237 protein-coding genes, 1 other RNA gene, 2 riboswitches and 1 other annotated feature (2 of these 241 only partly in view) are annotated in these 230686 nt (G+C 39.4%); of the genes, 32 read left to right on the top strand and 206 right to left on the bottom strand.

From position 1 onward, the window contains the following. The 13 genes from ACIQXQ_RS09475 to ACIQXQ_RS09415 form a co-directional block, all read right to left on the bottom strand. A protein-coding gene (locus ACIQXQ_RS09475) for a lmo1851 family serine protease (RefSeq protein ID WP_483878329.1) crosses the window boundary here: on the bottom strand, positions 1-694 show its 5' portion. The gene continues 764 nt to the left of window position 1, outside the view; only the first 694 of its 1458 coding nucleotides appear in the window; the start codon lies at positions 692-694; the stop codon falls past the left edge of the window. A 269-nt stretch (positions 695-963) separates the two neighbouring features. Beyond that, positions 964-1668: a purine-nucleoside phosphorylase gene (gene deoD / locus ACIQXQ_RS09470; protein WP_402868949.1), complete on the bottom strand. Its 705-nt coding sequence runs from the start codon at positions 1666-1668 to the stop codon at positions 964-966. 221 nt (positions 1669-1889) lie between these two features. Beyond that, a complete protein-coding gene (locus tag ACIQXQ_RS09465; protein WP_402868951.1) occupies positions 1890-2060 on the bottom strand; it encodes a YozD family protein in 171 nt (56 codons plus the stop codon). A gap of 170 nt (positions 2061-2230) precedes the next feature. Continuing rightward, positions 2231-2830, bottom strand: coding sequence for a hypothetical protein (locus tag ACIQXQ_RS09460; protein ID WP_402956861.1), 600 nt, complete (start codon positions 2828-2830; stop codon positions 2231-2233). A 111-nt stretch (positions 2831-2941) separates the two neighbouring features. Beyond that, positions 2942-3070 (bottom strand): hypothetical protein, encoded by a 129-nt coding sequence (locus ACIQXQ_RS09455; RefSeq protein WP_402956859.1) that lies wholly within the window; start codon positions 3068-3070, stop codon positions 2942-2944. 408 nt (positions 3071-3478) lie between these two features. Beyond that, on the bottom strand, positions 3479-3982 hold the full coding sequence (locus ACIQXQ_RS09450; RefSeq protein ID WP_402956857.1) for a hypothetical protein: 504 nt from the start codon (positions 3980-3982) through the stop codon (positions 3479-3481). Between the two features lie 169 nt (positions 3983-4151). Further along, positions 4152-4811, bottom strand: coding sequence for a DUF4276 family protein (locus ACIQXQ_RS09445; protein ID WP_402956855.1), 660 nt, complete (start codon positions 4809-4811; stop codon positions 4152-4154). Further along, positions 4808-5905, bottom strand: coding sequence for an AAA family ATPase (locus ACIQXQ_RS09440; RefSeq protein ID WP_402956852.1), 1098 nt, complete (start codon positions 5903-5905; stop codon positions 4808-4810). The genes ACIQXQ_RS09445 and ACIQXQ_RS09440 overlap by 4 nt, the downstream gene beginning before the upstream one ends. 143 nt (positions 5906-6048) lie before the next feature. Beyond that, positions 6049-6354 carry a hypothetical protein gene (locus ACIQXQ_RS09435; RefSeq protein WP_402956849.1) on the bottom strand — a complete coding sequence of 102 codons (306 nt, stop codon included), beginning with the start codon at positions 6352-6354 and terminating at the stop codon, positions 6049-6051. Between the two features lies 1 nt (position 6355). Continuing rightward, on the bottom strand, positions 6356-6889 hold the full coding sequence (locus ACIQXQ_RS09430) for a P27 family phage terminase small subunit (protein WP_402956847.1): 534 nt from the start codon (positions 6887-6889) through the stop codon (positions 6356-6358). A gap of 295 nt (positions 6890-7184) precedes the next feature. Continuing rightward, a complete protein-coding gene (locus tag ACIQXQ_RS09425) occupies positions 7185-7406 on the bottom strand; it encodes a hypothetical protein (protein WP_402956845.1) in 222 nt (73 codons plus the stop codon). Positions 7407-7680: 274 nt separating this feature from the next. Next, positions 7681-9246 (bottom strand): phage major capsid protein, encoded by a 1566-nt coding sequence (locus tag ACIQXQ_RS09420; RefSeq protein ID WP_402956843.1) that lies wholly within the window; start codon positions 9244-9246, stop codon positions 7681-7683. Positions 9247-9585: 339 nt separating this feature from the next. After that, a complete protein-coding gene (locus ACIQXQ_RS09415; RefSeq protein WP_402956840.1) occupies positions 9586-10848 on the bottom strand; it encodes a DEAD/DEAH box helicase family protein in 1263 nt (420 codons plus the stop codon). A gap of 489 nt (positions 10849-11337) precedes the next feature. Here ACIQXQ_RS09415 and ACIQXQ_RS09410 point away from each other — a divergent pair, with 489 nt between their 5' ends. Beyond that, the gene (locus tag ACIQXQ_RS09410; RefSeq protein WP_402956838.1) at positions 11338-12462 is read left to right on the top strand and encodes a protein kinase family protein; all 1125 of its coding nucleotides are present in this window, start codon (positions 11338-11340) and stop codon (positions 12460-12462) included. Positions 12463-12628: 166 nt separating this feature from the next. Here the strand turns inward: ACIQXQ_RS09410 and ACIQXQ_RS09405 are convergent, their stop codons facing one another. From ACIQXQ_RS09405 to ACIQXQ_RS09375, 7 genes are all read right to left on the bottom strand, one after another. Then, positions 12629-13573, bottom strand: coding sequence for a hypothetical protein (locus ACIQXQ_RS09405; RefSeq protein WP_402956836.1), 945 nt, complete (start codon positions 13571-13573; stop codon positions 12629-12631). Between the two features lie 129 nt (positions 13574-13702). Next, positions 13703-13837: a hypothetical protein gene (locus ACIQXQ_RS09400; protein WP_402956834.1), complete on the bottom strand. Its 135-nt coding sequence runs from the start codon at positions 13835-13837 to the stop codon at positions 13703-13705. Between the two features lie 140 nt (positions 13838-13977). Then, a complete protein-coding gene (locus tag ACIQXQ_RS09395) occupies positions 13978-14397 on the bottom strand; it encodes a MerR family transcriptional regulator (protein WP_402956832.1) in 420 nt (139 codons plus the stop codon). 61 nt (positions 14398-14458) lie between these two features. Next, on the bottom strand, positions 14459-15295 hold the full coding sequence (locus ACIQXQ_RS09390) for a hypothetical protein (protein WP_402956830.1): 837 nt from the start codon (positions 15293-15295) through the stop codon (positions 14459-14461). 178 nt (positions 15296-15473) lie between these two features. Continuing rightward, positions 15474-16958, bottom strand: coding sequence for a recombinase family protein (locus ACIQXQ_RS09385; protein ID WP_402956828.1), 1485 nt, complete (start codon positions 16956-16958; stop codon positions 15474-15476). A 324-nt stretch (positions 16959-17282) separates the two neighbouring features. Further along, a complete protein-coding gene (locus tag ACIQXQ_RS09380) occupies positions 17283-19052 on the bottom strand; it encodes an ATP-binding protein (protein WP_402956826.1) in 1770 nt (589 codons plus the stop codon). A gap of 25 nt (positions 19053-19077) precedes the next feature. Beyond that, positions 19078-19305 (bottom strand): YozE family protein, encoded by a 228-nt coding sequence (locus tag ACIQXQ_RS09375; RefSeq protein ID WP_402868957.1) that lies wholly within the window; start codon positions 19303-19305, stop codon positions 19078-19080. Between the two features lie 340 nt (positions 19306-19645). Here ACIQXQ_RS09375 and ACIQXQ_RS09370 point away from each other — a divergent pair, with 340 nt between their 5' ends. The 3 genes from ACIQXQ_RS09370 (at position 19646) to ACIQXQ_RS09360 (ending at position 23934) form a co-directional block, all read left to right on the top strand. Next, positions 19646-21748: an MMPL family transporter gene (locus ACIQXQ_RS09370; RefSeq protein WP_402956824.1), complete on the top strand. Its 2103-nt coding sequence runs from the start codon at positions 19646-19648 to the stop codon at positions 21746-21748. A gap of 141 nt (positions 21749-21889) precedes the next feature. After that, the gene (locus ACIQXQ_RS09365; protein ID WP_402956822.1) at positions 21890-22564 is read left to right on the top strand and encodes a response regulator transcription factor; all 675 of its coding nucleotides are present in this window, start codon (positions 21890-21892) and stop codon (positions 22562-22564) included. Then, positions 22561-23934: a HAMP domain-containing sensor histidine kinase gene (locus tag ACIQXQ_RS09360; protein WP_402956820.1), complete on the top strand. Its 1374-nt coding sequence runs from the start codon at positions 22561-22563 to the stop codon at positions 23932-23934. The genes ACIQXQ_RS09365 and ACIQXQ_RS09360 overlap by 4 nt, the downstream gene beginning before the upstream one ends. A 449-nt stretch (positions 23935-24383) precedes the next feature. Here ACIQXQ_RS09360 and ACIQXQ_RS09355 read toward each other — a convergent pair whose 3' ends face one another. The 11 genes from ACIQXQ_RS09355 to ACIQXQ_RS09305 form a co-directional block, all read right to left on the bottom strand. Next, positions 24384-24662, bottom strand: coding sequence for a YokU family protein (locus ACIQXQ_RS09355; protein WP_402868964.1), 279 nt, complete (start codon positions 24660-24662; stop codon positions 24384-24386). Position 24663: 1 nt separating this feature from the next. Next, positions 24664-26082 (bottom strand): lysine 2,3-aminomutase, encoded by a 1419-nt coding sequence (gene kamA, locus ACIQXQ_RS09350; protein WP_402956818.1) that lies wholly within the window; start codon positions 26080-26082, stop codon positions 24664-24666. A 121-nt stretch (positions 26083-26203) separates the two neighbouring features. Beyond that, positions 26204-27586 (bottom strand): sigma-54 interaction domain-containing protein, encoded by a 1383-nt coding sequence (locus ACIQXQ_RS09345; protein ID WP_402956816.1) that lies wholly within the window; start codon positions 27584-27586, stop codon positions 26204-26206. Positions 27587-27671: 85 nt separating this feature from the next. Further along, complete coding sequence (gene ablB / locus ACIQXQ_RS09340; RefSeq protein ID WP_402956814.1) at positions 27672-28514, bottom strand: putative beta-lysine N-acetyltransferase; 843 nt, start codon at positions 28512-28514, stop codon at positions 27672-27674. Positions 28515-28569: 55 nt separating this feature from the next. After that, positions 28570-29859 (bottom strand): peptidase, encoded by a 1290-nt coding sequence (locus ACIQXQ_RS09335; protein WP_402956812.1) that lies wholly within the window; start codon positions 29857-29859, stop codon positions 28570-28572. A 17-nt stretch (positions 29860-29876) separates the two neighbouring features. After that, positions 29877-30542 (bottom strand): 3-oxoacid CoA-transferase subunit B, encoded by a 666-nt coding sequence (locus tag ACIQXQ_RS09330; RefSeq protein WP_402956810.1) that lies wholly within the window; start codon positions 30540-30542, stop codon positions 29877-29879. Beyond that, the gene (locus ACIQXQ_RS09325; RefSeq protein ID WP_402956808.1) at positions 30509-31222 is read right to left on the bottom strand and encodes a CoA transferase subunit A; all 714 of its coding nucleotides are present in this window, start codon (positions 31220-31222) and stop codon (positions 30509-30511) included. Before ACIQXQ_RS09325 ends, ACIQXQ_RS09330 begins: the two co-directional genes overlap by 34 nt. 18 nt (positions 31223-31240) lie before the next feature. Further along, positions 31241-32593, bottom strand: a complete 1353-nt coding sequence (locus ACIQXQ_RS09320; protein WP_402956806.1) for an aspartate aminotransferase family protein — start codon at positions 32591-32593, stop codon at positions 31241-31243. 203 nt (positions 32594-32796) lie between these two features. Next, complete coding sequence (locus ACIQXQ_RS09315; RefSeq protein WP_402868977.1) at positions 32797-33126, bottom strand: hypothetical protein; 330 nt, start codon at positions 33124-33126, stop codon at positions 32797-32799. Positions 33127-33355: 229 nt separating this feature from the next. Further along, entirely contained in the window at positions 33356-34330 is a 975-nt protein-coding gene (locus ACIQXQ_RS09310; protein WP_402868979.1) for a S66 family peptidase, read from the bottom strand. A 239-nt stretch (positions 34331-34569) separates the two neighbouring features. Next, positions 34570-34731: a YjcZ family sporulation protein gene (locus ACIQXQ_RS09305; protein WP_402868981.1), complete on the bottom strand. Its 162-nt coding sequence runs from the start codon at positions 34729-34731 to the stop codon at positions 34570-34572. A gap of 290 nt (positions 34732-35021) precedes the next feature. Between ACIQXQ_RS09305 and ACIQXQ_RS09300 the strand changes: the two genes are divergently transcribed. Continuing rightward, positions 35022-36119, top strand: a complete 1098-nt coding sequence (locus ACIQXQ_RS09300; protein ID WP_402956803.1) for an SGNH/GDSL hydrolase family protein — start codon at positions 35022-35024, stop codon at positions 36117-36119. A 45-nt stretch (positions 36120-36164) separates the two neighbouring features. Here ACIQXQ_RS09300 and msrB read toward each other — a convergent pair whose 3' ends face one another. Then, the gene (gene msrB, locus ACIQXQ_RS09295) at positions 36165-36593 is read right to left on the bottom strand and encodes a peptide-methionine (R)-S-oxide reductase MsrB (RefSeq protein ID WP_402868984.1); all 429 of its coding nucleotides are present in this window, start codon (positions 36591-36593) and stop codon (positions 36165-36167) included. Beyond that, positions 36590-37075 (bottom strand): peptide-methionine (S)-S-oxide reductase MsrA, encoded by a 486-nt coding sequence (gene msrA, locus ACIQXQ_RS09290; protein WP_402869865.1) that lies wholly within the window; start codon positions 37073-37075, stop codon positions 36590-36592. The genes msrB and msrA overlap by 4 nt, the downstream gene beginning before the upstream one ends. 261 nt (positions 37076-37336) lie before the next feature. Here msrA and ACIQXQ_RS09285 point away from each other — a divergent pair, with 261 nt between their 5' ends. Continuing rightward, positions 37337-38080: a DUF4397 domain-containing protein gene (locus ACIQXQ_RS09285; protein WP_402868987.1), complete on the top strand. Its 744-nt coding sequence runs from the start codon at positions 37337-37339 to the stop codon at positions 38078-38080. Positions 38081-38140: 60 nt separating this feature from the next. Here ACIQXQ_RS09285 and ACIQXQ_RS09280 read toward each other — a convergent pair whose 3' ends face one another. The 12 genes from ACIQXQ_RS09280 to ACIQXQ_RS09225 form a co-directional block, all read right to left on the bottom strand. Then, on the bottom strand, positions 38141-38725 hold the full coding sequence (locus ACIQXQ_RS09280) for a YpmS family protein (RefSeq protein ID WP_402956801.1): 585 nt from the start codon (positions 38723-38725) through the stop codon (positions 38141-38143). After that, positions 38722-39561, bottom strand: coding sequence for an SGNH/GDSL hydrolase family protein (locus tag ACIQXQ_RS09275; protein ID WP_402868991.1), 840 nt, complete (start codon positions 39559-39561; stop codon positions 38722-38724). Before ACIQXQ_RS09275 ends, ACIQXQ_RS09280 begins: the two co-directional genes overlap by 4 nt. A 253-nt stretch (positions 39562-39814) precedes the next feature. Next, a complete protein-coding gene (locus ACIQXQ_RS09270) occupies positions 39815-40405 on the bottom strand; it encodes an SCO family protein (RefSeq protein WP_402869866.1) in 591 nt (196 codons plus the stop codon). A gap of 156 nt (positions 40406-40561) precedes the next feature. Then, positions 40562-41404: a DegV family protein gene (locus ACIQXQ_RS09265; protein WP_402868993.1), complete on the bottom strand. Its 843-nt coding sequence runs from the start codon at positions 41402-41404 to the stop codon at positions 40562-40564. Between the two features lie 249 nt (positions 41405-41653). Then, the gene (gene tatC / locus ACIQXQ_RS09260) at positions 41654-42406 is read right to left on the bottom strand and encodes a twin-arginine translocase subunit TatC (protein WP_402956799.1); all 753 of its coding nucleotides are present in this window, start codon (positions 42404-42406) and stop codon (positions 41654-41656) included. 85 nt (positions 42407-42491) lie between these two features. Then, positions 42492-42686, bottom strand: coding sequence for a twin-arginine translocase TatA/TatE family subunit (tatA, locus tag ACIQXQ_RS09255; RefSeq protein WP_402868997.1), 195 nt, complete (start codon positions 42684-42686; stop codon positions 42492-42494). Positions 42687-42880: 194 nt separating this feature from the next. Further along, on the bottom strand, positions 42881-44149 hold the full coding sequence (gene ilvA, locus ACIQXQ_RS09250) for a threonine ammonia-lyase IlvA (protein WP_402868999.1): 1269 nt from the start codon (positions 44147-44149) through the stop codon (positions 42881-42883). A 146-nt stretch (positions 44150-44295) separates the two neighbouring features. Then, positions 44296-44781, bottom strand: coding sequence for a dihydrofolate reductase (locus tag ACIQXQ_RS09245; protein ID WP_402869001.1), 486 nt, complete (start codon positions 44779-44781; stop codon positions 44296-44298). Next, the gene (locus tag ACIQXQ_RS09240; RefSeq protein WP_402869003.1) at positions 44778-45572 is read right to left on the bottom strand and encodes a thymidylate synthase; all 795 of its coding nucleotides are present in this window, start codon (positions 45570-45572) and stop codon (positions 44778-44780) included. Before ACIQXQ_RS09240 ends, ACIQXQ_RS09245 begins: the two co-directional genes overlap by 4 nt. Before the next feature lie 95 nt (positions 45573-45667). Then, on the bottom strand, positions 45668-46378 hold the full coding sequence (locus tag ACIQXQ_RS09235; protein WP_402869005.1) for an anthrax toxin lethal factor-related metalloendopeptidase: 711 nt from the start codon (positions 46376-46378) through the stop codon (positions 45668-45670). 490 nt (positions 46379-46868) lie between these two features. Next, entirely contained in the window at positions 46869-47645 is a 777-nt protein-coding gene (locus tag ACIQXQ_RS09230) for a TerC family protein (RefSeq protein ID WP_402869007.1), read from the bottom strand. A 203-nt stretch (positions 47646-47848) separates the two neighbouring features. Further along, the gene (locus ACIQXQ_RS09225; RefSeq protein ID WP_402956796.1) at positions 47849-48463 is read right to left on the bottom strand and encodes a YpjP family protein; all 615 of its coding nucleotides are present in this window, start codon (positions 48461-48463) and stop codon (positions 47849-47851) included. Positions 48464-48894: 431 nt separating this feature from the next. Between ACIQXQ_RS09225 and ggt the strand changes: the two genes are divergently transcribed. Then, a complete protein-coding gene (gene ggt / locus ACIQXQ_RS09220) occupies positions 48895-50589 on the top strand; it encodes a gamma-glutamyltransferase (protein ID WP_402869010.1) in 1695 nt (564 codons plus the stop codon). 2 nt (positions 50590-50591) lie between these two features. On the opposite strand, the gene ACIQXQ_RS09215 is transcribed toward ggt, so the two are convergent. From ACIQXQ_RS09215 to ACIQXQ_RS09175, 9 genes are all read right to left on the bottom strand, one after another. After that, entirely contained in the window at positions 50592-51371 is a 780-nt protein-coding gene (locus ACIQXQ_RS09215) for a class I SAM-dependent methyltransferase (RefSeq protein WP_402956794.1), read from the bottom strand. Positions 51372-51448: 77 nt separating this feature from the next. Continuing rightward, positions 51449-51883, bottom strand: coding sequence for a BrxA/BrxB family bacilliredoxin (locus tag ACIQXQ_RS09210; protein ID WP_402956792.1), 435 nt, complete (start codon positions 51881-51883; stop codon positions 51449-51451). 195 nt (positions 51884-52078) lie between these two features. Next, complete coding sequence (gene ilvD / locus ACIQXQ_RS09205) at positions 52079-53764, bottom strand: dihydroxy-acid dehydratase (protein WP_402956790.1); 1686 nt, start codon at positions 53762-53764, stop codon at positions 52079-52081. Between the two features lie 290 nt (positions 53765-54054). Beyond that, a complete protein-coding gene (locus ACIQXQ_RS09200; protein WP_402869018.1) occupies positions 54055-55179 on the bottom strand; it encodes a conserved virulence factor C family protein in 1125 nt (374 codons plus the stop codon). Between the two features lie 133 nt (positions 55180-55312). Continuing rightward, entirely contained in the window at positions 55313-57190 is a 1878-nt protein-coding gene (locus ACIQXQ_RS09195) for an ABC-F family ATP-binding cassette domain-containing protein (protein WP_402956788.1), read from the bottom strand. Continuing rightward, positions 57187-57831 carry an HD domain-containing protein gene (locus tag ACIQXQ_RS09190; RefSeq protein WP_402956786.1) on the bottom strand — a complete coding sequence of 215 codons (645 nt, stop codon included), beginning with the start codon at positions 57829-57831 and terminating at the stop codon, positions 57187-57189. Before ACIQXQ_RS09190 ends, ACIQXQ_RS09195 begins: the two co-directional genes overlap by 4 nt. 61 nt (positions 57832-57892) lie before the next feature. Further along, positions 57893-58738, bottom strand: a complete 846-nt coding sequence (locus ACIQXQ_RS09185) for a DegV family protein (protein WP_402956784.1) — start codon at positions 58736-58738, stop codon at positions 57893-57895. Positions 58739-58871: 133 nt separating this feature from the next. Then, the gene (locus tag ACIQXQ_RS09180) at positions 58872-59351 is read right to left on the bottom strand and encodes a glutathione peroxidase (RefSeq protein WP_402869026.1); all 480 of its coding nucleotides are present in this window, start codon (positions 59349-59351) and stop codon (positions 58872-58874) included. 78 nt (positions 59352-59429) lie between these two features. After that, on the bottom strand, positions 59430-59972 hold the full coding sequence (locus ACIQXQ_RS09175) for a hypothetical protein (RefSeq protein ID WP_402956782.1): 543 nt from the start codon (positions 59970-59972) through the stop codon (positions 59430-59432). Positions 59973-60154: 182 nt separating this feature from the next. On the opposite strand from ACIQXQ_RS09175, the gene metA reads away from it, so the two are divergent. Next, positions 60155-61063, top strand: coding sequence for a homoserine O-acetyltransferase MetA (gene metA / locus ACIQXQ_RS09170; protein ID WP_402869030.1), 909 nt, complete (start codon positions 60155-60157; stop codon positions 61061-61063). Positions 61064-61309: 246 nt separating this feature from the next. Here metA and ACIQXQ_RS09165 read toward each other — a convergent pair whose 3' ends face one another. The 6 genes from ACIQXQ_RS09165 to ACIQXQ_RS09140 form a co-directional block, all read right to left on the bottom strand. Further along, on the bottom strand, positions 61310-62005 hold the full coding sequence (locus tag ACIQXQ_RS09165) for an AIM24 family protein (RefSeq protein ID WP_402869032.1): 696 nt from the start codon (positions 62003-62005) through the stop codon (positions 61310-61312). Further along, positions 62005-62700 (bottom strand): class I SAM-dependent methyltransferase, encoded by a 696-nt coding sequence (locus ACIQXQ_RS09160; protein ID WP_402869033.1) that lies wholly within the window; start codon positions 62698-62700, stop codon positions 62005-62007. Before ACIQXQ_RS09160 ends, ACIQXQ_RS09165 begins: the two co-directional genes overlap by 1 nt. A 209-nt stretch (positions 62701-62909) precedes the next feature. Further along, positions 62910-63338, bottom strand: coding sequence for a transcriptional regulator MntR (gene mntR / locus ACIQXQ_RS09155; RefSeq protein WP_402869035.1), 429 nt, complete (start codon positions 63336-63338; stop codon positions 62910-62912). A 94-nt stretch (positions 63339-63432) separates the two neighbouring features. Further along, positions 63433-65604: a DNA topoisomerase III gene (locus ACIQXQ_RS09150; protein ID WP_402956780.1), complete on the bottom strand. Its 2172-nt coding sequence runs from the start codon at positions 65602-65604 to the stop codon at positions 63433-63435. A gap of 233 nt (positions 65605-65837) precedes the next feature. Further along, a complete protein-coding gene (locus ACIQXQ_RS09145) occupies positions 65838-66296 on the bottom strand; it encodes an aminodeoxychorismate lyase (protein ID WP_402956778.1) in 459 nt (152 codons plus the stop codon). Beyond that, on the bottom strand, positions 66286-66666 hold the full coding sequence (locus ACIQXQ_RS09140; protein WP_402869039.1) for a hypothetical protein: 381 nt from the start codon (positions 66664-66666) through the stop codon (positions 66286-66288). Before ACIQXQ_RS09140 ends, ACIQXQ_RS09145 begins: the two co-directional genes overlap by 11 nt. 392 nt (positions 66667-67058) lie before the next feature. Here ACIQXQ_RS09140 and ACIQXQ_RS09135 point away from each other — a divergent pair, with 392 nt between their 5' ends. Next, the gene (locus ACIQXQ_RS09135; RefSeq protein WP_402869040.1) at positions 67059-67502 is read left to right on the top strand and encodes a DUF5392 family protein; all 444 of its coding nucleotides are present in this window, start codon (positions 67059-67061) and stop codon (positions 67500-67502) included. Positions 67503-67562: 60 nt separating this feature from the next. Here ACIQXQ_RS09135 and ACIQXQ_RS09130 read toward each other — a convergent pair whose 3' ends face one another. Both ACIQXQ_RS09130 and ACIQXQ_RS09125 read right to left on the bottom strand, forming a co-directional pair. After that, entirely contained in the window at positions 67563-68978 is a 1416-nt protein-coding gene (locus ACIQXQ_RS09130; RefSeq protein WP_402869042.1) for an amino acid permease, read from the bottom strand. Between the two features lie 105 nt (positions 68979-69083). Further along, positions 69084-69716, bottom strand: a complete 633-nt coding sequence (locus ACIQXQ_RS09125) for a LysE family transporter (protein ID WP_402869043.1) — start codon at positions 69714-69716, stop codon at positions 69084-69086. A gap of 210 nt (positions 69717-69926) precedes the next feature. On the opposite strand from ACIQXQ_RS09125, the gene ACIQXQ_RS09120 reads away from it, so the two are divergent. Next, positions 69927-70559, top strand: coding sequence for a LysE family translocator (locus ACIQXQ_RS09120; RefSeq protein WP_402956776.1), 633 nt, complete (start codon positions 69927-69929; stop codon positions 70557-70559). A 211-nt stretch (positions 70560-70770) separates the two neighbouring features. On the opposite strand, the gene ACIQXQ_RS09115 is transcribed toward ACIQXQ_RS09120, so the two are convergent. From ACIQXQ_RS09115 to hmpA, 4 genes are all read right to left on the bottom strand, one after another. Further along, positions 70771-71214 carry a general stress protein gene (locus ACIQXQ_RS09115; protein WP_402956774.1) on the bottom strand — a complete coding sequence of 148 codons (444 nt, stop codon included), beginning with the start codon at positions 71212-71214 and terminating at the stop codon, positions 70771-70773. 81 nt (positions 71215-71295) lie between these two features. Next, complete coding sequence (locus ACIQXQ_RS09110; RefSeq protein ID WP_402869049.1) at positions 71296-72543, bottom strand: glutamate-5-semialdehyde dehydrogenase; 1248 nt, start codon at positions 72541-72543, stop codon at positions 71296-71298. A gap of 28 nt (positions 72544-72571) precedes the next feature. Next, a complete protein-coding gene (proB, locus tag ACIQXQ_RS09105) occupies positions 72572-73660 on the bottom strand; it encodes a glutamate 5-kinase (protein WP_402869051.1) in 1089 nt (362 codons plus the stop codon). Positions 73661-73717: 57 nt separating this feature from the next. Beyond that, positions 73718-73932, bottom strand: a binding site (T-box leader). 64 nt (positions 73933-73996) lie between these two features. Continuing rightward, entirely contained in the window at positions 73997-75205 is a 1209-nt protein-coding gene (gene hmpA, locus ACIQXQ_RS09100) for an NO-inducible flavohemoprotein (RefSeq protein WP_402956772.1), read from the bottom strand. A gap of 170 nt (positions 75206-75375) precedes the next feature. On the opposite strand from hmpA, the gene ACIQXQ_RS09095 reads away from it, so the two are divergent. Further along, positions 75376-75837, top strand: a complete 462-nt coding sequence (locus tag ACIQXQ_RS09095; protein WP_402869867.1) for an RrF2 family transcriptional regulator — start codon at positions 75376-75378, stop codon at positions 75835-75837. Positions 75838-75855: 18 nt separating this feature from the next. Here the strand turns inward: ACIQXQ_RS09095 and ACIQXQ_RS09090 are convergent, their stop codons facing one another. The 3 genes from ACIQXQ_RS09090 to ACIQXQ_RS09080 form a co-directional block, all read right to left on the bottom strand. Further along, a complete protein-coding gene (locus tag ACIQXQ_RS09090; protein ID WP_402869054.1) occupies positions 75856-76851 on the bottom strand; it encodes an HD-GYP domain-containing protein in 996 nt (331 codons plus the stop codon). Between the two features lie 77 nt (positions 76852-76928). Beyond that, positions 76929-77120 carry a zinc-finger domain-containing protein gene (locus tag ACIQXQ_RS09085; protein ID WP_402869055.1) on the bottom strand — a complete coding sequence of 64 codons (192 nt, stop codon included), beginning with the start codon at positions 77118-77120 and terminating at the stop codon, positions 76929-76931. Further along, positions 77098-77796 (bottom strand): ribonuclease H family protein, encoded by a 699-nt coding sequence (locus ACIQXQ_RS09080; protein WP_402869057.1) that lies wholly within the window; start codon positions 77794-77796, stop codon positions 77098-77100. Before ACIQXQ_RS09080 ends, ACIQXQ_RS09085 begins: the two co-directional genes overlap by 23 nt. 256 nt (positions 77797-78052) lie before the next feature. Between ACIQXQ_RS09080 and ACIQXQ_RS09075 the strand changes: the two genes are divergently transcribed. Together ACIQXQ_RS09075 and ACIQXQ_RS09070 are read left to right on the top strand one after the other, a co-directional pair. Then, positions 78053-78460, top strand: coding sequence for a reverse transcriptase-like protein (locus ACIQXQ_RS09075; RefSeq protein ID WP_402869059.1), 408 nt, complete (start codon positions 78053-78055; stop codon positions 78458-78460). Next, positions 78444-79346: a DMT family transporter gene (locus ACIQXQ_RS09070; RefSeq protein WP_402956769.1), complete on the top strand. Its 903-nt coding sequence runs from the start codon at positions 78444-78446 to the stop codon at positions 79344-79346. The genes ACIQXQ_RS09075 and ACIQXQ_RS09070 overlap by 17 nt, the downstream gene beginning before the upstream one ends. A 31-nt stretch (positions 79347-79377) precedes the next feature. Here the strand turns inward: ACIQXQ_RS09070 and ACIQXQ_RS09065 are convergent, their stop codons facing one another. The 7 genes from ACIQXQ_RS09065 to ACIQXQ_RS09035 form a co-directional block, all read right to left on the bottom strand. Continuing rightward, a complete protein-coding gene (locus tag ACIQXQ_RS09065) occupies positions 79378-79671 on the bottom strand; it encodes a DUF6123 family protein (RefSeq protein WP_402869063.1) in 294 nt (97 codons plus the stop codon). 110 nt (positions 79672-79781) lie between these two features. Next, positions 79782-80627 carry a 5'-3' exonuclease gene (locus ACIQXQ_RS09060; protein ID WP_402869869.1) on the bottom strand — a complete coding sequence of 282 codons (846 nt, stop codon included), beginning with the start codon at positions 80625-80627 and terminating at the stop codon, positions 79782-79784. 117 nt (positions 80628-80744) lie between these two features. After that, complete coding sequence (locus ACIQXQ_RS09055; RefSeq protein WP_402869065.1) at positions 80745-81572, bottom strand: sulfurtransferase; 828 nt, start codon at positions 81570-81572, stop codon at positions 80745-80747. Continuing rightward, positions 81560-82342 carry a DNA polymerase beta superfamily protein gene (locus ACIQXQ_RS09050; protein ID WP_402956767.1) on the bottom strand — a complete coding sequence of 261 codons (783 nt, stop codon included), beginning with the start codon at positions 82340-82342 and terminating at the stop codon, positions 81560-81562. The genes ACIQXQ_RS09055 and ACIQXQ_RS09050 overlap by 13 nt, the downstream gene beginning before the upstream one ends. Before the next feature lie 26 nt (positions 82343-82368). Then, positions 82369-86079: a dynamin family protein gene (locus ACIQXQ_RS09045; RefSeq protein WP_402956765.1), complete on the bottom strand. Its 3711-nt coding sequence runs from the start codon at positions 86077-86079 to the stop codon at positions 82369-82371. 493 nt (positions 86080-86572) lie between these two features. Then, positions 86573-87103 carry an isoprenylcysteine carboxyl methyltransferase family protein gene (locus tag ACIQXQ_RS09040; protein ID WP_402869069.1) on the bottom strand — a complete coding sequence of 177 codons (531 nt, stop codon included), beginning with the start codon at positions 87101-87103 and terminating at the stop codon, positions 86573-86575. Beyond that, a complete protein-coding gene (locus ACIQXQ_RS09035) occupies positions 87103-88191 on the bottom strand; it encodes a type III polyketide synthase (RefSeq protein ID WP_402956763.1) in 1089 nt (362 codons plus the stop codon). Before ACIQXQ_RS09035 ends, ACIQXQ_RS09040 begins: the two co-directional genes overlap by 1 nt. A 174-nt stretch (positions 88192-88365) precedes the next feature. Here ACIQXQ_RS09035 and ACIQXQ_RS09030 point away from each other — a divergent pair, with 174 nt between their 5' ends. Continuing rightward, the gene (locus tag ACIQXQ_RS09030; RefSeq protein ID WP_402869073.1) at positions 88366-88818 is read left to right on the top strand and encodes a chemotaxis protein CheX; all 453 of its coding nucleotides are present in this window, start codon (positions 88366-88368) and stop codon (positions 88816-88818) included. A gap of 362 nt (positions 88819-89180) precedes the next feature. On the opposite strand, the gene ACIQXQ_RS09025 is transcribed toward ACIQXQ_RS09030, so the two are convergent. Together ACIQXQ_RS09025 and ACIQXQ_RS09020 are read right to left on the bottom strand one after the other, a co-directional pair. Next, on the bottom strand, positions 89181-90497 hold the full coding sequence (locus tag ACIQXQ_RS09025; protein WP_402956761.1) for a nucleobase:cation symporter-2 family protein: 1317 nt from the start codon (positions 90495-90497) through the stop codon (positions 89181-89183). Then, positions 90490-91089, bottom strand: coding sequence for a xanthine phosphoribosyltransferase (locus tag ACIQXQ_RS09020; protein WP_402869076.1), 600 nt, complete (start codon positions 91087-91089; stop codon positions 90490-90492). Before ACIQXQ_RS09020 ends, ACIQXQ_RS09025 begins: the two co-directional genes overlap by 8 nt. A 160-nt stretch (positions 91090-91249) precedes the next feature. After that, positions 91250-91351: riboswitch (purine riboswitch) on the bottom strand. 532 nt (positions 91352-91883) lie between these two features. On the opposite strand from ACIQXQ_RS09020, the gene ACIQXQ_RS09015 reads away from it, so the two are divergent. Together ACIQXQ_RS09015 and ACIQXQ_RS09010 are read left to right on the top strand one after the other, a co-directional pair. Continuing rightward, entirely contained in the window at positions 91884-92363 is a 480-nt protein-coding gene (locus ACIQXQ_RS09015; protein ID WP_402956759.1) for a cytochrome c oxidase subunit II, read from the top strand. Next, positions 92360-94012 carry a b(o/a)3-type cytochrome-c oxidase subunit 1 gene (locus tag ACIQXQ_RS09010; protein WP_402956757.1) on the top strand — a complete coding sequence of 551 codons (1653 nt, stop codon included), beginning with the start codon at positions 92360-92362 and terminating at the stop codon, positions 94010-94012. The genes ACIQXQ_RS09015 and ACIQXQ_RS09010 overlap by 4 nt, the downstream gene beginning before the upstream one ends. Positions 94013-94057: 45 nt before the next feature. Here the strand turns inward: ACIQXQ_RS09010 and ACIQXQ_RS09005 are convergent, their stop codons facing one another. The 12 genes from ACIQXQ_RS09005 to ACIQXQ_RS08950 all read right to left on the bottom strand — a co-directional run bounded on the left by ACIQXQ_RS09005 (position 94058) and on the right by ACIQXQ_RS08950 (position 108684). Further along, a complete protein-coding gene (locus tag ACIQXQ_RS09005; protein WP_402956755.1) occupies positions 94058-95578 on the bottom strand; it encodes a carboxypeptidase M32 in 1521 nt (506 codons plus the stop codon). A 120-nt stretch (positions 95579-95698) separates the two neighbouring features. Beyond that, positions 95699-97612, bottom strand: coding sequence for an ATP-dependent DNA helicase (locus tag ACIQXQ_RS09000; protein WP_402956753.1), 1914 nt, complete (start codon positions 97610-97612; stop codon positions 95699-95701). 219 nt (positions 97613-97831) lie between these two features. After that, on the bottom strand, positions 97832-98032 hold the full coding sequence (locus ACIQXQ_RS08995; protein WP_034307871.1) for a cold-shock protein: 201 nt from the start codon (positions 98030-98032) through the stop codon (positions 97832-97834). 193 nt (positions 98033-98225) lie between these two features. Then, positions 98226-99374 (bottom strand): THUMP domain-containing class I SAM-dependent RNA methyltransferase, encoded by a 1149-nt coding sequence (locus tag ACIQXQ_RS08990; RefSeq protein WP_402869085.1) that lies wholly within the window; start codon positions 99372-99374, stop codon positions 98226-98228. Beyond that, the gene (locus ACIQXQ_RS08985; protein WP_402956751.1) at positions 99371-101455 is read right to left on the bottom strand and encodes a sensor domain-containing protein; all 2085 of its coding nucleotides are present in this window, start codon (positions 101453-101455) and stop codon (positions 99371-99373) included. Before ACIQXQ_RS08985 ends, ACIQXQ_RS08990 begins: the two co-directional genes overlap by 4 nt. 181 nt (positions 101456-101636) lie before the next feature. Next, positions 101637-102025, bottom strand: an RNA gene (rnpB, locus tag ACIQXQ_RS08980) — RNase P RNA component class B. Positions 102026-102102: 77 nt separating this feature from the next. Then, positions 102103-102414: a cell division regulator GpsB gene (gene gpsB, locus ACIQXQ_RS08975; RefSeq protein ID WP_402869090.1), complete on the bottom strand. Its 312-nt coding sequence runs from the start codon at positions 102412-102414 to the stop codon at positions 102103-102105. A 206-nt stretch (positions 102415-102620) separates the two neighbouring features. Beyond that, on the bottom strand, positions 102621-103172 hold the full coding sequence (locus tag ACIQXQ_RS08970) for an SLOG family protein (protein WP_402956749.1): 552 nt from the start codon (positions 103170-103172) through the stop codon (positions 102621-102623). Positions 103173-103239: 67 nt separating this feature from the next. Beyond that, positions 103240-103707: a CotD family spore coat protein gene (locus tag ACIQXQ_RS08965; protein ID WP_402956747.1), complete on the bottom strand. Its 468-nt coding sequence runs from the start codon at positions 103705-103707 to the stop codon at positions 103240-103242. Positions 103708-104145: 438 nt separating this feature from the next. Continuing rightward, entirely contained in the window at positions 104146-105411 is a 1266-nt protein-coding gene (locus tag ACIQXQ_RS08960; protein WP_402956745.1) for a ribonuclease H-like domain-containing protein, read from the bottom strand. Between the two features lie 103 nt (positions 105412-105514). Further along, complete coding sequence (locus tag ACIQXQ_RS08955; RefSeq protein WP_402869871.1) at positions 105515-107761, bottom strand: DEAD/DEAH box helicase; 2247 nt, start codon at positions 107759-107761, stop codon at positions 105515-105517. A 155-nt stretch (positions 107762-107916) separates the two neighbouring features. Then, positions 107917-108684 (bottom strand): alpha/beta fold hydrolase, encoded by a 768-nt coding sequence (locus ACIQXQ_RS08950; protein WP_402869098.1) that lies wholly within the window; start codon positions 108682-108684, stop codon positions 107917-107919. A 140-nt stretch (positions 108685-108824) separates the two neighbouring features. On the opposite strand from ACIQXQ_RS08950, the gene ACIQXQ_RS08945 reads away from it, so the two are divergent. After that, positions 108825-109289: an Hsp20/alpha crystallin family protein gene (locus ACIQXQ_RS08945; protein WP_402869100.1), complete on the top strand. Its 465-nt coding sequence runs from the start codon at positions 108825-108827 to the stop codon at positions 109287-109289. 72 nt (positions 109290-109361) lie between these two features. Here the strand turns inward: ACIQXQ_RS08945 and ACIQXQ_RS08940 are convergent, their stop codons facing one another. The 4 genes from ACIQXQ_RS08940 to ACIQXQ_RS08925 all read right to left on the bottom strand — a co-directional run bounded on the left by ACIQXQ_RS08940 (position 109362) and on the right by ACIQXQ_RS08925 (position 112127). Continuing rightward, on the bottom strand, positions 109362-110024 hold the full coding sequence (locus ACIQXQ_RS08940; RefSeq protein ID WP_402956743.1) for a YppG family protein: 663 nt from the start codon (positions 110022-110024) through the stop codon (positions 109362-109364). A gap of 76 nt (positions 110025-110100) precedes the next feature. Next, complete coding sequence (locus ACIQXQ_RS08935) at positions 110101-110469, bottom strand: YppE family protein (RefSeq protein WP_402956741.1); 369 nt, start codon at positions 110467-110469, stop codon at positions 110101-110103. Between the two features lie 82 nt (positions 110470-110551). Then, entirely contained in the window at positions 110552-110821 is a 270-nt protein-coding gene (locus tag ACIQXQ_RS08930; protein WP_402869107.1) for a hypothetical protein, read from the bottom strand. A 349-nt stretch (positions 110822-111170) separates the two neighbouring features. Continuing rightward, positions 111171-112127, bottom strand: a complete 957-nt coding sequence (locus tag ACIQXQ_RS08925) for a DUF2515 family protein (RefSeq protein WP_402956739.1) — start codon at positions 112125-112127, stop codon at positions 111171-111173. A gap of 135 nt (positions 112128-112262) precedes the next feature. Here ACIQXQ_RS08925 and recU point away from each other — a divergent pair, with 135 nt between their 5' ends. Both recU and ACIQXQ_RS08915 read left to right on the top strand, forming a co-directional pair. Continuing rightward, entirely contained in the window at positions 112263-112874 is a 612-nt protein-coding gene (gene recU, locus ACIQXQ_RS08920) for a Holliday junction resolvase RecU (protein ID WP_402869109.1), read from the top strand. A 29-nt stretch (positions 112875-112903) separates the two neighbouring features. Then, on the top strand, positions 112904-115606 hold the full coding sequence (locus ACIQXQ_RS08915) for a PBP1A family penicillin-binding protein (RefSeq protein ID WP_402956737.1): 2703 nt from the start codon (positions 112904-112906) through the stop codon (positions 115604-115606). 14 nt (positions 115607-115620) lie between these two features. On the opposite strand, the gene ACIQXQ_RS08910 is transcribed toward ACIQXQ_RS08915, so the two are convergent. The 18 genes from ACIQXQ_RS08910 to ACIQXQ_RS08825 all read right to left on the bottom strand — a co-directional run bounded on the left by ACIQXQ_RS08910 (position 115621) and on the right by ACIQXQ_RS08825 (position 132192). Beyond that, the gene (locus ACIQXQ_RS08910; RefSeq protein ID WP_402956734.1) at positions 115621-116160 is read right to left on the bottom strand and encodes a YpoC family protein; all 540 of its coding nucleotides are present in this window, start codon (positions 116158-116160) and stop codon (positions 115621-115623) included. After that, positions 116157-116813: an endonuclease III gene (gene nth / locus ACIQXQ_RS08905; protein WP_402956730.1), complete on the bottom strand. Its 657-nt coding sequence runs from the start codon at positions 116811-116813 to the stop codon at positions 116157-116159. The genes ACIQXQ_RS08910 and nth overlap by 4 nt, the downstream gene beginning before the upstream one ends. 22 nt (positions 116814-116835) lie before the next feature. Then, complete coding sequence (locus ACIQXQ_RS08900; protein WP_402956728.1) at positions 116836-117531, bottom strand: DnaD domain-containing protein; 696 nt, start codon at positions 117529-117531, stop codon at positions 116836-116838. Positions 117532-117657: 126 nt separating this feature from the next. Next, positions 117658-118950, bottom strand: coding sequence for an asparagine--tRNA ligase (gene asnS, locus ACIQXQ_RS08895; RefSeq protein ID WP_402956726.1), 1293 nt, complete (start codon positions 118948-118950; stop codon positions 117658-117660). A gap of 210 nt (positions 118951-119160) precedes the next feature. Then, positions 119161-120345, bottom strand: a complete 1185-nt coding sequence (locus ACIQXQ_RS08890; RefSeq protein ID WP_402956724.1) for a pyridoxal phosphate-dependent aminotransferase — start codon at positions 120343-120345, stop codon at positions 119161-119163. 19 nt (positions 120346-120364) lie between these two features. Next, the gene (locus ACIQXQ_RS08885; RefSeq protein WP_402869121.1) at positions 120365-120841 is read right to left on the bottom strand and encodes a cell wall elongation regulator TseB-like domain-containing protein; all 477 of its coding nucleotides are present in this window, start codon (positions 120839-120841) and stop codon (positions 120365-120367) included. A 17-nt stretch (positions 120842-120858) separates the two neighbouring features. Continuing rightward, positions 120859-121029 carry a YpmA family protein gene (locus ACIQXQ_RS08880; protein ID WP_214772022.1) on the bottom strand — a complete coding sequence of 57 codons (171 nt, stop codon included), beginning with the start codon at positions 121027-121029 and terminating at the stop codon, positions 120859-120861. A 158-nt stretch (positions 121030-121187) separates the two neighbouring features. Next, positions 121188-123968, bottom strand: a complete 2781-nt coding sequence (dinG, locus tag ACIQXQ_RS08875; protein ID WP_402956722.1) for an ATP-dependent DNA helicase DinG — start codon at positions 123966-123968, stop codon at positions 121188-121190. A 180-nt stretch (positions 123969-124148) separates the two neighbouring features. Then, positions 124149-124532: an aspartate 1-decarboxylase gene (panD, locus tag ACIQXQ_RS08870; protein WP_402869126.1), complete on the bottom strand. Its 384-nt coding sequence runs from the start codon at positions 124530-124532 to the stop codon at positions 124149-124151. Between the two features lie 22 nt (positions 124533-124554). Then, on the bottom strand, positions 124555-125400 hold the full coding sequence (panC, locus tag ACIQXQ_RS08865) for a pantoate--beta-alanine ligase (protein WP_402869128.1): 846 nt from the start codon (positions 125398-125400) through the stop codon (positions 124555-124557). Next, the gene (panB, locus tag ACIQXQ_RS08860; RefSeq protein WP_402956719.1) at positions 125397-126236 is read right to left on the bottom strand and encodes a 3-methyl-2-oxobutanoate hydroxymethyltransferase; all 840 of its coding nucleotides are present in this window, start codon (positions 126234-126236) and stop codon (positions 125397-125399) included. The genes panC and panB overlap by 4 nt, the downstream gene beginning before the upstream one ends. Positions 126237-126585: 349 nt before the next feature. Continuing rightward, positions 126586-127566: a biotin--[acetyl-CoA-carboxylase] ligase gene (locus ACIQXQ_RS08855; RefSeq protein WP_402956716.1), complete on the bottom strand. Its 981-nt coding sequence runs from the start codon at positions 127564-127566 to the stop codon at positions 126586-126588. Beyond that, on the bottom strand, positions 127551-128744 hold the full coding sequence (locus tag ACIQXQ_RS08850) for a CCA tRNA nucleotidyltransferase (protein WP_402956714.1): 1194 nt from the start codon (positions 128742-128744) through the stop codon (positions 127551-127553). The genes ACIQXQ_RS08855 and ACIQXQ_RS08850 overlap by 16 nt, the downstream gene beginning before the upstream one ends. A 16-nt stretch (positions 128745-128760) precedes the next feature. Continuing rightward, positions 128761-129900, bottom strand: a complete 1140-nt coding sequence (gene bshA / locus ACIQXQ_RS08845; protein WP_402956712.1) for an N-acetyl-alpha-D-glucosaminyl L-malate synthase BshA — start codon at positions 129898-129900, stop codon at positions 128761-128763. A gap of 4 nt (positions 129901-129904) precedes the next feature. Next, complete coding sequence (gene bshB1 / locus ACIQXQ_RS08840; RefSeq protein ID WP_402956710.1) at positions 129905-130618, bottom strand: bacillithiol biosynthesis deacetylase BshB1; 714 nt, start codon at positions 130616-130618, stop codon at positions 129905-129907. Continuing rightward, positions 130602-131027, bottom strand: coding sequence for a methylglyoxal synthase (locus ACIQXQ_RS08835; RefSeq protein WP_402869137.1), 426 nt, complete (start codon positions 131025-131027; stop codon positions 130602-130604). The genes bshB1 and ACIQXQ_RS08835 overlap by 17 nt, the downstream gene beginning before the upstream one ends. Positions 131028-131045: 18 nt before the next feature. Beyond that, positions 131046-131846, bottom strand: a complete 801-nt coding sequence (gene dapB, locus ACIQXQ_RS08830; RefSeq protein WP_402869139.1) for a 4-hydroxy-tetrahydrodipicolinate reductase — start codon at positions 131844-131846, stop codon at positions 131046-131048. Next, positions 131839-132192, bottom strand: a complete 354-nt coding sequence (locus ACIQXQ_RS08825; protein ID WP_402956708.1) for a nucleotide pyrophosphohydrolase — start codon at positions 132190-132192, stop codon at positions 131839-131841. Before ACIQXQ_RS08825 ends, dapB begins: the two co-directional genes overlap by 8 nt. 170 nt (positions 132193-132362) lie before the next feature. On the opposite strand from ACIQXQ_RS08825, the gene ACIQXQ_RS08820 reads away from it, so the two are divergent. Then, entirely contained in the window at positions 132363-133235 is an 873-nt protein-coding gene (locus tag ACIQXQ_RS08820; protein WP_402869141.1) for a YitT family protein, read from the top strand. Between the two features lie 93 nt (positions 133236-133328). Here the strand turns inward: ACIQXQ_RS08820 and ACIQXQ_RS08815 are convergent, their stop codons facing one another. From ACIQXQ_RS08815 to ACIQXQ_RS08675, 29 genes are all read right to left on the bottom strand, one after another. Next, entirely contained in the window at positions 133329-134003 is a 675-nt protein-coding gene (locus ACIQXQ_RS08815) for a zinc metallopeptidase (protein ID WP_402956706.1), read from the bottom strand. An 86-nt stretch (positions 134004-134089) separates the two neighbouring features. Further along, complete coding sequence (gene ypjB, locus ACIQXQ_RS08810; RefSeq protein ID WP_402956704.1) at positions 134090-134875, bottom strand: sporulation protein YpjB; 786 nt, start codon at positions 134873-134875, stop codon at positions 134090-134092. A gap of 114 nt (positions 134876-134989) precedes the next feature. After that, a complete protein-coding gene (gene lhaT, locus ACIQXQ_RS08805; protein WP_402869146.1) occupies positions 134990-135586 on the bottom strand; it encodes a lipoprotein heptaprenylglyceryl N-acetyltransferase LhaT in 597 nt (198 codons plus the stop codon). Between the two features lie 155 nt (positions 135587-135741). Next, positions 135742-136509: a menaquinol-cytochrome c reductase cytochrome b/c subunit gene (locus ACIQXQ_RS08800; RefSeq protein WP_402869148.1), complete on the bottom strand. Its 768-nt coding sequence runs from the start codon at positions 136507-136509 to the stop codon at positions 135742-135744. A 54-nt stretch (positions 136510-136563) separates the two neighbouring features. Then, positions 136564-137238, bottom strand: coding sequence for a menaquinol-cytochrome c reductase cytochrome b subunit (gene qcrB / locus ACIQXQ_RS08795; protein WP_034307974.1), 675 nt, complete (start codon positions 137236-137238; stop codon positions 136564-136566). 3 nt (positions 137239-137241) lie between these two features. Then, positions 137242-137748, bottom strand: coding sequence for a QcrA and Rieske domain-containing protein (locus tag ACIQXQ_RS08790; protein ID WP_402869149.1), 507 nt, complete (start codon positions 137746-137748; stop codon positions 137242-137244). Between the two features lie 169 nt (positions 137749-137917). Further along, positions 137918-138370: a YpiF family protein gene (locus tag ACIQXQ_RS08785; RefSeq protein WP_402869151.1), complete on the bottom strand. Its 453-nt coding sequence runs from the start codon at positions 138368-138370 to the stop codon at positions 137918-137920. 169 nt (positions 138371-138539) lie between these two features. After that, a complete protein-coding gene (locus ACIQXQ_RS08780) occupies positions 138540-139091 on the bottom strand; it encodes a ReoY family proteolytic degradation factor (RefSeq protein ID WP_402869153.1) in 552 nt (183 codons plus the stop codon). 29 nt (positions 139092-139120) lie between these two features. After that, positions 139121-140389, bottom strand: coding sequence for a tetratricopeptide repeat protein (locus ACIQXQ_RS08775; protein WP_402956702.1), 1269 nt, complete (start codon positions 140387-140389; stop codon positions 139121-139123). 372 nt (positions 140390-140761) lie between these two features. Continuing rightward, complete coding sequence (gene aroA, locus ACIQXQ_RS08770) at positions 140762-142048, bottom strand: 3-phosphoshikimate 1-carboxyvinyltransferase (RefSeq protein ID WP_402956700.1); 1287 nt, start codon at positions 142046-142048, stop codon at positions 140762-140764. A 27-nt stretch (positions 142049-142075) separates the two neighbouring features. After that, positions 142076-143179, bottom strand: a complete 1104-nt coding sequence (locus tag ACIQXQ_RS08765; RefSeq protein ID WP_402956698.1) for a prephenate dehydrogenase — start codon at positions 143177-143179, stop codon at positions 142076-142078. A 42-nt stretch (positions 143180-143221) separates the two neighbouring features. Beyond that, the gene (gene hisC / locus ACIQXQ_RS08760) at positions 143222-144334 is read right to left on the bottom strand and encodes a histidinol-phosphate transaminase (RefSeq protein ID WP_402869160.1); all 1113 of its coding nucleotides are present in this window, start codon (positions 144332-144334) and stop codon (positions 143222-143224) included. A gap of 49 nt (positions 144335-144383) precedes the next feature. After that, positions 144384-144776, bottom strand: a complete 393-nt coding sequence (gene aroH, locus ACIQXQ_RS08755) for a chorismate mutase (RefSeq protein ID WP_402956696.1) — start codon at positions 144774-144776, stop codon at positions 144384-144386. A 22-nt stretch (positions 144777-144798) separates the two neighbouring features. Further along, positions 144799-145878: a 3-dehydroquinate synthase gene (gene aroB / locus ACIQXQ_RS08750; RefSeq protein WP_402956694.1), complete on the bottom strand. Its 1080-nt coding sequence runs from the start codon at positions 145876-145878 to the stop codon at positions 144799-144801. 2 nt (positions 145879-145880) lie between these two features. Then, on the bottom strand, positions 145881-147053 hold the full coding sequence (aroC, locus tag ACIQXQ_RS08745) for a chorismate synthase (protein ID WP_402869166.1): 1173 nt from the start codon (positions 147051-147053) through the stop codon (positions 145881-145883). A 287-nt stretch (positions 147054-147340) separates the two neighbouring features. Next, a complete protein-coding gene (locus ACIQXQ_RS08740; protein WP_402956692.1) occupies positions 147341-148114 on the bottom strand; it encodes a CheR family methyltransferase in 774 nt (257 codons plus the stop codon). 183 nt (positions 148115-148297) lie between these two features. Continuing rightward, complete coding sequence (gene ndk / locus ACIQXQ_RS08735; protein ID WP_402869169.1) at positions 148298-148744, bottom strand: nucleoside-diphosphate kinase; 447 nt, start codon at positions 148742-148744, stop codon at positions 148298-148300. A gap of 96 nt (positions 148745-148840) precedes the next feature. After that, the gene (gene hepT, locus ACIQXQ_RS08730) at positions 148841-149803 is read right to left on the bottom strand and encodes a heptaprenyl diphosphate synthase component II (RefSeq protein WP_402956690.1); all 963 of its coding nucleotides are present in this window, start codon (positions 149801-149803) and stop codon (positions 148841-148843) included. Between the two features lie 28 nt (positions 149804-149831). Continuing rightward, positions 149832-150548, bottom strand: coding sequence for a demethylmenaquinone methyltransferase (locus ACIQXQ_RS08725; RefSeq protein WP_402869172.1), 717 nt, complete (start codon positions 150546-150548; stop codon positions 149832-149834). A 3-nt stretch (positions 150549-150551) separates the two neighbouring features. Further along, a complete protein-coding gene (locus tag ACIQXQ_RS08720) occupies positions 150552-151376 on the bottom strand; it encodes a heptaprenyl diphosphate synthase component 1 (protein ID WP_402956688.1) in 825 nt (274 codons plus the stop codon). Between the two features lie 240 nt (positions 151377-151616). Continuing rightward, a complete protein-coding gene (gene mtrB, locus ACIQXQ_RS08715; RefSeq protein ID WP_402869175.1) occupies positions 151617-151862 on the bottom strand; it encodes a trp RNA-binding attenuation protein MtrB in 246 nt (81 codons plus the stop codon). A 21-nt stretch (positions 151863-151883) separates the two neighbouring features. Then, positions 151884-152450 carry a GTP cyclohydrolase I FolE gene (folE, locus tag ACIQXQ_RS08710; protein WP_402956686.1) on the bottom strand — a complete coding sequence of 189 codons (567 nt, stop codon included), beginning with the start codon at positions 152448-152450 and terminating at the stop codon, positions 151884-151886. Between the two features lie 285 nt (positions 152451-152735). Continuing rightward, positions 152736-153008: an HU family DNA-binding protein gene (locus ACIQXQ_RS08705; protein WP_318683240.1), complete on the bottom strand. Its 273-nt coding sequence runs from the start codon at positions 153006-153008 to the stop codon at positions 152736-152738. Between the two features lie 501 nt (positions 153009-153509). Next, positions 153510-154988, bottom strand: coding sequence for a stage IV sporulation protein A (gene spoIVA / locus ACIQXQ_RS08700; protein WP_402869179.1), 1479 nt, complete (start codon positions 154986-154988; stop codon positions 153510-153512). Positions 154989-155216: 228 nt separating this feature from the next. Then, complete coding sequence (locus ACIQXQ_RS08695; protein WP_402869181.1) at positions 155217-155939, bottom strand: hypothetical protein; 723 nt, start codon at positions 155937-155939, stop codon at positions 155217-155219. Between the two features lie 16 nt (positions 155940-155955). Then, positions 155956-156153, bottom strand: coding sequence for a DUF2768 domain-containing protein (locus tag ACIQXQ_RS08690; protein WP_402869182.1), 198 nt, complete (start codon positions 156151-156153; stop codon positions 155956-155958). A 556-nt stretch (positions 156154-156709) separates the two neighbouring features. Continuing rightward, positions 156710-157762 (bottom strand): NAD(P)H-dependent glycerol-3-phosphate dehydrogenase, encoded by a 1053-nt coding sequence (locus ACIQXQ_RS08685; RefSeq protein ID WP_402956684.1) that lies wholly within the window; start codon positions 157760-157762, stop codon positions 156710-156712. A 16-nt stretch (positions 157763-157778) separates the two neighbouring features. Next, positions 157779-159089: a ribosome biogenesis GTPase Der gene (gene der, locus ACIQXQ_RS08680; protein ID WP_402869186.1), complete on the bottom strand. Its 1311-nt coding sequence runs from the start codon at positions 159087-159089 to the stop codon at positions 157779-157781. Positions 159090-159589: 500 nt separating this feature from the next. Further along, positions 159590-160210 carry a YphA family membrane protein gene (locus ACIQXQ_RS08675; protein WP_402956682.1) on the bottom strand — a complete coding sequence of 207 codons (621 nt, stop codon included), beginning with the start codon at positions 160208-160210 and terminating at the stop codon, positions 159590-159592. A 115-nt stretch (positions 160211-160325) separates the two neighbouring features. Between ACIQXQ_RS08675 and ACIQXQ_RS08670 the strand changes: the two genes are divergently transcribed. Continuing rightward, a complete protein-coding gene (locus ACIQXQ_RS08670) occupies positions 160326-160457 on the top strand; it encodes a YpzI family protein (RefSeq protein ID WP_402869190.1) in 132 nt (43 codons plus the stop codon). Between the two features lie 60 nt (positions 160458-160517). Here ACIQXQ_RS08670 and fni read toward each other — a convergent pair whose 3' ends face one another. The 20 genes from fni to ACIQXQ_RS08570 form a co-directional block, all read right to left on the bottom strand. Then, positions 160518-161564, bottom strand: a complete 1047-nt coding sequence (fni, locus tag ACIQXQ_RS08665) for a type 2 isopentenyl-diphosphate Delta-isomerase (protein WP_402956680.1) — start codon at positions 161562-161564, stop codon at positions 160518-160520. Positions 161565-161584: 20 nt separating this feature from the next. Next, a complete protein-coding gene (gene rpsA, locus ACIQXQ_RS08660) occupies positions 161585-162721 on the bottom strand; it encodes a 30S ribosomal protein S1 (protein ID WP_402956678.1) in 1137 nt (378 codons plus the stop codon). Between the two features lie 208 nt (positions 162722-162929). Further along, complete coding sequence (locus tag ACIQXQ_RS08655) at positions 162930-163517, bottom strand: lysophospholipid acyltransferase family protein (protein WP_402956676.1); 588 nt, start codon at positions 163515-163517, stop codon at positions 162930-162932. Continuing rightward, positions 163514-164188, bottom strand: a complete 675-nt coding sequence (cmk, locus tag ACIQXQ_RS08650) for a (d)CMP kinase (protein ID WP_402869198.1) — start codon at positions 164186-164188, stop codon at positions 163514-163516. The genes ACIQXQ_RS08655 and cmk overlap by 4 nt, the downstream gene beginning before the upstream one ends. A gap of 193 nt (positions 164189-164381) precedes the next feature. After that, positions 164382-164567: a YpfB family protein gene (locus ACIQXQ_RS08645; RefSeq protein ID WP_402869200.1), complete on the bottom strand. Its 186-nt coding sequence runs from the start codon at positions 164565-164567 to the stop codon at positions 164382-164384. Between the two features lie 68 nt (positions 164568-164635). Continuing rightward, a complete protein-coding gene (locus ACIQXQ_RS08640) occupies positions 164636-165295 on the bottom strand; it encodes a flagellar brake protein (RefSeq protein ID WP_402869203.1) in 660 nt (219 codons plus the stop codon). Between the two features lie 187 nt (positions 165296-165482). Beyond that, a complete protein-coding gene (gene ypeB, locus ACIQXQ_RS08635) occupies positions 165483-166838 on the bottom strand; it encodes a germination protein YpeB (RefSeq protein ID WP_402869205.1) in 1356 nt (451 codons plus the stop codon). Positions 166839-166852: 14 nt separating this feature from the next. Beyond that, positions 166853-167707 (bottom strand): spore cortex-lytic enzyme, encoded by an 855-nt coding sequence (gene sleB / locus ACIQXQ_RS08630; RefSeq protein WP_402869207.1) that lies wholly within the window; start codon positions 167705-167707, stop codon positions 166853-166855. 121 nt (positions 167708-167828) lie between these two features. Then, positions 167829-168515 carry a glutamic-type intramembrane protease PrsW gene (prsW, locus tag ACIQXQ_RS08625; RefSeq protein ID WP_402956674.1) on the bottom strand — a complete coding sequence of 229 codons (687 nt, stop codon included), beginning with the start codon at positions 168513-168515 and terminating at the stop codon, positions 167829-167831. Between the two features lie 86 nt (positions 168516-168601). Beyond that, the gene (locus ACIQXQ_RS08620; protein ID WP_402956673.1) at positions 168602-169567 is read right to left on the bottom strand and encodes an asparaginase; all 966 of its coding nucleotides are present in this window, start codon (positions 169565-169567) and stop codon (positions 168602-168604) included. 18 nt (positions 169568-169585) lie between these two features. After that, complete coding sequence (locus tag ACIQXQ_RS08615) at positions 169586-170554, bottom strand: YpdA family putative bacillithiol disulfide reductase (protein ID WP_402956671.1); 969 nt, start codon at positions 170552-170554, stop codon at positions 169586-169588. A gap of 153 nt (positions 170555-170707) precedes the next feature. Then, positions 170708-171985, bottom strand: coding sequence for a Glu/Leu/Phe/Val family dehydrogenase (locus ACIQXQ_RS08610; protein ID WP_402869216.1), 1278 nt, complete (start codon positions 171983-171985; stop codon positions 170708-170710). Between the two features lie 265 nt (positions 171986-172250). After that, positions 172251-172826, bottom strand: coding sequence for a genetic competence negative regulator (locus ACIQXQ_RS08605; RefSeq protein WP_402956669.1), 576 nt, complete (start codon positions 172824-172826; stop codon positions 172251-172253). An 85-nt stretch (positions 172827-172911) separates the two neighbouring features. Then, positions 172912-173805, bottom strand: a complete 894-nt coding sequence (locus tag ACIQXQ_RS08600) for a MerR family transcriptional regulator (protein WP_402869220.1) — start codon at positions 173803-173805, stop codon at positions 172912-172914. Between the two features lie 97 nt (positions 173806-173902). Beyond that, positions 173903-174709, bottom strand: a complete 807-nt coding sequence (locus ACIQXQ_RS08595) for a metallophosphoesterase (protein ID WP_402956975.1) — start codon at positions 174707-174709, stop codon at positions 173903-173905. A 103-nt stretch (positions 174710-174812) separates the two neighbouring features. Further along, positions 174813-175271: a DUF2663 family protein gene (locus ACIQXQ_RS08590; RefSeq protein WP_402869222.1), complete on the bottom strand. Its 459-nt coding sequence runs from the start codon at positions 175269-175271 to the stop codon at positions 174813-174815. Positions 175272-175419: 148 nt separating this feature from the next. Next, positions 175420-176160 carry a LysM peptidoglycan-binding domain-containing protein gene (locus ACIQXQ_RS08585; protein ID WP_402956667.1) on the bottom strand — a complete coding sequence of 247 codons (741 nt, stop codon included), beginning with the start codon at positions 176158-176160 and terminating at the stop codon, positions 175420-175422. Continuing rightward, positions 176138-176767, bottom strand: coding sequence for a CPBP family intramembrane glutamic endopeptidase (locus ACIQXQ_RS08580; protein ID WP_402869226.1), 630 nt, complete (start codon positions 176765-176767; stop codon positions 176138-176140). Before ACIQXQ_RS08580 ends, ACIQXQ_RS08585 begins: the two co-directional genes overlap by 23 nt. Beyond that, complete coding sequence (locus ACIQXQ_RS08575; RefSeq protein ID WP_402956665.1) at positions 176757-178265, bottom strand: RecQ family ATP-dependent DNA helicase; 1509 nt, start codon at positions 178263-178265, stop codon at positions 176757-176759. The genes ACIQXQ_RS08580 and ACIQXQ_RS08575 overlap by 11 nt, the downstream gene beginning before the upstream one ends. Further along, a complete protein-coding gene (locus ACIQXQ_RS08570) occupies positions 178262-179329 on the bottom strand; it encodes a YpbB family protein (RefSeq protein ID WP_402956663.1) in 1068 nt (355 codons plus the stop codon). The genes ACIQXQ_RS08575 and ACIQXQ_RS08570 overlap by 4 nt, the downstream gene beginning before the upstream one ends. 286 nt (positions 179330-179615) lie before the next feature. Between ACIQXQ_RS08570 and ACIQXQ_RS08565 the strand changes: the two genes are divergently transcribed. Further along, the gene (locus tag ACIQXQ_RS08565; protein ID WP_402869232.1) at positions 179616-179864 is read left to right on the top strand and encodes a ferredoxin; all 249 of its coding nucleotides are present in this window, start codon (positions 179616-179618) and stop codon (positions 179862-179864) included. A 133-nt stretch (positions 179865-179997) separates the two neighbouring features. On the opposite strand, the gene ACIQXQ_RS08560 is transcribed toward ACIQXQ_RS08565, so the two are convergent. Beyond that, entirely contained in the window at positions 179998-180570 is a 573-nt protein-coding gene (locus ACIQXQ_RS08560) for an ECF transporter S component (protein ID WP_402956660.1), read from the bottom strand. A 170-nt stretch (positions 180571-180740) separates the two neighbouring features. Next, positions 180741-180873: riboswitch (FMN riboswitch) on the bottom strand. Between the two features lie 339 nt (positions 180874-181212). Here ACIQXQ_RS08560 and serA point away from each other — a divergent pair. Further along, complete coding sequence (gene serA, locus ACIQXQ_RS08555) at positions 181213-182787, top strand: phosphoglycerate dehydrogenase (protein ID WP_402956658.1); 1575 nt, start codon at positions 181213-181215, stop codon at positions 182785-182787. 90 nt (positions 182788-182877) lie between these two features. On the opposite strand, the gene ACIQXQ_RS08550 is transcribed toward serA, so the two are convergent. The 18 genes from ACIQXQ_RS08550 to ACIQXQ_RS08465 all read right to left on the bottom strand — a co-directional run bounded on the left by ACIQXQ_RS08550 (position 182878) and on the right by ACIQXQ_RS08465 (position 200752). Continuing rightward, on the bottom strand, positions 182878-184092 hold the full coding sequence (locus tag ACIQXQ_RS08550) for a hypothetical protein (RefSeq protein ID WP_402956656.1): 1215 nt from the start codon (positions 184090-184092) through the stop codon (positions 182878-182880). After that, entirely contained in the window at positions 184058-184639 is a 582-nt protein-coding gene (sigX, locus tag ACIQXQ_RS08545; protein WP_402956973.1) for an RNA polymerase sigma factor SigX, read from the bottom strand. Before sigX ends, ACIQXQ_RS08550 begins: the two co-directional genes overlap by 35 nt. A gap of 174 nt (positions 184640-184813) precedes the next feature. Beyond that, the gene (locus ACIQXQ_RS08540) at positions 184814-186607 is read right to left on the bottom strand and encodes an ATP-binding protein (RefSeq protein WP_402956971.1); all 1794 of its coding nucleotides are present in this window, start codon (positions 186605-186607) and stop codon (positions 184814-184816) included. Then, positions 186604-187320 carry a response regulator gene (locus ACIQXQ_RS08535; RefSeq protein WP_402956654.1) on the bottom strand — a complete coding sequence of 239 codons (717 nt, stop codon included), beginning with the start codon at positions 187318-187320 and terminating at the stop codon, positions 186604-186606. Before ACIQXQ_RS08535 ends, ACIQXQ_RS08540 begins: the two co-directional genes overlap by 4 nt. A 283-nt stretch (positions 187321-187603) precedes the next feature. Beyond that, positions 187604-188782 (bottom strand): c-type cytochrome biogenesis protein CcsB, encoded by a 1179-nt coding sequence (ccsB, locus tag ACIQXQ_RS08530; protein ID WP_402869241.1) that lies wholly within the window; start codon positions 188780-188782, stop codon positions 187604-187606. Further along, a complete protein-coding gene (gene resB, locus ACIQXQ_RS08525; RefSeq protein WP_402956652.1) occupies positions 188775-190421 on the bottom strand; it encodes a cytochrome c biogenesis protein ResB in 1647 nt (548 codons plus the stop codon). The genes ccsB and resB overlap by 8 nt, the downstream gene beginning before the upstream one ends. A gap of 18 nt (positions 190422-190439) precedes the next feature. Beyond that, positions 190440-190970, bottom strand: a complete 531-nt coding sequence (gene resA / locus ACIQXQ_RS08520; protein ID WP_402956650.1) for a thiol-disulfide oxidoreductase ResA — start codon at positions 190968-190970, stop codon at positions 190440-190442. Between the two features lie 198 nt (positions 190971-191168). Then, positions 191169-191909: a pseudouridine synthase gene (locus ACIQXQ_RS08515; RefSeq protein ID WP_402869246.1), complete on the bottom strand. Its 741-nt coding sequence runs from the start codon at positions 191907-191909 to the stop codon at positions 191169-191171. 277 nt (positions 191910-192186) lie between these two features. After that, a complete protein-coding gene (locus ACIQXQ_RS08510) occupies positions 192187-192726 on the bottom strand; it encodes a spore maturation protein (protein ID WP_402956648.1) in 540 nt (179 codons plus the stop codon). A gap of 2 nt (positions 192727-192728) precedes the next feature. After that, positions 192729-193322: a nucleoside recognition domain-containing protein gene (locus ACIQXQ_RS08505; protein WP_402869248.1), complete on the bottom strand. Its 594-nt coding sequence runs from the start codon at positions 193320-193322 to the stop codon at positions 192729-192731. After that, on the bottom strand, positions 193315-194475 hold the full coding sequence (locus tag ACIQXQ_RS08500) for a D-alanyl-D-alanine carboxypeptidase family protein (protein WP_402869250.1): 1161 nt from the start codon (positions 194473-194475) through the stop codon (positions 193315-193317). Before ACIQXQ_RS08500 ends, ACIQXQ_RS08505 begins: the two co-directional genes overlap by 8 nt. Before the next feature lie 191 nt (positions 194476-194666). Next, the gene (locus ACIQXQ_RS08495; RefSeq protein WP_402956646.1) at positions 194667-196316 is read right to left on the bottom strand and encodes an FAD-dependent oxidoreductase; all 1650 of its coding nucleotides are present in this window, start codon (positions 196314-196316) and stop codon (positions 194667-194669) included. A gap of 134 nt (positions 196317-196450) precedes the next feature. Continuing rightward, positions 196451-197014, bottom strand: coding sequence for an alkyl hydroperoxide reductase subunit C (gene ahpC / locus ACIQXQ_RS08490; RefSeq protein WP_402869253.1), 564 nt, complete (start codon positions 197012-197014; stop codon positions 196451-196453). 429 nt (positions 197015-197443) lie between these two features. Further along, positions 197444-198322 carry a superoxide dismutase gene (locus tag ACIQXQ_RS08485; RefSeq protein WP_402956644.1) on the bottom strand — a complete coding sequence of 293 codons (879 nt, stop codon included), beginning with the start codon at positions 198320-198322 and terminating at the stop codon, positions 197444-197446. Between the two features lie 111 nt (positions 198323-198433). Further along, positions 198434-198922: a YpuI family protein gene (locus tag ACIQXQ_RS08480; RefSeq protein ID WP_402869256.1), complete on the bottom strand. Its 489-nt coding sequence runs from the start codon at positions 198920-198922 to the stop codon at positions 198434-198436. Positions 198923-198944: 22 nt separating this feature from the next. Continuing rightward, positions 198945-199358 carry a hypothetical protein gene (locus ACIQXQ_RS08475; RefSeq protein WP_402956642.1) on the bottom strand — a complete coding sequence of 138 codons (414 nt, stop codon included), beginning with the start codon at positions 199356-199358 and terminating at the stop codon, positions 198945-198947. 58 nt (positions 199359-199416) lie between these two features. After that, positions 199417-199998 carry an SMC-Scp complex subunit ScpB gene (gene scpB, locus ACIQXQ_RS08470; RefSeq protein ID WP_402869259.1) on the bottom strand — a complete coding sequence of 194 codons (582 nt, stop codon included), beginning with the start codon at positions 199996-199998 and terminating at the stop codon, positions 199417-199419. Then, entirely contained in the window at positions 199985-200752 is a 768-nt protein-coding gene (locus tag ACIQXQ_RS08465; protein WP_402869261.1) for a segregation/condensation protein A, read from the bottom strand. The genes scpB and ACIQXQ_RS08465 overlap by 14 nt, the downstream gene beginning before the upstream one ends. Positions 200753-200969: 217 nt before the next feature. Between ACIQXQ_RS08465 and ACIQXQ_RS08460 the strand changes: the two genes are divergently transcribed. Further along, positions 200970-201062: a YjcZ family sporulation protein gene (locus ACIQXQ_RS08460; protein ID WP_402869262.1), complete on the top strand. Its 93-nt coding sequence runs from the start codon at positions 200970-200972 to the stop codon at positions 201060-201062. A 159-nt stretch (positions 201063-201221) separates the two neighbouring features. Further along, complete coding sequence (locus ACIQXQ_RS08455) at positions 201222-201758, top strand: DUF309 domain-containing protein (protein ID WP_402956640.1); 537 nt, start codon at positions 201222-201224, stop codon at positions 201756-201758. Between the two features lie 32 nt (positions 201759-201790). On the opposite strand, the gene ACIQXQ_RS08450 is transcribed toward ACIQXQ_RS08455, so the two are convergent. After that, positions 201791-202126 carry a GNAT family N-acetyltransferase gene (locus ACIQXQ_RS08450; RefSeq protein WP_402869266.1) on the bottom strand — a complete coding sequence of 112 codons (336 nt, stop codon included), beginning with the start codon at positions 202124-202126 and terminating at the stop codon, positions 201791-201793. 560 nt (positions 202127-202686) lie between these two features. Here ACIQXQ_RS08450 and ACIQXQ_RS08445 point away from each other — a divergent pair. Beyond that, positions 202687-203556, top strand: coding sequence for a DUF1002 domain-containing protein (locus ACIQXQ_RS08445; protein WP_402869268.1), 870 nt, complete (start codon positions 202687-202689; stop codon positions 203554-203556). Between the two features lie 119 nt (positions 203557-203675). Here ACIQXQ_RS08445 and lysA read toward each other — a convergent pair whose 3' ends face one another. The 17 genes from lysA to spoIIM all read right to left on the bottom strand — a co-directional run bounded on the left by lysA (position 203676) and on the right by spoIIM (position 219475). Continuing rightward, complete coding sequence (lysA, locus tag ACIQXQ_RS08440) at positions 203676-205004, bottom strand: diaminopimelate decarboxylase (RefSeq protein ID WP_402956638.1); 1329 nt, start codon at positions 205002-205004, stop codon at positions 203676-203678. Between the two features lie 273 nt (positions 205005-205277). Then, positions 205278-206762, bottom strand: a complete 1485-nt coding sequence (locus ACIQXQ_RS08435; protein WP_402869271.1) for a spore germination protein — start codon at positions 206760-206762, stop codon at positions 205278-205280. Further along, complete coding sequence (spoVAEA, locus tag ACIQXQ_RS08430) at positions 206746-207324, bottom strand: stage V sporulation protein SpoVABEA (RefSeq protein ID WP_402869273.1); 579 nt, start codon at positions 207322-207324, stop codon at positions 206746-206748. The genes ACIQXQ_RS08435 and spoVAEA overlap by 17 nt, the downstream gene beginning before the upstream one ends. Positions 207325-207363: 39 nt before the next feature. Continuing rightward, positions 207364-207786 carry a stage V sporulation protein AB gene (locus ACIQXQ_RS08425; RefSeq protein ID WP_402869275.1) on the bottom strand — a complete coding sequence of 141 codons (423 nt, stop codon included), beginning with the start codon at positions 207784-207786 and terminating at the stop codon, positions 207364-207366. Next, positions 207776-208393: a stage V sporulation protein AA gene (locus tag ACIQXQ_RS08420; protein ID WP_402956636.1), complete on the bottom strand. Its 618-nt coding sequence runs from the start codon at positions 208391-208393 to the stop codon at positions 207776-207778. Before ACIQXQ_RS08420 ends, ACIQXQ_RS08425 begins: the two co-directional genes overlap by 11 nt. A gap of 166 nt (positions 208394-208559) precedes the next feature. Next, positions 208560-209855: an NCS2 family permease gene (locus tag ACIQXQ_RS08415; RefSeq protein WP_402869279.1), complete on the bottom strand. Its 1296-nt coding sequence runs from the start codon at positions 209853-209855 to the stop codon at positions 208560-208562. Positions 209856-210180: 325 nt separating this feature from the next. Further along, the gene (sigF, locus tag ACIQXQ_RS08410; RefSeq protein ID WP_402869281.1) at positions 210181-210948 is read right to left on the bottom strand and encodes an RNA polymerase sporulation sigma factor SigF; all 768 of its coding nucleotides are present in this window, start codon (positions 210946-210948) and stop codon (positions 210181-210183) included. Positions 210949-210961: 13 nt separating this feature from the next. Then, positions 210962-211402 carry an anti-sigma F factor gene (gene spoIIAB, locus ACIQXQ_RS08405; RefSeq protein ID WP_402869282.1) on the bottom strand — a complete coding sequence of 147 codons (441 nt, stop codon included), beginning with the start codon at positions 211400-211402 and terminating at the stop codon, positions 210962-210964. Position 211403: 1 nt separating this feature from the next. Then, positions 211404-211754, bottom strand: coding sequence for an anti-sigma F factor antagonist (spoIIAA, locus tag ACIQXQ_RS08400; RefSeq protein WP_402869284.1), 351 nt, complete (start codon positions 211752-211754; stop codon positions 211404-211406). 130 nt (positions 211755-211884) lie between these two features. Beyond that, entirely contained in the window at positions 211885-213051 is a 1167-nt protein-coding gene (locus ACIQXQ_RS08395) for a D-alanyl-D-alanine carboxypeptidase family protein (RefSeq protein ID WP_402956634.1), read from the bottom strand. A 207-nt stretch (positions 213052-213258) separates the two neighbouring features. Then, positions 213259-214563 carry a pyrimidine-nucleoside phosphorylase gene (locus ACIQXQ_RS08390; protein ID WP_402869288.1) on the bottom strand — a complete coding sequence of 435 codons (1305 nt, stop codon included), beginning with the start codon at positions 214561-214563 and terminating at the stop codon, positions 213259-213261. A gap of 66 nt (positions 214564-214629) precedes the next feature. Then, complete coding sequence (locus ACIQXQ_RS08385; protein ID WP_402956632.1) at positions 214630-215442, bottom strand: purine-nucleoside phosphorylase; 813 nt, start codon at positions 215440-215442, stop codon at positions 214630-214632. A 12-nt stretch (positions 215443-215454) separates the two neighbouring features. Next, positions 215455-216642: a phosphopentomutase gene (deoB, locus tag ACIQXQ_RS08380; protein ID WP_402956630.1), complete on the bottom strand. Its 1188-nt coding sequence runs from the start codon at positions 216640-216642 to the stop codon at positions 215455-215457. Positions 216643-216942: 300 nt separating this feature from the next. Then, the gene (gene xerD / locus ACIQXQ_RS08375) at positions 216943-217836 is read right to left on the bottom strand and encodes a site-specific tyrosine recombinase XerD (protein ID WP_402869293.1); all 894 of its coding nucleotides are present in this window, start codon (positions 217834-217836) and stop codon (positions 216943-216945) included. A gap of 5 nt (positions 217837-217841) precedes the next feature. Next, on the bottom strand, positions 217842-218069 hold the full coding sequence (locus ACIQXQ_RS08370) for a YqzK family protein (RefSeq protein WP_402869295.1): 228 nt from the start codon (positions 218067-218069) through the stop codon (positions 217842-217844). 179 nt (positions 218070-218248) lie between these two features. Beyond that, a complete protein-coding gene (gene fur, locus ACIQXQ_RS08365; RefSeq protein WP_402869878.1) occupies positions 218249-218707 on the bottom strand; it encodes a ferric iron uptake transcriptional regulator in 459 nt (152 codons plus the stop codon). A gap of 123 nt (positions 218708-218830) precedes the next feature. Further along, a complete protein-coding gene (gene spoIIM, locus ACIQXQ_RS08360; RefSeq protein ID WP_402956628.1) occupies positions 218831-219475 on the bottom strand; it encodes a stage II sporulation protein M in 645 nt (214 codons plus the stop codon). A gap of 150 nt (positions 219476-219625) precedes the next feature. On the opposite strand from spoIIM, the gene ACIQXQ_RS08355 reads away from it, so the two are divergent. Then, positions 219626-220189 (top strand): GNAT family N-acetyltransferase, encoded by a 564-nt coding sequence (locus ACIQXQ_RS08355; RefSeq protein ID WP_402956626.1) that lies wholly within the window; start codon positions 219626-219628, stop codon positions 220187-220189. Positions 220190-220368: 179 nt separating this feature from the next. Here the strand turns inward: ACIQXQ_RS08355 and ACIQXQ_RS08350 are convergent, their stop codons facing one another. From ACIQXQ_RS08350 to ACIQXQ_RS08340, 3 genes are all read right to left on the bottom strand, one after another. Next, positions 220369-221889 carry a CoA-acylating methylmalonate-semialdehyde dehydrogenase gene (locus ACIQXQ_RS08350; RefSeq protein WP_402956623.1) on the bottom strand — a complete coding sequence of 507 codons (1521 nt, stop codon included), beginning with the start codon at positions 221887-221889 and terminating at the stop codon, positions 220369-220371. 356 nt (positions 221890-222245) lie between these two features. Further along, the gene (locus ACIQXQ_RS08345) at positions 222246-223415 is read right to left on the bottom strand and encodes an endonuclease Q family protein (RefSeq protein ID WP_402956621.1); all 1170 of its coding nucleotides are present in this window, start codon (positions 223413-223415) and stop codon (positions 222246-222248) included. Continuing rightward, positions 223416-223967: an NUDIX hydrolase gene (locus ACIQXQ_RS08340; protein WP_402869305.1), complete on the bottom strand. Its 552-nt coding sequence runs from the start codon at positions 223965-223967 to the stop codon at positions 223416-223418. It abuts the gene before it with no gap. Positions 223968-224042: 75 nt separating this feature from the next. Between ACIQXQ_RS08340 and mciZ the strand changes: the two genes are divergently transcribed. The 3 genes from mciZ to ACIQXQ_RS08325 all read left to right on the top strand — a co-directional run bounded on the left by mciZ (position 224043) and on the right by ACIQXQ_RS08325 (position 225832). Continuing rightward, positions 224043-224201 carry a Z-ring formation inhibitor MciZ gene (gene mciZ, locus ACIQXQ_RS08335; RefSeq protein WP_402869307.1) on the top strand — a complete coding sequence of 53 codons (159 nt, stop codon included), beginning with the start codon at positions 224043-224045 and terminating at the stop codon, positions 224199-224201. Between the two features lie 57 nt (positions 224202-224258). Continuing rightward, the gene (locus ACIQXQ_RS08330) at positions 224259-225167 is read left to right on the top strand and encodes an aldo/keto reductase (protein ID WP_402956619.1); all 909 of its coding nucleotides are present in this window, start codon (positions 224259-224261) and stop codon (positions 225165-225167) included. A 239-nt stretch (positions 225168-225406) separates the two neighbouring features. Next, positions 225407-225832: an Ohr family peroxiredoxin gene (locus tag ACIQXQ_RS08325; RefSeq protein ID WP_402869311.1), complete on the top strand. Its 426-nt coding sequence runs from the start codon at positions 225407-225409 to the stop codon at positions 225830-225832. A 58-nt stretch (positions 225833-225890) separates the two neighbouring features. On the opposite strand, the gene ACIQXQ_RS08320 is transcribed toward ACIQXQ_RS08325, so the two are convergent. Continuing rightward, positions 225891-226328, bottom strand: coding sequence for a MarR family winged helix-turn-helix transcriptional regulator (locus ACIQXQ_RS08320; RefSeq protein ID WP_402869313.1), 438 nt, complete (start codon positions 226326-226328; stop codon positions 225891-225893). Positions 226329-226579: 251 nt separating this feature from the next. Beyond that, the gene (locus tag ACIQXQ_RS08315; RefSeq protein WP_402869318.1) at positions 226580-226843 is read right to left on the bottom strand and encodes a YqkE family protein; all 264 of its coding nucleotides are present in this window, start codon (positions 226841-226843) and stop codon (positions 226580-226582) included. A 124-nt stretch (positions 226844-226967) separates the two neighbouring features. On the opposite strand from ACIQXQ_RS08315, the gene ACIQXQ_RS08310 reads away from it, so the two are divergent. After that, positions 226968-227876 carry an alpha/beta hydrolase gene (locus ACIQXQ_RS08310; protein WP_402869321.1) on the top strand — a complete coding sequence of 303 codons (909 nt, stop codon included), beginning with the start codon at positions 226968-226970 and terminating at the stop codon, positions 227874-227876. Positions 227877-227922: 46 nt separating this feature from the next. Here ACIQXQ_RS08310 and ACIQXQ_RS08305 read toward each other — a convergent pair whose 3' ends face one another. From ACIQXQ_RS08305 to ACIQXQ_RS08295, 3 genes are all read right to left on the bottom strand, one after another. Further along, complete coding sequence (locus ACIQXQ_RS08305) at positions 227923-228246, bottom strand: iron-sulfur cluster biosynthesis family protein (RefSeq protein ID WP_402956617.1); 324 nt, start codon at positions 228244-228246, stop codon at positions 227923-227925. 102 nt (positions 228247-228348) lie between these two features. Next, positions 228349-228681, bottom strand: a complete 333-nt coding sequence (locus ACIQXQ_RS08300; RefSeq protein WP_402956615.1) for a YolD-like family protein — start codon at positions 228679-228681, stop codon at positions 228349-228351. Between the two features lie 25 nt (positions 228682-228706). Beyond that, on the bottom strand, positions 228707-229966 hold the full coding sequence (locus ACIQXQ_RS08295) for a Y-family DNA polymerase (protein ID WP_402869326.1): 1260 nt from the start codon (positions 229964-229966) through the stop codon (positions 228707-228709). A gap of 396 nt (positions 229967-230362) precedes the next feature. On the opposite strand from ACIQXQ_RS08295, the gene ACIQXQ_RS08290 reads away from it, so the two are divergent. Further along, positions 230363-230686 carry the beginning of an NlpC/P60 family protein gene (locus ACIQXQ_RS08290; protein ID WP_402956613.1) on the top strand. 336 nt of this gene lie beyond the right edge of the window, so the window shows 324 of its 660 coding nt (coding positions 1-324); its start codon is at positions 230363-230365; the stop codon falls past the right edge of the window.

Raw genomic sequence — 230686 nt, 5'->3', positions numbered from 1 at the left:
CCGTATGCTCAGAAAAACTTGTAACCTGCACTTTGGCAATCCCATCATCAAGCATCTCTGAATAAACCGTTTCAATCGGAATGGTATCACGCTTAATGGACAAAGTAATCGGTTCCTTTTCACCCGCCCTTGAAATGGCAAGTTCCACTTTTGTTCCCTTTTTCCCCCTGATTTTCAAGACAGCTTCCGAAGAACTTAAGCCATCAAGGCTTTTGCCATTGACACTTAGTATAATATCATTAGGCCGGACTCCGGCTTTTTCAGCTGGTGATCCTTTAATAGGGGAAACCACCATGATCTGTCCATCCTTCTCTTGGATTTCAGCACCTATTCCTTCAAAGGAAGAAGAGATGCTCTCATGGAAACTGGAGGCTTCTTTCTTATCCATATAAGAGGAATAAGGATCATCCAACGATTCTATCATTCCATTTATAGCTCCATCCACGAGCGTGTTCTCATCGATTTCTTCATAATAATTATCTTTGATCGTATCATATGTAGAATATAACTTTTCAAATTCAGGATGATTACTCGGTGCAAGTGACTCTACTTTTTCATCGCCAAAGGTCAACGCGATTGTAGTTATCCCTGCTGTCAAAAATATGAGTAAGAAAATCCCCATAATAAACGTAAACTTTTTTATTTTCACAATTTTGCCTTCATCTTTGGGCTGTTGTTGATTTTCTTCTTCCACTGAAGCCTCACCACTTTCATTCTTCATGACAATATTAACTAATACATCCTATTTTATCAGCTTTCTAGCAAATCGGAAAACTTTAGTTATCAAATTTTTTGAATGATATGTAAGTGCCTACCATCTTGCTCCAATCCAGCTTTCTTATAGAGACCAATTCTTTATCCACATTCTATTTACGTGCAAAAATACGGACTCCGTGGAATAGAAGAAACTAAATATCTTAGTTTCTTCTATTCCTGGCTACCCGTAAATGATAACGTTTATAGTCAGTCTTGAATCGCTGCCTCTAAAGAAACCTCAATCATCTCATTGAATGTTGTTTGGCGCTCTTCGGAGGTTGTTTCCTCACCTGTTAAAAGATGGTCGGAAATCGTTAAAACGGATAATGCTTTACGACCAAACTTAGCAGCAAGTGTATATAATGCAGCCGATTCCATTTCTATAGCAAGGATTTGGTACTTGGCCCACTTTTCCAATTCACTATTATCATTATAGAATTGATCTGCGGTAAATACGTTTCCGACTTTCAATTGCAACCCTTTGTCCACCCCTGCATCATAAGCTTTTTTCAATAAATCAAAATCAGCAGTAGGAGCAAAATCAACGCCACCGAATGTCATGCGGTTCATTTGTGAATCTGTAGAGGCACTCATAGCCAGGATTACATCTCTGACCTTCACATCTTTTTGAATGGCACCAGCTGTCCCAACCCGGATAAGTTTTTGGACATTATAGCTATTCATCAATTCATTTACATAAATCGAAATCGAAGGGACACCCATTCCTGTACCTTGAACGGAAATACGTTTTCCTTTATAAGTTCCTGTATACCCAAACATATTACGAACTTCATTGTATAATTTAGCATCCTCTAAAAACGTCTCAGCAATATATTTTGCACGTAACGGATCCCCAGGAAGCAAAACCGTTTCCGCAATTTCATTTTCTTTAGCACCAATATGTACGCTCATTCTTAAAATTCCCTCCTTGAAGTGGTTGAAATGACATTCCCAATTACTATAACATACCAACCCCATATTAGGAAAATAGAACTTCTTTATCTACTGCAGGAAGTAGGATATAACACTCTTTAAGTGATCGGTGGAACGCAGCAAAACGGCGGAAACCCGCCGTCTTTTTAGTTGATTTTAAGGAGTAATGGCAAGAAAACTGCCCATTGATTGATGATACATCATTCATCGACTTCCTCATCAATAATGCATTTTTCAAGAAGGTATTCGAATGTGATGTCAGCAAGATCTTCAACTTCAGATTCTTTTGGAAGATAGCCCCGCTTTAATAATTCTTGGTAAAAGAATTCCGCTATCTCTTCAGTATCAATAAAAACCTCAATTTCTCGCAAATCATCGCCCCCTTAATTAAAGATGTATGAATGTATAGGTATAAATATGCCAGTAGGGCATTTTCTCTCAAAACTTACGCATATCCTACACTTTATTCGTTGATTCAATTTCTTAGAGATGAGTCTTCATCGGCTCGTGCTAAAGTGTATACATCCCTTTTCGAGACCTTTTATTTCGTATGCTCTTTTTTGTGACCTGGGTAAATTTCTTCCGCCGCCTTCTCAATTTTAGCAAGAGCTATTTTCATGATATGTTGATATTCATCATCGCCAAATTGATGAAAAAGCTTACAATAATCATTATATAAATCCAACAGTCCATCAATCATTTCCATTTTTTCATTTTTTGTCATAGTCATATCTCGCTCACCTTTACCAGGGTTGTTTTGTTTAGCAATGATAGTAAGCTCGTTATTCTTATTAGAAAGGAGCAGCCCCAATTTTTGAATGATTGCATCTGCACGTTTGGCATCGGCTACTAAAGTCAATTCTTCTTCATGCGCTTCCAGCCATTCCCCATCGGAGATACGTGATAATTCATATATCACATCTTCCCAGGCATTCTCTTTATAGCGCCAAATCTCCGTTCGATAGCCAATTATCTTAAAATAATCATATTCATATCCATCGACCTGGACTAAATCACCGATAATATATTTATATTCGATATCGATTTGTTCCTGTTGATAAAGGATTTCTCCTTCGTATTCAGTTATAGACTGTAATGTCTTTTCAATATATAGGCCTTCGCTGTAATTTACTTCATACACATAAGAACCATCGAGATATTTTATATCTGTTAATATTTTTATTTATCGGCTTAATGAAACACTGATACCAAAGGATTTAAAAGAAAAACTCGTTCTAAATTTTAGAACGAGCTACACTTTTTTATTATCTTTCTCTTTATTATCATTTGTTGAATGAGAAGTTCTGGTGGTCAAGTCCACCAAGCGTTTTGCTATCAATTTATAATTCGGTTCATTTTCAAAAGTAACTCCGTAGTTCATGATGTTTTCACCTCAGAATAAGATATGTAGACACTTCGTCTGAGGTTCTTATATCTTGCCGAATCAATTTGTAAAGCAGTAATCAAAATATTTTACTTTGAAAGATCAAGACATAGTTAATTAACCCATTCTATTCAAATCAGCTACAATTTTATATTTATCTTTTCATCTTTTCATAACTTCTTTCAAATGACTTTCTTCTATATAGATAACTTTTACTTTGATACCACCATTACCTCTCTAACTTAAATAACTTCTCCATCGAGAAAGTGTTCAAAAACATTAGTAACTTTCCTTAGTTCCTCCCATGAAGTGTTAAAATCTGTTTAGTAAACAGAAAAAAGACTGGTTTACACCAGTCTTACTCCACTTTACTTTTTTTAATTAACTAGACTTATTGTCAATTAATTAGCCTCTATTCTTACATAACTTTATAAGCATTTCTTTTTCTTCTTCTGTTATAACCTTAGGATTTAATGTTTTGTCCTTTATTGCCTCTAGCTCTCCGATTCCTGCTAATTTTTTACTTTCAAAGTAATCACTGTCGGCGTTATAAGATGTAATTTTTTCCATTAAATCCTTATTCAAAACTAATGGGATAGTTAAAACCTTCGAATGTAACCTACTTCCGATTATAATAACTTCATCTTCCTTAGCACTACAATTTAAAGAGTCAATTTCTTGATCATTTTCACCTTTGATCAATATTTTTTCAACGTAAAAATAGGCAGTAATATATCTTTTATTGTCTATTCGTGCATTGAAGAAAATGAAAGAGCCTATATCTAAATTGTTTCTAATACTATTTCCATTCTTATTGCTGTTCCCGTATACAATCTGAGTAAAATTGGGATCTACATGTCCTTCTTTTGCCTTTTCAGCACTATAAGTAACAATCATATGTTTGCTCATATTTTTTATTCCCCCTTTCGAACCATTTTTTCGGTAACATAATCCAATTTATCTTAACATTGGCAGAGGTATAAAAATAGACTAAACCTTATCTTTATTTAATAGATTGAGGGAAATATGTAAGCATTGCGCCACCTCATTCTCTACACCAAGTAGAATGGGTCAAAACTTACAAACTTTCAATATAAGTTAGCCACTCATTAAAGTGAGGACATAATTCTCTGATTTTATCAATTCCGATATTTTTTATCGCTATAGGTCCGTGTAATGGTTTCTCGTAGTTTTCAAGTTCTTCTAATATTCTCTTTGAAGGTGCTGTTTCACGAGAATTATTTATTAGCTCAGGATTTGAATGCTCTACAAAAACCTTATTTAATTTATCTAATCTCCTGGGTTTGTCGCTAAAAAAGTCCCTTAAAGAGTATATATCGCAGAATATCATAGTTTCAAATTCATGCAACATAATAAAGGGGTGAAAATTAACATTACTTATATCTTCTTTTAGTTCTTTTTCTAGATGTTCAATTTTTACATAACAATCACCAATAGGTAATTTGCTTTGACCTGGAAAATTGCTTGGTAGACCATAGTAGTCAAGAAAAGTAGTTACTAAATTAAAATGTGAAGATTTTAAAAGAGTTGAAAGGTCCCTTTTCACTTGATCGTAATCACCTATACCACCTCTATACCTACGAACTCCCTTTACTTTTTTAGTACAAACCATAGTCGTACTTAAATAAATACCCTTTTCATTAAGATATGGTTGTAAAACCATGTTTACAAATGCTTCTTCAGTTTGGCCTTCGACTAAAATCATTACTTGTTTCATTTAGGCCTACCTCCAAGCAAATTCTTTTCCCAAAGTTCTCCTATGGAATATTCTTCAAGCCAATCTGATAAGTCCTCACTATTTAGGCGCTGAAATTTCGAAGTATTTTTAATATAATCCACTACTACAATATCTTCTGGCTCAAAATTATCTAGTAATAATAGTGATTGAGTTGAGATAATAACCTGTGTTTTTTTAGAAACACTTTCTAATAGCGAAGCTAACAAGTTAATAGCAAATGGGTGCAAACCTAGCTCAGGTTCATCTAAAATAATAGTGTCTGGTAGATCAGGTTGTAATAAAAGTACTGCTATACAAATAAATCTTAATGTTCCATCAGATAGCTGGCTTGCATCAAAGTATTCATCCGATTCCGTATGTAACCACGCTAAGCGAATTTTGTTTTCATTTAATTCTAAAGGAGATAAATCAAAATCTTTTATAAAAGGGGCTACTAATTGCACCGTTTGTACCACGGAATTATAATTACTCTGATATTTTTCTTTCATTTTATATAAGAAAGCTGCAAGATTAGATGCGTCTTCCCTAAAATACGTATTATCATCAATTGAACATGCTTGTTTCATCTTTGAAGTATCACTAGTATCATGAAAATGATATACTTTCCATCCCTTCAAATTATTGATGACGTGATCTGCTACTACAGTTCTGTTAGGGCTTCTCTTAGATACTTTTCTGAGTAATGTTTCATAGTTACCTGATCCTATAGTGGTCAAATAAGGTGTATCATACCCATCTCCTTGGAAACCCAAAGTCTCAGAAGAAAAATACAACTTTGAATCATCAGATACCTCCCATTCAACTCGGTATGAATTCCGATCAAATTTCAAATTGAAATTAATTTTTTCAGTCGTTTTGGTACCAAAATAGAATAATGTATTCGCTCCTCCAGACTTTGTTACTGCATTTTGAAGATTCTCATTGACTAAATGATTTAAAAGTTTGAAGAAAGAAATAAAATTTGATTTACCAGAACCATTTGCGCCAATAAGCACGTTAAGTGGTTTTAAAGTTATATCTAAATCTAATATAGATTTATACCCATTAAGTTTAATCCTATCTAATCCAGGCATCCAGTTTCCTCCTTAATAATTTCTAATATTAATTATATATTATTGGTCTGAATTTTCTAAGCAATATTGAAACATTTTATTTGTAGGTACTACCGTAGGCAAAAAAAATTCGGCCTAACCAAGATAGTAAGTCTCAATTAGGCTTAGAGATCAACATTCATTGCAATTTTGTATGTGGCATGAGCTACTTCAAATAATTTCTGATTGTTCTTGTTCCTAGCTTGCTTCATAATAATCATTGCATAATCTTTCATAGTGATGTTAAGTTTAGTATCAGCTCTGAACATAATGAAAGTTACCGGTGCCAAGAAAACAGTTGGTTCTTTCAACAATAAGTTCATAGCTTGAACTGGATTGTAGTTCTTTACATTTATTAAATACTCATGTGATTTATTAAATGGTTCTTTTTCAGTCCCTCCATTCAAAATCTTTATCAAGTCACTACTCATATTACTTACCTCCAACTGCTTTAGCAATTATCCTTTGAATATCTTCATCACCTTCAATAGCATCAAAATCCGCTTCGAACATATTAACATCATTAAGAATTGAGTTACTTAGCAATTGCCTTGAAGTTGGGTCTAATTGTAAGTTCTTCAACTGTTGATTTAATGTGTTTAAAGTCGTATTTCTTACTGCAATCAATGGACTAACAACTACTTTCTTCGTTCCTTGATTGTCTTTTCCAATTGTAGTAGTTCCATACTGCTGCAAGTCTCTTTCAACATCACTTAAAAGATCAATGCTGTTGGCAATTGAAACAAGAGCAAATGTATCAATGTCTTTCAAATGAATGTTCAAGGATAACTTTTCAAGATTTTCTATTAGAAGATGATAGACAAGTTCGTTTCTAAGATGAAAGTATAGAGGTCGAGACAAGTCAACTTTTTTAAATTGTTCTTTTATTTCTTGCTTCTTTTGTTCGTTCTGTTTCTGTCTAAATGGATTCGAATCATGCTTTAAATGACTTGGTTTTATGTTCATCAAATCAATCCTTTCTGTATTTTCACTGGAGCCTTCAAAATGTACTGTTGCAAAAAGTGTACCCTTCCACGTTATTCTTAAGCATTTTGGCTTTTTTCATTTGGAAGTAGGCCATACTAACTCGAGATTAGGGATGGCAACTTTTGTTTAAACTCTTTTCATTTTTGCTTTTCTTTGTTCATCCTACTCTTAGACTCTACCAACCTTCCCTTCATCAGCTCAGACTACTCTGACTCTTGTTTTCACCATATTCTATTACTATACTCATTCAACTTTCATTCTATTTTAATTTAATTCAAACCACAGTTCTCATGAACTCGTACGACACTTCTTCTAATCCTAACTCCTTTAGCTTTAAGTTTGTCCTATCCCATACCTCAGTTCGCTTGACCTTCTTACCTCTGTTTGATAACACTTTTGAGTAGTATGATGCAACCACCCTAGTCACTGCTTTGCGATATAGATCAAAACCTACATCTTCTTTAATATCATTTAAACGTTTAATCTTCTCTTCCATCGTTATCTACCCTTTCTAATATTGTTGTGTATGTTGTTGTAATGTAAAAATTAATTCTAAAAAGCTTATATTAGCCATATCCTTCAATTATGCTGACTTAATCTATAAGTCATTAAATGTAGACAGAAAGCTAAATCTCTATTTCAAATCAATAATTCTAGTAAATAGTAAGTACCTCATTTTTATCGGTCATGCAAAAAAAGAAGGAAGTTTCAGAGATAGGGCCTCATCCACTTCCTTCATTATTCTTAACTTAAGTAATACATTTACAAAATTATTCAGAAACAGTTAACTTCGCTAAAGCTTCTGGATTGAATACAGCTCCATCAACGTACATATCATAGATGAACATTTTTGTACCTGCGAGAGCGTTCTTAGTGTCTGTAATCATCTGAAGACCCGATTCACCTTTAACCATGACTGCATATCCTAATCCAACATTCCCGAAGACAATAGGATTTTCAGCAGTAAGTGAATTAGTTACGATAATCTCAGCACCAAACAAAGTATAAGTTAATTTTCCATTTACGTATCCATTCTGCATATAAAAGTGCCCTGCTTCATCTTTCATTTTCGATATCACATTGAATACATCTCTCTGAATGTAGAAGGCTGAATCAGTAAGATAGTCAGGATGAATTGTGTTATAAAGGTCTAATAAATCTTCAATTTTCAAAGAGTCTATAAGTTTCTTTCCAACAGGGACTACAACGTTAACTTCTTTAACATCAGTGTCATGAACAATACCACGGAATTCTTCTTCCGTATTACCAGTAAAAATAGACGCTTCAATTGTCTTTCCAACTCGTCGAGATAACAGATCTGATACATAATCAACAATATTAACACCAGAATCATTGATTAACATATTTGTTAATGATATTGATGCACCAACTCGTTTCTGTTCAAGTTTTACTTCTCCAAATGATAATGCTAATTCTGTAACATCGCGGCCTTCTCCTACAAATCCTGCTTGATCAGTACTATTCTCTCGTGGTATTTTCAATGAACCTGCAAGAGTAGGAAACTTTCGTGACCGTCCAAATACTGGAGCAGTTTCTTCTAGCTTCTTAATAATTTCTTGATGAACATTTTGAGGAATAGCACTAGTACCATTACCAGTATGGTTCAATGCTCGTTCTTCTCCACGTAAATAACTTTCTACCTGTTTATATTCAGCTTTTCTCTGTTCTTTTTCTTCAGATTCTTTTGCTGGTTGTCCATAATAATGTACTGTTTTCATATTGGATTTTCTCTCCTCTTTTTTATAAACTGAATCTTCGATTCTATTTTTTGATAGTTCTACCTTGGATGGTACCTTTACTTCTTCAACAAGATCAATACCACGAGCAGCAATAGTTGATTGAGAATAAGCTGGATCCTTTACAACGCTTACTTCGAATAGTTCCAACTCTTCAATAGTTCTTTCATAAAGATTAGGTTCAATCAATTTCCACTTATCTTTAATAGTTCTGAATCCAAAGGACATGTTTCTATGAATGCCTGAATTAATAAGCTCATAGTAGTCCTTGCCCCAAGACGTTGGAGTAATGATTGCTCTCATAAAAAGACCTTGTTCATCCTCGGTAAGTTCTAATGAACCATTTCGAGTTGAAGCAAGGATTAAGTCTTTCTTATGTTCTGCTAAAAACTCAATATCTCTTGAAGCAGATTGGATGGCTCTTGTGAAAGCACCCTTTGCAATTTTCTCAACGAACTTTTTTGTGACTCCTAAGATGTTACTTAATTGATCTGTCTTATTTACATAACCCGAAACAGTCAATGAACCATCAGAATTAGCTTCTAATTGAGATGTAACGATACGTAGTTCCATTTCCATCTGTCTACCTCCATATATTTGTTGATATTGTTAATTCCAGTTAAGGAATTTCAAGATATTAATTGTTGAGTTTAACAATTTTTGCAGTAGGCAAAAAATAAAAAGACACTCAATTAATTTGAGCGCCTTAGGTTGAGAAATGAAATGAGAATATCTATTCCTCTTTTGTTCTAACGTTGAAAAAATTTAAGAAAGTCTGGAGAAACTTTCTTTATTATAGTAACGAAAAACTACTATAACTCTCTAATATATATATATATTTCAAAGGGAATTTGTACGGATTTTTGTTGAATTTAACAACTTTTTTGTTCGTTTTAATAATTAATTATACGGCCTTTCTCATATTTCATAATTTATCCATTTTTTCAGTAGAGTTCTCATCCTACTTGATGGAATGTAACAATCCATAGGTTTGTTATTTCGTATACAACCACGGAACAAAAATTGAATTAAATCTGAGGTAGCTAATAAATCTTCATCCACTTCTATTCCTCGACTGGAGAAGAACTGCTTCTCATTAGGATTCATGAAACGGTTAAGAACGAAAGCCATTGCTGTTTTATCTGCGTAAGCGTTTGTAGCTCTTGTGTTGAATGGAATGAAATTATCTTTGGAACGGTCGTCTTTCTTATTAATCTTACATTTTTTATTTTTTATTTCTGGAGCTAGAGATTTAAAAGTAGTCCAGAAAAGATCATCAACTTTTGTTAAAGCTTGAGTCGTAAAGAAGGTTAATAGATTTTTTCTAAGTTGATCAATCTGAGATGTATTTGCTTTATGAAACCATGCTTTGGATAAAGCTTTATCAGGCTTATTAGATTTGACTAGATAATTCGTATTCAATTTACTAATTGATTTTCCATTCTGGTAATCTTCATAAATACCAAGAAGACTTCCAATATACTCTCTAGGTTCAAGACTCTTTGAATACTGAGTTAATTTGTATTTTTCTTTGGCTTTGACTACTGAATATTTTTGATATTTGATTTCATGCATATCGTAGTAGTACTTTTGAATTTGCCCATCAAATAAATAAGTAAGGATATAAACTTCTTCGAAAGAACTGAAATTTATCACTGGCATTGTCCAAAATATAATTACTCCATTATGAATGAACAGATTTTTCTTCATAGCTAATACCTTCAAATGATTGAAGACTCCATCATAAAGGATATCGAGCCAAGTGATTTCTCCAGTTGGTTCAATTCTAAGAATGTCCGAATCTCTTAAAGATCGAATATCATCTTTTGTTATGTCTCCAACAGTGTTTAGCACGTTAGCTACTTCGTCCATAATCAACGTATATCCTTCTAACTTAATGTTCATTAACGTTTCTGGATCGAGTCTAGCAAATAATTCATGAGTCATAACAATATTGGCTGCTTCTTCAACAAGAACTTTTATGTGATTTGATTTTTTACCTTTGCCATATTTTATTTCTGGTTCGTAAAATTCTTGAATGGATTCATTTTTGATTCTCTTAACTTCTGATAAAAATGGGGTTACATAGATAAATAGTTTGTCTGGACTTTCATTAATATGTTGGATTGCGTAACTTGTTTTACCTGATCCACAAATTGCGTCTAATACTTTTACTGTCATTTTAATTCCTCCAAGATAGTTATTTCTTGTTGTTAATATATCCGGAGGTTTTAGAACGTAAATTAAACGGAGCACCACTGTCGTAAACTTTTACTCAAACTTTCTTCGAAAGGTTTTCGTATCATTTCCACTTTATATTATTTATTATTACAAAATTGTCCAATAAGTGTTGGTACCAAAGGGTTTCTGGACAACGTATTTCCACTTTTTGAAAATACGTTAAATTACTAGCTTTGGACAACCTTTAGGTTGGACAAAAAGAATCTTACGAAGTAGAGTTCGCATAAAACCATATTTAAATAACGACGTATTCAAATTATTTTAAAAAAATATGAATTTTATTATCTAGTACCAAAGGTTAATTAGATAAATGATATTTAATAGGATGGGAAAAATGCGATTCGCTAAATCGGGGTATTTCCACTTCTCTACAAAATTAGTAATTTATGTTAAAATAATCTAAAATAGGTAGAATGGAGGGGTAGTTAAATGGTCAAACCAGGTACCGTAGTTGAATTTAATACAGAAAAGCAATTTATACATGTAAAGACTCTTGGTCAAGGAGGAACTGGAGATACTCACCTCTTTAAAGATGAAACTACTGATATGTTTTTTGCATTTAAAAAGTACGCACCAAAAGACTCTAACTATATTGACGAGAATTACATACGATTTGTCGATGAGATTAAAATTTTATTTACAATATCCCACCCTAACATTGTAAGAGTTTATAATTACTACTTATATCCTGAACATAAACTAGGGTATCTTCAAATGGAATATATAGACGGAGTTTCAATTGCCGAATTTGAGCCTTTTTTGAAAGAATGGCCAGAAATTTTTACTGAAACAATATCTGCATTTGAATATCTTGAAGCTAATAATATATTGCATAGGGATATTCGTCCAGCAAACATAATGATAGATAAACAAGAGAATGTTAAGGTCATCGATTTTGGATTTGGAAAAAAATTAGTGGGCCAGGATAAGGATGGCAGAAGTGTCCTTTTGAACTGGCCTGTAACTCAGTTGCCTAACGAAACAGATCTTGAAGGAATATACAACCATCAAAGTGAAATTTACTTTGTTGGAAAATTGTTTAGTAGGATTATTGGTGAGGATCTTCCTAATTTTAAATTTAAATATATTATTGATAAGATGATTCAATTAGACCCTCGTGAAAGATACTCAAAGTTTCAGGATATATCAGTCGATATTTCCCAAGGTGTACTCGCAATAAACTTCACAGAAGTGGAAAAGAATTTATATAGGGATTTTGCAGAAGTACTTTCAAAATATATAGTACGCCATTCAAATAGATACGAGCCTGTTAAAGACCCAAATATAATACTAAATCAATTATCTACTCTTATTCTAAATAGTTCTTTGGAAGACTATATACAGGATAATGGACAATTAATAAGTTGCTTTATTAATAACTCTTATACATTTAAATCGATAAAGGATATACCCCTTGCAATAGTCACTAATTTTTATCAATTTTTACAAGGATTAGGTCCAGACAAACAAAAAATAGTATTAGATAATATAGATGTGAGATTATCTAATATAAAAATAGTTATAGACATAGACGATGATGAGTTACCCTTCTAACAAATTTTTATAGAATATGGTTGTGTTCTAACATAAAGGGTTTTACTTTAACTATTTATTATGTCACAGTCCTTTTATTTTATTAATAAGTTATTGATTTTATATAAAAAAAGACCTTGCATTAACATGCTAAGGTCTAAATATTTTATTAGGTTGTTAAAAAGTCTCAAAAGTCTGGCATCCCGTTGGGATCAATAAATGGCTTTGATTCAGATTCTACATTTTGAACCGGTGCCCCTTGCCCAAATCCGTTGTTTTGTTGCGAGATTGAGATATTATTTTTAATCTTCAGTTCTTCAATTTTATTTATTCTTATTTGTTTTGCAATCTCAATTTCTTTTAAAGTATATTTTTTACTATCAACATAAGGTACATCTCCACCAACAATTCTAATATTACTTACGTATTTTTTAGTTGGTTCAAATATATCTTTAATTTCTACATTTTTCCCAAATCCAGTAGCTATCGATTGTTGTTGTTTTTCTACGTCTTCAGCGTAGCTCGCCAATTTAAAAGATAATCTACCGGTTGACCCAGGTTCGTATAAGTTTATAAATGCTTGAGATAAATCTGCATCAATAAAAGTATCCTTCAATTCAATTACTTCATCATTCCATCCAACAGTAAATCCTTTAACAGCAAATTGTCCTTTTGGCAATTGTTCTTCATCTACTTTTTCAGAGAATCCTTCAATAACTGTTTCAATGGATGCAAGAGCATAATCTTGTTCTTCATTGTTAGTTTCAAGTCGTTGGAAATACATACCTCTAACTTCGTTGTATTGAATTAGATTTTCTTGAGCTCCAAAGTACTCGTTTAGTTTTAACGTGCCTTTTACTTTAATACGGTCCGCATTTTTAATTCCATCTTGATTAATCGTTTTATATTCATTTTTAACTTTTTCTATTCCTTTATATAACTTTGAAGATTCCATGACAAATATTTTAATAACATGTTCGTTAACCTTCTCATCCGTTATTGTTTGAACAACTAATTTACCAGAAATAAATGTCTTCCCTGCAGCACTATCTTTAACCTCAAGTTCCTTAGATTTTAGAGTTCCGATAATTTCCACATTGTTTTTTAATTGACGTAGGTTAGATTGATTCATAATAAAATTCCTCCAATAAGTTTGTTTTGTTTTTTCTTACGGAGTCTTTATATCTTCTTATCCAAGAATGTAAAGCAAACCAAAAAAAAAAACTGCGAAATAATCGCAGCCCTCTTCTCGAATATGTTTTTAATACTCTAAATCCAGCTCAGTTTTTGGAATCCCTCTATTGTTGTAATACATATTAAACATTTCATCGAGTAGCATCCAACGTTCTTCATTTTCTAATTTTCCAATCATTTCTAATATCTCTTCTGCTTTCATTTAAATCAGCTCCCTTTTATTTAAAATCGCTCATTACTGGACCCTTAGAAAAGGTTTATAGTTAAATATCCATTACATTATTTAAGAATCAATACGGAGCCATTGCGAGCCTCTGAGAGCTATCTGATTATTACTCTCACTTATGCTTTAATTACTTTTAGATTTTTATTAATCATTTTAACAGTTAGATTTAAATCCTTATTCAACTCTTCAATTTGTTCAATTATTTTAATTGCTTCTCGAAACTCTTCTTTTGTAACGCTAAGAAAGTTCTGTTCATGTAGTGATGGCTCTAACCTGTTAATAATCGTATGCTGTTCTTCCATACTCTCATCAATAATTTGTTTTACCGCCTTCTTCACTGTCATCCCTGGTTCATTCTTTAATGAGATTAATCTAAGGAATAAATTTAAATCAGCTTCGGAAAAAGTTACTCGCCCAATAGTGTTCCTTTGAAAACGATAATTATTTTCTTCCATAAGTAGATAATACTTTTTAACAGTAGATGAGCTAACCCCTAAAATATCAGCTATACTAACAACATCATGAGAATTAACCATAACAGTTATAACCTCCATAATTTGCTATTTGCTATTTGCTATTTGCTAATATTATTATAACTCAGTTTTCCAACCAATTGTAAACAAATGGATACTCTTCATTAGTTTCATTACTACTTTTGTTTTGAGCCAATTCAGACATTATCTGTTGATAATCATAAAAGTCTTGAGATCTTTTATAATCCGAATTAGAAACAATTTTTTCAAGACATCTATATGCAAATCCCTGAATCTTCTCATCAGATACATTTTTATACCGTCCACTTGTAATCGTATCATTCACAAATTGAGTAATTAGAGTATTCCACTGTTTTTTTGACCATCTACCTAAAGAAAATTTAGGATACATTTCATTAGCAGCATTGGTTAATAGACTTTTAAATCTTTCAATATCGGATTCCTTGCAATTACAATTGAAATTAGGATTATTATTTAGAGGTTTAGTTAATGGTTTAGTTAATGGTATATTATGATGCTCTTCATGGTGTTCGTATGCTTGTTCTTCTGGGTGCTCATGATTTTCATTAAGTTTTTCCTCTACAGCAATTTCATTTTTGACATTCTCAACAATATAAATATTTGCAGATTGTTTATTGTTTTTTCGTTTAGCAGCATTAACTGATAATACTCCAATTTTTGAGAGTAAGTTAAAAAAGCGACGTACAGAAGATAAACTAATCTTCATACTGAATCGACGTTCAAACATATTAACGAATGTATTATATGCGATTGAAAAAACGCCATCTGCTTTTACCGCCAAATCAGATATTAAGTAGGTCATTCTTATTTGAAGATCAGTGAGGTCCCAATTATTTTTCACTTCTTCTACAAAAGCTTGTTTATCATATGTATTTTTACTATATTTTTTTAGTTCTTCCATTTTTCCATTTACCAACATATACATCTACTCCTTGAGTACAAGGAAGAACACTGATATAATGACAATGACAGTTCCTTGTGAATTGTTATGAGACCTTACCCTAGAGTGCCAGCTCTATAATGGGTAAGGTTTTTTATTTATATATATTTTATCACTTTAACGCGCTAAAGTAAATATTGTTTTAGTGCTACACAAACTAAATTTCTTGAATCCAGTCTATTTTAATTGTTGGGTTTGGTTTGGATTTTGTAGTATCATGACTACTCTTCATATTACTACTGAACTTTATTTTTCTAATTATTGACTTTAGAAAGGCATTTGTTTCTTCTATACCGAATTCATCAAGATGTTCAATATTGTATATTGTATTTCTAAGTTGCTCTTGTTTCACTTCTGTATTAGATAAACTTTCTTTCTGTTCATCGATTAATTGAATTTGTTGTTCAAGTTGATGAATTTTAAATTCAAATTCATCTTTTAGTTCTTCAAATTCTTTCTTTGTAATTTCTCCATCAGAACGCATGATTGTAAGATTTTTTCTCCTATTATTTATCTTAGTTAAATTTCTTTTCAATGATATTTTTTGTTCTTCCAACTTACTTTCAATAGAAGAAACATCTGTTGATTCTAATTGTTCAAGTTCTTTGATTATTTTCGTTTTTTCATTCTTAACAGCTTCTAATATATCTTCTTCAACTGGGAGATACTTATGGCCCCGATCTTCACATTTATTATTATCTACTTTGTAAGAACATGTTTTAATATAATCTACTCCGGAACCATCTTTTTGAATGTATCTTTTTCTTCCACAGCAATTACAGTATATAAGTCCTTGAAGTTTTCTTGTTATTGAACCTTTTTGTCTAAACTTAAATTCTTTACTTCTTCCTTCTGCAATTTCTTGAACTTCTAACCACAGTTGTTTTGGAATAATAGCTTCATGAGCATTTTCAACAAATACTTCATCGACAACTTTTCCATTAGTTCTTTGTTTCATTGCAACACAACCGTAGTAGACAGGGTTTTTTCTAATCAATGTAATATGAGATGTTGTAATTATTTTTCCCTGTCTAGACCTCCAACATAACATGTCTAGCTCTTTTGAAATACGATTAGTCGAATATCCTTGGATAATTTTTTCAAAAATAAAACGAATTATTTTTGCTTCATTTTCTACAATAACTAATCTCTTATTTTCATCTTTTGCAAATCCAAGTGGAATTCTATTACTACCAACCCATTTGCCTTGTCCAGCTGCTGCCAATCTTCCTCTACCCATACGCTTACGAATTTGAGCCCATTCATATTCTGAGAACATACTTTTAATACTGTATGAAAGATTATCTGATTCGTTTTCAAAATTAATTTCACCGTTTGGAGTTATAATCTTAATATCGTTTATTATAAATTTTTGCTTTAATTGAAGTGCATATATGTTATCCCTCGTAAGTCTATCTAAGTCCATTACAAGAACATAATCATAGTCAGCAATTCTTTCTAACAATTTATTTAATTCATGTCTTTCATTATTTTTACCACTACTTACTTCTTGGTAAATTTCATATTTGAAATTATTACCATTCGCTAATTTTACTAATGCTTCACGATGATTATATAAAATATCCTCTAAGCCCTGTTTTTCTTCATCTCGTGAAAGTCTTAAATATATCGCTGCCAACATAAAAAATAATCAACCCCTTAAACCCTATTATATCAGTGTTTACAGAGCCAGTAAATAACGTTTTTAACATCGGTTATATTCCCGACTGTCCCATACATTATAATTACGACTGTATCGCCTAATTTGAATTTTGGCTGATTTTTCTTGCCCATAAGAGACATCCCCCAATATGGTCCTTATCGTTTGATAGTAAATTATATGCATGAACAAACAAGGTGGTTAATGGAAAAGAGGGGGCATTTGACTCATTTAGATAGGTTATGCGAGAAACTTTTATTATGGTAACCTATCAAAAAAATAGGGCAAGACAGGAAAACCGCCTCTTTAAATGAGACGGTTTGTTGTCGGAATCGTCAAGATCACTTCTGTACCTTGTCCATATTTACTTTCGATTTGAAATTTCCCTTTGAGTTCATCCATTATTTGGATGCAAGTTGCCACTCCCAAACCATTTCCTTTTAACTTTGTCGTATAAAAGGGCATCCCGATATTTTTTAAATTCTCAGGTTTAATCCCTTTTCCATCGTCTCGGATCTTCAATTGTACATAATGAGGTGAAGTATCGACGGTCATTTCAATCTGCCCTTTTGACTCAAACGATTCGCAGGAATTATTCAGGACATTAAGGATAACCTGACGCAACCGGTTTTTATCGGAATAGGTATGTACGGGTTCTGTCAATGTATTAACGAGTGTGACATCTTTATATAGAGTAGAAGCCGAATAGACAACAACCAGTTCATCAAGGAATTCCTTCAGATCCAAATTCTCCATTTCAAGCTGGTGGGGTTTAGCTAAATCAAGGAGTTGTGTAACAAAAACGTTCACTCGATCTACTTCCCCAAGCATGACATCACTGTACTTTTCAATTAACTCTTTTTCATAATCCTGCTTCTTCAACAGTTGGAGAAAACCCCTGATGGTCGTCAATGGGTTCCTGATTTCATGCGCTACCCCTGCGGCCAGTTGTCCGACATATTTTAACTTTTCGGTACGGACGATTTCTCTTTCCCTATCCTTAATCGTATCCATCATCCTTAGAAACGCATGATTCAACTTCTCCATTTCTACAAAACTTCTTTTATCAGAGACCACGAACTCTTTTCCCTGGATAAAATCTTCCGTCACTTCCACTAGATTATGTACTGGTTTCACCAGAGATTTCGTAAGTAAATAGACGCCTAGAATGATGGACATAAATACAATGGTGTATATAGAAAGATAGCGGGATAAAAGATCATTTAACGGCTGATATACTTGTTTTTTGTCAGCTCCCACTACCACAAACCATTTATTTTCCGTTTGAGCTATCGGTTGAACGTATTGAATGGAATATATCTTTTCTCCATTTTCTGCACTATATAAATTATTGGAATTAGCGGATTCCAATAACTTTTCTTTTGTAAGGCCCATATCTTCCAATGTCGTATTAGAACTCTCATGAATGCCATTCGGGTCTTTTTTTGAAATCATAATGCCATCCTGATTGATCATATAAAAATTCACAGGGTACTTTTCACTAATGTCATTGGCCTTTTTCTCCATCATATCCCAAAGGCCTGATATCCGAAAGGCCGGGGACACAACACCGATCATTTTCCCTTTATTATCATTTACCGGTGCACTTAAGGCTATAATAGGTTCAGCAAATGCTTTCGTTTTATATACATCCGATAGGAATTCATGCCCCTTTAGCCCTTCTTGAAACCATATTCTATTAGCTAAGCTTGTTCCGACCATTTTATTTGAGGTATCAGCCATGACCGTACCTTCCAAATCTAAATATACGGCACCAAAGTATTCACCTTTTGCTTCTGTGAATCTTTTCAATTCATCGGTCTTCTCCTCTTTAGAAGAATCAGGATTGATCAATACCGTATTCGTACTCATTAAGTTAACATCACTAATCCGTTCATTTAAATAACTGTACATTTCATTTACCATATTAAGTGAACCTGAATTCAATGTACTCTTCGCTTCTTTAGCTAGCAAGGAGCGTTGTGATTCATAAGAAATGATTCCCAATATCAAAACGGGTAAGCTCGATATAATTAAAGAATAAAACAAAATTCGGGCTTGAAGGCTTCTAAACATCCTTCGGCTCCCCCTATTCCTGTATCTATAGCAGTCCTTCTTCTATTTGGACATATTGATCCCATAATCGATCGAATATAGTCATACTATCTAAATAGTCTCCATTTAACTCCAAGTAACTGCTCACTTCATGATAATCATCCGATTGCTTTGGAAAACTGTGATCTTCGTATGCATGGTTTGCGAATTTTGTAAATTCATCAATTTCCTTCGGCTGTCGATATTTCATTAAAAATAAGTAAAACGGTCTCATGTCGAGCCCCCTTATCAAAATACTATGATTTAAATCTTAATATATCGGAAACTAACGCTTACGTCTACACCTATACAAGTCTTGATTGTTAATTACCCTTTCAACTATAAATTCCATCTAGATACTTTACCACGAATTTTGTGTATATAGAGTAAATCTTCAGGCGCTGATAAATGTTTTATTATCCAGCTGGTTACCCCTCCAATTTTTCATAATTTAACTAAAAGTTCATTTTCAGTTCATTTAGTTACATTACAATGAAATAGAAAGTGATGACGAGCTTAAATGTGATGTCCGCATTTCACATTGCAGCTCCAAACTATAAGGGGGAAATAATTAAATGAATTCTTTTTTACGCCCAATAACTGATTGGGTTTCAACTAAGAAAGGTATGTGGATTACAATTGTCACATGGCTGGTCTTAATGATTGGGTTAAGTGCCGGTCCGGCAGTAAGTGATTACAAAGTGACAAACTTTCAATCCTTACCCGACGATGCACAATCCATTATTGCAAATGAAAAATTAGAAAAATACTTCCCTAATGATCAAGGGACGCCTGGTATTCTTACCTTTCATAACGAAAATGGTAAGGTGAACTTAGAAGAAGTTACAAGCATTATGAATAAAATCATCGGTGCTAAAATTGAGGGTGTCGATGAAATCGTCAATATCTCTCAATTACCGCCAGAAGCAATCGAAGGGTTCAAGTCAGATGACCAGTCTACGATCATCATTCCAATGACTTTAGACCCTGGTCTTGATAGCCGCCAAATTGGCGAAACCGTAGATGCTATGGCTGAGGTTGGAAATGGCGTTACAGAGGGTATGTCTGAAACTTCCTTCCGTATTACTGGTCCTGCAGGAATTGCTGGAGATACGCTTAAGTTGTTCGAACAAGCAGATTTCGTGTTACTATTTACCACAATAGTGATTATTTTAATCCTGCTCATCGTTATTTACCGTTCTCCATTATTGGCTTTTATCCCACTATTAGCAACAGTAATCGTATACCAAGTAGTGAATCAAACACTCGGATTAATGGGTGCTGGTGGACTTGAAATCAACAATTCAACTACATCGATAATGAGTATTTTGCTGTTCGCGGCCGTGATTGACTATTCATTATTCATATTCTCTCGCTTCCGAGAAGAACTGAACCACCATGAGACCAAATATGAGGCAATGAAACATGCGATGCGTGCTACAGGATTGCCAGTATTCTTAGCAGGCGGAACAGTACTCGCCGCAATGCTCGTTTTATTCTTTGCTAACTTCCGTGATTATCAAAACTTTGCGCCAATTTTTGGAACGACAATGTTTGTCATCATGTTAGCATCCATTACACTTGTACCAGCGCTATTTACTTTATTTGGACGTAAAGCATTCTGGCCGAAAGTACCGAAGTTTGGTGAAACGAAAGAAGTAAAACATCGCTTCTGGGGACCCGTTGCAAAATTCGTTGTAAATAAACCAGGCCTTTCTGGCGGGATTATCGCCATTTTAATGGTTGTGTCAGCGTTAAATGTATTTAACCTTGATTTTGAATTTGATACAGTGAAATCTTTCCCAAAAGATTTACCTTCACGTGAAGGCTACGAAATCGTCGAAGCGAAATACGACAAAGGTGAATTGGCTCCAACATCCATTTTATTCGAAGGAAAAGAAACGTTATCAGAAAAACAGATCGAAGCATTACGGACAACGCTCGAATCTGAAAAAGATGTTACATCAGTTCGACTAACAAATGTATCTGACGACGCGAAAGTAGTAAAATATAGTATGACGCTTGACCTTAACCCTTATTCTGTCGAAGCAATTGATATGATGAAGGAGTTAATTGAAAACGGTGACGAAGTCCTAAGTGAAGCTAATTTATCCGGAGAGGTCTATTATGGCGGAACCACACCAAAACTTGTCGACGAACGTGATGTGAACAATCGTGATATTTGGGTGATCGTCCTACTAGAAACATTATTAATTTTAATCCTCCTATTCGTGTTAACGAAGTCAGTAAAAATGTCGGTTTATATGATGGCCACCATTTTACTTTCATTCTTGGCAGCATTAGGATTAGGTCTGTTCCTCATTGATGTTCTGTTCGGTTATGAAGCGGTAAGTACACGTGTACCTGTTTATGCGTTTATCTTCTTAGTCGCTCTCGGGATAGACTATAACATTATTTTAATATCCCGTTTCTTAGAAGAACGCAAAACAAAAAAAGTGAAACAGGCTTTGGAAATCGCTATTCGGAATACAGGTGGGGTCATTTCATCTGCTGGTTTAATTTTGGCAGCCACCTTTGCGGCATTGACTACGATGCCAATAGCCGATTTATTCGTCTTTGGATTCATCGTTGCCATCGGTATTTTAATGGATACATTCTTAGTGCGTGGAATGCTATTGCCCGCATTAATATTATTCTTTGAGAAAGATAAGAAATAAAAGAAAAAACAAATATACAAGCCATACGCAGAGACTTCCACATGTCTCTGCGTTCTTACCTGTTTACATGCATGTAAGTATAGATTTCATGAAAGCGAACCCATATACATATAAAGCAAAAAATGGTTTGAGGTGATTGTATTGAAAATAATGGTTTGTGATGACGACAAACATATATTACAGCTGGTAAGTATTCATTTAATGCGGGAAGGATATGATGTCATAAAAGCTAATGATGCGAAAGAGGCGCTTTACTTATTAGAAGAAGTAGTTCCTGACTTAGCCGTAGTTGATGTGATGATGCCCGGGATGGATGGCATTGAGTTGACAAAAATACTCAACCAAGATTATAAAATTCCTGTTCTACTGTTAACGGCAAAAGATCAATTAGAAGATAAAACGAGAGGGTTTCTAGCAGGTTCCGAAGATTATGTAGTAAAGCCCTTTGAACCTAAAGAGTTACTATTTCGGATTGCCGTCATCCTTAGAAGATTTGATAAGGACAGCCAAAATATCATTCGGATCGGTAATGTGACGATTAATCGTAAAATTTTTGAAGTGTCAACCGAATCAGAAACACTGATCATGCCCTTAAAAGAATTTGAATTGCTATCATTACTTGCAAATCGGCCCAATTATGTCATCGAGCGATTTACCATCATGGAACAAATATGGGGACATGATTATGAAGGTGACGGCCTGACCCTTAATACACATATCAAACGCCTGAGGAACCGATTGAATCGTCTAGGGGCTAATATCGAAATAAACACAATCCGTGGTTTAGGATATAAATTAGAGGTTCAACATTCATGAAAACCTTGTATCAACAGTTCATTATCACTACGTTAAGCCTTATGCTATTCAGTACAATTGTCGGCTTTTTTTTAACAAACACGTATTACCATCTGGTTACTAAGGAACAAAATGATGAAAAGAATGTCGCCATAGCACAAAATATTACACGATATATCGAGAGTACGCCTGATTTGGATTTAGAACATTATTTATCGACACTTGGCGATATAGGATATCAATTTTATGTTGTCGGGGAATCTGGTTATTCTCAGTTCTTTGGAGGGGCATTTAAAACGTCAGAATTACCCCCTTCCGCCAAAGAAACGGTATTTAAAGGAAATATCTTTCATGGTATGGAGAACTATCCAAATCAGTCATTCATGACAGGTTTTTTTACGAATAAAATTATCAATACTGTCGGTGTCCCCTTTATATATAATGGCGAACAGTATGGGGTCTTCCTTCGGCCCAATATTGGCTTATTATTTTCTGAAGTGCATACAATATTGGCTTGTTTGATCATATCCATGGCGATAATCAGCCTGATTGGAATGCTATTTGTTGCGAAACAATTAATACGACCCATTACACAATTAACGGAAGCCACTAAACAAATATCAAAAGAAAATTATGACCTTCTACTGAAGGTTAAACGACGCGATGAAATTGGACAGCTTGCATCAAGTTTCAATCAAATGACGAAGCAATTACAGGAAACATATCGATCAAGAAAAGAATTCATAAGCAATGTTTCTCATGATTTCCAATCGCCGCTATTAAATATCCAAGGATATTCTGAACTATTGAAGTCACCCAGCATTACAGAAGAAGATCGCCTAACATACACATCGATTATCGAGACAGAGACTAAGCGATTATCTCTCTTAACTAAGCAATTACTACTGCTAACCTTTTTAGATCAGCCTACACGTGCATTAAAACGCTCCTCATTTGCATTGGATGAACAACTTAAGACGCTGATTCAAAAATATTTGTGGCTCATTGAAGATTCGGGCATCGAACTATATTATAAAATTGCACCAATCCGTTTCAATGGTGATGAAGGTCTATTGGAAACTGTCTGGGATAATTTACTTACAAATGCTTTAAAGTACAATAAACCGAACGGTTCCATTAAAATTATCGTTGAAGAAACAAACGATGATGTTTTCATTCAATTTCGAGATACCGGTATGGGGATTAAAGAAGAAGAACTTTCTCATTTGTTCGAACGTTTTTACCGAGCGGACGCTTCTAGGACAAAAGAAGGCACTGGTCTGGGACTGGCAATTGTCAAAGAGGTAGTGGATTTCCATCGTGGCAGCATACGTGTTTCAAGTCAATTCGGAAAAGGAACATGTTTTTTCATCACTTTGCCTAAACTATAAATAGGCTAACTACGCACCTAGATCAACATATACCTAAAGCCACCAGGATTAAGATATGGTGGCTTTAACTATAATAATCCATCCTTTTGAACATTCTTACACCCTCCCTTCCGCGGTACTAACCAACTAAAGTCAAAATAAAAACGAATGTGGAAAAGTTTTTCTAAACTTATAAAATAAGGAAAGTGGCTTATTCTAGTCTAAGCCTATTAATTATTACATGGAACTTGCTGCAGAAGAGATCGTCGGACATTAGTGTGAAAGAGTTATAGTGGATAATATTAGGGGCTTTTTCTGCAGAAAACCTCAGCTATTCTTGCACTTATAATCAGTCCGTTTAGCCGATTTTATCTAGGTTCAATTCAAAAAAAACATCTATCCAATCCCGAGGATCAGATAAATGTTTTATCAAAAATCATAGTTTTTATTTTTTATAGAATTCGCTCCTCCTAAGAAAAGTCAAAATAATTCCGTTTCAGCATTCGCTTCATCTTTAATAGTTCCTCATACGTAGTCTGCTTATCTAGCTGTTTCGTATCAATTAAAAACAGCTGGTCTTCAATTTCTTTCACGATTTCATCACGTTGAAAAAGGGCGTTACAATTTTCACAATAGGATGATGGCGTTTCGGTAATCTCAACAGCCCTCGTTCCATCCGGTAATTCCCAATAAACTGTACCTTTTATGGAAGAGAGTTTTCCTGTTTCACACCACGGACATACTTCCATTTTACTCCCCTTCTTCCTTTTCGCTTTGTGGAGCTATATTTTTTATCTGCTGTGCCTGAAATTTTTTTTCTTTTAGCTGGTCACGTTTTTCGCGTTGGTTTTTTAAAGAGGCATGTTCTGGGTTGGTATGGTACTTTTCACGACGGTTCATCCGTTTCAGACCTTCAGGTACTAAATTAAATTGTTTGTCGTTCATAAGACCCGCTATCCCTGAATCTGACTGTTTTGCTTCAACATCGGGATAAATCCCCTTGAAATAATCATCGGCAAGTCCCGGTGTGTACTGCTCCGGTTCCGGATAGGTCGTGATTACACCTTCGAAATTCCGTAGGACTGTCTTCGTCGGGGATTGAGACAGGATGTAATTTGGCTGTAAAGTGATTTTCCCTCCGCCTCCAGGTGCATCAACAACGAATGTAGGTACTGCATAACCGGATGTATGACCCCGTAAGCCTTCGATGATCTCGATTCCTTTAGATATCGGGGCCCGGAAATGACCAATTCCTTCTGACAAATCGCATTGATAAATATAGTAAGGGCGTACACGGATCTTGACAAGGTCATGCATTAGCTTCTTCATGATAGGGACACTATCGTTAATGCCCGCTAAGATTACAGCTTGGTTTCCGACTGGCACACCCGCATCCGCGAGCATCTCACACGCTTTCTTCGACTCTTCCGTAATTTCTATCGACGTATTGAAATGCGTATTTAACCAAACCGGGTGATATTTTTTTAGAATATTACACAGGTTTTCAGTGATACGCTGAGGAAAAACCACTGGAGCCCGTGTACCGATTCTAATTATTTCAACATGGGGAATGTCTCGCAAATTCTTCAAGATATATTCGAGGATGGTATCGTTGATCAATAATCCATCACCACCGGAAATTAGCACATCCCTGACCGCTGGTGTATCCCGAATATAGCCGATTGCTGCATCTAATTGTTTCTTTGGAACGCCCATGCCAATTTGACCTGAAAAACGCCTTCTCGTACAATATCGACAATACATCGAGCACTGGTTCGTCACCAGGAAAAGCACACGGTCGGGATACCGGTGAGTCAATCCCGGTACGGGTGAATCCTCATCTTCATGTAGTGGATCCTCCATATCATACTTAGTTTTATGCATTTCTTCCGATATGGGCACGGATTGCATCCTTATTGGACACCTAGGGTCCTCTTTATTCATAAGTGACGCATAATAGGGGGTAATATTTAAGGGAATCGTTTTGGTGGAGATTCGCACCCCTTCCTCTTCGTCTGGAGTAAGGTCGATTACTTTCTTCAAATCATCCACAGTTCTTATTGTATTTGTCAATTGCCACAACCAATTGTTCCATTGTTCATCAGTTACATCTTTCCATAACTCTATATCTTTCCAATGACGATCTGGTTTATATAAATCAAATAACATAGCCATACCTCCTAAGTCTTGATAGTAGTATTTAATGCAAGAAGGGTGCCAAAATTGCCCAAAAACTAAATATGAACGCTAAAAAATCCGGTTATATACGATATACCGGATTTTTTAGCGTTCAAGTATGTTTCTTAATTTTATATTGGAGGGTCTGCCTCGGGATGTCCAATAGCTTTGAAGCTTGAAAGACATTTCCTTCGGTTTGCAAAAGTGCCTCTGATATAAGTTTTGTTTCCATTTCCTTCATGGCTTCCCGCAGCGGCAATACCTTCTCTTTAGGAACTGTGCTCTTTTTTAAAAATGGGGGCAAGTCACCCGCTGTCAAGACTTCACTTTCGGCATGTATCATCATGAACTCAATCGTATGCTTGAGTTCCCTTACGTTACCTGGCCAATGATAGGCATGTAGGATTCCCTTGGTCTCTTCATCGATTCCTTTTACGGAGCGATTCATCTTCTCGTTAAAGTTTATAATAAAATGCTCCGTAAGCAATAAAATATCCTCTGGACGATCTCTTAGCGGCGGTAGCTCATAGCTCAAAACATGTAAGCGATAAAATAAATCCTCACGGAGCTTTTTCTCCGTGACAGCCGTCTTCGGGTTTACATTCATCGCAGTCATGATCCTGACATCTACCTGAATGCTTTTTGCCGCCCCTATCCTCCTAACGGCCCCATCCTCAAGTACACGAAGCAGCTTCGCCTGTAAATCAATGGGCATCGATTGCAGTTCATCAAGAAATAGAGTCCCTCCATTCGCCAGCTCAAATAATCCCTGGCGTTCGACAGCTCCCGTGTAACTACCTTTCGAAGTCCCAAATAAAAGCGAGTCCAATAAATTTTCAGGGAGTGCCGCACAATTTTGTGCAATGAAGGGCTTTTTTCGCCTATTGGAGTTGTGATGTATACTTTGGATGAAAAGTTCCTTTCCGACACCACTTTCACCATAAACTAAAACCGAAGACGATGACCGGGCAGCCTTTTTCCCTTGTGCAATCAACTTTTCAAATGGTGGATCTTGGGTTAGAATATCAGCAAAAGTGTATAACGTACCATTCGTGGCTACTTTTTTTTCTTTACTTGTCGTCGTTTTAAGAGAGCTTTCCAAGTCTGCTAAGCGTTCCGATAATTGTTTCAGGCTAGAATAATCTTTCGCAATTTCGATTGCCCCCATTATGAAACCGTCTACATATATAGGCAGGGTTGTATTGAAGGTCTCAATGATTCGACCATGCGCATTTACATAAGATTGTCTATGATGGTAGATGGGCTTTTCGGATTGGATGACACGCAGCAAGGTCGAAGATTTATGATTTAAAGACGGAAACGCTTCAAGCAGTGGTTTTCCAAGCACTTCCTCTACCTTCATTCCATCATGGTTGGCCGCCACTTCATTATAAAAGATCGTTTGACCTTTTAGATCGATTACATGAATTCCCTCATCAATGCTTGCCAGAATCGCTTCTAAGACCTGATTTGTATTAAAACATTCACTGATCAATGTCTTCCCCCTCTCTCACATTCCTTCCATCATATATATGAAGTAGTGCCGAAAACTTGTCATATGCATGCCCGAAAATGGGCATTCATGTATAGTTCTTCACCCATAAGTTCATATCCTCCAATTTATCGAAAATGAAGCAGTTATTGGCTAATCTACCCCTGTAATAATAGCCTTGCTGATGCAATGCTGCATTCATTCCGAATGATAGCGCCCTTGCGATAGAATAGATACAATAAATGTCATGTGAGACGAGGTGACTTTCAAGCTTCTCAATCAAGTGCTTCATTAATCCATACTGCCGATGATCGGGCAGTGTTGCACAATCCGTTATTTCCGCATTACGGTAAAAGTCATTTATTTCAGCGGATGCCGCACTGACGATTACTCCATCATGTTCGTATATGTAAAAGACCGTCCCGCTGTTCATGCATTTCCTCACATATTCTGGTTCATTCATTGGGGTTGGGTAAATTTCAAATACTTTTCCGTACAATTCAGCAAGCTTCACGGCATCTATTTCCTCCGCCTTCCTTCCTATATAGGTTGATGGGGGGGCCTCTAGCTCTACTTTTATTGGAAGTTTCTGTACATTTTCTAGAATTTCATCCTCCTTGATCCAATGAGAACTGGCCCTTCGCTGATCTTGGGTATATTTAACAAGGAAGTGGCAATCACTTCCTAAAAAGAACTTATCGATACTTCCCTCATATAAAAAACCTTTGCTCAGCAGCTCCAGTACATTTTCCGTTCGTGCCTTGAATATGATTTTCTCCGCTGATATATTATCAGCTGCTTTCAAAGATTCTTCGACGCAATCTTGAAAATGGCCCAAATAGTCTTCGACCCGTACGCGCTTATTAAAACGATCCATCATTATGTGTAGTGTAGAATGGGACAATTGAATTCTTTTTTCAACAATATCCATTCGGCTCTCTCCTTCCTTCTCTATCTAATAGTGTAACAGAAGGCCTGACCCTATTTTAGGAATCAGACCCGGTACCCCTTATATGTCCCTCCACTCCACACCATTCCAAAATTGTTCGTGCAATGATTTCGGCCGATTCCAACATTTTATCCACTTCTATATATTCATTGGCATCATGGGCCAATTTTGTTTCGCCTGGTCCGAAAACCACTACCGGTATGGAACCGACCGAAGATAAATACCCTCCATCCGTTCCCCAAGGGGAAGCTTCCACAGTCGGCTGTTCTCCCATGACTTTTTCATAGTGGGTGGACAATGCCTGAATCAACGGATGATCCAATTCCAGGATTCCCGGTATCCATCTAGCTCCGAACCATTCCAATTCAATTGGTTTTTCCTTGAACCAATTATCCTTACGATTCAAATCGTCAATCTTGTTTTTCAAGGAGAGTTGTGCCGCTTCCATGGTTTCCTTAGGGGCAACTCCAAATCTACCTTCTAGAATCGCTGTATCAGGCACAGAAGAAGGCCAATTCCCACTTTGGATGCTCCCGATATTAATGGGAATGGGGATGGGGATATTATGATAAAGTGGATGATCCATCTTTTGGTTACGTTCCTTTTCAAGGTTCTTGATTTCCTCGATTACAAGATAAGCTTTATCTATCGCGCTTTGTCCTTCATACCGGGTTCCCCCGTGTGCTGATTTGCCTTTTATTTTCAGTCGAAACCACATCGATCCTTGTTGAAGGGGGAAAAATTTCATGTTCGTTGGTTCTGGAATGATCGCTCCATCAGCTTTATATCCTCTCAATACAGCTGCGAGTGAACCCGCCCCACCGCTTTCCTCTTCGATTACACTCTGAAATATCACGTCGCCCTTCAATCTTATGCCTGTTTCAACGATGGATTCGAGCGCTAATAATAATGAAACATTCCCGCCTTTCATATCCGTCGTCCCCCGCCCATACACTTTCCCATTCTCTATTTTTCCACTGAATGGATCATCCTTCCATGCTGATCTATCACCTTCAGGAACGACATCGATATGACCGTTCAATATAAGCGACCTGCCGCCGCCACTTCCCTTCCTAACCGCGACAAGGTTTGGATTCCCTTTAAAGTCTTTTCGGTCACAATAAAAATGAGGATGATTTCTTAGTGCGCCATCCCCAATCTCCCATAGGTCGATGTCAAGACCGATCTGCCGGCACTTTTCGACGACGATGGCTTGTGCACTCCCTTCCTGCCCGCGTTTGCTGGGTTCCTGCACTAATTTTTGAAGTAATTTAATGCCATCATTTCGATGCTCTTTCAACCATGCACTGATTTGCTCTTCATACATGCCCTCATACTCCTCTCTCATTCTTTTACTATACAAAGCTTGCTAGACACTTTAACATCGGCTTCCGTTCTTTTCTTGACTTCTTCTATTGTAGTGGAAGCGAATAAATCAGTTAATAGGAGACCTTTTGGAGTAACAGAAAAAACGCCCAGTTCCGTGATAACCTTATGTACACATCGTTTCGCCGTTAATGGCAATGTACAGTTCTTCATTATTTTGGAGATACCGTCTTTGTCGGTGTGCTCCATTAGGACAATGACCTTTTTCGCCTTTGCCGCAAGTTCCATTGCCCCACCCATTCCAGGTACTCGCTTACCGGGAACAATCCAATTTGCCAGATCCCCATATTCACTTACTTGAAGAGCGCCTAAGATCGTAACATCAACACGGCCACGGCGAATCATCCCAAAGGCGAGTGTACTATCGCAATAGGATGCTCCTTCCCGGATGGTTATGGGGAGGCCTCCTGCATTACAAAGATGTGCGTCTTCATGGCCCATGGCTGGAGAGCTTCCCATACCAACAATCCCATTTTCTGCTTGAAACATCACTTGATGATCGGCTCGTAGATGATTCGGCACTAAAGATGGAATGCCGATACCTAAATTGACCAGCATGCCATCCCTAATTTCAGCTGCCGCTCTTTTGGCTAATCGATTTCTCGCCTCGGCTCCCAAACCCATTTCCAATCGACTCCTTTTGAAGGAATGATATAATCTACAAAAGCACCAGGTACAATGATTTTCTCTGGATCCATGCTGCCCAGAGGAACGATTTCCTCGACTTCCACAATCGTGATTTGACCTGCCGTTGCCACGAGTGGGTTTGTATTTCGAGCACTTTTGTCGAAAATGAGATTGCCATAGGGATCTGCTTTTGCTGCATAAACGATAGCGATATCGGCAGTCAATGCAGGTTCCACTAGGTAATTTTTCTCCCCGATTTTGACGGTTTGTTTCCCTTTCCTGACGATATCATTATCCAGACCAATATCGGTTAATATTCCGCCAAGGCCCATCCCCCCTGCACGGATTCGTTCAACCAGTGTACCTTGCGGAGAGAACTCCACTTCCAACTCTCCATTATTCATGAATAGTCCGGCATTCGGATTGGAACCGATATGAGAAACAATGATTTTTTTTGCCCGCCTTTGAGTAACCAGCCTACCTATTCCGATATCAGGGAAGCCAGTATCATTTCCGATTAAAGTTAAGTGTTGTATACCCGTCTCCAAGATTAGATTGATGAGGCCCGGAGGAGTGCCAATTCCACCGAACCCGCCAAAAAGAATGGACTGACCGTCTTCAAAGAGATGCAGGACATCCTCAAGACGGCAAACTTTATGGAATGCATTATCATTCAATTCTGTTCACTTCCTTATTTAAGACGGCAGATATCCAGGGAGGATCTTATCTTTAAATTCAAGGAGGGTTGAGTCTAGTCTCCTTAGCAATTCAGCACTCTCTTCCTTTGTAATGATTAAGGGCGGAGAAATGATGATGGCTGCCCCGTTAATCCCATCAAGCCCCGCTGATGCAGGGTATAAAATAATCCCATTGTTCATCCCCGCCTTTATAATTTCAGCAGTCACATCTAAAGTTTTTGGAAAAGATTCCTTCGTTTCTTTATCCTGGACAAATTCCATCCCGATCAATAAACCCCTACCGCGGAGGTCCCCGATAAACGAGTATTTCTTTGCAAGCTTTTTTAAACCGTTGAATAACTCCTTCCCTCTTTTAGCAGAGTGTTCTACGAGATCGTTATCCTCCATATATTCCAAAACGGCAAGCGCTATGGCACACGACAATGGATTGGCACTAAGTGTATGTCCGCCCATGATTGAACGGGAACCATTCATGATGGGTTCCAACACTTTTTCTGTCATGGCAGCGGCAGCGATAGGCGTGTACCCCCCGCTTATCCCTTTCCCAAACGTAATAATATCCGGTTCTACTCCCCAATGTTCAGAGGCTAGCATCTTACCTGTCCGACCGAATCCAGTCATAACCTCATCAGCAATGAATAGAATGTCATGTTCCTCACAAATTTTCTTTAGTTTCTGAAAATAACCATTAGGCGGAACGATTGCCCCACCTGCTGCACCGATAACTGGCTCACATATAAATGCTGCGATGTTATCTGCGCCAATGCGCCGGATGGATGATTCCAACTCCAAAGCACAGGCCATCCCACATGTTCGGTGATCTAATTGATATGGACAACGGTAACAATAAGGAGGAGCAACAGAAGGGTATGATTCAAGTAGAGCGGTAAATCGCTCTCTGCGTATAGGATGACCAGACATTGAAAGAGCGCCGATCGTAATGCCATGGTAGCTCATCCATCTGGATATTATCTTTTGTTTCCTGGGTTTCCCTTTTTCCTGCCAATGCTGGATGGCAATCTTTAGTGCAGTTTCGGTCGCTTCTGAACCACTATTAACAAAAAAACTATAGGGGAGCTTCCCATTGGTTAAATCCGCTATTTTTCGGGCAAGCTTCTCTGCTGCCTCGCTCGTGAACTGGGAACGATACACAAATGACACTTGGCTTGCCTGTTGAACCATGGCATCTACAATTTCTTGCACCCCATGACCAATATTGGAGGTTACAGCACCGGAAGATGCATCCAGATAGTCCTTCCCTTCTTTATCGTATAAATAGACGCCCTTCCCATGACTAATTGTCGGATAGGCGACGCCAAGGAACGGCTTGATCAATGAAGACTGCTCCATGCCCACACTCTCCTTCTACCACCAATTATGGCTTATGCTAAAGTGTATGTCCCCACTAGGGAAATCTTGCTAAGGAATTATTGCAACTCTTTCAAACTATTTTTATAGGAAGGTTTTAGAAGGATGGGGAATCTATTCACCGCGGGGAAAGTAAGGAAATACGACAAAAAAAAAGTGTATCCACGAGAGATACACTTTTTTTCTTATAATGAGCTATTTAGTTTGTCTTGACGAATGGAATCTATGAAGCTTTCATCCTTTAAAATAGCCAGCACACTTTTATAAAAAGCCGCTTTGTCAATGACTGAGGTATGTACGTATTCATACTCTTTTAATGATGGATGACGCAAGACATGTTTCATGCAAGAAAGACAGACTTTTTTAGTACCTAACTTATAGTAATTCAAGTTGCTTGCATCCCCATTAGAAGTGTCTTCGTTACAAACGAAACAGGTATGGCTTACCCGGCCTTTTTTATTATACTCGGATAAAGCGCCTTCTAAACGAATGGATGCGGGAATTGTTAATAACACATAATCACCTTTTCTATTTTAAATCTCTTAGTATTATATCAGAAAAATAAAGAATTTGAACTATTAGCCTCATATTCCCTAATAATGCTTGTAAAATAGGAAAATGAACAGGGATAAAACCCTATTTTACCCAAAAACAGGGACCGATACAGACAATGACCGATAATCTCGGTTCATCCTCTTAAGTTGCCCTATATATAGGTAGTCTGACGATAAGTCCATCTATTTTTCAAGAGAGGATGGTCACTTTCGCGTTACCGTTCCTCACGGTCATCTTAACACTTTCGCCCATCGGTATAGTAGCAAAAGGATGGACATGACCAAAGTTTGCATTCGCTATGACAGGGATACCATTCAGTTCCCTCTTAGTTGCAATGATTTGCTGAAGGGCGTAAGGTGTCATCCCTGAATCCTTTTGAAATCGACCTATGATAACTCCCTTGATACCATCTGCATCAGGCAACTGTAGCAAGGATTGTAAATCCCGATCGAAACTAAAAGGATGGCTTTCTTCATCATCCTCAATAAAAAGAATGCGGTCCCGTAACGATGGCATATACTCCGTCCCCTGCAAAAGATTTATCGTACAAAGGTTGCCACCTAAGATGGTACCAGCTGCTTCGCCCTCCTGTATGACCATATATCCCGAATTCGGATGGAAGGAACGGTCCTCCTGCTCCAGATGCCATGAATCATCGCTCCAGGTTTCACTTTGTTCTAAATCAAAGCCATCATCCATAAGAACCGCTTTCTTAAAGTAGTCCATTGTATAGTCCAGCCCAGTCTTCATCCCAAAAGTAGAGAAATCAGGACCAGAATATGTAGTCAAACCAGTTTTTTGATAAATGGCCAAACCGATGGCCGTAATATCACTATAGCCCATCAAAACTTTAGGATTCTTTTTTATTAAATCGTAGTCGATATATTGTAGCAATTGATTGGCATTATATCCACCTACGCCAGCAAGGATTGCCTTTACAGACGGATTTCTAAACGCATCATGCAAATCTTCAACCCTGTCCTCAATCGAATTCGAGAAAAAGTCATCATGTACCAAAGCTGTTTTACCGTATGTAACTTTAAAACCGAGGTCCACTAATCTTTCCTCTGCCAGTCTGCGTTGCTCACCTTTTACAATCGCAAGACTTCTCGATGGTGCAATAACCCGGATTTCATCCCCGCGTTTTAAACGAGAAGGTTTCATATCTCTTTCCCCCTAAATATATTACATCTTAAATTATTTTAGCAGATATACAGAACAAAAGAAAATCATGGCTCATTATTGATTATAACACAAAAGAAACATATGTTCTTAATCGAATCCCTTTTAAAACTCCACCCTTGAGCCAGTCCCTAGCCAAGGCTTAATCTTGGGTAATTCTGTTATAAAGAATGGCCTCCATAAGAAAAGACCAGCTGATAGCTGGTCTTTTAGTGTTATATTTAGCAGCAGAATGATGCGCCGATGATAACCAACAGAATGAATAAGACAACGATTAATGCGAAGCCTGAACCAAAACCGCCACCGCATCCGCCACCGTATCCTCCGCCGTAACCATAACCGCCGCCGCAGCCGCCACCATATCCTCCACCATATCCGTACATAAAGTTTCACTCCTTCTTGATTTCTGTTTTCTCTTTACACCCTTACCATATGTCGATATGCCCGCCTTGGTCTGTGTATTTGCCCATTTTTTTTTATTTAAGCAAAAACTCCTCCATTCTTCTATATAAATCCCCCTCAATAAAACGTGTAATCAATTGGTTTTAAAAACGGGAAATGAAACCAAACCTTATTGTATTACCTTAAATTTGCGATATAATAAGGTTAAAATATGCTTTTCGGCCTATACTTACCACACCAACCTACAATAATGTTAATCGGAGGAAATGAATTGAAAAAAGTCTCGAAATCCCTCATTCCATTCGCAGGAATTGTCCTCACACTCCTTCTCATTTACATCCTTCAAAAAGTTCCAAAAACATACGGTTCCGATGAGAACTTAAATGTATACCAAAAATACCAGGATGGTCAGCCGATTGACTATCTGATTATTGGCGATAGCATAGGCAGGGGGTCCGGGGCTGAAAATCCGAGTCAAACTTGGTTTAAACAACTGGAAAATAAAATGAGCAAGCACCATTCAGTTCCCTTTAAAGGGGATTACGTTGTTCAAAGCGGCTCCACTGCTTTTGAAGGTCTTTATAAGCTCTCTCAAAAAAAAAGAATGGGCCATAAGGATTTGATTTTCATTGTATTCGGTGAAAATGATCGTAAATACATGAATGTGGACGATTTCAAAATGACGTACGAGGCTCTGATTAGAAAAGCAAAGCACCTATATCCTCATGCTGAATTGTTCACGATTACGGAAAGTTGTTTGGAAAACGAGGAATTTGCGAATGCTATCGGTCTGTTATCTGACTATTATGGGGCCACCAATATTGACATGCGTCCAGTTTTCAATTCTTCAGGGTTCACTGACAAGGAATTGACGAAAGATTTGATTCATCCAAATGGCCTTGGCTATCAATTATATGCAAATACGATTTACCAAAAGTTTATTGAAAATGCACAAAAAGAAAAACCTGTCGCTAGTCTTCCTCCTAAATTTCATCAAGGCTCCGAAATAAATTTAAGAGATAATGACAACTATGATTCAATGGTGGGGTTTAGACCAAGAGGCGGTTATTACACAAGTGATGACACAGGGAGTTATATTGAATACCGATTCGAAGGAAATATACTTGGAGTTAAATTACTCAGAAGCCCAGATGGCGGAGAAGTTGATGTATTCATTGACGGCAAACTGAATACATCCCTTCATACGTGGTGGCCCTTTGCCCGCGAAAGGTATTTATTCATCGCCAATGGCCTTTCTCCCGGTCCTCACACCGTTCGTTTTGTAGTTTCAGGGAGAGAAACCTCCAAGGACCTCCCTACCACACATGTGCGGCTTTCTTCCATCATCACCAATGATTCAAACCACTAAAACAAGTAAGCCCCTATCACAGGATGATAGGGGCTTACTTGTTTATTAAAGAAACAGTTTCTTATATTCACCGTATCCTTCTTTTTCAAGATCTTCGAGTGGGATGAATCTTAACGAAGCAGAATTGATGCAATATCGTAACTTGGTTGGTCCTGGTCCATCATCAAACACATGTCCAAGATGGGAATCGGCCGTTTTTGAACGCACTTCGATCCTTCTCATGCCATAACTTGTATCCAAATTTTCCACAACTTCACCATCATCCAGTGGCTTGGTAAAGCTTGGCCAGCCACAGGCGGAGTCAAATTTATCTTTGGAAGTGAATAGCGGTGTACCGGAAACAATGTCCACATACAGTCCATCTTCATTCAAATTCCAATATTCATTATGAAAAGCAGGCTCTGTCCCGCTATTTTGTGTGACTTCATATTGAATGGGTGTTAATTTTTTCTTCAAATCATCTTTACTGCTCATTTCTTTTCCCCCCAATGATGTTTTTGAAAAGCCTTGCGCCCGGAGCCAACTGAATATCTCTCGTAGTGCTCTGGTTGCTTTTTATAATAATGCTGGTGATACGTTTCTGCCGGATAAAAGGTTTTGGCCGGTAGAATGGGTGTGGCAATGGGCTTAGAAAAAATGCCGCTCTCCTGTAGGTTTGCCCTGGAAGCTTCCGCTATTTCCCGTTGCTTTTCGTCGTGATAGAAAATGGCCGTTTGATAGGAACTGCCACGATCAAAGAACTGGCCTCCAGCGTCTGTTGGATCAATCTGTTGCCAAAATAATTCAACTAAATCTTTATAAGGGTAGATGGAAGGGTCAAAGGTAATCTGGACAGCTTCATAATGTCCCGTCGTTTCCGAGCAAACCTCTTTGTATGTAGGATTCTCCGTTGTCCCCCCTGTATAACCGGAAATGACAGATTCAATACCAGGCTGTTCATCGAAGGGTTTTACCATACACCAAAAACATCCTCCAGCAAATGTTGCTTTGTCTAAATGGTTGGTCAACTGTAATATCCTCCTTTTTTGGAAAAGTTCTATTGAATGCATTTTAAACCTTTTATAAGGTCATGTAAAATCATCTGCTGTCTAAACTTCTTTTGTTGATGAAACTGGACTGATTAAAAAAACCAATCAAATTTGAGTATACGAAAGACACATGCCCAAGCATGCTACCATATGATGTCTTCATAATGATTCAAATGAGAGGTGATAGACATGAACCATAAAGACAAACATTTACAAAAGGCCATGAATTATGATGCATTATCTTGCTACTATAAATATACTAACCCACATTTACATGATTATTATTATCATAAACACTTAAAGAGCATGGAAAAAGCCATGCAACCAATGAGAAGTGAACAAATCAATACGGTAAAACCGGCACAGGTCCGTATTTTACATGCAGCTCCAAAAGCACCTGCGGTCGATGTATATGTAAACGAAATGCGCATCCTTCAGAATTTCGCTTACAAAGACAATAGCAACTATTTATCTTTACCCCCGGGTAAATACCAAATTGATATATATCCTGCCGGACAAACCACGTCCACCTTCCTTAGCCGTAAAGTCGATCTGGAAAGTGAAAAACTGTATACTGTCGTTGCTACAGGATCCAATGAAATGCCAAAACTACTTACTTTCGAAGACAATCCTTATGTCCCCCAAGATGAATCCAAGGTTCGATTTGTCCACTTGTCTTTTGATACGTCACCGGTGGATATCGCTGTAAAGGATGGCGATGTCGTATTTTCAAGACTTCCGTATCGCAAAGCAAGTGAATACCTGAATCTCTACCCCATGCAAGTCGATTTTGAAGTAAGGAAAGCCGATTCGAAAGAAGTAGCCCTCTCCTTACCCAATACAGATATTCAGGCAAATACCCCATTATCCATTTATATAATCGGCACCAGTCAGGGTCAACCTGGCTTAGAAACACTTATCTTAACACCTTAATACAAAAAAAGATGAAAAGCCAGGATGCATTTGACCTGGCTTTTCATCTTTCATTTTCACTTATTGTAAAGAAGAGGGGACAGTTAATAAAAATGAAATATCATCATTCTTTAAATCAAATTCATTAGCCTTGACCCTGACGTCACTTTTTAATTTCATGTCCTGTAAAGACACATATATGTTTTCCTCATTGGGATTTATGGTGACCCAATCCGGCATTTTATACCGTTCATTAATTAAGTTCATCACATATGAAACAGGAAGGTTCATCTGGCCAATCGCAATCGATTTTTGTTTTAAAACCAAATCCCCGTTCTTTTGCGCAATGGGTTCGAATGTTAATTTCATTTCCACTTCACGGTTGAAAAAAGGCATTTTCCCGTATAACTCCACTTCATCTCTTAAATACACTTCATAATGTATCAATCCAGTCAAGCCTTCTTTATCAAGATACTGGTTGATTAATCGGGTCAAATCTTCCCGGTTTGTATGAATCTGAAACTGGATATCTTCTTCCTTAGTTACAACTGGCTTCATATCTGAATCTTTTGCCGGTAAATTAATTAAAACCAGGATTGAAAGGATGACCAGGATGTTAACGGCTAATAAAGTAATAAACAAAGTCTTCCATTTGACTTTTGTCATTCTTGGTCATCATCTCCTTTGGCGCTAGCTTCCATTGTATCCTTTCCGATTGTTAAAACTTCCATGTTATTATAGATTCTTTCTGCAATCAATTCATATCCCCGATCATTGGGATGGAAGTAATCTTCCGTATATAGCAAGTCTTCTTTGGAATTTTGGAAAATATCATCTATTTCGATAAAATATGCAGAATCATATTCGGTGATAATCTTTTTTCCGCTATCATTCCAATCATTCATGATTTCATCTAGTTCATAAAAATCAGCAAACCACTTTGAAAATGGGTTATACACGCCCACTAAATAAATCTGTGCCTGTTGATTTTCAGAGCGCACCTTATCCAATATCTGTCTTAATCTTTTTTCATACCCTATTTTAGCTGAATCGAATTGGTTCAGTTCCAAGTTGGAGAAATTCTGTTTAAATACTCTCATGATATCATTTCCACCAATTGTGACGACAATGGAATCGGCTTGTTCAATATCTTCTTGAACACGGGATTTATCCAACCTTTTTAATAATTGGTCGGTCCGGTTTCCCCGAACTCCGTGATTGATCATCTCAACTGAAGTAATAGATGGCTCTTTCTCAAGATTTTTCTGCAAGTAAGGGAGATATCCCCCATTATCTTTACTATCGCCGACACCTTGAGTTAGGGAATCACCTATTGACACGATTTGAACAGGATCCGGAAAAAAGCTGGCTGGAATGGTTTCCTTTTTGCTTAATTCAACAACATTATGCTGCTGAACGAGTGGCTGTTCTGAAGTAGTCCTCTGAGAGCAACCTGAAATCCAAACTAGGCATATAAAAAGACAGGTGATTTTGTGTCTCATAACCTCACCTTCCCTACCTAAATATTATATCATGGGGAAAATATAAAATTGAATCAATTTGACCTTTACTTGTCGGTTTTATTTGTATTTATCACTGTATAGTATGAAAAAAAGCTGGGAATTAAAGCTTATCCCATGAATTTTAGCATGTACCTGATGAGTAAATTCATTCTTCGTAACAGCTATTTGTTCCATACGTCATTCCGTGATTACTATAGAAACTAAAAAACTATTGAACAGGTCATTCTCCTGTTCAATAGTTCTGTAGTATTTTTATATGCTTAATCATCTCATCAAAAGGAATATCCTGAAGTCCCGTGTAATCCCGGATGACTTTTCCCTCTTGATCCATTAGATAAAACCTTGTCTGGTGAATCACCTGATCTTCATTGTCAGGCTTCAATACAATCGTTTTAAAGTTATCCTTGGCAAATGCCTCGATTTCATCTTGACCATAACCAGTCAAAAAGTGCCAATTTTTGTAATCAACGTTGAACTGGTCGCCAAATGCTGTCAAGACATCAGGCTTGTCCACTTCAGGATCCACGGAAAATGACACGAACTCAACATCTGAAATTCCCTCATCCTTCAGTTTTTGTTGCAACTTCACCATATTGGCAGTCATGGGGAGACAAACATCCTCACAATTTGTGAAGATGAAATCGGCTACCCAGACTTTTCCTTTTAAATCAGTTTTGGAAAAGGGTTCCCCATCCTGGTCCACATAACTAAAATCTTCGATATCCCAATTCTTCGCATCAGGCACCCCAGTTGAACCACATGCTGCCAGCATCAACAATACCCCAATGCCCATAGCTGCCTTCAACAAATGCAGCTTCCTCATCCATACCCCGCCTTTTATGTATAAATATTCTGTCACTTCTTTCATTCTACCAGACCACCAGTAGGAAAACAGCCACTATTTTTATCATAAAATGAACATTTGACTACATTACTTAGCTCTCATCTCCTGCTCTTTAGGAGGTACTAAAAGCGAACATCAATCCCAGTAATACATGATGGCCATGGCACCTTCGCCAGTATGTGTGCTGACCACAGCCGTTGTAGCTTCTAACTTAATATCCTGGACCCCTGAAATTTCAGTAATCGCTTTGCGAACTTTATCGGCCATTTCATAGCCATTTGCATGAACGAAACCAATGCCTTTGACTTGTTTTCCTTGTGTATCTTCTTTGAATTTCTTTGAAATGAATTTTACAACCTGTGATTGGCTCCTTGCTTTTGAAACGGGATTCAGCACGCCTCCGTCCAGAAGTGCAATCGGTTTAATATGTAAAAGAGATCCGATGAATGCTGATACTTTGCCAATCCTTCCGCCTTTCACAAGATTGTCCAGCGTTTCAATGACAATGATTAGACTCGACTGTTTTCTAATGGTCTCAAGCCGTTGCATTATTTCTTCGGTGGTTTTGCCTTCATTCGCCATCTTGGCAGCCTCTATCACTTGGAATGACATGGCTTTTGAGATGAATTCCGAATCATAAACGGTAACTTTAGCATCGGACATCCCTGCTGCACTTTCAGCCGAACGTACTGTACCACTCATGCCACCAGTCATATGGATTGAAATAATCTCACTGCCATCCTTTCCAAGTTCATTATATACTTCTAAAAAAGTCCCTACTGCCGGTTGGGAGCTTTTAGGGAGTTCTTTTGACTGATTCATTCTTCTTAAAAATTCATCCTGTTCAATTTCCACTTTATCCAAAAAGGTCTCTCCATCAATATAGATCGACAAGGGGACCATTGTAATGCCATAATACTCAAATTCTTCTGGGGTCATATCCACTGTTGAATCCGTTACAATCTTCACTTTATTCATCTTTACACATCCCTAAATTAACGTATCTATTGTATTATACCTATTCAAAGTATGCTTTCAAACTAAAGCTTATATTTTTTTCAGAATAATGATTCTCTTGGACACATATACGTTGAAAATCAGAAGAAAACTTTGTAAAAAGGCATATATCTTATTTGGATCTAATCAACTTTATGGCTGAATGATGCCGATTCAATAACTTCAGCCATAAAAAATGACCCGAAGGAATAAATCCTTTGGGCCATTTTTTTATATGCCATCTTCATTATTAAGAGTTTCTTCCAGCAAGCTCTCCCGTTTTACCCTTCGTCGATAGACAATTTTAGAAAGCGAAATGCTAACTTCGTAAAGTAACAGTAAGGGAACCGTGACCAAAAAATCCGACATGAAATCTGGCGGTGTGATGGAAACAGCAATGACCACGAGAACAAAGTAAGCATACTTCCTTAATTTTTGAAGCACGTAAGGGTTGATAAGACCGATGGAGGTCAGGAACATCGTAACGACTGGTAGCTCGAATAAAAAGGCAAAAGGAATCGTCATATTGAAGACAAATGAAAAATACTTATCTGCGGTGAAATTGGTTATGAACATGCCTTCACCCAGCTCAATTAAAAATTGAAGGATGGTCGGAAAAATGACAAAATAACCAAAAGCAAGGCCTCCAATAAACAAGATGAAAAGAGCTGGAATATAGGCAAGGGTGGCCCTCACTTCATTGGGCATTAAAGCTGGCTTAACGAACAACCAAATTTGAAGTGCTATAATCGGAATCGTTGCAGCAATGGCAACGACTCCTGAAAGCATGAAGTAAATCCAGATGATATCACTTGGACCTAAGACCATTAATTCGAAGTCAAGATCCTTAACAAACCAATAGTAGATTTTTTCCACATAAATAAAACTGACAATAAAAAAGACGAAAAAAGCTACAGCCGTAATGATTAGCCGTTTTCTCAATTCATCGAGATGATCGATGATATTTAATTCTTTATCTTCCAAAATAAATCACGCCTTCATTTGAAAATCCGTTTCTTTGCTACAGAACAAAAGACGTAAGAAGGTCCATCTTACGCCCTGCATTTAATCATTCATGATTTTTTGGTTGTTGTATTTTCTTATCCTCTTCATAGTCGCCTTTTGTCAGTTCACTCGTGGATTTCTTGAATTCTCGAAGCGTTTGTCCAAAAGCACGTCCGATTTCGGGAAGCTTCTTCGGACCAAAAATGATTAAGGCCAATACCAAGATGATAATTAGACCAGGTATTCCAATATTCGACATGAATACATCCCCCTCGATGTTATAATTCAACCTATTCTGCTTTTAATTATAATACCATTTTCAGCCAAATGAAAGGAACCTGGCAAATCGTCATACAACGGTAACAATTATCGACAAAACACGACTGCTGGATAAGTTGAATAATATGTAAAAATATATATATTATTCTAACCTAATTTAAAATTTTGTCTAGTTTAAATTAATAAGTGGAATAAATTGCTGTCTTTATTGACTTCTACGCTTGAGAAACCCTTCTTATTCATTCTCTGAATAAGTCCTGTATAATCAAATTTGTTTTTTAACTCAATACCAACAAGGGCCGGGCCACTCTCTTTATTATTTTTCTTCGTATATTCAAATCGACTAATATCATCATTGGGTCCCAACACTTCATCAAGAAATTCCCTTAATGCTCCAGCACGTTGTGGGAAATTCACGATAAAGTAATATAGCAGGCCTTCATATAATAAGGACTTTTCCTTGATTTCCTGCATACGGCCTATATCATTATTACCCCCACTTACAAGGCACACGACCGTTTTCCCCTTTATTTGGTCTTTGTAAAAATCAAGGGCTGATACGGAAATAGCACCCGCTGGTTCAGCAATAATGGCATGCTGATTATATAAATCGAGAATCGTCGTACAGATATGGCCTTCAGGCACTGCAACGATATCCTCAAGATTCTCTTTACATGTTTGGTAAGTCATTTGCCCTACACACTTCACGGCTGCACCATCTACAAACGTATCGATATTCTCAAGTTCAACGACTTTTCCTTCTTGGAAGGAAGTTTTCATGGACGCGGCTCCGAGCGGTTCTACTCCAATACACTTCGTATCAGGGGACACTGATTTGAAGTAACTTGAAACCCCAGCCATTAATCCGCCGCCACCGATTGCTGCGAACACATAATCAATCTTATCTTCACAATCATTCAGGATTTCAACCGCCGTAGTGCCTTGACCGGCAATCACCTTTTCATCATCAAAAGGATGGATGAAAGAACGCCCTTCCTTCTCGCAACATTCCATTGCACTTGCGAATGCGTCATCAAATGTATCACCAATTAAGACAATTTCAATATTATCCCTACCGAATAACCGGACTTGATCGACCTTCTGCCTTGGCGTCGTAGCAGGCATGTAAATTTTCCCATTGATTCCTAACTCACTGCAGGAAAAAGCCACTCCCTGTGCATGGTTCCCGGCACTTGCACACACGACACCATTCTTTGTTTCTTCCTGAGTCAAACTTTTCATTTTATAGTAAGCTCCCCTTAACTTAAAGGAACGAACATGTTGAAGGTCCTCACGTTTCAAATAGACATTGCATTCATACTTACTGGATAAACGCTGATTCTTTTGTAAAGGTGTATGTAAGACAATATCCTTCAATTCTCTATAGGCAATTAGAATATCCTCCAACTGAATCCCCCTATTCACTGATGCTGTCTGGTTCATAGTTATCCCTCATTTCCTTCCTAATCAATTCTATAATTATAGCACTTTATCATAAGTATGTAACTGATTTTTCTAAAAATTCTATCTCTTTGATCTTGTACAAAAAAACCGACTATGGCTTATTCACCATAAATCGGTTACTAATATCATTTTTTTCGTAAAACAATAAAATCATGGGCATATAGATTTTTATCATCTGTTACACCAGGGGTCGTCTCTACGGTTTCCCACTCCGTCTCATTAATGATTGGAAAAAACGTGTCCCCTTCAAAGACTTCATGTATTTCAGTTACATATAACCGATCGGTTACTGGCAGGATTTCTTTGAAGATTTCCGCTCCCCCTATAACGAATACCTCTTGTTCGCTATTATCGGCATACGTCTTAATCTGATCAACATCATGCAAAATGGTGCAGCCTTCCGCTTTAAATTCATGATTCCTGGTCACGATGACGTTTTCCCTTCCAGGCAGAATCCGCCCGATGGATTCAAATGTTTTGCGCCCCATGACGATTGGGTGACCCATCGTTACCTTTTTAAAGTACTGAAGGTCCGCTGGCAAATGCCAAGGCAACTTGTTATCTTTTCCAATCACACGTTTTTCATCCATGGCTACAATTAAGGAAATCATATACTCACCTTCCCTTTAATGTGGGGATGAGCTTCGTAATTTTCAAGTTCGAAATCTTCAAACCGAAACTCAAAGATATCTTTCACTGCAGGATTGATTTTCATCGTAGGCAGTGGTTTAGGGTCTCGTGTCAACTGTAATTTCACTTGATCCATATGGTTCGAATAGATATGGACATCCCCAAAAGAGTGAACGAATTCACCAGGCTCCAGGTCACATACTTGGGCTATCATCATCGTTAAGAGTGCATAAGAAGCGATATTGAACGGCACACCTAAAAATACGTCCGCAGAACGCTGGTAAAGTTGGCAGGAAAGCTTACCGTCCGCCACATAAAATTGAAAGAATGCATGACAGGGAGGTAAGGCCATCTCTTCAAGCTCTCCGACATTCCAGGCACTTACGATCAATCTCCTTGAATTTGGGTTCGTTTTGATTTGCTCGATCACTTCACTGATCTGGTCGATTTGCCTTCCATCCGCTGCACCCCATGAGCGCCATTGATGCCCATAGACGGGACCTAGATTTCCTGCTTCATCAGCCCACTCATTCCAAATGCGCACATTATTTTCCTGAAGGTATTGTACGTTTGTATCGCCTTTTAGAAACCATAAGAGTTCATGGATGATTGCTTTTAAACTGACTTTTTTCGTAGTCAAAACAGGGAATCCCTCACGCAGATTGAACCTCATTTGATATCCGAAGGTACTGATTGTTCCTGTTCCGGTACGATCGCCTTTTTGAGTTCCATTTTCAAGTACATGCTTACATAAATCCAAATATTGCTTCATGGTAAACCACCTTTTCAACATTCATTCTTCTTATTTTAACTTTTTACTGTTACCAGTTCAATGTGTCAATGTGAATTACGATTGAATTAAATCATTCAATCTAGTTGTTTAATAAAATGGTAGGTCTCTGGAGCTTTCCGTCTTAGCAATTGATTTTGTTCCGGATTTACATAAAACATCGCAAACGCTTCCGCAAAGTATTCTTCGGGATATGTAGAAAAATAAGGTTGACCAGGAAACAGTGCATCTACTTCTTTTCCCCATACGCTTAAATAATCCATATCCTCACGAATGCCGCCATACACGATTTTATCGAGGGAATGGGCAATTTCATGGAGTTCGAGATTTATAGAACTATGGCCGTTACCTTTATCGCTCGCGCCGATTTTAACCAAGACCATATGCGAGCCCCCCATACCCGGAACATCATCCCATGTAGTGCTGGGATTAACATACCCTCTTGGTGTCTGCCCCTTTAAATGAGCTGCAGAACGATTGTCTGTCAGGCTCCCACTGAAAAGCTTTATTTTCACACCCCGATCAATAATTTTCACTTGAAGGGAATGCGGGAGTTTATTGATTGTTTCAACTATGTTTAAGGCTTCCTCTTCATCAAATTCATCTACAGGATATATAAACAAGTTCTGTAATGTCTCTTGATCCTGAAAAATGGCTGCCTGCCTTAGTAGGCTATCTTTTTTCAAGTCCCTCCACTTTAAACCATCTTCCTTAGCAAAAGAGATGGAAAGCATAGAAAGGAAACAGCCTGCCAAAATGAATAATCCAATCCACTTTTTATTTGTCACCTTCTACATCCTTTCCATGGTTTAATAGGATATTTCAAAGAAATATGTATACTTCAATCCCAATTTATTATTCTAGTATAACATGAAACTCCTCTATAATTGATTGATGTATTTTTGGTAAAAATAAGTGGAATATTCTTTTCTCACGAGGCACGGATCACCCAGTATTTTCATATAAAATAATATAATCAAAAAAGGTTCAAGGTGATACCATGAAACCAGTTAACAGAAGTCTCATCCTGCCAGAACCACATGAACTAGCCGAGGAAGTACTGGAAATTTACAGTTTAAAAGTGTTCATCATTCTAGACCTATTGCTATTTTCGATTTTCTTTGGCATCTTGCTGCATCCATTCCTCACATCACTATGGCTAAACCTGTTATACCCTTTGCTCTTTTTTACATTTTTCACTCTCCTTTTTCATCTATTTGAGTTTTATTTCCAAAGAAAGAGCTGACACCATTTTGGTATCAGCTCTTTTCCGTAAGATTATTTACTGTGTTCTTTAAGCTTTTTTTCTCTCTGAAAATGAAGCAAGATGGTCGTTCCAAAAATAACAAGAATGGTCAAAAAGAAGATGACATGTGGAACTTCGATTTTCGCCACCGAAAGAAGCATTTTAATCGATATGAACCCTATCAAGACATAGGCAGCCGTTTCCAATTCAGGAATCTTATCAATCAGTTTCAAAAAGACTCCGGCAACGCCCCGCATCATCAGGACACCGATCATTCCGCCCAACAGGAGGACCCAAATCTTTTCACTCACCCCAAAGGCAGCCAAGACACTGTCAACGGAAAAAGCAATATCCATCATCTCAACAGCGACAACCGTTCCCCATAAATTACCGAACATACGGATTAATAAACTATTTTTACTCATTCCCTGTAACTCTTCATCCTGGTTAGCCTGTTTATTTCTCTTATCTCGGAAATACTTGAATGAAAGCCAGGCAAGATAAACAGCTCCGAGGATTTTTACCCAAGAAATCTTGATGAGATAGACACCTATTCCAATGGCTAAGAAACGGAATGCATATGCACCCAATAATCCATAGAAAAGGGCCTTTTTCCTTTGTTTTTCCGGAAGATGCCGAACCATAACGGCCAATACCAAAGCGTTATCAGCCGATAAAAGGCCTTCCATTAAGACAAGTGTCCCAATTAATCCCCAGCTAACAGGGTCTGTTAGTACTTCCCCCCACATATCCCAATCAAAAAACTGGGAATAGGTATGGAAGATTTTATTTAGCAATTCTACTGACATGATTAAAGCACCTCTGCAAAACTATAAAATTCACTGCAAGTGCTCTCTAGAGGCACAGCGCAGTTTTCTTGCTATGTATTATTTCACACAAAATAAATACGTTGCAGAACAACGTACCCAAAAAGAACATTATGAACTTACCTTTATGTATGTTCATTATCATCATACTCTTCCCTTTAGATAAAATCAATGAACGAAGAGATTTAGGATATTCTATCTTGATTCGTCCATTTGGGAGGAGTGTTTTTATCCCAATATATTTTCCCGATGTCATAATGCGTGGCAAAAGAATCGTGGTACGTGTGATAATGAAAATTAAACCAATATCCTTCTAACGGTGGATTTTCCTGCCTAACATGGAATCGGATGACATCATTTCCACTTATCGAGTCATAAATATGAAAAATTTTTTCGGATCTACCTGCACTTGGCCGCTCCGTGATAGTTAGCTGTTGCAGTTTTTCATCAGGAAATTGGTTCGCCATATCGTTTACCGTCTCTTCTATTTTCGGCAAAATGATCATTTTGAACTCATCACCTATTTTAGGGTTTATTTTTTCACCAAATTTCACATAAGCGCTTTCTTCTGCTTTATCAAGTATATCCGATAAAAAGTTATCACGGTCGAAATGATTGAAGCCACTAGATTCCTGTGCAGAAGGAAATGGTGTATGGTCTTCTTGCACTACCGCTTTTTTCGAATCTTTTAGAGAGTCAGCATCAGCTAACCATGCCAAATCTGTAGGTGTGACAAGGCCAAACGTTAAAACGGAAACTAAAATGACAAGACTTTTCCTAAACCATGTTGCCGTTTTCAAACCATTATCCCCCCTCCTGTTGTTCCTTTTTTTTAGTATACTGCGATTTTCCAGGTAATACGAATATATAATACCCCATGTTTCAAAAATCGCCAAAAAGGATAAATACCTATATGCAACATACGTGTTGCATCTTTTATACCATTTTTCACTATAAATATATAAATTAAAGGATTATTAGGTAATTTGTAGAACTTAAATAGATTCAGGTATCTTTTTAAGGAGGGCTTATAAATGGCTTTGACTACAACCGCCATGGTGGCTTTATGTCTTGTTACATTAGCATTTTTCGTATATTTATCATTTGCTGATTAAGACTAAAATACTTATGAAAGAGTCCTTGTCATTCTATTAATGACAAGGTTTTCTTTTCAATGAAGTTCGTCTCTAGCTCAAGAAAGAACTTAAGACGATATACTGGAGGAATTTTGATGGAAAACATCGATGAAAAAACCAAAGAAGAAAACTATAAAAGAGAAACGGCAACAGGAAAAGCTGGTATGGTCGTCACGGCTCATCCAGTTGCGACTAAAATTGGGGAAAAGATCTTACGCGATGGCGGAAATGCCGTTGATGCAGCAGTAGCCATCCAATTTGCATTAAATATCGTGGAACCTATGATGACAGGAATAGGCGGCAGTGGATTCCTTATGGTTTATAATGAAAAAAGTAAAAAAACGAAGATATTCGATGGACATGTCAGGGCACCTAAAGCGGCATATCCTGAATTGTTCCTGGATGAAAATGGGGAGGTTATTCCCTTTAAAGAGCGTTCGACAAAAGGGACGGCAGTTGGCATTCCAGGAATTCTAAAGGCGATGGATGAAGCGCTCAATGAATATGGTAGCAAGCCATTAGCCGAACTCATTGAACCCTCTATAGAATTTGCTGAAAATGGGGTCCCGGTCAACTGGGTACTTTGTGATGCCCTTAAAAACTTTGAATATCGATTGGGTGATGAAGCGCGAAACTTCTTCATGCCCGAAGGAAAACCATACCAGGTGGGAGATATATTAGTTAAGGAAAAGCTGGCAAATACTTATAGGATTTTACAACGCGAAGGGGTATCTGCTTTTTATGAGGGCGAGATTGGTGAAGGAATCATTTCCTGTATCAAGGAACAAGGCGGATTCATGGAAATGGCCGATTTAAGAGATTACAAAGCAACCGTTGATGAACCCATGGTCGGCACCTATAAAGATTATAAAATTGTCTCTTCGATGGCTCCTAGCGCGGGAGGGTTTACCGTCATTCAAATATTAAAGATATTAGAATCATTCCATCTAGAGCAATATGATGTACGTTCCTGGGAGAAATATTATCTGATAGCGGAAGCGATGCGTCTGGCCTTTACAGATAAAAAGGCATTTCTGGCTGATCCCGAATTTGCCGAATTACCGCTTACAGGTCTTATGCATGACGAATATATAGCTGAACGACGGAAGTTCATTAATTTCAAGTCACGGAACAATGCCATTGATTTCGGAAATCCATGGAAGTATGATTCCGTGAAGCAAAGGGAAGTGATTCAACAGCCAAATGATGAAGAACGCAGTGAAACCACCCACTTCACGGTGCGTGACAGATGGGGCAACATCGCGGCTTGCACCTCGACTGTTGAGCACCCTTTCGGTTCTGGCATCATGGTTTCCGACTATGGTTTCATGTTGAATAATGAATTGACCGACTTTGATTCCGTTCCAGGCGGCATGAATGAAGTACAGCCTAATAAACGACCAGTAAGCTGTAAGAGTCCGACCATCATTTTTAAAGACAATCAACCCATTTTAACACTTGGTTCCCCTGGGGGACCTACAATCATTAGCTCAGTTGTCCAAACCATCATTAATGTGCTCGATTTCAAAATGGACTTAAAGGCGGCAATCGAAGAACCAAGAATTTTCACGCCGATGGGCCCACATATTGAATGGGAAGCCGGGATTGATATGAACAGCAAGGGACACCTCGAAGGAATGGGATTTGCCTTCAATGAAGTCCCCCACTCAATCGGTAATGTCCAGGCAATACAAATCAACCCATTGGACGGTTCGAATTATGGCGCTGCTGATTCCAGCCGTGAAGGCTGTGCAATGGGTCTTGATGAAGGGGATTATCAGACCGAATGAATTCATAAAATGGAAATGAAGCCATAATGGAATTTTGAGGTTTTTCGTTCCAACACGTCAAATCCAAATCTCTGGAAGCGGGTACTGCGAAAATGATCTTTCAACACAACTCTTTTTCGTGCGACCCGCTTGGCTTCATTTATTATTTCCATGGTGAAATCATGATTTGCAGCAAAATGGGTCAGGCCTTTAATGCCATTAGATTCTTCAATGGTCTCCTCAAACATCGGATCAAAATAGACGACATCGAAATGATTATCCGGTAAAGTTTTCAATAACTCATTATGGTTAGCCTCCATAACTTCTATCCGCCTCATTACTGATAACATCCACTCTTCTGCATCACTCCAAGTCTTTAAACCATGGTCCACAAGTAATGCCAAGTATTTATTTTCCTCCATCGCTAACACACGCCCTTTACTACCGACTGCAAAACTAGCGACAATGGAGTCAGCACCTAATCCCAATGTACAATCAAGCACGGAGTCCCCTTCTTTAATATCCCCTGCAATAAGAAATGGATCAGCCTCCCCATTCAGTAATCGCTTCAATCGAATCATCGCTAAGTTAGGATGGAAAAAGAAAGGCTCCCTCTCTCCGTACCGGTATATTTCCATTCTATTTCTCCCGAAAACGAGACAATCATCCTTGTCGTTTTCCCTTTGGATATCCTGAATCGAACGTTTTCTCCTCGATACAAAAGGAATCTTTTGATCCATCGCGAACTCTTTTGCCAACTCTATAACATCTTGGTCAGCTCGTCCAGCTGTAGTCACAAACATGTACCTGCTCCTTTAATACTCTGAATTTGAAAAAGAATGCCCTTTTACAGGACATTCTTTTTTTTACTTATTTTATTTTACTTTACATTATCGAATGCTACCAAGAGATTTTCCATGATAGCTTCCATAGGCTGGCCTTCAATATCATGGCGAGGAATGAAATGAACGACCTCTTTCCCTTTTAATAGAGCCATGGATGGAGAAGAAGGTTCAATCCCATTAAAGTACTCACGCATTTTAGCTGTCGCTTCTTTATCTTGCCCTGCAAATACAGTGACTAGATTATTTGGCTTCTTCTCTGCTTGGAGTACAGCTTGAGTCGCTGCTGGACGAGCTAAACCTGCAGCACAGCCACAAACTGAATTGACGACAACAAGTGTAGTCCCTTCGGCTGCCTCCATGAATTCCTCAACCTTTTCAGCTGTTTCCAATTCTTTGAAACCCGCTTGCACCAATTCAGCACGCATTGGCTTCACCATTTGTTTCATGTATTCATCATAAGCCATAGACATAATAATTCCCCCTTGAAATAACTAGATGACTATAAGGATACTATAATTTATGTTCATAATGCAAAGTTGACGCTTAAACCTTCTACGAAAGGCGAACCTTAACCTTGAATCCACACAATTTAGGTTTACCAACATCCAAGCCCTGCATAGAAAATAGGCAGCAGAATTATCTGCTGCCACCCTTTCATTTGTGGATTAAATCTTCATGACGCCGCCAGTGCTGGCATTGGTGACAAGCTTGGAATAACGACCCAGATACCCTCTTGTTACCTTTGGTTCGAATCCTTTCCAATTCGCTTTGCGTTTTTCAAATTCTTCGTCAGAAATTTCCAATTGAATGATACGGTTATTCAAATCCAGCTCAATGATATCTCCATTTTCTACAAAGGCTATTGGTCCTCCTTCGGCTGCTTCAGGAGATATATGACCGATACTGATCCCTCTAGAAGCACCTGAGAAACGCCCATCGGTAATTAAACCTACCTTGGCCCCAAGACCCCTGCCGACGATTTGCGAAGTTGGTGCCAGCATTTCCGGCATACCCGGTCCGCCTTTAGGTCCTTCATATCGAATGACCACGACATCCCCTTCTTTTACTTTACCAGTAATAATTCCTGACAACGCATCTTCTTGGGAATCAAAGCAGATTGCGGGACCTCGGTGATAACCGCCGACAGACTCGTCTACGGCACCCACTTTAATGATCGATCCTAGAGGAGCCAGATTCCCGAATAATACCGCAAGTCCTCCACGTTCGGAATGCGGGTTATCTAGGGGATGGATGACATCCGTATTCAAGATTTCGCAGCCTTCCACATTTTCACGTAGCGTTTTTCCGGATACAGACAGACAATCACCATTGAAAGCTCCTGGCTTTTTCAGTAACTCATGAATAATAGCACTGACCCCACCCGCATTATGGACATCTTCAATATGATAATCCGATGCCGGTGCAATCTTTGCAAGATGTGGTACCCTTCCGGCTATTTCATTGATTCTCTCCATTGGATACTCAAAACCTGCTTCATGGGCCAAAGCAAGGGTATGAAGGACGGTATTGGTCGATCCACCCATGGCCATATCCAAAGCAAATGCATTATCAATCGCTTCCATCGTAACGATATCGCGCGGTTTACGATCCATTTTGATTAGTTCCATCAGTTGTTTAGCTGATTTCTTTACGAATTCCTTTCGTTCTTCAGCTACGGCTAAAATAGTACCATTACCTGGAAGGGCAAGACCTAATCCTTCAGCTAAACAGTTCATCGAATTGGCAGTAAACATCCCTGAACAAGAACCGCACGTAGGACATGCCACTTGTTCGATTTCTTCTAAGTCTTCTGCTTCAATATTACCTGCTTGATAGGCTCCAACACCCTCAAAGACCGATGTTAAGGATAGAGACTTACCATTCTTATCTTTTCCAGCCTTCATAGGTCCTCCGCTGACGAACATCGTCGGGATATTGACACGAAGTGCCCCCATCATCATCCCTGGTGTAATCTTGTCACAGTTTGGAATGCAAACCATCCCATCAAACCAATGTGCAGAAACAACCGTTTCTACGGAGTCAGCAATGATTTCACGACTTGGTAAAGAATAACGCATACCAATATGTCCCATGGCGATTCCATCGTCTACTCCGATTGTATTAAATTCAAATGGAACCCCGCCAGCTTCCCTGATTGCTTCCTTCACGATCTTACCGAACTCCTGAAGATGGACGTGCCCAGGAACGATATCAATATATGAATTACAAACCGCAATGAACGGTTTGCCGAAATCTTCTTCTTTAACACCCGCTGCACGCAATAGACTTCTATGTGGAGCACGGTCAACCCCTTTTGTAATCATGTCGCTTCTCATTTTTGCTGTAGACATTTATGTAGCCCCCTCATTTTAGCAAATTAACATTGAATATATTAACTTTTTATAATACTCTAAAAATTCTAACATAAATGTGGTCAAATGTAACCATTCTAGCTCAAAGTTTTCTACATAAACATTTTTCTAAAATAGTAGAAAAGGGATTTATTCATATAAATGGATGATTTTATACATTTTTCACCTAATCTTTCATCCCTTTTTTATAAAAAAAAGAGGATGACCAACAAACACGTCCTTACACGGTCTGTGATTATCCTCTTTCGGTCTTTAAACTTACTTATTTTTTACTTTCTTGATTCCGTCATTTGTTTCCATACAGAACCTTTCGCTTCTTCCCCATTCTCGATTCTATCAAGGGCCATTTTCACTTGGAGTGCGACTTCAAATTCGGGGTCTTGTTCAGCTTTCTTTAAAAAAGGTAGGATGGATTCATCACCAACTTCGTATAAAAACATGGCTGCCCTCCATCTCACTAGTTTATTTTTATCCGATAGAGATAATGCCATTTCACCCATTGCTTCCTCAAACCCAAGATCAGATAAACAGTCCCCGGCCGTCCTTCTTACAGCGGCACTTGAATCCCTCAATGCTTTATATAAGCTAGGAAGGACTTTTGGATCTTCAATCATCCCTAAATATACAGCAGCAAGTCGACGAATGGAAACTTTGCTATCGGCAAGGGCTTTTTCCAGTACCGGAATATCTTCAACCGTCGGATCGCTCATCTGATCCAATAATTGATATCTCTTTTCCCAACTTTCATCGTCTAACATGTCAACGGTCAATTTTATTTTGGGGCGATTGATGACCGGTTCTTTTTTATCCACGGTTTCTTGGGCGGCATCAACTAATTTATTAATTCTTTCCTCCGGATAAGCTGCAACCAATTCTGCCGCTACTTCCTTGACGATGTCTTCCATTTCTCCGTAGCGAATGCCGTAATCCTTCCATTTACGAAGTAGGACGACATTATCATCTTCTTTTTGCGAAGCTGATATGCCCTTAATGAAATACTCCGGTAACGCAAAACGTTTTTCGTGTGTGCTATCATTTGCTTTAATCTGCATGGGAATACCTTTAAATTGTTGGATGGAAACGGAAACTTCTCCATAATGCTCATTTATTTGCGCTTGTTGATTTTGTTTTCCAGTATCCTCACCGAAAACTTGGCGAACTTGGACCAAAATATCTTTCCAATCAAATTTCGCATTACGTTCGACTGCTAAAAAGTCAGCCACATGGTATACACCCTTGACACCGTCAATTTGTAACATGTCTTTTATCATTTGCGGCGCAAGTTCCGCTTGATCTTTTTTATAATTATTGCTCTTGCCTGCTGGCAATTCTTCCGTAAGATTAATTTTCATTGTATTTGGACTTGGCGTAGGTTCTATCGATTTAATATTCAATGCTTTTCTCTCCTTTATCAATACGTTTCCTCGTGTCCTAGATTTTATCACACTGGCAAGAGATTCTCATGCAATTGAGATTCACCGAAAAAAAGACCGGGCCAAGCTAACGCATCCTGGCCCAGTCTTCAGCTTATTCCCCTTCAAGTTTTTCAGCGAGATATGTCCATCTTTCCATTGTATACTCTAACTTTTCGTTAAGCTCTTTTTCTTCTTCTAGAAGCAGGCGGACCTTTTCAAAATCACTGCCGGCTGCTGACATTTCGGCTGTGATATCCTTCAGGCGACCTTCGACTTGCTCCATTTTCCCTTCGATTTCTTCCCATTCCTTACTTTCCGCATAAGTAAGCTTTTTCTTCTTCTTTTCCGTCCGATTAGGCTGTGGCTCGATAGTTTTTTGAGGAACCGTTTCTTCTGTCTTTTCCTCTAAAAACTCAGAGTAGTTTCCGTAATAAAAATCTATTTTACCTTTATCTTTGAAGACGAGTAGTTGGTGACAAGTTTTATCAAGAAAGTACCGATCATGCGAAACGGTGATGACGACTCCCGAAAACGTTTCTAAATAGTCTTCAAGGACTGTCAAGGTTTGTGTGTCCAGGTCATTTGTCGGTTCATCCAATAAAAGGACATTGGGTGAACCCATCAAAATGTTCAATAAATAAAGTCGTCTTTTTTCTCCTCCTGAAAGTTTCCGTATCGGAGTGCCATGCGAACCCATGGGGAACAAGAACCTCTCAAGCATTTGTGCAGCGGATATGAAGCTACCATCTTTAAGAGCAATTGAATCAGCCGTTTGCCGGATATATTCGATCATTCGGAGATTTTCATCCATATCGATGCTTTCTTGTGTATAGTAGCCGATTTTGACGGTTTGCCCGATTTCAAGATTTCCACCATCCAACGGTTCGCGTCCGGCCAAGATATTCAATAGTGTGGATTTTCCACTTCCGTTATTACCGACAATCCCAATACGATCGCCTGGCTTGAAAAGAAAAGATAAATCTTTGATAATTGTCTGATTACCGAATGATTTGGAGACGCCTTGCAGTTCCAACACTTTTTTCCCTAGACGGGCGCCGCTTAATTCCATTTCAAGGCTTTCGTTTTTCTGCTTATCCTTAACACCGGTTTCTAACGTTTCAAAACGTTGAATCCTAGCCTTTTGCTTCGTTGAGCGCGCCTTGGCCCCTTTGCGGATCCAGGCCAATTCTTTTTTGAAGAGACTCTCTTTTTTTGAACGTTCAGTTGATTCATTTTCTTCCCTTATGGCTTTTGATTCAAGGTAGTCTGCATAATTCCCCTTGTATTCAAAAAGCTGAGCTTGAGCTATTTCCCATATTTTATTGGACACACGATCAAGAAAATATCGATCATGGGTCACAAATAAGACGGATTTCTGATACTTTGATAAGTATTCTTCCAACCAGGTGATACTTTCAAAATCCAGATGGTTGGTTGGCTCATCCAAAATGAGCAAATCAGGAGTTTCTATCAATGTCTTTGCCAATGCTGCCCGTTTCTTTTGTCCACCTGAAAGCTCACCCAATTTCCGAGAATGATCAGGAAGGCCTAGCTTAGTCAAGATTGTCCGGGCATTGGCGCTAGTATCCCAGGCATTAAGAGCATCCATAGATTGCTGTTGCTTCAATAATCGATTTTGCACTTCACTATTTTGGGGATCGATTTGCAATTGCACCAATGTATTTTCATATTCTTTTATCAAGGAGAATACGGGTGTCGAACTTTCATACATATACTCCATAATGGTCAATTGTTCATCAAAGTCAGGATCTTGTGATAAATAAGAAATTGTATAGTCATTCGGATGATCCTTCGTACCCAGGTCACTTTCTTCCAATCCAGCTATAATATTCAACAGCGTGGATTTACCGGTCCCATTTATACCGACGATCCCGATCTTTTCACCTTCACTGATGGATAAAGAAACATCTTTAAAAAGAAGCTTCTCTCCTTGGGTTTTCATTACATGTTCCATGCTAAAAACTTTCATAAACGTACATCCCATTCCTTATAGAATTCTTCTAGAAAACGAACCATGTATTCATGGCGTTCACTCGCGATATTCTTCGCTGTATCTGTGTTAAGCAAGTCTTGTAAACGTAATAATTTTTCATAAAAATGGTGGACGGAAGAGCTTTTACCCATTCGATATTCCTGCTTGGTCATCTCTTCACGGACCGAGAGAGATGGATCATACATAGGTTGTCCCTTTTTACCCCCATACGCAAATGTTCTTGCAATTCCAATCGCCCCGAGAGCATCCAAACGATCGGCATCCTGAACAATTTCAGCTTCGATGGACGTCAGATTCACTTCTCCAGCACTGTAGGAAATGGTAGAAATAATCTCCTTTATCTCCTTAACCGTATTCAGGTCCACCCCGGTCATCTTCAACCAATCATCGAGCTTATTCCAACCTGCTTCCATATCATCATTCAATTTATCATCTGGAATATCATGAAGGAGGGCTGCCATCTCGATTATGAATTCATTACCCTTTTTTTCTTCACGTGCAATATGTAAGGCCAGCTTCCGAACCCGATTGATATGATACCAATCATGGCCACTGACATCAGATTTTAATTGTTCGTAGACAAATGATTCCGTTTGTTCAATTATTGTTTTTTGCATTTCACCACTCCATGTCCTTTCTATTTTACCATGGTTCTAATTTTTAGAAAGGGAAATTGCCCTAAACTTCCTTGAACCAACTGATCCCGATTGTCTGTTCACCCGTATGCACCCCTATTGCACTACCTAGTGGTGATATATGTATTTTCACTTCTGGAAACTCTTCTGTAATCCTCTTTTCCCATGGTTCGGCCTGAACAGGTGAACCTCCGTACAAGATACTGCATTCTTTTACCTTGCCCAATGAAATGGATTTGCGTAATTCATGGAATATTTGATTTTCCGCTTTCTTAAGATTTCGAGTTTTCGTTTTGGTTTGCAGCAACCCATTCTCTATGGTTATGATCGGTTTTAAGCTCAATAGACTTCCAAGGTAATACTGAGTCCCCGTTAACCGCCCACTCCGGTGTAGTTGGTCTAATGAGCCAATCAAGACATATGTCTCATGGCTATCTGCATACTTCCTTGTAAGGGTGAAAGCTTCTTCCATTGAGAACCCGCTGTTTATATAGTGCATGAGCCTTTTTAATAACAGAATCATCGGATACGATATAAGCAAGGTGTCAAAAACATCCACAGGTATCGTGACAAGTTGTGCTGCCTGACGGCTTGAGGAGACCGTCCCACTCAATTTACTTGAGAGATGGATGGAAACCACCCGATCATAGTCTTTTTCAAGTTTCCTATACAACTCGTAAAAGGTGCCCACGGATGGCTGGGAGGTGGTCGGGACCTTATTTTCCTCCTTCATTTTGCGATACAGTTCTTCAGGTAGTAGGTCGACACCATCTTCGTATTCCTCACCATCCATGATGACAATCATAGGAACGACATATACATGTTCATTTTGAGATAGTTCCTCGTCCAATAAAGCCGTACTGTCCGTAACCCATGCAATCCGTTCCATTGTTTCCCTCCTGGGTAAAATAGTTGTTACCTAATTATATTCCACTTCATCCCCATTTTTCCCCCTTTAAATTACGGACCCTTTTATTCCTTAAATAAAAAGCCCACCGATAAGAACACGGTGGGCCATTGAATCATGATAGCAATTTTTTTATATCTTCTTCCATTTCAAGCGGTTTTGTTTTGGGAGCATAGCGGTTCACAATATTCCCTTCACGGTCGATCAAGAATTTGGTGAAGTTCCATTTTATTGACTTCGATCCCATCATTCCTGGTGCATTCTCCGTTATATAGCTAAATAGCGGGTGAGCGTCCTTTCCATTCACATTCACTTTCGCAAACATTGGAAAGGTTACACCGTGATTGAGCTTACAATAGGAATCGATTTCAAGCTCGTCGCCAGGCTCTTGGTTGAGGAACTGATTGCAAGGAAACCCTAGAACTTCCAGACCGTCCTCTTTGTATTGCACATATAGGCTCTGCAGGTCATCATACTGTGGTGAAAATCCACATTTACTAGCCGTGTTAACTATAATCAATACTTTTCCCTTGTATTCCTCAAGCGAAATGACATCACCATTGATCTTTTTCACTTCAAATTCATAAATGGACATATATGATCTCTCCCTTTAGCCCTGATGAGGTCATTTTACCTTAAGTGAAGGAAACTTTTCCAGTTTGAGTGTTCTTGATTAGTTATTTAAAGAACCTTCAACAATTTGTATGGATTGTATTAGATACTCTACCATATCTTCTAAATCTTCCATTTGCTCTTCCTTTATAAGTCTTCCGAAAGAAATACCAAATGTTGAATGGCATGATGAGGATGGTTCTTTTTCACTAACCGTTTCAGAAGTAGTCAATTTAATGATTCTCTCACTCCCCCAAAGGGTCTCGAGTTCAATTAATATATTTCTAACTTCCAAGCTGTTGAGCTTTCTCGGTATGGAAATGAATAAATTCACGGCACAACCGGAATGCGTTTCATTCAGGTTCGACTGCAGCAGCTCGGAACTTAAATTCTCCAGTGAAGCGTATACCTCAAAGCCGCCGGTCACAGAATCAGTATGCTCTGATTCTTTCATTTCTAACTCAATTTTATATTTCCTTGCAAGTGTTGAGAGATTGACGATATCATCACGACCAATAACCAATATATCCCCAATGAGGTCGCGATCATATACCGCTCCTTCCAATACCACTTTCATATTCTCATATGCTGTAGGATCAAACAATATCCATATACCCCTCTTCTAGATTCTTAACTGTCATAAACAAGTTTTATATAACTCATCATCATTTTACCATTCTACAAAATTCTTATGAGGATCTAAAAAAATAAAAAAATTGCTTTTCTATTTTTAAATTTTCTATATAATTGAAATATTATGATTTCACAAAGGAGGCAAAGCTAACTATGCCAATCAAAATACCAAGACACCTGCCAGCTAAAGAGATTTTAGAAGAAGAGAACATCTTTGTAATGGATGAGGAACGGGCAATCAGCCAGGAAATCCGGCCATTAAATATATTGATTTTAAACCTTATGCCTGAAAAAGAAAAAACAGAGGCACAGTTACTGCGTTTTCTTGGCAACACGCCTATTCAAGTAAATATATCATTTCTGGGTTTGAGTACCCATGAATCCAAAAACACAAGTAAATTTCATTTAAATCAATTTTATAATTCTTTTGAAGACATTCGTTCAAAAAAATATGATGGGATGATCATCACGGGAGCACCTGTCGAAAAGATGGACTTTCAAGAAGTTAATTATTGGGAAGAATTAAAAGATATCATGAACTGGTCAAGCAAAAATGTCACATCCACCCTACATATTTGTTGGGGGGCTCAAGCAGCTCTATACCACCATTATGGTATAGGTAAATATGAGCTTCCGGAAAAATGCTTTGGCATCTATAAACATGAGGTTCTTGAACCGAATGAAGACCTCGTCCGTGGCTTCGACGATTATTTCTTGGCTCCTCATTCTCGCTATACTGACATAGATTATCAAAAGTTAGTGAATCATCCCGAACTGAAAATCTTAGCACAATCAGATCAAGCCGGTGTGTTAATAGCCGCTTCCACCGATTCAAAGAGAATTATGGTGACTGGTCATTTCGAGTATGATGCGGGAACGCTCGGTGACGAATATAAACGCGATATTGAACGCGGAATCGAAACCCAGCTCCCCGAAAACTACTTTCCGGATAATGACCCATCTAAAACTCCGTTGCATCGTTGGAAAAGTCACTGTAGCCTCATGTTTTCCAACTGGCTCAATTATTACGTCTATCAATCCACGCCATATGATTGGGATTGAAAGCGAAAGAAAAAAAGGGTCTTTGTCCGTTGATTGCCCTTTTTGGGGGAACCTGCCACACATCTGTCTAATGAAAAATCCTGATGAGAAACTCAGGATTTTTTTATTTCGCACTAGAATGAAATGATATTGAATACCTATGTCTGTTAAATGCAAACGTGTATCTACTCATCCTTTTTCTTCATTCTCAAATCATTCATTTACTACTCTTCTATTATCATAAAAAAAGGAATCCAATTTTACTTTTTAAGACTCTTTATCGCCAAAATATACTTCTTCATAGGGCTGGACAACAATAAACCCCTGTCCTTCGAATTTCATCTGAACTGACTCTCCGCTTCCTCTCCCAAAAAATGATTTCAAGGATACATCCGTTACGAAGTCTGGCTGTAAGTTCCCTGACCAGGCGACGGTCGCATTTGGATCTGTATAGACTGGCTTTCCCTCTTCAACAAGTAAAGTGAGGGGTTCGTTGTGTGATGTGAACGCAACCATCCCATTTCCTTCAAGCCTGACATTGAACAATCCACCAGCCAACAATCCGGCAATGCGTCTCATCATTTTAATGTCCCATTTCACACTTGATTCAAAGGCAAGTAAATCATTGCCGTTTATACAAATGGCCTCTCCATTCAATTGTATAATCGAAATCTTCTTTCCTTGGTCGGCCACATATAGCTTCCCTTTCCCTGTCGCTTTCATTAAAGAGGTACCTTCACCAGTAAAGGCTTTCTTAAATAATTTTCCAATCCCATGCTCCAGCATGCCTTCTCGTTCGAACTTAATACTGCCCCGGTATGAAATCATCGTCCCCATTTTGGCCCAGATTTGTTGTTCGAGATTGATTTCAAGAATTCGTTCCGTCTCCAGTTCAAATAATCCCTGGCCCTTATCCTGCTGTTTCGTTTTTTCGACAAATTGATTGATATGATATTTTTCCATCATTGAATACCTTCTTTTTGAAAGAGGAAGAGCCACATAAATGAAACGGATTGTTTCAATTCTTTTGAAAAGTGACCTAGCTTGGAGTAGTCCACCCCTCTTTTTTCAACACCAGTCTCAGCGACTAGCTTCCAACCAGTAGATAGTGCAAGCTTTTCAAACTCCCAGGCCTGCATCGTATTCATGATCACATCTTCACCAAATAACCGTTGGTAACTAAATTTTTTACGAGGCTCCGCCGTAGGTCCTAGTATTCCAAAACATACATATCCCCCGGGCTTTATAATTCGATGTATTTCCTTCATCACCGTCAGTGGCTCACCAGTATATTCAAGTGAATTGATCACCAAAGCGGCATCCATTTCATCATCCTTAAATGGGAGACTGTAAAAATCTCCTTGAGTAAAAGAAAGGCCGGGTTGTTGGTCGGCATTTTCCTTAGCCAATTCAACCATGACGTTTGAAAGGTCCACACCTGTAACAATGTAACCGGCTTGGGCGAGTTTTGAAGAACCGACTCCGTCTCCGCAACCTATATCCACAACCTTCGATGCCGCCTCCACATACTCAGAAAAGAAAGGAATGATCTTTTTACGACTACCGGTCTCCCACATTTCCTGTGAATTCTTCGCCCATCTAGGGGCAAAAACATCCCATTTCTTTTCTGCTTCTTTATGCCAAGTTTTTAAATTCAAATGTTATTCCCCCATTTCACATAGTTTTTCAGATTTACTGATCGCACTTTTTCATGATTTAAATGGATATATTTTATGGTATTTCAAAATATCCCCTTTATAATAGCTATTCTGTTTTAAGACTAAAAATCCTCTTTTCCCCGTCATGTGGTTACTTATTTAAGAAACGAATGATGGTTTTAGAGCAAAAAAAAACTGCCCATGGCAGCTTATTTTGCATTTTCTTCATTTTTCTTTTGTATATTTCTTAAATCCTCAACCCGGCTAGGTGATTCCTCAAAGAATTCTACAAGGTCACCAATTCGGTCTATCGCATTCCAGCTCAGGTGATGCTCGATTCCTTCAACATCATGGTAGATATTTTCTTCCTTGACCCCTATCAATCGTAGCATCTGCTCCAATAATTCATGACGGTAAACAAGTCGTTTACCCACTTTTTTACCATTTGCTGTCAAAACCAAACCACGATACTTCTCATAGATTAAATACTTTTCGTGGTCTAACTTTTGTACCATCTTCGTCACTGAAGAAGGATGTACAGAAAGGTTTTCAGCAATATCCGAAACCCTTGCATATCCTTTTTCTTCTATAAGTAAATATATCTGTTCTATGTAATCCTCCATGCTCGGTGTAGGCATCAGGAATCCTCCCATTCAAACGCATATCTAAAAATCTTACTATAAAAACGACCCTGAAACAAGATTATATCGTCTCAGGGCATGGTAGAAACGCTTAATTTTGCTTAACTGGTTGATCCGATATAAATTTAAAAATTACCTTCTTCTCGGTATCAGACCAAATTAAAGCAGCATCAAACGTCTTGTCCCCTTTTTTGAAACCACTGATCACATCGGTTTCTCCATGGGATAAAAGCTTTTTAACATTGACCTGACTGATTTTTTTATTAAGGATTTTTTTTGAGACGGTAAAGTTACATTTGGTTTTCTGATAACTTGCACATCCATAGAATTCCCCTTTATCGACAACTTTAGCACCACATTTCTTGCAACTTCCTACTGATGTCACACTTTTTTTCTTAAAACCCGGTCTTTGAATCGAATCGATATCTAAACCTTGAAAGTCCCAGGTTTCACAAGACTCAACGGCATCGCTAATAATCTTTGTGGACATCTTTTTAACGGCTTCCATGAAAGCACCCGCGGAAGCCTTACCTTCCCCGATTTCCCTTAGGCGCTGCTCCCATTTAGCCGTCATTTCTGGAGAAGCAAGGATTTTCTCGCCAATTGCTGTAATGAGAACCTTCCCTTTATCGGTTGCAAATACCTGGTTTTTCTTAACATCAATATATTTTCGATCTTTCAGCATGGTAATGATCCCCGCACGTGTCGCTTCGGTTCCTAAGCCTTCTGTTTTCATCAGGACCTTTTCAAGCTCTTCATTTTCCAGATGCTTTCCCGCCGTTTTCATCAAGGTTATTAGCTGACCCTCTGTATAACGCTTCGGTGGCTGGGTTTTTCCTTCTTTCACTTTTACCTTGGACACTAGCCCAGAATCGCCTTGTTTAAGGAGGGGTAAAAGAACATCATCATCTTTCTCATCTTGAAAAATGACCTTACGCCACCCTTCTTGAATCTGTTGTTTACCCTTTGAAATGAACTCGGCCCTCTTCTCGACCTTTGTCTTGATCGTCGTGTAATCAAAAATGGCTTTTTCATAATGTGCCGCAATCAGTCTTCGTACCACTAAATCATATATATTACGTTCCTCACCGGAAAGTCGTTTTGGATCTACAACCTGTTCTGTCGGAATGATGGCATAGTGATCCGTAACTTTTTTTTCGTTAACAAATCGTTTATTGTCGCTGATACTGGAGATAGGTAACGGGAAAAAGGGTTGATATTCTGAAAATCCACTTAATTTTTGCATAATGTCCGGAAATGTTTCAGCTTCGCCTTTAGTGACATAGTTGGAATCCGACCGTGGATAGGATACAATTCCTTTTTGGTATAAACTTTGAACGATATCCAGGGTTTTTTTAGGTGAGTACTTATAGAGCTTATTCACAGTTGCTTGCAATGACGACAGATTAAATAAGAGCGGAGGCTGAAACTCTTTTCTTTCCGTTGTCATATCGGCAATTTCAGCTTCTTTTCCCTTACAAAATGCAGCTATTTTCTCTGCCATCTCTTTAGTCTGGATTCTCGAATCATTATTTTGTTGCCATTTTCCCTGATACTTCTTTCCATCCATCTTGAAGTCTGCAAATACTTCCCAAAACGGTTCTGATTTGAACCGTTCGATTTCCAATTCCCTTTTGACTATCAAAGCAAGGGTTGGGGTCTGAACGCGACCTGCTGAAAATACATCCGATACACCCTTTTTTTTCAAGAGAATGCTATATACCCTTGATGCATTCATGCCTACTACCCAATCCGCACAAGCACGCGTATACGCTTCATGATAAAGTGGCCTGGTTTTCTCTTCACTGATTAGATTTTGAAACCCTTCATATATGGCCTTTGGAGTCAGTGAGGAAATCCACAAACGTTTCATCGGCTTTTTGACATGACATAGTGAAATGATATTACGTACAATCAATTCCCCTTCGCGACCAGCATCCCCAGCATGAATGATTTCATCAACATTCGGTTTACTCAGCAAAGTCTTGACCACATTGAACTGTTTGACCTTTTGGCGGGTCACTTCGTATTGAAATTTTTCCGGTATCATCGGCAGGGTATCAATCGACCATTTTTTCCAGTTAGAATGATAGGTTTCCGGTGATACTAGTTGACATAAATGACCGACTGCCCACGTTACATAAGCGCCATCGGGGAAAAGCTCGTTTGGCATGATTTCTATATATCCTTGCTGTTTCTTCGATTTAAATTGAGCTGCCAATGTTGAACCTTGATCAGGTTTCTCGGCAATGATCAGCTTCATATTCTCTTCACCTAATCCGTTACAAAATACTTTCACACTTATATTATACCTTAATTATGAAAATCGGAAAGATAGGGGGTCGCTTTTGTCCCAGGTCCCCATTTGAAAACATTGAACTATCCTGCTGCAGTCAGGTAGTCAGTTCGAAAATGATATGGCGTTTGTAGACGACATAAAAGGCCGACTATCCATTTGATAGTCGGCTTTTCATATGAGTTGCTTCATTAATATGCTTACTTAAAGATAATAGAGATTATTTCCTCAGTCTCCATTTCACTATCTATCACATAAGAACCCGGACGTAAATTGTTCGCCTTGCCCTTCTTTTCGACTTCATTAAAGAAATCTTGGGCATTCGGGATGATTTTCGACCGTTTAAGATGTTTACCAACATCAATGCTGGTCATGCCTTTGGTAACTTTCAGGACCGTCCGATAAATAATCTTTTCGCTCGTCCCTTTTTCAGCTACCTCCTGGTTGGCTTTCAATTCATCAAGTTGCTCTTGATATTCTTTTTCGGTATGAATGACATACCCTTCAGAAGTTAACTTGTTTTTCATCTCATCATCAGATAATTTTTCTACTGTTTTTGTGCTAGCCGTTTCTTCAGAATCGAAGAAATATACTGCTCCGCATATACCTGCTGCAACAAGAATGCCACCGGCAAAGCTGCGCATCGATTTAGATGTCATTGACAACTTTTCTCCTTTCGTTCTTTGCTTTTATGTAAGGAGCAAGTAGGTTTTCTATGTCTTCAATAGATCGTTCTTTTTTTGCTGCTATGCTATCGATTGAATATCCACGTTTATATAAATCTAGTACATCGTGCAACAAAATCCACTTCTCAGGGGGTCCAGACAGTAAACCTGCTTCTTGTGCCATTATTTCAGCATCTATCTCAAGACTTCTTATTTGCATTTGTAATTGGCTTACTTCGTCTCCAAAGGTACTTGTAACCTGTTCAATTTGCTGTTCTACTTTCATCGAATCCGTCTTTATAAACGAAAAAATGAAGAGTAAAACTGCCACACCAAACAAAATGGCTAACGTCCATGACATCATTCTATTTCCTCCTTAACCTTATAAATCCTTCTAGCTTACTCATTATAGCTGGATTTAGTCGAAAACTCGATTTTAATTAGCCGAACCTTGATAAAACAGAACAAAAGTCATGTATTTATGACAAAAAAATACGTGATTACTAAATTATTAAAGATTTTCATGTATAATCCCCCATTTTCCAATCCCTAAGATTCTTCTACTCTTTCTCACTCTTACTAGCCATTTCTCGTGTCCCCCCTTTAACGTATAATAAATGACAAATAATTTTTTACACGTTAGAATGTATGTAATCACGAATTACTATGAAAGATTTTTTAAAATGATTATATTAATGGATGATCTTTTTATATAGAAGGAAAAACTAGCAGCAGCGATTACTAAAGGAGGATACGATGAATATAAAGGTCAAGAATATTCCACACTCTATGCAAAGTGAATTGAAGAAAATCCAAATGAAATTAAATCCCTTATTGAAGAAAAATATGAAGTATGGTTTCTTCTCCACCGTAATGATAGGATTTTCCGTTATAAACCTTTTTTTCCTCTTGTTTATGAATGATTCTTATCCTATTTCTAAAATAGCACTATGTATTTATGCACTAATAGGTGCAATAGGATTTGCTTTAATGAAAGAAAATAAACACAACCAAAAAGAAATAGTGAAAATGAGCCAAAAGTTTGTCCTTGAGAGAATGAAAAAAAGTACCTATCTAACGGATGCAAGGAAAAATAATTATTATCAAAAAGTGAATGAGCACCCTTTTTTAGCGATGAATGTTTTCATTGAGTTTCTGGCCGAAGAAGAACAAAGAAAGAACAACTCCTCCCATAGTTAAATCCGTTAACAAAATCTAAACAAAAAATGGAACCCGACACGATAAGTCGGGTTCCATTTTTTAATCTAGTTCCGATCTTTTGGCCCTCGCCGTCATCGCCTTGTCCTTATTCCAAACCTTTAACTTCATATAAATGGTAGCAAGCCCAATGATTATGATGAATAATAAACTGATGAAGAATCCAGGACGTATCTCCTTTTCAAGAAGGGTTCCACTAACTGTTATAAGTATTAAAACAATCCCGAAAATAGCAATGACTTTACTCCACAATTTATGTTCGAGAATTTTAAGCGAAGAAAGTATGATGAAACCCCAATTATACAAAAGTAAGATACCAGCTGATGTTGTAATGTATTCATAAATCTTTCCTGGCAGTAGTAAAGCTGTAATAATGGACCCCAGGAGCCCTATGGCTGCCAGAACGAGAGAAGGTAACGGAAGGTCTTTAAACTTCTTTATCTTCTTCATGAAAAATGAAGGGGCATTTCCATCATCCGCAAGTGTCACCAACAAATTGGTTACCCCAAATAATGAAGCGGTCATCGTTGAAAAGCCCGCTATGATGATGGCTCCATTAAAAACATGTGGAAAGAATGTAAGATGATAACTATCAATGGCTGTTACAAAGGGACTTTCCTTTTCACTGAATGCTTCCATCGAAACCATTGTCACGGCTAATCCTAAAGATATTACATAGATGATGGTCAGAACTAAAAGCATGATGGTTCCTGCCTTTTGCGCATCTTCTTTCTTTTTCAATTGCATTGCCATCAGCCCTATCACTTCAATGCCGCCAAATGCATAAAAAGCATAAATGAGCGATGTCCAAAAACCTTTCATCCTTTTTGGAAATAATTCATGGTACGTATTCGGAAATGAAGGTGGCTTTCCACCATCTAATCCAAACCAACCAACTACCGCACATATGGCAATGATGATAAACATGAAGATAGCCGCTGTCTTGATAACTGCAAGGATGTTTTCAACTCTGTCAAAACCCTTTGTTCCCAGCAAAACGACCACTATTGAAACAAGCGCGAATCCAGAGGCAAATAGCCATAATGGCACCTTTGGAAACCAAAATTGAGAGAGGAGAGAAAGTGCTGTTAGCTGGCTACCCATTATCAAAATATTAGAGGACCAATAATTCCAGCCACTGCTAAAGCCAGCCCATCTTCCGAATGCTTTATTAGCATAATAACAAAATGAACCCTTTTGAGGGTCTGCAGCTGTCATTTTAGCAAGTAGATTATATACGATATATGTACCTAACGCAGCCAATACAAAGGAAAACACAATGGATGGCCCAGTTGTTTTAATTCCTATTGTCGAACCTAGAAAATACCCTGTCCCAATCGTGCATCCGACACCGACTAAGGATAGCTGCCACCATTTCATGTCACCTTGTTGTTCACTTGAAACAGAGTTTTTAGCGGCATTCCCTTTTGCTGAGCTGCAATTGGCTTCTGTTTTCATAAGAATTCCCCCTTCCATCATCCATAGTATGAATAAACCTACAATGAATTATGTTAGAAAGAAGTTCCATAATGAAATAGAAACGCGGTAAAGAGATTTAGAACCTTATGAAACGATGGCTTTAATGCCTTGATAAGCAAAATAACCACCAAAGCCTAAAAGTGATGCACCCGAAGTGATGGATATGACCCTTAAGCTTCTTTCTGTTAAAAATCTCCTAAACCCATTCGTCAATAAGGCTACAAAAAAATCCCAGCAAGTGAGGCCCAGAAATATCATCCCGCTATAAATGAATACCTGCGACGTACCATAACTGGATGCGGTTTTAGCTAAAATCGACCCGTATATCCCTAACCAAAACAAAATGGATAATGGACTGGTCACCGACATAATGAACCCGGTTAAAAAACAGGAAAATAAGGAATCCCTATTTCTATATTGATTTAAGGTTATTTTGTTGGACTGTACAACGCTTTCGACCCCCGTATAAATGAGAATGAATCCACCAAAGAGCCAAAGGAAAATTTGAACGACTGGTATCTCTAAGAACCTTACCATGCCAATATAAACTAAAATCATGAAAATGGCATCTGCTATCATGGATCCTGCCCCAACAATCCACGCATGCCAAAATCCATTCTTGATTCCTTTATCTATTCGAGCGGAATTTACCGGGCCAATTGGGGCAGCAAGGGTTATTCCTAAAAAGAAGTAACTTAAAAGTAAATGTACACTCAAAAGCATCCCTCCATTCGTTTAGGTAATAACTTGTACATTCTATGAGAAAATCCCCAACCTATTACCTTTACCTGGAATATATTGCTCACATGGATCCAAAGGTTTTCCATCCCTTCTGACCAAGCTTTTTAGGATTATAAAAAAGTTGGTTTGAGAGTCCGCTCGTTTGAATACATTCAAATTAAGAGATATCAATGAAGGGGTGATACTTTGGATTTAGTTGTTTTTTTAAGCTACGTATTCTTAGGCTTATCAATAGCGGTTCCTATCGGTCCTATTAATGCTGCTCAATTGGACATTGGAATTAAGAAAGGGTTTTTCCATGCCTGGATTTTCGGCTGGGGCGCCATTTTAGCGGATACTGTCTTTATAGCCCTTGTCTTTTTTGGTTTTATCCATTTTATGGACAACTCCTTCCTGAAGACGTTTTTATGGATTTTTGGATTTTTCGTTCTGACTTATACAGGGATTGAAAGCCTCCTAAGCGCTGGAAAGATTGAAGTGAATAATCAAAAGTCCAATGACCGACTTGCTTCTTCATTCTTATCTGGGTTCATTATGTCGCTTTCGAACCCTTTATCCATTTTGTTTTGGTTAGGTATTTATGGTTCGGTACTTGCAAACTCCGTTTCAAAATATGATATGTCTCATTTACTCATTTATAGCTTGGGAATTCTTCTTGGACTTTTATTATGGGATTTCACGATGGCTATCGTCTCCAGTTCCCTTAGACGATTTTTATCGAAACCTATACTCACAGGCATTTCGATAATATCGGGAGTTTCTTTAATAGGAATCGGTATATACTTTTCCATTCAAGCAGCAAAGCTTTTATTTACATAAGAGTCATTACCTTTCGTAAACAATGATAATAAGAGTGCCTCTTCTTCCATGTCAGGTGTAGGTATAGCCTGACATTTTGTTTCACTCAAGTGCCCGAAACAACCTGTACGCACAAAAAAAAGAGAATGCCTAAGCATCCTCTAAGTACTAACATTCCTAACATAGAAACAGAAACGTTCTGGTATGTATTTCTCAATAGTTAATCTATCTGTCATTTATCTAAATGAGTATCTGCAACGACCAAGATTTTCCCAACCTTGATATCCTCTACATACTGTTTTGCTTCAGCCTTATCCAATCCAAAATCCATTAATGGTTTTTCCAATCCACCTGCACCTGATGCTGCACCTGCAGCAGCTCCACCAAATGTGGCAAATAACGGGCCTGCGGCCAAAATTGGTCCGATGCCAGGTACTGCAAGTGCACTCATTCCAATAAGTAGACCAGTTAAACCAACTGCCCCTCCCGCCGTTGCACCCGCTATAAATCCATCCGTTTTAGTAGGACTCACTTCTTCAATTTCATTAGACAAATTCTTACTATCTTTTGCCACAACTGAAATCTGATCGGATGTATATCCTTCTTTCTTTAACTGTTCAACTGCTACCATTGCTTCATTTTCATTATTAAAAATTTCTATAAATCTCTTGTCCATGGTATCTGCTCCTTTAAAAAGTAATGTACTATACCATTACCCGTTAAAATGCTTTACTAATCATCATGAACTAGAATGCTTCTACTCTCTTATTTGACCTTGACCATATATAAAATACTTGCTTGAGGTCAAGGCAGGTAACCCCATAGGTCCACGAGCATGAAGTTTTTGCGTGGAAATGCCAATTTCGGCACCGTATCCGAATTCGAAACCGTCTGTAAAGCGTGTCGAAGCATTATGATAAACAGCGGCTGCATCTACCTTTTTCAAGAAGGTCGCCGCATTTGAATCGTCGTTGGTAAGGATCGCTTCGGAATGCTTCGTACCATAACGATTAATATGTTCGATGGCATCAGATACATCCTTGATAATTTTCACACTGATTTTCAGTGCTAAATATTCAGCGGACCAATCTTCTTCCGTCGCCATTTTGGCTGGTGAAAAAGCGGCACAGACCGTATCATCCCCAAATATCTCTATACCTCTTTCATCCAAGGCTTCTAATAAACGATGTCCATGGCTTTCAAACCAATTTTCATGAACTAGCAAACTTTCAATGGCATTGCACACGGAAGGGCGCTGAGTTTTTCCGTTCAAGACTACCTTCTCCGCCATAGCCGGATCAGCCGTTTCATCAATGAAAATATGACAATTGCCTGCCCCGGTTTCAAGAACCGGAACACTTGACTCTTTCATGACGGTTTCAATTAAATTCTTTCCTCCCCGAGGAATCAAGACATCTAAATAATCGTTAAGATGGAATAGCTCTTTAGCCGTTTCACGACTGGTGTCTTCAATTAGTTGAACGGCATCCACGGGGATGGCTGTACCCTCTAATGCCTTGTGGATAGACGAAACCAAGGCCTTATTAGAAGATTTGGCAGATGAACTACCACGTAAGATGACTGCATTACCCGTTTTCAAAGATAAAGTCGCAGCATCTATGGTCACATTCGGCCTTGCTTCATAAATCATGCCAATGACCCCAATCGGAACTCGTAGCTTTTTAATCAATAAGCCATTATCCTTTTCAATCGTTTCTAGTTCTTCGCCAACTGGATCTTTTAAGTCAACTAAAAGGCGAATGGCCGCCGCCATATCTTCAATCCGTTTTCCATTCAGCATGATGCGGTCCAATACCGATTCATTCATTCCTTTTTGGCGGCCCATATCTAGATCCTTTTTGTTTTCGGCCAAAATGTATTCCTTATCTAAGACCAGGCGTTGAGCTACTTTTTCAAGTGCCTCATTTTTCACTTCAGTAGACAGGCCGATCAGCTGATAACTTGCGCTCTTGGCCGCTTTTCCTTTTGCTAACACTTCACTCATATGCATAAACCCCCTTGAATTTTTTTGATTAAGCTTTCACCCATTTATCACGATGGATGACTTCTATCGAAGAAAGGACAAGCTCAGTCGTGCGCTTTCCCATCGCCTGCTTCAATTCGGAGGATGAGTATAGAACCTCTCCGCGTCCCAAAACACCGCTGGCACCGAACACTTCGACAACATCCCCCTTAGTGAAGTTCCCTTTAATCTCATATATCCCTGCAGGTAATAAGCTGCACCCTTTCGAAACTAAAGCCTTTTCAGCACCTTCATCGATGTAAATCGCCCCTGACACTTTTGAATGAAGGGAAATCCACTGCTTATTTTTGGTAACAGTCGTTAGGACCTCATTGCCGATATATGTGCCATCACCGTTTCCTTCTAGGATGGTAAGGAGTTTCTCTCTCCCCTCTCCGGATCCAATAAACACCTTAACTCCCAGGGAAAGGGCTGTCTGAGCTGCAATCAGCTTAGATTTCATACCACCTGTACCCACACTTGACCCCGCACCTTCAGCCATTTGCAGCAATTCTTCGGTAATTTCAGAAAGCTGGCCGAATCTGCTAGCCATGGGATTAGTCTGCGGATTAGAATCATAAAGCCCGTTTATATCGGTTAGGATGATTAACTGGTTCGCATGGACAAGGCCGCTAACAAGGGCAGATAACATATCATTATCCCCGAATGTCAGTTCCGCAATGGATACGGTATCATTTTCATTAATTATCGGAAGAATCCCCCGCTCAAGCAATTCCATCAATGTAGCATAGGCATTTTGATAGCGTTCTTTATTCGAAAAATCATTTCTTGTTAACAAAATTTGCGCCGGGACGATCCCGAATTGGCCCAGTTGCTCCATATAGGACTGAATCAATAGACTTTGACCGACCGCGGCTGCTGCTTGTTTTCCTTTTAATGTAACAGGTCTTGTCGGATAACCTAATTTACGAAAGCCAGTTGCTACCGCTCCGGATGAAACTAAAACCACTTCATGTCCAGCTGAACGTAAGGCCGCTACTGCGTGAATATGATCGGAAAATTTCTTTTGGTCGATTTCACCTTGGTTGTTTGTTAAAGAACTACTTCCTATCTTTACAACGATGCGCTTCTTTTCCATCGATTTTTTCCTCCAATAAATATCTTAAAAATGAAAAAAAGCCCTTTTCATCCTCGAAATAAGGACGAAAAGAGCTCTCTCCGTGGTACCACCTTCATTGGATGCACATGTATACATCCCACTTTACCTAATAACGCCAGGGTTCGCGCCTATGTTTTGCATAGGACTCAAGAAGCAGGTTCTGCGCTTTTCTGTCGCGGGTCTTCCAGCTATAAACTCCGCTCTCTGTCACAGTAATATTTCGCATACTAATCTTCTCTCAACGTTCATTGTTTTAATATAGTATGCAAAATTATCGTCGTGATGTCAACAACATTCCAGGTGCCTTACTAAATCTTAAAGGGGCATTGCCGGACCGAAAAACTCATAATGAATTTTTTCGGAATCGACCCCTAGCTCCTTCAAGTGAGTGATGATCGTTTTCATAAATGGTACAGGACCACATACATAATAATCTGCATCCGCTTTAATATGATTGCTTAAAAGCTCAACATCCATGTATCCTTGTTTTTCATAGTTTGGAAGATCTTGATCTTCTTTACTAGGGTTCATGAAAACATACGATAATTGATAGTTTACTAGCTTTTGTGAAAGTCCTGCCAATTCTTCTCTAAACGGCTGAACTGCCCCATTCTCACAAGCATGGACCAATTGTACATCACGTTCAGACTGTAGGTCAGCAAGGGAATGCATCATACTCATGAAAGGCGTGATTCCAACACCTCCGCTAAGAAAGACAATTGGTGATTGTTTTTTTAAGTCCAGGGTAAAGTCTCCTGCAGGAACCGTCGCCTCAATACTATCCCCAACTTGAATGGCATCGTGCAGGTGGTTCGAGACCCTTCCATCAGGAGAGACTTGTGTTTTTTCTTTTTTGACGGAGATACGGAAATATTCTTTTCCTGGTGCATCCGATAAACTATATTGACGGTTGAATAAATACTGTTCACCCTGGATTTCGATGCGTACTGTTAAATATTGCCCAGGTAAATATGATGGGACAGCTTCTCCATCGGCAGATTTTAAATAGAAAGAAGTTATGACTTCACTTTCCCGTACCTTCTTAATAACAGTAAACGGTTTGAAATCAGTCCATCCCCCATTCTGGTTAGATGCCTGGTCATACATTTCCTTCTCCATGTTAATGAAAACATCAGCTATGACACCGTATGCATCTCCCCATGCTTGAAGGATCTCCTCGGTAGCTGCATCACCCAACACTTCCTTGATAGCAGCCAATAAGTATTCTCCGACAATAGGATAATGCTCAGGTTTCACAATAAGGCTTCTATGTTTTTGAGCAATTTGTTTAACTGCCGGTAAAATCGTTTCAAGCTGGTCGATATATTTAGCGGCAGCTAGCACCGTGTTCGCTAATGCGTTTTGTTGACGCCCCTTTTTCTGGTTAGTGTGATTAAAAATATTCAATAGCTCTGGATGGGCTTCAAAAAGATTTTTATAAAAAACAGTTGTAATGGTATTACCATGCACTTCTAATACAGGCACGGTGGATTTTATGATATCAATGGTTTTTTGAGATAACATGTTTAGGCTCCTCTTTTAAAAAAACAAGTATTTTAAATACATGTTTATCTTAAAACCAAATATCGATAAAAGCAATATCTAGAATACTTCTTTTTAGCACTTTAGCATTGATGTTAAAAAATGTTCACATTTATGATATAGTCAAAGGGATAGAATGTGAGGCGAAAAACATGAGGCTAACGAGTTATTCAGATTATTCACTAAGAGTTTTGATTTACCTAGCTTCCCAGGAACAAAGCACGTTGACAAATATAAAAGAGATTTCTGAAGTCTATCATATATCGAAAAACCACCTGATGAAAATTGTCTATAACCTTGGTAAATTGGGCTATATTGAGACAGTACGCGGACGAAATGGTGGGTTACGGCTGGCAAAAAAACCTGATGAGATAAATGTTGGAGAATTGGTTCGTAAAACGGAGGAAGATTTTTACTTAGTAGAATGCTTCAAAGATGATGATAACTGTGTGATTTCTCCCGTATGTTCTTTAAAATTTGTACTTAATAATGCCTTAGACGCTTTTCTTAAGGTTCTTGATCAATATACAATTGCCGATTTCGTTGAAAATAGAGTAATGCTAAAAGCCTATTTCGATTCGGTAAAGCCAAAGGACAAAGAGCCCGATATTTAAATCCGGCTCTTTTTCTCATTAACTTATGATCCGCTCAATTTGTAATTCCTTTTCCATTCTTAAATCCACGAAACCTGCATCGGTTTTCATCAGTACTTTAAGAGGGTCATATGGGTTTATCATGATAATCGTCCCAATCTGCTGATTCGTCAGCACGACTTCTTTTCCCACTAGCGTTTCCATCAAGGAATTAATGAATACCAACAAAATTTCAGGATTGAATTTTCCGAACACATCTCGGTTCATTTGTTCGATGACCATATAAAATGGCATGGCCTGATGATAAACCCGATTTGAGGACATGGCATGAAACACATCAGCTATTGCTACGATTTTGGAAAGATAGTAAATATTATTCCCGTTCAGGTTTAATGGATATCCATGCCCATCCTCACGCTCATGGTGCTGAAGTGCCGTCAATGCTATAGAAGGATGGAGCCCTGGTATGTTCTTAAGTAGCTCGTATCCATAAATCGTATGCCGTTTCATTTCTTCATATTCTGCAAAGGTTAGTTTCCCCGGCTTGTCTAATAAACTCTCAGGTATCCTAGTTTTACCCACATCATGAAGGGTTGCCGCTAATGTAAGATTGGAGAGACTTTCACTCGACAATCCGAGCTTCTTCCCTAAATAGGTCGCTATGATCCCGACCCCTATATTATGCTTATACGTATATTCGTTTTTGGACTGCATTTCTTCGAATAAGTAGTAAATATCCGGAATCCTGGCTGCCTCTTGAATGACTGGGACAATTTCCGCTTGAATTCCGTCAATTGTCCTGCGTTGAATTTTCTCTTCTTTGCGTATGTCATCAAATATATTCTTTATTTGTACCGTAATATCGTTTATTTGGTGGTGTAGGTGATCCCCCATTTTTTGTTTATCATGAAGGTCACTAACTGACTCTTGGTTTTCTTTTGTCTTTTTATTCAGTTCTTCCAACAAAGAATCGATTTCGGGAATGGTAAGCGGTACTTTCCACTCTTTATTTAACTTTCCTTTTCTTTTATTCATAGCTCCACACTTTTCCTTCTTTTTCCCTATAATACCATATTATTCAATGTTATTGTGAAAAAAGTAGGACCCACTTCTTATACCTGTGTATCATCAACCAGTTTGTTTCCCAGCTCTCTTAATTTTTCTCCCACAGTACACTGTGATATACAGAACTTATGAGCATATGAACGACCTTTATCCTTTCGGAATTGTTTTTGCAGAAAGCAATCCTGGCAGTAAGATACAATCACCTCTTCTACTTCTTCATATATTTTTTTCCGATTCATCGCTATTACGACTCCTTTGATCAATAATTTCCAAATTACTAAAAATGGATTCACCTTGAAGAGCGAGTGTTGCCAAACGATCCGCTTCCTGATTCTCCTTCCGCGAAATTGGCTTATAGACCGGAATGATTTTCATCTTTTCCAGTTTCGCTTCTATGCGATCCAACCATTTATTTAGGGTCTCTTCCATGCATGGCCAATCTCCCGACAATTGATTCAATACAACAAGGGAATCTCCTTTAAAGGAACAGCTTTGATGATGCACACCCAAGTCTTCCATCCGATTCAACGCCTCATAAAATGCAGCATACTCCGCTTCATTGTTGGATTCCAATTGTTCAAGCTTTACATTCGAGCGATTGCGGAAGTGTTTTTTTCCCTGCCGATAATAAATGGCTACGCCTATTCCAGCAGTTTTTTGATCTTTTTGGTAGCCCCCATCAAAAAAGACCGTCACATCCTGCGGCTCCTCTTCAACCACTGTCAAAAGTTTCTTTAATTCTTTCTTCGTCCATGTTGTATCGAAATCATCCTTGAATTCTACGTCCTTCAGTCGGCCCGTTTTTTCAAGGTCGTCAGCTATGATTAAAGCACTTCCGGCATCAAGCCAATCTGAAGTGAAATCCGCTGAAGGTTTCCTGGAGGTTTTATATTTCCAATGCATGATTACTTTCAATGATTTTCAGCTCCTTAAAATCGCTCTATTTCATACGATTAGGTTCGACAATTTTCATACCTATTTTCCGTAATACCATCTATAATATAAAATATACTAATAAATATTCTTATAATATTCCTTTATAGTAGTTCCCTAAACAACACGAATTTCTCACTTTGGAAATGAAAATATTTTTCGTTTCCAAAGTGAGAATGATATAGGAAACAAGTTTTAATCATATCATATTAATATTGTGTACTCGAGGAGGAACATCATGATTGAAGTGTATATAGATGGTGCAAGTGCCGGAAACCCTGGACCAAGTGGCGCAGGCATTTTCATAAATAATAACGGTGTGGTAGAGCGTCATTCAATACCACTTGGCTGTATGGAAAACCACGAGGCGGAATACCATGCATTAATTAAGGCTTTAGAGATTTGTGTTGCCAGTAATTATCAAGTCGTCTCATTCCGTACGGATTCCCAGGCAATTAACCAGGCTATTGAAAAGAAGTTTGCTAAAAAGAAATACGGGCCCTTGCTTTATGAAGCACTTAAACTAACCGACCAACTAGAGTTGTTTTTCGTGAAATGGATACCAAGTATAGAGAATAAATCGGCGGATGAGTTAGCTCGACGGGCCATACGTCTGAATAAGGATCAACATGAAAAAGACTGCTGATGCAACTTTACTATTCGTGGTATTTATTTGGGGTGTCACATTTGTAATGGTTCAAAATGCCATCTCTTTTCTCGAACCCTTTAGCTTTAATGCTGTCCGCTTTCTCATTGCCTTTCTGTTTTTGCTTGTACCATATTTTTTGACTTTACATAAAAAAGGGAATAGATACCATAAAGAAACAATGTTGGCAGGACTTCATATCGGGGTTTGGCTTTTCTTGGGTTATGCCTTTCAAACAAAAGGGCTAGAGTTAACGACTCCTGCAAAGACAGGCTTCATTACTGGATTAAGTGTGGTGATGGTCCCCGTGTTTTCTTTGGTGCTCCTAAAATTGAAGCTGTCACGCAATACGGTTTTGGGAGTCGTTGCTGCAACTTTTGGGCTTTACTTAATGGCATTCGTTGACCATTCATCTGTGAATGTCGGGGATTTCTTAGTGTTTCTGTGTGCCATCAGCTTTGCCATGCAAATCATCACGACCGCAAAATATGCAAAAACCCTTCCGGCGCTTCCATTGACGCTAATACAAATAGGAACGGTATCCCTTTTATCCTTTCTCTCCGCCTTGCTTTTTGGTGAGAATTATTCAGTAGTCTTCAAGGCTGAGGTCATGCTACAGCCAGAGGTTTGGACGGCCCTATTAGTAACTTCAGTCTTGGCCACCTCATTTGCTTTTTTTGCACAAACCTATTTTCAGGCGTATACGACGCCCACTAGGGTTGCCTTGATTTTTTCTATGGAACCTGTATTTGCTGCAATGACCTCATACATATGGATTGATGAAAAATTGACAATCGCTTCTTTAACCGGTTGTGGATTCATTTTTGCCGGCATGATTCTTGCTGAACTTCCACAAAGAAAATCTATACCGAGGGAAGTAACGTAAATAGGCTGGACTTCTACTTACGAAGTCCAGCCTATTTAAGTAAACCTTGTTCTTTAGCAAACGCTACCGCTGCAAAGCGCGTTTCAATGCCATTTTGCTTTAGGTTTTCAAGGAAAGAGATATAAAAACTGCCATCAAACTTTTTTTGGATTTTCAAGGTCAATTCGATTGCCGTATTGACTAAAGTATCACTCGCTTCCGTGTACCGTTTGCCAAAATAAATAAAGCCTATGGCATCATCTCCGAAAGAGAAACCTTTTCCTTCAAGAAATCTCACATATTCTTCAGTTGATTGCCCCACTACTGCATCCACTCCATCATTCATACTTTTTACATCTTACCGTAAATTAGGGGTTTTGCCTATCCATTTTTCGACAAAAACCCCTATTTAAATAAAAAACGAATTCCCCATCATAAGGAATTCGCTCATTCATTTTATAGCATCCGCAATAGTGTTTTATATTCATGATCCCTGGCAAGATTTTGGACTTTTTCACGATCGAATTGATAGATCGCCTGATCTAAGGTACATGATATCGGAACATCACATTTGATTTCCGCCAGCTGCCTTGATAAATGAAGCATATCAAGGGCTGATTCAATCTTTGTCCGCTGTCCCTTCGTCAATGAAGCAACATTTTCCAGGATACCCTCAATATTTTGATATTGTATCAATAACTTCAACGCTGTTTTTTCCCCAATCCCTTTTACACCTGGATAATTGTCTGCAGTATCACCCATCAATGCTTTAAGGTCGATCATCTGTCTAGGGGTAATCCCTTTCCATTCAAAGAAACTAGTGGGATTATGCACTTCATAATTGCCGTAACCCTTTTTTAGTAAGAGGACGGAAATGTTATCTTCAATCAGCTGAAGCATGTCTTGGTCACCCGTTAGGATTCCGACGCGACTATGATTGGCTGAAGCTTTTGCAATGGTACCGATACAGTCATCCGCCTCATACCCTGGAAGCCCTATATTAGGAATATCAAAAGCCTCGACCGCTTGTTTCGCTAATTCGAATTGTGGAATCATTTCAACTGGGGCAGACGTTCTGTTAGCCTTATACCCATCAAATAATTCATTACGGAATGTTTTACTACCCATATCCCAGCAAACTGCAATATGACTAGGGGAGAAATGATTTACCGCTGTGAGCATATGCTTTAAGAAACCCTGTACAGCATTTGTGGGGGCCCCTTTAGAATTAATCATAAACTGGCCTGTGACAGCCGTTGCATAAAAGGCTCTAAATAAAAGTGCCATTCCATCGACAAGCATAAAGGAAGGCTGCTGTTCTTTTTCATTCGTTAACACTTTATCACCTCTATCATGATGTATATCTATTTTACCATAGCTGTACACCTTTTTGAGGATTGTTAATTGGAAATAACTTAATCATCCTATAGGATTATCCGGGTAGGAAATCCAGTCACTGAAGCTTCCTACATATACCTTGACATTAGTGAAACCGGCTTCCTTCAGTGCAATATAATTGGGAGAAGCCGTCACACCTGAACCACAATAAACGATGATTTCCTTATCACCGCTAATACCCTCGAATGTTTTCTTCAGTTCATCCCTTTTCAAGAAATATCCCCCATCAAGAACATTCGTCCATACCTTATTGATTGCCCCCGGTATGTGCCCTGCCTTTTTATCGATAGGCTCTACAATTCCTAAGAACCGTTTAGTTTCCCTTGAGTCTATCAACACCACGTCATCCGGTCTCTTTTCGCTAAACTCCTTCACCTTTTCGTAAGAAGCCAAAATGGGTTCATGTATGTGTAGTCGATATTCTGCCTGTTTATATTCTGGTATATTAGAATCCGAAGGGTACCATCCATCCTTCCATGCCTGATATCCACCATTCAGGATGTAGACATTCTGGTGCCCAATATAGGAAAGCAGCCAAACGAATCTTGAAGCGAAGCTACCCTCCCCACCATCATAGGCAACTAAAATTGTATCGTTGGTTATTCCATATGATTCTAGCTTATTTTTAAACTGAACCAAATTCGGAAGCGGATGTCTCCCTCCATGTTCTTCAACCTGTCCAGATAAGTCTTTTTCTAAATCAAAATATACGGCACCTGTAATATGTTCTTTTTCGTATTCTTTACCGCCCACTTCTGGTGACCCAAGCTTATATCGGCAATCACAAATTCTGACATCCTCTAATTTGCTCATGGATATTAACTCTTCTACCTCTATTATATATCCCATTTTACTATCTCTCCCTTTAGAATGGACCAATTTATATGATTGAGTTCCTTCTCCATGTCCCTTCCCACCGGAAGCTTTGTTACATTCTCTTCCAAGAAGGGGAATGTTCCTTTCAAGACCTTAAGATTTTCTTCACTTGCAAGTTTCGGAAAATCTTCGCTTTGTTTAGCCATGAATATTGTAGTCATCCTCTTTTTCATATCTTCTTCAAGCACCACGGACTCCAGCAATTCCCACACATCTATGGGTGGTAGCGATTTTTTTTGGATTAGATAGTGTAACGTCAAATACGATCGATAAACTTGTACCCAAGTTTTTAACGTTTTAATTTCCGTATCCTTTTCTTCAGCCAATCGTTGAATATTGCTCTTAATCATGCGGAGGTAATGATGCCCTAAAACCTTTTTGGAATAAGCTACATTCATTAAACTTAGCATATTTCTGCGATAGGTTGGCTCGTCGATAAGTTGAATGGGAGACGTAACTAACTCATAAACAGAAGGGTTACTCTTTAACATGAGCCGGGAGGCCTTGAACAAATCCCATCCTACGAGGTCTAAAGAGCCCTCAACCAACTGGATGGAGTCGACAGGCTTGCTTATCGATAAATATGTTTTGACTTCATTTTGGACATAAATAAATCTGACATCGAAATCCGAACTTGATGATGATAGACCAAAAGAATGGCTGCCTGTTACAGCAGCCATCATGATTGTAATATGTTCACGCTTTTCAAGTTCGGACAAAAGTGAAATAAGGTTTTCTTTCATAAAGTAACCTCGTTTCCATTATTATTCTAAGAATTCATTTTTACCAATTTTTCTACAGCAGCCTCATAGTAAGGTAAATCTACCTTTTCCTCTAAAGCAGCACGTAACCCAGCAAACACATCGGCTATTTCCGCTTGGAATTTCTTTTGAATCGATAGCAATTCCTGATCCAGAATCGTTGTATATAATTCAAAAAGACGGGCACCCTGTTCTTTCACGTAAATTAAGGCAGGCTCATCCAAGCGCAATTGGATATCCTCACTCATTTTTACCTTTTCATTTTTTTCGAAGAAGCTTTTTGGATTCTTGAACTGAGCTAACTCTTTTTTGAATTCACCCGCATCCATTTGGTTAAAAGCACTTGTGAACTCAAGGGACTCTTTCTCACTTGGTTCATATGGTTGTAACGAAATTGTTTTTCGGACATTCTGGATCTGTTGGAGCAAACCGACTTGTTTTTCATTCAACAATTTATTGACGAACATCTCAGTCCTCAATGCTGTGGCACGCATTTCCTGTGATAGGTCGAATCCTAATGATTCGAGTAGGTCCTTTAAGGCTAACTTAAGGACCTGTTTCAAGTCCTGTCCGTCGTCCTTTATGACAGCAGGGTTGAATGATTCCTTGAAAAAGTCATTGAACCGGAAAAACACCCGTTGTTTACTATAGAAAGTCAATTCATCAATCTCTTTTTTCAACCGTAGTTTTTCGGCATCCCCTTTAATGACTTCCAAAATGCCTGTTATGGTCTGAGCCTCTTGCGCCAATGTCTCAAGGGCCTTTTGCTTGGCTTTCTCATCTTGCTTAGAGGCCGTAATAACATCACGCATTAATTCTTCGGTCCTTCGTACAGCCGCCTGCGCTGATTCGATTGCAAGCCCCGTTAAGTCATGTTCGATGAACGAATCGAATTGCAATTGAAATTCCGTTATTCCACTATCCTGAAGGAAAGAGTGCTTGAATGAACCAGGAAGTTTCTTTTCTGCCAAAGCACCTTTACTAGTAAGCGGGAATAGCTTTGGAAAACGGATACCGAAGCCATTCAATTGATCCGTAACATACTCCATCACTTCTTCCAACTCGTCGGTATTCTGGGCAAGATCGACTGCATTGACGATAAAGAACATTTTATCCATTGCAAAAGAATCCTTAACGCGACCAAGTTGGATCAGGAATTCTCGGTCAGCCTTTGAAAAGGGATGGTTGTAATAGGTCACGAAGAGAATCGCATCCGAGTTTTTAATATACTCGAAGGCAGCTCCAGTATGCCTGGCATTAATGGAATCCGCTCCAGGGGTATCGACAAGCACCATGCCCTGCTTTGTCATTTCACAGTCGTAACGTAATTCAATCAAATCCACGAGACATGACTTCGATTCCTCTGCTGCAAAACTCTTGAATCCTTCCAAATCCACCGTTATGACTGACCCTAAATCTTTTTGGTATGGCGGCATTCCTTGATGGAACGCACGAAGGAAGGATAGATGAGTTTTCCCTTTATCCACTTCACCCGCTTTTTCGATAATCTCCAAAGCTAGTTGATGTGCCTCACTCAGTGACTTGGCAGTTTGACCAAACGCACTTAAAGCCAATTTCACATCCTCTAGGAGCATTTCTTCGGTTTTTAATTTAACAGTCGCTGTACCATGTGGATGTTCACTATCCGAAGCCAAGATTTTATTGATTGCGGCAGTGGTAGGGTTCGGTGATACCGGTAAAACGGTTTCCCCCATCAATGCATTGGCGAAAGATGACTTGCCGGCACTGAAAGCACCGAATAATGCAACAGTGAATGTCTGCTTTTCGAGTCTACTCGCCTTCTCTGTTAATTCTTTATAGAGCGATTGGAAACCTTTCAAAGGTTGAATCAGTTTGGCTGCACTTTGTAAGTTTCTTGCCGTATCCATCAATTTTTCCTTACCACGTAAGTCCCCTTTACTCATAGAAGGGGTGACCGATTCGATTTGCACCTTTTTTTCTTCCATGGACGTTTGGGATGGCTTCTGTTTCTTTTCCTGATTTACCGCTTCGGTTTCACTCGTATTCATTATTTTAACCTTGATATTTTTATCTTCTTCATCCCATTGAGTCAGAAGTGCCTCGATATCACTTTCCTTGGCTGACTGTACAGTCTGATTGGCAATGGCATCCAACTGTTCCTTATGAGCGGCTATTTCACCGTTCATTGCTGCTGTAACCTTAAGGGCTTCTGCAAAATCAGCAAAACCTTCCAGCTCTTTATCAATGGATTCTGATTGTAAACCAATTCTTTCTTCCAGGGTGACAATCACTTTATTGAAAAATACATCCGCTTCATCACGGGACTTCTTTTTAATCGTGGAAGCTAGGTCATTGGTATAGTTCAATACATATTCCCCTGTAACATTGACCTGTGGTTTCAGAGATTTCCGGATATACTCTTCTGTAATCTCGATATGTAATGTCTGGGCATCACTTTCTAGCGTTGCATCATGTACTTCTGCCTCAGTAAGAGTCTTTACCGCCAACTCTTTAAGGTGCCATTCAAGTTGAGTCTTAACCTTTTCTTGCAAATCAGCTAAGAAGGATTGAAGGCGCTCCGCACGTTCAGCTTCCGTTTTTTTCTTTGCAAATAATAATCCCATTTTAAAATCGGGCTGGACGGATTCCAAGAATGATTTTCCCAAATCGCGAGTAGTTGCCGGCATGATATACGCGCTTTTCAAAATGACTTCCAAATCCTCGGCAAACTGGGCTTTTATCTTCTCCAAGCGATCCGTTAAAGATCCCTTTTCCTTGATTAGTTTATCCACTTGGTCTGTCAACTTTATCCGCTCTTCATTAGGAAGCTCCGACAGTACTTCAAATTCACTGGCATGTTCTTCTTCATACTGCTCTTTTAACCAGATAAGATGTCTTTCAACAAGAGCATTCGCAGATTGCATGATGGCGTCCTTGCCATTCGACAAACCATTTTCCGCCATTTGATACATAAAATTCCGCACAGTTTCAATTTCATTCTCGCTATTGTCCAAATCTCTAACAGACGTAAAAAAGATTCCATCAGGATATACATTCCAATTCGCAAAAGCTTCTGAAACCGATAATTTAAAATTCTGGAAGCTCAGCTCATTTTCATCATGCTTATCAATCATATTGATAATTAAGTACGTCGGTTTTTCCGCTTCTACTAATTCTTTCGTGAAAAGGAAATTCACTTCAGATTGGACATGGTTATAATCCATAACATAAAAAACGACATCCGCTAGATGCAAGGCTGATTCAGTCGATACCCTGTGAGCATCATCGGTCGAGTCAATTCCCGGCGTATCCATGATTGCACAAGAATCTGGCAATTGAAACTGATTGGAGCTAATGGTAATGGCCGATACGGAATCGCCGTCCTTGGCGAATTTCTTTACCTCTTTAAAATCATATGGTGCAGGAAATACTACCGGTGGCTGATGATGATAAAAGACCTTGGCATAGTCATCTCCTTTTTGAACTTTAACTGTATTGGCACTCGTAGGAATCGGACTAGAAGGCAATACTTGATCACCCAAAAAGTAATTGATCATGCTTGATTTCCCTGCGGAAAAATGACCACAAAAAGCAATGATAAATTCTTCTTTATTCACTTTCATGATTAACTGTTTCAGTTTATCGGCATTACCCGTATCACCTGCCAATTGGAATTTTTCATACATGGCAGTCAAAATCCCCAATTTAGACTGTTGCTTGGTTACTTCAGAAATCATCTTTCCATACCCCTTATTCTATCGTCATTTTGATACTCCTATTGTAAACGATTTCGTTTGTTATTCATACCGTTTGCTTGATGTTTTACTAGTAAAAGACGCCGTAATGCATTGGAAAACTCAAAAAAGCCCACAATTTTGTGGGCTTTCATAAGGCTTATTGCTTTACTGAATGCAGATTCTTACCGAGGTGAGGGTGTTGGGTGGTAACTAGTTTGATTTTCGTTATTTGACTGGATTAAAGAACGATTCACCTTAGCCGGTTTTTGGATATTATTCAACACATGTTTCATCACAAATGTATATGTAGCGACTGTCAATAAAATGAATAACCAAATCATTACAAAACACCATCCTCTTTTATATTCGTACATTTTTAGTTTTAATTGTCATAGTTTTTCTTTTCAATACAACCATTGAGAATAATTTTCATCTTCATTTAGAATCTTATCACGAACGATAATCATTTTCAATAAGAAAACCAAACTTTTTATTATTTTTGCTTAAAAGCTGTAGAATATTCCGTATGTTCTTTTAAAGCCCTTTCTTCTAGTGGTATCCTCACTGACATCATCCAGACATTTAAAAGGCTGAATATCATTGCTGTATAATAAGCATTGAATAACAGTGAAATAACGATTATTTCAGTGGCCACGATGAGGTAATTCGGATGTTTAACATACCTATAGGGGCCTTTGATGATTACTTCCGCGTCAGGAACGACTATGATTTTTGTATTCCAATGCTTACCAAGAGACATGATCACCCAAACCCGGCCTACTTGGGCCAATAAAAACAACGATAACCAAATCGGCCAAAGGGGAGAAAAAGCTCTAGTAAATCCAACTACCTCAAATATGAGTGCTAAAAAGAAACTCAAGTGCAAGAGGACCATCCACCGATAATGGTCCACTCCATACTCGACTCCCCCAATTCTCTTCATCTGCTTTTCATTTTGCTTGGCGATGTATAATTCAGCAAGGCGCTGTAAGGCAATCAAGCCTATAAAAATCCCAAATAGCATCAGTTCCACCTCATTAATACTAATTCAGATGAAAATCCTGGCCCCAATGCAGCGGCAAGACCATATTGACCAGTTTGACCACTACGCTTCATGAATCTCTCCAGTACATACAAAATCGTAGCCGATGACATATTACCAAACTCTCTTAAAACCGCCATTGATTCCGCCGTCATCCCTTCGTTGAAACCTAACGATTCATGATAGGCATCAATAACCTTCTTTCCGCCAGGGTGGGCTATAAAATCCTTAATATCCCCAAGTCTAAGTCCTTCCTCCTTTAAAAAGTCTTCCACTTTCGGTTTAAGCCATTCCTTGATGATAGTAGGTATGTCTTTTGAGAAGATGACATGGAGGCCCTGGTCTTTCAAATCCCACCCCATCACATCCAATGAATTGGGCATAAGGGTGGATTGTGAATTCAAGAAATGCAGATGGTGGTCTTTATTTGATTTTCCTTCAACCTTAGCATCATCACCGCAGATCAAGACACAGCTAATTCCATCGGAAAATAAAGAGGTCCCAATTAAATTACTTTTGGAAATATCATTTTTCTGAAAGGTTAAGCTACACAGTTCTACACACAATACGATAACCTTTGCTTTCGGAAACGCTTTACAATATTCAAATGCGCGTGATAGGCCACTTGCCCCCCCGGCACAACCCAGCCCCCATATCGGTATCCTTTTCATATGAGAATTAAAAGGAAGTTCATTCATGATCCTCGCATCTATGGTTGGGGTGGCTATTCCAGTACTTGAAATATAAAAAAAGGCGTCAATTTCATTAGGATGAATCCCATTTTTCAAGAAATCAGTATTAACCAAACACTTTTCTACGGCCTCTTTTCCGAATTCGACAGCCTGTTTAACATATACTTCATTTTTTTCTTGAAAAGTATGATCTTCCCTAAACCAATCCAGCTTATTGGAAAAATACCTATTTTCAACTTGGCCGTTTTTGAACGCCTGCAATAATCGTTCTATATTCTTAAAAGATGCACCGAAAATTTCGCGGGAAAACTCCATGATTTTTTCCTGTGAAAGTTGATAAGGGAGTTTTATGTGGGAAGCAGATAAAAGATATGACATGAATTCACTCCTTATTAATCAATATATGGTTAAGCTTCCCAATCCCTTTGAATTTAATTCTAAAAAACCACGTAGTCTTAAATACATATTTTTCATTATTTTTTTCAATAAAATAGGTATTTCACCCTATAAATTTGATATTATAGGATTAACCATACAATCGGAGGAATTTAAATGGAAATCAGCGCTAGCATTACGAAAGTTTTAAACGGTACGATTTCAGCAGTGAAGTCCGTCCTTCCTTTTTCTTCGGATGTCCAGAAGCCTTCCCTCATTATGCAACCTTTTGAACAGGAATCCATCTCTGTACTTATTGGAATGACGGGTGCCGTTCGGGGTAGATTAATTATCGAAGGAACAAGTGACTGTGTAAGTAAAATAGGCGAAGTCATGTTTGGAATGCCTCTAGAAGGCGAAATGCTAGAGTCGTTCGCCGCAGAGCTTGGTAATATGCTTGCAGGTAATCTCGCAACTTCCTTAGCAAATGATGATACCTTAATGGATATAACACCACCAACCGTCCTTGTCGGTCAAACGAAAATGTATGGCTTCAATCAAGCCATCAATTTGCCTGTAGTCCTCGAAGGGGCTGGAACCCTTCATATTATTCTGATGATTGAAAGCTAGTATCAACATGAAAGAACCCCCTTACCTTCATACTTGGTAAGGGGGTTCTTTCATTCTTCTTTCTCCACGGAAGATTGATTTTGTACTTGGATGATGATGTTCTGAAATTCCTCTTTCCCACAGACAAAACATCTACATTCCTGATTCAAAATGGTCCGACAATGCATACAATATTTTTTTTCCATTCCTATCACTTTCTTTCTTAAACAGATACTAATAATATATTCAGAAAGTGAAGAGAGTTTCCTTTTTATTTTTTAAACCAACCATTTTAATTCAGTTGCCTAGGGGACAAATAAAAACTGCCTCCCCACCGAATCGGATAAGGAAGACAGTCTCATTTTTTGATCATGTGAAAATAATCAGGCTACTTTTTGTCCTTCGATACGCACTTTCTTTACTCTCCCTTTTGTCGGGATAACATTGAAAATGATATTCAAGAAGATCGCAGTTAAACTTCCAGCAACGATACCATTTTCGGTTAGAATCTGGATGCCGCCAGGAATATTTGCGAACACCTCGGGAACAACCGTCACCCCTATTCCCATACCTACTGAACAGGCAATGATCAATAAATTTTCCTGGGAGGAAAAATCCACCCTGCTCAGCATTTTAATTCCCGCTGCAATCACCATCCCGAACATGGCTACCATCGCGCCTCCTAAAACGGATGGAGGAATGATCGTTGTGAACGCACCTATTTTAGGTACGAAACCAATTAATATGAGCATGCTCGCAGCTACATAAATGACATTTCTTGTTTTGATGCCCGATAATTGAATCAGGCCCACATTTTGCGAAAAAGCCGTATATGGAAATGCATTAAACAGACCACCGATTATACTGGCCAATCCTTCCGAACGATACCCCCGCGCCAAGTCATCTTCAGAAATTTCTTTATCTGTGATTTCCCCCAAAGCATAGTAAACACCTGTTGATTCCACTAAACTTACTACAGCAACCAGGGTCATGGTTATGATGGCCGTGATATTAAACTCAGGAAAACCGAAATAGAAAAAATGTGGCATATGAAGCCATGAAGCGCCCTCTACGGCACCGAATTCTACTTTACCCATGAAGAAAGCCACAAATGTCCCAAAGAATAATCCAAGTAAAATAGCAATGGACCTGGCAAAGCCCGTTGAGAACTTATACATCAAAATGATGAATAGCAACGTTCCAAAACCAAGGGCTACATTATTCAAGGAACCAAAATCAACCGCTCCTTGTCCGCCCCCCAGATTATTAATGGCCACTGGAATGAGCGTAATTCCAATGATTGTAACTACCGATCCTGTTACAACAGGCGGGAAGAACCTCGATAGCTTCCCAAAAAACTTACTGATCAAAACCACAATCAAACCTGAAACCAGAATGGCCCCATAAATGCTATTCATCCCATACTGAGTACCAATTGCAATCATCGGACTTACTGCGGTGAAAGTACAACCAAGTACTACAGGAAGGCCAATCCCAAAATATTTCATTTTTACGACTTGCAATAAAGTCGCAATACCACACATTAAAATGTCGATTGAAACTAAATAGGTCAACTGTGTCGAGTTCAATCCCATAGCACCACCAACAATAAGGGGGATAACAATGGCACCAGCATACATTGCAAGAACGTGTTGTAACCCTAACGATGCAACTTTCAATGGGGATTGATTTTCAGACATGAACGATAGCTCCTTCCCGCTCCTCAATGAATGTTATTTGGCCTACGTTCAACTCCTTGATCCTTGCTAAGGATTCAACTTGGAAACCTTGATCCCTAAGATCTTTGCCACCACTTTGGAAAGCTTTCTCTATAACGATTCCTATACCGACCACTTCAGCGCCTACCTGTTTACAAATATCCGCCAACCCCCGGGCAGCCTGTCCAACAGCTAAAAAGTCATCGATTATTAAGACTTTATCACCGGCTTTAATATACTTATCCGATACGGAAATAGTATTGGTTTCTTTTTTAGTAAAGGAATGAACCGATGCCGTCACTAGCCCCTCAGTCAATGTAAGGGATTTACGTTTACGAGCAAAAATTAATGGAACATCCAATTCCAAAGCTGCCATAAGACCTGGTCCAATCCCCGAAGATTCAATCGTAAGCACCTTTGTTATCTCTTTATGTGCAAATCGTTTTACAAATTCTTTACCGATTTCTTTCATTAGCACAGGATCCATTTGGTGGTTCAAGAATGAATCCACTTTTAAAATGTCTTTAGATAACGCTTGCCCCTCTGACAAGATTTTTTCTTTTAATAGTTGCATGAAGATTCCTCCCAATCTAAGATGATTGATTATTTTAAGTCATGTCATTGTTTCCTGGTAAATGAAAAATGCCCAAGAAACATTGCATCACATAGTAGAGTGAAGCAATATTTCTTGGGCATTCATGAAAAAGGATATATAAAGTCCCTTCAAGTCGCGACAAGATCTATTACTCACTCATAGTCAGATTATTTACGGTAATCCGGTAGAAACTTGCAGGCCATATTCCTGCGATTATACGAGTGAAAAAAATTTATTTTTAATAATACAAGAATTATAACAATGCCTTCACAATTTGAAAAGAAAAACTTGATAAAAAAACGAACTTAAAATTAAAATGATAGTTTATCATTCGTGTTATTTGAAAATTCAAAAAAAATATATCTTGGAGATATCCTTTCGTATGGAATATAAATGGCAAGTTCATAAACTTCACAATACTTTCACAATACGCCTTCCTTTCAAACCAACACTTTCCTTAACGTTTCAATATTCCCCTATTTCCAACTTGTTAAGACAATGATTGAACAATTTGTGAAATGAGAAAAAACAGCTACTATTCATCTGGTACTTTTGTATGATTAAGTAGCTTAGTTACTCTATTTTTTTCTAATGGGAAAGGTGTGAAAAAATGTCCGAACCTACTGGCAAGAACAAAACACAAATAAAACAAGATTCTGATTTGAAAGGCACACTCGCTTCGGTTTTACTACTTGGAATTTTTCTAATAGTGATTTGGGTCAGCATTTATTTTTTATTTACGGGTCGTTTAGGTTAAGTGAGGAGGATAAATGATGCATATGCATAAGTTTGAAAAGATTTGGCTCATTTTAGGAACGGTCGCCCTACTCATTTTCTTAACAGTTCTAGGGGTAAGTGCTTTCTATTTAGGGAACCAGCCACCAAGCTGTTTAGTAACCATCGACCCTGAAAAGGTTGATACCACTGCCCCCTTCAATGATCCCGGATTACATAAAGTAGACGGAAAGGATTGGGATTATGAATTAGTATTTGTGGCTTCGGCTTTTTCGTACAGCCCAGCAAAGGTGGAGATTCCAAAGGGGGCGACTGTCAAAATCATTGCGACAACCAAGGATGTCATCCACGGATTTGAAGTAGCCGGGACAAATGTCAATATGATGCTTGAACCTGGTTATGTCAGTGAATATACCGCTACTTTCAATAAAGTGGGGGAAAACCTAATTATATGCAATGAATACTGCGGAGTTGGTCACCATATGATGAGCGCTCAAATTGAGGTGGTTTCAAAATGACAAAAGCTATTGATAACGAAAAAATTCACCCACTTGATGCGAAGCTTTCCATGGCACATTTCTATGTTGCCATCATTGCCTTGGGACTAGGGGGCTTTGCGGGACTCCTTCAAACACTTGTACGTTCAGGCAAAGTCGAATTGCCTGCAGGAATAACCTATTATCAACTACTTACTGTCCATGGCGTTTTACTCGCACTAATTCTTACGACCTTCTTCATTTTGGGGTTTCATCTTTCAGCAATCAGTAAAACCATAGGACCTTTAACCAAATGGGCAAGATTCTCAGGCTGGGTTGGTTTTTGGACAATGACAGTTGGAACGGCAATGGCGGCTCTTATGGTGTTATTAAACGAAGCTTCCGTCCTTTATACTTTTTATGCCCCTCTTCAAGCCCATCCTATTTTCTATGGGGGATTGACACTTGTCATCGTTGGCAGTTGGTTTAGCGGTGGCTCCCTATTGGTGACATACCATAAATGGCGGAAAAATAACAAGGGAAAATCCAGCCCCTTATTAAGTTTCATGGCTGTGGTCAATACTTTATTATGGTTCGTAGCCACGTTAGGGGGCGCTATCACCGTCTTGTTCCAGCTTCTTCCTTGGTCTTTAGGATGGGTTGATTCGATTAACATTTTAGCAAGCAGGACTTTGTTCTGGTATTTTGGTCATCCACTTGTTTATTTCTGGTTGCTACCAGCCTATATGTGCTGGTATGTAGTGATTCCTAAGATCATTGGCGGTAAAATATTTTCGGATTCATTAGCGAGGATGTCTTTTATTTTATTTCTGTTGTTCTCCATTCCTGTCGGGCTTCATCATCAATTGCTTGAGCCAGGAATAGACCCTGTTTGGAAATATATACAAGTTGCATTAACTTTCTTGGTCGTAATCCCTTCTTTAATGACTGCTTTTTCTTTATTCGGCACTTTTGAAAAATACGGACGTTCACAAAATGCTACAGGTTTATTCGGATGGTTCCTAAAACTCCCTTGGGGCGATGCCCGTTTTACCGTTCCTTTTATCGGGATGGTGGCTTTCGTCCCAGCTGGAGCCGGGGGACTTGTCAATGCATCGAACCAATTGAACCAGGTTGTTCATAATACCATATGGGTAACGGGACATTTTCATTTAACATTGGCCACTTCAGTAATTCTAACTTTTTTCGGCATTTCTTATTGGCTGGTTCCTCATTTGACTGGACGGATATTGACTAAAAAACTTAATAAATTAGCCATCATTCAAGGTATCTTTTGGGCAATCGGAATGTCCATCATGTCTGGGGCTATGCATATTGCCGGACTACTGGGTGCACCTCGTCGCTCATCTTTTTCTACTTATGGGGAGTCAGCACAGGCACTTGAGTGGATTCCTTATCAAATCGCCCAGGCAATCGGTGGAACCATACTATTTATTGGAATCGTTTTATATATTATTATTTTCATCCAATTGGCCTTCTTTGCTCCAAAGGGAAATGAAGAATTCCCAGTAGGTGAATCAAATGAGGATGCAACGATTTCTCTCGTTTTTGAAAACTGGAAATTATGGCTTGGAATAACCGCAGCACTTATTCTTTTCGCCTATACCATTCCATTTATTGATATCATTCAAAATGCCCCACCAGGTTCAAAGGGTTTTAAATTTTGGTGATTAAAGAAAGCCTTGGCAAGTTGCCAAGGCTTCACTTTATCCATGTTATTTAACTTTATAAACCGCTTTATACTTTTCTTCTAGATACTCGATTAAATATTGCACATTCAAACCTTCCCCCGTTGTTTCTTTCAAAATCTCTAAGGGTTTTTTCAACTTACCGAATTTATGGACCTTTTCGTTAAGCCAATTCCTGATAGGTTCAATGTTACCCGCTTCCAAAAGTTCATTAAATTGTGGTAAATCCTGCAGCATCGCATGTTTAAATTGAGCGGCATACATATAGCCAAGTGCATAGGATGGAAAATACCCAAAACTTCCGTCAGACCAATGGACGTCTTGCAAAACACCCACTGCATCATCTTCAGGTATGATACCCAGATACTCCTCGTATTTTTTGTTCCATGCACTTGGTAAGTCCTTCACTTCAAGCTCACCATTAAAGAGAGCCTTTTCCAATTCATAGCGAATCATGATATGTAGTGGGTATGTTAACTCATCGGCTTCAATACGGATAAAAGAAGGCTTCGATTCATTAATTCCACGATAGAAATCTTCAAGTGCAACATCCGCGAACTGCTCGGGAGCAAACTCCTTTAAAAGCGAATATTGGTTTTTCCAGAAACTTAAGCTTCGGCCAATGAAGTTTTCAAAAAATAGAGATTGAGATTCATGGATTCCCATCGAAGTCCCACTATCGAGAAGTGTACCCGTTAACTCCTCAGCAATATTCTGCTCGTAAATAGCGTGGCCACACTCATGGATGGTGCCAAAAATTGCGCCTCTAAAATCACGTTCGTCATACCGGGTCGTAACACGAACGTCGCCTCTATTGATTCCAGTTGCAAATGGATGGACGGTTTCATCAAGCCTACCAGCCTTAAAATCGTACCCGATTTGTTTTAAAACTTCGTGGTTGAATTGCTGTTGTTTTTCCTTAGGAAATTCCTTATAAAGGAAATCTGTCCCAGGTTGATGCTTACTATCGGCAATTTGCTTGACCAAGGGAACGATGCTCGCCTGAAGCTCACCAAATACTCTATCTAGGATCTCAACGGTCATACCCGGTTCATACATATCTAACAAAGTATCGTATGGCTGGTCCTTGTATCCCCAATATTCAACAAATTTACGAGTATAGGCGACAACTCTCTCAAGGTAAGGTTCAAATATAGAAAAGTCCGCTTTTTCCCTTGCTTCTTCCCACGCACTTTCCGAACGGGATTGTAATATCACGAATTCCTTATATTCATCTGCTGGAATCTTATTATTTCTCTCAAAGGTTTTCTTACATTCCTGTACCATTTTCATCGTTACTTCACTAAGTTTTCGTTCTGCTTTCTCTGTTGTGAGCTCATCAATAAACCGCTTCATTTCGGAACTTGTGGTCATATTGAAAACTTCAGAGGAGAGCACCCCAATCACTTCAGATCGTTGCTCCACACCCTTTTTGGGAGCTCCCGTACGCAAGTCCCAGAATATGAGTGCAAGCGCCTCGTTATATGCCGATATTTTCTTGACGTATTCTTTAAATTCTCTTTCTACTTGCTCCACGCTACCTGTCAAATAAAACATCCCCTTTCACATTACACTTTACCATATTATACAAGGGAAAATCACATCAGAACGAATTGAATTCATAAAAGGTCCAAGGGGATTTCCCTTGGACCTTAACATGTTTTTTTATTAAAGAGATACCGGAAGGACAGAAATGATTTTTTCTTTAACTTGATTTGATAAATCATTGTCAATCAGTATTTGTACAGTTCCAGAGTCGTTGCTGGTCCGGATTAAACGTCCAATACCCTGACGTAAACGAAGAAGCATATACGGGAGGTCAACGGCTTCAAATGGATCGGTGACCGAGTTCCTCTTAGCTTCGAATACAGGATCATGTGGCGGGAATGGGAGGGAGTGTATCACTACATTCTGCAATGAATCTCCCGGTACATCCAGGCCTTCCCATAAATGATAGGAGAACAGAACGGAATGCTCTTCTTCCTGAAACTTTTTAACAAGGTCGCTAATCTCCGATTCACCTTCAAAATAGAAAGGATAATCACCCTTCCTGCAGTTCTCCTTGAACCAAAGCAACTCTTCTTTTGATTGAAACAATACGAGTGTCCGTCCTTTGTTCTCCTCAATTGTTCCCATTGTATAATTGAGTTTAGCTAACCGATCTCCTTTTTCAAAGGTCGGCATGTTCATCTTCATCACTTCTTCATAATCAAATGGAGATTCAACCGAGAAGCTATCGAACTTTTTAATCCCCAAGCTATCCGCAATATATTGGAATGATTTATTATCGGATAAGGTCGCTGATGAAAAAATGTATGGAATTTTTTTCGAGAATACTTGTTCAGATAAAATATCCTGGACAAGTCTAGGCATGATGACCAACGTTTTAGTCATTTCATTTTCTTCAAACCACGAAACGGCTTGTTCATCTTTCACGAAGAGAGAAAGTGAGTATCCCAACTGTTCTAAATACTCTTCAGTGACTTTCAAATCATAGTCGTTAATCGTATACATTTCCGATTCAAAAACAAGGCTTTCTTCTAGTTCTTCCACCTTTTCATGAAGTCTTTTAGCAAAATTGGTGATTTCTTTCGACATCGGTATTTCATATCGGTTTGAACCACTTACATGAATTGCCTTTTCGTCGAGCAAATCAAAAAACTCTTCGTTGATATCAATTAAATCTTCTATGATGTACAGCGTTTCCTCACGCACTTGATTAGCTGTTAACAACTCCAAAACTGAAGCGAGGGTTTGTTCACCCACTTTATATGTTAGAGCCTTTTGTGCAGAGAATTCGAGTAAATGACCTTCGTCGAAGATTACACAACTATGTTCTGGCAATAACGGTAGTTGTCCTTCACGCTTGCGCTTATCTTTCGTCCAAACATGTTCCATGAAGAAATCATGTGAACAAATGATTAAGTCACTTGATTTCCGGTAATGATCACGGGAAAGTGTTTGTCCACAACGCTGACGTTTATCACAGGTAAAGCAATTTTGTAACTGGTCCCAGCCTACTTTAGACCAATCTTCATCATTAAGGTATGGATATTGTTTACGATCCCCATAAGGCGTATAAGCATTCATAGATGAATTGTTATGCACAAATTTAGGGAGTTCATCAAATAGCTGATCGATGCCCTCAGAATCCTCATGATTCACAGCATGATCCAGCTTCTTTAGGCATACATATTGATCGTGGTATTTCGCAAGCCTAACATCCACTTCAATACCTAAGGCGCTCTTTATTTTTTGTATGTCGCCTTCTTCTTTAACGAGTTGTTCAATCAAAGTCTCATCAGCGCAGGAAATGATTGCCGGTTTATTGGTGTATCTGGCATAACAGATTGCATATAACAGATAAACCAATGTTTTACCCGTCCCTACACCAGCTTCTGCGAAACTTATATTTTTTTCCTTAAAGGCCTTTTCTAGTTGAAAAGCCATGAATATTTGTTCGTCGCGTAGCTCGAATCCTTTTTCGGGAAGAATATCGTAAAAAACATCACCCATCCATTCTGAAAGCTTATCATAAAAAGAATCTTCCTTTGTTACCGAAAAAGGCAGTGTTTTTAGCATCCTGGTCTCCCCTTTTATCTATCTTAAGTATATGAATTCAGGTTTTAAAATATATCTAGGCAAAAGTATATTATCCTTCAATTCCTTCACATAGTCAAGGTATTTTGTCATGGCTATTAAAAAGTTTTATGTACTATGGTGTTTATATTGCTAGGGATTGCCAAAAAACAAAAAGACAGACTCCCTAGAGAGCCTGTCTGTAAATACTATAAGGTTGAATTAAGCTTTGTTTACGTTTGATGCTTGCGGTCCGCGTTGACCTTGTTCTACATCAAATGTAACATCTTGGCCTTCTTCAAGTGTTTTGAAACCTTCTCCTTGGATAGCTGAGAAATGTACGAATACATCGTCTCCACCTTCGCGTTCGATGAATCCAAAACCTTTTTCTGCGTTAAACCATTTTACTTTACCTTGTTCCATTTTTGTTGCCTCCTAGTGTGTTTGCCACACATTATATTACTATCCTTGCTCACTGATTAATAAGGTATTCCTTAAATCTGAACAAAAATAATTCACTATCAGAATAACAGAAATGGAAGGGATAATCAAGAATAGAACCCACTTTAGATAAAATGTCCTGACTTTTCAAAATCTTATATTATATTATACCTACTTATTCGCCTCTAGGTTGTCTTGCCGGCCTTTTTCCCCAATATTGATAAAAGTCCGTCCTAATGAATCCATTGAACAGCTTCCTTTTTTTCGTAGCTGGTTTCCCATAAAACTGTTCAAAGTCCGGGTTTGAGGTAATCATGTAAATAGACCATGTATCAAGCTTTTTAAATGCCTCTCCCATCTCTTTATACATCTGCTCAACGGCTTTCTTTTCACCAAGACGTTCCCCATATGGTGGGTTCCCCACAATGACGCCATATTCCTTCCTCGTCGAGATATCCCTCACCTGCATTTGTTTGAAATCAATCAAATCTCCAAGACCTGCTTCGAAACTATTGGCTTTTGAGATTTCGACCATGCGGTGATCAATATCACATCCTGAAATATCCAAATACTGATCGTAATCAGCCAAATCCTCAGCTTCGGTTCTCGCTTCATCCCAAACCTTGCTATCCATCCAAGACCAGGTTTCGGAAATGAAGTCACGGTTAAATCCAGGAGCAATATTCTGTCCAATCAGTGCCGCTTCAATAGGAATCGTCCCGGAACCACAGAATGGGTCGATGAATGGTTTATCTGGTTTCCAGTTCGTGAGCATTACCAACGCTGCCGCCAAGGTTTCTTTAAGAGGTGCTTCACCTTGCCCAGTGCGGTAGCCACGTTTATGTAATCCAGCTCCTGATGTATCTATCGTAAGTGTTACTAAATCTTTTAAAATCGATACTTCAATTTTAAATAATGGGCCTGTCTCTTCAAACCAGGAAACTTGCTTATACTTACTTTTCAATCGATCGACAATCGCTTTTTTCACGATGGCCTGACAATCAGGAACACTATACAACTGGGATTTAACTGATTTACCGCTGACTGGAAACTCAACATCTACAGATAGGTAATCTTCCCAATTCAAGGCTTTGGTTTTTTCAAACAGCTCATCAAAGGAATACGCCTTGAATTCAGCGACCTTAATTTTCACACGATCGGCACTGCGTAACCATAAATTAGAGCGGGCTATGGCCATTTGGTCCCCTTTGTACATAATTTTTCCGTTTTCAACTTCACAGTCGTAACCCAAGTCACGGACTTCCTTTGCAACAATAGATTCCAATCCCATTGCTGATGTTGCAATAATATCGAATTGTTTCATTCGTCATGCACCTTCTTTCCTATAATCAAAATCGGTTTCCACATTTCCAAAAAGTCATGCAATTCAGTAACGGGTAACGGTTTTGACAAGTAAAACCCTTGAATGATATCACACTTTTGCGTTTTCAAAAAGTCTACTTGCTTTTTAAGTTCCACGCCTTCTGCTATGATTTCCAGATTAAGCGTCATAGCCATAGTAATAATCGCTATCACTATTGCCGAGTCATCTTTGTCATTATCTACGTTTTTAATAAAACTTTGATCGATTTTAAGAGTATCAATAGGGAATTTTCGCAAGTAACTCAATGATGAATAACCAGTCCCAAAATCATCAATGGACAATTTAAATCCCTGTTGCTTGAGTGCGACTAATTTTTTTATCGAATTCTGGGCATTAGGCATGATTATGCTTTCGGTCAATTCCAACTCCACACGATGGGGATTGATGTTAGTGTCTTGTATGAGGCCAATGACTTCTTTCGCAAAGTTTTCCTGGGTGAAATGCAATCCTGATATATTGATACTTATCTTTAAATCAGGATACCCAGAAATATGGAATTTTCTAATTTCCTCACATGCCTGTTTAATGACCCAATGGCTGATTGGGATGATCAGTCCCGTTTCTTCCGCAATAGGAATGAACTCGGCAGGAGAAACCTGTCCTAATTCAGGAACACTCCAACGCAGGAGTGCTTCCACACCCACCACTTTCCCTGTTTCAAGATGGACCTGCGGATGATAGTGAACCTGAAGCTCGTTGTTTTCGATTGCTGTATGTAGCCTATTTTCTATTGTTCTTCTCCGGGTATCATTCCCCGTTTGTAAATCTTCATGATATAATTCAAAGCTATTAACCCCATTGGCCTTCGCTTTTTGTAACGATTTTTCAGCATTTATTAATAATGTTTCAACCTGTGAGCCATCAAAGGGATATAAACTAATTCCTACACTAACTGATGTATATACCTCTTCGTCATATAAATAAAAAGGCTGTTTGAGTGTTGAAATGACATCCTCAGAGACGTGGACAGCTTCTTTTACATGCTTTAAATGGGGCAAGACAATGATAAACTCGTCGCCGCCAATTCGTGCAATCACATTTTCGTTTTTCAACATTCTCTTTATTCTTGCTGCAACTTTTTTCAGCAATAAATCCCCATATCCATGACCTAGTGTTTCATTAATCGCTTTAAATCGTGCAAGGTCTAAGTGTAACACAGCGAGTGTTTGATTGAATTTTTCAGACATATCGATTAAGCGGCACAGCTCTTCATTCAATAAAGAACGGTTAGCCATTCCCGTCAAAGCATCATACCGAATCAGTTTTTGCAGTTGATTTTCCTGATGCTTCCTATCGGTGATATCAGAAAACAACGCAACATAGTGTGTGACTTCTCCAGATTCATTCGTAATGGCAAGAATCGTTAACCACTCAAGGAAAACCTCACCATTTTTTCGTCTATTCCAGATTTCTCCGCTCCATCTTCCACATTCCCCTATCTCTTTCCACATGGCATCATAAAAATCTTTTTTATGATATCCGGATTGAAGAATATTTGGCTTTTTTCCAATTGCCTCTTCTTCTGTATATCCTGTCATGATTTGAAAGGCTGGGTTCACGGATAGAATGACACCATGCTTGTCCGTATATAAGACACTCTCTTCAATATTCATGAAAATTTTTTCAGCAAGGATCCTTTCTGTTTCTTCCCTTACCTGAAAATCATGATGATCAAAAATAACAGAGTAAAACATTTGTCCCTTTAATGAGATTCCACTAATTTTCATTTTACTTTTAAATCGCTCTCCATTTTTACGGATCATAATTGGAGAGCCAGTATAGGATTGACTACTTCGTAATTCCTTACTCATCATTTCAACCTCATGCTCACTGGCAAATAAAGAAGGAAATAAATGGCCAAATTGATTAAAATCAGAGTATCCGATAATTTTCTCCGCCGCCTTATTCCATTGGATAATTAATCCTTCTTCAGTATAGACCAAAGCCCCCTCCTGCATTTGCTGCAGCATGGTATCAGCCAATGAAAACACTTCCGGAAAACCAACCTGCATATCCCTCATGTTGAAAACCTCCGATAGTACACTAGTTTATACTTCCATGATAAAGTATTTTACACACGTAGTGTTAAGAAGGGGAAATCCGACATTGTATTGACATATTTAGATTAGATAAAATTTCATAAACAAAACAAAAACTCTCCTTTCACAAGGAGAGTTGTTCTTTAATTGTTATATGGTAACGTTCTGTAAGCCATGTTTTGTTCCTCAGTACTGCAAGCGACTTGCGTCTCGTACTTCGGCGGTAATCATCTATCTACAGAAGCGATGCTTCTGTCCTTCTCCTCGTTCAATTCCAAGGAAGAAAGCGCCCCTACCATTAATTTGGGTTTCTCGCTCGTGGGGTTTACCTCGTTCCACCCTTTGCATTTCTGCAAAGGCTCCGTCACTGTGGCACTTTTATAGGTATTCATGCCATATCCAAAAGGACTTAGGCATTTTCCCGGCCGTCAACAGTCAAAGACTGCTGCCCAAGCTTATTTTTTCGCCAGGCACGAACACTACGGGCATCTCAGCCCGTGCGAGCATGGACTTTCCTCAACTGCATAAATGCAGCAGCAATTACCCAAACGTTAACATAACATTAATGATTATAACCCATAAACAAATAAAACACAATACAATTTCAAAAAAGAAATAAAACCAAGCAATTAATCGAACAGTTTATTTCCAAAGACATGCTTTTCTAAGTTGGATAACCGTTTTAAAATATCAAAGTTTGTAGTTCCAGGAGTTGCTCCTGGAGCAGGTTGACTCGGACGTTTCGGATTCTCTTCGGTTTGTTTTTTCAATTTAAGATTTTCTTGTTTAAGATCTTCAATTTCCTGATGAAACACTTCATAATCCTTGATGATAAGATCTAGAAACTGGTCTACATCTTCAGGTTTATAACCTCGCATAGCCGTTTTAAAATCTTTTTCAAGAATATCTTTAGCCGTTAATTTTATCTTATCGGATAGCATAAGACTTCACCTCAATACTTTCGCCAATACAATCGACTTTTTATTATTTTTTCAAATCTGCTTGGATTTGTCAAACAAACACATTTTTATTTAAAATAAGGACAAATTTTTTTCGACTTGCAGGACTACCTTTTGTTTCTAATTTTCATCATAATATGATTATGCTCTGGAAACAACATTTAGTCCATGATTTATTGCTTTATGGTTTAATCGTTAGCCCAGTTATCCTCTTCCGCTACTTGCTGCAAATCGTCAAAGCTAATCTGGTAAATGGGATAGGCTAGGGATCCCGCTTTTTTCATGGCTTCATAATATGGATATTTTGCAGATCCTTCCTTTTCAGGATCGAAAACAATCAACATGGCATCACTTTTCTTGACCATGTAACGATTTTTAACTTTCAACTGCTGTGGTCCTTCATAAGGCTTCTTGAAAATTGATTCGACAAAGTCGGCACGTGTCAAAATGGAACGGTAGAAATCCTGATTCGTCTCATTCCATGACTCTTCCTGATTCAAAAAAGGAGTAAGCACGCCCAATTTTAAGGAAGGGTACTCCTCTTTCACCTCGAATACCACCTCAGCCCCCCATAGCTCCGATCCTAACTGACCGGAAATGATCACCCATTCAAGTCCATCCTCGACTATGGGAATGAGCCGTTGTCTAATCGCTTTTTTTATGTATTGTACGCCTTCATGATCATTTTTAAATATCCCTAATTCGAATGCTTTATAACCAGTTAGATACAAAACCTTCATCTAAAGACCACTCCCCCTTTCAGACATTATGTAAGAAAAATAAGGGCTTATTAGGCCCTTAATTTTTTCAGTATCCAAATTGCCTAGGTGGGCAGCAAGGATTGACTGGCGGCATACCACAAATCAAGTTTTGAGTGTAACACTCGTTCACTACAGATTGAGTATGCGGGAAATAGTGTTTATATGTGTTGCAATGTTTATTAACCGTTGTTGTATGCGATGGGTGAATAACAGGAATCACTGTATTAGATACATTTGTGTTTACGTATTGCTGAGTAGGAGATACTTGTGCCGGTGCCGTTTGCGTAGGAAGAGCCTGGGTTTGACCATGTACTGGAGAAACAGCAGTCGGATAGTGTTGCGCTCCCATCACATTGGATTGTGCCCCCATTACATTGGATTTTGCTCCCATCACATTGGATTGTGCCCCCATTACATTTGAGTGTGCCCCCATTACATTTGAGTGTGCCCCCATTACATTGGAGTGTGCTCCCATTACATTTGAGTGATATCCCCCACAATTACGAAAATACATATATAATTCGTCCCCTTTCATCAAGATAAGTTTTGCCTTACCATTACAGACTATGAAAAAAAGGGTAGACGTGTACTGATGAAATAACCTATTTATATCAATTAATCCAATAATCAAAGTAAAATTCAAACTACGTATCATCTTATGTGGGCAGCTTTACCTCGTGCTTTTTATAAAAAAGAATAAAAACTATCTTTTAATGATGTAAATAAAACAATCGTCAAACATAGGACAACAAAAAATAGAAATAATGTGGTTTTATACATTTCTTCGCTCCGCTTTCACTATTAAATTTATTGAACGGATGGATGTCTCTACATTCATCCTCGACGACTATCATTTTACACATTATGACTTGAGGCTACAATACTTGTTTACTACATTTTTATCACAAGAAGAATTTGGCAATTGGTAGTTACTTATTAATCATTAGAGCTTTTATTGTAGGAGTCTATTTTTTCTTTCAAGCCGCAACATCCTTTTTTCTAATTCCAAAAGTTTTTTCTCCAAGTTCAGCCTATTCCCATTGCCCATTTCCAGCATTTCTTGATATGCCTTCTTGGTGCAAGTAAGGGCAGCAGCGGGATTCTTGGATTGGTGCTCCAAAATTTTTGCGCATTCAATCTGAGCCTGAATCCTCAACCGAGGTATCCCATTTAACGCTACTTCCTTCCAGATTGTAAGTGCCTCGTCAAATTTCCCTTGTTTCTTTTTCTGAAAAGCTATTGCATGACCTGCCGAGATCCGGTCTTCCTCATTTCCGACTTCCCTTATTTTTTCATACGCCTCCACAGAGTCTTCCTTTTTCCCTAAGTAGGCGAACCAACGGGCAATCTCCAATGATTCTTCCGTATATCCGTCCATTTGTAGGATTTTTCGGGACAAGTGAATATACAAGGTGATTAGCGATAAAATATCCAATTCATTATGTTTCATGATTCCAAAAAGAATGTCCGGATTCTTCCGTTCAACAAAATCGAAATAAATCATTGGTGCCAAGTACCCTGGGATATCATCTTCGCGTTCAAACCCTAAAATGTCCGTTTCCACTGCAGATAATTTCACTCGTTCTAATTTATCTTTCCAGAGCCGTCTTGAAGCATGATATAAATCAAAGTGACCGAATTCCGGAAGCTTCGGGACATGTTCCTTTATCAAGGTATGCCTTGTTTTTAACTGTGGCCAGTCAAATGCCTTTCCATTATACGTAACAAGTGTTTCATAATTGATGTTCTCAAGAAAGCTTTGGTAAAGCGGGACCTCGCTACCAGGCTGGGGCAGGATATGCTGTTTGACGACGACTTCATCCCCTTCAAAATAAGCGTAACCCAGTAAAAAGATGGTGTTGCCTGCCCCACCACCTAGTCCTGTCGTTTCCGTATCAAAGAAAAAGAGATCTTCGCCCTTAATCCCTTTAGCAGACAAGGGGTGCTCTACAGAAGATTGATTCCATGCCTTTACTATCCCCTTCAACTCCAGGAACGAATACAAACCATGTTTATGTTCCAAGGGATAACGAACTTCACGGACGAAGCAATAATCTCCATCAAAATGGTAGGCACTCGTGTCATTTCCAAGCCACTTTTCAAGAAATGGAATGTCAGTTTTCACCATGTCGTCGCATTCCTTTATCAGTGGTTGTCTATCTTGTGTTTCATGGTTCATATGGGGCATCATGCGATTCAGTTTATTTTTCAATGACAAAAAGCTACACCTCTATTCATGTAATCCGGCCATTGAATGGTTTTACCGAAAATACAGGTTCAACATCCGGAGAGCTTTAAAATTAACTCGTTCTTTCTTTCAACTAAAATTGGTCTAGCAACTCCACACTTCTCTTTTTGGCACGTACCCCTTCTATTTCAGTCCCTATACATGAAGGGCACCCATCTTTGCATGGGCATTTTCTTATAAGATTCTTCGCTGCCTCTTTCACCTGGTCAAAACGCTTATAAACATCTTCAGCTAGCCCTATTCCACCTGGATAATGATCGTACATAAATATAGTGGGTAGCTGGGTATGTGCCGCTTTTATTTGGGCAACGACATGGATATCATTCCTATCGCACATAACAAGAATGGGAACTACGTGTCCCAAAACATTAGCAACCCCTTGTAGGAGCTGCTCCAGTGTTTTTTCGCCAAGTGTGGAATCAACTTCTTTTATTTCCAACCAAGTTGCGCTAGTATGCAGTTCTTCCTCTGGTAAGTAAATGGGACCTGACCCTATGTTTTCAAATGTCGTTAGTTTTATCTTTTTAAAGATGCTTGGTAAGATATTTATGGTAACATCGCCATAATTGATTGACGATTCCCTCGTATTGACCGTTTTATCTATTTCCAGTACTTTTAGCTGTACGGCTAAGTTTGCATCTGTGTAATATTCCACGTCCACTTCCCGCACATATGCCTTTTTATGTTCCCAATCTAGTTTTTCAACTTGATACTGGACTCCTTCATGTAAATAAATTGCCTCATCATGTAGGAGTGTCATAGCGCTAAACCTATCCATTTCCCCGATTATTTTTACATTTGCCGTTTCTGATTGATCGACTATAACGACATTTTCTTGGGACGCAGACCGTAAACTGATATTTCCAGCCGGGAAAGATTGATTGGCCCAGTAGAATGTATCACCATTTTGGTGAATAACCCTTTCTTCCACTAGATACTCCAAAATTTCTTTCACATCCAAGGGACCAAATTCTTCATTTTCCTTAAAAGGGAGTTCGTAAGCGGCACACTTTAAATGGTCAACCAGAATAATTAAGTTTTCCGGATTAATCCGGGCCGATTCAGGAGAACGGTCAAAAAAGTATTCTGGATTTTGTACAATGTACTGATCTATGGGGGTAGAACTTGCCACCATCAGTATCAAAGCTTCCCCATGCCTTCTCCCTGCTCTCCCAGCCTGTTGCCATGTACTCGCCACACTTCCCGGGTATCCTGTCATGACACATACCTGTAACTGCCCTATATCCACTCCCAATTCTAAAGCGTTCGTACTGACAACACCTAGAATATCGCCTTCCCTTAAGCCCCGTTCTATTTCCCTTCTTTGTTTTGGGAGATATCCTCCGCGATAGCCCCTAATGGATTTCGACCCGATTTGACCTTTCACGAGGTCCTGCAAATGACTTAATATGATTTCCACTCTAACTCGGCTACGAGCAAAAACGATGGTCTGGATTTTATTCTTCAAGAATTCCTTTGCTAGGTTGTTAACCTCTACAGTTGCACTTTTCCTGATGTTCAAGGGCTTATTAACAATTGGCGGATTATAAAAAACGAAGTGTTTTCTACCGCTAGGCGCTCCGTTATCATCTATTAAGCGCATGGGATTACCAGTTAGCTGCTCCGCCAATTCCTTCGGGTTGGCGATTGTAGCGGATGTACATATAAAGATCGGATTACTTCCATAAAATTTACAGATTCGTTTCAACCTTCTAATGACATTGGCAACATGGCTTCCAAACACGCCCCTATATGTATGGAGTTCATCAATGACGACATACTTGAGATTTTCAAAGAGACTCACCCACTTTGTATGATGCGGTAAAATGGCCGAATGCAACATATCCGGGTTTGTAATCACGATATGACCAGCCTTTCTCACCACCTGGCGAATGGCAGGCGAAGTATCCCCATCGTAGGTGTAGCTTTTGATGTCTATCCCCATTTCACTGATTATCTCGTTCAGTTCGCTTTTCTGATCTTGGGCTAGAGCTTTAGTCGGGAAAATATACAACGCACGGTTTTCCCCATTTTCTGCAATGGATTGTAACACTGGAAGGTTATAACATAGTGTTTTTCCCGAAGCCGTAGGGGTTACGGCTACAATATTTTCTCCTTTCCTCAATGTTTCATATGCTGTGTATTGATGGCTATACAGGTCACCAATCCCTCTTTTTTGCAAAGCATTTTTAATTCTATCGTCAACGCTGGAAGGCAACGGTCTCGTCTTCGCTTCCCGCGGTTCAATTTCATGCCAATTAATGATATTTTCATTTTCCCTTAATTCTTTTATTAATTCCGAAAGTGATTTCTTTCCAATCATACTAGTCACCTCTTTGTACATAATAGTTTACCGAATAAACGTTTGGTTGACCAGTTGGGATATACTGCCAAACAAAAAAAGACCTAAAACTGCTTAGGTCCATAGTTAGTGTAATTTTAGCTTTCACCAATTGATAAAATTTTCACCTTCTACTATTTGACTTCTTCAATGAAATGTTCAATTTCACTCGCAAGCCTTTCAGGGTCTTCAAGCATTCCCATATGGCCGCATCCTTCTAGGACTACCTCTTTTATATTCTTACCCTTTATGGAAAAGGTCTTTTCCGGGGCGATGACTTTATCCTTTTCACCTGCGACCAAAAGGACTGGTAGCTTGGTATCCTGTAAGACGTAATTTTTATCTTTTCTATTTCTCATAGCATGTAACGATCCAATTGCCGCTGTTTCCCTCGTTTGATATCCAATCCTCTTAACCTGCTCGATTTGAGGGTCATTGGAATCCGCAAATAACTTAGGGATGAGTCCATCAATGAAAGGCGGCATACCATCAGCCTCAATTTTTTCAACTGCCTTCATGCGCCCTTCCTTCCCTCCCTCATCATCCGGAAAAGCAGTAGAATGAATAAGTGAGAATCCGTTCAATTTTTCCGGGAACTTCTCAGCAAAGGCCAAAGTTATATAGCCTCCTAGAGAATGCCCGAATAAATATACCTGCTCGATATCCTGGTCTTCTAAAAAGAGTGCAATATCCTCAGCCATATCTTCAATAGAAAAAGATGTTACATTCGATTCGCTTGCTCCATGGCCACGCAGGTCGACCGCAATGACTCTATACTTTTTCTGCAAGTTTGGAATTAGCTTCTGCCAATATTCATGGCTCCCGCAAAATCCATGAATAAACAATAGTGTATCTTTTCCTTCGCCTCGATCTATGTATGATAAATTACTGCTTCCAGTCATCTTCAATCCCCCATCCCCAAGATTATGTTTAATATTGTTATTCCCCGTGGGTCTATATCTAAACCACTTATGTCCATTCACACATCTTTAGCCTCTACATAGCCTATAGGCAAAGGAGTTTTTTAGATAGGAGGACCGTGATGACCCCTTTTGAAAAGAATGATCAACCCCAAGAAAGAAAAGAACCTTTTACCCACTTCATTAACAAAATGGATCGTTTGTTCTCTGAAAGGCCCGCCAGAGGCATGCTACAGTCCCTGGACGGATTCTTTGGCTCAGCTAAAGAACAAACTTTCCCCATCTACCTTGATGAAACAAATTCGGAATATATCCTTACCGCAAGCTTGCCCGGTATTCCCAGGAGCCAAATTTCCATCGATTTATTGCCACAATCCGTGACCATCTCCACGAAGTCCAAAGTAGGGGAAAAGTTTCGCCAACCCCCAGGCTTCATTCAAAATACGCAATCATCTAGTCAGTTAACAAAAACCATTTCCTTTTTAAAACCAATCGATGAACAAAATGTAAGGGCTAGGCATCGCGATGGCATCCTAACGCTTAATCTGCCTAAAGTGAAAGGGAATCGAATTGAGATCAACGATTGAATTAGGGCAAACTTAAGTAGACGTAAAAAGTGGCTGGGTCACTTTTTACGTCTACTTTTTTATTTTACCCATCTAAACTTTGAAGAACCCCCCTACTCCCTTGACCATCGAAGAAACTTGAGAGACCGTATTCATCATTTGTCCAGCTGTATTCATCATTTTTGTAATATCCATCGATCCGTCCTGTGTTTTAAATTGGTTCATGACAGACTTAATTCCCGAAGGCTGCTGCTTTTGCATGAATTGTTGTTTTGGATATGGGTTATAAACTTGTTGTTGCATTTGCGGAGGTCGTTTCGTCGGCTGTAGCGGGTTATCAAAAGGGTTGAAGCCTTGAGTTTGTTTTGGCATGTATTGATTGACAGGCATTTGTTGATTGGGGTACATAGGTTGAATAGGTGGCATTGGTGACATGGGTGGCATTGTCTGATTCGGTGGCATTGTCTGATTCGGTGGCATCGGCTGCATTACACTACTGCCCGGGGCCGCCCCTGTATTCATGGCCTGTTGTGGCACCGGTTGGTAGGATGGAAAGGCAGGTTGCTGGTATGGGTCTTGATAGGGTGGCACCAAGCCTCCATTATACTGGGGAGAGTAATGGTGCATATTCGGGTCCTGAATGGGTGACTGCTGAGGGTACGGCATTGGTTGCTGATATCCCCCCCAGTATTCAGGCATGGATTGCGGGTACTGCTCTTGATTAGGGAAGACAGGATTATAATCCGATCTCATCATGTTCTATGCGTCTCCTCTTTTTTCCTGACATGGTTCCATTATTATATGAAAAAAGAGGATTTTAGTGTTTGGAAGATCATGATAGTAATCTGTCCACTTCTGATTTCACATTGTGAAGGATATACTCAATGGATTGAACATGGCTTTTAAACCGTTTATAGCTGGTCTTCGGAAAGAATGCCTGAACCGCGACATCCGAAAGATTATTGGCCGTTTGTTCGATTTGCTCAGGAAATAGATGTTTGAATGGCGTTTCTTTCATCCACTCTTTTATACCATGCTCCCATTCCGCACAATTTGCTTGGACTTGATCGGCAAACGGCTTGACCTCCGTAAAGAAGTCTTTTTCTATTCCTTCCTTTCGAACACTTTCATAAATTTCATTCGCTTGACTTACGTAATGTATTAATTGTTCGGTTAATTTTTGAAGTTTCTCTTTTTGCACGATGAATTCCTCCGTAGCATGTTTCCAACAGTATAATCGAATTGATGAAAAAATGAAATTCTAGCGACTCATACTTATACACTTAAACTTCTGCTAAAATTTTGGGTACCATCATTGATTTTATTGATTTAACGGGATAAGGTCGGCTTATTTCTTCTGTCTCAACCAAGAAATCCCCGGCTTTCTCCATCGCTTCCTGTGCGTCATCCACTAAATTGTGCTGCTCCGCCCATAGCTTACAACGAGCCGTATTCATGGTCTCACCATAAGCATTTTCCAATTGATCCAGACTGGTACTGATTTCAGCTATCATACTTAAAATTTCTTCTGTTGCTACACTTTTATTGATCATGCTGACCCCTCCCATTCTATACCTGTTACTATTCTTTTTTTAAATAAAAAGCCCTTCTAGGTTGACAAAACTAGAAGGGAATCGGCAAAGAAAGTGTAATTTTCTTAATTTATAGGGGCCTTCGACAATATGGAGCGAATGAAGCTGGCCATTTTAAACAAGAATACAAGCAGGAGGTGATTTATTTGCAGTCGAATGAAAGCAGACAGCAAAAAAACGAAAAACGACAAAAGCCGCCGGCAGAAAAGGCAGGAAAAGGTAATCCAAAACTTAGTGGTGAAAACAAACCCTCTACCTAAACGAATAGGGGTATGACCACACATCAGGGAAGGCGGAAACATCGCCTTCCCTACTTCTTTTTCAAGACCAGCTTTTTGAGCAAGATGACCGTATGCAATTGTTTTTGTTTACGATCGAACCAATCGGTCAAAAGAGGATTTTCTTTCCACTGCGGTTCGAAAAACCATTCTTTTTTTAATCTTTTCTTTATACACCATTTCTCCGGGAGAATGGGATGATGATCGATGATTGGATAAACCATACGCAGCATCGGCGTTTCATGTAGCCTGGGTATCTTTCTGTACTGTTCATAATCAAACCTCGATCCGGTCGGCTCCGTTCGACTGGCGAATTCCAAAAATAATGGAAAAAGCTCTTTCCTAAAAAGAAGATCAGCCAATCTTTTCCCCAATTCAATTCTTTCATCTAGATTCCGAAAATGAGAAACGGATGCGCCATATAACACCCCTTTACATGTAGGAAATAATACGGTGCTAAAATGCATACAATCCTGTAGAAAAAATAAGATGGAATGAAATACGAGAGATCGCTTTTTTATGATGGGTTCAATGATATTCTGTTCATTTATAATAAGGGCGGTGATTAATCTTTCCTGATTTCCATCCTCCCAAAAAGAGTACCACTCATTTATGATGAAATCAGTAATAAAAAAATATGGACATAAGTGAAACAAAGGGCGCTTAAATTTCGTCGAATAATGATAGATGAGCAACTGCGGATAGGCATCCTCAAAAATCCGCCAATTCGCTTCTTCATAAGCAAGGAATAACTGACGTTTATATTTAGAACCTAATAATTGCGAATACCAGACCCCTTTAAGATCACACATATTCCAACCTGCATTACGGGAAACCATCCCTGCTAGAAAGGACCATTTTATTTCAGGATGAAGCAGGAAGAATTTTTCATAAGCTTGGGTTCTGGATATATTATCTTTGTTCCATTTAGCAGTTTGATCTTTTATAATAGATAACAATTGCTTTTCCATGCTTGTAATCTGATACATAAGAACCACCATTTCCAGGAATTATGACATTTTTCAATTGTTAAATCCTATCGTTCTAAGAAACAATTCTTTTTATTCACATTTTGGATTCTTTTTTTGCTAATATAGATAGGTGAAAAAAAAGGAGGGGTAAAAGTGGCATTCAATTATCCCAACGGACGGAAGTTCGTACCGCAGCCCATGAAAGAAAGGAAAAGTCCACTAAAGAAGTTCAGTTACAGTAATCGTGGAAAAACATTAGAGGATGATTTGAATGAAACCAATCAGTATTATTTAGCGCACGGGATTGCTGTCATACATAAAAAGCCGACACCCGTACAAATTGTGGATGTCCACTATCCTAAAAGAAGTGCTGCCGTTATTAAAGAAGCTTACTTCAAGCAAGCATCGACCACGGATTACAATGGGGTCTATAAAGGTAGATATATTGATTTTGAGGCCAAGGAAACAAAAAATAGGAACTCTTTCCCTCTCAAGAATTTTCACGAACACCAAGTTGAACATATGAAGCAAATCGTTCAGCATGATGGAATTGCATTTGTTATTATCCGCTTTTCTGCGACGGATAGTATATACTTAATGAGCTCCGAACAACTGGTGTTGTATTGGAATCGGATGAAAGACGGTGGACGCAAATCCATTACCCTTGAAGAGGTCAAGACCAGTTCAAAGAAGATTGCGCTTGGCTTTCAACCGAGAATTGACTATATTAAAGTAGTAGATTTACTTATCGCAGAAAATTTTTAGTTTTTTTCTAGAAAGGCAGGTTAGCTGTAATGGCTGAAAAATATAATACAAGAGAAGAACGTAGAAAGCAGGGTCAGGCACAGAAGAAGGCACCAAAAAAAGGGCCGAAAAAACCCACGAACATGCTTAAGCGAGTTTTTCTCATTCTCGTTACAATCGGAATTATTTGTTTAGTTGCTGGAGGAGCTACATTAGCTTACTTTATCAGTGATGCTCCCAAGCTCGACGAAAGCCTTTTAAAAGACCCCGTTACCTCGAAGATCCTTGATGAAGAAGGTAAATTACTTGGAGAGGTCGGCACTGAGAATCGTGACTTTGTCAATTATGAAGATATACCTGAACTAGTCGAAGACGCATTCCTGGCAACAGAAGATTCCCGTTTTTATTCCCACCATGGGGTTGACTTCCTTCGTCTAGGCAGCGCAGTCCTCGCCAATGTCAAAAATGGCTTTGGTTCAGAAGGTGCTAGTACTTTAACCCAACAGGTTATCAAACGCTCTTATTTAACACCTGATAAAACGATTAAAAGGAAAGTTCAAGAAATGTGGCTGGCCATACAGCTAGAAAGAAAATATACAAAACAAGAAATACTGGAAATGTATGTGAACAAAATTTTCTTTGCCAATCGTGCAAACGGGATTCTGACAGCTTCGCAAACATATTACGGTAAAGACTTGGATAAATTGGACCTTAACGAAGTGGCCATGCTTGTCGGGTTACCGCAAAGCCCAAGTCGCTATGATCCATATAAATATCCAGAACGGGCAAAAGAACGTCGCGATATTGTACTTCATCTCATGAATAAACATGGATACATTAGCGAACAGGAAATGAAAAAGGCACAAAACGTTAAAATAACAGCCGGACTTCAAGAGGTCGATAAAAACCAAATCGATACGACTGCTTATGATGCCTTCATAGATTTAGTAATAGAAGAAGTCGGAAATATGGGTGACTATAATGTGTTTACAGATGGTCTGGAAATCCAAACGACCATTGATAAAGACGCCCAAGAATACGTTTATAAAATGTTGAATAGTAATGATATCGTTAGTTATCCAAGTGAAGATCTACAAGCCGGTGTTACTTTGCTTGATACGCAAACAGGCGAAATTAAAGCCGTTGGCGGTGGCAGGAACACGAACGTCAAACGCGGGTGGAACTATGCAACAGATGCTAAGCGTTCACCAGGGTCGACAATCAAACCTATCTTAGATTATGGCCCAGCTGTCGAATATTTAAACTGGTCAACCTATCAACCTATTAAAGATGAGGAGTATACCTACTTTGATGGAACTCCCCTCAAAAATGCATCAGGTACTCATTATGGAACGGTTCCTATTCGAGAAGCTCTCGCGAGATCATTGAATATACCGGCCTTGAAAGCTTTCCAAGAAGTCGGGAAAGAACGAGCACGTGATTTTGCAATTGACCTTGGCGTTCCTTTTGATAAAGATAAGGAAATCAACGAATCCGCTTCAATTGGCGGTGGCACAGATGTTTCCACGCTAGAACTTGCCGGAGCATATGGGGCATTCGGTAATGGTGGGATTTATAACGAACCACATACCGTCAAGAAAATTGTATTACGTGATAAAACAACCATCAAGAACAAAACAGAAACAAAACCTGTCATGAAAGATTCCACGGCTTTCATCGTCACGGATATGCTGAAAAGCGTCATGACAGAAAGTTACGGAACAGGTAGATTGGCCAACATACCTGGGCTTCCAGTCGCTGGTAAGACTGGATCCACTAACTTCACGCCCGCACAACGTGCAGCAAACAACATACCTGCTTCAGGGGTAAAGGACAGCTGGATGGCTGGTTACACGACTAACTATACCGTTGCCATATGGGCGGGTTATGATAATAATGCAGGTAAAAAGATGGAATACCTAGGCGATTCTTCTCAAAGAATACCAAAATACATCTTTAAGAATTTGATGGAACACATGGCCCAATCAAAAACAACGAAAGACTTTGAACAGCCGAGCAGTGTTGCAAAAGTTGGTGTCATTAAAGGATCGAATCCTGTAGTGAAAGCCAACCAATACACTCCAAGTGATAAAATCAGTTATGAATACTATGTTAAAGGCCACGAGCCAACACAAGTTACCACAGAATATGAGAAAATAGATACACCTAGTGTCAGTGCGTCTTATAATCAGGAAAGCAATGAAATTCAGCTTTCATGGTCTCACAGTGATGGAGATCCACAATTTGAAGTCCAAATGTCTGTTGACGGCGGCTCAAAAAGTGTTCTGAAAAAATCGAAGGATACTAGTTTAACCATTCCAAACCCTACACCGGGAAGTAAATATACTTTTTCTGTCGTAGCCATCGTTGATAATCAACGAAGCGACCCTGCTGGTGCTACAGTACAGATTCCTAGTGCTATTGAAGAAGAGCCTGAGGAAGAGGAAGATATTGAAGAGCCAGCCGAGGATGAGGATCTGGAACAAGATACTCCTACTGAAGACGAGGGTAATGAAGACGAAGATAAAGATAAAAACCCAGACCAGGGCAACACGGATAACAACGGGAACAATGGAAACGGGAATGGTAATGGCAATGATGATGCCACCAAAGACGATGAGGATGTCGAAGATGAGGATCCAGGAAAAGTTGATGAGGATAAACCCGCGGATACTCCTGAGCCCGCTCCCGCTCCTGACCCAGAAAAAGACAAAAATAAAAACAAAGATAAAGATAAAGAAAATGGCAATTAAAAAAAGGTCTAAGCTTAACCGCTTAGACCTTTTTTCGCTTTTCTTAGCTTGTTTCTTACAAAGAGCTTTTCCAATTCGATGAATAATTCGCTAAGCTGTCTGAATGAATGGTAAAACGCCGGTCTTTCCATGATGAAAGATAATCTTTCAACCAAGTTTATCGGTTTAACCGGACAGGCTTCCATCTGTTTCTTCCATGCATTTAGCTTCACGGGTATTTCATTCATCCAATAGACTGCCGAAAAGAATAATCCAATTCCTTCTTTCATAGGCTCCAAAGCCAGTCCCGCTTTTCTATTCGAAAAAAACAATTCGCAATCCTTTTTAATGAGCCTCCATTTTTCAAACAGTTCAGGTATATGCATATCCCCACTCTTCCAAGGTGAATAAACTTCTTCCCCCATGTAAAAAAGCAGCTCATATGAAAACACTTCAACTTCACTGGGATTTCTCCACTCTTGGTAGTCTTCCTTTTTTAAAGGTTCTATTTCATTAGGGAAGAAAAATGGATCGTCCAATTCGGCCGGTACGTTTAATGAATTTAAATCAGTCATTTGGCTTCTATCCTTTTTAGCCGCTTTTTCCCTTCACGACACAGATCAAGAAGCGGGCAGGTTTCACATCTTGGAGACTGGGCTTTACAATGATAACGACCAAAGAAAATGAGTCTATGATGTGTAACGGACCATTCATCCATTGGCACTTTAGTCATTAAGGTTTTTTCCACCTCAAGGACATTGTCTTTCCAGCGGCATATACCCAGCCGTTTGGACACACGCTCTACATGGGTATCCACTGCTATAGCCGGCACGCCAAAAGCCACTGAGACGACCACATTGGCCGTTTTCCGACCGACACCCGGTAACTTGGTAAGCTCATCACGGTCCCTAGGAACTCTTCTATCATATTCGTCTATCAGCATTCTAGACAACTTTTGAATGTTCTTTGCTTTATTACGGTACAGACCGATTGAACGAATATCATTTTCCAATTCTTCAATCGGTACACTAAGATAATCTTCAGGCGTTTTATATTTTTGAAATAAATTTTGAGTCACTTTATTAACCAATACATCTGTACATTGAGCCGAAAGAGCAACAGCAATCACCAATTCAAATGGATTGGAGTGATTCAGCTCACAATGGGCATCAGGAAACATCTCGCCCATCGTATCCAGACAGTAACGAATTTGAGCCTTATTCAGCATGTTTGTTCTCCTTTAATTCACATTACTGTTCGAGCCAATTATAAAAGGGTACATCTTTCAGTGGTTGTGTCGGTTCTATTTTACGGTCCCTTTTTTGATGGACTCTGAATTTTTGTCCTTGTTCCCTTGCTTGTTCCAAGGTTTTAATCCCATTCTTTTTCCACTCGAATAAAATTCGGTCTATATAACGGAAATTCAATTTCCCTGAAATGACAGCCTCCCTTAAAGCCGCTTTGATGATATCTGGTTGATGGTCATCCTCCATCCACATTGCCAGGGTTTCACATTCAAAAGGAGATAATGGACGCCCGAACTCCTGTTCAAATATTGTATACAGGCTCTCCCCTGCCTTCTGTACCTCGGCAGATTCAGCCTGTTTCAAAGACTTCAAGAAACAGTCCATCATTTTCTCATATAGTGGATCGAGCGAATACTTTTCCTGACCAATTTCCTGATTATTTTCAACGACCATCTGGACGAATCCTCTTTGAACTAAACGTTGTATTAAATATAGGCATTCGGATTCCTGTAATGTCATTCGGTCGGATAGTTGAGACGGTGCTGGGAATGGATTATCTCCATCGATAAAATTCTGCAATTGGAGTAGTAGAACCATCTCTTGCTCATTCAGCCCCATTGTCTTATAGTGAGTCAACAAAAAGGATGGAATCGTTATCGTTCCTTCCTTAAACCAAGCATATAAATGTTCTTTATTCATGTTTTGGACACCTCTAAATTAGTATAACATGAAAAATGTGATACGAATAAGCTTATAATTTTAACAGAATTAATAGAAAAAAACGGTTATTCGCCCAGTATGGCTAAATAACCGTTTTTTTACAAATCAAGGATATAAGCGATTTAAAAGACGTGGGAAAGGAATAGTTTCACGGACATGTTCAACGCCGCTAATCCATGCCACTGTCCGTTCTAAGCCAAGGCCAAATCCAGAATGTGGGACAGATCCATATTTCCTTAATTCCATATACCATTTATAAGCATCTTCACTCAAACCATGTTCAGCAATGCGCTGTTCAAGAAGCTCCTGATCATGGATTCTTTCCGATCCACCGATAATCTCACCATAACCCTCTGGTGCGATCAAGTCGGCACATAAGACGACTTCTTCCCGGTTTGGATCTGGTTGCATATAGAACGGTTTAATTTTAGTAGGATAGTGTGTAATGAAGACCGGCTTATCATAGCTTTCAGCAATGGCCGTTTCATGTGGTGAGCCGAAATCGTCTCCCCATTGAATATCTTCAAACCCTTGTTCATGAAGGAACTTGATAGCTTCATCGTAAGTGATCCGCGGGAACGGAGCCTTGATTTGTTCAAGCTTTGTCGTGTCACGGCCAAGTGTATTCAATTCTAGCTGACAATTCTTCAGAACAGACTGAATGACGGCTGTGACAAATTGTTCCTGGACTTCTAGGTTTTCTTTGAATTCCACGAAAGCCATTTCCGGTTCAATCATCCAGAATTCGATTAAATGCCTTCTTGTCTTAGATTTCTCTGCCCGGAAAGTCGGACCGAAAGAAAATACTTTTCCTAACGCCATGGCTGCAGCCTCCATATAAAGCTGACCGCTTTGTGATAGATAGGCATCCTCATCAAAATATTTTGTCGCAAACAACTCACTCGTTCCCTCTGGTGCGCTACCAGTTAAAATCGGCGGGTCCACTTTGACAAAACCTTCATCATTGAAGAATTCATATGTAGCACGAATGATTTCGTTACGGATTTTCATAACCGCATGTTGACGCTTCGAACGAAGCCATAGATGACGATTATCCATTAAGAATTCTGGACCATGTGCTTTCGGAGTGATTGGGTAATCAACTGAATCATGAATGATTTCAATATTGTTCACCTGTAGCTCATAACCAAAAGGTGAACGCTCATCCTTTTGAATGACTCCCGTAACATACATGGAAGATTCTTGTGATACCGACTTTGCAGTAGAGAAAAGGTCTTCTCCTACATCAGCCTTCACGACTACCCCTTGGATGAAACCAGAGCCATCGCGGATTTGAAGGAAAGCAATTTTACCACTAGAACGCTTATTAGCAAGCCAGCCTCCAATTGTCACTTCTTGATCGACAAATTTGCTAGCATCTTTTATTGTAATTTTCACCGAATTTCCCTCCAAATATAACTTAACTACTAAGAAATTTACTCTATTTATTATACCTATAGGGCTCATTACAAGCAAATTATTCAGCTAATCTACTATAAATGTCTACTTTACTGCTCATAATCTTTTAACCATATAAAAAATAGGGAAGATATAAAAAAGCCTACAAACCCCCTAAACGAAATAGGGGACCTGTAGGCTTTTCAAATACTACGCCATTTTCGCTTTAACGAATGTATGAATTCTTTCAACGGCTGCTTCAAGTAGGTCCAAAGATGTTGCGTAGGATAATCTGATGTTATCCGGAGCCCCAAATCCTGAACCTGGGATGACGGCCACTTGAGCTTCTTCTAATAAAGCGGTAGTAAACTCTTCGACATTACTGAACCCTGTTAATTCAATTGCACGTTTCACATTCGGGAACAAATAAAATGCCCCCTGCGGTTTAATGCAGCTTACTCCCGGTATATCTACTAATTTTCCATAAATCGTATCCAATCTACTTTCAAATGCTTGACGCATTTCCTCTACCGGTTCCTGTGGGCCATCATATGCTGCAATTGCACCATATTGAGCCGTGGTAGTAGGATTGGATGTACTATGGCTAGCTAGGTTTGTCATGGCCTTGATGATGGCCTCATCACCTGCTGCATAACCAATTCTCCATCCTGTCATGGAATGTGATTTAGAAACCCCGTTGATGATGATCGTTTGCTTTTTCAATTCAGGAGAAATTTCTGCAATCGATATATGTTTTGCAGTTCCATATACCAATTTTTCATAGATTTCGTCCGAGATGATTAAAATATCATGATCTAGGCAAACTTTACCAATGGCTTCTAACTCATCTTTAGAATAGAGCATGCCAGTCGGGTTGCTTGGAGAGTTAATGATGACCGCTTTCGTTTTATCAGTGATGAATTCTTCGAGTTGTTCCTTTGTGATCTTATACTGGTTTTCTTCAGAGCCAACAACATACACGGGTTTTCCGCCAGCAAGCTTAATCTGCTCTGGGTAACTCACCCAATATGGTATAGGAACAATTACTTCATCTTCTTCATCCAAAATCGCTTGGAACAATGTATAAAGCGCATGTTTTGCACCAGAACCGACAATAATTTCAGAAGGCTTATACTCTAGACCTTGATCACGTTTTAACTTTGCTGCAATCGCGGCTTTCAGTTTTGGAAGCCCAGCAGAAGGCGTGTATTTGGTTTGTCCTTCATTCATGGATTGCATGGCTGCATCGATAATATGTTGAGGAGTATTGTAGTCAGGTTCGCCGGCCCCTAAGCCAATAATATCAAGACCTTGTGCTTTGAGTTCTTTTGCTTTTGCTGTGATTGCCAGTGTTGTTGAGGGTGTTAATGACTGAACCCGATTAGCTAATTTCATAGTAGTAAAATCCTCCATTCTATATACTTCGATAATACTTAAGCCATTCCCCTGTTTTGAAATCGTAATAATCATAATTATACCGTTCAGAATCGTCGAGATATGTTACCTCCCAAAGAGGAACATCCTTTTCCATACCAAGCTTAACAGATATGATTTCTTCAGGTTTTAGCTTATCATTCACTATGTTTAAAATTTCTTTTTTTGTCTTACCGTCTTTAAAATTCCTCACAACTATTTTTTTCTTCTCGTCCTCAGGAATCCAGACGATTTTTTTACTTCCATTTTTCGTCTTGCCAATGATAACAGAATATGAGGTTTGACCATTATAAAGGTAAAACTCATCCTTGGTATCAATTCCGCCTGCTTTCTTTGCCTTTTCAAAAGCCTCATTACCAGCTTCTTTTTTATGCTGTAATGCTTTAATGTATGCTCCGCTGACAAAACCGATAAAACAAAGGACTAGGATAGAAGCAATAACCAACCATTTTTTCAAAGCCGCTTTCCCTCTTTCTATGTACGATAAATAGTAAATATCGCTTTTTCTTGATCTTGTGAATCCAATGCCAGCCCGAACATCAAATCGTCCTTTTTCAACGTTCGATTCAAAGAATCCACAATCTTATACAAATCAGGTGAATTTTGCAGCCTGACTGTCGAGATCACTTCAATTTTGCTCTCCATGAAAATGCTCCTCCATTTTAACTAAAAATTGTCAACAACCACTGGTATGTATGGAATTTGAAGGCATAACTACCTTTCACATTATACCAGTTCATAGGTTATTTTTCTTCATTATTTCGCAAAATTCCACCTATAATAGGAAAAGAATAGAAGAGTCATTAAATCCACTCTTCTATCAAATCCGCCATTTCTCTAATGGAGACATTTTTCCAATCGATAGGGGGAATCGATTTTTTAAACTCATGCCCATATTTAGCCGTGATAACACGTCGATCCAATACGATCAGCAAACCCCGATCTTCTGGCGTACGGATTAACCTACCGAATCCCTGACGGAACCTTAACAGTGCTTCAGGTAAGGAATATGCCGAAAAGGCGTTCTTCCCCTGTTTTTCGAATAGCTGACATTTTGCAGCCGTAACCGGCTCATCGGGAGGTGAAAAAGGAAGCCTGACAATGACCAGACATGATAGATCTTCTCCTGGTATATCGACACCTTCCCATAGACTCGTCGTCCCGAAGAGCACTGCTTTCTCGAAATTTTGGAAATTCCTTAACAACCTCATCCTGCTTCCACCAGAAATCCCCTGTGCAAACAAAGTGAAATCATCCAAGACCTCGGAATCTTTTATGGCATAATATGTGGCACGCAACATCTCATGTGAAGTAAATAAAACCATCATCCTGCCCTTGGCAGCCTGGGCAGCTACAATTATATGGTTAGCTGCGTTCTCGGAAAACTCTTCCACTGTTAAACAGTTTATATCGGGGATATCATTCGGCACCAACACCTTTACCAAGTCCTTATAAGGGAATGGTGAAGGGTAGATGGCTGTCTGTACCCATTCTTTTTCCAAACCAAGCTGTGCCTTGAAATACTGGAAGGAATGTTTCACGGCTAACGTAGCAGATGTCATGATTACACTCTTCTGACGTCCAAAATAAGATTCCCACAACCATTTGCTTCCTGATATCGGTTGAACCGTCAACGTAACACCGTGCTGTGGCGCCGCTTTTGTATAATCAAGCCAATAAATATTTTCTTCATGAGGCTTAATGAAACATTCATGTAAGGAATCTCTTGTATCCTGAAGATGTCCAAGCAACACTTCGATATCATTCAGGTAAAACAAGGCATTTTTCCCTAAAGATGATTCATTATCCATTAAACGATGCAATCGCCTCTCAAGTTCCATGATCATTGAACCTGATAGATCCACTAACCGTTCCGCTATAAGTATCGCCTGTTTCCAGGAAGGATCTTCTATTTTAAAGGCAATTCGCTTCGGACCTATAGACCGTGAGAGTTTTTCCGCTTGATTGGACAAGAAATAAAAAAGTTGATCGAATTCATATGAAAAGTCACTTAGCTTTTGATCAAATGTATAGGTTGGACTGCCATCCGACCATCCATTGTTCGAAAGCAATTTTTCAAGTCTATAAAATAACTGCTTTTGATCGAAGGTCCCTAACCTGTTTAGCATGGTCTTTACTGAAATATAATGGAGCCTCCTACCAAGTTGTGTGGAAGCCGCCTGTTCCAAGTGATGGGCCTCATCCAAGACTAAATACCCTTCTTTGGGAATAAGGGCGTCTTCTGTAAGGAGGTCACTCATTAAAAAGGAATGGTTTGTAATGATAATATCTGCTTTTGCGGCTGTTTTCTTGGCCCTTTCAAAGAAGTCCAGTTCAATCCAGGGTTTTTTCAAACCTACATATGTAAGACCATCACTTTGAAGCCTGTTCCAAAACAATTGTCCACCACTAGTAAGATTCAATTCATCTTTATCCCCTGTTGCCGTTTCCGTCAACCAGACCAATATCTGCATTTTCGTTAAAGCAGTTTCATAATTATCTTCTTTTTCTCGCAATGCCCGCTCAAACTTTGCCAGGCTCAGGTAATTGCTTCTTCCTTTTAGCAAAACGGCTTGAAAGGAAAAAGGAAGGATCTTCTTCAGTTTAGGTACTTCATTTTGAAGGAGCTGATCCTGCAACTGAAGAGTATATGTCGAAATGACGACAGGTTCATGATGTTTCTTGGCAAAATAAACGGCCGGCAGTAAATAACCCAATGATTTTCCAATACCCGTGCCAGCTTCAATTATCGCATGCTGTCGGGATTCGAAGGAATCATGAATTAAGTTCATCATGCTAAGCTGTCCATCTCTTGCTTCAAAAGCGGGGTATGCATTTTGAAGCATGGCTATTTTCCCCTCGTCATCGAGTGGGAATTCTGTTTCTTGTTCAATATGCTCACTATCATCGGTTACTTTTTTAAATGCCAGTCCTCTAAATGTCGTAATACCTGGTAAACGGACCTCAGCTTTTGTAAGTTTGCTCGCAATGCAAGCATCTATTAATTCGGAAACCTCGCTCTGTAAGGAAAAAGATAGCCGGTATAATTGCTTAAGTGTCATCAATGGTAGGTCCAACAGCTTTTTTTTCAATTCTAACAATAATAAAGCGGTAGCATATGCATCGCTATCCGCTTGATGTGGCCTCGAATGGTCTAAATTTTCCTCTTTGGCCAGCTGATGCAATTTATATCCATCGGAAGTCGGTTTCATGATTTTCGCCAATTCTACCGTATCAAGCGTAGAACCATAAAAGGGCTCAAATCCGCACCTTACCAATTCTTCCTGTAGAAAAGATAAATCAAATAATACATTATGGGCGACAAAGCAAGCCCCTTCTATAAGATGGGCAATTTTTTCCGCGACATCTTCAAAATCTGGCGCATCCTTTACGGTCTCATTACTTATCCCGGTCAATTCTTCAATGAAAAGGGATATTTCCTGCCCAGGATGGATGAATGTTGAATAGGTATCAACAATCTGATCATTTTCAATGACCACACCAGCAAACTGAATGATCCTATCCCCTTTTTTGGGTGAATTCCCTGTTGTTTCTAAGTCAACCACTACATATCGTTGTGTCATGAATTGTACACCTCAAACTTCACTTTCTCCACTAGCTGATGGAATTCTTTATACCTTTTTTATACCATACTACACAGAATAAAGGAAACACTCCGATTGCCAGATGGACATAGGTTCAGGAGTCTGGTTGCATAAAAAAGGGGCCTGCTCAACATATAGATGTTGAGCCGCCCTCTTTGCTTACAAGATTGTCGCTGCAGGTTCGTGTGAAATCAATTCAATGATTTGGTTCCTTTCATTCATGATTGCCACTTTAGGTTGGTGATCACTCACCCTTTCTTCAGCCACCATCACATAAGAAATGATAATGACAATATCATCAGGCTGGACTAATCTTGCTGCTGCTCCATTTAAGCAGACAACCCCACTTCCACGTTCTCCCGCTATCACATATGTTTCCAGTCGAGCACCATTATTATTGTTGACAATCGCCACTTTCTCATTGGGCACGATGCCCACTGCATCAATAATATCTTCATCTATCGTGATGCTTCCCACATAATTCAAATTGGCTTCAGTCACCCTTGCCCGATGGATTTTCCCATTCATCATTGTCCGAAACATGATCGTTCCCCCTACTATCGTTTTATAGCGTTACTATAATATTATCAATGAGTCTTGCATGTCTGAACTTAACGGCCACAGCAATGATAATATTTCCATTCAGGACATCAAGTAGCTTCAGTTCCGGATATTGATAAATTTCAACATAGTCAATTTTGCCTTTTGTCCGGGCTTTGATATGCTCCTCGACGAGAGCTATCACCTTTTGAGGGTTTCTTTCCCCAGAAATAATAGCATCTTTCGCCTTCAATAAACTTTGGTACAGTTCTTTTGCTTCATGACGCTCATCCTCAAGCAGGAAGACATTCCGTGAGCTCCTTGCCAAACCATCTTCCTCACGTACTATATCAACGGCCACTAGCTCAATGGGGAAATTGAGGTCCTGTATCAACCCGTCGATTATTGCGACCTGCTGGGCATCCTTCATCCCGAAATACGCCCTATCAGGGAGGATGATATTAAAAAACTTCGTCACGACAGTTGCTACGCCATCAAAATGGCCGGGTCGCTTTCTACCACATAAACAATCGGTGCGGTTTTGAACAACGACTTTGACTGATGGATTTTCACCATACATTTCATCCACGGTCGGATAGAAAAGATAATCGACGCCCGCATTGACTGCCAGATTTTCATCCCGGTCCAAATCACGGGGATAAGACGCAAAATCCTCATTGGGTCCAAACTGCAACGGGTTGACGAAAATACTTAAAACTACGATATCATTCTCTCTACGGGCATTTTCTATAAGGGAGGCATGCCCTTCATGTAAGTACCCCATCGTTGCAACATAGCCTACACTTTTTTTATTGGTTCTGTCATGACGGAGTACTTTCTGCAATTCTATTGCTGATGTAAAAGTTTTCATTTTTCTCCTCCGTAAAGCGCATGAAGTTGTTCTTCCTTCATCGTAAATGAATAATCTCTCGTCGGAAAATCGCTTGATTTTACTTCTTTCACATAACTTTCAATTGAATTTCCAATTAATTCATTGGCATTTCCATATACCTTGACAAATTTTGCAACCCGTTCAACCCCATACGTAATGAGATCATGGAAAACCAATACTTGTCCATCCGTTTCGGCTCCAGCTCCAATTCCAATCGTCGGGATTGTAAGGTCTTTAGTAATACACTCTCCCACTTGATAAGGTACACACTCAAAAACAATGGCCAGAGCCCCAGCCGCTTCGCATTTCCTTGCATCTTCCATTAGCTTTTGGGCAGCTTCGGCATCTTTTCCTTGAACCTTATATCCTCCGAGCACGCCTACAGATTGGGGTGTCAATCCTAGGTGTGCGACTACCGGAATTCCTGCCTTCGTCAAAGCAGAAATCTTTTCGACCACATCGTCCGCCCCTTCAACCTTTACAGCATCGGCATGGCCTTCCTGCATAATGCGAGCTGCATTCTTGAGCGTTTCATCCAAAGATAGATGATAGCTCATGAAAGGCATATCCGTTACGACAAATGTATCAGTAGCCCCTCGTTTCACCGCTTTTGTATGGTGAATCATGTCTTCAACAGTCACTGGAATGGTGGAGTCGTAACCTAGAACCACCATACCTAACGAATCCCCGACCAAAATCATATCAACCCCTGATTGCTCGGCTAACTTTGCCGATGGATAATCATAGGCGGTCAGCATGACAATTTTTTCACCTTTTTGTTTCATTTTCAAAAAATCACCGGACATCAACTTCATTACGTTTCCTCCTTTATTAGAGGAGATGAAAACATCAGTGTTTTAAAAACTGGTGTCTAGACATTCGCTGTACAAAAAAGACCGACTAAATAGAGTCCCTAGTTCGTGATGATAAAAATGGCCAAACAAATGGCCTTTATCATCAACGTTCAAAGTACTTTCCTTTAGTCGATCTCTTTGGTATCTTTAGAAGTTTCATCCCTCCGTCCCCGTCCAATCATTTGGATCAAGGCAGATTTTCAAATATTTTTGTGTTATTGGGGTGCAGTTCTATCACGATACTGCCCACTTGAATTATATCAAGCCACATTCGATTATTCTATTTATTTTTCTTATATTCTACAAAAATCTACTGAATTTCTATATCTGCAGAATAAATAGAATGGATGGTCCCTTGATCATCTTCGAGAAGAAGAACGCCAGCATCCGTGATTCCAAGTGCCTTGCCCACAATTGTATCATTAACGGTACTTGCTTTAAGAATTTGCCCTAAACTGATTGCATAACTCTCCCACAGGAGCTTAATTGGCATGAAACCTTCTTGTAAATAAAGTGTATACAGATCTTCTAGACGAAGCAGGACTCTTTGGATGACCTTGGCCCTTGAAATCTTCACTCCACTTTCTATTGAAAGAGAAGAAGCTTTCTCCTGAAGGTCCTCTGGAAAGTCTTCTTTTTGTTGGTTGATATTCATTCCGATCCCGATGATGACGGAATGTATTCTATCCGACTCAGCCTGCATTTCCGTTAAGATTCCCGTAACTTTTTTACGATTAATAAGTAGGTCATTTGGCCATTTGATCTGAGGTTGAAGTTCTGTAACATCCTCGATTGCCTGTGCTACAGCAACTGCAGCCAACAAGGTTAACTGCGGCGCCTGATGAAGAGGGATTTTTGGACGTAAGATCAGACTCATCCAAATACCGCTGAATTTTGGAGAATGCCAAGATCTCATGAGCCTTCCTTTTCCTGAAACTTGTTCCTCGGCTATCACAAGGGCGCCTTCCTCCGCCCCTTCGTTAGCCAGCTGGTGGGCAATTTTTTGTGTCGATTCGACGGATTCTTGATAATGGATCATCTTTCCAAGGGCTTTCGTCTCCAGCCCGAATTGAATTTCACTTTCCGATACTTTTTCTGGAGCCGATACAATGCGGTACCCTTTCTTTCGGACTGCTTCAACCATATATCCTTCACCGCGCAAATCCTCTATATGCTTCCAAACGGCCGTACGGGAACAGCCAATATACTCAGCTATTTCCTGTCCTGAAATAAATGTTCCATTCGCTTTAGAGAGGGCTTGCATCAGTTTAGTCCTTAAATCAGATTGCATGTTATAAGCCACTCCTTAATTTCAGCTTTTTCATTTGTTATTTCTGAATTCAATACAGCTGCCAAAATCAGTTCCAAGTATTTTCTAACCCAAGGACCCGGTTTTTCTATATGCCATGACAATAAGTCCTCTCCAGTTACATCAAGATCTGACATACTCTTTAGAAGAAGGTTTTCGTACTTGATAGACATGGACTTTTCCGCTTCTAATACGTTTCTGCCTTCGAGAATTGCCTTAACTTTGGCTGCCTGAACCGCTTCGATATGACCTGCCTGGAATACATCAAAAGTGGAATCTTCAAATCCAGGTTCCTTTTCAACCAATTGTATAATACGTTGGACATTCCTGATTGATTTTAAAGGAAGCTTCCATGCTCTCAATACTTCCTCAATATCCTCCATATCTGCCTGGATGAGGACGACCGCCCATAACTCAGGCACTGTCAATTGATGAATGGGGAGAAGCAATACCTTTTCCAATTTTTCCTTTTGACCAGCAAATTGGGGAAGAAACTGATATAATCCACTATCCAGTAAAAGACTTAGTGCCTTTATCCGATTGTCGCCGGCTAATAGCTTTTCAAATTCTACAAGAATTCTTTCAACGGCAATCTCCCGTAAAATAGGCCCGTTCTCCTTTAAGGATTGGAATGTTTCTTCATCAAGTTGAAAATTCAGCTGACTGACGAACCTCAATGCTCGCATCATCCTAAGACCATCTTCGGCAAAACGATCATGTGGGTTACCAACAGTCGTTATCTTTTTTTGAAAAAGGTCAAGTTGGCCCTTGTATGGGTCGAAGATGACCCCGGATTTGTCCATAGCGATTGCATTTATCGTAAAATCTCTTCTTTGTAGATCCTCAGTCAAAGAACGGACGAATTTTACTGAATCAGGCCTACGATAATCCGTGTATCCACTCTCTGTTCGAAAAGTAGTAATTTCATATGTCCCTGACTCCAGTATCACTAATACAGTTCCATGTTCGATTCCCACATCCGCCGTTTTTGGGAATATCCCTTTAACTTCCAAAGGTGTAGCGGAGGTTGCGATATCCACGTCATTAATGGGCCTGCCGAGAATATAGTCCCTGACCGATCCACCAACAAAATAAGCTTCGAACCCCGCTTCTTCAATTCTTTCAAGAATGGGTACCGCTTCTATAAATAACCGATCCAACTATGTCTCCTCCTCACTACTCCAATGAATTGGTCCCAAGCACCTGCATATAGATTTCTTCATATTCTTTCATGATCGTATCTGAGTGGAACTCAGTATTGGCACGATCCAAAGCAGCTTTTGAGAACTGTTCATGTAAGGTGGGATCACTTAATAGTTTGATCGCTTTTTGAGAGATCATTTCGACGTCTCCTAATTCACATATGTAACCCGTTTCTCCGTCAACAATGACTTCAGGTATCCCGCCGACATTCGTTCCGATGCAAGGAACTCCACAAGCCATCGCTTCTAACAGTACAAGCCCAAAGCTTTCTTTTTGGGACAACAATAAAATTAAATCACTGATTGAATATAATTCTGCCAGGTTATCCTGCTTGCCCAAGAATAGAACCTTATCGCTGATGCCCAGATCTTCCGCCAACTTCAATACAGTAGTCACTTCAGGTCCATCCCCGACAAGTAAAAGCTTGGCTGGCACCTTTTTTTGCGTTAAATAGAAGGCACGGACCACATCTTGTACTCGTTTAACTGTCCGGAAATTAGAAACGTGGATGATGACTTTTTCATTCTTCTCAAATCCGTATTCGTCCCGTAAATATCCTGAGTCGGTTTTATGATAATCGCGTTCATCAATAAAGTTATAAATGGTTTGAATTTCCTTATCCGGAGCAATCAACTCATGTGTTTGCTTGACGAGTGAATGAGAGACGCCTGTGACGACATCCGAATTTTCTATACCGAATTTGATTAAATTAGATAATGATGGGTCATGACCCAATACCGTGATGTCCGTTCCATGAAGCGTTGTGACGATTTTCACTTTATTACCTGACATCTGCTTAGCCAGAATTGCACAAACCGCGTGAGGTATCGCATAATGAACATGTAAAATATCAAGTTCTTCCCGTTTAACAACCTCGGCTATCTTGCTTGCAAGTGCCAAATCATAAGGAGGATATTGAAAAACGGAATACGAATTCACTTCCACTTGATGATAATAAATATTATGGTACATCTTATTTAACCGAAACGGGAGACTTGAAGAAATAAAATGAATCTCATGCCCCTTTTCCGCAAACATTTTGCCCAACTCGGTAGCCACGACACCTGACCCACCTACAGTCGGGTAGCAGGTAATTCCGATTTTTAATTTCATATGATTAATTTTCCCCTAACAAATCGATTTCGACCAAAAATGGTTTTTTTGACATGAACCCTTCCGCATAATCGACACCGACTTCTTTACCGAACATCCGCTCACGTGCTTCGACTGTTTCGATATAACCGTTAACAAGCGGAGTATCCACTGTGGTATCCTTCTGCTCAAACTGACTTTCGTAAGCTCTAAGACTGTCAAGTTTCTTTGATATCGTAGAGGAAATGTCAATGACAAAATCAGGCTTATGAAAACCATTTATCATGTAATAATACATATTTTTGACACGGTGGGCTTCCAATCCGGCATTCTCCATATATTTTCTCACACCAGCAGAAAAAACTGCTTCTTCAACTAACTTTGCACAGTTTCCATGGTCAGGATGGCGATCTTCTAGAAAAGGTGCAAAGACAAGTTTGGGCTTATACTGACGGATGACCGCTATTACTTTCTGTATGTATTCTTCTTTCATATAAAGCCCACGGTCAGGAAGGTCTAGGGAGATTCTATTGACCCCGAGGATTTCCGCCGCCTTTGATGCTTCCTTAATCCTTAATGGGACAGTCCCATTGGATGACATTTCAGCCTTGGTCAAATCACAAATAACAATTTTTTTACCTTGCTGTGCATATTTAGCTATCGTGCCCCCCATCCCGATTTCTACATCGTCTGCGTGGGCCCCGAATGCGAGGATATCTATATTATTTTTGTTTGTCATTTATCTCACCTTGTTTTTCTCTAAGTTTGAGCCAGTCCATATATCCATGTTTAAGTCCTTGAATAAGGACCTCCGCTGTTCCCATATTCGTTGCCAGCGGGATTTCATAGACATCAGATAGGCGGATAAGTGCTGATACATCCGGTTCATGGGGTTGGGAAGTTAAAGGATCACGAAAGAATAGCACCATATCCATTTCCCCTCTAGCTATCATCGCCCCGATTTCTTGGTCTCCTCCAAGTGGTCCAGAATGGAAACGATGGATTGGCAAAGATACTTCATCTATAATCCTTTGCCCCGTTGTACCAGTCGCAAATAGTTCATGTTGTTGAAACACATCTTTATAGGCCATTACGAATTGAATGATATCTTCCTTTTTCTTATCATGAGCAATTAAAGCAATCTTCATCATACGCCTCCTTAATCCCTACTCGATAATATTTTCCAAGCCATAAACAAGTACATCGAGTTTCATGACTGTTTCCACAGCAAGCTTTACTCCTGTCATGAATGATGCACGGTTAAATGAATCATGGCGTACCGTCAAGAGTTCCCCATCGCTCCCGAATAGTACCTGTTGATGGGCAACAAGTCCTGGAAGGCGTACACTGTGGATATGCATGCCATCGATCTTGGCTCCTCGAGCCCCTTGAATCGTCTCTTTCTCGTTTGGATGCCCTTGTTCTTTTGTTTCGCGGACTGCCGCTATCATATCTGCCGTTTTTGAGGCAGTTCCGGAAGGTGCATCCAATTTTTGATCATGATGCATTTCAATAATTTCGACATCCGGAAAGTATTTGGCTGCCATTTGTGAAAACTTCATCATCAAGATTGCGCCAATCGCAAAATTGGGTGCGATGATACAACCAATGCCTTTTTCCTTAGTCAAAGAATCCAGTTTCTCTAAATCCGATTTAGAAAAACCTGTCGTACCTACAACAGGGCGAATACCATGGTTCAAGGCTGTTTCTGTATGGTACATCCCAACTTCCGGTGTTGTTAAATCAATCAATACATCTGCTTCCACCTTGGAAAAGCATTCATTAATATCTGAATACACTGGTGCCTCAATGCCATTGAACCCCTCGATAGTAGATAAGTTCTCTCCATTAAACTTACGATCTATTACAGCGGCTAATTGAAATCCATCTGTGCGATGTACCAATTTCACCGCTTCATTTCCCATTCTGCCACGCGGCCCCGCAACAATCACTCTCACTTCACTCATCCTTCATTCCCCCTACGTTCTCATCTTTTTTTGTCCATCTGTCTTTATCCCGGGTTGTAAATTTATGCATGACCATATCATGCGATTTTTGTAGATCAATGCCAAGGGAATTAGCAAAACAGATCATCACGAACAACATATCCCCCAATTCCTCTTCAACTGTATTTTCTTTTTCAGTCAATTTTTTAGGTTTTTCGCCATAGTAATGATTGACTTCTCTTGCAAGTTCCCCGAGCTCCTCTGACATGCGTGCAAGCATGGCCAATGGGCTAAAATATCCTTCTTTAAATTGTCCTATGTATTGATCGACCTCAGCTTGCATTTGTTGAATCGTTTTCTGTTCCATTTTGTCACCCATTCTTGATATTCGATTACAAATATTTATTTCTACTCCATGTTAGCTAAAAGTGCAAGAGATGACAACCGATACGCCCACCGTAATTAATTGCTCACAAATGGTTAATTGGTTATAATAAGTAAATTACTTGAATACATACGTTTTGGGGGTCTCTAGACATGCTAAACGGTTTAAAAGTGAAAAACATCCTGTTCATCCTAATTGGAGCTGGAATTTTTGCATTCGGCCTTGTCCATTTCAATATGCAAAATAACTTGGCAGAAGGCGGGTTCACTGGTCTTACCTTGATTATATATCAACTCATTGGTTTAAATCCGTCATATTCCAATTTGATATTAAATATTCCCCTTTTCTTCGTTGGTTGGAAATACTTGGGCCGAACTTCTTTTTTTTATACAATCGTTGGCACTGTCGGTTTATCGGCTTGGCTTTGGATTTTTGAAAGGTATCAGTTTGAAATAAATCTTGGCCAAGATTTAATGCTGGTTGCCTTGTTTGCAGGGGTCTTTGTCGGTGTTGGCCTGGGCATCATATTCCGGTATGGCGGAACGACGGGCGGAGTTGATATTATTGCCCAATTTGCTCATCGTTATTTAGGGATGGGGATGGGGCGTACCATGTTTATATTCGATGCGGTCGTCATTGGTCTTTCCATTTTAACTTATTTGGATTATCGAGAAGCGATGTATACCCTCGTAGCCGTATTCATAGGGGCGCGCGTCATCGACTTTATGCAAGAAGGTGCCTACGCTGCAAGAGGAGCCATGATTATCAGTGAGAAAAATGAAGAAATTGCTGAAAGGATCATGCATGACATGGATCGGGGGGTAACAGTCTTGAAAGGCTATGGTTCATTCACAAAAAACAATCGTGAAATTCTATATTGTGTCGTTGCCAAAAATGAACTTGTCCGATTAAAAAGTGCTATAACGTCAGTCGACCCCCATGCTTTTGTGTCTGTCAGTGAAGTACATGACGTTCTAGGAGAAGGTTTTACGTTAGATGAAAACAAAAATCCAATAATACGATAACGCTTTCGGATGATCCTTGAAATATCCCTGTAGTTCGTACGTGAATGTAGAGATTGAAAAAGGCATGATTTCAAAATGAAATCATGCCTTTTCTTAATCTTCTTCCCTCATACCTGTGTACATAAGCAGAAGGCGAACTAATTCGAGTACAGCTACAAGAGCAGCAGCTACATAGGTCATCGCGGCAGCACTTAACACTTTTTTCGTTTCTCTCTCTTCATCATTTCGGATGACTCCAACGGAAACAAGTTGATCCATTGCCCGTGAGGAAGCATTAAACTCAACTGGCAGAGTGACTACCTGAAATAATACAGCTGCAGCCATGAATACGATACCCGCTAATAATAAAGCTGGTATGTTCGCAAACATACCGACTAAAATTAAAATCCAGGAAATATTCGAACCAAAGTTTGCGACTGGGACTAACGCATGACGAATCCGCAAGAATGCATAAGCTTCCTTATCTTGTATCGCATGTCCAACTTCATGGGCTGCAACAGCTACACCAGCAACTGAATGTCCATGATAGTTATCTGTGGATAAGCGTACTGTCTTATCTCTTGGATCGTAATGATCGGATAGCATGCCTGGTGTTTCTTCGACTCTTACATTGTAGAGACCATTTTGGTCGAGAATGGCCCTAGCAGTCTCTGCACCATTCATACCTGATGAAGCAGGCACTTGAGAGTACTTTTTATACGTACTCTTCACTTTCATTTGTGCGTAAATCGGGATTAAGATGATAATCGCCAAATAAATGAAATACATGGTTTCCTCCTAAGAACTATAATTACTTTTATTCTATGGATACGGGACGGTCATGTCAAATATAGTGTTCTTCAGGGTAGCGCCTTTCAATCATTACGTTCCTTGGTTGGCTTTTCACGATCTCCCTTATATTTTCTCCAACCTACATAGGATAGCGTCATAATTATTATACTGCCCGTTGAAATGATCACCCACCATAAGGAGGGGTCTGAATCGTCTTCTCCCATTTCCTCAAAGACAGCCGTCAATTCATCCTGCAGGTCTTCCATTTCTTTTTGATTTCCACCTTTCCTAATCACTTCAGGACGATATTGATCCATATACTGAATTCGGGAATCCAACTGTTGAATTGTTTCCCTGGAAAGGTCCACTTTTAAACTGGGATAAATCATTTCATATTGCGAGAGGAATAAGTTCAATTGATCATTAAAAGTGATGGCATCTTGATTGGTTGCCGCGTCTTTCGTTTGTCTAAAAGAATTCATCATTTGATCTTCCATTTCAGTCCAGAGGGGTTGATGCGTAGACTTAACTGCATCCATTACAAGTCTAAACTTAGTGACGGAATTAATCTTTTCGGAATCTCCCTTACTACTATCCTTTATCGTCATCAATGCTTCATTATGAGCAACGGTAATGATTCGAAGTTCGTCCATATCAAGAATTTGCTCTATTGCAGTCTTTTTTATAAACTGATCAGAAAAAAATGTCAGCATCTTTTCTGAATCATCATATCGCTTCAACTTGGCCATTTCGAGAGCTTTATCCGAAATGTTGTCCAACTTCTCCAAATTTGAAGAGGATTGTGCATAAACAGGGAAATTCAAGACGGAAAATAAAAGGGCAGTGGTTAAGATGAATTTTTTCAACATGATACTCGTCCCTCCTCATATCTCTACTAAAACGATATGAGCAAAAAAACATGAGTAGACCATGTTCATGATAAAAAAATAACCTTGCCCATTTAATTATGAACAAGGTCATTTTTACTTTATGAAAGAAAGCGTAAATCTCCCTTTTCTGTATCCGAAATACCAAGCAACGAAAATGGACAATATACTGAGCCAAAACGTGAAATAACCAATCATATCCATATACTCAAATAAATCACGATAGCTGGGCATCATCTTAAAAACGTAATCGATTATATCATTATGTATGGTCCAGATTCCGGCCACAATTAAATGCCAAGGTTTTATTCTGTAAAATGGTGCGTATAATATCCCCTGAATTGCCATCCCTAAATGGGATGCCATTAACATATAGCCTTCTATTGGCAATGTACCGGTCGTCAATAAAGTAAGTACGTTCATCACAACGGCCCAAATACCATATTTGAATAAAGTCATGATTGCCAAGGCTTCCATGAAACCAAAGTTTTTCTTGAGTAGAAATCCTACTAATACAAGTGAAAAAAACAAAGAAGCCGTTGGGCTATCAGGTACAAATGGTAAAAAGATAGCAGGTGTTTCAGCTAATTGATAACCATACCAATAATATCCATATGCCGTTCCGAATACATTCACTATTAACAATAAAACAAGTACTTGCCGATGCGCAAACCAACTATAAATCACATTCATCCACTTTTCCCTCGCATTCTCTATATATTCATATTACAGATTCTATCCTCCAAATCCAAGTTTTTCTTTTAAATTGCCATTCAATAAAAATGACTGACAACGGAGTTGTCAGCCATTTTATTCAACAGTAGCGAAATAATGCTACCTGAATTCATTTATTTTGCTGATAAACCAGAAACGAATTCAGCCAATGTCTTCAATTCTTCATCAGAACCTTTGAACATACCAGCTGGCATCGCCCCTTGACCTTTGACAGCAATTTTAGAAACTTCTTCTGGAGTTAAACCGGTGTCAATCAAGCTAGGTGCTCCTGCCCCACCTGTCAATTCTGCTCCATGACAGCTTATACATCCGCTTGAATCCATAAGCTTATAACCATCGCTATCTTTATCGATGTCAGCACCTTCTACGATGGCCCCTTGCTTTTTAGAAGCTTCCCAATCGTGATGGGCCGCCGATTCCCATGTTAAATAAAACACTCCAGCAATAGCTAATAACATAAACCCTACAGCAAATGGGCGTTTAGCTGGACTACGCTCAGGACCGCGATCTAAAAACGGTGCCAGAAGCAATGCTCCAAAAGCTAAACCTGGTATAACCATGGCTCCAATTGCATTGTACGGACCTGAAGCATAGGTATACTTAAGTAATTGGTAAAGGAATAGAAAATACCAGTCAGGCAGCGGAATGTACGCTGTATCTGTCGGATCGGCTATCCTTTCCAATGGGGACGGATGTGCAACTGTCAAGCATAAATAGCCAACTAAAAATACTGCTCCGACCATCCATTCCTTTAAAAGGAAATTCGGCCAAAATGCTTCAGTTTTCCCAGGATATTCAGAATAATCTTTCGGAATATTCGGTTTACGGTTCGCAGAAATACGCGAGTCGCCTACGAATTTCATACCTTTCCCACGATGCATTGAATGATCCCCTCCTTTATGAAAAGGTTTTTATGATTCTTGTTCCATATTCTTTTATAGTGGACCTGAAATACCTTGCTTACGAATCATTAAGAAATGAGCCGCCAATAATGCAAATAATGCCGCAGGAAGGAAGAATACATGAATCGCGAAGAATCGAGTCAATGTCTGTGCACCAACGATTGTTGGGTCTCCTGCTATCAATGTCTTAAGTGCCGGTCCCATTAAAGGTACCGATTCGACAATGGTCAGTGTAACTTTTGTTGCAAATAGCGCTTTCATATCCCATGGTAATAAGTATCCTGTTAAACCCAATGCCAGCATAATAAAGAAGATTAATACGCCAACCATCCAGTTCAATTCGCGCGGTTTTTTGTAAGCTCCCTGGAAGAAGACACGAAGAGTATGTAAGAACATCATAACGATAACTAGACTTGCTCCCCAGTGATGCATGCCACGGACAATTTGACCGAAGGCCACTTCGTTTTGTAAATAATAAACCGATTCCCAAGCATTCTTGATATCGGGTACATAATACATCGTCAAGAACATACCTGACAAAATTTGAATGACCGTGATAAAGAAAGTTAACCCACCAAAACAATATACGAATGCAGAAAAATGATGCGCAGGGTTAACATGTTCCGGAACCTCATGGTCAGCAATATCCCGCCATAACGGCGTAATGTCTAAACGCTCGTCCACCCAGTCATATAACTTTGTTAGCAATGTTTACGCCTCCCCGTGCGGTTTTAGTTGACCTAAATAAAGAATTCCGTCTTTTTCTTTCGTGTCAAAGACATCCAAAGGTGAAATCGGTGGTGTCCCTTTCACGTTCATGCCATCTTTCGTGTACCTGCCATAATGACAAGGACAGAAGAACTGGTTTGGATTAGATTTATCCGTATTCCACGCTACCGTACAACCTAAATGCTTACAAATTGGAGATAGTGCAACTAACTTCCCATCATCCGTTTTATAAACCCAAGCTGTGTTTGTTTCTTCAGACTCATACCACCCGTCGACCTGCTTAAAGCTAAAATCAACTCGGACTGGTTCTGTAGTCAGTTCGCTTACCTTCTGCTTAGTTGCAATGTAATCCCCGCCTTTATCAGCTGATAGTACTGGATCAATTGCAAACCTAACCATAGGCATCAACATACCGGCCGCCATAAATCCACCAACGCCAGTAAGTGTGTAATTAAGGAATTGACGTCGTGAAACATTATGTTTGCTCATGCGTTTTCCCCCCCTCTATTACTATATTGAGAGCCCATTGGACCACTAAATAGCAACACTATAAAACTAGGACATTTCCATGATATATCAATAATTTCCCAAGGTCAATATTTGTAAAACCCAAAAGGTGGCAACTATGTGTCAAAAAATGAAAAAAACCCTTATTTTATTAGCTTTTCCAGTAATGAGTAAATATGTCTAGAATTTGATTGACTTGTTGGCTAATCATAGCCCTAGCTTGGGCATTTTCTAAATTTTCAAGCGGGATGGCAGGAATCCAAACCAAATGATGCTCCAATTCCAATTCATTCTTTTTCCACTCGATATCCGATGTAAGGAAAAATACATGCTTAAAGTTGTTTGCTTCCAGTTTTTCAGACCAACGCTTTAGAATGGAAAGCTTGTCCTCCTCATCACTTAAGTAGTGAAATGTTGGCATTAAAAGCATTCTGCCCTTCATTTGCTTTTCGATTTCCATACTCAAAATAGTAATGAATTCGTTATTCGAACCGGACTGTTTCATTTGTTCTCCAAAAGAGAGGGGAACCAATGGTATTAATGCCGTATCCACAAACTCTTTTGCATGGATATACATATCCAATTCTTTTGCTGACCACTTCATATTCTTTACTCCACTCCCACTTTATCGAATCAACTCCTTTTCATTGTACCATTTATCGTAATATCTTTACCATATACCCCTAGTATTCATAAAAATGTAGTTTTTAACCATATTTTTTAAAAAAATAAAAATAAAAAACCTTTCCTGCTTCAGGAAAGGTCTTTGCAATTTATCCCAGTACTTTTAGTTGATTGAGTTGTTCCGTTAAATCCTTAAAAGCTTGTTCATCATGTTTATCCAACGCTTCATCGATTGCCTTGAGTATTCGGTCTCTCTCGAAATGAAGCATACTCTTCTCTAAAAACTGCTCAGCAAGTAGCTGATCTTTTTCATTAGCGGCTGTTGATTTTGGCATGAACGGGTTATTTTCCAATACTGCGGCGTATTGATAAGACGAATAAGCTGATTTGAAATTTAGCTGGATATAGATATCCTCATCCCGATTCAATCGAATATCATGAAAAGATTTCTCTGCATCGGTTGTCATGATATTGGATTTATAAAATCTGAAAGGCACTTCCTCCACACAATGGGTAGACATGATAAGACCACGGGGACAATATTGTGCATTCTCTACAAAATGGACCTTTTTCATTAATTGGTCGTGACTCATTAGATAATTTAAAATCCAAACACATTCTCTTCTTTTAAGTTGATAATGATTTAAAAACCACCGAATAAAATCCTTTTTCTCATTTACAGAAACAGGGGTAGCCACCATGAATTCCCTCCTCTGTCTTACTATTTTTTTTATAGCCCTGAACTTTCACCTAAACGTTCCAAAATCATCGCATATTCATCATTTGCCGGATTTATTACGAGCAGCTTGTTAAATACTTCTCTAGCAGTAGCGCTGTCTCCTTCTTCAATTAAAAAGAAACCGTAATCCTCCAGAAAATCCGGATTGTCTCTGAAAGAATTATATGCTTTACCATAGCTGGTTAATGACTCTTTATATTGCTCTGTTTTTTGATAACAGACAGCAGCTATCCATTCAAACTGTGGATCATCCTCGCCATATCTCCTTACCTCACCAATGCATTCTAAAATATCTTCATACCTTTCATTATGCATATAGAGCTTCAGTAGGGTAAGGGCAGCTTCTAAGTAGCCGGGATCGATTGCCAAAGCCTCTTTGAATAGGTTTTCCGCTTCATCCTCCAAACCGCTTTTCAAGGCAATTTTACCACCGAAGAAATATAGTTCCTTATTGAACTCATCTGCCTTGATGCCTTCCTTAACCGTATTCAAAGCCTTATCAAGATCCTCTAGATGTTCATAGCTTTTTGCTAAGTATAAGTAGAGGGAATGGTACTCATGGTCTATTTCCTTCAGTTCGATAAACTTGCGCACGGCAGTTTCATATAGACCAGCTTGGAAGGCAGTAAAGGCGTATTCAAATAGCGTATTGATTTCGACGCTACCATCTAAGGCCTTCTCGAAGTAAGGAAGGGCCTCCTCGAATTTCCCCGAACTACTCAACGCTTCCGCAAGACGCTGATTGACGTTCACCCCTGCAATTTCATGTTCCCGTTCTAATACCTTTATGTAATTTGCAATGGCATCCTGGTCTCTTCCTTGATGATAAAATAGTTCAGCTAGTGCAAAATCAATGATGATCTCATCCGGCAATAATTCCTTAGCCTGCAACAATTTCCTTTCACTGACCTCGCTCATCCCCTGTAATTGATAAAGGTCTGCTTCTAGTAATAGGGCACTTGGATAGACCTCATCTTCCGGGCTGACTTTTTCAAGCATCAGCATGGCTTCATCTTCTTGATCCATATCGATAAGGATTTCTGCTAAAGAAACAATCAACTCGCCCTCGTCTGGATACAGTGCCAGTAGATGCTCAAAAAGATCCTTAGCTTCCTCGACAAACCCAAGTTGGAACATTTCCTCAGCCAACAATAAGATGTCCTCTGCCGACTCTGATGATTTAATTCGATTTATATGTTTAAGAGCTTCTGTTAATTCCCCTTTTTTTAAATACTGAATAACTTGTTCTACTATATTCATAGCTGCTTCCTTCCTTTTGCATAAACTTAGTCTCTAGACAAACAACATCACGCAAAACGTCAACTTTCCTATCATAAAAAGGATGAAACGGATCGTGAAGATGTTTAGTAAAAACAGTAATATTTAGTTTACCATACTGCAGCCCGGTAATTCCATTGATGTAGTTCCCCCCATTCTTCATAAAAAAAGGTTACTATCTAATTCTCCATGGAAAGGAGAATCTCCTTTTTGATTAATCGGACCTTTATCATCAGTCCCCACCGTTATATTTCATAAAACGTTATTTTGACAACGCTTACAAAGGGATAGGAGCAAAAAACAAAAAAATAAAAAAAGTTTGCAGCACCAAAATATCTGCAAACTTTTTTCAATTCACTTAATCAAGTATGTTAAATGGTCAAAAAATTCCGGATACGAAACATCAATGGCTCCTGGGTCTTCCAGTTGAACATCCCCATTAGTAATTAATGCCGCTATTGCAAGCATCATTCCAATGCGGTGATCTCCATGACTCGTGACCGTCCCTCCCTGAAGGGATTTACGCCCACAAATAATCAATCCATCTGCAGTAGGCGTTATATCCGCTCCCAGGATTTTAAGCTCATTGGCCACCGTGTCTATCCGGTTCGTCTCTTTTACCTTTAACTCACTAGCATCCTTGATTGATGTAATACCTTCCGCTTGAGTGGCTAGGAGAGCAATGACCGGAATCTCGTCAATTAAACGAGGAATCAAATCACCACTGATCGTCGTCCCTTTTAATTGGGAGCTCCGTACAGTAACGTCTCCTGCGGGTTCACCTTCTCCAGAATGTAAATCGACCGTTATATCCGCTCCCATGGCCTTCATCACTTCAATAATGCCTGTTCTTGTGGGATTAAGGCCTACGTTTTTCAAAACAACTTCACTATTTTTTGTAATCGCTGCAGCTACCATAAAGAATGCAGCCGAAGAAATATCGCCAGGCACATGTATAGTCGTTCCTTTGAACAACTGATTGCCCCTCACTTTAATCGTTTGACCGTCTTTTTCGATTTTTCCGCCAAACTGTTGGATCATCCGTTCAGTATGGTCCCGTGTCGCTTCCGGCTCCACGATGATCGTTTCTCCTTCAGCTTGTAGCCCCGCAAGGATAATGGCAGATTTGACCTGGGCACTAGCTACAGGCAATTGATAGCGAACCCCGTGTAATTGCCCTCCCCTTATGGAAAGGGGCGTGTATTCGCCGTCTTTACGTCCGTCTATGAGCGCTCCCATCTCACGGAGGGGATTCACCACTCTTGTCATCGGCCGTTTAGCGATGGAGGAGTCGCCAGCGAGGACTGCAGAAAAGTCTTGTCCAGCCAAGATACCTAGCATCAATCTAATCGTGGTTCCAGAATTTCCGACATCCAGGACTTCACGAGGCTCGGTCAACCCATTGAATCCTTTTCCCTCTATCCGGACTAGCTGACCCTCTTGTTCTATGTTCACGCCAAGCTGCTTGAAACAGGAGATTGTACTTAAGCAATCCGCACCAGGTAAAAAATTAGTAACCTCCGTAACCCCTTCTGCTAGAGCTCCAAACATAATCGATCGATGGGAGATAGACTTATCCCCCGGTACAGCGATCGTTCCACGCAAAGATTGAATGTTCGTTGGCAACCTTTTTGTCTTCATACAACCATCCTTCATCCATGTATTATTTTATGCCAGAATCGTTTCATAATCAGTATGCCTCGCCACACAATCAGCAGCTTTAATACGGTCTTCCTCTGTCTGGAAGCTGATTACTAGTACGCCATATATTTCTTCCCTTGTTTCGATGATTCGTATATTCGTTATGCTGATTCCTTCCTGTGCCAAATAACCAGTAATCTCTGAAATGACCCCTGAGTAATCTGGTATATCAATATATAAATCATAAAACGCCGGAATGGCACCTTTCATATTGGTCGGTAAGTCATCCCTGTATACCTTGGCATCAGTAAAGAAACGAAAAATTCCTTCGCTATCTTCATTGGCTACAAGCTCTTTGATATTTTCCATTTCCCTTAACCAATCATTCATCAACACTAATAGCACTTCACGGTTATGTAATAAAATATCACGCCACATTTCGGGATTACTGGAAGCTATTCTAGTAATATCACGAAAGCCTCCTGCAGCAAGCCTTGAAATCAGCTCATTTTCCTGACTGTATACTTCCGCCTGTTTGACAAGCCCTGAGGCGATGATATGTGGAAAATGACTGATGACTCCTGTAATTCGGTCGTGGGTATCAGGTGAGACTACCAAAAAATTAGCTCTTGTGCCACTTAACCATTGTTTTAACTGCTCTATTCTTTCTTTTTCGACATGTTCCTCTGGAGTAAGTAAATAGAACGCGTGCTCAAATAAGTGCAATTTGGCTGCGCCCGCTCCACTCTTGTGGGAACCAGCCATTGGATGGCCGCCTATGAAGGTGTAACCTCTATCGATCAAGCTGCTGGCCGCTTTCACAACGGTTGTTTTCGTACTTGCAGCATCCGATATGATAACATCCCTTTTCAAGTCCAGATGAGCTAATTTCGCTAAAGTCCGGACCGTTTCATTGACTGGGACCGCCATTAAGATTAAATCGGCATCACAGGCGCCAGCTTCAAGAGAAGATACGGAATCATCAATGATTCCTAATAAGGTGGCTAGTTGTAAATTCTTTTCGTTTAAATCATAACCAACAATTACAGCGTCAGGATGAGCATGGCGGATAGCCATGGCCAACGATCCACCAATTAGTCCGAGGCCAATTACGAAAACCTTTCCTTTCACTCTTCTCTCCCCCGCTCCTTTAGTCCTCTAACCTAGATGAAATTAATGTATTGAATTAGAAGGCAAACTTACTTCAGTCAAGAATGATTTAATAGCACGGATCATTCCTTCATTTTCCTCCGTCGACCCAATCGTCACACGGACGCTATTTGGGAAACCGAATGACTTACCTGATCTTGCGATATATCCCCGCTCCAATAAAAACTGAAATACTGCATCAGCGTCATGATTGAAATGAATGAAAATAAAATTACCCTGAGATGGATAATATGAGAGATTTTCCGATTCACAAAACTCATAATACTGTTGTAGACCTTTTTGGTTTTCCGTCCTACATTTTTCTATGAAGGCCTGGTCCTCTAATGCCACGACGGCAATCTTTTGTCCGAATGTATTCACATTGAATGGTTCACGCGATGGATCAAGCTTCTGGATAATGTCTTCATCAGCCAATCCGTATCCAACTCTAAAGCTGGCAAGACCGTATATTTTTGAAAATGTTCGAAGTATGATCAGATTCTTATATTTATTGATCCATTGATTGGTTCTCGGATAATCCTCAGCCACTGCATATTCACTATAGGCTTCATCTAAAACAACAAGTACATCTTCCGGAACTTTTTCGAGGAATGCAATTAAATCAGGTTCGGGAATGTATTTTCCTGTCGGATTATTAGGTGTACAGATCCAAATAACAGATGTGTTTTCATCAATAGCATTAAGCATACCTTCTAGGTCATGAGCTCCGTCAATGTGCGGCACTTCTCTAATTTCCGCCCCTTCAAGGGTGGCATTATGTCGATACTGTGAAAAAGTCCCCGTAGCCATAACAGTGTTTTTTCCCGCTCCAAGCAAACTCCTTGATATTATTTGAATATTCTCATCTGATCCATTCCCAAAAATAAGTTGTGTCTCTTTAACACCTGTATGTATAGCAACGGCCTCTCTAAGCGAGGTTGCATATCCGTCAGGGTAAATAGCGAAAGAATGGCTTGCATTTTTTATGCTATCTTTAACTTTTTCGGAACACCCAAACGGATTTTCATTTGAAGCAAGTTTCACTATTTTTTCAAGACCATACATTTTCTTCACTTCATCGGTTGATTTTCCCGGTTGATAAGATTTCAAGGAAAGGACCGCTTCATTCCATTTCATATCATTCACCCCTATTTTTACTACTTTAAAGCAACAAAGTGTACAAATATTATACCATATCTTTTTTCTTGAATTCTAATTTTTTAGTTAAATCCGGCCTCAAAACAGTGGCACCCGCTTGATATACATGCTCAATATCGCTCTGCGATTTCGTCGTCTCTACATGAAGCATCACTCTTATACAGGAAGGCAAAGAATTTATCACAGGAATTTCTTGCATACAAGTGACCGGTACATATGTCCACCCTTCAAATTTCCTGAGGGCTTTGGCAGGGAAGACGGAGCGTATATCATCCGTTGCAGAAAAAAATACGGAGGCAACCATTTCAGGTTCAATATCGTTTTTTCGAATAATTTCTTCCAACAGTAGTTCAACAGCAGAAATCACTTCTGATTCTGTGTCATTTTCTACGGTTGTTGCGCCCCTTATTCCTCTAATCACACACGATTCCCCCATTCTTCAATCACATTAAATCAGTCATTTCTTCTAACAGTAGCGAATCTTCCATATCCATTAACACAGGAGAACCCAATTGTTTTAGCAAGACAAATGTAGCACCGCCATGGACGGACTTTTTATCAGTTTTCATCAAATGGAGCAATACTTCTTTTTCAAGCTGCTGAGGTATAGTTGTTTGATAACCTAAAGAGGAAACCCATTGTATGAACTCGTTAAGGTTAAAATCCAGATCCTGTTTCTTCTGACTTAATTTCAGGGCGTAGACCATTCCTATTAAAATGGATTCGCCATGAGTAAAGTTACCATATCCCATAGAGCCTTCAATAGCATGACCAAGTGTATGACCAAAATTTAAATAGGCACGGATACCCGTTTCTTTTTCGTCCTTTTCTACGATGGATGCTTTTATGCTTATCCCTTTTGTAATCATGATTAGAAATTGTTCATCCGTTACATTGGTGAGATCCACAATATTCAACCTTAACCATCGGTAAAAGTCTTCATCAGCAATCAAGGAATGCTTAATTACTTCGGCAAAACCCGAACGTAACTCTTGTAATGGAAGCGTATGTAAAAATTCAAGGTCATAAAAGACCGCTTCAGGCTGGTGAAAGGCACCAACCATATTTTTTCCTAGTGGATGGTTGATGGCAACCTTGCCACCAACAGCACTATCATGCGCAAGTAAAGTCGTCGGGATCTGGATAAACGGGATTCCCCTCATAAAAGTGGCCGCAACAAATCCAGCTAGGTCGCCGACTGCACCACCGCCAAGAGCAATAATCATTGACTTCCGATTAAGTCGTTGGGATAAGGCGTAGCTCTGGCACTCGTAAAATACGTCAAATGTCTTAGCATGCTCCCCTTCCGGAACAACATGGTGCAACACCGGTTTTCCCGTCTTAATTAAAGCGCTTTTGACTGTCTGTAAATGCAATTCTGCTACTTTTTCATCCGTAATGATTAAAATCTTGCTTACATGACTATATTCATTGGAAATGAAATCGGATAATTCATGAATCGCATTCTTGCCTATTACAACCGGGTATTGCTTGGAAGCCGTTTTAATTTGTATGGATTCCATCGTTAAAACTCCTTTACTTCTTCCCGATAAGAATTTATGTATTCTTCCAATCGATCAAAGCGGTCTGAAGGAAATTGTTCCACGATTGCCGTCGCAAGTTCCCAGGCCACTACTGCCTCGGCAACCACGGCTGCAGCTGGCACAGCACAGCTATCAGAGCGCTCCACACTTGCTTCAAATACTTCCTTAGTATCGATATCAACGCTTTTCAACGGTTTATATAATGTCGGAATTGGCTTCATGACACCACGTACAACAATCGGCATACCAGTCGTCATCCCGCCTTCAAAACCACCCAGGCGATTCGTTTTCCGATAGTAGCCCTTATCCTTGTCCCAAGCTATCTCATCATGAACATCACTACCGAATCGATGAGCCGCTTCGAATCCTATACCTATCTCGACACCTTTAAAAGCGTTAATGCTCATAATTGCCGCTGCAAGCTTAGCATCGAGTTTACGGTCATAATGAACATAGCTTCCAACGCCCACTGGCATTCCTTCAACAATGACTTCCACAACGCCGCCGATTGAATCTCCCTTTTGTTTAGCATCATCAATGGCATCCTTCATTTGTTGCTCGACATTCTTATCAAAACATCTGACTGAAGATTCTTCCGTCACATGCTGTAACTGCTGAATCGACTCATATTGAGGAGGATCAGCCTTTATACCACCGATTTCAAGTACATGTGATGCCACTTCAATTCCTAACAAAGCCAGTAATTTTTTAGCTACTGCACCTGCTGCCACACGCACGGTCGTTTCGCGGGCTGATGAGCGCTCCAAAACGTTCCGTAAATCACGATGACCGTATTTAATGCCACCATTCAAGTCTGCATGACCTGGACGTGGACGCGTAATTTTGCGTTTGATCTCTTCAGCTTCTTCCTCTGATAGACCTTCACTTCCCATGATCTTGGTCCAATGCTTCCAATCGTCATTCTCGACTACCAATGCGATCGGTGATCCCAACGTGTAACCATGTCTGATTCCAGAAGATATGAAGGCTTGATCCTTTTCAATCTGCATTCTTCTTCCTCGGCCATGCCCTTTTTGCCGGCGACCCAAATCTTTGTTAATATCCTCATTTGTAATTGGCATACCCGCTGGTAAACCTTCAATAATAGTAGTTAGCTGCGGACCATGTGATTCTCCCGCTGTTAAATATCTCATTTTCCTGCCCCCTTTTAGCACTTTAAAGGATTTATGTATCAATATAACACAATTTTATGAAAAGTGGGAATACAGTTAAAGCAAAATCAATATTTCTTTATATTTCAACACTTTTCTTTTATTATTTTACATGTTCTCAAACAATTTCGATATAGTTTAATCTTTCCCAAGCTAACATTTCACCCCCATCTTCTCTCTCAGCTTACCAAAAACGGCCCTTTAGTCCAATAACGTATATAGAAAAGAGAACTGAATGTTCCATTCAGCCCTCTATACTGTAAATCTATTTACTTTTTCTTATAAAAGAATGTGTCTATGGTTTCAAATTCATATTTTCCCGGATTAAAAATCTGTTCTGTACTCCCCACAAAAAAGACACCACCACTTTTCAAAGATGCACTGAATTTATCATATAAAAGACACTTTGCGTCTTCAGTAAAATAAATCAAGACATTTCGACAGACGACTAAGTCAAAACCCTGTTCAAATCGATCTGCAAGTAGATTATGTTTCTTAAAGGTGACTGTTCGCTTAATTTCATCTTCAACACGATAAAAATCATCTTCTTTTTTAAAGTGCTTGTTCTTTATATCATCTGGCACTTCATTCAAAGAACGCTCAGGATACACCCCTATTTTCGCCCGGGCAATTACGTTTTCATCTAAATCCGTTGCCAATATTTCAATTTGGCTTAATGGAACAAGATTCGATAAAATCATCGCAATTGTATATGGCTCTTCACCGGTTGAACAGGCAGCACTCCATATTTTTAATTTTTTTTTGCTGGCTAAGAGGGAAGGCAGGACTTTTTTCTCTAAAACTTCCCATCTCTTCGCATTCCGATAAAATTCCGAAACATTAATCGTCATTCTGTCTAAAAACTCATTTAATACTTTAGAATTGGACTGAATGTCTTTAAAATATTCCCGGAATGATTGATACCCTCTTTTCTCATACAGAGAGGTGAGACGACGTTTCATTTGCCCTTCCTTGTACAATGACAAATCAATGCCTGTCAACACTTTAATATTGCGAATAAACTCTTCATATTCTTGAGGCATTGCTGTGACTCCCCCGAACTTATTGATTTATGTCGTTCTTCTCTTTATATCGGAGTGGGCTTGGGATTCTTTAAATAATAATGCCGCTTTACGCCTTTAATTTCAATAACTGCAAAGATACAAAAAAAGCGGGTTCTGTCGAATCATTCGACAAAACCCGCTTTTATATTCTTACCTACCTAATTAGTAAACCCATTCGTTAGCGATTTTTGAATACTCAACTAGTTCTTCTTCTTTGAAGAATAAACCAATTTCACGTGCAGCGCTTTCAGCTGAGTCTGATCCGTGAATGATGTTTTTGCCTACAGTAACTGCGAAGTCGCCACGAATTGTAGCTGCTGCAGCATCTTTAGGATTAGTAGCACCCATCATTTGACGAGCAGTTGCAATTACGTTTTCACCTTCCCAAACCATTGCGAAAACAGGGCCTGAAGTGATGAAGTCCACTAATTCACCGAAGAAAGGACGTTCTTTGTGCTCTCCGTAATGTTGCTCAGCTAATTCCTGAGAGATAACCATTAATTTTGCTCCAGCTAATAGGAAGCCTTTCTTTTCGAAACGAGAAACGATTTCACCGATTAAATTACGTTGAACGCCGTCAGGCTTTACCATTAAAAATGTTTTTTCCATAATTGTCACTCCTAATATGTATCATAGTTATTTGCCTTTATAAGGCAATCCTTTTAGAATACTACCATGGTTTGTCCAGTTGCGCAACTGCAAGCTTTAAAACTTCCTTTTTCCGATGTTTTTTGCTATGTCAGATAATGTCTTCCTCGCCTTTATGGCGGGAAGTCCTTTCAATTCCGAGAAAGCCTTTTCTAAATAAAGGTCACTTATCTTAGCCGCTTGTTCAATGGCACCTGAAGACTTGATAGCTGTAATGATTTTCGATAAATCTTCTTTGGACATATCTTCCCTAACCGTTTCGATTAGCTTTTTAAGCATTGGGTCTTCCATTGCAATCAAAACGGGTAAGGTGATGTTTCCCTGTATCAAATCACTGCCTGCCGGCTTACCCAATTCTTCTTCAGATGCAGTGAAGTCCAGGATATCATCTGTTATTTGATAAGACATGCCAACATAATAACCAAATCTAAATAACTTTTGATGGATTTTTTCATCAACACCGGCAGCAATCGCCCCGAGCTGGCAGCTTGAAGCTATGAGTAACGCTGTTTTTCTCTTTATCCTTCGAAGATAAATTCGCCAGTTTTGATTGAAATTGTATTTATCCTTAATTTGCTCTATTTCCCCGAGGCACAATTCGACCATGGTATCCGCGAGAATCTTATGTGCAAGCGGGGTCTCAATCACTGCCATCATTTCCAGTGCTCTTGCAAAAATGAAGTCGCCGGTATACATGGCAACACGATTGTCCCATTTCGATTTAATAGTGGCAGACCCTCTGCGTAAATCCGCATCATCTACAACATCATCATGTACGAGTGAAGCCGTGTGTATCAGTTCCAATGTCGCTGCAACATGCTTGACTACATGGATATCATAATCGCCAAACTTCGCCCCTAAAAGGACGAATACCGGGCGAATACGTTTTCCACCTGATTGCAGTAAATGTAGTGAAGCTTCCCGCAAAACCGTGGAATCCGCTATAATTGCCGCTTCTAATTCTTTTTCAATTAATTGCAAATCTGTATTCAAGAAGGAATACATCATTCTATATTTCATAAATTCCACCCAGCTTTGTCCATTGCTTTTATGCTTTATTTAAAGGCTTATATCCGAAATGTGTTGCAGCAACGCCACCAAAATGCGCTTTATAACTCACTTTTTCCATGCCTGCCTGCTTAAACATACTTTCAAGTTTTTTCATACCCGGGAAATCGCGTGCAGATTCCTGAAGCCAAGAATATTCATTATAGCTTTTAGCGAACAACTTGCCGAAAACCGGCATGATAAAACGAAAATAAAAGTAATAGCCCTGTTTAAAACCTAGCATCGTTGGCTGTGAGGTATCGAGACAAACGACCATTCCCCCAGGCTTTACCACTCGGTTTAATTCTTTAAGGACTTGCATGTAATCTGGCACATTCCGAAGGCCAAAGCCAATCGTTACGTAATCAAAGCTATTATCATCAAAAGGGAGTTCCATTGCATTACCATGCATAAGAGAAACATGATCCAATTTAAGATCTTTGACTTTTTGTTCGCCAATTTTCAGCATGTTCTTACTGAAATCCAACCCTATTACTTTTCCTTCCGGTCCGACTTCATTAGCGAGCGCAATGGTCCAATCCGCCGTTCCACAGCATACATCGAGTGCATGGGCGCCCTTTGGGACTTTCATGATATCCATGGTCGCCTTTCGCCATTTTAGATGCTGCTTAAAGCTGATGAGGGAATTCATCTTGTCATAATTTCCGTATATCTTTTCAAAAACATGATGAACTTTTTGCTCTTTAGACTGTTCCATGGCTCAACCTTCTTTCACACATGAATTCGCTTGATTCTTTGTTTGCTTAAGTATCTCGCTCACTCTTTGTAAGATTTCTTCATTTTTTTTTGTTACATTCCGAGAGGAAAGTTCTACAGCTTTACTTACATCTCTTAGACATCTATCTATTTCAATCTTTACTCGTTCTTCTTTTTCTGATGAATGGACGTCATTACGCTTACCTTCATCGATGATATTTCTCATGTTATCAAAGACAATCGATTGGCCAGTAAGCAAATAGTTTGTCTTTTCAGTCTGCAGTCGATTTAAAAGAAGAAGGTCTTCCGAAATCTCCATCCAATCAGGTCGTTTATAATATTCGGCCATTTTATAAACAAGTGAGGATTCGATTGCCTTTAACGTTTTTAGAAGTGTAGGAAGATCGCTTATGCATTTTTGATAAAGAATAATTTTATTATCGTTGATTTTCTTTATCGCACTTGAAAGTACGCGGATCATCTCAATGTTTCCGATACTCGCGAGCCCCTGATAATACAGACCGCTATAGTAATCACCTGCAAGGACTTGTAATTGCCGATTTTTCAAAACCTCAGGCATTTCCGGCCCATCGAATGAATTAGAGACGATTTCATGGGTATCAAGAGCAATTTGAACGAGCATGGTCGATTCAATGTATTGATCCCGTTCTTCGTTTAAAACGTCCAGATCATTAAACAAGCCCCAAAGCAATGTTAGTTTATTTTCATCAACTAATGGCTTTTGGATATATTTAAGTAAATAAGGATGTTGAGCCTTTTTTTCTATCGTTTGTTTTAATTGTCTTAAGTCATTCGTTATGTTTAACAATTGAGATCACCTTTGCATCCCCGAAAGATAATTTTTTCATACATATTCGTTTCTTATCTGTGTAAAATACACATTATTATACCATAAAAACAATCAGTTGAAATGAACAACGTTTATAAAATGATACATCCCTGAATGGGAAGGAGCCCATCTTTTATTCTTTCTAACCAACTGGATGCAGAAGTTTTCTTAATTAAATGTGTGAACCAGGTGAGGAATAACCTTTTAGGTGAGAATCATTTACTTCACGGTTGGATTCTTTTTTGACTCACTTTCCATTTCACCGTAGGGAGTGTAAATCTTTGCATGTCCTCTGATTTTTATGGCCGATGTATGCTCCGTGAATTGAGCTATCATCACTTCCCCTGAGTCAAGCTTCTCAGAATGATGAAACTTGGTATCGGTCCCTCTTGTCAACCCAATCACGTTTACGCTATCTTCAATGGCTTTAATGACTACAAAATCACTTGAGAATTTTTCGTCCATTTCTATTCTCCCCCTATATCCTTAGTCTTTAATGAATGCCAATACTTCGGCCCGAGTACGATGGTCCTTTGCAAAAGACCCTCTCACCGCTGAGGTCACTGTTTTAGACCCTGGTTTTTTCACGCCCCGCATGGTCATACACATATGTTCAGCCTCTACTACAACCATCACACCATGTGGCTCCAGCTTCTCCATAATCGCATTTGCGACGGTCGATGTTATGCGTTCTTGCAATTGTGGTCGTTTTGAAACCGCCTCGACAGCTCTGGCTAACTTACTCAAGCCTGTCACTTTTCCGTTTTTAGGGATGTAAGCGACATGGGCTTTCCCGTAAAAAGGCACTAAATGATGTTCACAAACCGAGTAAAAAGGAATATCCTTCACAAGAACAAGCTCTTCATGATTTTCACCAAAAACCGTATCGAAATATTCTTTTGGATCCTGATTCAGCCCTGAAAATATTTCTTCATACATTCTAGCCACGCGCGCTGGAGTATCTAGTAACCCTTCTCTCCCAGGATCTTCCCCAACTGCCTCAAGAAGCATCTTCACCGCTTCTTCTATTTTTGCATGGTCGACATTTGCCATTCCCTTACCCCCTATTTAAATTGAACTAATATGTATTAGAAAAAAACACAAGACAAAACGCCTGGCATTTAATGTTCTTTCATCAAAAGGCCTTTTAACCAGTATAAAGATCAATAAATAATTCATGTACCATTCATTGCATTCATTGATACTTATTATTATATTATCTTTTCTTCAGTATTCACTGCCTTTTATAATAGCATAGATAGAAATTAAGAAGCAAAAAAAGACCGCGTATGCACGCGGCCCTTTTTGTCGGTTAAGCACCCGTATGTAATGGTAAAATTACTTCACTGCATCTTTCAGTGCTTTACCAGGTTTGAAAGCTGGCACTTTGCTAGCTGCAATTTCGATTTCGTCACCAGTTTGTGGGTTACGACCTTTACGAGCCGCACGTTCACGAACTTCAAAGTTACCAAAACCGATCAATTGTACTTTATCTCCAGATTTTAGAGCTTCTAAGATTGTATCAAAAACAGCATCAACAGCTTTTGTAGCGTCTTTCTTAGAAATTTCAGTTGCTGTAACAACTTCATTAATTAATTCTGTTTTGTTCATGCCATTCACCTCCTCCCAAAAGGATCTTTATAAAAAATCATTATTACAACACGATAATAGTGATTTGATATTTAATTCAATGGGAACTTTTCCTACTGCTAACCATGTGTAACCTATCTTGAATAATTTTTCAAAAGGACACATCAGCTAAGTTAAAAATAGGTTGAAACCGCTGTTATAACGCGTTTTCTGTATGTAGATTATCACAAATCCTATTCGCTTAGCAAGGGAATTCAAAAAATAATGGGAATCTTTTCATAAAAAATTGTATAATTTATAAATTTTGTCTCCCGCTAATCATCATTTCCCTTTTTTATAGAAAGTAAACTCCTAATCCCACTGAAAATCGCATAACACTAGGGTTTTTAGAGATTCCATTAAAAACTTACTAAAAAATCGTATCGGTCAGATTCTTTTTACCCTTATAAGGACTGATGTAATCCTAACAATAAAAAGACCAATCCGACGAACGGAATTGGTCCCATTTAATAATATGGTTCCTTATAAAATGATCGCTATTAAACCACCACTACCTTCATTGATGATTCTTTCAAGCGTCTCCTTCAACTTATACCGAGCATTATCTGGCATCATGGCTAGTTTCACCTGAATTCCTTCTCTAACATATGAGCTTAGGCTTCGGCCAAAGATATCGGAATTCCAAATGGAGAGTGGATTATCTTCGAAATCCTGCATTAAATACCTGACTAATTCTTCACTTTGCTTCTCCGTACCAATGATCGGTGAAAACTCTGATTCGACATCTACCTTTATCATATGAATAGATGGGGCAACCGCCTTTAACCTGACCCCGAACCTGGCTCCCTGACGAATGATTTCCGGCTCATCCAAGCTCATATCGTTCAAAGATGGAGCCGCTACACCATATCCGGTTTGCTTAACCATCCTTAAAGCATCTGCTACTTGATCATATTCGGCCTTGGCATATGCAAAGTCCTGCATAAGGGATAGGAGGTGATCCTTGCCACGTATCTCGACACCGACAATTTCCTTCAGGATATCGTCGTAGAGTTCATCTGGGGCATATAAGTCGATTTCAGCCACACCCTGCCCCATTTCTATCCCCGCGAGTGCAGCATGGTCAATAAATTCAAACTCATTAAAATGCCCGACTACCCGGTCAACATCCCTTAGACGTTTGATGTCTTTTACAGTCTCTTTGACCGCTTCCTGATAGCTTTCCCTTAACCAATGGTCTTCTCGGAGGACCATTACCCAACTCGGAAGGTTGACGTTGACTTCAAGAACCGGAAACTCATAGAGAGCTTCACGAAGCACACTGTATACATCCGATTCGCGCATCCCTTCCACACTCATCGCCAATACAGGGATATCGTACTTTTCCTGTAAAGAATCCCTCAGTGCCACCGTATTTGGATGATGGGGTTGCACGGAATTAATGACTATAATAAACGGCTTTCCAACCTCTTTCAATTCTTCGATGACCCTTTCCTCGGCCTCTAAATAATCACTGCGGGGAATTTCACCAATTGTCCCGTCTGTTGTAACCACAATCCCTAAAGTTGAGTGATCCTGGATTACCTTCCGTGTACCAATTTCTGCTGCTTCATTGAAAGGGATCGGTTCTTCGTACCATGGAGTATGAATCATACGGGGCCCATTTTCATCTTCATACCCTTTGGCCCCAGGTATTGTATACCCTACACAATCGACTAATCGAATATTCACTTCTAGACCTTCCGCTACCTGAATGGAGGCTGCCTGGTTAGGCACGAACTTAGGTTCAGTCGTCATGATTGTTCTTCCCGCTGCACTTTGCGGCAGTTCATCTTGAGCTCTTGCTCGGTCTGCTTCTGACGGTATATTCGGAATGACAACAAGCTCCATGAATTTTTTTATAAATGTGGATTTCCCTGTCCTGACAGCTCCAACTACACCTAAATATATGTCTCCACCGGTTCTTTCAGCAATATCTTTAAAAATATCTACCTTTTCCAAGGTATCCCCTCCCGAATTAGCGTTTTGGGATCACGATTATCCATTTACTCATGTTTAGGACACTATATGTCTATGATGTTGTCCGAAAAATTTATTCCGATTATTCCCGTACCCATACTCCTCCACCAACAGATTTTATATAAGGGTTTTTATTTTAAAAGTAAGATAAAATGAAGATAAAGAAATAACCCTTCCCCTACAATATATTTTGTAGAAGAAGGGTTATGACTATTTTGTGAGAAATATTGGGCTTTTACTTTTTTCATCGATAGTATATGGCAGTGAATAAGCTGGAACGAATTCCGAACTATCCACAAGAAGTTCCCGAATATCTTCTCCCGTCTTGATTTTTCCATCATGCTGCTGCAGTACATCATATAAATCCGGTGTGTAATCAACATAAAGATTTCCATCCCCATCCACCACTAAATAAAGGTCCTTTTGTGAGTAGGGGCTCGTAACAGTTGGTGCTTCCTTTAGACCCATCTTTTTATAATCAAGCGTAAAGACATTTTCCGATATCCTCTCTTTATAAGGGGGATACCCGTTACTTTGCTGATATGCCTGCAACCGTAAAGAAATATCTTGAATTTTCTGGGCCATCCGGACATCCAAAAGTTTCACCGTCGGATCGTTCTCTACGTTCACTAAGACATATTGAAAAACCCCTCCCGATTCATAAGCATTATCAGGCGGTTCCGCCATATACCTTGGTGAGATTTTCGTGAACTTGATTACATACTTTTGATAAATCGGAGTGTCCGCTTCTTTCGTCACAATGGGAAGAATCCCGCCTTCGTCTTCCTTAAATTGATCAACAGCGCTTTGAACAGATTGAATTTGTTCTTTATATGGTAATTGATTTTGAACTTTTTGCTTCTGAGGATACAAACAGCCTGTCAATAATCCAGAGATGCATAATAAACATAATATTTTGAAAGAATTTCTCATCATATCTCCTCACCTATTAAGTGGTTGGGCCGCTCAGAACAACGATAAGGATGATCAAGCCGGCTAGAAGCATAAGTATGTATGCAATAATTGCTGTTAAGCCTTTCCAGATTCCTTTTAGTTTATAACGACTTCCATAAATAAGTAGGATAGAGATAACCATAAAGCCCATCGCTATAAAGGATATCCACATTTTTTGCAGAGCTGGTGTCATATCATCTTCACTCCTTTTTCCAGAAATTATTATAACATACCAAATTACGTTAAAGGTATTAAATCGTTGTCCAAACTGTTTAAATTATTGCTCAATTAGCTTTTTCGTTTAAAAATAATGTTTAAAAAGTTAAGAAAAGAATAACCAGTTTGACAAAATAACAGCCCAGCAACAACTTTTTTCATGAAGGATGCTATAGTCATTCACTTAGCCGAAAAGAGGCCAACACATGGTTTTGAATTGTTTCATAGCCCAATAGAAACAATGGCACTTCCACACGTCCAAAACCCTCTTGTGGAGTCACGATTCGAGTGATGATGAGTTCCCTTGGTTAACATTTACTGCTGACAGGGGAAAAACTTGAACATATGAAGGATATTTCTCCATAAAAAAAAGCAGAAGATAATAAGATATCTTCTGCCATTTGACTAAATCCCCCGTGCCGAGGTCAAATTACTAGTTTACTTTCGTTGCATTGTATGCTGATACCTTGTAACTCGCATCCTCAAATGCCCATTTTAATGAAATTCTTTTAACAGATTTACAGTCCATGGAATTATTTTTCCTGTCTATTATCCAATATGTTAAAAAGTTCTTCCATTTCATTGGTTTTTGAACGGTTCATCAAGAGATCAACAGCCTTCTTCACTTCTTCCCCATTAAATAACACACGATATAGGGCTTCAGTGATTGGCATGTTCACATCATACTTATGAGCTAGCTGATAGGCTGCTTTAGTCGTTCTGACACCTTCAACGACCATACCCATATTTTCTAATACTTCTTCTAGGTTTTGCCCTTTACCAAGCAAATTTCCGGCTCTCCAGTTCCGAGAGTGCACGCTTGTACATGTCACAATCAAATCGCCGATGCCAGCTAAACCTGAAAATGTAAGGGGATTGGCACCCATTGCAACTCCTAGTCGAGAAATTTCCGCCAGTCCACGCGTAATCAAGGCAGCCTTTGCATTATCCCCATAACCCAAACCATCCGTTATTCCGGCAGCCAAAGCTATGATGTTCTTCAAGGCTCCTCCGATTTCAACACCAACCAAATCCGGGTTCGTATAGACACGGAAAGAATGATTGATAAAAAGGTCTTGAACCTTTTCTGCGGCTTTCATATTTTTAGATGATACGGCAACCGTTGTTGGATGGCGCTTACTTACCTCTTCAGCATGGCTTGGCCCAGAAAGGACCACTATATCTTTAAGCCATTCCGGCGAAGAGACTTCTTCAATCATCTCGGAAATACGAAGTAGAGAATCTGGCTCGATACCTTTACTCACATGTACAATCGTTAACGGAATATCGTGAACCGCTTCAATTTGCCCAAGCACTTCACGATAGGCTTTAGTCGGAACAGCCAAAATAACGATTTCAATGCCACTTAAAGCCTGTTCCATAGAGGAATAGCCCTTAATCCCCAATGGCAGCTCAATTCCTGGCAAATATTTATTATTGGTATGTTCTACATTTATTTCATCAATCTGCTTCGGGTTATGTCCCCATAATCTCACTTCATGCTGGTTATCGGCTAACACCATGGCTAGAGCGGTTCCCCAGCTACCGGCACCAATAACAGCGATGCTTTCTTTTTCATTCACCATTGTACATACCGCCTTTCTATTTTCTTTGGCGTCCAAAAATCCGTATCGGCGTTCCTTCGAATCCAAAGGCATCCCGAATACGATTTTCTAAAAATCTCTCATATGAGAAATGCATTAACTCTGGATCATTAACGAATACAACGAAAGTAGGCGGCTTGATTGCCACTTGTGTCGCATAGTAAATTTTCAAACGGTTACCATTATGTGTAGGTGTTGGATTCATGGCTACTGCATCCATAACCACTTCATTCAGGATATTTGTTTGAACGCGTATAGCATGGTTTTCGCTAGCTCGATCAATGACCGGCAACAATGTATGCGTGCGTTTCTTAGTTAGGGCAGATAGATAAATAATCGGAGCGTAATCAAGGAATTGGAAATTATCCCGGATTTTTTCTTCAAATTCCTTCATCGTCTTTTCGTCTTTCTCGATGGCATCCCATTTATTGACCACGATGATAACCGCTCTACCCGCTTCATCAGCATATCCAGCAATTTTCTTGTCCTGTTCGCGGATGCCTTCCTCCGCATTCAGAACGACCAGAACAACATCAGAGCGTTCAATTGCTCTTAAAGCACGAAGAACACTATATTTCTCTGTGCTTTCATACACTTTCCCTTTTTTCCTCATACCTGCCGTATCAATGATGACATACTCTTTGCCATTGAATTTGTACGGTGAATCAATTGCATCACGTGTCGTACCTTCGATATCACTTACGATAACACGTTCTTCCCCCAATAAAGCATTCACTAGGGATGATTTACCGACATTTGGGCGTCCAATCAGACTGAATTTGATTACGTCGTCAGCATAATCCTGGCCACCGTATTTAGGGAAATGTTTAGCGGCTTCATCCAACAGATCACCAAGCCCCAGTCCATGTGAACCTGAAATTGGGAATGGATCGCCAAAACCTAGAGCATAGAAATCATAAATTTGATCTCTCATTTCTGGGTTGTCCACTTTATTGACAGCAAGAACGACTGGCTTTTTCGATCTATAGAGGATTTTAGCAACCTCTTCATCTGCTGGAGTTACACCTTCACGTCCATTCGTCATGAAGATGATAACATCTGCTTCATCAATGGCGATTTCAGCCTGCGAACGAATTTGTTCCAGGAATGGCTCATCACCGATGTCGATTCCACCTGTATCAATGATATTAAAGTCATGAGTTAACCATTCACCTGAACTATAAATCCTGTCTCTTGTTACTCCTGGAACGTCCTCAACGATTGAAACACGTTCTCCCACTATTCTATTAAAGATTGTTGATTTACCAACGTTTGGCCGACCAACTATCGCAATTACCGGTTTTGGCATTGCTATTCACCCTTTCTGCTACTATATCTCTGTCAAAGTCACGAAATTCATGAATGCATTCTTTTAATATTTCATCTGCACTGTGATTTTCATTAATTCCTTTTTAAGGAAAAGGCTGTATGGATCATCATATAAAGGAAACTTCCATCAGTACAAGAAAATACCTATACTGTTGGCAAGTTAAACGTATCAAGTATATACAGGCATGAGTCCGCCTATCCCCTTGTTCCTAAGAGAACATATGGCAAATCCGCTGCTTGCTAAACATGATTAAAAACAGCCAAGAAAAAATGAAGACAGCCAAAAAACACCTTCGGCAACAGCTTCCATTTAATATAATTAGAGCACTTTACGATTTATCTACAGACCTCTAACTATCCTATAGTACCAAATTTCTCACTAATCAACAATGATTGTATGCATAAAAGCCCATTCTCCTACAATATTCCCCGCAAAAACTCCTTATGAAAAGTATTATATTAAACAAATTTTTATCCTATCTATTGGGTAAAGTTCTCCTTCCTTTCCTCCGACAATACCCTTGCTTGTGATGATGCAAAAATATATCCACATAAGACCTCGAGCAATCGCCAAAGAGCATTGGCCGTCAATACCATGACTACATTATCATGCCATGCATAAGATAGCGCCACGTAAGTCATCAAATGGAAATGAAGGAGGCCTGAATACACAAGATCGCCCAGCGTCATTCCTAACAACAGTACCGACATGCGCGATTTCCAGTCTTTAAACAGTAAGAGAATCAAATAATTCAGGAAAATGCAAAGAAGATAGGGCGCCTTGATAAATAGCCAAATGGGATCTAGTAAAGAGAACAACTGAAAACTTGCATAGGCCAGAGTGACAATCAAACTTCCTATAACAAGCTCTATTGTTTTCAAGGGAGATCGCTTTCTTATGTATACACACAGAATAAGAAAAAGATATAGCCCACTAATATGCATAGTAAAGGAGGATACCTCAAGGGTATATCCCACAAGGACCATGATAGCTAACAGATGGAAAAGGAAATCGAATCGATAGGCAACGGTTTTAGGAATAAAAAACATGACACATACCCACACTATCCATGAAACCCAATAAAAAAATATTCCATCCATAATAGCTTCTCCCCTTTTTAAGAAACATTATGGGTTATTTATGGTAAGAATAAACATGGCGATTTTTTTGATAAGTTACTAAATGCATGCCTGACAATAAAGGAGGTGTAATCTCGTGGGCAAAGACCGCCAAGAAAAGAAATTAAGGGAAAGCAAACGTTTGGAATCGGATCGGGACCAGTCCCTCGATAAAAAAGGGGCAACCAAGCTGGAAAGTCCTGAAGATGCAAGAAATAGAAACCATTGACCACTAAAAAAAGAGCACCATCTATTGTCATGATAACAATAGATGGTGCTTCTTTTATTGTCATTTTGCATAGGAAGTGCAGTCTATCCCTCTTTGAGTCAACCAGTGATAGGTATCACCGGAGATCACGACCTTTGCCTTTCTAAGCTCGGAAATATTAATAGCACCAAGTGCCGTCATAATAATCTTAAAATCGTCATGTATGTAATTTATTTCCCTAATTAGCTGCTCTAAACCGCTTTCTTTATGCACCTTCAAGAAATGGCCAGCTATCCCTATTCCACTTGCTCCTAAAGCTAAGCTTTTAGCAATCTCTAAAGGATTCTGAATACCGCCTGAACCCACGACTGACAATGCGGGTGAAACATTTACCGCTTCTACTATGGAAGCAGCAGTGGGAATACCCCATTCATTAAAATATCCGAGTATTTTGGAGCGTCTTTCATTTTCAATCCTAGCAAAATTCGTTCCACCGAAACCGCCCACATCTATTATGGAAACTCCAACAGAATGCAATTGCTCTACGGTTTCCTTACTCATGCCAAACCCTACTTCTTTTATTATGAGTGGAACTCCTAAATTTTTATTGATTTCTTCTATCCTAGACAGTATACCTGCAAAATCCCTATCTCCTTCAGGCATGGTCAACTCTTGAATGGCATTGATATGAATCTGGAATGCATCAGCCTCAATCATATCGCTCGCTCGCTTTGCTTGTTCAACAGTGGCTTCACCACCAAGATTTCCAATTAGGATTCCATTAGGATTCTCTTGTCTTACCACTTTATATGAAGCTTCCTGACTGGGATCTTTAATGGCTCCCATTTGTGAACCGACTGCCATGGCCATTCCAGTTTCCCTGGCAGCAATGGCCAGTTCCCTATTGATTTTTTCAGTTTCCAGTCCACCGCCGCCGGTCATGGCATTTATGAAAATTGGCGAACTTAATGTAAGTCCGCCAATTTCCGCCGTAATATCCACATTATCCAATGAAATCCCAGGTAAGCTTTGGTGAACAAACGAAACATCTTCAAACCCGGATTTACGTTGCTGGCCTGTTTTCAATGCAATGTTTATATGGTCTAATTTTCGTTGTGCTCTCTCCAAGGCTCTCTCCAATTATTATCTTATTTTAGTTTTTTTAATTGATCGCCAATCATTTCACCAAGCTGGAACCCTTTTGTTTCAGCCGGAATTTCATAATCCGACGAGTAATTAGATTGTGGATCTTCCAGTTCTTTGATGCTTAATGATAACCGTTGATCCGCTTCATTGACGTCCAAAATCTTCACTTTGACCGACTGACCCTCTTGCAGGACTTCCTGCGGTGTTGCTATATGTTTGTGAGATATCTGTGAAATATGGACCAATCCTTCCACTCCGGGAAAGATTTCAACAAAGGCACCGAAGGAAACAAGACGTTTAACTACACCTTCTTGTATCGATCCTTTTGCTGCTTTATCAGCGATATCCACCCATGGACCAGGAAGGGTATCCTTTATGGATAAAGAAATTCTCTCGTTATCACGGTCAATCGAAAGAACTTTCACCTGTACTTTATCGCCTTCAGTCACGACATCTGACGCTTTATCGACATGTTGGTGAGACAGTTGAGAAATATGAACAAGTCCGTCTACGCCACCAATATCAACAAAAGCTCCGAAATCGGTTATTCTTTGTACAGTTCCCTCAATCACTTGGCCACTTTCAATTCCATCAAGAACACTAGCTTTCTGCTTTTCCTTTTGCTCCTGTACAACTGCCCGATGGGAAAGAATCAAACGGTTCTTATCCTTCTCAAGTTCGACAATCTTGAATGTTAAAGTTCGGTTTTTATAATCAGAAAAGTCCTCAACAAAGTAGTCTTCTACTAAAGAAGCTGGAACAAAACCACGTACGCCTAGATCTACAACAAGTCCGCCTTTGACAACATCTTTGATTTCTGCTTCAAATACGACTCCATTTTCAAATCTTTCTTCTAGGTCATCCCACGCTTTAAGAGCATCAATTTTACGTTTTGATAGAATAAGAGCTTCTTCTTCCACTTTGATAACTTCAAGCTCTAAGATGTCTCCTTCTGAAACGGCATCAGATGCTTTTTCGACATGCAGGCTTGACAACTCGCTGATAGGAATGATCCCACCGGACTTGCTGTTTTCCACATCGACAATGACCTGTTTTTCTTCTACCTTTGAAACGGTTGCTTTAACTTGATCCCCAACATTGTAATTGTTCACTTCTACTTGATTCATATCTTCTGTCATTACTAACTCCTCCTTAACCCATGACTGATCAGCAAATTCATCGGCCATATATTTTATTTAAAGTGATTGGATAAAACCACTTTTTATAAAGATAAACCAGCCTCTTTTTAGGGTAAAAAGGTCAAATTACCTTTTTTATTCCTTTAAAGGAATATTACCCCTAATTTATAAATTCTAACAAAATCAGTGAATTGTCAAGCGGAAAGGATTATTTATGTTCAGAAATCAATTTTCCGATATGCGCCATAACGATTTTGGTCGCTTCATCAGCTGAAATCCTTTTCTCCCGATATTCTGTAAAGTCAATTGGTGGGCCGTAAACGACCTTTAGAGGGCGCAGTAATTTATATGGTCCAATTATCGCACAAGGAATTATCACAGCTTCGGATCGCAATGCGAAAAAACCGGCTCCTGCCAAACCTTCTTGCAATTCACCCGTTTTGCTTCTGGTACCTTCGGGAAATAGCCCAAGTACTTTGCCTTCTTTTAAAAGCTTCAGCCCTTTTCTAAGTGATTCCCGATCGCTATTTCCCCGCTTTACGGGAAAAGCGTTTACCCTAGGTAATATACCCTTTAATATAGGTGCATGAAACAACTCTTCCTTCGCCATGAAGTGAATATCCCTTGGAGACGTCATTCCGACGACGGGCGGGTCCAAATTATCAATGTGATTGGCACAAATCAGCACCCCTCCCTCTTCAGGTATATTTTCCTTCCCTAACGTTTTAACCCTATAAGCAGGCATTAAAACGCCTTTTACGACGTTTTTACCAAAAGTATAAAAATCCAAGGTCATCTTTTCCTTTCTTCTATCAATGACATGATACTTTCTGCCACTTCTTGGATGGATAGCGAAGTCGTGTCAATCTCGACAGCATCCTCTGCCTTTTTCAAAGGGGAAACTTCTCTCTCGGAGTCGAGCTTGTCCCTAGTTGCAATTTCTTCTTTTAAGATCTCAATATCAGAAGGGAATCCTTTTAGTAGATTTTCCTGATGTCTTCGCTGAGCCCTTTCATCCACAGAGGCAATTAGGAATACCTTAACCTCGGCATTCGGCAGTACATGGGTACCTATATCTCTGCCGTCCATGACCACTCCGCCATTTTCACCAAACATTTGCTGCCTTCTAACCATTTCTTCCCGAATGCTTCTGTGCTTTGCCACTTCTGAGACAGACCCGGTCACTTCATTGTTTCTAATTTGAGCGGTAACATCCTCATTATCCACAAACACCAATTGTCCCGCTTCACTCGGTCTTAAAGATATATCGGTATCGATCAACATATTGAATAAAGCGTTCTCATCATTCAGGGCAACCCCGTGATTCAACGCTTTATAAGTTAATGACCGGTACATCGCACCTGTATCTACATATATGTAATTGAACTTTTCTGCAACAATTTTTGCAACCGTACTTTTTCCAGCAGCAGCTGGTCCATCGATTGCAACTGATAATTTTTTTGTCATAAATCCTCCCAAGAATCCTACGATCATGATGATAGTTTACTACCCCTTCATTTTATCACAATTAGCGAGAAAAAGATTAATAAAAGGGCGTGTCAATTGAAAATCACGTCTGTTTAAAACACCTTATCCGTATTTATCCGAGATTCCTTGCTAAAGGCATGTTCATCTAGAAAAAGGCGGGAATCCCGCGCTTTTATTTTGATGTCCCATTAAAGGTTTCAATAATTTTAGTATAGTTATTTGTATTGACCCCTTCATACTTTGAAAGCTTTGTCAGCTCAAAGATGCGATCTTCCTTACTTAGAAGAAGTTGAAAAAAAAGCAAACAGATTAGTTGGATGATTATCACTTTAATTAAAAGCCTTTCAATTGTTTTCATGAACTGTCCCTTCCAAACTAGGTAATACAATCAGTATGGAAAGAAATCCGACTTCTCATTCACCTCAATTACATATACAGACCTTTTTTCTTCAAGTCCACTTGCTTTTCAAAAATGAACCTCATCAATGTTTGAACCTCATTTCTTGGAGGGTCTATAAATTGAATATGAAGTAACCTATTGCCATGGTCCTTCTCCGTCACCCTTATCACTTTACTTTTCAACCGCAAGTATTGAATTTCCCCTGACTTTAATGTAAGGGCCATCCATAGATATAGTTCTGAGACAGATCCGATATCCACACCTTTTAAAAGCCTGATTGAAGCCCCACCCGCACTGATGTCCTCGGTCAGGGCTCGGAATGGGGAAAACTCATACTGTATGGGATGCAATGCGATATCCACCGTTACATCAAGACGGACATACTGTCTCCTCTGAATTTTCACAAACGTCTCTACTTCGGGTACCATTAGTTGAATCATCGGGATTTGCCCTTTCACTTTGCCCAATACCTCGGAATCAAAAATATAAACGGCTTGTTCCTCATCCGTAAAGGAAATGTTCAGTTGAGTTCCATCCACTAGAAATACAACTTTTCCCGTCTCGATATTTATGGGGTAGTCTACATAAACGCAACCAGATTCCATTTCTACGACCATACATTTAAACTTTTCCTTTTGGGAAGAGTATTTTTGCTCTAGCGTCAGCATATCACCTATTTTAAACATTGTGTCTACACGTCCTTCGTTATTCTTAAAAAGGATCACCACTGAAGGAATTAATGAAATTAAACCCTTAATTTATTCCACATAATCCATAAAAAGTTTATTTGTATTATGTCATGGAAATGGAAAAAGGAAAAGTACCTAGGCACTTTTCCCTATATTTATTTTAAATATTAGTGTGGATGTTATATTAGATTAACTTTTCATAAACAGGTTCTGCATTTTTCAATTTTTCTACCTTTTCTTCCCTGCCGTTGTCAGCATTAATGAAAATTCGGTAGGTATCTTCCTTAATCGTTCCAAGAAACTCGTAACAAAGTACCTCTTCACCTATGTCATTTATAATTAATGCCTTTCCCTGCTCCATGATTTTGACGTTCGGATTAATTTTTTCTTTCGCTTCTTTTTCTGTAATTGTGGCGTCACCAATATCCCTAATCTTATTTGCTTTTAAATATTCTTCTGCAGAAAATCCGATGATGGATCCATCGTCCAAAGCCACTTTTACCTTGACCGAGTCTGGGTAAACCCTTATTCCATTGACAGAAGAGACAAAATTAAACAGACCTATGTGACCATATTGCACACTTTCAAACAACTCAAGCGATCTAAAGTCATGTTTCTTAAGAAAAGCGGATGCTTTACCGTAAGCTTGATTTAAATCAATATTCGTTTTTTGCACCTCCCGATTATTGATATACCAGATGGGATAACCACCCTTTTTGGTCATATCCATATTCACCTCGGTATCCTTTTCCTTATCCAGGATACTTATGCTATAAAATCCATAATCAGAGCCTTTTCCGTTTTCTTCAACATTTACTTTCACATTTTCACTTTGATTATTTGAATACGCTCGCGCGGCCGTGACAGCCTCTTTTTTCGTCAATGCTTTCCCGTTTAAATTTTGATAATTTTTGTCCTTCTGCTCTGCAGAGATATATGTTGGATTCATTTCATTCGTTTCACCATATCCTGCGACTTTTTTCTCTACCGTTTTAAACCCATCAATGATTGTATTATCATTATTCTCTTTACCCGTCGCTAGCGCTAACTCGACATCCATCCATCTTAAATTATTTTTAAGTACAAGATATTGCACTTTTCTTAACTCACCTTGAATATCTCCAGCTTGAGTATACAAAGAATTTAAATTCGCGTATTCTTTATCGCTCAGCGGCTGCTTTTCCAAATCACGAACCGCCGTTCGGTAACTGAAGTCTGCGATTTTCGATAAAAATTCTTCTGTCTTATTAAAAGGAAGTAAGGTCAGTGGCAGCTGCCCAACATCACTCTGTGCCTCAGAAGTGATTCGCCAAACGTCGGTAAGGGCTGGACTTAAAGAATGTTGTGAATTCATGGCGAGCGTACTCCCAATTTTGTCATGTAATAGGTCCACCTGATAGCTTAAATCATGAAAGGCCCGCTGATACGTGTTTTCGGCATTAATTAATACAGCATTTTTTTCTTTATGTTCTTGGTATCCCCAAAAGGCAGTTCCTCCAACGACTAAAACAAGCAGGACAATTACTATATTCCTAACCATAATTCATCACCTCTTTACTTACAGAAAATATGCTTTCCGATTTTTTTAATTTGTGGTCTGGACCAAATCCATTTGCTTGTTGCTGTTTCAGGATTGAAATAATATTCCGCATTACCGCTTGGGTCCCAACCGTTAATCGCATCCAAGACCGCTTCTTTCGCCCTTTCGTTCGGAGTCAACCAAATTTGCCCATCCGCAACTGCCGTGAACGCACGAGGCTCAAAAATCACGCCTGAAACGGTATTTGGGAACGAAGCGCTCTCCACCCTATTGAGGATCACTGCGGCCACTGCAACCTGCCCTGTATATGGTTCGCCTCTGGATTCCCCATATACGGCATTTGCCATCAGTTGGATATCATTCTGTGAATATCCTCCTGGAAGGTTCGCAGATGTAGCGGTACCTGTAGACTTATTATCCGATGTAGAGTCATTCGCCTTACTTGTAGAGGCATTCTCTTTATCTTTAACTTTTACTTGCTTATCAATGTCGACTCCCCCGTAATAGGTAAACTCATTTCCTTTATTGATCTGGTCATGGACAAATTCCTTATTGAAATTAGATGCATCTGAAAGTTTCTTTTTTGTCGTTGACCCTGCAAGACCGTCGATCGGCAGGCCGAAGTCTTCTTGGAAATTACGTAGTGCCCAATAAGTTCCCCAGCCATATGCCCCATCGATTTTCCCTTGATAATAACCAATGTTTTGTAAGCGTGCCTGTAATTCAATTACATCATCGCCAACAGCGCCCCTTTGAATAACTTGACTCGAAAAGGCATTTGTTCTTGTTTCCGGGAAAATTCCGAAACAAATCGTTATGCATGAAAGTAGCAAGAGCCACTTCCACGTTGACGAAATTCCTTTCATCAAAAACACTCCTCTTTACTTGAATTAACGTTATTCTATTTTCTTCTTAACCCGCGCTTTTATTCCAAGGCAATAAAAAACGGAGTGGGCAAATTATGCCAACACTCCGAAATAAGAAATAATATTATTTACTTAGATAATGATTTTGAGAAATCTTTTCTGCATGAAACTTTGACAATAAACGGGCTTTTTTCACTTTTTTCATTCCCAGCCACCATAGGTAAACCATAAAGGGCATGATTAAATGTACCCAGAACTTCTGGGAAATTAAAATATAATCATAGATGCCATGTAACAAAATCGGGATAATCAATGCCAGGAATACGTACAACCTATTATTATCAGCGGAAAATTTTGCTTTACCCAAATAATACCCCATGATTACGCCGAACAAGGCATGGCTCGATACCGGCAGGATCGCTCTACTGAAAGCATGCTCCACACCATTCGCTAGCAGGTACAAAATGTTTTCCATTGTTGCGAAGCCAAGGGAAACTCCTGCCCCATAAACGATCCCATCATATGGTTCATCAAAGGCAATATGCTGATAAATGACGTAGATAAGTATGAACCACTTAAAAAATTCTTCAAGCAAAGCTGCCCATAAAAATGCATTGGCGAGATTAGTATCTAAAATGTGTTCCGTTTCGAGCACATATTGTATAAACATAATTGGTAGAACAAGGAATACACCGAATAGAAAAATTTTGATGACCACCGAAATGGGTTCGGTATCATATTGATCTTTCAAATAAAAGTAGCTGAGTAACGCCAACCCTGGCGCAATAGCCGCTGACAAAATGACCAGCATGGCCGACCTCTTTTCTTTTCCTTAATCGTACCATGGAATGGAGAAAAATAAAATCCTGTAATTAGTCTTCCTGTTTTTTTACTTGGTCAATATTTAAAGTGCTTTCCGTCTATAGCTGCTTCACTCGCCAGAATGATTGCTAATTTAATACGCGCTTTTTTACTGTCATAATCCGCGCCCAGAATCACTCCTCTATGCTTTAAGTCTGCAGCACTACCTACATAGTCATATGCGGGGTATACCTTCCCCTCCTCAGCAGCTGTAGTCATGACGATGGTAACCCCTTTATCGATTGCATCTTGGATGGCAGGCACCATGTGCGGGGTTACTTGACCTCTACCAACCCCCTCAAGTACGATTCCTTTGGCATCATGTTCGACAGAAGCCTTAATATAAATACCATCGGCGCCAGTGTGGCATTTGATGATATCAACTCTCGGTATATTACGTTGAATCTCAAAACTCTCCCTGTATAATGGTTTTTGATAGATGCTAACGACTTCGTTATCAATAATCCCCAAGTACCCATACCCATAGGATTCGAATCCTTGTAAATTGGAAGCATGTACTTTCTTAACATACTTTGCCGAATATATCCTTTCGTTAAAAACTACGACTACCCCTACATTTTCAAGAAGAGGGCTCGCAGCAGTTAAGATAGAGTTTCTTAAATTGGAATACACATCTGTTCCAACTTCTTGCGGAGACCGTTGCGAACCCGTCACCACAATCGGGCGATTGTCATTAATTGTGAGATCCAAGAAGAAAGCCGTTTCCTCTAATGTATCCGTACCATGGGTCACAACTATTCCAGCCACATCCGGATCTTTCAATTCTTCTTGAATTGCTTGTTTAAGTTCATCCATTCTATCTAAATCCATGGACATGCTCGGTATTTGAAAAAGATCAACCAGTTTAACTTCAATTTCCTTTGGTAGCTCGCAAAGGGATGCCAACTCTTTTCCACTCAAAGCGCCTGATGATAACATGCCGCCCGTGGTTTCTTTACTTGCAATCGTTCCACCTGTCGTGATTAATGATATTTTCTGCATTGTTACCCAGCTCCTTATTTACATATCCTTTGAAGCTAAATGTTGAGCAATTAATCCGCCGTGGAACCTGCCATTTTCAATGAAAATTTCATTGGCATTATTTCCTGCTGCCAGGACACCCGCGATATAAAGGCCTTCAACATTTGTCTCCATCGTCTTCTCATCATAAGTAGGTCTTCCTGTTTCTTGATCAATCGAAATGCCCATTGCTGCTAAAAATGAATGATCGGGGTGGTAACCCGTCATGGCAAATACAAAATCGTTTTTAATTACCTTTTGCACGTCACCAACATGATAAGCCACACTATCATCAGTGATCTTATCTACAGTGGCGTTAAATTCCATCACGACTTTACCATTACGAACCAATGACTCGAACTCAGGAAGAATCCATGGTTTAATACTTGTAGAAAATTCGGATCCTCTATAAAGGACTGTAACCCTTGCCCCGGCCTTGACCAATTCCAGTGCTGCATCCACACTTGAGTTTTTACCACCAATGACAGTAACGTCACAGTTAAAGTAAGGATGTCCCTCCTTGAAATAATGGAACACTTTAGGAAGCTCTTCGCCCGGAATGCACATATAATTAGGATGATCATAATAACCTGTAGCTACGATGACACGTGACGCCGTATAATTACCTTTAGATGTTTTAACGAAAAAGCGTCCGTCATCCTGTTTTCTCACTTCTTCAACCTTCTCGAACTTATGTACCCGTAATTCTTTTCTCCTGACAACTTCCCTATAGTAGGCCAGTGCCTGATTTCGCACGGGTTTCCGATTTTCGGTAATGAATGCCGTATCCCCTATTTCTAACTTTTCACTGGAACTGAAAAAGGTCTGATGGGTAGGATATCGATAAATGGAATCGACTACGTTTCCTTTTTCTATAACAAGGGCCTGAATTCCCTCTTCTTTTAGAGCAATAGCAGCTGACAGTCCACATGGGCCCCCACCGATTATAATTACTTCTTCTTCATTCATTTTACACGCACTGCCTTTCCAACAATAATATTAAGTTATATTCTTCTCCTATTAAAAAATCCTATCATTAAATGATAGGATTTTTTACATATCTTTTCAATGATAATGCTCGTACGCTCTAGCAATACAAGTTAATCATACATCATTAAATTATTAAATCCATCCACGGAAGCGAGATGCTTCTGCCATTTTCCTAACACCGACCATATATGCTGCCAATCGCATGTCAACACGTCTGGATTGGGAAAGATCATAAATGTTATTGAATGATTTCACTAGTATTTTTTCGAGCTTTTCGTCAACTTCTTCTTCAGACCAATAATATCCCTGATTGTTTTGGACCCATTCGAAGTAAGATACGGTAACGCCCCCAGCCGAAGCCAAGACATCAGGAACCAATAAGATTCCACGATCCGTTAGAATTTGCGTAGCTTCTATAGTAGTCGGTCCATTGGCCGCTTCAACCACGATGGAAGCTTTAATGTTTGAAGCATTCTCTTCCGTGATTTGGTTTTCAATGGCGGCTGGAACCAAAATATCGCAATCCAATTCTAGAAGTTCTTGATTAGTGATTGTCGTTTTGAACAGTTTTGTAACCGTACCGAAACTGTCTCGACGGTCAAGTAAATAATCAATATCCAAACCATCTGGGTCATGAAGTGCACCATAGGCATCGGATATACCGATCACTTTAGCACCGGCATCATGCATGAATTTCGCTAAGAAACTACCTGCATTCCCAAATCCTTGTATGACGACTCGTGCCCCTTTAATATCAATGCCGCGTTTCTTAGCCGCTTCATTAATGCAGATGGTCACACCTTTAGCTGTTGCAGATTCACGTCCATGAGATCCACCTAGTACAAGAGGTTTACCAGTAATGAAACCAGGCGAGTTGTATTCATCTATACGGCTATATTCGTCCATCATCCACGCCATGATTTGTGAATTAGTAAATACATCTGGTGCAGGAATATCCTTTGTGGGTCCTACGATTTGGCTGATTGCACGGACATAACCCCGGCTAAGTCTCTCCAATTCCCGGAAGGACATATTACGTGGATCACATACAATTCCACCCTTCCCACCACCATAAGGAAGATCAACAATGCCACATTTCAAGCTCATCCAAATGGACAGTGCTTTTACTTCACGTTCCGTCACATTCGGATGAAAACGAATGCCACCTTTTGTAGGACCAACAGAATCATTATGCTGTGCCCTATATCCTGTGAAAATTTTGACGGAACCATCATCCATACGAATTGGCATTTTCACCGTCAATAATCGTAAAGGCTCTTTTAAAAGCTCAAATACTTCTTCAGGATACCCCAGTTTGTCCAGTGCTTTATGTATTACTGTCTGGGTAGACTTTAGCACGTCATGTTTTTCTTCCTCATTCACATGGCTATTCCCTTTTGCCGATTCCATTATAGTACCCCCTATATAATCTAGATCCATTATTATTAGTGATAAGTGCTCTTCAGTGCTAGTATACACCTTCGCAATATTAAAGCAAAGAGTAAAAATGGGAATTTAAAAGTTAGAAATATTCAAAAAATGAAAACGGTAACATTTACGTTTATATACTTGATACTTCCCCTAATCTTAGAGGTTAAACCGAAAAGGAACGAGGTTATCCAGGCAAACCGTTTTCGGCTATATTTGAAGTGTCTGCCCTGTCTCCTCTTTTCTACTAAATGAAATGCGTGATTAAAACATGTATGGCTTCCTTTTCAATTAGGCGGGTTCCGTATTCATTTATGCGGGATAATGTCAGCGTCGAAGCATGGCCATATTCGGCTGCAAGGGAGATGACCGTTTCATAAGTTGCATCCCTAACACCCTCAATCAATAAATAGTATTTTCCTTCATAAAAATAAAGGGCACTATTGAGCATCCCTTGGAGGGTCAGACGATGACACAACTGAATTACATCTTCAAAATCGTGGAAAACATAAAGAATATGGGAAGATTCATCAACTTTAACCTGCAAATCCAGAAATTCTTCTTCCTCAGTAAATAATTCTTCTTCATCCTTCGTTACTATAATGATCAACCCTTGAGCAGGTAGGGAAAATATTTCAATGGCAATCGAACCACTCATTTTAAAACTGAGCTCTTCACAAGCTTCTTCCACCATATCTTGAAACAATTTGTGCACTTTCAAGGAATTCCCTAAGATGTCTTCTTTTGTGATGCCTCTATCAATTAAATCATCGAGGGTCAAAAAAATCTTAATCTTATTGTTCGTTAATCGTTCCAGTTTCATAAAAAAATGCCCCCTGGTTTCCATCTTCATACATCATATGAAGACTTGGTCTCAAGGTGCATATCCATTATTTATGAGGAAAACATTAAAATTTCAACCACTTATTCCAATCCGATTGGAGACCGCCAATGAATACATGCTTGAATTTATTACGGTCATCGTCAGAAAGATGATTCAGCGCTTCTCCCCCAAGACCTATTTTCAGGTCAGGGAACTCCTGCCATAGCTCATCTATCAACTTTAAAGTTCCCGGGAGATTCTCAGAAAGCGAACATGACATAAAGAGGTAAGATGGTTTGATTATATTCAATACAGTAAAGAGGTCTTCATCAGCTATCGATTCACCTAAATAAACCGTTTCATACCCTTTTCTTTTTAAGAAGATTGTGAAAATCAGCAAACCGAATTCATGCTTTTCCCCTGGCGCACAAACGGTTAGTGCTTTTGGCAATAAACCACTTGTCGGGATAGTATGCATAATCGAACTGATTCTAGCTTTGATAATGGATGAAGCAAAATGTTCATGGGCTGAAGTAATTTCACCATTTTCCCATTTATTGCCTATTTGAACCAAGATACCTCCAAGTACTTCAACTACCGTTTGCTCGATACTGTACATACTGAATGCCTGACTAATAATCAGCTGGGCCTTATTTTCATTGAAGCTTAACAGTGCATCAAGGAGTTCATTCGCTAATTTGAGCGTTTGTTCATTATTTTGCTTGGTTTCGTGGACATCTTCCGCTATCCTTTCAGATCCTTCAAGCAACGAAACGGCTTGACTAATCGTGAACCCTTGGTCTGTTTTATTGATTAACCACTTTAGGATTTGCAGATGCTTTTCCGTATACAATCTGTGACCTGAATCATTCCTGATAGGTTCAATAAAGTGATAACGTCTTTCCCACGCCCGTAAAGTACCTGGCTGGATACCTAGCAGTTTAGAAACTGCCTTAATATTATATTTACCTTCTTGCATAAGTTTACAAGGCCTCCAATAACAGAACATCATTGATGAAATTATAGTGGATTAATTCCACTCTGTAAAATTCAAATATGCTCATTGAGTTAACGGCCTAATAGATTTTCTCCAAAACCTCTCCATATTCTGTAGATTTCCCTTTTTTCAATGTGAACAGATGGGTTTCCGGCTTTGCCTCAAGCCTTAATGGCACAGTACTTGTCCCATATCCATTACTAGTTATGTACATGCATTCCGTTTCGTTCCTTATGCCTCCCAAACGATATGGGCCAAATCCAAATATGCGTATCTGCCCACCATGGGTATGCCCCGAAAGAACGAGACTGATACGATTTTCTGACTTTAGTTGTTCTTTAACAAGTGGATTGTGACTGATCAAAATCCGAAAATGCTCATCCCCGCAGTCCGAAAGAGCAAGGTCGAGTCTGTCTCTTTCAACTGAAATATCATCTATGCCTAAGAGAGCAACCTTTTCTCCTGACTCCGACTCAAAAGAAACGGAAGTGTTATCCAATATCTTGACCCCGAGATTCAGAAGTGAGGCATCCAATTCATGAAAGTCCCCTTCGTAATCATTATTCCCCCATACAAAATATATAGGACCAATCTCTTTCAGTTTCAAGATATTTTTTTCTACCCGCTCTAAAGGGACTCCACTTTCCCTAATATCCCCTCCAATAATGACTAAATCCGCTTTACCAACGACATCTTCGATTAAACGATCCGATATGATTCTCCGATGTAGATCGGAAATAAAAAAAATCCGAATTTCCCCAAATCCTTCCGGAAAGTTGCTGAAATATAAATCCTGGATAAGTAGCCTATCTTGTTTAGCTGTACGCCACATGTAAAAAACCATCACACATATAAGCAGTACCAAACCCAAAAACACATAAACCAAAAACATCTTTCATTAAACCTTCTTTCTTTTCAATTACCGAAATCCTTCCGAAACTTACTCATAAAACCATAATACCCGCTATTCAATATTCCTAACTAGGAGTTTATTTATTTTCATGAAATAAGTTAATATCATAGTTCTTCTTCATCATGTCAAATACCTTGTGCCGATTTTTCCATTCATCCTCTTTTTCCCACAACTGTTTGCTTTTGTTGATAATTTCACATCGAAGCAATTGAAATTCCTTTTCTGCTTTATCCATTTTCTTTTTGATCATCATCATATAACCATAGATTCCGGTCGTCGCAGCCAAAAATAAAAAATGGCTAAAATGGTCAACAAAGACACTGAACATCTTAAAGAACGAATAGGAATAAGGAACAACTATATATAAATAAAGATATATCAAGAAAAGAGCAGCGATAATCATTGTTGCCCATAAACTATGAAGATGCTTCTTTTTGAGCGTCTCGAATTTTTTTTTGCGGACCACAACATTCTGTAACATTTGTTTTGCCGCCTGATCGGTTTTATCATCCAATAAAATGATTGCCGGTTCCATTTATCTTCCCCCTCTTTCCTAATCCTTCAAATCATGATATGAGGTTGTCTTGGAAAAAATGATAATGGGGGCGGACCTTTACTATAAATAACCCAACCTTAGGAAAAAAAGCACCCTGTCGATCTTAAGAGACAGAGTGCTTTTGCTTTTACTTTTTCAGTGGTATCTTCAAGACTTGTCCCTTCGAAATCTCATTGCCATTCAGCCCGTTCCATTTCTGAATTAGCGCAATGCCTTCCTGCGATTTGTAGTAGTTCATCGCAATCCTGAACAATGTCTCTTCTGCCTGAACCGTATGGTAAACAACTTTATATCCGTCAGCCTCCGATTTGGTAGCTGCGGCATCCCCAGAAGCTACTTTATTATCTGCTTCTTGTTTGGCTTTCGCTTCCGCTTCTGCTTTAGCCTTTGCTTCCGCTTCTTGTTTGGCTTTTACTTCCGCCTCTGCTTTAGCCTTTGCTTCCGCTTCTTGTTTGGCTTTTTTCTTTGCTCTTTCTTCTGCAGCCTTATCTTCCTCTTGCTTTTTTTCTTTAAGCTTAGCAGTATCTTTTTCTTCTTTTTCCTTAATATCCCCGGCCGTTGCCGTTGTCGGCACAGCCTCTTCTATAGTTTCTTCGTCATCACTAAAATTCACCACTTCACTACTTTTGGTATCCTTTTCAGGCCTATCCTGAAGGTATGTATAAAGACTATAAAATCCTATAGGAAGCAAAATGAAAAATAGCGATAATAATTTAATCATTGGGAACTTTATCTTCACTTTGCTTTTTTTCTTTTTACTCTGATGAACCTCACTTCTTTTTGGTAAAGATGACTTCACCTTATGACGATCGGATCGCGTACGAAGTTCTCCAGCTTGATCGTTTTCATTCTCTTTTACACGACTCATCTAAGTCACCACCCTCTTCACATACTGCCAGCTTTACATACTTATGTCTTATTAATATACCGAGGATAAAATCTATTAAAAAATGGGCTGTGATCGTCACTAAAATATTTTGGGTCCATTCAAACAAAAATCCGATGAGAAAGCTTAAAAGCGTCACATTCAAAAATAAAAACCAATTAAATAAGTAACGATAATGAACCGCCGCAAAGATAATGCTCGTCCACAATAAGCCTATATGTGTCTGCATAACACCACGAAATAATAATTCCTCGCTAACCGCTACTAACAAAGAGACGATAAAGATCATGGGATATGGTAGGCTACTGAAAATGCGTTCATTGACTCCACCATCATCCTGATAGGAAACAGGGGTCACTTTCATCATGACCACATCAAAAATGACCACTAAGATTCCAGCAGGGACACCTATCAACAAAATATCCATATCTTTAATGTCAAATAAAGAACGAAAGGTAGAAAAATCTTCAAATAAGATAATACCTAAAAAAAAGCCAATCGTTAAGAGAATAATTTGGGTCAGGAACAAATTATATAGTAACTGTTTGTCTGTCAGCTGTTTAATTAATTGCGCCTGCTTATTTTTCATGCCCATTATCCTTATCCAATAAGATAAAAGCTAATTCCTGTTTCCATGTAGAATATGAATTACCCTGCTGTTCCTTTACTGCCGGCCATACATCCAAGATATTTTTTGCATCTATTCCACAACGATCGCAACATACGTCATTCCCTTTTCGCTGCTCTTCTTCAAAATAATGCAAAATGCCCAAACGCCTACATATTTTAGTATGAATCCAATTCAAAAAAACGTTCAGCTTTGCCTGATTTTGCATCTTTCTTGTATGACAATAGTCTTTCATCCTTGTTCTATGCAATAGTGAGTCATCATCCGTCAGAAATTGTGTAAAAAAACGGAATTGAATATCATTCAAGGAAAAGCTCTGAAGAAGATGCTCTTTTTCAGAAAGACTTAAATCAGCCATACTTCTTTTCGCTTCATTTAAATACGAACAAACGGCCTCAATTTGATGGTCAGTTGGTAGCTGTTGTTCCATCAAATGCAACGGAAGTCCTTCATCCCCTTCGCTATATAGTAAAATGGCTACACTTTGTTTTTGGTCACGGCCTGCCCTCCCTATTTCTTGAAGGTATGATTCCATTGTGGATGGGATATGAAAATGGATGACAAATCTAACATCAGCTTTATTGACTCCCATTCCAAACGCACTCGTTGCACAAATGATTTTTAACTGGCCCAAGATGAATTGCTGCTGAATGAGCATTCTTTGCTCCTGTTCCATACCACCATGATAATAATTGACACTACCGACTCCATTTTCCTGTAAAAAACCCGAGACCGCTTCAGCCACTTTTTTCGAAGAAAAATAAATAATTCCACTACCTGGGAATTCCCTGACAAGCGAGAGGACACGGGCAAGCTTTTCTTCGTAGCTATATATATTTTCCACAAGTATCGCGATATTTTCCCGATCAACGGATGAAACGATTTCCTTATGTTGGGATATATTCAATTTCCTGATAATATCTTCCCGTACTTCTTTTGTTGCTGTTGCCGTCAAGGCAAGCGTTAATGGGTTATTTAACTTACGCCTCACTTCTCCCAAGTTCAAGTAATCCGGCCTGAAATCATATCCCCATTGAGAAATGCAATGCGCCTCGTCAATGACAAATAAGCCTATGTCAATTTTCCTTAAAGACTGGATTACACTTTCTAGCCCAAGCATTTCGGGAGACAGAAAAATAAACCGATACGTTTGCAATCGTTCAAATGCCTGTTTTTTTTGATACGCGGTCAAAAAAGAATTGAGGGTCAGAACACTTTTTTCCCCTCTCATCTTAAGCTGATCCGCTTGATCCTGCATCAGGGATAATAACGGCGAAACAATTATAGCCGTCTTATTGATAAGGTAAGCAGGGAGTTGATAACATAATGATTTACCAGACCCTGTGGGAAGCATTGCCAATGTGTGGGTCCCTTCTAGCAAGGATTCGATTACCTCATGCTGTCCAGGACGAAAATTGTCAAATCCAAATTTATCTTTCAGGACTGTATTCAAGTTCATCCTCTATCACCTATTTTCGCAAGTACAAGCCTTATTTGAAAAAAACTAATTTGCTCATTATCGACAGCTTCCTTGATTACCTTGAGTTTTCTCGTATTCAACCGTTTAATGACCGTAATGATTTTGTCTTCATCCTCTATTGGAACATAGTCATTTATCGAAAAACTTTTGTCCGATAGCACGATTTCTACGAGATGATCCTCAATCGTATTTCCTTTTAAACGACGAATCTCTGCAATTTCCTGTAGCGTTTTCCCTGCCTGAATATATTGCAGAGTCGTATGTGTCGATTGTGTTAGATGAGGATGCCCACCATTTTTCCAATCATGGATTAGAGAAGCCAACAGAGGGTAATCGCGTACTGTTGATATCTCTGCGAGCATTTGATGCAATGAATCGAGAAAAACGTAGTGCACAAACCACTCATCAATTTCTTTCCTTTTTCCAATCTGCTCAAACGTAAGTCCGATTCGATTGACTCCCGTAATTTTCAAAACAAAAATGTCACGGTTCAACTCACTTTGCATCTCTAAGAGGGTGACCAATTCATCAAAAAGATGCTGAGCAAGTAACTCTCGATTTTGTTGGTTGGCATATAAAAAACCCTTTACGAATTCCTGTACTCGTTGATTCTGTTGTATCGGATAAAAAGGCCTTTCATTGTGGACAATATGGGATATAGTTTGGATAAGAAGATTGAGTCTTCTCCAAAAATCCGGGGTGATGTTTTGGTATTTCCACCCATTTAGTGATAAAGGAAGAGGCCACTTTTTGAAATAAGAGGCCAACGCCCCTCCTCCTTGTTCACTAATCAAATACACATCATTTTTTTCCGTTGGTTCGATTAGTTTCAGTTCAAGAAACAATTTTATGTTTTGAGATAACTCCTCCCGGGTAAAACGAGGCATAGTCCCAAATATATTCGTCAGACCAAATAAATGCGCATCCTGAATAGTCTGGGACGATTTTTTACCCTGAAGCATATGATAAATTGCGTAGATGGAACGCTCACCTTGGAACTTTTGTATCGCATATAAAATGATTGCTTGAAGATAATTGTTCATGAAACTCACATCCTTGTTCCATTTATCCAATTATATTGTAACAAAAATCTGCAAATACCGCCTTTTTTTATGTCATATATGCAACGATATTTGTGAATAAACAACTAAATACGTACTCGTTATAAAGAAATTTTCCCAATAATTTGTGTTGACTTTTCATATACTGCCGTATTATCGTTACATTTTCTATTGATAAGTTCGGCATTCGGTCTTACAATAAGGAAGAGATGTTAATCTATAATAAAAAGGTTTTGAGTTGTAAATCAACTTAGGAGGGGTTTTATTCATGGCTAAATTTACTATTGTTGATAAAGAAACATGTATCGCTTGTGGAGCTTGTGGAGCTGCAGCACCAGATATCTATGATTATGATGATGAAGGAATTGCTTTTGTTACGCTAGATGATAACGAAGGAATCGTTGAAATCCCCGATGTTCTTATAGATGACATGATGGATGCATTTGAAGGATGCCCCACAGACTCTATCAAAGTCGCAGACGAATCATTCGAGGGCGACGCTTTAAAATTCGAATAAGAATAAAAGCCATTTTCATTTTGAGAATGGCTTTTTTTATGTATTTTTTAAAACTCTCCCCATACATTAAAGAGGCAGAAACAACCCAGTTATAATCTGGTGGTTTCTGCCTCTTTTTATATATTAAGCATGTTTATATAACACTTGTTTTATTGATCCATGTTTGGAGTTTAACAAATAATAGCATGAAAACGGAAGTGATGAGCACCCCTTTAATGATGTTAAAAGGGAGTATTGCCGCAGTTACGAATTGTCTTGACTCTGGTGCGGTCATGGCATCCCATCCCATAAAGAAAGTATATGCCGGTAAAAAGACATAATAGTTCAAGACACTCATAATTAGCGCCATGGAAACTGTCCCGGCTAGCAAGGCAAATGTCATTCCTTTTTTCGAACTTATTTTTTTATATACATAATATGTTGGCAGTATGAATAATACCCCCGCTATAAAGTTAGAGATATGTCCAACCGGTACACCCGTATCGCTTCCAGTCATGACCATATCCAATAAGTTTTTCAGGAATTCAACTAAAACTCCTGCAAGCGGTCCGAAAATCAATGCCGCCATCAGTGCTGGGATGTCACTAAAATCAATGTTCAGAAAAGGCGGAAATCCCGGAAATGGAAAATTCAAAAGCATTAGTAGGTAGGAAAGACTTCCTAGCATTGCAAGTGTGACCATCTTTTTAACTTTGTTCGATTTCATAGTTCTCTCTCCTTCTTTTTCTTGATCTACCTTGAAAAAGAGGTTAGGGATCCTTCATGAATGTTGATGTTCAATAAAAAACCCCTTAATTCCGACAGAATTAAAGGGATAAATTAAAGGTTTCATCAAACAAACGTTCAGCACTTGACTGTTTGAACGCATTCAGGAACCTCCATCTTCTCCCATCCAGACTATACTGTCGGCTTTGGAATCTCACCAAATCCTGCCCTAAGGCTCGCGGGCTTAGAAGAATTTTTCTTCATCACCGCCGGTGGGGAGTTACACCCCGCCCCGAAGATAGACCTATAAAATTAATTTACAATTTTCATTATAAATGATTTTTCTTTTTTTGAATAGTATTTTCATCGCAACTATGAATTTACGACAATCAAATATTACACTTTTATTCATTTTAAACAAAATATGTATTTATAATCACGACGTTTTACTCGGTCTAAAATAATTTTTATTTTTAGAAAATTACGACTCAAACCCTTTGCCCTTGCGGTTTTGGACGAGTGAATTTCAAAGTAAATTTAATTAAAGCGCTTACATATAGGTATGCCAAATTGACAGTTTTCCTATTTCAATTGTAAAATTAACTGAAATTTAAGAGAATTTTACCTAGGAAGGTGTTTACACGTGTATCAGATTTTAGTAGCAGATGCCATCAAACCAGAAGGACTCGGACCGCTTTCAGAGGCATCCAATATTCTTCTTATTCAGAAGACTGTAGAAGAAGCAGCAAACGAACTTGATCAGATCGATGCAATACTGGTTAGAAGTGCAACAAAAGTTACAGAAGATTTAATGAACCGCATGCCAAAACTAAAGATCATTGCTCGCGCAGGTGTCGGCGTTGATAACATTGACATTCCTGCTGCAACAAAACGAGGAATCGTTGTTGTGAATGCTCCTGACGGAAATACAATTTCAACAGCTGAACATACATTTGCCATGATGGCTTCTTTGATGCGCCATATTCCGCAAGCTTATGCTTCCCTGAAAAATGGAGAATGGAAACGATCTTCTTATACAGGAACGGAACTTCGCGGAAAAACTTTAGGTATTGTTGGTTTCGGACGAATTGGTGGAGAGATTGCCAAACGCGCAAAAGTTTTCGGCATGGAAGTCATAGTTTATGACCCATTCTTAACAGCTGATCGTGCAAAAAAAATGTCCGTAACTTCCCTGACTTTAGATGAATTGCTCCCTAAAGCAGATATAATCACTGTACATACACCTCTAACGGACGAAACTAGAGGGTTAATCAATAAAGAAAAGTTACTAACCTGTAAAAAAGGCGTGTACGTATTAAACTGTGCACGTGGCGGAATCCTTGATGAAGATGATTTATATGAAATGATTGTCGAGGGACATGTAGCTGGAGCCGCATTGGACGTTTTTGTTGAAGAACCACCGCTTGGCCATAAATTACTTGAACTTGATAACGTCATCGCTACTCCTCATTTAGGAGCTTCCACTAAAGAAGCCCAATTGAATGTTGCCGTTCAAGTCGCCCAAGAAGTATTAACCTATTTTGAAGGTAATCCTGTATCAAGTTCAATTAACCTTCCAGCCATTTCTAAAGAGGTGTTTGAAAAGGTTCAGCCATTCTATCAACTAGTCCAACAAATGGGCTCCATTGCCTCACAATGCATGAAAGAAGGCATTCAGGAGATTTCCGTAACTTATGCAGGTGAGTCATTGGACTTCGACACCGCTATTCTAACAAAAAGCCTAATAGCAGGCTTCTTCAAATCAAGAGTAGATGCTTCAGTTAATGAAGTGAATGCGCTATTGGTTGCTAAAGAGCGTGGCATTACCATTGGCGAAAAGGTTTCTACTGACTCTCTAGGTTATTCTAACCTGATCAGTCTAAAAGTAAAAGGCGACACTCGCGAATTAACCATTAGTGGTACTCATATCGAGAACTATGGTTCCCGGATTGTCAATCTGAATGGTTTCAAAATTGATTTCCATCCAGAAGCTAATTTACTTTATATCCAACACACTGATAAACCTGGAGTAATCGGTAACGTCGGTAAAATTCTTGGTGATCATGCCGTAAATATCGCGACTATGCAAGTTGGTCGTAAAGAAGCTGGCGGGGAAGCTATCATGGTATTGAGTTTCGATAAACCATTAGAAGATAATATGAAGCAATTCTTAGAGGAAACACAAGAAATTACTTTCATGGCCCGAATAGCTTTATAATTTCCACTTAAGGATGCCCCACTAGCGGGCATCCTTTTTTTGTTGAACGACCCTCATCTGCCTCTCACATCGCAAGCATGCACTTGACCTTTAATTAACTAAGTTAGGAGCAACGGGTACTGTAATCTCTTCCGATAAATTCAGAGAACCTACCATTTCTACAGGGGAGTTTACAAACTTCACCTTTGCATAGCCAAAGTCTTTAGCTGTAAATAGAATGACTTCCAAACCTTGAAGCGACTCTGAATCATTCTTCAAGCGGCCTTCTTGTGCCAGTTCTACAGTTACTAAACCCCCATCATATGTTAGGTTCTCCCACTTCAAACTCTCCGGTAGAGCAGAAGAAATCCCTTCTATGCCAGGTTCCTCCTTTGCCGCTTGTAGGGCCTCTTCCATGTTCTGATAATCGATATTGCTAGGCACAAGGAAACTTGAAGATGATTTATCCGTGTGATAAAGAAAGAATGTGCGATTCTTGTGCTGGGGAATTTCTTCTTCTATTACTGTTCCGGCATGAGCAAAACTGGCACCAGATTTTCCGTCCGTTGTAAATGTCACTTTATCAATATTTAGATAGGATAAGGTTTCTTCCATGGTTCTAAGAAACACGATATCCTCATCCAGCAGATTACTGCCTGCCCGTAATTCGATATTTGCTGTGTTGTTGGTGGGAACATGGGATACCTTAATATCTAGAGGGAAATAATCGGACAGGCCATATTTTTTCTCATTAATGGTCGACATCTTTTTTACCACCTGATCCAAGGCTTCCGTTTCTTCGATAGTATCGACTACAAAAGATAGAGGTACGATAAAATTCTGTTGGTGATCAGGCACGCCTAGAGTTATTGTCGACTTCCCCTGCAAATCTTCTGAGTAAATCGCACGAATGGGTGTTTTTTCTTTTTCCACTTGTTGAGATTTACTTTTCAATTCATTTTTTTCTATTGGTTCGCCCTCAATATCTTCCTTTACATCCTGCTTTTCATTTGATTCAATATCATGCTTTTCTTGCTTATCCAAAATGATCTTACTTTCTGAAATGGCCAATTTTCCATTGCCGTGGCTATTAACCTCCTGCTCTTGAGATTCATCTTTTCCAATCATCAGTGAAGATCCAATGATCATCATTAAGAATAAGGAGGCAATGCCCACAATACGAGGAATCCAAAGTTTTTTACGGTTTCTTCTTTGCTTACCTTCTATCCTCGAAAACACTTCTTTCTTCGAGCGTTTATCTTTTACCTCCGGAAGTTGGCGAAGCAAGTCCTCAATTTCTCTTTCTTTCCAACGGGATTTCTTCAAAGGAATTCCTCCCCTCTTCTGATGAATCATCCATCATTTTTTTAATCGCTTTTAAAGCGCGGTGTTGTGTTGTTTTTACCTTACTTTCACTCCAATTCAGTACATCCGCGGTTTCTGAAATGGACATGCCTTGTATGTACCGTAAAATAATGACTGCTTTTTGATTAACAGTACATCGATTCAAGCAACGATATATCTCTCTGACATTATCATTCATAATGGCCACTTCTTCGGGAATCGGCTGATTATCTTTAATCATCTGACCATCCCAATCAATAGTGGGAATGATTTTATTCTTCCATCCTTTTTGTTTCCGAAAATAATCAATGGTCACATTTCTCGCAATGGAATACATCCAGGTTTTTTCACTACTATTGCCTTCAAAACGATTATAGGCCTTCATTATCCTGATATAAACTTCTTGAACCAGGTCCTCTGCCGTTTCACGGTCTTTGGTCATATAATAAATGAATTGATAAATTTCCTGGTGATATTTTTCATAAAGATCGTGGAAAATGGAATCCATTATTTCTCCACATCCGTTCATAATTATAGTCGATATTTTCATATGAAAGTTACATACTTATTTTATACTAATTACCCAATTCACTCCATATACTGCCCGCAAATAAAATATGGGCAAAGGCAATTAGGAGAATCCAATTGCCTTTGCCCACTCTGTTTCTCATGTATCAAGATTATTTGCCAAGCAATCTGACATTTATTCAGTATTTTCCAATATTCGAGGTAGAATAAAGCTGAATGTTGTTCCCTTTTCTGGTAAACTGTTCACCGAAATATATCCATCATGTGCATCAATGATATTTTTAACAATGGCCAGACCTAGGCCCGTACCAGACCGTCCACGGGTACGTGCTTTATCCGCTTTATAAAATCTCTCGAATACGAATGGTAAGTCTTCTTCCGGAATACCTGAACCAGAGTCCTTCACATCTATAATCAAGCCTCTGCGATCACTCATTTTTTGAATGACATCGATTTTTCCGCCTGCAGGAGTATGACGGATTGCATTATCAATTAAATTCGTCAATACCTGCTCAATTCTATCAGGGTCAAAATTCCAGTTGATCCCATCGTCTTGAAGATGCGTCGTAATCGTGATCCCTTTATCTCTAGCCAGTCCATAGAACTTACTTGTAATCCTCTTTAAATAGGGGGAGACGGAAACCAGGTCATAAGTAAGGTTCATTTTCCCTGATTCCAATCTGGCTAGATCCAATAAATCATTAACTAAACGTCCCATCCTCAACGATTCATCATAAATGATCTGAGCCATTTCCATTTTTTCAGCTTCACTGCCTGCTATATCATCTACAATGGCTTCACTATACCCTTGTAGCATCGATATCGGGGTCCTTAACTCATGGGACACATTGGCAATGAAGTCCGTCCTTAGTTTATCCATGCGACGTTCATCACTCATATCACGGATGATGGCGACAGCACCGCGGATATTATCTGCAGTTGAATATAAAGGACTGACAATCAGTCCCCAATTTCTACCCTGTAAAGTAATTTCTCCAACTTGTTCCTTATCATAGGACTCTGATTCGTCAAATAGATTCATGAGTACTGATGGTACATTCATATTGTCTTCCCGATTGTATCCTTTTTCAAAGTACCATGCTTGCAAGAACCGGTCAGCTGGAGGATTCGTCTCAAGGATAGTACCATCTTTATTAAAGGTAATAACCCCGTCTGCCATACTGCTGAGAATGCTTGCAAGGTGTTCCTTTTCTTGACTGAGGGCATTCATGTTGAATTTCAGCTGTTTTCTCATCTGATTAAATGCAATGGCCAACTCACCTATTTCATCCTGGGTGAGGATGGGAACCTTGGTATCAAATTTACCACGAGCTATGGCCAAGGCAGCTTCCCTCATTTTTACTAGTGGAGCATTGATTCTCGTAGATAAAAAGAAAGCGAAAATCGTTGTCAATATTATAGCGATCCCTGCAGCTAAGAGGATGAACTGCGTTGTGGATTTCGTTGTTTCTTCCATCGATTCCAATGACTGAATCAAGAAAACCTCATCCTGCTGACCATTTAATTCAAGAGGAACCCCCACTACAATTGCTGACAATGTATCTTCATCTGTCCCCTCAGTCGAAAGCATCATCTCTTTTTTTACAGTTTTTCTCTCTGTAAATACCTTTAATAATTCGGGATCATCTTTAATGAATTCAGGCGTTATCTTAAACCCATTCTCATCAACAGATGAAAAGACCATTTTATTGTCATTCAAGATGATCACTTTCGTTTCATCACCTATCAATTCAGAAGCTATTTGGAGAACTTCGTCTCCAGTGCCCCCATGTTCATTCGTGACCGTAATGATTTGCTGTGCCATTTTGGTTAAATCATTTTCGACATTCTCTATCTGAAAATTATCAAAGAATTCAACCAGAAGTACAGTCAAAACGATCAGAACAAAGGATACCAGCAAAAGAATCGTTGCCCAAAGCTTACCAACAACACTGCCCCATAGCATCAGTCGTTAATAACTTCGAACTTGTAACCCACGCCCCAAACAGTGACAATCATTTTGGCAGCATTTTCGGATATACGGTTTAACTTTTCACGCAAGCGTTTGACATGCGTGTCCACAGTTCGAAGGTCTCCAAAGAATTCATAATGCCACACTTCTTTTAGCAACTGCTCACGATCAAAAACTTTATCGGGGGATTTCGCCAAGAAATATAATAATTCATATTCTTTTGGCGTGAGAGATACTTCCTTGCCATCCGCGAGCACACGATGGGCATCATTATCAATCGTTAGGTGGGAAAATACGATTACATCTTTTGCTGATGCTTCGGTTTGCATGTAATTTGCATTGGAAGAACGGCGCAATAACGCCTTGACCCTTAATACAACCTCACGTGGACTGAAGGGTTTGACAATATAATCATCTGTCCCCACTTCGAATCCTTGGACTCTATTCACTTCTTCACCTTTAGCGGTAAGCATGATGATAGGTGTCGTTTTTTTCTCTCTCAACTCCCGACAGACTTCAATACCATCTTTGCCAGGCATCATAATATCCAATAAGATTAAATCATAATCATTTTCTAGAGCTTTCACTAAAGCCTCATCACCATTTTCAGCTTCATCAATTATGTATTCTTCTCTTTCTAAATACATTTTTAGCAAGCGGCGAATTCTTTCTTCATCATCCACCACAAGAATTTTAATAGCATTATACATTTCGTAACCAGCCTCCTATCATTTATTTTACAAAATGAAAGCTTTAATGCCTAATATTATTTCTTAACAAATCCAGATAAACAGCCAATTCTATAGGCTCTTCCTTAACTTTTCACTATATTGTCACAATAATTACCACAAGCTTTCTAAAAGCCCTCTAGGATTTATTTCCCTAGCAATAACGCTTTAATCATAAAAAAGGGATCGTTTGGTAGGAATATCGATAAAATTAACGACATTACTATCAAAAGACCCCCTTCATCTAATGATAAGGTTCCCTTAATTAGGCATATGAATGCAAACCAGCGATAACCAAATTCACAAATATCAAATTGAATATCATGATGGCAAAACCAATGACCGCAAGCCAGGCTGATTTTTCTCCCTGCCATCCCTTAGACATACGCAGATGTAAAAAGGCTGCATAAAACAACCAGGTGATAAGGGCCCATACTTCCTTCGGGTCCCATCCCCAGAATCGTGTCCAAGCAATCTGGGCCCAAATCATGGCAAAAATAAGTGCCCCGAGTGTGAAGACTGGAAATCCAATTAAAACGGAACGGTAACTGATTTCATCCAGCAAGTTCAAATTAACATTTTTAACAAGCGGTTTTATTAGAGCAGCGACTCTTTTCCGAGAAATCAACCTTATCAAGCCATACAGGACCAGTCCTGCACCAATCGACCATATGACTGTGTTCAGTTTTTTCGCATTGATTATTGCAGGCATCTCCACCAATGGTTGGAATTGTCCCTTTTCAAGCATAACCCCTTCATGAGGACCAACCAATGCAGGAAGTGTATATTCCTGTTTGGCTGCCATATCTTTTTTATCAACCCAATCAAAACTAGCTTTATAATCCATCATGGAGAAAGTGGAGGATACTATTACAAGTGCAAGTGTACTGACTAACGTATACATGATGATTTCAAGAAAAAATGTCCGTTTACTTGCTTTTGTCTGTTCCACCGATTTAACCAGATAAATGATAGCGGCGATAAAGCTAATGGCAAGAATGGACTGCCCTGCCGCTGCAGTTGTTACATGGATATGTAGCCAATCACTCTGCAAGGCTGGTATAAGCGGCGATATTTCCGTCGGAAACAGACTTGCATACGCAATGATCAATAATGCAATGGGGAGGGCAAATAACCCAAGGACGGGCGTTTTATAAAGAAAGTAAATCAAGATGAATGCCCCTACCATCATCATGCCGAAAAATGTTGTAAATTCAAACAGGTTACTAACAGGTGCATGGCCCGCAGCAATCCATCTTGTAATAAAATAACCCACCTGCGCTGCAAATCCTAAAATGGTCAAGGTGATTCCTAATTTTGCCCAGTTATTTTGTTTTTTCTCCTCTGCTCCTTTTTTATCCTTTATCGAGCCTCCAAAAATAAAGGTCGCAATTAGATATAAAAAGAAGGCCGCATATAATAAATTACCGCTCAAATCAGCCATTTAAAACTTCCCCCTTATTAGAAGATTTCTCCTCTTCTAGTAAATCTGTTGGTTCACAAAGTGGTGTTGATTCAATCGCATTTTTTATATCTTTCTTAATGCCATGCCAGTTTTTATTGGTATGGCCGGCTATCAAAATCTCACTCTCATTTCTTTTAATCCATATACGGCGATGATTCCAATACGAACCTTGGATAACACCTATCATGAAGATAATTCCCCCGGTGAAAAGAATCCACAATGTAAGATCTTTCCTGACAGTCAAAGCTGTAACGTCTTTCGTTTCAACTCCAGCAAAAGCCAGTTTATATGTATTTTCTCCTAATGGTTCCACCGTCTCTTTTATAGCTACGAAACTCACTTCTCCATCTGGTTTATCTGGGGTCTTCATATTAAAGATAAATGCCGGATTATTCGGAACCTTTGATATCGTCGTCGGTTCTCCTTTTTCATCAAATTCGAAATCGGGGAAATAACTCATTAACTCGACAGAATACCCTTTATTCAATTCATACATCTTCTGCGGATTATTCAAATCCACCGTGATATTTCCAAATTTCTCTTCTGTCTCTTTATTGATGAGATTAAAAGACATGGTACTAAGCTCGTCCAATTTATAATCCACCTGATAATAAGCAAAGTGATCGTGTTTCAAGGGTTCATTCACTTTTATTTTAAAATCCTTAACTTTATCAAGTTCTGCTTTTTCACCTGGCAACGCTTCATTTTGACGCTCGAACAATGTCACATCTGCTTCATAAGTCTTAGCTATCGTACCAGTTTTATCAATGGCGGCACTGAATTGCTCGTCTTCTTCATTCTCTTTATCATAGACTTCCAGTGTGAATTCATTATTCTTAAGATAATACTCACCATTTGTACCAGGAATCTCTTTTGTCTCGCCTTCCCTTAGCCAAAGCACTTTATCAATATACATTCCAGGTACGGAGCGTAGTAAAGCCCCAATTAAAAAAATGATAAGTCCAATATGGTTGACGTAAGGGCCCCAACGTGAAAAACGGCTTTTTTCTGCAAGAATGTTCCCATTTTCCTCACGTATATGATAGCGCTGCTTTTTCAACCGCTCTTTTACTTCTTCCAAATTTACTCCCTGGCCATCAAGCTTCGTCACTCCCGATACCCTTTGTCGCTTCATGAAACCATCATGGCGAGTAATTCCTTGTTTCTTTAAAGACCGATATAATGGGAAAAAGCGGTCGATACTTGCAATCAGAAGGGATATGCCCAACATCGCTATAATGATTAGATACCACCATGAACTGTATAAATTATGAAATCCGAATTCATAATACAACTTCCCTAACGTTCCATACTCCGATTGGTAATGTTCGGCGGGTGTTACAGAAGAAGGGATATACATTTCCTGTGGAAATATTGTTCCGATTGCAGAAGCAACCAAGGCCAGGACTATAAGGGTAACCCCAACCTTAACGGAAGAGAAGAAATTCCAGACTTTATCAATGATCGTTTTGTTATAAGTCTGTGAACGTCTGGCACTTCCCTCATAGCGCATATCAATTAATTTTTTATCTTCTTTATCAAGGATACTCCCGCAAACTTCACAAATTTTTGTACCATATGGATTTACATGGCCACAATCGCATTTTACTTCTTTCATGTCAAAAACTCCCCAGTATTATGGTTTAATTCTCTCCATATGCTTTTGGATGCTCTCTTCTGTCAAGGCTCCGGTAATGATATCTATTACCTTTCCTTCTTTATCTATCAAGAAGGTGACCGGTAAAATATCAACGCGATACGCATTCTCCACTTCCCTGCCTTTATCAATCATGATTGGGAAGGTAAGATTATGTTTTGCAGCATAATTATTGACCGAATATTCAGACTCCCCTACATTGACTGCTAATATCTCAACACCCTGGTCCTTGTATGTTTGATATTGACTTTCCATATAAGGCATTTCGTATTCACAAGGCTTACAATATGTACCCCAAAAGTTCAGGAAAACACCCTGTCCTTTATAATCCGACAACTTATGTTCTTTGCCTGCCATGTCAGTCAAAACAAAATTAGGAGCTTCCTTTCCTTTTTGAAGACTGTCATTCTTATCTTTAGTGAAGTTCGTATAAAGGGCAAACACTAAAGCTGCACCTAATAACAGTAGAATGATGGTCCTGCTCACTAGGCGTCGCTTTTTTCTATCCATAGAAATCCTCCTAAGGCAGCTCTATATTTCACCATACCAATATAACATGTAACACGATGACCATATTTTGAAGATTCGTCGACACCTTTTTCGTATCATGAAAGAAAAGGAATTTACAGGCTGTTTTCCACCACCCCATTCAACCGCTTGGATGAATGGGGTAACGGTTTCAACCTGTTAATAAAGAGAAAAAACGTATTACATTCTCCGCTGTTTAGGGTCAGTCGATGCCATCGTCCGCATTAATTTAACTTCATGGGGAGTTAACTCTCTTGAATCTCCCGCAGTCAGTCCATCTAATGTTAAGAAACCATATTGCTCCCGTTTTAATTTAATTACAGGATGGCCTATCGCTTCAAACATCCGACGGACCTGGCGGTTTCTCCCTTCATGGATAGTGATTTCTATAATGGCCGTTTCCTTTTTCTTATCAGTCGTCAGTACTCTGGTCTTAGCTGGAGCTGTTTTTCCATCTTCAAGCATGATTCCTTTTTCTAATTTCCTTAGGCTCTCACGTAAAGGAATGCCCTTCACTTTAGCTACATACACTTTGTCGACTTCATGTTTTGGATGCATGAGTGTATTCGCAAAATCCCCGTCATTCGTTAAAACCAATAAACCGGAAGTATCATAATCGAGACGACCTACAGGATAAATCCGTTCTTGGACGAATGGGAAGTAATCCGTTACGACTTTTCTATTTTTATCATCCGAAACAGCTGAAATGACTCCGCGTGGTTTGTAGAATACGAAATATACAGGTGGTTCTTTCTCGAGTGGGATTTCATTGACCTGTACTTTGTCATTAGGACCTACCTTTACACCTAATTCTTTCACTACTTTACCGTTCACTTTTACCTTGCCTTCTAATATTAGCTCTTCGGCCTTACGACGCGATGCTAATCCTGCATGTGCTATTACCTTTTGTAATCTTTCCATCTATCTTCACCTCATAGTATAATCATTCGTTTGTTATTGTCTGTACATACACAATCATACAATTATTACATATAGCGAGGCAAAAACAAAAGGTTTTTCGTGAATATGGCCGTTTCTTTTATTATTTCATCCATTTAGGATCTGTTATATAGGCTGGTTTCCATAATGAGTGTAACATAGCTTAATTTTCCATGGCAAAAAAATGTATCCTTTTCTTAAAATCGTAAAATATAGGATATCAATAAAAAAAGGAAATGGATACATCCATTTCCTCGGCTTACTTTGTACCAAAAACAAGCGTGACCACAACCACTGCTGCTATAACCCCGACTAAATCCGCCAATAAGCCAACCTTGAGTGCATCACCCATTTTTTTAATTCCCACTGCTCCGAAATATACAGTCAACACATACAGGGTCGTATCTGTACTTCCCTGGATCGTAGCCGCCAAGCGACCAACAAAGGAATCCGGACCATATATGGAAATCAAGTCACTCGTCATCCCTAATGCAGCCGTTCCCGATATAGGACGGATGATCGCCAGGGGGAAAACCTCAGCCGGGAAGTGAAGAAAGGCCAGAATCGGTTTTAATGCCTGTACGAAGGAATCAAGAGCCCCTGAGGCTCTAAACACCGATATGGCGACGAGCATTCCCACCAAGAAAGGGATAAGGGAGAAAGACATACTGATTCCTTCCTTCCCCCCCTCTACGAAGGTCTCATAGGTAGGAACCTTCTTATACGTACCGTATAATAAAATCGAGAGAATCAAAAGTGGTATCAACCAAATCGAAATGGCGGTCATCCATTGTAGCATTCCTATTCCCTCCCATTCCGCTTTCTCCTGTAATAAAAGTATCGATCTATCGCTATTCCCCCTACCGCCGAAATGGCTGTAGCCACGATAGTTGGAAACACTATGTCAGTCGGGGAGACGGCATCGTAATTCATCCTTATAGCAATGACGGTCGTTGGGATCAATGTCACACTTGAAGTATTCACCGCTAAAAAGGTAACCATCGAACGGCTTACGGTCGCTTTATTACCATTTAATTTCTTTAACTGCTCCATGGCTTTAATCCCTAATGGTGTCGCTGCATTTCCCAATCCAAACGTATTCGCCATCATATTGGATAAAATATAGCCCATTGCAGGATGATTGGGAGGGACTTCAGGGAATAACCATTTCATTAAAGGCTTGAACAAAACGGATAGTTTTTCGAGCAGCCCCGATTCTTCCGCGATTTTCATTAACCCCAGCCAAAAAACCAGAATGCTCATCAAGCCTATCGAAAGGGTGACAGCTTCCTTGGCGCTAACAAAAAGTGCTTCATTCACCTGATTCATGGTCCCATTAATCATGGCGAATACTATACCGATTACTGTCATTCCAACCCAGATATAATTAACCATTTCTATCTATTCCCAATACTGCTTCGAATAGAGCAGCCCACGAGGATTGAAAAGATTGCTGGTTGAAACTTTCTACAGTTTCACCATAAAAGATGGAACGCGAACCGACCTGTTTTCCATCCAGATAGATATAAGCCTTGCCCACTACTTCCGGAATATTTCGTTTATCTTCCCAACTCTTCTTCGGCTTCAGGAATTTCATTTTAACCTTTATTGAATTCCTTTCGTCCTTAGTAAGAGGATAGGAAAAATCATTTTTGAAATAAACATGCCCTCTATACGTTTTATTCTTTATGTCCTTTATGGCGCCTTCAGGAAGAATTTCAGTCAAACTGTAATTCTTGAAAGCAGATTCATACATATTGATGTGGTCATTCCAATCATCCGGCCCATTCAACGTGACAGCGATAAGATTATGATTATTTTTAGTCGCTGTAGTGACCAATGTCCGCTTTGCAAGTTTAGTATAGCCCGTTTTCCCGCCGGTACAATACTCATATAATTGCGTGAGTAGCCGATTCTTATTTTTCCATACATAATCCCAATTCTCGGTCGAGTTAGGGGCCCGATGTACTTTAGTGCCGGCTATCTTGGCATATGTCTTGTTTTGCATAGCATAACGGGTGAGTAAAGCCATATCATATGCCGTTGAATAATGATTCTTGGTATTATCCAATCCATGAGGGTTCGTAAAGTGGGAGTTCTTCATACCGATTTCTTCCGCTTTTTGATTCATCATCCAAATGAAACCATCAAGGCTCCCTCCCACCTTTTCGCTGATCGCAACAGCCGCGTCATTCCCCGAACGTAACATCAAGCCATAAACCAAATCTTCAAGCTTGATCTTTTCACCTTCTTTCAAATAAAGGGAAGACCCTTCAGTACCAAAAGCATTACTACTGATTGTTACGGTCTCATCCATTTCTCCCGATTCGATAGCTAAGATAGCAGTCATGATTTTCGTGATACTTGCAATTCGGTTCTTTTCGTGAGCATTCACTTCATAAATGACCCTTCCACTTTCTTCGTCCATTAAAATGGCACTATGGGCACTGACGGCTACGTTGGCTTGAACGCTCTGTAATGGTGCTAGAAAAGAAAACATGAGAATGACCATACACAATTTGGGTATTTCTTTATATAGAAAACGCATGAGTGCCCTCCCGTTTCTTTACTTGTTTTTGTACAAGTTTATGCAAATGGACAAGGGTTATGATTAAATAATCGAAGGTCTTTAAAGATAATAGGAAGGTTACAAGCATAATTCAATTAGGTTAAGGTACAAAAAAACGAAAAAAAACCGATGAACAGACATGTTATGTCCATCCATCGGTTTTTCATCTATTAAACTAATAAAGCAGCAATTTCATCGATCTTCTTCGCTCCGAACACTACTTCCTCATCATTGATGATCATAGCCGGAACACTCATAACTTTATACTTTTTCTTAATGTCTTGGAAATTACTGATGTCGACCATCTCAGCTTCAACATTAGGATTTTCAATGGCGATTCTTTGTGCTCCAACTACAACGTCAGGACAGAAGTGGCACGCTAAAGATACCATGACTTTAATATTTGTCTTCTTGCTAATTGATTTGATTGAATCCCGAACAGCAGCATCCATCGCTTGACCCGGACCAGCAAGATTGTAGATAGCTAAAATGAAGGAGTTTAGTTCATGTCCGCCTGGTACACCGTGATATTTGACCCCACTGTATTCCCCATTCGAATTTAACAGGGAGACTACAGGGAATTTATCGGCATTCACTTTTTCTTCCATACCTTTGTTTTCACCTTTATTATATAGCTCAAGATGAAGCTTGTCCCCTAATTCTGCAACATCTAATAAGAAGTCACGTAATTCTACCGATTTGGGTAGGCTTTCATCCACGATTGATACTAAGGTCACGTCATTCTCCATCTTATCGAAGATTCCTTTTAGTTGGCCTCTTAACGTATCGCTCAGTAAGGAGCTCTTACCTGCTGGTGCAGCAGCTTTTTTCTTTTCCTCTTTCTTTTCTTCCACTACCGGCTCATCTTTAATGCCTAAGCGGTCTTTTTCTTCTGCAACATATTTACCCGCATCCGTAGCGGCTATCGCTCCATCAGATACTGCTGTAATGATCTGACGCAAGGACTTCGGTCTCAAGTCACCTGCTGCGTAAACACCCTTTATATTTGTGTTCATATCATCGTCAGTTAGGATATAGCCAGCACGGTCCATTTCAATATGGCCTTGGAAAATGGCCGTTTGAGGTTGATAACCAATGAACACGAAAATGCCAAATGTACTGTCTTCTTCCTTCGCTTCATATTCCCACTCTTCTTTTGTTACGTTATTGATGAAGCGGGCACGTTGAATCATGCCGTCGCCATAAGCACCAAGAATCTCTGTATTGAATTTGACCTCGATTTTCTCATTGGCCATTACTTTATCGACAATGGAAGGGGCACATGAGAAGGCTGATTCGCGGGCGATAATGGTTACTTTTGTTGCAAAGCGAGTAAGGAAAATGGCTTCTTCAGCCGCTGCATATCCTGCTCCAATGACGAAAACTTCCAAGCCTTCAAAGAACTCTCCATCACAGGTTGAACAATACGCTACGCCTCGGCCAGTGAATTCTTCTTCTCCTGGAAACCCAAGTTTTCTTGGGGTGGCGCCCGTTGCAATGATTACAGCGCGTGCATGATAGTCCCCACTAAGCGTTTTTACGATTTTTACTTCCCCAGAGAAATCTACGCCGGTTACATCTGATTTAGCGAACTCCACACCAAAATCTTCGTTTTGAAGTTTCATTTCCTCCACTAGCTTTGGACCTGAGATGTTGCGAATACCAGGATAGTTAGCTATTTCTGAAGTGGTGGCTGCTTGCCCACCGCCAGTTCCTTTTTCAAGGATGATCGTTTTTAATTTTGCTCGACCTGCATAAACTCCCGCAGAAAGACCTGCTGGCCCTCCCCCGATAATCAATAAATCATATATTTTTTCCATAGTTGATCTCCTTGCTGTTTAAAAAATTTTATTTTTAAAGGACAAAAGGCACTTATTGAAGTAAGTGCCTTTTGTCAATCATAGCTGTTTTATATATCAACTAGTTGATATATGTATAGGGAAATATCCTAAAATTAAAGTTTTCCTACTAGGTCAAAGCTTGGCTCTAATGTATCTTCACCTGGAGTCCATTTAGCAGGGCAAACTTTATCTCCATGTTCTGCTACGAATTGTGCAGCTTGAACTTTTCTAATAAGTTCTTCAGCATTACGGCCGATTCCCATGTCATTCACTTCATATGATTTGATTTGGCCTTCTGGATTTACGATGAAAGTACCACGTAAAGCTACGCCATCTTCTTCGACTAATACTCCAAATTGACGAGATAGAGCTAGTGCTGGATCTGCTAGCATTGGGTATTCGATTTTACCGATTGTATCAGTAGCATCTGCCCATCCTTTATGGCTGAAATGAGAATCAGTTGAAACCGAGTAAACTTCACAACCGATTTCTTTGAATGTTTCATAGTTATCTTGAAGATCAGCTAATTCTGTTGGACATACGAATGAAAAGTCAGCTGGATAGAAGAAGAATACAGCCCATTTTCCTTTTACATCTTCTAGTGTCACTTCTTTGAACTCTCCTGATTGGTATGCTTGAACTTTAAAATCTTCAACTTGTTTATTAATTAATGACATATTATTATTCCTCCAGAAAAAATATTTTTTGCTTCCTGTTTATAATAATTATTATTTAGTAACTAGTCAATAAATATAACTTAATAATTGTCATGTTCACATTTTCGACACAACTTTATACTAATATACATAAAAACAAGTTATAATCCCTATGAATGGTCTATTTAACATACCCACATTACTATATCAAGAACTAATATGAAAAATATAAAATTATTTTAGAAGAAATATCACGCCCTAATTCTAATAACAATAATTTACAATTGAGAATATTCACCTGAAGTATTCACTCCCTTTCGGTCCCTGATTTCCTCTTCCTGTCATTTTTCCATACTTTTCATACCCCCGAAAATAATCTAAACGAAAAAGATGGAACCACTATGGCCCCATCCATCCCTTCCTATCTTTTCGCGAGAACTCATTTACTATTCATTGTTGTTTCCAAATCAGTCTTTTTGCTTTATTGAACCGTAATGTGGTTTGCGGCCAATTTATGACATTCCACCATTTTTTTACATAGGCTGCCCTATTGTTCTTATATTGAAGATAATAAGCATGTTCCCAGACATCCAGAACAAGGACAGGGATGGTATCCCATTGTGTCAAAATCATATGTCGCTCAGATTGAAGGATCTCTAACCTACGTGATCGGGGAACCCAGACTAAAATGGCCCAGCCAACGCCTTCCACCTGTTTGGCCGCTTCGCTGAAGTGACTTTTAAAAGCCTCGAAACTTCCAAAGTCTCTCTCAATCTGTTTAAGGAGATCTCCCTTCGGCTGACCTCCACCTCCAGGCATCATGCCTTCCCAAAATAATGTATGCAGATAATGTCCGGAACCATGGAATGCCGCCTCTCTTTCCCAATGTTTCAAAAGTGAAAAATCATTGGATTCTCTTGCCTTTTTCATCATTAACTCCGCTTTATTCAAACCATCCACATATGTTTGGTGATGCTTATCATGATGCAAGCGCATAATTTCTGCCGAAATGATTGGTTCAAGTGCATCGTATGAATATGGCAAGGGGGGAAGCGTATGTTTCCCGATACCTACAGATCCCTCTGTTTCGTTCTGAGATTGGAACCCATTTGCCCTTTCTTTGATTTCTCTATAAATCCTGTTTATTTCTTCTTCAATCTTTTGTAGTTCTTCATTATCTATATCTCCGGTTTCCAATGTCTTTGTCCATCGTGAAAGCTGTTCCATATTTGCTATCATTCGTCGGTCCTTAATATCAATACTCTCCATGTACCCCATCATTTGTTCGATCCATTCACTGACATCCGTCACATACTGTCTTATATCCAATAAGCACACCCTCCAAAAATCTCAAATAAGACATCAACCCATTTTATGCTCCAAATAAAAGAAAAGACCATTAACAAAAAAACAGCAAGGCTATTAGGCCCTGCTGTTTCCTTATCGAGATTGCAACATCTTAGTTCGATAATCGGTTTCGTAAAACTCCAATTCTTCACGCATGTTCTGGAATCCACTCTCTACGGTCTTAAGAATGGTGATGATACTATCCGGTACCGTTTGATGGAACTTGATGGAGTTTTTCCCTGTATAAGCTGAACGACTGTCTTCAAACCATCGGTCCGATTTTGGTGAAAAGTACTCTTCGATACATTGATGATACACTCTATAAAGCGTCTTTTCCGCAGCAGCTTTATTAAAAACCTCATTTTTAAGAACGATTTGACATGCTTCCAAACCCTCTTCACAACTTACAAGCATTCTTCTTAAACTAGAGAGAATTCCTTTATAATAGCTTTCTTCACCATTTTTTTCCTGTTGCAACTTAGAATAAGTCGTTTCATTCAGAAACTCCTCTAGCTGAGCCACTGTCGTTTCTAAAAAGCTTTTTACATCCTCAAGCTGTGATTTTACCAATGTATTCCCCAACCGTGAACCCTCCTCATAATGATTATGATTGATAAAAGTCTAAATATGTTTTAATATCATATGGTTTAGCTTGTTCAATAGATCTAAACACTTCCTCTAGTTTTGGAAAGTTTATATTTAGAAAGTAACTTGCTAACTCTTTTTCTGAATTTATATATATTCGCTTTCGGCTGGATAAACTTGGTTCTTTGATGAGACAAATCAAAGCGATAATATCAGCCATATAGATATCTCTAGTCAGGCTTTTGAAAACGGGATTTTGAGAATATGGAGTCCAACGGGCGATCATCTCATCGAAGTAACGAAGATACAATACATTCAATACCTTTTCTTCACCGGCCTGTATGTATTTGACAGTGGAACGGTTAAAGAACCCCTCTGGAGAATTTGATTTTTCTTTTTCAAGCGCATACCCATTGCACGCTACAATGCGCACCTGCAACCCCTCCAAACATCCATTTTTTTCTATATTATCACAAAATCATGAGGATTTGTTATTCGATTGTTTTTTGGAAGTTCTCGAAAAACAGATCAGCTTCTCCGTTTTCGAAGCTTTCTTCCGTATTATCGGCAAGTGGCGGCAACTCGTTTATGGATTTTAGTCCGAAGTAATCTAAAAACTCTTTCGTTGTGCCGTATAAATAAGCGCGACCAGACCCTTCAGCTCTACCGACCTCTTTAATTAAAACTTTCGTAACAAGCGTATGAATCGGACGGTCTGTTTTCACTCCGCGTATCTCATCTATTTCCGCTCTCGTAATCGGCTGTTTATAGGCGATTATGGCCAACGTTTCCAAAGCTGCCTGTGTCAACCCTTGTGAACTGGATGTTTCCACAAGTTTCTTTAAATAATCGGAGTGTTCTTTCTTAGTTGCCAGCTGGAACACACCGGCTATTTCAATAATTTGAATCCCCCGTGTATCCGTGAGATAGTCTTCCTTTAAACTTTCAATGATGTCCGTTGCTTGATATTCTGTGATTTCAAGGACTGAGGCAATTTGCTTGATGGAAAGACCTTCATCTCCGGATGCAAACAAAAGGGCCTCGAGTATCCCTTTCCAATTAATAACTTCCAACTGGTTCTACACCTTCCTTAGCTACAATCATGATTTCCGAAAAATTATCTTCTTGTTCAACTTTAATTTCATTTAATTTCATCAGTTCCAATACCGCTAAAAATGTAATCACTATATGCTCCTTGACTGGCTCTGGAAACAAATCAAAAAAGCTCTTCTTGCCTTTAAACGTTTGGAGGTCTGCCATGATTTCTTCCATGCGTTTTTCAATGGAAATCTCTTGTTTCGTCACTTTTGTATAAAGGGGCTTTTGAATCTTTTGCCGGCGAAGCAACTTTTGCAAGGCACCCAACATATCGTAAAGGCTAACATTTAACTCCTGCAATTCACTTTCCGTTTCTTTTACATATTCAGACAGATCACTTGGCGGTTTAGTGAATATCAAGTTCCGTTCTTCTTCCAGTTCTTTGAATTCTTCTGCTGCAGATTTATACTTTTTATATTCCAATAGTTTCTCTACAAGTTCGTCACGAGGATCTTCTTCGAATAATTCCCCATCTTCATCCATCAATAGCTCATCTTCATGCTTAGGCAGCAACATTTTACTTTTGATGGCGAGTAAAGTAGCGGCCATGACTAAATATTCGCTCGCAATATCTAATTCAAGATGCTGCATCGTATGGATATAGCCTAAATATTGCTCTGTGATATCAGCCATAGGGATATCATAAATATCTATTTCTAGACGGTTTATCAAATGAAGGAGTAAATCCATCGGTCCTTCGAATGCATCAATTTTAATATTATAACCCATCAAAATACCCCATTTAAATCTAATTGGCCTTTAATTGGCCTATTTCTTCATTAATCAAGTATAGAGGATTACCGGCCCTTTATCCATTACAAATAAAGCTCTGCTTGATTTAAAGTTTTTTCATGCGGATTTTTTAAATTGGGTCGTTGCCCAATCATATTTATAAAATGAACATAGTCTAAGAATGTAAGATAAGCAGAATAAAGGAGGTACTTATATGGGTGGCAATGCAGGAGGTTTTGGTGGCGGATTTGCGTTTATCGTAGTATTATTCATTTTATTAGTTATCGTCGGTGCTTCTTGGTTATAATTGAAAACTGACGACACAAGCTGATTGCATAGCAATCAGCTTTCCTTATTTTTCTGGACATTTTTTTATGGTACTATGGTATTTATACTTAAAAAGCGGTAATCGTCTAAAAAAGCTTTCTTAACCTAAGGGAAAATAAGGCACAAGGAGGGGTTATTATTGCATTTACCTGAAGACTATCTCTCTTTCCTCATCCATTTTCACGGAACTCGAGATTACTTTGAGTGTCACGAAATACTTGAAGAGTATTGGAAAGAAACAGCTCCTAAAGAACGTGATTCACATTGGGTCGGCCTGATTCAAATCGCCGTTGCCCTATACCATGATCGCAGGGGCAATAATGCAGGGGCTACAAGAACTCTTGCAAAGGCCATATCCAACCTTCATTTAAAAAAAGCCGAGCTGCGACAATTGGGTCTTGATCCCGAAGCCCTGCTCGATTTGCTTCAACAGACACATGAACGAATGTTGCTTAAAAAACCCTATAGAAGCATTAATCTTCCCATTAATGACCCGGAACTACTTGCACATTGCCAAACCTTATGCAAACAGAAAGGATACACGTGGTGCATGGACAGTGATTGTACGAATGTAGGGTTGGTCGATAAACATTTAACACGCGATCGTTCTGACGTTATCTTGAAAAGGGCCAAACAACTTTCCTTAAGGAAATCAAAAATAGAGGACCGCTCATGAGAGCATCCTCTATTTTTGATTAGATAAGTTTTTCAACACTTTTCAATAAAACTTTCCGTATGCTCGTTTGCCTTTAATTCTTTGTCAGGGTATTGTTCCTTCACTGACCTAACCATTTCTTTGCCTATCCCTTGCTTACGGAAAGAAGGATTTACAGATATATGTTGAATCTCGATGAAATTGGAACTTGTCTCTATTCCAATCAAGCCGACGATTTCTTCATCTTTCCATAAGAACAACTGCAAATTTTCATCTGTTTCATAATTCTTCATGGTATTCCGAAGCACTTTTATCTCTTTTTCATTTGGCATGAAAGATAATAACCCCATGGCAAACTTTTCATAACTTTTCTTATACTTAATCAACATAATATCCCTCGTTACTAAATAACGTTTTTTATTATTTACCTGTTTATCTAGTTTATACACTTTGATGATTACTCTCACTTATGACATTTACATCATACATAAAAACTTTATTCGTTTCAACATCACTTTCAGCACTTGAATTATAGATTCCCTAGTGCTACGCGATAAATGTCCAGTAGATAATTCCCCATATCAAAGCCACAACAAGCATCATAAGTAAAAGTGTTTTATTACTCCTTCTCATCCCATACTCCCTTTATTTTTATGAATAACTATTTAAATATCGAATTCATTCTACTATAACTTAGCACATTTTGACAAATCCCCTTGCAATCTCGCTCTGTTTTTACTACATTGATAAAGGATATAATGGTTTCATGGCCTGTATCTTCATTACGAATGATGGAAGATCGTTCAGCTACTTTAATAGGGACTAATTTTTGGTGAAAAAAATTAATAAAAACTGTATCTTTTTTTCGCTTCGATTCGTCCAATCTAATGTAACCCTATCAGTAGGTTATAATCTATTAAGAACAGAGGAAAAGTTAAGGAGGAAAATCATGAAAAGTCCAAAAAAATGGGTCATTGTGACCATTTTATTATGTCTGTTATTGCCTTATAAGGCCTTTGCGGATGCCGCAGTTGGCGATATGATCGTTACACTAGGAGAAAATTTGTCTAAAGAACAAAAAAGCATGCTCCTTTCAGAAATGAAAGCACCTGACGATGTGGAGGTCCTGACAGTCACCAATGCGGAAGAACATGAATATTTGGGAGATTATATAGCTAGCAGATTAATAGGTACAAAAGCTATATCCTCTTCTGCCATTACGCTTGAGGAAAAAGGCACAGGCCTAAAATTGGAATCCAAGAACATTAATTGGGTAACTGATGAAATGTATATCAATGCCCTTGCGACTGCTGGGGTTAAAGATGCTACCGTTTATGTCACAGCACCTATTCCAGTTTCCGGTACAGCTGCCTTAACAGGTGTCATTAAAGCCTATGAATTATCTTCTGATAAAGCAATCTCCGAAGATGTAAAACAGGCTGCCAATGAAGAAATGGTCACCACTGCTGAATTGGGAGATGAAATCGGTACGGAAGAGGCTTCTGCACTCGTAACGAAAATCAAAGAGAAAATGGCAGACAACCCTCCTGCCACTACAGAGGATGTTCGTAAGATCGTAGAATCCGCTGCAAATGATCTTGGCCTAGTCTTAAATGAAGGGCAAATACAAAGCCTGATCGATCTATTCAATAAATTAAAAGAATTGAATATTGATTGGAACGCCGTTGGTGACCAATTGACAGAAGCTAAAGATAAATTGTCCAACTTCCTTGAATCTGAAGAAGGACAATCATTTCTAGATAAATTAAAGGATGTCTTCAATAGTCTAATAGATGCTATCAAATCTTTTTTTAGCTGATTCACAATAAAATGGCGGTACCTAGAAGTACCACCGGTAAATAAATAGCAAAAGGCAGAAACGTTCATCACGTTTCTGCCTTTTACTATTTTAAAAAAGGAGTTACATCCTCTTTTTGATTATTCTTTATTCAAACCAACCGCTTCGTGAAAAGCTAAATCATGACGGATAAGATCATCGAAGGTTTCACGCCTGATGACTAAACGCGCTTCCCCGTTTTCAACGAAAACCACCGCCGGTCTCGGAATCCGGTTATAATTGTTAGACATGGAATACCCATAAGCCCCTGTACAGAAAACAGCTAAAATATCTCCTCGTCCAGCTTTTGGCAAGGGTAAATCCCAAATCAGCATATCGCCGCTTTCACAACATTTCCCGGCAATAGCAACCGTCTCCTCCACTGGATCAAGTGGGCGATTGGCTAGTACCGCATCGTACTTCGCTTCGTATAAGGCTGGACGAATATTATCGCTCATGCCCCCATCGACAGCTAGGTATTTGCGGACGTCCGGCACTTCCTTTTCTGAACCCACTTTATATAAGGTGATACCTGCATCTCCGACCAAGGAGCGACCAGGTTCAATCCAAATCTCCGGCATTTCTAAATCAGATTGGGCAATCTGTATTTGCACTTCCCTCACGATTTCTTCTACATATTGAGATGCTGGAAGCGGATCGTCTTCTTCTGTATAACGGATTCCGAAGCCTCCGCCTAAATTTAGCACCTTTGGCTGAAAACCAATTGCTTTATGCCACTCTCTTAGCTTGCCAATGATTTTTTGGGCGGCCAAAAGAAAACCAGTGGTTTGAAAGATTTGGGAACCTATATGGCAGTGCAACCCGAGCACTTCAAGCCACTTGCTTTTTAACGCCTGTTTAAGGGCGCCTTCCGCCTGACCATTAATTAGATCGAAACCAAATTTCGAATCTTCCTGCCCTGTTAAAATATAATCATGTGTATGCGCTTCAATGCCAGGTGTCACACGTAAAAGAATTCTGACCTTTTCTTCTCGGTTTGAACAGATTTCTTCAAGTAGTGTCAATTCAGAAAAGTTGTCCACCACAATACACCCTATTTGGTAATCTAGTGCCATATGTAACTCTTCGACACTTTTATTATTCCCATGGAAATGGATACGTTCGGTTGGGAAATTAGCCTTGATGGCTGTATATAATTCCCCCGCTGAGACCACGTCGAGTGACAAGCCCTCCTGTTCGGCCAATTGAATCATGGCAATGGATGAAAATGCTTTACTTGCGTACGCCACCTGAGCCGGTATTCCCAATTCTTCAAATGTCCGCTTAAATCCTCTTGCCCGTTCGCGTATTAACTCTACATCATAGACATATAACGGCGTACCATATTTTTCTGTTAACTTAACAGTATCCACTCCGCCAATTTGTAGATGTCCACGATCATTTACATGACTAGTCCCAAAGAAATGCATAATAGTCTCACCTTCCTGATCCAAACTTACGGTTAAATGAAGTGAGGGATCGTAAGAGGTTCCTCGATAAGGATGATATCCCTTTAAATCTCCTCATCCAAATTCCTCGTTTACTATTCTTATTTACCTGTTTCTACACGTTCCCATTAAATATAATTGCGTAGTTCGAAATCAGATTGGTTTAACTCCAAAGAGCCCAAACTCTTTGTGAAGCCACTTTACTGCTTTATTCGAATAAAATTAAATTAACACAACTTTTCGACAACATCAACCTTAAGATTTCCTAGGCTGCCTGTATTTGTCCTGTGGATGGACGATACTCGGCCGTTCTCTGGAACCTGGAAAAGGTCTTCTTAATATAATATGTGACAAGGCTCTTGGTTGAAACGGGATTAACGGCCATAAATAGGGTGTATTCAATGCTTTTATGCTCGTTAATAAAATGATATATAGCGTTATTCCTATGATTAACCCAGGCAGCTTGAACAAGGCAACCAAAACGATCAAAGCTAATCGAGACAGTTTATTGGCAACCCCTAATTCCAAACTTGGGGTGACAAATGTCCCAATGGTCGCAACCGATGCATAAAGAACGACTTCCGGCACAAATAACCCTACATCAATAGCAATCTGTCCGATCAAGACCGCAGCAATTAATCCCATTGCAGTTGAAAGTGGGGTCGGGGTATGGATGGCGGCCATCCGTAAAAATTCGATCCCGATATCCGAAATGAAAATTTGGACAACAATCGGAATATGCGTTTTTTCATTTGGCCCGATAAATTCCAGTTTATCCGGAAGGAAGTCAGGCTCTAAACAAAACAACAACCACAATGGAAGCAAAAATAACGAAGCGGCTATCCCGAGAAATCTGGTCCACCGTACCATTGTTCCAACAGCGGGGGATTGTCTGTACTCTTCTGCATGCTGCATATGATGGAAGAGGGGAGCAGGGGTGATGATGACACTAGGTGAGGTATCCACATAGACTAGTACATGGCCTTCCAGTAAGTGTGTTGCGGCTACATCAGCACGCTCTGTATATCGGACAAGAGGATATGGATTATATCCTTGCTTAACGATAAATTCTTCTACCGTTTTATCCGCCATCGTTAGCCCATCTATTTTTATATCTTCCAATTTCGTACGAACGGTTTCAATTAAACCCGGGTCCGCTATATCTTTAATATACCCTATCGCAATATCCGTTTTAGAGCGTTCGCCGACCTTCATGATTTCGAAACGTAATCTCTCATCCCTGATTCTCCGTCTAGTGATGGCTGTATTTACAATGATATTTTCTACAAATCCATCCCTAGAACCACGGACAACTTTTTCTGTATCGGGTTCTTCAGGCTGTCGTCCAGGGTAACTCCTGACATCGACAACCAACCCTATATCGTATCCATCCATCACAATGACGATTAAACCGGAAAGGACTTGGTCAACCAACTCATCCATCGTACGTATTTCTTCCACAGATTGGTGAACGAGTAAATTTTTCATGAAATCAAATACTTTTGTCGTTTTTATTTCAGTATTTTGAGAATGGACCATCGAGTTAAGAAGTTCAATGATGAATTCCGTATCCGTAAGTCCATTCACATAATAAAGGTGAACTTCTTTTCTTAAAACTTTTATTTTCCTTACGCCTAAATCAAAACTGACACCCAGACCGACCCTCTTTTCCATGAAAGTATCGACTTCCACCACGTTAGTCGGAATGGGCTTCATATTTTGTTTATCCTCTGATGCCATCAAGACCGCTCCTTTCCAATATAATTTGCACAGCAAGTTTTGTGATTGGTGCTCCTTTTTTAAAGTCGTCCTGGTGTGACATTTTTCCAATGTCTCCAATGCCTACAACGATCGGAGCTTTTAACTCATCAATGCAATACACCGTATCCCCGGTTATCTTCCCTATCTCAAATTCCTGGGCTCCGAATTTGTCCACCCCATTTTCCGTCAACTGCCCATCCCTATCGATACAGACATCCACCTTAGTCCACTCTTCCCTTCTACTTTTCGAAGCAACGGCTATGATGCCCAGGACATGGATGTCAGGATGGCTTGCAACCACCTTCATCGCCGTTTCACCGAATCCCTCACCCATGAAGCCACTATCATCGAACATGACCAACACGGGGTCATTCTTCGCTTTCTTTATAAGGTCTACCAGCTCCAAACCTGTATAACGGGACGGATTCCCTTGTGACATTGAAATGCAGCGCCCTCCGATTTCTCTTGCAACTAGCTCAACAGCACGATTTGCATATACATCTCCATCTGTTATCAATATCACTTTTCGTTTGGTCACCATCAGGAGCCTTCCTTTCATCAGGTATGCGTATGGTCGTTCTTATAAATCGACAAAATAAATCCATTGAAATAAGGATCCAACTATTTTACCTAACACTAGTGCCATTAACAGATAAATGATTTTATCTTGTATGCCTACTCGTTTGGACAAGATCGGGAAAACATTCAACACCTCAGTCAGTGCAGCTGCAAGCATTCCATTAAAAATACCGTCCGCAAGTCCGATTGGAATTAATAAGAAAGAAGGAAGAGCAAAGGTCGTCCCCTGTAGGCCAAACCATGTTCCTCCGACCACTCCTGAAATTATGGCCACTTCATAATACCGAACCATTTTTAACGTTTTTGTCAGCTGTGTCAGCCTTGGTATGACACCAAGTACAGTCAGAAAAGCTACAAAACCAGCACCTGTAGCGACACCGCCGGCTAGCCCAACAAAAATCCCGAAAATGATATTACCTGTCATCGAGATGACGCACGCTCTCATTATTCTCATTCATAATGACGTACCGATCTAAATCCTGCTGGTAATTGAACATTTCAACCTCGAGTGGGCTAGGTTCTTCATTAAAGCGTTTTTTAAAGAAGTGATTAAAAAACAAAATCATTCCAATCCCAATACCGAAACTATAGGGTATTTGGATCAACAAAGGCTTTTCATCAACCCTTCCTGTTATTAGCGTAAAGAGTTTTTGATGAACTTCTCCCATACTTACATCCACATGGAAATTCATGATGGTAATACCCCCTCCAATGAACATAAGCAACCAGATAACGGCGAAAGTAACGAAAGACATTTTCTTTTTGGGATAAATGACTTCGATGATTGTCTGGGAGGGCCCAAATGTCTCCACTTCGATATGTGGATCGATTGCCTGTATGGCCATGATGAGTTGGGCCAAATCGATGATAATGATATTCTTATCTTCACTATTCACCGTTAATAAAAGGGCCCTTTCAATACTAGAAACCAATTCTTCAGGACCAATAATTTTTGCAATATCTTTTATTCTTACCTTTTGGTTTACATTTACATGCACCCGGTTCCTCATTCTGGTGTAAATGACTGCCATCACTTTTCACATCCCGACCTTTTATTTCCTTATAATAGTAGTATGGATTGGAAACAGAGTGAAAATGCAGAAAGAAAATGATGTCCAAATATTACTAATTCAAAGAAATGAAATAAAAAAAAGACATGCCGGATATCAGCATGTCTTTTTGTAAAATATTTATAAATTAATGAGTTGGGAAGAAGATCATTTGAATCAAGAAAACCACGCCAAAAATATAAATGAGCGGGTGAACGGATTTACCTTTTCCACTGAAGAATTTCATCAAAGGATAGGTAATGAACCCCATTGCAATCCCTGTCGATATGCTTGAAGTAAGCGGCATCGTTAATATGATTGCAAATGCCGGAAAAGCTTCATCAAATGTTTTCCAATCCACTTTCGCAAGACCTTCCATCATCAAGCAACCTACAATTATCAATACAGGTGCCGTGATGGCAGAAACGGAGGAAATGGCCGCTATTAATGGAGAAAAGAAAATGGAAAGAGCGAATAAGATGGCAACGACCGTGGCAGTTAAGCCCGTACGTCCTCCAGCTGCTACTCCAGTACTCGATTCAACATAAGCGGTTGATGGGCTTGTTCCAAACAACGAGCCAACCGTCGTGGCAATAGCGTCTCCCAAGAAGGCCTTTTTAGCACGAGGGATCTTTCCATCCTTCGTTAATCCCGCTTGTTCCGTCACTCCAATTAATGTACCTGTCGTGTCAAATATCGTTACAAGTAAAAAGGCAAATACGACTGTATATAAAGAATTGCTAAATACTCCAGCAATATCAATATCGAAAAAGACCGGTGAAGGTGGTGTTGATAGAATTCCATCAAATTTCAGCATCCCCATAAAGTAACCAATGATTGCTGTAACAATCATGCCAATGAAGATAGCTCCTTTAACATTCCGAGACATCAAGATTAGAGTGAATAATAAACCTATAAGGGCCAAAACGGTGCCTGGTTGGTGTAAATCCCCGAGTGAAACCATGGTTCCTTCATTCGGTACGACAATCCCCGCATTTTTCAAACCCATAAATGCGATGAATAGACCAATACCAGATGTGATTCCAAATTTCAACGAATTTGGGATGGCATCAATAATCATTTTGCGCAAGCTCGTAACACTTACCAGAATAAATAATAGACCTGCTATGAAAACTGTACCAAAAACTGTTTGATAAGAAAGACCGTGTGCACCTACCACACTGGCAAAATAAGCATTCAGCCCCATACCTGGTGCAACGGCAATCGGATACTTCGCTAATAATCCCATAATTAAGGTACCTAGGACTGCAGAAATGACGGTCGCCATAAAGACCTGTTCAAATGGTATTCCTATTGAAGATAATAAAGCAGGATTGACAATAATAATATAAACCATGGTGAAGAATGTCGTAACACCTGCCATAATTTCAGTGCGAACATTCGTCCCATTTGCTTTTAAGGAAAAAAACTTTTCTAAAAACATATTTTTCTGACCTCCATATATTAAGGAAACACCATTCAATCGCTTGCACAAAGGTGACCTTGCATTAATACTTCATCTTTCAAATTTCAACGAGATAAAAACCTTATGAAAATAGTTTTAAATCCGAATGAAACCAGCGACCTTTACTATAATATTCGTTTTTAACTTCAAATTCAACTAAAAAATTCGTTTTTTCTTCTTTTTTCACAAATATATATTTCCTTTTCAACATTCCTACCAAATGTTGTGTGGCACACTTCCCCTTCACTTCCTTACTATTTCCAAAATCCCACTTTTTCTCCCAGCAAATGAAAGACCACATGAATCAACGATTCATGTGGTCTTTCATTTGCTGAAGGATTTTTTTCTCCAACCGTGATACTTGAACTTGTGATATTCCTAGCCTAACGGCGACCTCCGACTGAGTCTGGTCTTTATAATATCTCAAAAAAACAATTAACCTTTCCCGTTCATTCAATTCTTGGATGGCTTCTTTTAAAGCGATTTGGTCGAACCACGATGAATCATTATGGTCGGCAATCTGGTCGAGAAGAGTAATTGGGTCTCCATCATTTTCATAAACCGTTTCATGAATGGAAGAAGGGCTACGGCTAGCTTCTTGGGCCATGATAATTTCTTCAGGTGATAATTCAAGATGTTCTGCCAATTCATTGACAGTCGGAACACGACCGTGCGTTTTTGAAAGTTCTTCTCTGGCCCGACGGATTTTATTCGCCATTTCCTTTAAAGAACGGCTTACTTTCACAGTACCATCATCACGGATAAACCGTTGAATTTCACCAATGATCATGGGGACAGCATACGTCGAGAATTTCACTTCAAACGTTAAGTCAAATTTATCAACTGATTTTAATAACCCGATGCAGCCAATCTGATACAAATCATCCGGTTCATAGCCACGATTGAGGAACCTTTGGACAACGGACCATACAAGCCTTAGATTGCTGTTGACAATTAAGTTCCTTGCATCCTGGTCCCCACTCTGACTGAGTTTAATCAACCTACGCAATTCCTCATCTTTTAAATGGGTCTGGCCTTTCTTGCTCTTCTCGTATTTAACCTCCACATCCATATGCAAGTCTCCCTTAATTGCACAAAGCTCTGCTTGTAGTTAAGTGCTTTTTTAATCGAATGATCGTTCCTTCGCCCTTATGCGAAATGATATGGATTTCATCCATGAAGTTCTCCATGATCGTAAATCCCATGCCGGATCGTTCAAGTTCGGGTTTCGTCGTGAATAGTGGCTGCTTAGCCTCTTCAACATCCTCAATGCCCAATCCTTCATCACGAATTGTCACTTCGACCGTATCTCCTTCGATGACTACAGAAATGTAGACCCACCCTTCCGGATCGTTTTCATATCCATGAATGATTGAATTCGTGACCGCTTCAGAAACGACCGTCTTAATCTCTGTCAATTCATCCATCGTGGGATCTAATTGAGCAATGAATGCCGCAACCGTCACCCTTGCGAATGATTCATTTTGGCTAAGTGCTGAAAATTTCGTTTCCATTTTATTTTTCATGTTAGGCAACCCCCAGTCTTTGCAAAGCGTTTTGTTCGGATAGTTCTAGTTTAACAATTTTAAACAAACCTGACATCTCAAATAACCGCTTTACTGCTGGAGAAATTGCACAGACAACCATCTCACCATTTTTCTGATGTACCTGTTTATACCGACCGATAATTACGCCCAATCCAGAACTGTCCATGAAATGCAGTTCATCCAAGTTAAGGATGATATGTTGGATATCATGCTTTTGAATGGCCGCCTCTGCCTGTTTTCTTAACTTTTCTGCTGTATGATGATCTAAATCACCTTTGAGACGAATGCATAATATTCTACTCTTCGCCTCCATATCAATCGTAAGACTCACTATATACAGCCTCCTTCACTGTCTTATAATGAGTCAAATTCTCTGTTTAATCTTCAGATTCCTTCTTCCTGGCAAAACTAGTGGCCATTCGCCTAAACTAGTATATTTACACGCCTTTCCGACAAGTTAATCATTTCGTTTGTGTAAACATGCCGAATGCCCGTTTATACAGTTGCCACCAACTGGCTTTTTCAACAGTTTCCTTTGAAACAATCGGTGATTCGACATATACTTTTCCGTCTTTAATCAATTGGAGCGTTCCTATTTGATCTCCTTTTTGAATGGGAGCCTTTAGGTTTTTATCGAGAATAACCTTTTTCGTAAAGTCTTTTGCCGCACCGCTCTTGGCCGTCAAAACAGATATTGGTTCACTTGTTACCCCTACTGCCATCTTTTTGCTGCCCTTGCTTACTTTCGATTCGCCCAAGACCTCTCCTCGTTTGTAAATCGGATAGGTAATAAATTGTGAAAAGGCATAATCAAGCATTTTCGTTACCTGGGCATTTCTTTCCTTCGGAGAAGCCGCACCGAACACCACAGCAATAACACGCATATTCCCTTTTTTCGCCGTAGCTGTCAGACAATACTTGGCTTCATTCGTAAACCCTGTTTTTAATCCATCGACTCCCGGGTAAAATTTCACTAGTCGATTCGTGTTCACAAGCCAGAATTTTTTATCTGTATTTTCACGGAGGTAGTCCTCGTATGTACCCGTGAATCTTGTAATCATGTCGTATTTCAACAATTCCTTTGCCATGATGGACATATCATGTGCCGAGCTGTAATGGTCCTTAACTGGTAAGCCTGTTGCATTTTGAAATTTCGTGTTCTTTAATCCCAGGTCTTTTGCTTTCTTATTCATCCGTTTGACGAATTCTTCTTCGGATCCAGCAAGATGCTCTGCCATAGCGACCGATGCATCATTTGCAGAACCGATCGAGATCCCTTTAAGCATTTGTTCGGTAGTCATTTCTTCTCCTAATTCAAGAAAGATTTGAGAACCTCCCATCGATGCAGCGTACTCACTCGTCCTGATTTTATCCTTCATGTTGAGTTCACCTTTATCGATGGCTTCCATGATTAAGAGCATCGTCATGATCTTCGTCATACTAGCAGGCGAAAGACGTTCATCTGCATTTTTATCATACAAAACTGTACCTGTATCCCGTTCAATTAAAATAGCTGATTTTGCATTTTCCGCTAAGTTGACACCTTTTTTTTCTGATGCTTGAGTATGCGGGATGCTAAAGCCAGTTGCTAGTAACACGATTAAAAATAGAGAAAGAATCCGCTTCATCTCCATAGCCTCCAATCTTTATATATTCCATTTTTTCCATATAAGCCATTTTTATACAAATAAGTTGGTGGAATTATTATTTAAAAAGGGAGAGGACAGTTTTAATGAGGAATATACAAAAACAGAGGACCTTGTTGCCTGAATAAAATTATGCTGAACGTAAAAAAAGGTCACTCTTTTAAAAAGAGTGACCTGCTTGGCGAATCATTATTCCATGATTTCTTTATAGATCAACGTTGGTTTTTCAACTTTTTCCTTGGAAATTGTAATGTTTTCGTATAATTTCTCTTTTACTTTTGAAACATCTTCAAAGTTACTGTATATGGTTACAAGTGATTCACCTTTAGCCACGGTTTCACCGATTTTCTTACGAAGCATAAGACCTACAGCCAAATCAATTTCCGATTCTTTAGTAGCACGTCCAGCACCTAATAACATGGCAGCCGTACCGATTTCATCAGCAACGATTTCCGATACATATCCGTCTTCTTTAGCTTCAAGCTCAAAAGTGTATGCAGCCTGTGGAAGTTTTTCTGGCTGTTCTACAACTGAGCCGTCTCCTCCCTGTGCCTCCAAGAAGATTTTGAATGAACGAAGCGCTGAACCATCCTTGATTGCATTTTCAAGCAGGGTTCTGGCTTCTTCAAGGGAGCCCGCTTTTTTAGCAAGGTACACCATATGACTTCCTAACGTTAAAGATAGTTCCGTTAAATCTTCCGGACCTTCACCTTTAAGCGTATCAATCGCTTCTTTAACTTCAAGAGCGTTCCCGATTGCGTAACCAAGAGGCTGGCTCATGTCTGAAATGACTGCCATCGTATTACGGCCGACATTATTTCCTATGCTCACCATTGCATGTGCCAGTTTCTCGGAATCTTCAAGTGTCTTCATGAATGCACCTGCACCCGTTTTCACATCAAGAACAATCGCATCTGCACCAGCAGCTATTTTCTTACTCATGATGGAACCAGCAATCAACCCGATGCTATTGACGGTAGCCGTTACATCACGTAATGCATAAAGCTTTTTATCTGCAGGAGTTAAATTACCACTTTGACCAATAACGGCTATCTTGTTTTTATTGACAAGTTCAATGAACTCATCATTTTCAATTTCCACATGAAACCCTTTAACGGATTCCAATTTATCGATGGTTCCACCTGTATGGCCAAGGCCGCGCCCTGACATTTTTGCCACTGGAACGCCTACAGCTGCCACTAATGGTCCAAGAACAAGTGTGGTCGTATCACCAACGCCACCTGTAGAGTGCTTATCGACCTTAATTCCCTCTATCATCGATAAATCTATTTGATCACCGGATTCTACCATGGCCATCGTTAAATCAGCACGCTCCTGCTCGTTCAGCTCTTGAAAATAGATTGCCATTGCCCATGCGCTCATTTGATAATCAGGAATCGTTCCATTTGTAAAGCCTTCCACAATAAACTGAATCTCTTCAGTGGAAAGTGTCTTTCCATCACGTTTTTTTGCGATTAAGTCAACCATTCTCATAAGTCATTCCCCATTCTTTAAAGACAGCCTTAGTTTCGACTGTGCTTGTATTATTTTAAATCCGATTTATAAATCTTTAACAATCGACTTAACAAACTCCAGAAAACTGCTTTTTACTTTTTCTGTCGTTTCAATAACTTCCACGTGTGACAGGGGCTGGTCCAAAATACCAGAAGCCATGTTTGTAAGGCAAGATATCCCCAGTACTTTCATCCCACAATGTCTAGCAACGATAACTTCCGGAACAGTGGACATGCCCACTGCATCCCCACCAAGAACTCTTGCCATCCTTACTTCTGCCGGAGTTTCATAGGTCGGCCCAGAATTCCCAATATAGACGCCTTCCTTTACATCCAAGCCCAGCGTAGAAGCGATCGTCTTAGCTTTTGCCCGCAATTCTTTATTATAAGCTTCTGACATATCAGGGAAACGAGGACCAAAGCGGTCTTCATTCGCACCAATCAATGGGTTAGTTCCCATTAAATTGATATGGTCCGTAATGATCATCAGATCTCCCGGTGCATAGCTTTCATTCACACTTCCAGCAGCATTGGTTACGATTAATGTTTCAACACCAAGCAGTTTCATCACACGTACCGGGAAAGTGACTTTCTCCATTGAGTATCCTTCATAAAAATGGAAACGACCTTGCATGGCTACAACCTGTTTGCCACTCAGGTTTCCGATGACAAGCTGACCTGCATGTCCTTCTACAGTCGAGACGGGAAATTCCGGGATTTCATGATAAGGGATAATTATCGGGTTTTCAATTTCATCTGCCAATACCCCAAGACCAGATCCAAGAATCAAGCCTATATCTGGAGTCCCATCCACTTTGTTCTTTATAAATTCAGCAGCTGTTTCAATGCTATTAAACATATTTACCCTCCCTTATTTCACGTCGCCTAAAATATTTTTCCCATATGTAGGCATCTTTATATCAAAGTTAGCGGCAACTGTTGCACCAATATCAGCAAAAGTATCTCTTACTGGTAACTCCGTGCCTTTTGTGAAACGTTTTGAGTAAACTAATAATGGAACATACTCACGAGTGTGGTCTGTACCTTCATGAATCGGATCATTCCCGTGGTCGGCCGTGATGATCAACAAGTCATCTTCTGTCAGCTTCTCTATCACTTCAGGCATTCTAGCATCGAACTCTTCCAAAGCCTTTCCGTAGCCTTCCGGATCACGACGGTGACCATATAAGGCATCAAAGTCCACTAGATTCAAGAAGCTTAATCCCTTAAAGTCTTGATCGATGGTTTGGATTAATTTATCCATTCCGTCCATATTGGAGACTGTACGTAATGATTCGGTGACTCCTTCACCATCAAAGATATCCGAGATTTTTCCAATTGCCAAAACATCCAACCCAGCATCTTTCATTTCATCCATTACCGTTCTGTTAAATGGCTTCAATGCATAATCATGACGGTTAGGTGTTCTTTTGAAACTTCCTGGCTCTCCAATGAAAGGTCTTGCAATAACGCGTCCAACCTTATATTCATCAGCCATCGTCAACTCTCGTGCAATTTCACAAATTTTATATAACTCGTCTAATGGGACTACGTCCTCATGAGCGGCAATCTGTAAAACAGAATCAGCGGATGTATACACAATTAAAGCTCCCGTTTTCATGTGATCTTCGCCAAGTCTTTCAATGATTTCCGTTCCGCTTGCAGGTATATTCCCTATGATTGAACGTCCCGTCTTCGCTTGAAGTTCATTGATTAATAACTCAGGGAAACCGTTCGGAAATACTTGAAATGGTGTAGTGATATTAAGACCCATTATTTCCCAATGGCCGGTCATCGTATCTTTTCCTGTTGACGCTTCTTTCATTTTTGTATAGTAAGCAATCGGTTGCTCTGTTTTTGCGATACCTTTAATATCCCGGATGTTGCCTAAACCCATTTTAGAAAGAGTCGGCATGTTCAATCCATTCATTCTCTCAGCTATATGGCCAAGTGTATCGGCTCCTTTATCACCGAATAAATCTGCATCCGGTGCTTCGCCAATCCCAACTGAGTCCATTACAACTACAAAAATGCGTTTAAATGCTGAATTTTTTTCCATGCTAATTCCCTCCAGTAAATAGTATTATACCCTTTTATATTCCCCGTATATTGTCCATTTAACCTACAATAACCGAAACGTCAGAAGTCTGACCTCTTTATTGTAAACGATACCAATCGTTTTAGACAATTGTTATGTACCTTAATCTTTATATAGGAAAACAGACTCATAATTTCAAAAAAGATTTTTATAGTTCCAGCTTATCATGGTCCAATAAATTGGGCCACCTATTCCTGATGGCTGTTTCACCATTACTTGTGCAGGAGGCCTTTCCTCCTACACTTTCAATCTACTAATTTCCTAAGCTCTTGGATGAAATTTAGAATATACATCTTTTATCCGAACATTCGTAATATGTGTGTAGATTTGAGTCGTCGAAATATCCGCATGCCCCAACATCTCCTGAACGGCCCGTAAATCTGCTCCATTCATCAAAAGATGGGTGGCAAAAGAATGCCTTAGTGTATGCGGTGTAATTTCCTTCTCGATTCTCGCCTCTTTCACGAGTTTTTTCAAGATCTTCCAAAATCCCTGTCTCGTCAACCTGTTTCCATGGTGATTCAAAAAAAGTGAATCCGTCCGATGCTTTGGACTGGCAAATTTACCACGGGCACTATCTAAGTAATTCCCGATGGCCCCCAGTGCTGTTTGTCCGATAGGGATGATTCTTTCTTTATCCCCTTTTCCGATACAACGGACAAAACCCATCGTCGCATGTACATCGCTCACATCCATTGAGATCAATTCACTGACACGCATTCCTGTCGCATACATCAGTTCAAGCATCGCTTTGTCACGTAATCCATATTCGTTCATTACCTTTGGGGCTTCCAATAAGGCTTCCACCTCTTCCATGCTTAACACCTTTGGAAGGCTTCTTTCAGGTTTGGGTGTTTCTATATGTAGAGCTGGATCCTGGTCAGTCACCTTTTCACGAAGGAGAAATTGATGGAAGGATCGGATTGAAGCAATATGGCGGGCAATGGTTTTCGACGATTTCCCTTGGTCTTTCAAATGAGCAAGAAAGTGTAAGATGTTTGCCCGACGTGAGTCATTCCAATCGGTAATCATTTCTACATTCATTAAATAGGCCCAATATGATTTCAAGTCACGTTCATACGAGACGAGTGTGTTTTTGGCAAGACCCTTTTCAATGGTCAAAAAATGAATGAAATCCTTAATTTGATTCTCCATATTCATTACTCCCCGTTTAAATAAAACAACATTAAGCGTTCAAACCATGCATCATCACCTGTATCAACAGCTTTTGATACTTTGACAGCTGTGCCTTTTGGTTCATCGTACCGATGATAACTATGATATTCCTGATTTAACCATACCATTCCTATGTAAAAAAGAACAGTGAAGCTAACGAAGAGTATCATCACTTTAGCTGTATGTAAAACTAGCTTCAATGACGTTTTCATGCTTTCCCCTCCCTATCCGAGCACTTTGTATCAATCTATGCCCATCGGGACAAGTTTTATACATCTTTCGGTAAAGAAGAGGAAAAAAAGTTCTATCTATTTCTAACCCAGGTTAAACAGGCAAACTATTTTCTTTTAAAACCAGAAAACCTTCTCCAGGTAGGGGAGAAGGTCCGACTTTATTCATCTTTATCTTCGACTTTGTCATGACATCGATGACAAATGCCATGAAAGGTTAATCTATGGTCTTTTATCTTGAAGTTCCAGTCACGCTCGACAATGGCTTCCACGTCTTCAAGTAAGTCTTGTTGGATCTCATCTACCGCTCCACATTCCACACAAACCAGATGATGATGGAAATGCGCTGCGCCTTCTTGTCTTAAATCATAACGGGAAACTCCGTCTCCAAAGTTAATTTTATCTACTATTTTCAATTCAGTCAGCAACTCTAGCGTACGGTATACCGTTGCTAATCCAATTTCCGGCGACTTTTCTTTGACAAGGAGGTAAACGTCTTCTGCGCTTAAATGATCCTCTTCGTGCTCAAGTAAAACGCGGACGGTCGCTTCTCGCTGAGGCGTTAATTTGTAGCTGGACGAGTGCAACTGCTTTTTTATTCTATCAATTCTATTTTCTATTTCCATACCAATATTCCCTCCCGCGCCGCTATCTTATACATTATATCAAATGAGGGAAAACTGTCAAAATAGATTTCCTTATTAATAGCAAAAAAATCATGATGAATGCGTAGCTATCCTTCATTACCCCAAGAAGCTTACGACATTTTTCATTAAGGAAGGGGATAAATATGCTTCAAATGCAGCTGCTGCAATTAAAAATACCCCAGACAAGATCAAGGAAAAAACATAGCGGGAAATAATCGGCTTTAAAGGCTCCCGAACCTGTTTAAGAAAAATGCGGCTGATCATCTTCATGGATAGCGATACGGCCAGAACCGTGATCACGATAAAGATCGGGACAATGAATATATTTTGCGGTAGGATTGCCACAAATGATAATAGGAATCCACTCCACCCCATTTGATTGACTAAAAATCCGACCGTAAATCCCACAACCATACCTTTTACAAATAACAGTACTAATATCACTGGCAAACCGATAACCGAAACCCCAAGAATCCAGATGACCCCAATATATTTAAGGTTATGCATAAGACTTTGACTGAACATATCGTGTGAAGAAGCAAATTCCCCTTTGGAAACTTGTCCGAAGAATTGTGATAAATAGTAGAACAAATCTTCCTTTTGAGTAAAGCTCAAACTGTTTACGAGAACAGCACCAAAAATGACACCCATTAAAAAGAGTACAGTGATAAAAACGTATAATGAGGAATGTTCGTTAACATGTTTCCTTACAGCATTTTGTATGGCAGATCTATTTTTCATCTTTTATCTATCCTCCCAACTCCACTTACTAGAATCTATGTTTTTTCTGTTTTATTTATGACAAGGATTCAAGCGTAATTTACAGAGTCGTAGAACATTTTTCACAAAAGACGTGTTATAATTTTCCATAAAGTTGTTTGGAGGGGTACTATGAAAGCTATACTAATGGATTTTCCAGAAAAAATTGAAACTTCTCGCTTATATTTAAGACCTTGCCTACCGGGAGATGGACTTGACGTTTATGAAGCCATAGTCCGTTCACGAAACGAGTTGAAGAGATGGCTTCCATTTGCCCAGCAAGAACCATCAATAGAAGCTTCAGAAAAGAATGTCCTGAAAGCATATGCTGATTTTATCTTAAAAGAAGATATTAGACTCCATATTTATAGGAAAGAAGACGGTCAATTCATAGGCTCCACTGGCCTCCATCGAATTAACTGGGACATCCCCAAGTTTGAAATCGGTTATTGGATCGATACGGAATACAGGAACAAAGGATATATAACTGAAGTGGTAGAAAGGTTAACAAGATTCGCCTTTAATCATTATGGGGCCAAGAGAATTGAAATCCGTTGTGATCCCAATAATCTTACCAGCAAACGGATTCCTGAAAAGCTTGGATTTACCCTGGAAGGGATTTTACATAATGATGCTTTAAGCGCCGACGGCAAGACATTACGAGACACTTGCATTTATGCAAAAATAATAAACTAAAAAGAGCCCTGGCAGCATCAGTTTTCCCTGTCAGGACTCTCTCCATTAGCTTTAAAAAGCAAAACTCCTCTTTCGCTTTCCATACTTTACGTTCCAATTAACTCTCTTTCTATGAAGCTTTATTAAAAGGATTTAAAGAATCCCTAAAATAGTTTCAGGGATTCTTTGTATTTCAATCTTCAATCATTATTGCTTGGAAAGGCAAATGTCGACCCCGTATTGGCGGACGATGTCAACCATCGTTCTGAGACAGTTTTTGTTTTTGTAAAGAAACGGGCTTGATCTGGTCCGAACATATGACCTTCACCGAATCTAGACCCTTTAAATCCAGCAAAATTATGGTAGCCGACAGGGATTGGAATCGGGACATTAACTCCTACCATCCCAACGTCAATTTCCGTTGTGAATTTCCGAGCTGCCGCTCCATCATTGGTGAAAATGGTGACACCATTCCCTAACTCATGTTCGTTGATCAGCTTAATCGCTTCTTCTAGTGAAGCGACCCGAACAACATTACGGGCGGGTCCGAACACTTCCTGTTCATATATATCCATTCCTGGCTTTACATGGTCAATTAATGTCGGGCCGACAAAGAAACCTCTGGATTCTTTCACGATGTCTAATTCCCGTCCATCACACACTACCGTTGCACCTTCTTCAATGCTCTTGTCAATCGCCGCAATTACCGACTCTTTTGATTGTTGGGATATAACAGGTCCGAAGTCAACTTCCCGGTCTGTGTAAGAGCCCACTTTCAATGCGCCGATTTTTTCTTTTAAAATCTTTATTAAACGATCCCCTGTTTCTTCTCCAACAGGCATGAGCGTTGAAATGGCCATGCAACGCTGGGATGCAGCTCCATATGCAGCTCCAATAAAAGAGTTTGCCACTTGTTCTAAATCCGCATCAGGCATGACAACCATATTGTTCTTCCCGCCACCAAGAGCCGTCACACGCTTACCATGTTTCGCTCCCGTCTCATAAATATATTGAGCCACCGGCGTAGAGCCCACGAAGGAGATTGCCTCCACTTCTGGATTTCTCAATAATTCATTGACAGCGTCCTTATCACCATTGATAACGGTCCAAATACCGTCCGGCAATCCTGCTTTCTTCCATAATTCACTCACGAATAAAGCTGTCATTGGAACTCGCTCCGAAGCTTTCAGAATGACTGCATTGCCTACAGCAATTGCCATGCTCGTCTGGGCCAGTGGCACCATGATCGGGAAGTTGAATGGAGAAATGGCTGCTACGACGCCAAGTGGGTACTTCGCCGAATAGACATTGATCTGTCCACCGACGTTGACGGAATATTCCCCTTTCACTAAATGGGGCGCTCCAATGGCAAGGTCCACAGATTCTATTCCACGGGTAATCTCGCCCTTTGCATCTTCTGCCGTTTTACCGCTTTCTGTACAAATCAGATCAATTAGGGCATCTGTATGTTCCGTAAGCAAGTTACGAAACTTGATCACTATATCCGCACGCCTTGCTACGGACATGTCACGCCAAGCGGGAAATGCAGCTTTGGCTTTATCAATGGCTCCCTTTACTTCTTCAATCGAAGCTAACGGTACTTTCGCAATGACTTCTCCACTTGAAGGATTGAATACATCCGAAAATCTCCCGTTTTGCCCTGCAACCATTTGACCGCCTATAAAATGAGATAATTCTTTTACTTTTATTGTTTCAGTCATTATAACTCCTCCTAATTGTTCGAGATTTTACTATATAGTAGGGGTGAAGCATTTCCTTTATGTAATCCGTCACCCACAAACTCACAAAATACTCAGATAATTAAACTCGGAATTTCAGTCGCGAGTTTACGCCAGCATATTGCGCCTATATTCGTGTCACTTCCTTATTATGATTTATTTCCTATTCCTATTGTGTAACTTCCTGGCTTTTTAGTCATTATACAAAGTGTTAAATGAATCCCTTTTCTATTTCACAAAAAGACTAATTGCTACGAAGTGATATCTATAACAAGCACAAAAGGCACTTCCATCTAGAAATGCCTTTTGAAAAGTTTATATCGGGAAAGCCTGTGTTATCACATCTTAACTTTCCCATATTTGCCGCCTCCTCCTGCATCAAAACCCAATATCCCTTTTCTTGCGGAATCTATAAAGTGGGCTAATTTCAATGGAACGACCTCTGAAAGCTGTTCGAGAGTCACCTCATGAAGGATATTCATCTCTGTTCCGAAGGCCCCCAATAGTCTGTCCATGGACTTCGGGCCAAGGCCCGGAATGAAATCAAGCGGAACCTGATGAATATACTGCGGACGGGACCTCTTTTCCTCCCCTTTTCCAGAAACGGATAATTCGGCAATACGTGTGGAAACTCCCTTAATGATCTTCTTGCCTCCGCATTCACTGCATGCCTCAGCATTTATGGCCATTTTATGAAGGCAACTTCCGCAAACGGTTTGATAATATTTACCCAATAAGGGATTCAATCCATAATTGGCTGTCACTTTACGACCTTCTTCTTCCTTAAGCGCTTTTTCCAACTCTGTAAAACTCGGTTCTTGAAGTAATAGCATTTGATATTCACGGGCTATCTTTCCAAGGGAGTGGGCATCGGAATTCGTCAGGAAGGTATACGATTTCAATTCTTTTATGTCCTCCACCAAATAGGTATCCGAGCTTAAACCAAGTTCGATGGCATCAATGAGCTTCGGATCGAACACTTCCGCCAGGCTTTCCTTTACGCCTTTACCGTACAAGCTTTTAAAGGGGGTGAAAACATGCGCAGGGATGAACAGCCCTCCAAGGGATTTGACGATTTCTTGCAACTTTCGCCCGTCACAATAAATCCTCTGGGAACTCAACGTAATATTTTTCACATAATTACTCATCCATGATGAAAACCTCTTCAGCACTTCCATATTTGGAAAATAGGCAAGAACATGAATCGGTCCATGGCAATTGTGGTCATATATTTCAATTTCCGACCCTGGGATGATGGTGAGGTTCCGATAATGAAGTCCGCCACCCTCCATTTCCGTAATTTCCCCATTGTGAATTCCAGCTTCTATCTCTTCAATAACCTCAGGAGAATGGCAGTCTATAACCCCTATCATATCGAGTCCTTTTCGTTCGCTTGCCACTTCGATTATGTTGCTGAAGGTCAACGTTTTAGCTCCGGTGATCTTAACCGCCTTCCCACTTCTCGTCCTGCCGATATGAATATGGAAATCAGCATAGTATTCTTTCATTTATTCATTCAACGCCTTTTTCAACTGCAAATATTGTACGGCGTAGGCCGTTTTGGCATCTTGGATCTTCCCTTCATCCAGATAGTTTTGAGCTTCCTTCAATGTCAGCTCGATCACCTCGACAAACTCATCTTCATCCAATGGTGCCGCATCTTTTTTCTTTTTCAAATTGTGGGCCAAATAGAGATGGACTAGCTCATCCGCAAAGCCTGGAGACGTATAAAAAGAGATGATATGCTCCATTCTTTCACATTCATAGCCCGTCTCTTCCTCAAGTTCACGTTCTGCCGACCGAACGGGTTCCTCCCCTTTTTCAAGCTTACCTGCTGGAATTTCAACCAGGCTTCTCTCCAACGCTTTACGGTACTGTTCGACCATGATGATCTTATCTTCAGCTGTAAGAGCGATGATTGCGACTGCCCCGGGATGCTTGATGATTTCTCGTTTACTCGTTTTCCCATCAGGAAGCTCGACATCATCCACTTGTAAATTGATTACTTTACCCGTGAATATCTTTTTGCTTGATAATGTTTTCTCTTCGAATTTTTTCAACTTGTCCACTCCTCTGTTCTAATTACAGCATGATTCTTCATACATTTTACCATACTAGGGATGGAGGGCGATTTGATGAAAATTCATGTGTTCGAAAATGGCATTGTTTTCTCCGGAAAGAGTTGGGAGATTGTTCAAAAACTCAAAAGTCTACAAAGTGACTATGTTTATGTCAATGACTGGATTGCAGATATCCATCGACAAGAACCTCACCCCTTAAAAAGGATCAAGTGAAATCTTTGAGTGAAAATGATTCCTCCTTTACAATGAAGATATAAAGGAGAGGATAACATGAAAAAACGCAGATTAGGAAATTCGGATTTGCTTGTATCCGAAATTGGACTTGGATGCATGTCTTTGGGAACCGATCAAAAAAAGGCAGCCGAAATTGTGAAGGCTGCTTTACATGAAGGCATCAATTACTTCGACACCGCTGACTTATATGATTTTGGAGTGAACGAGGAAATTGTGGGAGAAAGCCTAAAGCCAGTTCGCGATCAAGTGTACATAGCAACGAAAGTCGGAAACCGCTGGACGGAAAATAAAGAAGGCTGGAGCTGGGATCCATCTGGTGACTATATCAAGACGGCCGTAAAAGATAGTCTAAAGAGACTAGGCACCGACTATATTGACCTCTATCAGCTGCATGGCGGTACGATTGAAGATAATTTGGAGGAAACGATTGAAGCCTTTGAGGACTTAAAAAAAGAAGGTTTGATTCGGTACTATGGAATATCATCGATTCGGCCCAATGTAATAAAGGCATTTGTCGAGAATTCAGATATTGATTCCGTGATGATGCAGTACAGCCTTCTGGACCGCCGTCCGGAAGAGTGGATGCCACTTTTGGAAAATAAGCAGGTCAGCATCATTGCTCGGGGGCCTCTCGCCAAAGGGCTGCTAAGTGAAAAAATGCTTAACAAGGCTAGTGAGGACGGCTACCTCGATTATAGCTATCAAGCACTCAAGGACTTACTTCCACAATTAAAAGAGAAGATTTCCGGCAAGAAGCTGAATGCTGTGGCTCTGCAATATGTATTATCGAACCAATGCGTTGCATCTGCCGTAGCCGGGGCGAGCACGGTGCAACAGCTTCGCGAAAACTGTCAGGCTGCCAACAGCCCTTCTCTTTCAAAAGATGAACTTGATCTGTTGAAGCAACTCACCAAAGCAAGCAAATATGCAAACCACCGGGAATAAATCTAACCTGAACACCCTTTAAAGACTAGCAATCATTTCTCTGCAAAGCTATCCTTTCCGTACACCTACGGTTGGATAGCTTTTTTTTATTCCGGGAGTCATACCCTACACTTTTAAATAACTCAGCTGCAAAAGTGTAGGGTGAGTTCTTTCTAAGATCTTTTCTGTTGCTATTTCTTAATTGATATTATACAATTCAATTGTGCACAATCTAAATGAAAAGATTGGGGAGATAAACAATGACAAAAACACTATTTACGACGTCTGTAACGGTTGATGGAGGAAGAGAAGGAACGGCCATTTCAGCTGATGGAAACTTTACGGTTGATATTGCAATGCCCGGAACGCCAAGGGCTAAACAGATGCCTGAAGCTTCTAATCCTGAACAGCTTTTTGCAGCAGGATATGCGGCTTGTTTTGATAGTGCTTTACAATCGGTTGGAAAGATTGAAGGTGCTACATTTACTTCAAACGTCACAGCCAATGTCAGTTTATTGATGGGTGATATGCATCAATACAGCTTGGCTGTAACATTAGTCGTAAAGGGATCAGGAATCGATAAAAATTCATTTGAAACTTTCGTTCATAAAGCTCACCAAATGTGCCCTTATTCAAAAGCAATCAACGGCAATGTGGATGTTGCCATTGAAATTGAAGTAGAATAAAGCAATTTCACAAAAAAACGCTTGGGTTTGAAGTGAACCCAGGCGTTTTTCTATTCCTTCAAAGTGCTTGCAAGGTTTTTAATAGTTGAAGCAGCGACGCTTTCAAATCCTCAACCACTTGCTTATCTTCACCGGACATATCCGAAATGCGTTCAGGAATGAAACAGGCTTCTTCCCTTAAATCAAGTCCCTTTCGAGTCAGCTGAATCATGACAGACCTTTCATCTTTAGTGGACCGTTCACGAACAATGAGCCCATTCTGCTCCATCCGTTTCAACATGGGAGTGAGCGTTCCTGAATCAAGTGCAAGTAACTCCCCTAATTTCTTCACTGTAAGCGTGTCTTGCTCCCATAGTAAAAGCAGAACGAGATATTGAGGATACGTTACGTTAAGTTTGGTAAGTAGTGGTTTATACTTCTTGGTCATTTCCCTTGAATTTGCATATAGAAGGAAGCATAGTTGATTTTCCAGTACAGATTCTATTCTTTTTTCCATTTCATCACCAACTAATAGTAGTCCATTCGATAAGCGGGTACCTATCAAACTTACTTTTAATATAATCGTTATGCTTTATAAAATAAAGCGATTCGGCCATCCAAACAGAATTACGAAGGAATTTAATTTGTTCCATGTCATTTTCTTCATACAAAAACATCCCCGTTATAAGTACATGGGTACCAACGAAGATGCTTTCCATTTATAGTTTTTTTGGTCGGGTCATAATAAACATCCCGATTTCATTAAAATCATTTATAGTTTTTCCAGTTAAGATCACTTTCACCCAACAGCTCTTCGAATGATTTATTTTTCTCACGCTGTTTTCTTTCTTGACGTTTCTTTTCTTCTTCTGCTGCTCTCTTCTCTTGTTCCGCATCGTTTAATTCTTTTTGTTTTTGGCGAAGCTGCGACATGATATCTTGATTGAGCATATCACCAAGTTTCAATGATGACGATGCTTCTTTTTCTTGCTTTTTACTTTGATTTTGATTGCGCGGCTGTTTCTTTTTCATCCTTAAAACCCCCTGACATTATACATTATTATACCATGACTCCGGTTTTACCCGTGACGATTTCTTAACAGTATTTTCTTATTTTTCAACATGGTAAAATAAACTAAAAACAAGGAGGTTCACCATGAAAAAATGGGGTCTCGCAATTGCCGGCATCTTGACGTATATGGTCGGCATCGGTATTTATTTTTCTAATCGGCTCATGTACATGAAGAAGAAGGAAGATAATTCCATCAAAGATCGTGAAGTCTTGGCTAAACGGTTCATTCAAGAGGATTTTGATACCCTGCCTAAAAGCGAAATCTGGGTACCTTCTCCATCTGGGTATTCCTTGAAATGCATGTTTATTGAACCTCATCCTACGAATAAGTGGATCATTATTGCTCACGGCGTGACAGAAAATAAAACGAACTCGATCAAGTACATGAACATTTTCCTTAAGCGTGGATTCAATGCGGTCATCTATGATCACCGTCGTCATGGAGACTCCGGTGGGAAAACAAGCAGCTATGGACATTATGAAAAATTCGACTTGAAAGCCGTGATTGACGAGTTAAAAAGACGTAAAGGTTCAGATCTTTTCTTCGGCATTCATGGTGAATCCATGGGGGCTGTGACCCTTCTTCTATATGCGGGCATGCTTGAAGATGGAGCAGATTTTTATATTGCCGATTGTCCATTTTCCAATTTTGAAAAGCAAATTCAACATCAAATCGGTATGGAAATCCCTTTTCCAACCTGGAGCATCTTTCCACTTGGGCGCATGTTCATCAAACTTCGTGATGGATATTGGACGAACGAAGTATCACCGATAGATTTCATTAGTAATATCGAAAAACCAGTGCTGTTCATTCATAGTGAACCTGATACTTTCATTCCCGCTTCCATGACACTTGAATTATATGAAGCAAAAAAAGGACCAAAACAACTTTACCTCGCAAAAAACGGGGCTCACGCACAATCATATAATGCTAATCCCAAGGAATATGAGGAACGGATCGACCAATTTCTCGAACAGCTTGTATTGAAATAGACAAAGGGAGAATCCCACGACTATCGGGATTCTCCCTTTGCTTTTTTTAGAGTTTATTAAAGTAACTCATCCTTGGATTCAAGATTTGATTCGGGCTTTTTAGCTGAAAGCAGTTTGCTTCGACCACAAAGTCTATTGTCATGATATCATCGAGAAAAATCATTTTAGATTTTTCGACATAAAGGGGAACTCCATTGGTCTCCACTTTTTGATTATCCTCCTCAAGCTCGTCAACGAGCCAAAGAGCTGTCACGCCACTTACTACGCAACCACAGCCATCTGTATCATATTTCAACTGTAAATGTCCTTCTTTTCCCTGTATTTTATCGGAAAGTTTTTCGGCTGCTCTATCTGTCCATTCAATGTACATCTCATTTCCCCCTATTCGTTCCATTCCCCCATTATAAACGATAAAAGGACCCCTGTCCTTTTCCCGCACTCTTGTGCATCCATGGGGATAATCCCACCATTCTTATTCCATCAATCTTACATCCGCTATATGGGAAAGTTGAATATAATGTGGTTGCTGAAAATGGTCAATAATATGAAGTCTTTGCAAGCATTCATCATAATAATGAATGCTTCCGATTAAAAGCTGGTATCGGGTTCTGTCATAATAGGCAATCATGACCTCTCTACCTTCTTCCATCGCTTCCCCCATCACAGCATTCATTTCTTCAAACTGCTGTTCATCGAGAATGCGTCTTGCTTCATGGCTATCCTCCGCCACCCAATCCCGCAACATCTTCACATGTTCCGGTAGCATCATGGATGTCCATTTGATACGCCCCCGATCATGAATCATTCTTTTTCCTCCTCTGACGACTTTGTCAAGCCTTATGCCCGCCAAGCAATCCGCTTCTATAAACGGCCGTCCCGGCTTTCGTATACGAAACCGCGCGCAACAGTGATTTTGAACCATATTTATGTCGAATGCGGTCAACGGTATAACTCAATTCCCGCTTTTTCCACCGTGAAGCATCAAATAAAGTCAGCTGCATCTCATTATCATCCACAATATTCGAGAGTGTGACCGAAACGCTACGAACCGTTTTTTGCTTATGATAGTTTTCATGAAAAAGTTCAAGACAGACTTTATACAATTCCATTGTGATATTTGTCGGTTCCTCAATCGAACGGGAGCGATGAAACCCACCGCCAAACTCATCCTTACTATAACCAATGCTCAGACTGATCGTCCGTCCAGCCTTCCTATGGGTACGAGCCCTTCTTCCGACTTCCTCACAAATTTCTACCATAACCTGCTTGATCTCGTGTTCTTCCTTGTAATCACGGAGTAAAATCTGACTTTTACCAAAGCTGACCTGCCCCTCGATGATCGGCGCCCCGAGATCTGACAAATCGATTCCCCAGGCATGATGATAAAGCTGATTGCCCATAATCCCGAACTTCGCTTCAAGCAATTGAAGGTCATAATTGGCAAGTTGCCCGACAGTGAATATTCCCATGCCATGAAGGGTCTTTTCCACCCTCCTTCCTATCCCCCACATTTCACGAAGCGGAGAAATCGGCCAAAGCTTAGCTGGTACGTCTTCATATGTCCACTCAGCTATTCCTGTATGTTTGGCCTCGAGATCAAGAGAAAGCTTCGCCATCAGCATGTTCGGCCCAATCCCGATTGCACTTGGAATCTGTAATTCCCTTTCAATGTCATCTTTTATTTTCCTGGCAATATTCCAGGCATCCCCCCATAAAGAAGCCGCTCCATCAACTTTCAAAAAACTTTCGTCCACACTGTATACATGAATCGCTTCTTTTGGAACATAGCGGTGAAACAAGCGCGTAATCTCCGTCGAAACTCTCAAATAAGTGGCCATTTTGGGTTCAACGACTAGAATGCGTCGATCTTTCGGTATCTCAAACTTCCGGGAACCGGTTTTTATACCGAATTCCTTCTTTAGCTTTGGAGAAGCCGCAAGCACAATGCTCCCCTCCCTATTCTTATCACCCACCACTGCCAAATAACATTCGAGCGGGTCCAATCCATGCATGACCGCTGAGCAGCTAGCATAAAAACTTTTCATATCAATACACATAATTGATTGTTTCGGCATCATGCTATAATCCATTTTTTCTTCACCCTATACAGAATATATGTTCGTGTTTATATTATATCCCTCATTCTAAACGAATAAACGTTCGCATTCAATGGAAGTTTCATGACAAATTTCCACCTATTTATGGGAACTTTTTAAATACCCATAAATACCCTTTAATTTAAAAGTAATCCATTATATCCAACTAGTTTTTATAAATATAATTAGTTGGTATCTTGCCTAAAAGGGGAACCGAGTCTTTTAACCCTTTTACTATTTAAGAAAAACGATTTCGCTGATTTTCACTAAGTATTACTACTTATTTTTTGTAATGAAAATGTAATCAAAAACTGGTTTGATTGTCACAATGGTATTGTAGGATAATATTGTTAAAGAAAAATAGAGAGATAGAGAGAGGAAATGAGATACATGAAGAAATGGATTGCCTCAGCTGCTGTTGCTTCTGCATTAATGCTGACGCCACTTCAGGCGTTTGCAAATATTGGAGATCAAACCCTCAGACCCGGAATGACACATAGTGATGTCAAACAACTACAGACCCTATTAAAAACTAAAGGTTATTTCACATATACTGGTTCATCGACTACTTACTACGGAACCTATTCAACAACTGCCGTAAAAAACTTTCAAAAAGCTAAAGGATTGACTGCCGATGGGATTGCAGGAAGAAATACCTTCAATGCGCTAGGTGTTTATAATGTCAATAATACAAGCATGATTAATTATGCAAAA

It is taken from the genome of Peribacillus sp. NPDC097198 (assembly GCF_044762055.1).
In the GTDB taxonomy this organism is placed as follows: domain Bacteria; phylum Bacillota; class Bacilli; order Bacillales; family DSM-1321; genus Peribacillus.
The sequence above is the reverse complement of the archived record's forward strand: the minus strand, read 5'-3'. Positions and strand labels throughout refer to the sequence as shown.

Coding starts and splice junctions, on each gene's coding strand:
- ACIQXQ_RS08600 (WP_402869220.1), bottom strand. CDS start 173,805: ATGCAAGAAGGTAAATATAATATTAAGGCAGTTTCTAAACTGCTAGGT.
- ACIQXQ_RS09240 (WP_402869003.1), bottom strand. CDS start 45,572: ATGAAGCAATATTTGGATTTATGTAAGCATGTACTTGAAAATGGAACT.
- ACIQXQ_RS08580 (WP_402869226.1), bottom strand. CDS start 176,767: ATGAAAAATAAGCAGGCGCAATTAATTAAACAGCTGACAGACAAACAG.
- ablB (WP_402956814.1), bottom strand. CDS start 28,514: ATGGATATTGTTGAAAAAAGAATTCAATTGTCCCATTCTACACTACAC.
- lysA (WP_402956638.1), bottom strand. CDS start 205,004: ATGCATTTCTTTGGGACTAGTCATGTAAATGATCGTGGACATCTACAA.
- ACIQXQ_RS09360 (WP_402956820.1), top strand. CDS start 22,561: ATGAAAACCTTGTATCAACAGTTCATTATCACTACGTTAAGCCTTATG.
- ACIQXQ_RS08965 (WP_402956747.1), bottom strand. CDS start 103,707: ATGTATTTTCGTAATTGTGGGGGATATCACTCAAATGTAATGGGAGCA.
- hmpA (WP_402956772.1), bottom strand. CDS start 75,205: ATGTTATCTCAAAAAACCATTGATATCATAAAATCCACCGTGCCTGTA.
- ACIQXQ_RS08685 (WP_402956684.1), bottom strand. CDS start 157,762: ATGGTGAATGAAAAAGAAAGCATCGCTGTTATTGGTGCCGGTAGCTGG.
- ACIQXQ_RS09020 (WP_402869076.1), bottom strand. CDS start 91,089: ATGCAACTATTAAAAGAAAAAATCTTGTCAGAGGGGCAAGCGTTATCT.
- ACIQXQ_RS09165 (WP_402869032.1), bottom strand. CDS start 62,005: ATGGAAAAATATCATATCAATCAATTTGTCGAAAAAACGAAACAGCAG.
- ACIQXQ_RS08835 (WP_402869137.1), bottom strand. CDS start 131,027: ATGAAGATTGCTTTAATTGCTCATGATAAGAAAAAGGAAGATATCATT.
- ACIQXQ_RS08970 (WP_402956749.1), bottom strand. CDS start 103,172: ATGAAGGTTTTGTATCTAACTGGTTATAAAGCATTCGAATTAGGGATA.
- ACIQXQ_RS08420 (WP_402956636.1), bottom strand. CDS start 208,393: ATGGCAGTCATTTACACCAGAATGAGGAACCGGGTGCATGTAAATGTA.
- ACIQXQ_RS09050 (WP_402956767.1), bottom strand. CDS start 82,342: ATGAAAGAAAACCTTATTTCACTTTTGTCCGAACTTGAAAAGCGTGAA.
- ACIQXQ_RS09245 (WP_402869001.1), bottom strand. CDS start 44,781: ATGATTTCCTTAATTGTAGCCATGGATGAAAAACGTGTGATTGGAAAA.
- hepT (WP_402956690.1), bottom strand. CDS start 149,803: ATGAAATATAGAATGATGTATTCCTTCTTGAATACAGATTTGCAATTA.
- kamA (WP_402956818.1), bottom strand. CDS start 26,082: ATGTTATTTGATTTATATAAACCAGATCGTCATTGGAAAGATATAGAG.
- ACIQXQ_RS09015 (WP_402956759.1), top strand. CDS start 91,884: ATGCATATGCATAAGTTTGAAAAGATTTGGCTCATTTTAGGAACGGTC.
- ACIQXQ_RS08995 (WP_034307871.1), bottom strand. CDS start 98,032: ATGGAACAAGGTAAAGTAAAATGGTTTAACGCAGAAAAAGGTTTTGGA.
- ACIQXQ_RS09320 (WP_402956806.1), bottom strand. CDS start 32,593: ATGGAGCAGTCTTCATTGATCAAGCCGTTCCTTGGCGTCGCCTATCCG.
- resB (WP_402956652.1), bottom strand. CDS start 190,421: ATGAAAGAAGTAAAATGCGATTGTGGCCATGTAAATCCATATGGTACA.
- ilvD (WP_402956790.1), bottom strand. CDS start 53,764: ATGTCTACAGCAAAAATGAGAAGCGACATGATTACAAAAGGGGTTGAC.
- ACIQXQ_RS09425 (WP_402956845.1), bottom strand. CDS start 7,406: ATGGAAGAGAAGATTAAACGTTTAAATGATATTAAAGAAGATGTAGGT.
- ACIQXQ_RS09215 (WP_402956794.1), bottom strand. CDS start 51,371: ATGTTTGTGACTACAGCTGGACGAGCTGACCAAGATGTTATAGAGTTG.
- ACIQXQ_RS09035 (WP_402956763.1), bottom strand. CDS start 88,191: ATGTCATATCTTTTATCTGCTTCCCACATAAAACTCCCTTATCAACTT.
- ACIQXQ_RS08450 (WP_402869266.1), bottom strand. CDS start 202,126: ATGTTGATTAAGTATAAGAAAAGTTATGAAAAGTTTGCCATGGGGTTA.
- der (WP_402869186.1), bottom strand. CDS start 159,089: ATGCCAAAACCGGTAATTGCGATAGTTGGTCGGCCAAACGTTGGTAAA.
- ACIQXQ_RS08610 (WP_402869216.1), bottom strand. CDS start 171,985: ATGGAATCGGCAAAAGGGAATAGCCATGTGAATGAGGAAGAAAAACAT.
- ACIQXQ_RS09455 (WP_402956859.1), bottom strand. CDS start 3,070: ATGAACTACGGAGTTACTTTTGAAAATGAACCGAATTATAAATTGATA.
- sigF (WP_402869281.1), bottom strand. CDS start 210,948: ATGGATGTGGAGGTTAAATACGAGAAGAGCAAGAAAGGCCAGACCCAT.
- ACIQXQ_RS09395 (WP_402956832.1), bottom strand. CDS start 14,397: ATGGTTAATTCTCATGATGTTGTTAGTATAGCTGATATTTTAGGGGTT.
- ACIQXQ_RS09450 (WP_402956857.1), bottom strand. CDS start 3,982: ATGAGCAAACATATGATTGTTACTTATAGTGCTGAAAAGGCAAAAGAA.
- ACIQXQ_RS08295 (WP_402869326.1), bottom strand. CDS start 229,966: ATGGATTATAGCATGATGCCGAAACAATCAATTATGTGTATTGATATG.
- ACIQXQ_RS08645 (WP_402869200.1), bottom strand. CDS start 164,567: ATGAAAACAATTGAAAGGCTTTTAATTAAAGTGATAATCATCCAACTA.
- ACIQXQ_RS08515 (WP_402869246.1), bottom strand. CDS start 191,909: ATGGAAAGATTACAAAAGGTAATAGCACATGCAGGATTAGCATCGCGT.
- ACIQXQ_RS08815 (WP_402956706.1), bottom strand. CDS start 134,003: ATGTATTTCATTTATTTGGCGATTATCATCTTAATCCCGATTTACGCA.
- ACIQXQ_RS08585 (WP_402956667.1), bottom strand. CDS start 176,160: ATGAGTCGTGTAAAAGAGAATGAAAACGATCAAGCTGGAGAACTTCGT.
- ACIQXQ_RS09370 (WP_402956824.1), top strand. CDS start 19,646: ATGAATTCTTTTTTACGCCCAATAACTGATTGGGTTTCAACTAAGAAA.
- ACIQXQ_RS08345 (WP_402956621.1), bottom strand. CDS start 223,415: ATGAAAGAATACTATGCTGATTTCCATATTCATATCGGCAGGACGAGA.
- ACIQXQ_RS08940 (WP_402956743.1), bottom strand. CDS start 110,024: ATGATGAGATCGGATTATAATCCTGTCTTCCCTAATCAAGAGCAGTAC.
- nth (WP_402956730.1), bottom strand. CDS start 116,813: ATGCTGAATAAGGCTCAAATTCGTTACTGTCTGGATACGATGGGCGAG.
- ACIQXQ_RS08900 (WP_402956728.1), bottom strand. CDS start 117,531: ATGAATAAAGAACATTTATATGCTTGGTTTAAGGAAGGAACGATAACG.
- ACIQXQ_RS09230 (WP_402869007.1), bottom strand. CDS start 47,645: ATGTCAGTAGAATTGCTAAATAAAATCTTCCATACCTATTCCCAGTTT.
- ACIQXQ_RS09070 (WP_402956769.1), top strand. CDS start 78,444: ATGAAAAAGACTGCTGATGCAACTTTACTATTCGTGGTATTTATTTGG.
- ACIQXQ_RS09060 (WP_402869869.1), bottom strand. CDS start 80,627: ATGCTTGTCGATGGAATGGCACTTTTATTTAGAGCCTTTTATGCAACG.
- resA (WP_402956650.1), bottom strand. CDS start 190,970: ATGGATAGAAAAAAGCGACGCCTAGTGAGCAGGACCATCATTCTACTG.
- ACIQXQ_RS09145 (WP_402956778.1), bottom strand. CDS start 66,296: ATGACATCTAAATCGATGCGCAGCTTTGCCGGTGGCATTCTTGTTGCA.
- ACIQXQ_RS08385 (WP_402956632.1), bottom strand. CDS start 215,442: ATGTTTAATAGCATTGAAACAGCTGCTGAATTTATAAAGAACAAAGTG.
- msrA (WP_402869865.1), bottom strand. CDS start 37,075: ATGGTAAAACCCTTCGATGAACAGCCTGGTATTGAATCTGTCATTTCC.
- ACIQXQ_RS08740 (WP_402956692.1), bottom strand. CDS start 148,114: ATGCCTCAAGAATATGAAGAGTTTATTCGCAATATTAAAGTGTTGACA.
- ACIQXQ_RS09355 (WP_402868964.1), bottom strand. CDS start 24,662: ATGGAAGTATGTCCGTGGTGTGAAACAGGAAAACTCTCTTCCATAAAA.
- ACIQXQ_RS08725 (WP_402869172.1), bottom strand. CDS start 150,548: ATGGAACAGTCTAAAGAGCAAAAAGTTCATCATGTTTTTGAAAAGATA.
- ACIQXQ_RS08985 (WP_402956751.1), bottom strand. CDS start 101,455: ATGAGGGATATGCAGGTTGGTTTTCCGGAAGTGTTTTCATTGGCTGAT.
- ACIQXQ_RS08890 (WP_402956724.1), bottom strand. CDS start 120,345: ATGAAATTAGCTAATCGGGTTCAGTCATTAACACCCTCAACAACACTG.
- ACIQXQ_RS09335 (WP_402956812.1), bottom strand. CDS start 29,859: ATGTATGAAGAGCAAATCAGTGCATGGTTGAAAGAGCATCGAAATGAT.
- ACIQXQ_RS08330 (WP_402956619.1), top strand. CDS start 224,259: ATGAAAAAACGCAGATTAGGAAATTCGGATTTGCTTGTATCCGAAATT.
- ACIQXQ_RS09410 (WP_402956838.1), top strand. CDS start 11,338: ATGGTCAAACCAGGTACCGTAGTTGAATTTAATACAGAAAAGCAATTT.
- metA (WP_402869030.1), top strand. CDS start 60,155: ATGCCAATCAAAATACCAAGACACCTGCCAGCTAAAGAGATTTTAGAA.
- ACIQXQ_RS09000 (WP_402956753.1), bottom strand. CDS start 97,612: ATGCTAAAAACACTGCCTTTTTCGGTAACAAAGGAAGATTCTTTTTAT.
- ACIQXQ_RS08990 (WP_402869085.1), bottom strand. CDS start 99,374: ATGAAACAATTCGATATTATTGCAACATCAGCAATGGGATTGGAATCT.
- aroB (WP_402956694.1), bottom strand. CDS start 145,878: ATGGAATCCATACAAATTAAAACGGCTTCCAAGCAATACCCGGTTGTA.
- ACIQXQ_RS09265 (WP_402868993.1), bottom strand. CDS start 41,404: ATGAATAAAGTGAAGATTGTAACGGATTCAACAGTGGATATGACCCCA.
- tatA (WP_402868997.1), bottom strand. CDS start 42,686: ATGTCGAATATTGGAATACCTGGTCTAATTATCATCTTGGTATTGGCC.
- prsW (WP_402956674.1), bottom strand. CDS start 168,515: ATGCTGGTCATTTTGTCAGCGGCTATTGCGCCAGGGTTGGCGTTACTC.
- ACIQXQ_RS08565 (WP_402869232.1), top strand. CDS start 179,616: ATGGCTAAATTTACTATTGTTGATAAAGAAACATGTATCGCTTGTGGA.
- ACIQXQ_RS08785 (WP_402869151.1), bottom strand. CDS start 138,370: ATGAAGTGGTCAGCAAAAGAATTGGATATGTATATCCATGCAAAAGAG.
- ACIQXQ_RS08675 (WP_402956682.1), bottom strand. CDS start 160,210: ATGGATGGAATATTTTTTTATTGGGTTTCATGGATAGTGTGGGTATGT.
- ACIQXQ_RS08425 (WP_402869275.1), bottom strand. CDS start 207,786: ATGACAGGTAATATCATTTTCGGGATTTTTGTTGGGCTAGCCGGCGGT.
- ACIQXQ_RS08310 (WP_402869321.1), top strand. CDS start 226,968: ATGAAAAAATGGGGTCTCGCAATTGCCGGCATCTTGACGTATATGGTC.
- ACIQXQ_RS08395 (WP_402956634.1), bottom strand. CDS start 213,051: ATGAAGCGGATTCTTTCTCTATTTTTAATCGTGTTACTAGCAACTGGC.
- ccsB (WP_402869241.1), bottom strand. CDS start 188,782: ATGGCTGATTTGAGCGGTAATTTATTATATGCGGCCTTCTTTTTATAT.
- ACIQXQ_RS09435 (WP_402956849.1), bottom strand. CDS start 6,354: ATGAGTAGTGACTTGATAAAGATTTTGAATGGAGGGACTGAAAAAGAA.
- ACIQXQ_RS08605 (WP_402956669.1), bottom strand. CDS start 172,826: ATGAAACTGGAACGATTAACGAACAATAAGATTAAGATTTTTTTGACC.
- dinG (WP_402956722.1), bottom strand. CDS start 123,968: ATGACACAACGATATGTAGTGGTTGACTTAGAAACAACAGGGAATTCA.
- ACIQXQ_RS09275 (WP_402868991.1), bottom strand. CDS start 39,561: ATGAGACACAAAATCACCTGTCTTTTTATATGCCTAGTTTGGATTTCA.
- ACIQXQ_RS09420 (WP_402956843.1), bottom strand. CDS start 9,246: ATGGAAATGGAACTACGTATCGTTACATCTCAATTAGAAGCTAATTCT.
- ACIQXQ_RS08320 (WP_402869313.1), bottom strand. CDS start 226,328: ATGGAAAAAAGAATAGAATCTGTACTGGAAAATCAACTATGCTTCCTT.
- ACIQXQ_RS08930 (WP_402869107.1), bottom strand. CDS start 110,821: ATGATCAATAAAAGTGTAGCAACAGAAGAAATTTTAAGTATGATAGCT.
- bshA (WP_402956712.1), bottom strand. CDS start 129,900: ATGAAATTAAAAATCGGAATTACCTGCTACCCGACTGTAGGTGGGTCA.
- folE (WP_402956686.1), bottom strand. CDS start 152,450: ATGGCAAATGTCGACCATGCAAAAATAGAAGAAGCGGTGAAGATGCTT.
- ACIQXQ_RS09330 (WP_402956810.1), bottom strand. CDS start 30,542: ATGGGTTTGGGAGCCGAGGCGAGAAATCGATTAGCCAAAAGAGCGGCA.
- ACIQXQ_RS08460 (WP_402869262.1), top strand. CDS start 200,970: ATGGGTGGCAATGCAGGAGGTTTTGGTGGCGGATTTGCGTTTATCGTA.
- ACIQXQ_RS08790 (WP_402869149.1), bottom strand. CDS start 137,748: ATGAGCAAACATAATGTTTCACGACGTCAATTCCTTAATTACACACTT.
- ACIQXQ_RS09285 (WP_402868987.1), top strand. CDS start 37,337: ATGAACCATAAAGACAAACATTTACAAAAGGCCATGAATTATGATGCA.
- ACIQXQ_RS08880 (WP_214772022.1), bottom strand. CDS start 121,029: ATGGAGAGCAAAATTGAAGTGATCTCGACAGTCAGGCTGCAAAATTCA.
- ACIQXQ_RS08325 (WP_402869311.1), top strand. CDS start 225,407: ATGACAAAAACACTATTTACGACGTCTGTAACGGTTGATGGAGGAAGA.
- ahpC (WP_402869253.1), bottom strand. CDS start 197,014: ATGTCATTAATTAATAAACAAGTTGAAGATTTTAAAGTTCAAGCATAC.
- ACIQXQ_RS09310 (WP_402868979.1), bottom strand. CDS start 34,330: ATGAAACCTTCTCGTTTAAAACGCGGGGATGAAATCCGGGTTATTGCA.
- ACIQXQ_RS09115 (WP_402956774.1), bottom strand. CDS start 71,214: ATGGACAAGAGATTTATAGAAATTTTTAATAATGAAAATGAAGCAATG.
- ACIQXQ_RS09065 (WP_402869063.1), bottom strand. CDS start 79,671: ATGAATGATGGAGTGGATGCAGTAGTGGGGCAATCAACTGAAGAATAT.
- ACIQXQ_RS09390 (WP_402956830.1), bottom strand. CDS start 15,295: ATGTTGGTAAATGGAAAAATGGAAGAACTAAAAAAATATAGTAAAAAT.
- ACIQXQ_RS08465 (WP_402869261.1), bottom strand. CDS start 200,752: ATGGGTTATAATATTAAAATTGATGCATTCGAAGGACCGATGGATTTA.
- ACIQXQ_RS08690 (WP_402869182.1), bottom strand. CDS start 156,153: ATGACACCAGCTCTGCAAAAAATGTGGATATCCTTTATAGCGATGGGC.
- dapB (WP_402869139.1), bottom strand. CDS start 131,846: ATGAGTGAAGTGAGAGTGATTGTTGCGGGGCCGCGTGGCAGAATGGGA.
- ypjB (WP_402956704.1), bottom strand. CDS start 134,875: ATGTTGAAAAAATTCATCTTAACCACTGCCCTTTTATTTTCCGTCTTG.
- ACIQXQ_RS08620 (WP_402956673.1), bottom strand. CDS start 169,567: ATGCAGAAAATATCATTAATCACGACAGGTGGAACGATTGCAAGTAAA.
- ACIQXQ_RS08925 (WP_402956739.1), bottom strand. CDS start 112,127: ATGTATCAGATTACAAGCATGGAAAAGCAATTGTTATCTATTATAAAA.
- ACIQXQ_RS08615 (WP_402956671.1), bottom strand. CDS start 170,554: ATGAATGAAGAAGAAGTAATTATAATCGGTGGGGGCCCATGTGGACTG.
- sigX (WP_402956973.1), bottom strand. CDS start 184,639: ATGAACGGATGTGGAGAAATAATGGATTCCATTTTCCACGATCTTTAT.
- ACIQXQ_RS08370 (WP_402869295.1), bottom strand. CDS start 218,069: ATGAAAACGTCATTGAAGCTAGTTTTACATACAGCTAAAGTGATGATA.
- ACIQXQ_RS09270 (WP_402869866.1), bottom strand. CDS start 40,405: ATGAGGAAGCTGCATTTGTTGAAGGCAGCTATGGGCATTGGGGTATTG.
- gpsB (WP_402869090.1), bottom strand. CDS start 102,414: ATGCTATCCGATAAGATAAAATTAACGGCTAAAGATATTCTTGAAAAA.
- ACIQXQ_RS08305 (WP_402956617.1), bottom strand. CDS start 228,246: ATGTACATTGAATGGACAGATAGAGCAGCCGAAAAACTTTCCGATAAA.
- ACIQXQ_RS08500 (WP_402869250.1), bottom strand. CDS start 194,475: ATGCGTTTTCTATATAAAGAAATACCCAAATTGTGTATGGTCATTCTC.
- ACIQXQ_RS09030 (WP_402869073.1), top strand. CDS start 88,366: ATGGAAATCAGCGCTAGCATTACGAAAGTTTTAAACGGTACGATTTCA.
- ACIQXQ_RS09025 (WP_402956761.1), bottom strand. CDS start 90,497: ATGTCTGAAAATCAATCCCCATTGAAAGTTGCATCGTTAGGGTTACAA.
- xerD (WP_402869293.1), bottom strand. CDS start 217,836: ATGGAGAATCAAATTAAGGATTTCATTCATTTTTTGACCATTGAAAAG.
- ACIQXQ_RS09380 (WP_402956826.1), bottom strand. CDS start 19,052: ATGTTTAGAAGCCTTCAAGCCCGAATTTTGTTTTATTCTTTAATTATA.
- mntR (WP_402869035.1), bottom strand. CDS start 63,338: ATGCCTACACCGAGCATGGAGGATTACATAGAACAGATATATTTACTT.
- panB (WP_402956719.1), bottom strand. CDS start 126,236: ATGAAGTTGATGTCCGGTGATTTTTTGAAAATGAAACAAAAAGGTGAA.
- msrB (WP_402868984.1), bottom strand. CDS start 36,593: ATGAGCAGTAAAGATGATTTGAAGAAAAAATTAACACCCATTCAATAT.
- ACIQXQ_RS08640 (WP_402869203.1), bottom strand. CDS start 165,295: ATGTTTAAAATAGGTGATATGCTGACGCTAGAGCAAAAATACTCTTCC.
- ACIQXQ_RS08560 (WP_402956660.1), bottom strand. CDS start 180,570: ATGAAATCGAACAAAGTTAAAAAGATGGTCACACTTGCAATGCTAGGA.
- ACIQXQ_RS08390 (WP_402869288.1), bottom strand. CDS start 214,563: ATGAGAATGGTTGACTTAATCGCAAAAAAACGTGATGGAAAGACACTT.
- ACIQXQ_RS08800 (WP_402869148.1), bottom strand. CDS start 136,509: ATGCATCGTGGGAAAGGTATGAAATTCGTAGGCGACTCGCGTATTTCT.
- ypeB (WP_402869205.1), bottom strand. CDS start 166,838: ATGGTTAGGAATATAGTAATTGTCCTGCTTGTTTTAGTCGTTGGAGGA.
- ACIQXQ_RS09110 (WP_402869049.1), bottom strand. CDS start 72,543: ATGAGTGAAGTGTTAGCAAAAGGAAAAGCGGCCAAGAGCGCAAGTTAT.
- cmk (WP_402869198.1), bottom strand. CDS start 164,188: ATGACAAAAAAATTATCAGTTGCAATCGATGGACCAGCTGCTGCTGGA.
- ACIQXQ_RS09140 (WP_402869039.1), bottom strand. CDS start 66,666: ATGATGTCATGGACGTTAGCCATTTTGTTTGGTGTGGCAGTTTTACTC.
- ACIQXQ_RS08820 (WP_402869141.1), top strand. CDS start 132,363: ATGCTAAACGGTTTAAAAGTGAAAAACATCCTGTTCATCCTAATTGGA.
- ACIQXQ_RS09445 (WP_402956855.1), bottom strand. CDS start 4,811: ATGAAACAAGTAATGATTTTAGTCGAAGGCCAAACTGAAGAAGCATTT.
- ACIQXQ_RS09090 (WP_402869054.1), bottom strand. CDS start 76,851: ATGAATAAAAGAAAAGGAAAGTTAAATAAAGAGTGGAAAGTACCGCTT.
- ACIQXQ_RS09405 (WP_402956836.1), bottom strand. CDS start 13,573: ATGAATCAATCTAACCTACGTCAATTAAAAAACAATGTGGAAATTATC.
- mtrB (WP_402869175.1), bottom strand. CDS start 151,862: ATGGACGAAAAATTCTCAAGTGATTTTGTAGTCATTAAAGCCATTGAA.
- aroA (WP_402956700.1), bottom strand. CDS start 142,048: ATGAAGACAAAAAGGTTGCCAACGAACATTCAATCTTTGCGTGGAACG.
- ACIQXQ_RS09430 (WP_402956847.1), bottom strand. CDS start 6,889: ATGAACATAAAACCAAGTCATTTAAAGCATGATTCGAATCCATTTAGA.
- ACIQXQ_RS09130 (WP_402869042.1), bottom strand. CDS start 68,978: ATGAAAACAGAAGCCAATTGCAGCTCAGCAAAAGGGAATGCCGCTAAA.
- ACIQXQ_RS08300 (WP_402956615.1), bottom strand. CDS start 228,681: ATGATTCATGATCGGGGGCGTATCAAATGGACATCCATGATGCTACCG.
- ACIQXQ_RS09195 (WP_402956788.1), bottom strand. CDS start 57,190: ATGAAAGTTTTTAGCATGGAACATGTAATGAAAACCCAAGGAGAGAAG.
- ACIQXQ_RS09135 (WP_402869040.1), top strand. CDS start 67,059: ATGAATATAAAGGTCAAGAATATTCCACACTCTATGCAAAGTGAATTG.
- spoIIAB (WP_402869282.1), bottom strand. CDS start 211,402: ATGAAAAATAAAATGGAAACGAAATTTTCAGCACTTAGCCAAAATGAA.
- ACIQXQ_RS08570 (WP_402956663.1), bottom strand. CDS start 179,329: ATGAACAATTATCTTCAAGCAATCATTTTATATGCGATACAAAAGTTC.
- ACIQXQ_RS08655 (WP_402956676.1), bottom strand. CDS start 163,517: ATGACCTTGGATTTTTATACTTTTGGTAAAAACGTCGTAAAAGGCGTT.
- ACIQXQ_RS08510 (WP_402956648.1), bottom strand. CDS start 192,726: ATGCTACAATGGATGACCGCCATTTCGATTTGGTTGATACCACTTTTG.
- aroC (WP_402869166.1), bottom strand. CDS start 147,053: ATGAGATATTTAACAGCGGGAGAATCACATGGTCCGCAGCTAACTACT.
- ACIQXQ_RS08445 (WP_402869268.1), top strand. CDS start 202,687: ATGAAAAGTCCAAAAAAATGGGTCATTGTGACCATTTTATTATGTCTG.
- ACIQXQ_RS09055 (WP_402869065.1), bottom strand. CDS start 81,572: ATGGGATATATAATAGAGGTAGAAGAGTTAATATCCATGAGCAAATTA.
- deoD (WP_402868949.1), bottom strand. CDS start 1,668: ATGAGCGTACATATTGGTGCTAAAGAAAATGAAATTGCGGAAACGGTT.
- ACIQXQ_RS08350 (WP_402956623.1), bottom strand. CDS start 221,889: ATGACTGAAACAATAAAAGTAAAAGAATTATCTCATTTTATAGGCGGT.
- ACIQXQ_RS08780 (WP_402869153.1), bottom strand. CDS start 139,091: ATGGTGGCTACCCCTGTTTCTGTAAATGAGAAAAAGGATTTTATTCGG.
- ACIQXQ_RS09190 (WP_402956786.1), bottom strand. CDS start 57,831: ATGCAAAAAACAATAATTGAACAAACGGAATCATTTGTCTACGAACAA.
- ACIQXQ_RS09010 (WP_402956757.1), top strand. CDS start 92,360: ATGACAAAAGCTATTGATAACGAAAAAATTCACCCACTTGATGCGAAG.
- ACIQXQ_RS08495 (WP_402956646.1), bottom strand. CDS start 196,316: ATGGAAAAAATATATGATTTATTGATTATCGGGGGAGGGCCAGCAGGT.
- ACIQXQ_RS09185 (WP_402956784.1), bottom strand. CDS start 58,738: ATGGAACGGATTGCATGGGTTACGGACAGTACGGCTTTATTGGACGAG.
- ACIQXQ_RS09400 (WP_402956834.1), bottom strand. CDS start 13,837: ATGAAAGCAGAAGAGATATTAGAAATGATTGGAAAATTAGAAAATGAA.
- ACIQXQ_RS08915 (WP_402956737.1), top strand. CDS start 112,904: ATGGCTGAAAAATATAATACAAGAGAAGAACGTAGAAAGCAGGGTCAG.
- hisC (WP_402869160.1), bottom strand. CDS start 144,334: ATGAAATGGAATGAAGCGGTCCTTTCCTTGAAATCTTATCAACCGGGA.
- ACIQXQ_RS09210 (WP_402956792.1), bottom strand. CDS start 51,883: ATGTCTATGGCTTATGATGAATACATGAAACAAATGGTGAAGCCAATG.
- ACIQXQ_RS08590 (WP_402869222.1), bottom strand. CDS start 175,271: ATGGAACCGGCAATCATTTTATTGGATGATAAAACCGATCAGGCGGCA.
- ACIQXQ_RS09280 (WP_402956801.1), bottom strand. CDS start 38,725: ATGACAAAAGTCAAATGGAAGACTTTGTTTATTACTTTATTAGCCGTT.
- ACIQXQ_RS09375 (WP_402868957.1), bottom strand. CDS start 19,305: ATGAGACCGTTTTACTTATTTTTAATGAAATATCGACAGCCGAAGGAA.
- mciZ (WP_402869307.1), top strand. CDS start 224,043: ATGAAAATTCATGTGTTCGAAAATGGCATTGTTTTCTCCGGAAAGAGT.
- ACIQXQ_RS09095 (WP_402869867.1), top strand. CDS start 75,376: ATGAGGCTAACGAGTTATTCAGATTATTCACTAAGAGTTTTGATTTAC.
- ACIQXQ_RS08775 (WP_402956702.1), bottom strand. CDS start 140,389: ATGAATATAGTAGAACAAGTTATTCAGTATTTAAAAAAAGGGGAATTA.
- ACIQXQ_RS08355 (WP_402956626.1), top strand. CDS start 219,626: ATGAAAGCTATACTAATGGATTTTCCAGAAAAAATTGAAACTTCTCGC.
- ACIQXQ_RS08695 (WP_402869181.1), bottom strand. CDS start 155,939: ATGAGAAATTCTTTCAAAATATTATGTTTATTATGCATCTCTGGATTA.
- lhaT (WP_402869146.1), bottom strand. CDS start 135,586: ATGAATGTGATTTATAGTTGGTTTGCGCATCGGCAAGTACTTGTTTTA.
- spoVAEA (WP_402869273.1), bottom strand. CDS start 207,324: ATGGTGACCAAACGAAAAGTGATATTGATAACAGATGGAGATGTATAT.
- ACIQXQ_RS09415 (WP_402956840.1), bottom strand. CDS start 10,848: ATGACAGTAAAAGTATTAGACGCAATTTGTGGATCAGGTAAAACAAGT.
- ACIQXQ_RS08505 (WP_402869248.1), bottom strand. CDS start 193,322: ATGGTTAATTATATCTGGGTTGGAATGACAGTAATCGGTATAGTATTC.
- ACIQXQ_RS08945 (WP_402869100.1), top strand. CDS start 108,825: ATGACCCCTTTTGAAAAGAATGATCAACCCCAAGAAAGAAAAGAACCT.
- ACIQXQ_RS08705 (WP_318683240.1), bottom strand. CDS start 153,008: ATGAACAAAACAGAATTAATTAATGAAGTTGTTACAGCAACTGAAATT.
- proB (WP_402869051.1), bottom strand. CDS start 73,660: ATGGAAAAGAAGCGCATCGTTGTAAAGATAGGAAGTAGTTCTTTAACA.
- panC (WP_402869128.1), bottom strand. CDS start 125,400: ATGAAAACTTTTACATCAGCAATAGAATTGCAGAAAGTACTCCGTCAT.
- ACIQXQ_RS09150 (WP_402956780.1), bottom strand. CDS start 65,604: ATGAAGCTGATCATTGCCGAGAAACCTGATCAAGGTTCAACATTGGCA.
- spoIIM (WP_402956628.1), bottom strand. CDS start 219,475: ATGAAAAATAGATCTGCCATACAAAATGCTGTAAGGAAACATGTTAAC.
- ndk (WP_402869169.1), bottom strand. CDS start 148,744: ATGGAAAAAACATTTTTAATGGTAAAGCCTGACGGCGTTCAACGTAAT.
- rpsA (WP_402956678.1), bottom strand. CDS start 162,721: ATGACAGAAGATATGAATCAAGTAGAAGTGAACAATTACAATGTTGGG.
- ilvA (WP_402868999.1), bottom strand. CDS start 44,149: ATGAACCAGACAGCATCAGTGAATAGGGGGATTCAGTTGGAGGATATT.
- ACIQXQ_RS09045 (WP_402956765.1), bottom strand. CDS start 86,079: ATGATTTCTGAAGTAACCAAGCAACAGTCTAAATTGGGGATTTTGACT.
- ACIQXQ_RS08950 (WP_402869098.1), bottom strand. CDS start 108,684: ATGACTGGAAGCAGTAATTTATCATACATAGATCGAGGCGAAGGAAAA.
- ACIQXQ_RS09180 (WP_402869026.1), bottom strand. CDS start 59,351: ATGTCCATTTATGAATTTGAAGTGAAAAAGATCAATGGTGATGTCATT.
- ACIQXQ_RS08910 (WP_402956734.1), bottom strand. CDS start 116,160: ATGACTGATTTAAATTCATTAAACGTACCGGCCGAATTGGACGATCCA.
- ACIQXQ_RS09305 (WP_402868981.1), bottom strand. CDS start 34,731: ATGTACGGATATGGTGGAGGATATGGTGGCGGCTGCGGCGGCGGTTAT.
- panD (WP_402869126.1), bottom strand. CDS start 124,532: ATGTTTCGGACAATGATGAATGGGAAAATCCATCGGGCAAGGGTGACT.
- ACIQXQ_RS09440 (WP_402956852.1), bottom strand. CDS start 5,905: ATGCCTGGATTAGATAGGATTAAACTTAATGGGTATAAATCTATATTA.
- ACIQXQ_RS09075 (WP_402869059.1), top strand. CDS start 78,053: ATGATTGAAGTGTATATAGATGGTGCAAGTGCCGGAAACCCTGGACCA.
- deoB (WP_402956630.1), bottom strand. CDS start 216,642: ATGGAAAAAAATTCAGCATTTAAACGCATTTTTGTAGTTGTAATGGAC.
- ACIQXQ_RS08435 (WP_402869271.1), bottom strand. CDS start 206,762: ATGGCATCAGAGGATAAACAAAATATGAAGCCCATTCCGACTAACGTG.
- ACIQXQ_RS09385 (WP_402956828.1), bottom strand. CDS start 16,958: ATGTTGGCAGCGATATATTTAAGACTTTCACGAGATGAAGAAAAACAG.
- ACIQXQ_RS09085 (WP_402869055.1), bottom strand. CDS start 77,120: ATGAATCGGAAAAAAATATATGAAGAAGTAGAAGAGGTGATTGTATCT.
- ggt (WP_402869010.1), top strand. CDS start 48,895: ATGGAAAACATCGATGAAAAAACCAAAGAAGAAAACTATAAAAGAGAA.
- ACIQXQ_RS08575 (WP_402956665.1), bottom strand. CDS start 178,265: ATGAACTTGAATACAGTCCTGAAAGATAAATTTGGATTTGACAATTTT.
- ACIQXQ_RS08825 (WP_402956708.1), bottom strand. CDS start 132,192: ATGGAACAGAAAACGATTCAACAAATGCAAGCTGAGGTCGATCAATAC.
- ACIQXQ_RS09040 (WP_402869069.1), bottom strand. CDS start 87,103: ATGCTATTTGGGATTTTTATAGGCTTGATTGCCTTACAGCGCCTTGCT.
- ACIQXQ_RS08855 (WP_402956716.1), bottom strand. CDS start 127,566: ATGCAATCTGATTTAAGGACTAAACTGATGCAAGCCCTCTCTAAAGCG.
- ACIQXQ_RS08415 (WP_402869279.1), bottom strand. CDS start 209,855: ATGTTTTTAGAAAAGTTTTTTTCCTTAAAAGCAAATGGGACGAATGTT.
- ACIQXQ_RS08315 (WP_402869318.1), bottom strand. CDS start 226,843: ATGAAAAAGAAACAGCCGCGCAATCAAAATCAAAGTAAAAAGCAAGAA.
- bshB1 (WP_402956710.1), bottom strand. CDS start 130,618: ATGACAAACAAAAATAATATAGATATCCTCGCATTCGGGGCCCACGCA.
- ACIQXQ_RS08535 (WP_402956654.1), bottom strand. CDS start 187,320: ATGTATAATGCTATTAAAATTCTTGTGGTGGATGATGAAGAAAGAATT.